Below are 166,729 nucleotides of genomic sequence, written 5' to 3' on the forward strand. Positions count from 1 at the left end.
TATGTTGAGCTGGCATGTCTAAGCGTCGGCAGTCCTCCCGATGCCCCGGCGCACCTTCATTTTACCTTCGGCGAGACGCTGAGCGAGGTTTGTGAATCATTTGATGATTACCGGGGCTGGCTCAGCAGCAGCTGGTTGCAACAGCAGGATTTGTGGATTGATGAACTTCCTGGAGAAATCAGACTCCCGCGACGCTATTGCTTTCGTTATCTCAAAGTGGAGGTCAAGGCGGTTTCCAGAAAATTTAATCTGTGTTTCACCCGACTGCGCATCCATGCCGTCAGTTCGGCCCACTGTATCTGCCCCCCATCAACTACCCAAGACCCACGTTTACAGCTTATCGACCAGACAGCCGTACTGACGCTGAAGAATTGTATGCAAGACGTATTCGAAGATGGGCCCAAGCGCGACCGTCGTCTGTGGCTTGGCGATCTCCGCCTGCAGGCGCTGGTTAACGATGTCACGTTCGCGAATCACTCGCTGGTTCGCCGTTGTTTGTATCTTTTTGCTGGCCATACCCGGCAAGACGGTATGGTTTCCGCCAATATTTTCGTTCAGCCACAAGTCATAGCCGACGACACCTTTTTGTTTGATTATTCGCTGTTTTTTGTTGATACGCTGTTCAACTATCTACGCAGTACCGGCGACGTAGCCACCGCGCAAGAGCTCTGGCCCACCGCCAGACGGCAAATCGAGTTGGCGCTTGAACGTTGCGATAAACAGCATTTGGTTCGCGATAGCGACGACTGGTGGGTATTTATCGACTGGCAAGAGACACTAAACAAGCAAACTTCGGCCCAGGGCGTCTTAATTTACTGCCTGCAGCGCGCCGTATTGCTCGCCGGACAATTTCAGCCCGAGTTAGTAGCGGGTTATCAGATGCATCTGCAGCAGCTAAAGTCGGCTGCGCTGTCCTGCTTGTGGGACGAAGCGCAAGGATTTTTCATTAGCGGCGCGCAACGTCAAGTCTCCTGGGCATCACAAATCTGGATGGTGCTAGCCGAAGTCGGCAATAGTGCGCAACGAGAAACGCTCATGCGTCATCTGTTTTCCTCCCCGCCGTCGGTGGCCATCAACACGCCCTATCTGCGTCACCATTTTGTTGCTGCTCTGCTGCAATGCGGGCTACGCGCGGAAGCTATTAACGAAATCAAAGCCTACTGGGGCGCGATGATAGATTACGGCGCGGATACGTTCTGGGAGGTTTTTGATCCTGACAACCCTGAGTTTTCACCTTACGGCAGCAAGCTGATTAACAGCTATTGTCACGCGTGGAGCTGTACCCCTGCCTGGTTTATCCGCCAATATAATCTTTAATAACAATTAAATACGAGCATATCATTATGGCAAACAATACATTCACTCTTTGGCGGCAACGCCTGGGCTACGGCATCGCAGATCTCTCCTGCAATTTGGTGTGGCAGCTTATCTCTCTGTACCTGATGTTCTTCTACACCGATGTAATGAACTTACCCGCCTGGTACGTCGGCGTGATGTTTCTGGTGACACGTCTGGTGGATGGCGTGGCCGATGTACTGATGGGGCTGGTAATAGACAATACCGCAACCCGTTGGGGCCGCTGTCGTCCCTATTTGCTGATTGGCGCCGTACCGTTCGGCCTGCTATGTATCCTCGCGTTTTACGTCCCCGACTTCTCCACTACCGGAAAATTGATTTACGCCTTTATTACCTATCTGTGTCTGTCGTTTCTTTACACACTGGTCAATATTCCGTTTTGCGCGATGCTGCCGTTTCTGACAAACGATTCCCAGGAGCGCACTACGCTCTCGGCAGTACGAATCTTACTTGGCTCGTTGGGGGCGACCATTGTCGCCGTCACCACGCTGCCGCTTGTCAGCACTCTCGGTCAGGGCGATCAGGCTCGTGGGTTTTTCTATACCGCGGTGATGTTCGGCGTGATTGCCACTTTTTTTCTACTGGTCAGTTTCCGCAACGTCAAAGAAACAATCACCATCACTCAAGAAAAAATGACTCTGAAACGCGCCTGGTTCAGCCTACGCGCCAACCGTCCGTGGTGGGTTTTCGCGATTAACATTTTCCTGATGTGGGGCGCCTTTTTCTTCCAGACAGGCGCGTTGGTTTACTTCTTCCACTACTACGTCGGCAATAGCAGTCTGACGGCAATCGTCGCCGGTATTTCGACATTTGTGCCTCTGCTGGGGACATTGACCGTCCCACTGCTGGCCAGTCGGCTAAAAAAACGCCATGTCTACCTGATTGCCAGTGCTATCAATCTCATTGGTATGATCGTAATGATGGCGGCAGGGGTAAATAGTTGGGGTTTGGTTACTGGTGCGGTGATCCTTTCGCTCGGTGCCGGACAACGCACGGCTATTTACTTCTCAATGCAGGCGGATCCGGTGGATTATGGCGTCTGGAAAACCGGAGTGAATACCGCTGGGATCCTGACCTCAATCAATGGTTTTCTTGGCAAAGTGGCCATGGCTGGCGCTGGCGCGATTACGGGCGCCCTGCTCACTTCAGGCGGCTATATCGCCAACCAGGCGCAAAGTGAAACGGCGATGCTGGCGATAAAGTCCTGCTATCTCTACATTCCGGCGCTACTGATCTTTGCCTCGATGTTGTGGATGGGTCGTTTTTATCGGCTTGACGATCATTACGAGCAAATCCGCGCAGACCTCGATGGCGGGCGCTATGCCACGTCCGACATTCATTCAACAGACGGAGAACGTCAGGCGATTTAAGTTCGCCCCCTCTTTTATTACCTCTGAAACTGACAAGGATAAGTATGCGTCTCTCTTTGATTTGCGCAGCAGTTTGCTGCGCCCTTTTTTCGGCCTCCGACGCGTTGGCCGCGCCGCTCACTATCGAGCAGCGGCTGGCCCAACTTGAGGCCAGACTGAAACATGCGGAACACCAGGCAGCCGAAGCAAACCGCCGTGCGCAGCAGGCCGAACAGCGAACCTCCGTCGCGGAACAACGCGCCAGCAATGCCGAAAAACAGATACAAACCCTAAGTAAGCGCACTGATGCCGGCGAACAAAAACAGCAGCAGCTCAGTCGTCAATTGGCCAAATCCACCGACGATAACGGTTTTGAATTTAATGCCTACGCCCGTTCCGGAATGCTGGTGAACAGCCATGGTAAAGGCGCGCGCGGCGGACCCGGTATTTCACCGGCCAGTTCGCTTAACGGCGACGCCCACGTGGGTCGTCTTGGCAATGAGAAAGATAACTATGTTGAACTGAGCTTTGGCAAAAAAATGACCTTTAGCGACGGTTCATGGGCACATTTCAAAACAATGCTTGCCGATGGCGCCACCAACCCGGATCCGTGGGTGCAGGATAATAATAGCCACCACCTTAACGTACGCCAACTGTATGTCGAGATGGGTAGCTTCGCTGATTTTAGCGGTCCATTTAACCAGGCGTCGATTTGGGCCGGAAAACGCTTTGATCGGGATAACTTCGATATTCACTTTACCGATAGCGATATTATGTTCCTCGGCGGTACCGGCGGCGGAATCAATGATGTGCGTTGGAGTCAACAGCTTCGGGGCGATTATTCAGTCTACGCCCGCAACTTTGGCGATTTAGGTAGCGATAACTATGAAGATAACGATATTCAGAATCTGATGTTTACCGCCAATCATTTCTGGCGAAACTGGCAGTTAATGACCACGGTAATGACCGCGCAGGGTAATGACACACTAAAAGACAACACCTCAACGACCGGCAGTTATGCGCTACGTAGCGACAATACCGCCAAAAATGGCTATTACGCGATGTTAGCTTATCACGACAAACAGCAGTTCTACGGCCTTGCGCCTGGCATCTCAGAAAGCGCCCTGCAGTACGGTGGCGGTTTAGGCGCAGAAGCTCGCCAGCCGGGCAGCGACGGCGATCTTACCGGGAATGCTAAATCCCTGCGTTTTGCTTCTTACGGTATTTTGCCGCTAGGGAAAAACTGGCAATTGGCGCCATCGGTCATCGCGCAACACAGCGAAAACCGTTATCGTGACGGCGACCGCTACGACTGGGCTACTTTTAACCTGCGTCTTTCCCAAGGGATCACCCGCAACTTTGCCCTGCTATATGAAGCCTCCTGGCAATATATGGATTTGAATCCTAATGGCCGAACCTATCGCTATAACGACAATGTTTATCAGTATCAGGCCGTCAGCGGCGATTTTTACAAGCTTACCTTCGCACCAACGTTTAAAGTCGGCGACATTTTCGATATTAAAGCTCGCCCGGAGATCCGCTTCTTCGCAACATGGATGAACTGGGACAAAGCTCTGGATCATTACGCCATTAACGATGATTTTGGTAGTTCTGGTTTTACCGCCGGCGGCAACTGGAATTTTGGCGTACAGACAGAAATCTGGTTTTAAATAGGGTACAAAATGACGGCAACCCTGCCGTCATTCCCGGATGACCATCTTTTACAATAAGTGATAAGACAGCGGGCTTATCATAAAGCGATGAAGATGACTGCCGCCTTTAAGGTTGAAGTTAGCTTTAATCTTGTCTAAATGCGCATAAATGGTTTTTACCCGCAGACCCAGCACTCTGGCAACGGCGTTCACCGACATGCCGGCTACGACATGATCGATAATCATCATCTCTCTTTCACTGAGCGGGGCTCCCCCCTTTGCCTTTATTAGACTAAAGTCCGGCTGACCGCCATGGTCATATAACTGCCGATGCTTAATGTCCAACAACAACTTTTGAATATTGGCTGTCGATTCGCGACTACTCACCCACAATATATTCCCCCGATAAATCAACCGTCCAGGGCGACTACTTCTGGACGTGCTTACTCCCAAAATAATGCCCTCAAACAATTGAGATAACGCATAGAGATGCTTGTAATCTTGATAGCCATGTAGCGGCAAAATAATAAGATCCGCTTGCTGTATAGAATGGTTAGTGTAAGCCAATTCAACGTAAGCGGGCTCATGACACTCAGAAGATATCTGTTGTAGACAATATTCTACACCCAGTCGAAACCAGATATCCTTGCTATTAATTATAACCTTCAATTTTATAACCCTGGCATAAGAACGACAGGCGCACCTTGAATATAGAAAATCCTACTCGGCTGTTAACTTACGTCGGATATTCCACGTAACTGTATGATAGCGCCATCATTCTGGCAGAACGGTTTATCACTTTTCACAGAATAAACAGTTGTAACGTAGTGACTGTTGATATAATAACCCTGAGTCTTGACGCGTAATATAATTTCTTGCTCAATGCCGACATCCTTGAGGAGTCGACGTAAATTTTGCATCACTTGCCATAAACGTTGTGATGAAGGCCTTAAATCATTTTTCTCCCAGACATGCACCATCAACTCTTCATCACTAACAATTCTTTCAAGGCCATGTTCAAATAAATATTCAATTAGACAGGCCATCGTTTTTCGTAGACGGATGTTTTTTCTATTACCACTTACAGTAGCTATTTCCCGGTACTTCAAGAAGTAAAAAAAATCATCCTCTAATTGGTAACCAAGTAACGCACTACCTATTATCATTCATCTCTCCATGATAAAAATCATCATTTCAAAGGCAGGTTACATGGCAAATGAGCAATCGCCTAAACAATTTTGATATGCATAATAATCAAAACATAAAACTACATTTAAATACATACAAAGCGTAAATGACCTTATAACTTAATATTATCAGTTATTTATGTTGATTAGGATTATTCTTAAATGGCCGTTTCCTTTACAAAAGGTAAATTAATGAAAGGTATGGAAATCAAAAAAAAGCCACTTTTATTGATCTAAATCAATAAAGCGGCATATCTTTCGCTCAAGTAAAATTGACCTTGGTCGATAGTAGTCTAATTGGCGCGATGAAAAGCGGCCCGTCCTTTACATTCGGTAGCCCGGTTTCTTAATCAAAGAATCCATCTGCGGCGCGATCTCATCATCCCACACCCGCTGCCAGTCGCTCTGCTGTACCTGATTAAGGGCAACGCTAACTGAGCTATCTTTGGTGCTGAGATGACGGATCAGAACCTCAGTGATTTCCGCAGCCAGCGCGCTTTTTTGCTCTTCGCTCAGTTCACGGGGAAAACATTTGATATCGACATGTGGCATAGCAGGCTCCTTATTATTGGGATTTTAAAACTATCACAGATTCCCTAACTCAAATCACGATTTGTGCCTTAGAGAAGATTATTGTCACGCAGTACCTGCTGCAGCTCCGCACGGCGATAAACCGCCTGAGCCACAGCGGCAAACTTTGGCGTATGCGCGGCAAACCACTCGCGCCGGGGCCCCCAGCTGTACATCGCGGCAATATAGCAATCCAACAGCGTGATATTCCCGCCTGATGCGTAAGGCCCGGCAGCCAGCTGCTGTTCCAGCCAGAGATAGAGTGATTTGCGGTATTGCTGACAGCTCTCACGCAGTTCGTCAGGCGCTGAGGCTGTCCAGCGTTCGGGATAGTCGGCATAGGTGAAGGTCGGATAAACGTTAGCCACCAGCCAGATCAGCAAACGTTGAAACTGCTGGCGCTGTGGCGTACCGGCTGGCGGCGCCAGATCCGGGCGCTCGTCGAGGATCATCAGCGCGATCGCCGCTGTTTCCGTCATCACGCTGCCATCCGCCAGTTGCAGGGTAGGCACCTGACACAGCGGGTTGATCGCCAGTAGTTTCTCTCGCTGCGCGCCTGGCTGGTCAAAGCCATCGACATTGATAAATTGATAAGGGATGTTGGCCAAGGTCAACATCATCTCGCTTATTGCCGAGCCCCACCCCGGCACACCATACAATTTCATGATCGTCAGTTCCCAGGCAGAAAACTTTTAGCGTAGCACTAATTCCGCGCGGCGCTGAATTCGCGCCAGGCGACGATGGCTACCAGTGCCACCGGAATAAGCACCGAGTAGAAACCCGTCAGGATGTAGCCCAGCGCCCCAAGCCCTGCTCCCAGCAGAAAACCGAGCACCGAAGCCCCCGATTTTTTGATTTTTTCTCTATTCTCGCGGTTGGGCGCCTGGCACCAGTTAACCACATCGATGGTTAACTGCGTGACGTTACCGGTCATCATCGTACTCGGGCTGGTGGTGGGTAATAATAATCGGGTGGTGGCGTTCCTCACCCCCATCGCCATTACGCCTGCCATGCCGGTGATTAACGCGGTCGCGCTATCCGCGCCGACAAAGGGCTGCCACAGCAGCCCCAACAGGCCGAAAAGTAGTAACAGCAGAATCTCAACGACGAACAAGCTGCCAAGAAAGCGTGGCGTAATGGTTTTTCGACTTTTGATAACCAGCGTGACGATCGCCACCGCCAGCATAAAAACAGGAATGGCGAGCAGTTTCGATAAAATACCTTCGCTGTTGGTGGCCAGGGCTGCCCCGGCCACCACCAGGTTTCCCGTGACGTGGGCGGTAAACAGGCCAAACAAGGTGATGAAGCTGATAGTGTCGATAGCGCCGCCGGAAGCGGCGAGCAACGCGGGCTCACGATGGTGCTGCCAGCGTTGCTCCAGTAAGAGTTGGTTTTCGGCCACAGAGATTAATCCATTAATAAGACACACGATGTAGCCATGAGTATAGCAATCCCTGGCTATTAATAATCACAGCATCAATATGTTATCCCCGGTGGATTGACCTCCGATTGCCTGACTACCTCCCCCTGTTCCCCCCAGCGCGCGAGAACCTGCTGATACTCGCCACGCGCGATCGCGCCATTCAGCGCCGCCTGCAGCGCGTATACCAGCCCATTGCCTTTTTTAGTGGTGGTGGCCACCCAGGCTTTTTTGGGACCGAGCCCGACAACTTTGGTTTTTCCGTTTAATGCAGCCTTATAAGAGGCCACCGACTGCGGACCAAAAAAGACGTCCGCCCTTCCCGACTGAATATAAAGATTGCCGGAGGCATCGTCGGTAAGATAAACCGGTAACGCCGGTTGCCGTCCCGCGGCTTCGTTTTCCGCATTCCATCCCAGCAGGATCCGCTCCTGGTTGGTACCAGAACCGACAATGACTTTACGTCCTGAGAGATCCTGCGCATTTGAGATCCGCGAAATGTCACTGGTTGATTTCACCGAAAAGGCCAGCGAGTCTACGCGGTAGGTGGCGAAATCGAACTTCTCTTTGCGCTTCTCGGTCACAGCGATGTTAATCAACGCCACATCGTAACGCCCTGACGCGATCCCCAAAGGCCAGTCCTCCCAGGCCGTTGGCACCAGCTTCAGTTTCAGACCAAGGCTACCCGCCAGTAAACGGGCGATGTCCGGGTCGCTGCCGATACGCGTGCGGTTGTCGCTGGCCAGCAGCGCCAGCGGCGGCGAATTTAATGCCGAAATCGCCACCGTCAGCACACCGGGCTCCACAAAACGATAGTCCGGAGGAATTTTGCTAATCGCGTTATCATCTCGCGTCACCGGCAATGGCCGTTCATTGGCGCGCAAATCGAGTTCGGCGCGCGCCTCGCCGATGCTCAGGAGCAGCATGAGGGCTGCAGCTAATTTCCTCATGCCAGCACCCGTGATAAAAATTGCCGGGTACGCTGGTGTTGCGGATGATTTAACACTTCATCGCTGCTGCCCTGTTCAACGATTTTGCCATCGACCATAAACACCACCTGGTCGGCAACCTCGCGTGCAAAGCCGATTTCGTGTGTTACCACCACAAGCGTCGTCCCGGAGCGGGCAAGTTTCTTGATAACATCAAGCACTTCGCCAACCAGTTCCGGATCCAGCGCGGAAGTGGGTTCATCAAACAAGATCACGCGCGGATTGAGCGCCAGCGCGCGGGCGATGGCGATGCGCTGCTGCTGGCCGCCGGAAAGATGCCGCGACCAGGCATCGGCTTTGTTGCGCAAACCGACAATGTCCAACAATTCATAAGCACGAGCGATGGCCTCCTTTCGACTGGCCCGTTTGTGGGCAATCGGCGCTTCAACTAAATTCTCCAGCACCGTCAGATGCGGAAACAAATTGAAGTTCTGAAATACGTATCCCACGTTGACCCGCTGGCGAAGGATCTCTTTTTCTTTCAGCTCGTACAGCTTGTCGCCTTTACGGCGATAGCCGATATAGTCGCCATCAATCTGGATAAACCCTTCATCGACCCGTTCAAGATGGTTAATTGTGCGCAGCAATGTCGATTTTCCCGAACCGGACGGCCCGAGGATCACCGTCACCGTTCCCGGCGCTATCTCCAGCGAAACATCATCCAGCGCTTTATGACGGCCAAAGTATTTACTGACCCCGGTTATCGAAATATGACCATTACGAGAGTTGAGCATGGACGGCCTCCTGCGGCTGACGAACCGGTTGGGTCAGGCGATTATTACGCACGCTGTTCACCGCCGAGCGGCGTTCGCTGCGCGCCAGCGCGCGTTCGACCAGGTACTGAATTGCGGAGAGCACGCTGGTAATCACCAGGTACCACGCGGCGCCCACCATCAGCAGCGGGATCACTTCCTGGGTGCGGTTATAAATCATCTGAATGGTGTAGAACAATTCCGGCATCGCCAGTACGTAAACCATCGCCGTCCCTTTTGCCAGGCTGATGATTTCATTAAACCCTGCCGGCAGAATGGTGCGCAGCGCTTGCGGCAAGATGATCCGCAGCGTGCGTCGCCAGGCGGGGAGTCCCAGCGCGGCGGCGGCCTCATACTGCCCGTGATCCACGCCCAAAAAGCCTCCGCGGATAATTTCAGCGGTATAGGCGCTCTGCACCAGCGTCAGGCCAACTACTGCCGTGGAGAACTGCCCCAGTACATTGATAGTCTGATAGCTCGCCCAGGTTACGCCGGTGAAAGGGATCCCCAGCGATAAGCTGTCGTACAGATATGAGAAGTTATACAGAATGATCAACACCACGATTAGCGGCAGCGAACGGAACAGCCAGATATACCCCCATGCCAGGCTGCTGAGCAGCCATGACGACGACAGGCGGGCCAGCGCCAACAGGCCGCCGAAGATAACGCTTAAAAGGGTGCCAAGTAGCGTGAGCAGCAGCGTTTGCCCCAACCCCTCGAGGATCACCGGGTCGAAGAACCAGTGGGCGAATACCCCCCACTCCCAGCGCGGATTGAACGCGACCGACTGCACGACGACCGCCAGCACCAGTAGCGCCAATACCGCCCCGGCGACGCGCAGCGGGTAGCGAGCCGGAACCACTTTGATCGTTTCAGATGATTGCATAGTGCCTCCTTAAGCGCTGTGGCTGAGGGCGCTAACCGCCAGCGCTTTACTGAACCGCAACCGGCCATCATAGGGCGGCCGGCTGTACTCTTCCGGGTCGCGAGCGAGGTCAAACTGCGCCTCATACCCCTGGCTTAAATAGAGCTTTACCGCTTCCGGCTGACGAAAACCGGTGGTGAGAAAAATATGGCTATAACCTGCCAGCACCGCCCGACGCTCCAGTTCTTGTACAACCCTGGCGGCCAGCCCCTGTTGACGCAGCCGACGATGCGTCCAGATCCGCTTAATTTCCGCGGTGTGCGTGTCTTTCGGTTTGTAGGCGCCGGTGGCGATGATTTCGCCGTCACGCTCCAGCACAATAAACAGCCCCTGCGGCGGCAGATACCATTCGGTTAATTCCACTTCCGCATCACGAGAAAAATAGTCGCCGTAACGAGCGGCGTACTCGGCAAACAGGCCGCTAATAATCGGCTGTAATTCCGGCGCGTCCGGAGAAATATCACGAAATGCTTCGCTCATAGCGCCTCCTGTTAATCGCCCAGCCCGGCGGGGTTGATTTCCGATTGTGGGATACTCTCCACTCCCTCGCCCCAGCGGTTGAGCACTTTGGCATAGTCACCGCTGGCGATAGCGCCGTTGAGCGCCGCCTGTACGGCATTAACCAGCCCGCTGCCTTTCTTCAGCGTCACCGCGATATGCGCCGCCTTCGGCCACCCGCCGTCCACGCTGCCCACCAGCTTGGTTTTGCCAGTAAGGGCCGCTTTCCAGGCGCCTATGACGTTAGGGCCGAAGAATGCGTCGGCGCGGCCCGTTTGCAAAGCCAGCGTCTGCGCGGCGTCGTCTTTGGTATAGACCGGTATAAACGGTTTAAGCCCGCGCTTAACGTTTTCCGCATTCCATGCGAGTAAGATTGCCTCCTGATTGGTGCCGGAGCCGACGATAATCTTCAGCCCGGCAATATCTTCCGCTTTGTCGATCTTGTTCAGTGGGCTGGTGCTTTTAACGTAAAAACCCAGCGAATCTTTACGATAAGTGGCGAAATCGAACTTCTCTTTGCGCTCTTTGGTGACGGTAATATTGCTGATCGCGGCATCATATTTGCCGGAGGCGACGCCGAGCGGCCAGTCTTCCCACGAGGTCGGAACAACGTTGACTTCGAGGCCGAGGCTGTCAGCCACCAGACGCGCAATATCCGCCTCGCTGCCGAGCAACGTTTTGTTATCATCCGAAAACACCGTCAGCGGCGGCGAGTTCAGCGCCGCAACCGCGACGGTAAATTTCCCCGGTACCGCCAGGTGCAGATCTTTCGGCAACAGCGCAATTGCCTGCGGATTTTTTGCCGTATGAATCGGAGTTTTATTGGCCTCCAGGCTAACCCCGGTGCCGTTGATATTGACGTCCTGCGCCCACGACGGGGCGCTAATTGCCAACGCGAAGGCCAGCAATAGCGTTGATTTCTGCATAGCGCGGTTCTCTTTTATTATTTTTCGAATTGGTTAATGGGCAGATCCAGCCCCAGGCTTTCCCGCAGCGTGGTGCCTGGATAGTCGCGGCGGAACAATCCGCGCGCCTGCAGCAATGGCACCACTTCATCAACGAAACGCGGGAAGGTTTCCGGCGTGCCGCCCTGAATAATGAATCCATCGGCGGCGCGTTGTTCAAACCACAGCTGCAGGCCGTCGGCGACATCGCTGGCCGTGCCGGAGAAGCGCGGGCGCGGGCTGGCGGCCTCCAGCGCCACCTGGCGCAGGGTTAATCCCCGTTCACGGGCATTGCGTTTAATCTCATCGGTGGTGCTGCGGAAACTGTTTTGCCCAAGGTCGCCAATATCCGGGAAGGGTTCATCCAGCGGATATTGCGCAAAGTCGTGATGCTCGAAATAGCGCCCCAGGTAATTCAACGCGTCGTCGATCGAGACCAGCGCCGCCGTGGTCTGGTATTGACGCTCCGCATCCTCCGCGTCGTCACCGACGATTACGCTGACGCCCTGGAAAATATGCAGTTGATCCGCACTGCGCTGATAGGCTGCCAGTTGGCTTTTGACATCCTGATAAAACGCCTGCGCCTCGGCTAATGACTCCTGGTGGGTAAAAATGGCATCAGCGTGGCGAGCGGCTAATTTTTTGCCGTCATCTGAGGCGCCTGCCTGGAATATAATGGGCCGTCCCTGTGGCGTGCGGGCAATATTCAAAGGACCAGAGACTTTAAAGAAATCGCCATGATGATTAAGCGTATGCAGTTTATTTTTATCAAAAAACTGGCCGCTCTCTTTATTACGCACAAAAGCGCCGTCTTCCCAGGAATCCCACAATCCTTTAACCACCTGAAGATATTCGTCGGCGATACGATAGCGCAGCGCATGATCGGGATGCTGGGCGCGGGAGAAGTTTTTCGCCGAGCCTTCCAGCGGCGACGTCACCACGTTCCAGCCAGCGCGCCCGTGGCTTAAATGGTCAAGACTGGCGAACTGTCGCGCGGTCGTGAACGGTTCGCTATAGGAGGTGGAGAGCGTACCGACCAGCCCCAGACGATCGGTCACCGCCGCCAGCGTTGATAATACCGTTAACGGCTCAAAACGATTTAAAAAGTGAGGGATGGATTTTTCGTTAATATATAACCCGTCGGCGACAAAAATAAAATCGAGTTTCCCCTGCTCGGCTTTTTTCGCCGTTTCTTTCACAAATTCAAAATTAATACTGGCATCCGCCAACGCCGCCGGATGACGCCAGGCGGACATATTTCCTGAGGCGCCATGTAAAATCGTCCCCAGACGTAATTGCCGTTTTTCAGACATAGTGACCCCTTGCCCTGTCAAAAATTAAATATGGTGTAATGCCTGTTCCGCCAGATCCGCGAAATAGCGCGCGGCTGGGGCAATGACGTTTTCATCCGGATTAAAAGCCGGGTGATGCAGGCCAAATTCGCTGGCGCTACCTATGCTGACGAAAGCGCCCGGAATATGCTGCAGATAGACGGCAAAGTCTTCGCCGCCCAGATGTAAATCGGCGTGATGCGTGCGATAACCGAAGCGGTCGGCCACCGCGCTGGCGAACGCCGCCCAGCGCTCATCGTTAACCAGCGCCGTTGGCCCGGCATACCAGAAGACATCAATTTGCGCGCCAAAGGCGCTGGCGAAACCGGCGGCGATTTCGCTGACTCTCGCCTTAACCCGCTGCTGCACCTCGCTACTGTGGGTGCGCAGCGTCCCTTCGAGCTCCACGCTTTCCGGCAAAACGTTCCAGGTATTCCCCCCCTGGATCCGCGTCACGCTGAGCACCACCGAATCCAGGGTGTTCACTTCGCGACTGGCGACGCTCTGCAGCAGCGTCACCAGTTGGCTCGCCAGCAGGATGGCGTCTTTACCTTCATGCGGCCGGGCGGCATGCGCCCCTTTGCCGGTCACTTTGAATACGAAGCGATCGACGTTGGCATAAAACGGGCCGCCGCGGGTAGCGAATTCGCCCACGGGTAAATTGGGCTCATTGTGCATGCCGAAGATGGCCGATACGCCGTCAAGCGCGCCAACGCGGATCAGCGTTTTGGCGCCGCCGAAACTCTCTTCCGCAGGCTGGAACAGGATCCGTACCCGCCCCGGCAGTTGCGCTTCTCGTTCCTTTAACAACAACGCCGCGCCAAGCATCACGCTGGTATGTATATCGTGACCGCAGGCATGCATGACGCCTGGATTTTGCGAGCGGAACGGCAGCCCGGTGGCCTCTTCTATCGGTAGCGCGTCGATATCCGCGCGGAGCGCGATGATTTTATCGCCGCTGCCCACCTCCGTGACCGCCCCGGTGGTTAACTCGTAAGGCAGTAACGGCAGGCCGCCGCTTTGCAACCAGTCGCGAATGCGCGCGGTGGTTGCTACTTCCTGTAATGAGAGTTCCGGGTTCTGATGCAGTTCGCGCCGCCAGCTTATCAACTGTTGTTCGAAATTCATGGCGTCACCTCCACGCCAGAATGCGCCTGCGCCAACAGCCCCAGCGACTCCAGCCGCGCCCCGCCCTCAGCAATAGGGGTATCAATAATAAACTCATCAATGCCCCATTGCGCCTGAAGGGCATCGAGTTGTGCTTTAACCTCTTCTGCGGTACCGAACAACAGCGAGGACTCGCGGCGCTCAATCCGCGTGGGCGGGCTACCGGCCTGACGGGCGAAGGCTGCCGCCTGAGCTTCACTACCCACCGTTACCCGCTGGCCGTTTGCCAGTTCAACGCCCCAGACCTCTACCTGCTTCGCCAGTTCTGCGGCGCTGGCGGCGTCTTGCGCAACGATAACTTGTACGGCCACGATGACCTCCCGGCGGCTCAATTCGCGCCAGTTGGTTAACACTTCCCGCAACAGGTTTTTATCGCCGTTGAGATGCGCGGCAAAAACAAAGTTCCAGTCCAGACGGGCCGACAGGCGGGCGCTCTCGACGCTGGCGCCGAGCAGGAAACCGTCCGCGCGGCGCGGCGGGATAGGCGTCGCGCGCAGGCTCTCCTCGCCCTGGCTTTCGGTCAACGTTAGCCAGTTATCAAGCTGGGCAAGCTGTTCGGCAAAACTGCCCTTCTCATGCTGATGGACGCCCTGTTGCAGCGCGCGAGTGGCAAGCGGCAGACCGCCTGGCGCCTTGCCAACGCCGAGATCGACGCGTCCTGGTGCAATACTGGCGAGCAAATTAAAGTTTTCGGCGACTTTGTAAGGGCTATAGTGCTGCAGCATCACGCCGCCGGAGCCGACGCGGATCTGCCGGGTTTGCCCGAGGATCCAGGCAATCAATAGCTCCGGCGACGGGCTCGCCAGCTGTTCCGCGTTGTGATGCTCGGCAATCCAGAAACGATGATATCCCCAGCGTTCTGCCTGTTGCGCAAGCGTTAACGTACGCGCCAGCGCCTGAGCAGCAGTTTCGCCAGGAGCAAGAGGACTTTTATCCAGGATACTGATTCGATAAGACATTTCGCAGGCTCGTTTTAATTAACATGCCTGCATTATTAGAATCTGCAGCGCGTACTGAGAAACAATTTATTCACATGTACTCTGCCGGAAATTAGATATGCGCAATAAGATACGGGTCCAATATGGTCTCTTCGTGGCGGATCTGCCGGACAAGGTTTAGACTCAATTCCCAGCCATGAATTAAATTCATCAATGCGGAATAATGATGCTAAAAGATAACTTCAACGATCTCCTGTCGTTTATGGTAGTTGCCCGCGAACGCAGTTTCACCCGCGCCGCCGCCCAACTTGGGGTGTCGCAATCTGCGCTGAGCCATGCGATGCGCAACCTCGAGGCCCGGCTTGATGTTCGCCTGCTGACCCGTACTACCCGCAGCGTCGCCCCCACCGACGCGGGTGAAAAATTGTTCCAGAATTTACGTCCACATCTCACGGAAATTGAACGCGAGCTCAGCGCCTTGCGGGATAACCGCGACCTTCCGGCGGGTAATATTCGCCTTAACGCCGGCGAACACGCCGTCAGCGCGGTTTTGTGGCCAGCATTGAAGCCATTTATGTTGCGTTATCCCGATATCAATATCGAAATTACCGTCGATAACGGCCTGGCCGATATCGTCGATGGCCGCTTTGACGCCGGTATACGTCTCGGCGATCAGGTGGCAAAGGACATGATTGCGGTGCGCATCGCCCCGGACATGCGCATGGTCGTCGTGGGCTCGCCTGATTATCTTCAACGCCACGGCACACCGCAGACGCCTTATCAACTGGATCAGCATCGCTGTATTAATATACGGCTACCGACCCGCGGCGGTCTCTACGCCTGGGAATTCAGCGACAATAATAAAACCTTCCAGGTTTATGTGGACGGACAACTGACGCTGAATAGCTTGCCGCAACGCATTGATGCCGCGGAATCCGGTCTCGGCCTGGCCTATGTCCCTGATGATTGCGTCGAGGAGGCGCTGGCGGCCGGTCGATTAGTGCAGGTTCTCGAAGACTGGACGCCTACCTTCCCTGGTTATCATCTGTATTACCCCAGTCGCCGGCAGCACACCGCTGCGTTTGCGCTACTCGTCGACGCGTTGCGTCATTGAACTCATTGATATTTAAGTAAGTGCTGTAGCGAAATGTTTTACGTGCGTCACTATCACGTTACGTGTAGGATGCAGCGCCGTGTATGGTTTATCTCTACGACAGAATGGTGAGAAAGCCAGCACGATGTATCGCCGCTGCGCGATACGACAACCACTCATGGACATTGACAGGAAAATGGGTACATCAATGAATAACAAACACACTGACGCGGCGGAACATCATGCCGCGAAACGCCACTGGCTCAACTCGCACGAATCGGGTTACCACAAAGCAATGGGCAACCGTCAGGTACAGATGATCGCTATTGGCGGCGCCATCGGTACCGGTCTGTTCCTCGGCGCCGGGGCGCGTTTACAAATGGCGGGCCCGGCGCTGGCGCTGGTTTATCTGGTTTGCGGTATCTTCTCCTTCTTCATCCTTCGCGCCCTCGGCGAACTGGTTCTCCATCGCCCCTCCAGCGGTAGTTTCGTCTCTTATGCTCGTGAATTCCTCGGTGAAAAAGCCGCCTACGTCGCCGGCTGGATGTATTTCGTTAACTGGGCAATGACCGGTATCGTTGATATCACCGCCGTCGCCTTGTATATGCATTATTGGGGCGCTTTCGGCGATGTTCCGCAGTGGGTCTTCGCTCTTGGCGCGCTGGCGATCGTCGGCACCATGAATATGATCGGTGTGAAATGGTTCGCTGAGATGGAGTTCTGGTTCGCGTTGGTAAAAGTACTGGCTATTGTCGCATTCCTGGTAGTCGGCACGATTTTCCTCGGTACCGGAAAACCGCTCGATGGCAATGCCACCGGCTTCCATCTGATTACCGACAACGGCGGTTTCTTCCCCCACGGTCTGTTGCCGGCACTGGTGCTAGTTCAGGGCGTAGTCTTCGCCTTCGCTTCCATCGAGCTGGTGGGTACCGCGGCGGGCGAATGCAAAGACCCGGAAACCATGGTACCGAAAGCGATTAACAGCGTGATCTGGCGTATCGGCCTGTTCTACGTCGGTTCCGTCGTGCTATTGGTGCTGCTGCTGCCGTGGAACGCCTATCAGGCAGGGCAAAGCCCGTTCGTCACCTTCTTCTCGAAGCTCGGCGTACCATACATCGGTAGCGTGATGAACATCGTGGTATTAACGGCCGCCCTCTCCAGCCTGAACTCAGGCCTGTACTGCACCGGGCGAATTCTGCGTTCGATGTCGATGGGAGGTTCAGCGCCGAAGTTTATGTCGAAGATGAGCCGCCATCACGTCCCTTACGCCGGGATCCTCGCGACGCTGGCAGTCTACGTGGTGGGGGTTTTCCTCAACTATCTGGTGCCGTCGCAGGTATTTGAGATCGTGCTTAACGTCGCATCCCTGGGGATTATCGCTTCATGGGGCTTTATCGTGATCTGCCAGATGCGTCTGCGTAAGGCTATCAAGGAAGGCAAAGCGGCGGATGTGAGCTTCAAAATGCCGGGCGCGCCATTTACTTCATGGCTAACGCTGCTGTTCTTGCTGAGCGTACTGGTGTTGATGGCATTTGACTACCCGAACGGCACCTATACCATCGGGTCCATTCCGCTGCTGGCGGTGCTGCTGGTCGCAGGCTGGTTCGGCGTACGTAAACGCGTGGCTGATGTTCACAGCACGGCGCCGGGCGTTGAAAAACGCTAAGCGCTTTTCCATAACGGTTTGCCCCTCAGCGGGCAAACCGTCACCGAAAAATTAATTATCTTCCACCAGTTGAGCAACGTCGCTGCTGTTGATTTCGCGTTTGTTGCCAGACTCATCAATATAGCTGGTCATGCCGGTCTCTTTATCCAACTGCGGTTTGCCGTGGGTCACAATAGTTTGCCCACTTTTTGTCGTCATGACGTAATTAGAGCTGCAGCCTGCCAGAAGCGCCAGCATTGCCGCCGCGCAGATCACCATATATGGCTTTTTCATAATTTCTCCAGAATGATTACCACTCTCCCGCCGCGCGCGGGAAAAAGTAAGTGTATAACCTTTATAGTAATCAGGCTAATAGCGGTTTGTAACAGAGGATGAGACCCGGAGTAAGGAGGGGTCGCCCCCTCCCTGGGGATTACAGGGCAATGCGGATTACGTCGTCCGGCGCGGTGGCCTCTTTCTGACGAGTTGACTCCTGCTTCACGCTAACAAACAGCGTTTTTCCATCGGCGGACAGCGCCAGGCTATTCGGGAAGGTCGGCGTTTTGAAGGTTTTGACAACCTTATAGGTCTTAGCATCAATGACGCTGACTTCACCCGCTTTGCGATGGGTGACGTAGACTTCGTTGCGGGCCGGGTTAAACAGCACCGCTAAAGATTCCGGCGCGGCGATTTTTTGCAGCACTTTCCCGTCACGAATATCCACCACCAGCATTTCCGGCTGCTTGCTGTCGGTAATGAAAGCGCGGTGACCGGCTGTATCCAGACTCAGGTTCAGGTAGAAATGCTCCTTACCGTCATCCTGCAGCTTCTTACGCGAGAGGATCTTATTGCTATCGGTATCGATAGTCAGCAGTTCGCCATCGGCATTGGTGGTGTAAAGACGTTTAGCGTCAGCATCGAGCGCCAGCCCGGTGGCCATCGCGCCGGTATTGGCAATGGTATCTTTCAGCGTCAGCTTGTCGCCATCCACCACCCAAATCACGCTCTCTTTACCCAGCCCGGAGATATACACGGTATTGGTTTTCTCATTCACCACCAGCTCACGCGGCTGCAGCGGGCGCACGGTATCACTACGTTTACGGTGATCGAGCACCAGTCGCCCTTTCACCGCGCTGGTTTTGGCATCTATTGCGGTCACGCTGCTATCAACGGTGTTGCCAAACCACAACGTCTGGGTGGTGTTATTGATGGTGGCGCCGAACGGTTTCAGGTCGTTATGAATAACCTGGGTGATGTCGAGCGTGGTCGGATCCAGACGATAGACGATACCGCCCTTATCCAGCGAACGGCTTTGCGAGGTGGCAACCCACAGCGCATTTTCCTGCTGGCTATACGCCATTTCGTACGCGCCTTTACCGACCGCTTTGCGCAGGAGCTCCTCGGCGGCGTGGGCGCTGAAGCTGCCTGCCAACAGTAACGACGTTAATAACAGAGAACGACGCAGACGCGGCGCGGATAACTGACGTAATGACATAACGATTCCCTTTATAGAACAATTAATTACTGGTTAGAGATGGCTTCCACAGCGTGAAGGTTAACTTCACTCTTTTTGTAAATGAGAATAGTAATCATTATTTATCGTAATGTGGAGCGTTAATTGCCTTTTTTGGTTAAAAGAATCACCTTTACTTGCCATTACTTAACGACCGGTTAGTTAATTCTTTTCAAAGAATTTACAAACGGTGTAACATATATACATATGTTCCATTTGGTACGTTTCTCTTTGCGAGTCGCTCTGATGAAGATTATTGCCATGCGCACGGTCGCGCTCCCCGCTTTATTACTCCCTCTCGTCGCCAACGTGCACGCCAGCACCAACGACGAACAAACCATGGTCGTCACGGCGACGCCTACCTCGGTTTCCGAACTGGATACCCCTGCCGCCGTCAGCGTAGTGAATGGCGATGATATGCGTCAGGCCGCCCCGCGAATTAACCTCTCGGAATCGCTCGGCGCGGTACCCGGTTTGCAGGTACAAAACCGGCAAAACTATGCTCAGGATTTGCAGTTGTCGATTCGTGGTTTCGGTTCCCGCTCCACCTACGGCGTCCGTGGCCTGCGGCTATATGTAGACGGTATCCCTGCCACCATGCCCGATGGCCAGGGGCAGACATCGAATATCGATATCGGCAGTATCGATAGCCTGGAAGTGTTACGCGGACCTTTTTCCGCGCTCTATGGCAACTCTTCCGGCGGCGTAATTAACGTCAATACCCAAACCGGCAGCCAGCCGCCGACCATCGAGGCCAGCAGCTACTACGGCAGCTTCGGTACCTGGCATTACGGACTGAAAGCTACCGGCGCCGTCGGCGACGGTAGCCAGGCAGGTGATGTCGACTACACGGTATCGACCAACCGTTTCACCACTCATGGTTCTCGCGATCACAGCGGCGCGCGTAAAAATCTCGCCAACGCCAAATTAGGCGTGCGGATTAACGACGTCAGTAAATTAACATTGCTATTCAATAGCGTGGATATCAAAGCTAATGACCCGGGCGGATTGAGCTACGAGGAGTGGCAGAATAATCCGCGCCAATCGCCGCGCGGCGATCAATACAACACGCGTAAAACGGTGAAACAGACCCAGGCCGGGTTACGCTACGAACGCCAGCTTAGCCAGCAGGACGATCTGAGCGTGATGATGTACGCCGGCGAGCGCGAAACCACTCAGTACCAATCAATCCCGATGGCGCCGCAGCTGAAGCCCTCGCATTCCGGGGGCGTCATCGATTTAACTCGCCATTATCAGGGGATCGACACCCGCTGGACCCACCGCGGTGAATTACTGGTGCCAGTGACCTTTACCACCGGTCTTGATTACGAAAACATGAGCGAACGACGTAAGGGCTATGAAAACTACGTTCTGGTGAACGGCGCGCCGCAATACGGCGAACAGGGCGACCTGCGCCGTAATGAACGCAATCTGATGTGGAACCTGGATCCGTACCTGCAAACCCAGTGGCAGTTGACGCAGAAACTGACCCTAGACGCTGGCGTCCGCTACAGTTCGGTGTGGTTTGACTCTAACGACTATTACGTCACTCCGGGTAACGGCGACGATAGCGGCGATGCCAGCTACCACAAATGGCTGCCAGCCGGTTCATTGAAATATGCCGTCACGGATGCCTGGAATATCTATCTTTCCGCCGGGCGCGGTTTTGAAACGCCGACAATCAATGAACTCTCGTATCGTTCCGGCAATCAGAGCGGATTAAACTTCGATCTTAAACCCTCCACAAATGAAACCGTGGAAATTGGCAGCAAAACGCGGATAGGCAACGGACTGTTCACCGCCGCGCTGTTCCAGACCGATACCGACAATGAGATTGTGGTCGACTCCAGCAGCGGCGGCCGCACCAGCTATAAAAACGCCGGTAAAACCCGTCGTCAGGGAATGGAACTTGGCCTCGACCAGCAGTTTGGCGATAGCTGGAAATTAAAAGCGGCATGGACCTGGCTCGATGCCACCTATCGCACGAACGTTTGCGGTTCGTCAGACTGCAACGGCAACCGCATTCCGGGCATCGCCCGCAATATGGGCTATGCCTCTTTCGGCTACCAGCCGGAACAGGGTTGGTACGCAGGGAGCGATATCCGTTATATGGGCGACATTATGGCCAACGACGCCAACACCGCCAAAGCGCCATCGTGGACCGTGGTTGGCCTGACCACCGGCTATAAGTGGAGCTACGGGAAAATGGATATGGATCTGTTCGGTAGCGTCGATAACCTGTTTGACCGTAATTACGCGGGCTCAGTGATTGTCAACGAATCCAATGGTCGTTATTACGAACCAGCGCCGGGCCGTAACTTCGGCATCGGTATGAATCTCGCCTGGCGTTTCGAGTAACTACGCCCGCCGATGGGTGATGATAAAAAAGGGATCCCAATAGGGATCCCTTTTTGATTCCACCGCAGTCTGTTAGAACGCGCTTCTCAAGGACAATTCGAAAATAATTTTTTCCGCCTGGCAGGAGAAATTCACCGCCGCGTCCAGTTTCGCCTCATTACCCACCTGCTCAATCGTGTAATCTACGGACGGCGTTTCGCTGGCGGCGGCAACGGCGCGTTCGCGAATGGCCGCTACCGCGGACTCCGCCTCTTCACGGGTAGGGAAAAATTTCTCGACCCGGTAAACGCAGTCTTCGTTATCGATAATGGTGCCAACATCAATGGCGCAGCCTTTGGTACTGCATTTATCAACTACATCTTTCATCGCATTAACCTCTTAAGTTTCCTTAAGGATAAAAAGCCGCTCACGGAAAAGCAAACCATTAATAAAAGTATGGATTAGTCATTTTGTTGGTTAAAGGCGGCGAAAGCGCCCCCGCACGCGTCTTCGGGGGCGTTAGAGAAGGCGGTGACGTTACTCGTCCGCTGCGACGTTAATCACCACTTTGCCGAAGTTTTCTCCCTTCAGCAGGCCAATCAGCGCCTGCGGCGCCTGCGCCAGGCCATCAATCTGCTGCTCGCGATATTTGATTTTACCTTCCTGTACCCAGCGCCCCATTTGCTGCTGGAACTCGGCAATGCGATGGCCGTAATCCTGGCCGATGATAAAGCCCTGCATACGAATACGTTTTTTAAGGATCGTCGCCATCAGCAGCGGCAGCCGATCCGGTCCATCCGGCAGCGAGGTGGCGTTATAGCCGCTAACCAATCCGCACACGGGGACCCGCGCCGCGGTATTCAGCAACGGCAGAACCGCATCAAAGACTTTACCGCCGACGTTCTCATAATAGACATCGATTCCCTGCGGACACGCCTGCGCCAGCTGCTGGCTGAAATCCGCAGCGCGGTGATCAAGACAAACATCGAAGCCTAACGTCTCTACCGCATAACGACATTTCTCGGCGCCGCCGGCAATGCCGACGGTGCGGCAACCCTTAAGTTTGCCAATCTGCCCGACGGTGGCCCCCACCGGCCCGGTTGCCGCCGCTACCACCAGCGTTTCGCCCGCTTTCGGCTGGCCGATGTCCAGCAGCCCCATATAAGCGGTAAATCCCGGCATACCTAACACCCCCAGCGCCCAGGAAGGGTGTTCAGGATTGTCACCGAGCTTAACTAAATCGCTACCATCGGAAAGCGCATAATCCTGCCAGCCACTATAGCCAAGCACCCACTCACCGGGTTTAAAATCAGGGTGATTAGAGCTCACCACACGGCTTACCGTCCCCCCGACCATCACCGCGCCAATGTCCACCGGTGGCGAATAAGAAGGCGCATCGCTCATCCGTCCGCGCATATAAGGGTCGAGTGACAAATAAATAGTCCGCAGCAGGATCTGGTTCGCCCCCGGCGTCGGCAGATCGCCCTCTTCCAGTCTGAAATTTTCGGCGGTAGGTTCACCGTGCGGGCGTGAAGCCAATATCCAGCGGTGATGGCGTTGTGGATTAGCGGTCATAGCAAACTCCTCTTGTTAACGGCCTGTACTGAGGCTAGCCGTTTTATGCTTAACGCGCTTTAACATTATGAGCCGGATTGATTCAGGCGTACCACCAGATAGACGCAAGTCTCGCTGGACTCATTGATAAATCGGCAATCGTTGGGCGGCCCCAGTTCCAGACAATCCCCCGCCTGCATCTGATGGCGAGTATTCCCTTCAACAAAAACTAATTCACCCTGCTGTAGCCAGATGAGCTGTCGCGCCAGCGCGTACGAAGAAGCGGGCATCGGTACATCGCTGCCGGCCGGCAACTCTATTTGCACCAGGTCGATCGGCAGATCGCTACGCGGCGAGACGTGCCGGCGCAAATAGTGGCTTTGCGGATCGCGCCACACCGGCTGGTTGGCAAAGCGCAAAAGCTTGCCCTCCTGCATCTCTGCACGCGCAATTAACGTCGACATACTGATGCCAAACGCGCCAGAGAGACGGCCCAGCATCGCCGCGGTGGGGCTACTCTCGCCACGTTCAATTTTATGCACCATTGCCCGCGAGGCCCCGGCGCGTTCAGCCAAATCGCTCAACGACCAGCCGCGGGACTCGCGTTCGATACGAATGCGTGCGCTAATGCGCTGGTTGAGGTTGTCTTCTATAGTATTCATGGCGTAACAATATAGTGCGCACCACCGTATTACACAACTGTCCGCTATCCCCGATGCTGCAGCGTTCTGTGTAAAATTTATTGCTAAAACTGATGACAGCCTGCCGTTCATTATTGTAATAATACCGTACTACTATAGTGTACAGACTTTGAGGCTTGCTATGTCCATCCGCCATGCCAGTAAAGACGATTGCGCGGCGATCGCCGAAATCTATAATCACGCCGTACTGCATACCGCTGCCATCTGGAATGACAAAACCGTCGATACCGATAACCGTATTGCCTGGTTTGAAGCCCGGCAGATTGCCGGTTATCCGGTGCTGGTGAGTGAAGAAAACGGCGTCATTACCGGGTACTCCTCGTTCGGCGACTGGCGCGCATTTGACGGTTTCCGCCATACCGTTGAACATTCGGTGTATGTCCATCCCGATCATCAGGGTAAGGGGATCGGCCGCAAGTTGTTAGTCGCGCTTATCGCTGAAGCGCGACGCCTGCGTAAACATGTGATGGTAGCCGGAATTGAATCCCGCAATAACGCTTCGTTGCATCTGCATGAAACCCTGGGATTTATCACCAGTGGGCAGATGCCGCAGGTGGGGACTAAATTCGGCCGCTGGCTGGATCTGACCTTTATGCAGCTGCAGCTCGACGATCGCCTGGATCCGGACGGCGAGGCATGAATCAGTCGCTCACCCTTGTCTGCCTGATAGCGGCGGGTGTCGGTCTGGTGTTGCAAAACACCCTGATGGTCCGCATTACCCAATCCGCCTCGACGATTCTTATCGCCATGTTGCTCAATTCGCTGGTGGGAATTGTTATTTTTGTGACTATTTTGCTATTGCGCCACGGCGCGGCAGGTTTTCAGGAACTGGCGCTGAATATCAAATGGTGGACCCTCATCCCCGGCCTGCTGGGATCGTTTTTCGTCTTCGCCAGCATCAGCGGTTATCAAACCGTAGGGGCGGCGACGACCATTGCGGTACTGGTGGCCAGTCAGCTGGTAGGCGGGTTGATTATTGATTTGATTCGCGCCCACGGCGTGCCGATTAGGGCGTTAATCGGGCCAGTATGCGGGGCGGTGATGCTGGTGGTCGGCGCCTGGTTGGTGGCCAGGCGCCAGTTTTGAACTCACCCTTAAAGGATCTCGCCGCCTTTGGTTAACTGTTCGCGGCGCGCTTCTTGATCTTCATGATGTTGACGCCCGTGATGGGCTATCGCCGTGCGCAGGCGCTGCTGCTGGGTATAGCGTTCTTCACGGCCCAGTTCAGCATCATCGCTTAACGCAATCAGTAGCTCGTTCATATGGCTAATCACGCCCCCGGCAATGGTCTCATCGACCCTGGCAATGACATCGTCCAGATGGGCCATCCTGCTCTCCTTTTTGATCAATTCAGCTTCGCTTTGGAAAAATCGCTTCCCATCAGACTCACGCTGTAGCCGCTGACGTTGCTGCGGGTGGCGTAGAAAGTTTTACCCGTCGCCAGCGTGATCCACGGCGCCTGCTGATAGAAAATTTCCTGAGCCTGTTGGTAAAGTTTGGCGCGCGCCTGCGGATCGCTTAGCAGAAGCGCTTTTTTCACCAGCGCATCATAGGACTTATCGCACCAGCGCGCCACGTTAGAGCCGGTTTTGATATTATCACAGCTTAACAGCGTGCCGGCGAAGTTGTCCGGGTCGCCGTTATCGGACATCCAGCCAAACAGCGCGCTATCATGCTCGCCCTTGCGCATCCCGGAAAGGTATTCGCCCCACTCATAGCTAACGATTTTCGCTTTAATGCCGACCTTGCTCCAGTCGTTCTGAATCATTTCAGCGACACGCTTCGAGTTCGGGTTATACGGACGCTGTACCGGCATCGACCATAGGGTCACTTCTGCGCCCTGCTCCAATCCCGCTTGCTTAAGCAGCTCTTTCGCCTTCTGCGGATTGTAGTCGTAATCCGGTAAATCCTTCTTGTAACCGAGCATATTGGCCGGGATCGGCGATTTCGCCACGTTGCCGGAATCAAGGAAGACCGCTTTCACAATCGCCTGTTTGTCGGTGGCGTAGTTCAGCGCCTGACGTACCAGCACGTTATCAAACGGTTTCTTTTCAGTATTAAATGCCAGATACCCCACGTTCAACGCTTCCACCGCGTGTAGCGTCAGATCTTTATTCCCTTTAATCACCGGGAACTGTACCGGCGATGGTGCGGGAATAATCTGGCATTCATTGGTCTGCAGCTTAGCCAGACGAGTCTCAACGTTCGGCGTAATCGAGAAGATCAGATGTTTAGTCGGCACCTCGCCTTCCCAATAGTGCGGGTTGGCAATATAGCGGATTTGTGAATCCACTTTGTACTGCTGGAGCGCGTACGGGCCGGTGCCAATCGGCCAGCTATCGACGTATTCCGGCGTTCCTTTTTTCAACATCGCATCGGCATATTCCGCAGAAAGAATCGAAGCGAAGTCCATTCCCCAGTCGGCAAGAAACGCCGCGTTGGGCTCGCTCAGCACAAACTGAACGTGATAATCATCGATCTTCTTCACTTCTTTAATCAGCTTATCAAGACCGACGTCGTGGAAATATTCATAATTGCCCTGCGACACGTTGTGATAAGGATGCTGCGGATCCTGCTGGCGCAGCACCGAGAACAGCACATCATCCGCATTGAAATCGCGGGTCGGCTTAAAGTATTTATTGCTGTTGAACTGCACGCCTTTACGCAGCGTAAAGGTCCAGGTTTTACCATCCGGAGACACTTTCCATTCGGTCGCCAGCGACGGAATCGGCGTGTTTTTAAGCGGGTCAAAGGTAATCAGGCGGTTATAGAGCACCTGTGAGCTGGCAACGAATGAAGGGCCAGAGCTGGCGATTTGCGGGTTAAAGGATTCCGGCGAGGCTTCCGAGCAGTAGACCAGCGTGTCGTTGGATGCCGCCCACGCGGCGCCGGCCGGTAACAGCGCGCTTAAAGCCAGCGCAAGTAGTGATTTCCCTGTAGACATGGTTATAAACCTTATAAATTTGTTATATGCCTACTAATAACAGCACAGCGGAATACAACCAGCAAATAATGAATCGCTATTAGATTCACACTTTAACTCATAAGGTTAGCGCTGTTTGCTTTGCTTAACGTCACTATCATCAGCGACTCCCGCACCGGTACGACAAAATGATTATTTACGACTAAGATCCAATCGCGTGCCGCATTGTCCCATTTCAGTCAAAGGAGCGTTACATGACGAATTCGATTTATCAGCCTATCACTCTCAACGACCCGCGGTTGTTGCAATTTGCCGAAGAGTTGAATCCTGGCGCCAGTCCAATCTATCTCCCGGTTATTGATAAACCGGGGCCCGAGGGAAACGCCTACTGGAACGTCAGCGCGGCGATCGAACAGGTCGGTGGAAAAATGCTGCTGGGCTGGGAGATAAACTACTGGCCGGGCTGTTTTCTGGTCGCAACGCATCACGCCGCCTTACAGGCCGACGATGGAGGGATTTATGATGTAACCCGACGTTCGCCAGCGGCGGCAGTACCCACCGTTAATCTATTCGTTCCCGACGACTCAATTGCTATTGATCTTGATAAAACGCCGGCCGTGAAATCACGATTTCATATATTACATTCCGCCGCGCAAATTACGGACTATCTCAGGGCTTATGACAATCTCAACGCTTTTGAGAAAAAGCTAAGCGATAGGCTTTATGAGATCGGCTATCGCTGTGAAACAAATAAAGCGTTGGCGAGCGGCGTCGTCGGCACAACGCCTGCCTTCGTGGAAGGCTGTTCGGTCGATATTGACGAAATAAAAATGAATATTTCCGAGTTAAGCTGGATTTTAAAAGATAAAATTAAAAGACTAAAACAATATTCTGACGCGCTACAGGAACAGCCATTACATTAACTATCCTCTGTGGGCTGTGGCGAATAGATTGTGTTTGCTGCGGCCCATGTTCGCCGTTCTCATTATTGTACTAAGTTGTGACCCGCTGAGAAATCTGCAAAAAAATTGTGCGATAACCGCCCTTTCGCCGCTACGCAATGAGGTAAGGCGGTAGACTCGACGCTCCGCAGACCAATGAGGTTACGCTAATGACAATAACCTGCAGCTTATATAGCGGCGGCCGCTGGCACGATGCCGAAGGTCACGCCACTTTCACTCGCCGTTATCCGCAACATAGCGAGATAGCCTCTACCGCCGCAGCGGCGAGCATCAATGACGCTCGTCGCTGCGCAGAAGCAGCCGCCGCCGCATTCCCCTCATGGCGCGACACCATCCCCTCCGAACGTCGCCGGCTGTTGTTGGAAGCCGCCGAGCAAATGCAGCGTAGAGAGGCGAAATTTATCGCTACTATGGCGGCGGAGACCGGCGCGACAGCGCACTGGGCCGGATTCAACATACACCTGGCGGCAAATATTTTGCGTGAAGCCGCGGCCTTAACCACGCAAATCGAAGGTCAAATTATTCCCTCCAACGTGGCCGGCAATCTGGCGATGGGTGTACGTCAGGGGGCCGGCGTGGTGCTGGCTATGGCGCCGTGGAATGCGCCGCTCATTCTGGCGACCCGTGCCATCGCCACGCCGCTGGCCTGTGGCAATACGGTTATCCTTAAGGGCTCGGAACTCTCACCGGCGACGCAAAGCTTAATCGTCGATGCCCTCGCGGCGGCGGGATTTCCCGATGGAGTAGTGAATTATCTTACCTGCTCGCCAGCCGATGCGCCTGCGCTGGTGGAGACGCTGATTGCTCACCCAGCCATACGACGGGTCAATTTTACCGGTTCAACGCCAGTGGGGCGCATTATTGCCCGCACCTGCGGAGAGCATCTGAAACCTGCGATACTTGAACTGGGTGGCAAAGCGCCGCTGTTAGTCCTGGATGACGCAGATTTACAACAAGCCGCGGCTGGCGCGATTTTCGGCGCTTTTGCCAACGCCGGACAGATTTGTATGTCGACCGAACGCATTATTGTCGATGAGAGCATCGCGGATGAGTTCGTCGCATTAATCAGCCAACGCGCTTCCGCACTACCTTCTACGCTTCTCGGCCCGGTGGTCGATTTGAAAACGGTACAACGCTGCAACGCGTTGATTGATGATGCGCTAAGTAAAGGCGCACATTTACTCTGCGGTGGAAAAGCGGAGTCGACGCAGATGCGCGCCACCCTGCTGGATGGCGTGACGCGTGAAATGCGAATATGGCATGAGGAATCTTTTGGCCCGGTCAAATCGGTGATCCGGGTTAACGGCGAGGAAGAGGCTCTGGCCGTCGCGAACGATAGCGAGTACGGGCTGGCGGCAGCGGTTTATAGCCGCGATAGCGCCCGCGCCTGGAATGTAGCGCAAAACCTGCAAACCGGTATTTGCCATATTAACGGCCCTACCGTACATGATGAAGCGCAGATGCCGTTCGGCGGCTGTAAATCGTCCGGCTATGGCCGCTTTGGCGGGCGCGCCGGGATCGCTGAATTCACCGAGCTTCGCTGGATAACCATGCAAACTCGCCCGCGCGAATTACCGTTCTGATTTACCGCGATGCTTTCAGACCAGCCCGGCAATCGCGCGCGCCAGCGCGGCCGGGTTTTCCCATGCCATCGAATGCCCCGCCTGTGGTATGACAGCCAATGCGATACCCGCAGTTTCGACGTCTTCCGCTTCCTGTGAGGGTAGCGATAAACTACCGTAGATAAGCGTTTTACGGCATTGCAGGTGAATAAAACGCTCAAACCACGAGGGAGAAGCGCCTACTACCAGGCTGGTAGCTCCCCGCCATAACGCCCACGGTGCGCTATTTTGTAGGCAACCTTTCCATGGGGACGTTTCTGCCGCCAGCATCGACTGATAGCCGTTGGCGATAAAATCATCTTCCGTCTGCCCGGCGATTTTACAGCTATAAAATCCCCCACCAGCATAGAGATTGGGCTCGGCGACAATTAAGGCCTCAACGCGTTTGCCCAGCCGCTGCGCTGCCTCAATAGCCACACTGCCCCCCATACTATGGCCGTAGAGAATGCAGCGGCTGACCTGCAATTTGTTCAGCCACTCCACAACGACCGCAGCCTGGTCAGCAATTCGGTAGCCAAATTGAAGCGGTTTATCGCTGTAACCATAGCCTGGAAGATCAATTAGTAAGGCCCGGCGCCCATTCAATATAGGGTTAGAAACCACTGGCGGGTAATCGTATGAAGAGGCGCAACCTAACCCATGAATGAACACAATAGGGTCCCCCTGGCCTTGGAAATCAAACCAACGGACCGTTGCGCCGGCTAAATGCGAATAGAAGCTGTTCATCAGATGGCATCCTTATTATTTTTAACTGTATTTATATACAGCCATCAAGATAATTAGGCCAGCCATTTCTGTTGTTCAGAAAAGTGAAACCAGCAACGCCATAGGAAAGCTGAACGGCCATGTCGCACCAATCAACAGCGCTGCCAGCAGCCGAATGCAGCGGCTTTCCTTAGTTAAAAACCAGCTTATCAACGCACAAATACAGCCCATTACGGCATAAAAAACCAGCATCTTCTGGTATAAAGTCATTTTTTCCTTCCCTGTCAGACATCGCGCAACACGCGTTATCCTGTCCCGCACCACTTAGTACGTCAGAGATCAATACTTCACAAAACAAGCAACTGCAAAGACCATGGAAAAACGGTTGATTCAGTGTTGTCCGATAGCGCAACTCTACGCCACCGACTATAAATGTAGGGGCTTACTCATAAAGGTGGCGTTATGGATGTTTCCAGCAAAACCGTAATTCTGATTAATGTCGGCGCAGCGCTTGCGCTTATTAGCCTGTTATCCGTTCGTTTTGGTTGGTTTTAGTAATTTTTCAGCAACTAAACCTAAAAAAGCAGCCTCAACGGCTGCTTTTTTTATGATTTAATTGTCGCGCGTTTCCCGTCGGCTTTCTGTTGAAGCACTACAATAGTCTTAAGACTTTCCGGGTTATATGACGGCAAGAAATTAAGCTTTTCGGTATCCCACTCGACCGCTGCACAAACCCCCTCTGTTGCCCCCAGGCTTTCACAGCCGCGAATTCGCTGGGCAGGGAGATTGTCGTAAAGCATTGCGCTTACGCCGATGAGTAACAGGATAAATGCTAGCTTTTTCAAAACCAATTCAACGTCAGAATAACAAATTATGTAAAATTTTCTCATGAGCGAGGCGAAAAAGTCAAATCGCCTACACGCTAACAACTGTCCCGTGGCGATCTCATCCAGAATTTAACATTATGGCTACAATCATTCCCTTCCTGGAGAGCATTTCTGAGAAGTGCGATCCGTTATGTCCCCCTTCTGCTAGCGAGAGGAAATTTATTTCATTGGAAATAACAAAATGATCTGGCAATCCGCATACCGGATTATGGATAGCTAACTATACTTGGCTTTTATGAGGTGAGAATTTTCTTAAATTAGCGACTTCCGATAATCAGCAATCGACTGCTCAACCTTATGGTTAATGCGGACTGTAGATTTCCAGGTGTTATTTTGTGCTCTATATTCCGGTAAGTGAAAGAAATTATTATTTGCAAACTTACGAACTTCCGCATAGGTTCATTACTATTAGTTATAACGTTTTTGCTTTTCCTGTTACTTATTTTTGAGGTCGCTTATGTCAGGAATACTTGCCCTGCTAATGGCTTTAGTCTTATTGGTGATCGCAATCTACAGTCTTATCTCTTATATTCGTGAGCGCCGCCACTCGGGCCTGCCATCAAAAAAAGACAAACATTGATTATTAAATCGGCATAAAAAGTCGATACGCAAAAAAAATCCCCGCATCATCCTGCAGGGATCAACAATTAATAGCATGCATAGTTGTTTACACCCCATCCGGCGCTTATCTCCGGCACTCACAATGGCTTAGCTCTTGAAGGGGTATAAGAATACTCTCATATTACCCCTTATCTTTTTTAACATTTATTGCTATTGCAACTATTAGCGTGGTAATGCTGCCGGCACGTTAATATTCAATGTTTCACCATTACATGACGAACCACCGTGTAGTCCTCCAGGCCATACATCGACATGTCCTTGCCGTAACCAGATAGCTTCTGTCCGCCGTGCGGCATTTCGCTAACCAGCATGAAATGGGTATTAACCCAGGTGCAACCGTACTGCAAACGCGCGCTCAGGCGATGGGCGCGGCCCACGTCCTGCGTCCACACCGAGGAGGCAAGCCCATATTGCGAATCATTAGCCCAGGTTAATACTTGTTCCTCATCGCTAAACGGCGTCACGCTAACTACCGGGCCAAAAACTTCGCGTTGTACGATAGCGTCATCCTGCTGTGCGCCAGCCAACAGCGTGGGCTGGAAATAGTAACCACTCCCCGCCGCGCGGCTGCCGCCGGTTACCACTTTAATATGCGGTAAGGCGCGCGCAGCGTTGACAGCCGCTGTCACCCGTTCGAGATGCGCAAGCGAACTGACCGGCCCCAGTTCCGTGGATGGATCGTCCGGTTGCCCCATTTTCAGGCTGGCCACGGCCGCGCCTAGTTTTTCAACCAGCCGATCGTAGACGCCTTGTTGCGCGTAAATACGGCAAGCGGCAGTACAGTCCTGACCGGCGTTATAAAAACCGAAAGTACGAATGCCCTCGACGACGGCATCGATATCGGCATCATCGAAAACAATGACCGGCGCTTTACCGCCCAGCTCCATATGGGTGCGTTTAATCGAATTCGCCGTGTGACCAATAATATGAGCGCCGGTGGCAATCGAACCAGTCAACGAAACCATACGTACTTTACTATGGCCGGTGAGCGGATCGCCAACAGTTGGGCCCCGGCCGAAAAGCACGTTGATAACGCCGGCCGGGAAAATGTCTTTTGCAAGTTCCGCCAGCTTCAAGGCCGTCAGTGGGGTGATTTCCGAAGGTTTAATCACCACGCAGTTACCGGCCGCCAGCGCGGGCGCCAGCTTCCACGCCGCCATCATTAGCGGATAGTTCCACGGCGCAATCGAGGCCACTACGCCGACCGGGTCGCGGCGGATCATTGAGGTGTGCCCCTCAAGGTACTCCCCAGCAGCCATTCCCGGCAGGCAACGCGCGGCGCCGGCGAAGAAGCGAAATACATCGGCAATCGCCGGCATTTCATCATTGATAACGCAATGTAGCGGTTTACCGCAGTTTAAAGACTCCAGTTTGGCGAGCGTTTCTGCATGTTCAGTAATCACATCCGCCATTTTCAGCAAACATTCGGCGCGGGTTTTCGGCGTTGTCTGGCTCCAGCTGACAAACGCACGATCTGCAGCATTGACGGCGGCATCAACCTGCGCCTCGGTCGCCTCCGCAATCTCAATAATCGTTTCGCCATTGGCAGGATTGAATACCGGCAGCACCTCGCCTTCCCCCGCCACTAATTGACCGTTTATCAAAAGGTTATGTTGCATAGCATGATCCTGTAAAGTGTATTATTTTCCGCTTTCGGCGTTATTCTCACCGTCACGGGTTAGCCACCAGGCCCCCAGGATGGGTACAGTCGTCACTAACATCACCAACAGCGCGACCACGTTGGTGACCGGTACATCGCGCGGGCGCCCCAGTTGATTTAACAACCACAACGGTAACGTCCGCTCATGTCCGGCGGTAAAGGTAGTGACGATAATTTCATCAAAGGACAGAGCGAATGCCAGCATCCCGCCCGCCAGCAGTGCCGAACCCAAATTGGGCAGCACCACGTAACGGAAGGTTTGCCAGCCTGTAGCGCCAAGATCCATCGATGCTTCCACCAGACTCCATGATGTCCGGCGAAATCGGGCAATGACGTTGTTAAACACCACCACCACGCAGAAGGTCGCGTGACCCACCACGATGGTTAGCAAGCCAGGCTCAAGATTGACGGCTTTAAATGCCGTCAGCAGCGCCAGGCCGGTAATGATGCCGGGAAGTGCAATAGGTAATAGCAACAGCAGCGACACGGCATTCTTACCAAAAAACGAACTCCGCCACAGCGCGCCGGCAGCGAGAGTGCCCAACACCAGCGCAATCCCCGTGGATAAAGCGGCGATTTTAAGTGACAACGTCACTGATTCAATGATATCTGCGCGAGCGGCAGCCTCGCTGAACCAGCGGAGCGTCAGCCCTTTCGGCGGGAAGCTGAAAGCGGCATCCTCTGTATTAAAGGCGTACAAGGCGATAATCAGCAGTGGAAAATGGAGAAATACCACTCCGCCCCAGGTGGCGATTTTGAGAAACAACGGTGCGCGTTCAGAGTGCATCAAACGCTCCCAGGCGCTTAACAAACGCCAGATACAGTGCAATAAGAACAATCGGCACCAACGTGAACGCCGCCGCCATCGGCATATTGCCAATCGCGCCTTGCTGCGAATAAACCATGTTGCCGATAAAGAAACCGGGCGGTCCCACCAGTTGCGGCACAATAAAATCGCCAAGGGTGAGGGAAAAGGTAAAGATAGAACCTGCCGCGATACCCGGTATGGCTAAAGGCAGTACCACGTAGCGGAAGGTTTGTTGCGGTCGAGCGCCTAAATCGGCGGAGGCCTGCAGCAGCGACGGCGGCAGGCGTTCCAGCGCCGCCTGTACCGGCAGGATCATGAACGGCAGCCAGATATAGACGAACACCATGAATCGCCCGAGCCCGGAGGTCGATAAGGTATTGCCGCCGACCGCCGGGATGGTCAACACCATATTTAACACGCTCTCCAGACCAAGGTGGCCGAGAAACCATTGCGCCACGCCATCTTTCGCCAGCAATAGCGTCCAGGCGTACGCCTTAACGATATAGCTGGCCCACATCGGCAACATCACCGCGATATAAAAGAAGGCTTTCATCTTGCCGCGGGTATAACGCGCCATATACCACGCCATCGGCAACGCCAGGATTGCGCTGGCAATAGTCACGCAGATGGCCATCACCAGGGTACGGACAATGATGTCGTAGTTGGCGGGATTAAACAGCGCCTTCAGGTTAGCGAGCGTCAAATCCGTGGTGACCGACATCGTAAAGTCATCAAAGGTATAGAAGCTTTGCCACAACAGCGTCAGGAGCGATCCCAGATAGACAATCCCAAACCACATCAACGGGCCCAGCAGCAGTAAAAACAGGCCCAATGACGGTTTTCGCCAGAACAGCCCTGACATCCTCCCGGTCGTTGGTTGTACAAGCGCCATCGTCATCTCAGCCTCCGCTTTCCAGGGAGACCATCGCCGAACGCGACCAGCCGGCCAATACCTGTTGCCCCAACCGCGGCGCGTTCAACGCCGCCCCGCCATCAACGTTGGCCTGGCTGACTAGCAGCTTTTCGCCCGCTGCAAGTTTCAGTTCAATACGCGTTGATGCCCCCTGAAACTGCACCGCCTGCACGGTCCCCTGAACCTGAATATCACCGCCGCCATTCAGTCGAATATGTTCAGGACGGAGTGACCATGCGCCAGCCACCCCGCATAGGCGCTGCGAAACTTCTGGGGTAAAAACGTTAGCGGTGCCGACAAATCCGGCGACAAAGGCGGTTTTAGGCTGTAAATAGAGCGAGTGCGGCGAATCGACCTGCTCAATACGGCCATTGTTAAACACCGCCACGCGATCGGACATCGACAGCGCCTCACCCTGATCGTGAGTAACAAAAATGAAAGTAATACCCAGCGACTGCTGAAGTTTTTTTAGCTCTACCTGCATCTGTTCGCGCAGTTTTAAATCCAGCGCGCCAAGCGGTTCATCTAATAACAGCACACGAGGTTGGTTGACCAGCGCGCGGGCAATGGCGACCCGTTGCCGTTGACCGCCGGATAGCTGCGAAGGCTTGCGAGCGTGCACAAACCCAAGCGCCACTTTTTCTAAGGCTTCCTGGGCGCGAAGCTGACGTTCTTTTTTGCCCACGCCTTTCACCATCAGCCCATAGGCGACGTTGTCGATGATCGACATATGCGGAAATAGCGCGTAATCCTGAAAAACCGTATTGACGTCACGCTGCCAGGGCGGTAATTCGCTGGCCTGCTGACCAAAAATACGAATCGAACCGCCGGATAGCTGTTCGAAGCCCGCGATTAAGCGCAGGCAGGTGGTTTTGCCGGAGCCTGACGGCCCCAGCATGGAAAAAAACTCGCCATCGCGAATGGCGATACTCACGCCATCCACCGCGCGTACGTCACCATACAAACGCGAAACGTCATCAAACTCTACCGCGTACGTCATGTTCAGTCTCCAGGCGCTTAGCGGCCACCCATAATCGCGATATAGTCCTGGGTCCAACGGCTATAAGGAACATACTTTCCGCCTTCGGCAATCGGCGTTTTCCAGAACGCAATCTTGTCGAATTGGTTGTAACCGTTGGTTTCACAGCCTTTGTCTCCCAATAGCGTACTGGCTTTACAGCCCTGCGGCACCACGGGCAGCGATCCAAACCAGGCGGCGACATCGCCCTGTACTTTCGGCGTCAGCGACCAGTTCATCCACTTATAAGCGCATACCGGATGCTTTGCCTCACTATGCAACATCGTCGTATCGGACCAGCCGGTCACGCCTTCTTTTGGGAAGACGGTAGCGATGGGCTGACCTTCACCTTTCAGACCATTGGCCTGATACGGCCAGGAGCCCGAGGCAACCACGCCTTCGTTTTTAAAGTCGCTCATCTGAACGGTTGCATCGTGCCAGTAACGGTGAACCAGCGGATGCTGATCCTGCAGCACCTTCAACACCGCCTGATACTGCGCTTCGGTGAGTTCATAGGGATCGTTAATTCCTAACTGCGGCTGCGTTGCTTTGACAAATAGCGCAGCATCAGCGATATAAATCGGACCATCATAGGCCTGAACTCGCCCCTGGTTGCTTTTTCCGTCCGGTAGATCTTGTTTGACGAAAACCACTTTCCAGCTATCAGGCGGCGTCGGGAAGGTTTTAGTGTTGTACATCAGCAGGTTCGGCCCCCATTGATAGGGCGTGCCGTACACTTTATCGCCGACGTTAAACCACGCGCCTTTGGCAACTCGCGGGTCAAGCGTTTTCCAGTTTGGGATCAGCGCGGTATTAATCGCCTGTACACGCTTGCCCATGATAAGGCGCAACGAGGCGTCGCCGGAGGCGGTCACCAGGTCGTAACCGCCCTTCGCCATCAGGCTGACCATTTCGTCTGAAGTGGCGGCAGTCTTCACATTAACCTGGCAGCCGCTCTCTTTTTCGAATTGGCTTACCCAGTCATAATTCTTATCCGTCTGACCGCGTTCGATATAACCCGGCCAGGCAATAATATCGAGCCGCCCTTCTCCTTTATCCAGCGAAGACGGCGGTTCAGCGGCTTGCGCTGTCAGCACAACCATACTCAGCGCGCACAGGCTGCCACGGGCAAATTTTTTGCTCATTTGAACTTACTCCTGTCAGAATAAAAGTAGCGGCAGCCGTGCCGTAAAAATATCTCCCTTAATAAGGGTAGACGGCGGCCTGCGGGGCTCTGGGGAAATTTCCTCAGGTTGTGACCAGGTGCGCATTCCGCAAAAATCGCCACCACGATTCGATAATATGGATTATAGACAAGGAGTTATGGCAGGGGGATGAGTATGCATATTCCCTATGACGACCCGGTGCTGGTGGATATTTTAAACTGATTAATGAATACAAGAATGAAGTGGATAAATTGCCGGAAAAATAAAAACCGGCAATTAAAAAAAGCGATGAATAAGCTAAGACAAAAGTTGACGTATAAGTTCGCCGAGCCGTTTGACTCCCTGCTCTTCTTTTTCTCCCCAGCCCCAGGCGGTATTAAAACGGAAAAATGAGGTCCAGTTAGCGGTGGTAGAAAACATTTTACCCGGCGCAATACTGATGTTATCCCGTAACGCCAGAGCGCTGAGTTCGCCAGCATCGACGCCAGCGGGCAGCTCCAGCCACAGGAAATAACCGCTGTCGCTATGATGAATTTTGACCTCGGCGGGTAAAAAACGCAGTAGCGCTTGCCAGGCCAGCTGTTTCCGCTCGGCAAGCTGTCGCCGCAACCGGCGTAAATGCGCGTCGTAACGTTTGGTCGAGAGATAATCGACCAGCGCCAACTGCATCGGCGAACTGGTAGATAGCGTACTCATCAGCTGTAACTGCTGAATACGGCGGGCATGCCTGCCAGCGGCAACCCAGCCGATACGAAACCCCGGGACAAGGCATTTTGAAAATGAGCTACAGTGCAGCGTCATCTCATCACGATCCCAGTACTTTGCGGGTAGCGGTTTTTCCCGACCAAAGTACAACTCACTGTAAACGTCATCTTCAATCAACATGACGTTGTAGCGTGTCAATAGCGCCACCAGTTGCGCTTTTTTGTCTGCCGTCAGCGTAAATCCGAGCGGGTTCTGGCTATTGGTCATCAGCCAGCAGGCTTTGACCGGGTAGCTCTGCAATGCCTGTTCCAGCGCCGCTAAATCGATCCCCTCTTTCACATCGCTGGCCACCGATAGCGCCTTAAGTCGCAACCGTTCGAGCGCCTGCAGCGCGCCGTAAAAACATGGATTTTCGACGACGACCCAATCGCCGGGCTCAGTCACCGCCTGCAGGCTGAGGTTCAACGCCTCCAGCGCACCGGCGGTAATGACTATCTCATCCGGCGATACGTTCATTCCCTGCAACGCATAACGCCGGGCAATAGCATGACGAAGCTCATCGTTGCCCGGCGGCAAGTTCTCGATCACGCTCATGGCGGTGGCGGTTTTACTCACTTGAGCCAGCGAACGATTTAGCTGCTGCAAGGGAAACAGACGCGGGTCGGGAAAAGCGGAAGCAAAAGGCAGCATCGACGCCTGGCGGCTCGCCTGCAGGACGTCGAAAATATAGGTGTTGATATCAACCGACTCATTGCGCGTCACTTGCGCGGGAGGCTCAGGCTGGCGCTGCTTCACCGGCTGCGGCGCCACATAATAACCGGATTGTGGACGAGCGATAATCCGTCCCTGGCTTTCCAGTAACTGGTAGGCATGGCTGACGGTCATAAAACTCATTCCGCTGCTGACAACCTGTTCGCGTAAGGAGGGCAGCCGATCGCCGGGTTGCCAAACGCCAAGCGCGATCTGTTCAGTTAACTGTCGCGCAAGCTGCTGATACTTTTTCATTACCGCATCCACTTCATCAACGGGATGCCGTATCTTATAACAGATGGTCAAAAATGGCAGGTTTTAAAAACTGATATACCTGACTGATGCCACTGAGCGAGTATCTCATAGCACGGCAAGTGGTGATCTTGCCGCTGAAAGAACATGAAATTGTATTATCAATGATGAATTATTCGCATTTGAGGATAGCAATAAAGTATCAGGCAAGTCCGCAAGTTAGAAAAAATATGAATGATGCGCACGACGTATCGATGCCAACTCTAATCGTTTGAACATAGATACGCTTTATTTCTCATGTTGTAAAACAACGATTAAATCAGCCCGACCGATAAATTCATCACACATCTAAAAATGAAGTGATTTCATGCCGGGATAATAGTAGCTCAAATAAGCAGATAGACTCCGCCGCCCACGGCAAGCCAAAAAATGCTCATGATCAACAATGAGATAAGTAAACTTCGCAGGCCTTTCTTTGACAAACTCTCTCCCTTTCTTTATCAATTAATATATTAAAAAATAATGGATATCAAATTCACATAATGAATACGGATATTTAAGAGATAAACTTGACGGCAAAACATAACGCCATCACAGGCTAGCAGAATAATTAACAAAAAACAGCGCAAGTCATAAGGAAAATCGTAAATAAAAGTGTGAAGTATAACTGATATAAATTCACAATACGAAATTGATTATTTATGATGACATGAAAATTAACTTCACAAATATGAAACATCAAGAGAAAGAATAACAATCCGCAACTGTTATCATAAAAAAGCGCTTTTCTGCGTCTGCTATCACACCTCTCCCCCCTCTAAAATTGCGCAGAATCAATTTTGTTGTGGAGCCTTGCATGTTCGGTCTTGATGCATTTCATCTGGCGCGGATCCAATTCGCCTTTACCGTCTCATTTCATATCATCTTTCCAGCAATCACCATCGGTCTTGCCAGTTACCTGGCGGTACTTGAGGGATTGTGGTTAAAAACAAAAAATCCTGTCTGGCGCTCGCTGTATCATTTCTGGTCGAAAATCTTTGCCGTCAACTTTGGTATGGGAGTGGTCTCAGGGCTGGTTATGGCCTACCAGTTCGGCACAAACTGGAGCGGTTTTTCTCAGTTCGCCGGCAGCATTACCGGCCCATTGCTAACGTATGAAGTCCTTACCGCGTTCTTCCTGGAGGCCGGTTTCCTTGGCGTGATGTTATTTGGCTGGAACCGTGTCGGCCCCGGCCTGCATTTTTTCGCCACCTGTATGGTGGCGCTTGGCACCATTATTTCCACGTTCTGGATCCTGGCCTCAAATAGCTGGATGCAAACACCGCAAGGTTTTGAAATTGTTAACGGCCAGGTCGTACCCGTAGACTGGTTCGCCGTTATCTTTAACCCTTCTTTCCCTTACCGCTTATTCCATATGTCCGTTGCTGCGTTTCTTAGCAGCGCGTTATTAGTGGGCGCATCCGCCGCATGGCATTTGCTGCGCGGCAACCAAACCCATGCCATCCGCGCCATGTTCTCAATGGCGCTATGGATGACGCTGATTGTCGCCCCCATCCAGGCATTAATCGGCGATATGCATGGGCTTAATACCCTGAAACACCAACCGGCGAAGATTGCCGCCATCGAAGGCCACTGGGAAAATCCGCCCGGCGAACCGACGCCGCTGCTGCTGTTCGGCTGGCCGGACATGCAACAAGAGCGCACCCGCTACGGGTTGGAGATCCCCGCCCTCGGCAGTCTGATTCTTACCCATAGCCTCGATAAGCAGGTACCGGCGCTGAAGGAATTCGCCCCGCAAGATCGCCCTAACTCAACCATTGTCTTCTGGTCATTTCGTCTGATGGCCGGTCTGGGAATGCTGATGATATTGCTTGGCGCCATTGCGCTGTGGCTGCGCTATCGCCAGCGTCTGTATACCTCAAAACCTTTCCTGCGCTTCGCGTTATGGATGGGGCCTTCCGGACTGATTGCTATCCTGGCCGGCTGGGTGACAACCGAAGTTGGGCGCCAGCCATGGGTCGTCTACGGCGTACAGCGCACCTCCGAGGCCGTATCAGCTCACGGCGATCTGCATATGACCATTAGCCTGCTGGCCTTTATTGCCGTCTACAGTTCGGTGTTCGGCGTCGGTTATAGCTACATGCTGCGCCTGATCCGCAAAGGACCGCAGGAGCAGACACCGGCGCCAACAGGTACGCCCGCACGTCCGCTTTCTGCCGTTATGGATGGTTTTCAGCATAAGGAGTCCCGCTAATGGGTATTGATTTATCGGTTATTTGGTTTGTTATCATCGTGTTCGCCACGCTGATGTACATCGTCATGGACGGTTTCGACTTAGGGATTGGGATTCTGTTTGTTACCGTACGCGGCGATGAAGAGCGCGACGTGATGGTCAACAGCGTCGCCCCGGTATGGGATGGCAATGAAACCTGGCTGGTGCTTGGCGGCGCAGGTCTTTTCGGTGCCTTCCCGTTGGCCTATGCGGTGATTATCGACGCGCTGTCGGTACCCTTAACCCTGATGCTGATCGGCCTTATTTTTCGCGGCGTGGCCTTCGAGTTTCGCTTCAAAGCTACCCCTACGCACCGTCCTTTCTGGGATAAAGCTTTTCTTGGCGGATCGCTACTGGCGACATTCACCCAGGGCATGGTCGTTGGCGCGGTCATTCATGGTTTTCCGGTCAGCGGTCGCAGCTTTAGCGGCGGAATGTGGGATTGGTTCACGCCATTTACCCTTTTCTGCGGCCTCGGCCTCACCGTTGCTTACGCGTTGTTGGGCGCCAGTTGGTTGGTGATGAAAAGCGAGAATCCGTTGCAGAATACCATGCGCAGAATTTCACGCTTTCTTCTGCTGGCCTTACTGGTGGCGATAGCCGCGATTAGTCTGTGGACGCCGCTCTCTCTGCCGGCTATCGCCGAGCGCTGGTTTAGCCTGCCGAACCTGTTTTACCTGCTGCCGGTGCCGCTACTGGTTATCGCCATCAGCGCCTGGTTATGGCGCACGCTTGGGAAACGCGACGCTCACGTCCTGCCGTTTATATTGACGCTGGGATTAGTCTTTCTTGGCTTTAGCGGGCTTGGGATCAGCATTTGGCCGAATATTATCCCGCCGGGGATTACGTTGTGGCAGGCCGCGGCGCCGCCGCAAAGCCAGGGCTTTATGCTGGTTGGCGCGCTACTGATTATTCCCGTCATTCTTGGTTATACCTTCTGGAGCTACTACGTATTCCGCGGCAAAGTTCAACCTGGCGAGGGATATCACTGATGGAGAGATCATGGATAAAACGTTTGCTATGGCTGGTGGCCATATGGGGGGCTAGCGTGCTGGCGCTGGGCGCCGTCAGCATGATTTTCCGCCTGCTGATGAACGCCGCCGGGCTTCGCGCCTGATAAAAGAAACTGTTTCTTAGCCTGGCGCTTGACGCGTCAGGCTTTTTTTTCATCATTCTTCAGCCGCGCCTGACAAAGCCTTGCGCTTCTTTGATAACCAGGCAAAAAAGCCGATATTAAATCAACCATATTACTCATGCGTTATCTATTGATATGGAAAATGATATGTGGCGAAAATTTTTGACAGCGGTTGTGTTGATGTGCGGGTTATTGTCCGGCCATGTGTTAGCCCAGCGTCAGGGGCATGAATATTTCCCGGTGCAAAGCCTCGAACAGCAGTTACTGCACGAGGCTGATTGCGATGAGCTACGCAGCCAGGCTGAGGAGACCGCCAGCTCGCTGCGCGAGCATCATCACCGGCAGTATGCGCGCAAAGCAAAGGCGCATAACGGCCCGCTGTGAGAACGGCCCTTACGCGCCTTTACGCTTGGGCAACGTTTTCATCAGCTCGTCCGGGCTAACGGAGGCGACGATGCTGCCCGGATGCGGCATCTTGAGGATATGATTTTTGATTTTACCCACCACGTGCATTTCGCACGGGCGACAATCAAATTTCAGCGTCAGGACTTCATCACCGTGGATCAGCTGCATCGGCGTCGCCTTCCAGCTTTTAATCGAGCCTTTAGCCTGCTTCGGACATAGGTTGAAGGCAAAACGCAGGCAGTGCTTGGTGATCATCACCGGTACGTCGCCCTTCTCTTCATGAGCTTCATACGCCGCATCAATCAGCTGTACGCCGTAACGCTGATAAAAAGCGCGCGCTTTGTGGTTATAAACGTTCGCCAGAAATGACAAATGCGTTTCCGGATACACCGGCGGAGGTACGGAGACCGGTTTACGCGTACCGCGCTGCCAGGCATCGAGGCGCGCCTGATCGAGCATCTCTACCGTTTCGCGGCGAAGTTGGTTGAGCATACTGTTCGGTACAAACAGCGCCGGCAGATTAATCTGCACATCACGCGGGTAGTAAATAGTCTGCCCGAGCTTCGCCACGCCATCACGCAGATTAGCCAGCGCTTTTTCCGCCTGGGTCGCTTCGGCAAATTCGCCATCCAGCGTATGCGTGACGCTGACGCCGTCTTCACAGGTCATGGTCAGCACCAATTGTTCCTGCCAGCCGCTCAGCGCGATATCAACCGCAATGCGACGCTCGCTGGAAGTTTTCAGTAGCGCCTGCTGCCAGTTATGGTCGAGGTTACGATTAAGCGCCTCATGCGGACGTACTTTATGCAGGTCTGCCGGCATTTCGTTTGGCCAGACGCGATAACGGTTTTCCCCCGTTTTCTCCACCGTATTGGCGCGGAAGCCGACAACTTCACGTTTGATCATGACATTCAGACCGTCGCCGTTAGTCAACGCGTCGGTCACTTCGACATCGAGATAATCTTTTCCGACTTTTAATACTTCGCCTACCGGCAGACCGATAAACTTCGGCGAATCAAACGCGCCGATATCGCCCTTACGCGCGTTAACAAAATAGTCGGTGCTGCCGCGATGGAACGTTTTATCGGTAGACGGCACGAAGAAGTGCTCGGTGCGCCCGGCGGAAGAACGCGCGAGATCGCCGCGGTCTTCAATAATACGATCCAGCATCTGACGATAGTGAGCGGTGATATTTTTCACATAACTCATATCTTTATAGCGCCCTTCAATCTTAAAGGAGCGCACGCCGGCGTCGATCAATGCCGCCAGGTTGGCAGTTTGATCGTTATCTTTCATCGACAATAAATGTTTTTCATAAGCCACGACGCGCCCCTGATCGTCTTTCAGGGTGTAAGGCAGGCGGCAAGCCTGAGAGCAGTCGCCGCGGTTGGCGCTACGTCCGGTTTGCGCGTGAGAAATATAGCACTGGCCGGAATAGGCAACGCACAGGGCGCCGTGAATAAAGAACTCGATAGTCGCGTCGGTATTGTCGTAGATCGCTTTAATTTGATCGAGGTTGAGTTCGCGAGCCAGAACAATCTGGCTGAAGCCTGCATCAGAGAGAAACTTCGCCTTCTCGACGCTGCGAATATCGCACTGGGTGCTCGCATGCAGCTCGATTGGCGGCAGATCCAGCTCCATTATCCCCATATCCTGCACGATCAGCGCATCGACGCCGGTCTCGTACAGATCGGTAATCAGACGTTGCGCGGGTTCCAGTTCATCATCATGAAGAATGGTATTCAGCGTCACAAACACCTTAGCGCCAAAGCGATGCGCAAACGGCACCAGGTTGGCGATATCGCTCAGGCTATTACTGGCATTATGCCGCGCGCCGAAGCCCGGCCCGCCGATATAGACCGCATCGGCGCCGTGTAAAATCGCTTCACGGGCGATCCCGGCATCGCGGGCGGGACTAAGAAGTTCAAGATGATGGTTTTGCAGGCGCATACGCTCGTCGTTATCCGTTATAGGGGGTCGAAATGGCGGCTATTGTAGTCAGAACTGAGCGCAGACGAAAACATTTTCCGCCGCGCCCGCACAGCGAATTTGCAGAAATCGGCAAAGCATTGAAGAAAAAGCTATTTCTCATGAAAACCCGGCAAGGTTACAGTGGCTGCGTATTCCGGATTTTCCTCGTCACGTTGTGAATTTTAGTCTCAGTCATCTTGATTGGCCGCGGATTAGTCCGCGGCTTTTTCTTTTGGATAATGAATCAGCGAATGAAAGTGCGCCGTCTGCGCGCCGCTATTGCGGTAAGCGTGCGTCAGGTCGCCGGCAAAGCGCCGCCCTTCTCCCGCCTGCAATGAATGCCACTGCCCCTGCAGACATAAATCCAGCGTACCGCTAATGACCACCACATGTTCAATGACGCCGGTCTCATGCGGCGTCGATTCGCTCAGCGCGCCGGGGGCGAGGGTAATCGAAAAATGGTCAAAACGCAGTTCGGGATCCCATGGGAAGATGGGCGTCACCACCATCGCCTGCTGCTGCGGGTCGAAGGCGGCGGGCGCTGCGGACTCATCAGCGACAATAAAAGTCGAAAACGCCACATTGAGGCCGGTGGCTATCTTCCACAATGTCGCAACCGTTGGGCTCGATTCATTACGTTCGATTTGCCCGAGCATCGCCTTTGATACTCCGGTTTCTTCCGCCAGCCGCGACAAACTCCAGCCGCGCTGCTGACGCAGGCTTTTCAGCGTCAATGCCAGATGTTGGGCAATATTCATTGGTGCTCCTCGTCATTTTCTTGATATTACCAGTTGTACGCTATAACGCACAATGCTACCTTCGTCGTATGTTATAACGCACAAGAGGTGTTCATGCGCTCCTTTACCCTTCCCATCCCCACGCTGCTCGCGGGATTTGTCGCCGTGCTGGTAGGCTACGCCAGCTCCGCCGCCATCATTTGGCAAGCGGCCGCCGCCGCTGGCGCCGACGCCGGGCAAATAGCCGGTTGGATGACCGCCCTTGGCCTGGCGATGGGCGTCAGCACGCTGGTATTAACGTTATGGCGGAAAGTCCCCATCCTCACCGCATGGTCAACCCCAGGCGCGGCTTTACTGGTCAGTGGATTACAGGGAGCGACGCTGGCACAGGCGGTGGGAATATTTGTTTTCGCCAACGCGCTGATCCTGCTATGTGGCGTGACGGGACTGTTTGCCCGCCTCATGAAAATCATTCCGCATTCGCTGGCGGCGGCAATGCTGGCGGGGATCCTGCTACGCTTTGGTCTGCAGGCATTTGGCAGTTTGCAGGATAATCTCCTGCTATGCGGCGGGATGTTCGCCGCCTGGCTGTTATGCAAAGCGCTTTATCCACGTTTTGCGGTGGTCGCGGCATTAGCGGCAGGTGGGGTCATCGCCCTGCTAACCGGCGCGCTGTCACCAGTGGCAAACGATATGGTTTTTGTTGCTCCGCAGTGGATTACCCCGCAGTTCACTCCTTCGCTGTTACTCAGCGTCGGTGTACCGTTTTTTCTTGTCACCATGGCTTCGCAGAATGCCCCGGGGCTGGCGACTATTCAGGCATCAGGCTATCGGGTTCCGGTCTCGCCGCTTATCGTATTTACCGGCGCGCTGGCGCTGCTATTTTCACCATTTGGCGTCTATTCCGTATGCATCGCCGCCATTACCGCCGCGATCTGTCAAAGTCCGGATGCGCATCCGGATGCGGATAAGCGCTGGCTCGCCGCAGCGGCGGCCGGTTTTTTTTATCTGTTAGCGGGTCTATTTGGCGGTTCGATAACCGCGCTAATGGCGGCGCTGCCGCCGGTGTGGATCCAGATGCTGGCGGGGCTGGCATTGTTGGGAACCATTAGCGGCAGTCTCTATCAGGCGCTGGGGCATGAGAGCGAACGCGATGCCGCAGTCGTAACATTTTTGGTCACCGCCAGCGGCGTTACCCTTGCAGGAGTCGGCTCGGCCTTTTGGGGGCTGGTCCTCGGCGGTATCAGCTATGCGCTATTAACCGCGCTGCGCCGCGCGTAGCTGGCTTGGCGTAAGACCCGTGGCGCTTTTTACCCGATGACTAAAATGGCTGGCGGAGCTAAAGCCACAGGCTAACGCTATCTCGGTCAACGGCTGCTGAGTATGGCAAATCAGATGTTGCGCCTTGAGCATCCGCCGCTGCATCACATACTGGTGCGGCGCCATATTCATTGACTGGCGGAACATCCGTGCAAAATGGTATTCGCTAAGCGACGCCTGGGCGGCCAGATCGGCGAGCGTTAGCGGCTGCTCGAGGTGCTCCTCAATCCACGCCAACAGATTACGCAACAGATGCGGCGCCAGGCCACCGGTAACGGTCGGCAACCGCCACTGGACGTTCGAATAGTTTTGGATCAGATGCGTCAACAGCAGCGTACTGGCCGAGCTTAACAGCAGTTGATTAGCCTGCTGGCGCCAGTCGTTGTCGAGCAGAAACTGACGATAGACCGCCGTAATTTTGTCATCGCTGGCAAAGGTCTTTTCCTGCAAGGTGAAAGAAGCAGGACTGCGATCCCAAATTTGCTCGCCGACGCGGCGCAGGTGTTCATCAGTGCAATAGAGATGAACGAACGAAAGATCGCCGCGAATATCCCAGGTGCTTTCATCGCCCTTCGGCATCAGACAAAAACGATCCGGCCCGCCGCCGTTCTTCCAGCCGTAGGGCGTTTTTTGGTAGCTTTCGTAACCATCGGCGACATACAGGCTCAACGTGTGGTGGTCGCTGCGCACCGTGATTCGATCGAGGTCGTTGTACCACGCGGCAAGCTGGATCCCGGAATTGAGTTCTACGGTCCCCCGCAGCACCGCATTTTGTTGTTGTAATGTTTCGAACGTCCCGTATGCCATAGCCTTCACATCGTTTTTAATCCGCAGACCTCTAGTCTATAAATTGTCCTCTACGCTTACCAGCATTGACCATGAGCTTGTGAAAAATAAGCGCAAGATTTTGCAAGTCGGCAACAAAAAGGTGACAGCGCTTTGCCCGGAAAAACCGCACACTCACGCCAGGCATATTAACAGGAGAGACATTTTGAACGCATTACTCTACGGGCTGGTGGTGGTTATCTGGGGTACCACATGGATTGCTATCTTTTTACAACAGGGGCCCGTTGCCGCGCCGGTGTCAATTTTCTGGCGTTTTGCCGTCGCCAGCGTCACCATGCTGACAATTTTGCTGATTACCCGCCGTCTGCGCCCGCTGGCAATGCGCGATCATCTGTTTTGCATGCTGCAAGGCTGCTGCGTCTTTTGCTTTAACTTCTGGTGTTTTTATACCGCCGCGGCGCATATCAATACCGGCCTTGAGTCGGTGATCTTTTCGATGGCGGTATTATTTAACGCGATCAACAGCTTTATTTTCTTCCGCCAGCAGCCGCCGGGGCGCTTTTGGCTGGCGGCGGCGCTGGGGCTCGCCGGAATCGTCACCCTCTTCTGGGACGATCTCCTCGCCAATGGTCTGAACGCGTCGCTACTGTGGGGAATCGGCCTGAGCGCCCTGGGAACGTACGGTTTTTCATTGGGCAATATGCTGAGTATTCGCCACCAGCGCCGCGGGCTTGAGACATTGACCACCAATAGCTGGGCCATGTTTTACGGCACGCTGGTGATGGGCGCGATCGCGCTGCTGCGCGGCGATAACTTTATGCCACAGTGGACCTGGAGTTATATGGGCGCCCTGCTGTATCTGGCGTTGTTCGGTTCGGTGATCGCCTTTGGCGCTTATTTCACCCTGGTAGGACGTATCGGCGCCAGTAAAGCGGCCTATAGCACGCTGCTTTTCCCGCTGGTGGCATTAACTATCTCCACCTTCTATGAAGGTTACATCTGGCATAGTAACGCGGTGATAGGTCTTGCGTTAATACTGGTAGGAAATCTGGTGATGTTCGCCCGCCCCGAGCAGCTATTTATGCGCCGCCGGCTGGCCTGATAATAAGCCCGTCAGGCATCGCGCCAGACGGGCTTAACGCATCAATTACTTCTGCGACGGGTCGAATTTCACCGCGTCGATCGCCATGTCATCAATCACCTGCTTCAACGTATCAGCGGTTAGCGGCGTGCTCTCATTAGACAGCGTTTTACCTTCGCCCTTACGCACAACCTTAATAACCGGCTTATTAGTCTTCGCGTCGATCAGTTCGCCTTCGAAGTAGAGATTCGTGTCCATCGTGCGATGGCCGGTTGCCGCCTGGGTACCCGCGACAATCATCGCCACCGGAATCACTTCATAGAACTGCAGCCCTTCTTTGCTGGTATCAACACCGGTGATTGCGCCGCGGAAAATCAGGCTGCGCGGGCCGGCCGTGGTCGCCAACGGCTTACGTTCGCTGATGGCCTGTTTCATCTGCTTGTTGGTGTAATTAAGGATGTCCTGCAGAGCTTTCTCCCCTACCTGGGTCGTTGGTTTCGGCACCGGATAGTAGGTGATTGGACGGTAGACGACGTTGTCATAGTTGCTCGGATTGTAGTCCGGGGAGATCCAGCGCAGTTCTGGTTTGCCGGAAGCCGAAGTGGTCTCTTTTAACTTAGAATAATCTTTTAAGAACCCGGAATACTGCTCCGGTTGCGCCAGTTTGGCTGCACAACCAGTTAATGCCAGTAGCCCGGCCAGAGCGGCTACTTTAAATAACATTTTTGTACGCATGGATGATCCCTGTAAATGCAGTTTGTCGGCAAGGTTTATAACAAACTTTCACGCTTAGTTTTGTGACAAAAATGGTGGTCCGTCAACTCCTTGCAAAAAATAAATCCGCCAATGCGGCGGATTTATTTACGATGCTTATTTTACGTCCACCTGATAAAAAATATGCTTCCCAAACGGGTCGATTTCATACCCGATCACCGATTTATTAACCGGCTCAAAAATAGTTGAGTGCGCAATCATCACGGCCGGCATTTGATCGTGCATCATCTGCTGCGCCTGTTTATACAAGGCTTCTCGTTGCGGCCTGTCGGTGATGGTTTTGGCTTCGGCGATAATTTTATCAAACGGCGCGTAGCACCATTTCGCCGAATTAGAACCGCCGTTGGCCGACTGGCAGGTAAATAATGGGCCAAAGAAGTTATCCGGGTCGCCGGTCGCGGTAGTCCAGCCCATTAACGCCGCCTGATGCTCGCCGTCTTTCACCCGCTTAAGGTATTCGCCCCATTCATAGGTGGTGATTTTGGTCTGCACGCCGATTTTAGCCCAATCGGCCTGGATCATTTCCGCCATTCGTTTCGCATTTGGGTTATAAGGACGCTGAACCGGCATCGCCCACAGGTCGATGGTAATGGGGCTCTTCACGCCGGATTCACGCAGCAGCGCTTTGGCTTTTTCCAGGTCCCAGCTGTAATCTTGCAGATCGGCATCGGCACTCCAGACGCCAGGCGGCAGCAGGTTTTTCGCTACTGTCCCGGTACCGTGGAACACCGCGTCGATAATTGCCGGTTTATTGATCGCCATGGCCAACGCCTGGCGCACCTTAACGTTATCCAGCGGCGCTTTCTGGGTGTTGAAGGCGAGGAAACCGGTATTAAGCCCGGCTTTGCTCATCAGATTGATCTGCGGGTTCTTTTTCATCCGCGGTAAATCGGCGGGATTGGGGAATGGCATGACCTGACACTCATTTTTCTCAAGCTTAGCGTAACGCACCGAGGCATCAGGCGTAATACTAAATACTAAACGATCGATTTTCGCTTTTCCCTGCCAGTAATCAGGAAATGCGGTAAACAAGATCCGCGAATCTTTTTGGTATTGCGCCAGCTTGAAAGGCCCGGTGCCGATGGGATCCATATCGACGCGCTGCGGGGTTCCGGCTTTCAGCATCGCATCGGCATATTCCGCAGAGAGGATTGAAGCAAAATACCAACCGAGGTCAGCGACAAAAGGCGCCTCGGGGTGCGCGAGGGTAAAACGCACCGTATATTCATCCGGTTTATCAATTGCGGTAATTAACGAACCAAACTCCAGGCTTTCAAAATTGGAGTAGTTGCCATTAGAGACATTATGATAAGGGTTATTCGGATCTTTTTGCCGCATAAAGGAAAAAATAACGTCATCGGCATTAAAATCACGGGTCGGTTTAAAATACTTATTACTTTGGAATTTAACGCCCTTGCGTAAGTGGAATGTATAAACTTTACCATCTTCGCTCACCTCCCAACTTTCTGCCAGGCTGGGCTGCAATTCCGTGGTGCCAACTTTAAAGTCCACCAGCCGGTTATATATCGGTACCGCGCTGGCATCGACGCTGGTCCCGGAAGTATAAAGCTGCGGATTAAAGTTTTCCGGCGAGCCTTCAGAGCAATAAACCAGTGTTTTCGCATTCACAGCGGAACTCACCGCTAATGCCGCTATCGTCAGAGCTATTGAAGTAGATGTGCGTTGCATGCGTTTCCCTTTTCATTTTTTGACTAATGAATAGCTTTTTGTTTTATTGCCCATAGATAACACTAAAGCCAGATTGCAAACACCCGAAATAATAAATTAAGAAGGAATCACTATGGCCTCGCCCTTAACCAGACAATTAACCCAGCGCTTCTTTCGCTATCTGGCTATCACCAGCCAAAGCGATCCACGAGCAACCACGTTACCCACGACGCCCGGACAACATCAGATGGCGCAGGCGTTAGCCGACGAGCTACGTCAGTTTGGCCTTGACGATATCGTTGTCGACGAGCATGCGACCGTGACGGCGGTAAAAAAAGGCACCGTCCCCGGGGCGCCGCGGATCGGCTTTATCACGCATATTGATACCGTTGATGTCGGGCTGTCGCCGGATATTCATCCGCAAATTCTGCGATTTACTGGTGAAGATCTCTGTCTTAATTCGGAACAGCAAATCTGGCTGCGGGTTGACGAGCATCCGGAAATCCTGGCCTATCGTGATGAAGAGATTATTTTCAGCGACGGCACCAGCGTACTGGGCGCCGATAACAAAGCGGCGGTGACCGTTGTCATGACGCTGCTGGAAAACCTGACCGCCGAACATAAGCATGGCGATATCGTCGTGGCGTTCGTCCCGGACGAAGAAGTGGGTCTTCGCGGGGCAAAAGCGCTGGATCTCTCGCGTTTCGCCGTCGATTTTGCCTGGACCATCGACTGCTGCGAGCTGGGCGAGCTCGTTTATGAAAACTTCAACGCCGCCTCTGCGGAGATACGGTTTACCGGCGTCACGGCACATCCGATGTCCGCCAAAGGCGTATTGGTCAACCCGCTGTTAATGGCTACCGACTTTATGAGCTATTTCGACCGCCAGCAGACGCCGGAGCACACCGCCGGGCGCGAAGGCTACGTGTGGTTTAACGGTATTCATGGCGACCAGAACAGCACACGGTTGCAGGCCAACATTCGCGATTTCGATCTGGACAGTTTTAACCGCCGCAAACAACAGATTGGCGAAGTGGCGGAGAAAATCGCCGCCCAGTATCCCACTGCCAGAGTTGAATTCACGATAAGCGATACTTACAGCAATATCAGCAACGCCATTGGAGAAGACCGCCGGGCTATTGACCTGATGTTCACCGCGATGGAAAGCCTCGGTATAACGCCAAAACCCACGCCGATGCGCGGCGGTACCGACGGCGCAGCGCTATCGGCAAAGGGTCTGCTGACGCCGAACTTCTTCACCGGCGCGCATAATTTCCATTCGAAATTCGAATTTTTGCCGCTGCGCGCCTTTGAGGCCTCCTATCTAACCGCCCTGCAGCTGTGCCTGCTGGCGGCGGATTAAGCCGGTTTACGCGCCAGCATCGTGGCGAAGCGTAGCTTGATGCGGTTGCCGCTGGCGTCGGTGCGGTGCAGTTCGCCGACGTCTTCGTTGTACTTGAGGAGCTGCCAGCCAGCATAATAGTCACGCAGTTCTTCAGGTTTGAAGGCGAACGGGAAGCCCACGGTACAGGGGTAATCTTCGGTATCCATGGCGGCAACAATCAGGTTATAGCCGCCAGGCTTCGTGCAGCGCTGCATGTTGGCGATAAGACCAGGGATGGTTTTGGCTTCCAGGAACATCATCACCACGGTAGAAAGAATAAAATCATACTCGCCATCAAAGCTCAGCGTATTCAGGTTCTTAATCGCCGTCTGCAGGTTCTCCAGCCCTTCAGCCTGACGAATGTTCTCCAGATTATCGATACTCATGGGATTTTTATCCCACGCCGTGACGTTGTAACCTTTCGCTGCCAGATACAGGCTGTTTCGTCCATTGCCGCAACCAAGGTCGAGCGTCTGCCCCGGCTGCATCAGCGAGGCGGCATACACCACTTCTGAGTGGGTGCGCGTCAGGCCATATTTTTCAGTAAAGTAGTTTTCGTCACGAGTCGTCATGATTAATCCTTGTTTGGCAATAAAGTGTCACGGTCTACGCGAATGAACAGTTTACCTCGCACCAGCAGCAGAAAGGTACGCAGCAGCAGCAGGCCGATAATCAGGTTGCTAAAAATAAATAAGGGGATCGCCAGCGTATGGAAAAAACCGTGCGGCTGACCGTGCCCCAAATGCAGGCCGGTGGTCGCCAGTGCGGAAATCCCGAACGAGAAGCTCCAGAATGAAGCATTAAACGGCTGCTGCAGATACCACGGCATCAGGCGCAGCATAAACAGCAATTGCAGCAGACCGTAACCAAACAGCATTTTGGCAAACGTATCGGCTTCACCGCCGTTGACGCTGAGCCACGCGCTACAGGCCACCAGCGCCGGCGCCAGTTGGATGCCCAACGATGTCCGCAACGCCGCCGGTAGCTCGCCGTTGCTGCGCATCCGCTGCAGGATAACCGGCTCCAGGCTGAGCCAGGAAAAGACGCCAGCGCCGAGAAACGCCAGTCCGGCATCATTAAACCCCAGCGCGCCGCAGGCCATGGCGCTGATAAAATTGTTGGCGACGGTCGGCAGATATAAACCGGGCGTCGTTGCCTCTTGCGGATGTTTACCCCGCCACAGCCCCGCGCTCTGCCAGGCCGCATAGCAAAGCTGCAGCGTAACGCCCGCAGCAAATAACGCCAGCGATAACGGTCGGTACCAGGGGACAAAGCCGATTGCCACCAACAGCGTTGTCGCCGGGAGCAAACTGACAAAACTGCTGGCCACCGGATGACGCATCTCCTGCAGCACGCTCCACGGGAAACGAATCGCCCGTGCAATAAACGCTAACATCAATAGCGCCCAGATCCCCGTCGCCAGCACCACCAGCGCATCGCCAATAAGCATGCTCACCGGCCAGAGAGTGCTCGCATAGCGCCAGGCGAACCCCATGCCGATAATTCCCAGCACCATACCAAAATAGCCAGCAGGTAGATTCAGCACCTGGCCGCTCGCTGCGTTTTTATTCATTTTAATTAAACTTTCAATTTAATTTGAAGTTGCATTTTAAAGGAACCTTATAAAACGCGCTACGGAGATTTTTGCTATGTTTGTGTTAACCAACGGTAAAGAGAAATACTGATGAAGAAATATCGTCTGAGCGACCACGTCCGCCTGTATCAGTTTGAAGAAGACGGGATTAAACATAGCGTAACTCTGCGGCAAATCGTGGCGCTGATTGATTTCTCAGACGTTAAGGCGGGTAGCGAAGGCGGCTGGCTCGATGATGAAGCCGCGTTAAGCCAGGGCGGCGACTGCTGGATTTATGATGCCAACAGCGTTGTCTTCGCTGGCGCGCGCGTTGACGACAACGCCCGCCTGACCGGCACCTGCGTAATAAGCCACGGGGCGACAATTAGCGATAACGCCTGGCTTGATAACGTTCAGGCAAGTCACGGCGCCAGAATAAGTGACAACGTCACAATAAAGCATTCACAAATTCGGGGCGTCTGTCGAATCGCCGACCAGGCGCGTATTCTCCCCCACTGTCTGGTGATTGCCGCTCAGGGACTCACCTCTGATACCGATAAAGTGCTGCAAATTTATCAGCGCGCTACGGTTAGCGCCTCACGGATTGTTCACCAGGCGCAAATTTACGGCGATGCCGTGGTTGAGCACGCTTTTGTTGAACACCGTGCCGAAGTGTTCGATAACGCGCGTATTGAAGGTAATGAAGATAACGACGTATGGATATGTGACAACGCCCGGGTCTACGATTGCGCGCGGCTGGTCGCCGGGCGCGGCGAGGATCAGATCCCAACCCTGCGCTACAGTTCCCAGGTGGGCGAAAACGCCGTGGTCGTAGGCAACTGCTTGTTAAAACATCGTGTGATGGTCGGCGGGCACGCCCATCTTCTCGGCGGCCCCATTCTGCTGGATGACGAGGTCCTTATCGAAGGGCACGCGACGATTCGAGGCGATGTGATTATCGAACATCAGGTAGAAATCTGCGGTAACGCCTGTATCGAAGCGCTGGAGGGTGACAGAATTCATCTTCGCGGGCGCAAAATCGTCAGCGGCGACGAGCATATCACCCGCACACCGCTGCTGGGTTCGTTATAGCCGATTATTGCGGGTCGATAATCCGCGCGTAGATATTCTGATCGTCATACGCGCCATTTAAAAACTCGGCCTGCTTCAGACAACCTTCCAGTTCGAAACCATTACGCAGCGCCACCTGATTACTGCGCTGGTTGGCGACCCGGCATTTAATCACGAAACGGCGCACGACGCCCGTTTGCGCATAATGATGGATAAATGCCTGTAACGCCTGCGACAACAGTCCCTGCCCCTGATGGCTTTGATCGATCCAGTAACCGATATAGGCCGTCTTGTTCAATGGTTCAATCTGGTTAAATGACAGAACGCCGATCATCTGCCCCTGTAAAAACAGCAGGAACATTTTTGCATAACCGCGCTGGTGCAGCATCACGTTTCCCTGCACGTGGCGCCGGGTTTCATCTTCACTCAGCACCTCCGCAGGCCAGCTTAACGTATGCTGCAGCCAATTACGGTTTTTGAGCACCAGTTGATGTAGCTCACTGACGTAACGTTCGTCAACCGCACGCAGCTCCAGCTGTTCGTTGACCGGGATAGTTTCGATGGTGGGGCTGTTTTCGCCAGTCATGACAATATCTCACTGATAAACAACAACGCCCGCAGTAGCGCACCGCGGGCGGGTAGCGACGGCCTGGGTTATTTCATAATCCGGTCATCAACGTAGTTACGCCGATCCGCCGCTGGCGGGAAGTACTGATACAGCCAGGTTTCGCTGATAGCGTCGCCGCGACAGCGCAGGAACATGCGCATCTCCACCGGATCGGTGGAATCTGAAGTCGGATACCAGTCAAAGAGAATACGATAGCCGTCAAACGGCTCGACGTAGAGGATCTCTACCTGCTTAGCCTCGCCGCTGGAGAGCGTAATCACCGGCTCAATACCTTTCGGCGCCGCAGCTTTCAGGTCGCCGCCGACAAAGTCGATGGCGAAACGACGCGCCCATTTGTCCGGATAGTGTTCCCCCGGCGCCCATCCTTCCGGGAATCCGCCCATTCCGGTGCGTGTCGCCAGCACTCGCGCCAGCGGCGAGCGCACCGGCGGCTGCGCGCTCCAGTACAAGCGGTAGCTAAAGTCCAGTTCATCACCCGCTTTTACCGGTTTTTCCGGCTGCCAGAAGCAGACGATATTATCCAACGTTTCACCGGTGGTCGGGATTTCCATCAGGCTAACGGCGCCTTTACCCCACTGATTACGTGGCTCCACCCACAGGCTCGGGCGCTTGTTATACCAGCCCATCACGTCCTGATAATGACTGAAATCGCGATCCAGCTGCAGCAGGCCAAAACCTTTCGGGTTTTTATCCTGGAACGCGTTGAACTGCAGCTTTTGCGGATTATTCAGCGGACGGCAAATCCACTCGCCGTTGCCGCGCCACATCGACAGGCGGTCAGAATCGTGGATTTGCGGGTGGATGGTATCGCACATCCGGCGCTCGTTATTACCGCAGCTGAACATGCTGGTCATTGGCGCAATACCCAACTGCTTAATGTCCTTGCGCGCATAGAGATGATTTTCGACATCCATGATCACCTGCGTTTCCTGGCAATTCACGGTGAACTTATAGGCGCCGGTGACGCTCGGACTATCGAGCAGCGCGTAGACGGTGAACACCGTCGCGCCAGGTTTGACGGTTTCAAACCAGAATGACGTGAAATCCGGGAACTCTTCCGGCGTATCGGTAAAGGTGTCGACGGCAAGACCGCGCGCCGACAGGCCGTACTGATAAGTGCTGTCGACCGCGCGGAAGTAGCTGGCGCCCAGGAAAGCGACGATATCGCGGCGCGCCAGTTCAGGCGCCTTAAACACGCGAAAACCGGCGAAACCGAGATCGGTCTGCCCTTCCAGCTGTTTGGTATCAACGCCGGCGTCGTTGTACTGGAACAGCTCCGGACGGAAGTGTATCTCCCGCGCCTGCTGAGACTGGGAGTCCAGCGAGAACATACGCACCCGGCGGCGGAAACCCATACCAACATGGAAAAACTGGATATCCAGCTTGCGCTCTTCAACGTTATTCCACAGCGAATGCGCCGCATCATACTGGATGCTGTTATAGGCCTGAGGGGTCAGATTCGCCAGCGTCGGCGGCAGGTCGCGCGGCGCTCCGCCCCACGGCTGGCGGGCTAAGTCATGAGCCATCGCCTGCAGCACGGAAAAGTCAAAGCGGCGCGTCTGACCATCGGCGATAGCGGAATCCGCGGCGAAAGCCGCTTTAGTGAATAACGAGGCGACTCCTGACGTTCCGCATACGGCGGCAACAGCCATGGATGATTTAAGAAAACGTCTGCGGTTCATGCCTGGAAAAGCGTCCTTTTTAAGAGTTCGACGGATACGCAACGTTGCAAACATCTGCGTCGTGAATTCCGCTCACTCTAGACAAAAATGATTGATAATCCAATTGTTGGCAGGCGAAAAGCATGAAAAAAAAGATGTCCACCGGAACAGACTGAATAACCGCCATACGATCGCTATCGCTGACCTGTTTTGGCGAACACACACTGATCCGATACCTACCCATTTTTACCCGCGTTTTGTTTATTTTCAGCACGAACAGGATAAATTTTCATCACACCAGGTGTAATCTCTATTCTCCAGGGAAAATGTCAGGAGTATCTAATGAAAGTAAAAGCCGCCGTGACGTTGGGTTATCAACAGCCATTCAGCATTAAAAATATTCAGGTTAGCGCCCCTAAAAAAGACGAAGTGATGGTAAAAATTGTCGCTACCGGCGTCTGTCATACCGACGCGGTGATCCGCGATAACGCCGGGATCCTGCCGATGCCGGCCATTCTGGGCCACGAAGGCGCAGGTATCGTGGTTAACGTCGGTGATGCCGTTCGTGGGGTCGAAATTGGCGATCATGTAGTACTGAGCTACGCCGCCTGCCATCGCTGCGAAAACTGCCTCACCAACCATCCTTCCGCGTGCGAAAGTTTCAATGACTTAAACTTTGGTGGACGCTTAGACGATGGCTCCACCCCATATCGTCTTGATGATCAAGAATTATCCGTTTTCTTTGGCCAATCTTCGTTTAGTCAGTATGTGGTCACCAAAGCGACGAATGCTATTGTTGTCGACCGTGAAGTCGAACTATCGCTTCTTGGTCCGCTGGGTTGCGGAATTCAAACCGGTAGCGGCACGGTGTTGAATCGACTAAAACCGGTGGCCGGGGAATCGCTGGTGGTATTCGGCTGCGGCGCGGTTGGTTTAAGCGCCATTATGGCCGCAAAGCTCACCGGCTGTAGCCAAATCATCGCCGTCGATATTCATGCCAATCGCCTTGAGCTGGCACGTGAACTCGGCGCAACCCACGTGATCGATGGCAAACAGGAAGATAGCGTTGCGGTCATTCGCCAACTGACCGGCAAAGGGGCGCACTACGCCATCGAAACGACCGGCGTCGCCGCCATCGTCCTGCAGGCGATCCACGCGATTAAGCCGTTAGGCACGGTGGCGGTCATCGGCTTTACCGGCGATATCACCTTTAATGTGCAAAACGATCTGATGGCGGAAGGTAAATCATTGATTGGAGTCATTGAAGGCGACGCCGTACCGCAGCTATTTATTCCGCAGCTGGTACAGTTTTATAAACAAGGGAAATTCCCCATTGATAAGCTTATCGAGTTCTATCCGCTCGAAGAGATTAATCAGGCTTTCGCAGATTCAGCTTCCGGTAAAGTCATCAAACCGGTGGTATTGATGTAATGCGGGCGGCTCTTTGCCTTGCAAAGAGCCGCAAATAAAGATTATTTCACACTAACGTCGATACCGGGGAAGTACTTCGCCGCCAGACGGGTGATAGTGCCGTCAGCGCGCACTTTATCAATTGCGGCGTCGAGCTGTTTTTTGGTCGCCTCATCGCCCTTGCGCAAGCCGTAGCCAATACCACTACCCAGAATCGTATCATCAGCCACCGGCTTACCGATAAAGCCGAATCCTTTACCCTGAGGCTTACTGAGGAACCCGGCCTGGCCGGCGGCAGACATCACCAGCGAGGCGTCGATACGGCCGTTAAGCAGATCGGCCCACGCCATGTTCTGGTCTTTGTAGGAAACCACCGTGACGCCGTGTTTTTCCCAGTGCTCCTTGGCAAAGGTCTCCTGAATCGAGCCCTGTAGCACGCCGATGGTTTTGCCCTTCAGCCCTTCCGGCGTCGCCTGCATACCGCTGTCGGCCTTGCCCACCAGTTGTGAAGGAATACGGTAGATCGGCTGGGTGAAATCAATACTCTTGCGCCGCTGTTCGGTAATGTTCATCGCCGAATTAATCGCGTCGAATTTCTTCGCTACCAGCCCCGGAATGAGGGCATCAAAGGAAGTTTCGACCCAACTGCACTTCAACTGCGCGGCCTGACAAATCGCGTTGCCGAGGTCAATATCAAAACCCTGCAACTCCCCTGCCGGATTGCGGCTTTCGAACGGCGGATATTCCGCCTCCACGCCGTAGCGTAACTCGCTGGCGGCAAAGCTTGAAACGGTACACAGCATTCCCAAAGCAAGAGTTAGGGCTTTTATTTTCATCATCTGGCTCCTTAACGCGGCTTAACGCGGCACAGCGCCTGGGCGCCGGCCCGCAATGTGGCTTCATCTTTGGCAAAAGAGAGCCGAATCAGTTTGTTATCAGTGCCATCGGTATAAAATGCCGATAGCGGAATCGTGGCGACGCCGTATTCGGTAATCAGCCGCTTAACCATCTCACTGTCATGCTCATCGCTGAAATGGCGATAGTCCGCCAGCATGAAGAAAGAGCCGGCGCTCGGCAATAAACGGAACGGCGAGTCTTGCAGCAGTTGCTGGAGCAAATCACGCTTTTGCTGATAAAAAGCGGCCAGCGACAGCCATGAAGCCGGATTCTGCATATGCTCTGCGAAAGCGTACTGCATCGGCGTATCGGCAGAAAACATAAGGAACTGATGTACCTTGCAGATCTCATCCATCAGCGCCGCCGGCGCCACGCAGTAGCCAACGCGCCAGCCGGTCACGTGGTAAGTCTTACCGAAGGAAGAGATAATCACGCTGCGTTCCGCCAGCTGCGGATGGGTTGCCATGCCGTGATGCTTTTCGCCGTCGAAGACTACGTGCTCGTAGACTTCGTCGGACAAAACCACGATATCGGTATTGCGGATCAGCATCGCCAGTTGATTAAGGTCGTTGGCGGATAATACCTGGCCGCTTGGATTATGCGGCGTATTAATGATGATCATCCGCGTCCGCGGGGTAATCGCGGCGCGCACCTCGTCCCAGTTAATCGCAAAATCCGGCACGGTGAGCTTAATCGCCACCGGCGTCGCGCCTTGCAGACGCACTATCGGGGCGTAGCTATCAAACGAAGGCTCAAAGTAAATCACCTCGTCGCCAGCATGCACCAGCCCGGCAATGGCGGAATAGATCCCCTGGCTGGCGCTGGCGGTAACCAACACTTCGTTATCGACATCATATTGCGTGCCATATAACGTAGCGATTTTGTCAGCGATACGCTCTTTTAAAGCCCGCAGACCGGTCATTGGCGCGTATTGGTTATGTCCGGCGTTCATCGCCTGCGTCACGCCGGCCACCAGCTGTGGGTCGCAGGCAAAATTAGGCGCGCCCTGAGAGAGATTAATCGCATTATGCTGCGCTGAAAGCTGGCCGATAACGGTAAAAATCGTGGTGCCGACATCCGGCAATTTCGAGCGAGTGGTGACCGAAGCACTAAGAGCCATGATTAATCCTTTCTCGTTTTATTTGCATATCCATTCAAACCAAAGCGCCTTCAGGCGACAAGCGAATTGTTATCATAAGAGCTATGCATTCCGATCATGGCTCTCAGGACGCCTTTAAAACATGACAGGGCTAACACTCAGGGTATAAACCACAATTTTAGTATGCCTTATGCTATTCAATTCTTTATAATCCCCAGCGGTTCTAAGGCTACTGACCGCCTTAGAGAAATTTAGAATATATCTCTTTCCGGCATTTCAGGTGCTGAATGGGGCAAGAGGCAAATCATATGTTTATTACGTCAGCGTATATCGCGTTATTTTTAATCGCATCATGGGGACTTTTTAAACTCGACCAAAAAAGCAACTCGTTATCAAAAAGCGTTTTTATCGCAATCTTTCTCGGCGCCCTTCTCGGATTATCACTCCATTTCATTGCCAACGAACAACGTAAAACGGTCATTGACTGGTACAGTATCGTCGGCAACGGCTATGTTAATTTGCTGAAACTTGTCGCCGTACCGCTGATTTTTATTTCAATTTTGTCAGCGATTAACAAACTCGAAAATAGCGCCGGTATTGGCCGAATGTCCCTAACCATTGTTGCCTGCATGCTGTGCCTGGTAATGATTGCGGGTTGGGTCGGCCTGTTTACCGCTAACCTGATCGGTCTCGACGCCAGCGCATTCAGCCATATGCAATCGACGCTGACCGCCGAAGACGTCAGCAAAACCGCAGCCGTTTCGCTACCCCTACTGGTCACTTCGCTGATCCCGACAAATATTTTTCTCGACCTGACCGGCGCGCGCAGCGTATCGGTTATCGGCATCGTCATCTTTACCTTGCTGGCCGGCGTGGCGTTATTAAAGGTGAAAAAAGAGGCGCCGGAGGAAGGTCAAAAATTAAGTAGCGGGATTAACGCGATTCAAATTTGGGTGATGAAGATGGTGCGTATCGTCATTGCGCTGACGCCATACGGTGTCCTCGCACTGATGGCAAAAGTCTTTTCAACCTATCAGCTAGCGCAATTCACCAGCCTGCTAGGCTTTATCGCCGCCTGTTATCTGGCAGTCGCCATGATGTTTATCGTGCATGCGATTCTGCTGACTATTAGCGGTCAAAATCCTCTGCGCTACTTTAAAACGGTGTGGCCGGTGCTTACCTTCGCCTTTGTTTCCCGCAGCAGCGCGGCTTCGATTCCATTAGCGATTACCGCACAGGAAAAATTCGGCGTGCCGAATACCATCGCCAACATTGCCGCCTCCTTTGGTTCCAGTATGGGGCAAAACGGCTGCGCCGGGATCTATCCGGCCATCATGGTGGCCATGATCGCGCCAACGCTGGGTATCGACCCACTGTCGTTCTCGTTTTTAGCAAGCTTACTTCCGGCTATCGCTCTGGGCTCAATTGGCGTCGCAGGCGTCGGCGGCGGCGGGACATTTGCGGCGTTGATTGTCCTGTCTACGCTCAACTTCCCGGTGGCGCTGGTCGGCATTTTTATCGCCATTGAGCCAATTGTCGATATGGCGCGTACCGCGCTGAATGTGAATGGGTCGATGATGTCGGGCGTACTGGCGACGCGGCTATTGAAAAATCAACGTGCAAAGTCGCGCCCTGTCGCCTCGATGAGTGAATAATCCCGTCTGATTGAAGCGGCGGCCAGGCCTGAAAACTGGCCGCCAGCTGCTTATTTCTTGCTCAGCAGGTTAAAGCTGGTCATCAGGTTACGGTAATCCGGAATGTGGTTGGAGAACAGGGTTCCCAATCCTTCGATATCATTGCGCCAGTCGCGGTGCAACTCACAGGCCACGCCAAACCACGACATTAACTGCACGCCCGCCTGCGACATACGATCCCACGCGGCATCACGGGTGATCGGGTTAAAAGTACCGGACGCATCGGTCACCACAAAGACGTCGAATCCCTCTTCAATCGCCGACAGCGCCGGGAAGGCCACGCAGACTTCAGTGACGACACCGGCAATAATCAGCTGTTTCTTACCGGTGGCTTTTACCGCGTTAACGAAATCTTCGTTATCCCAGGCGTTAATATTGCCGGGACGAGCGATATAAGGGGCGTCAGGGAACTGTTCTTTCAGTTCCGGCACCAGCGGACCATTAGGGCCATTCTCAAAACTGGTGGTCAGAATAGTCGGTAGTTTAAAGTATTTAGCCAGATCGCTGAGGGCCAGGACATTGTTCTTGAATTTATCCGGCTCGATATCACGAACCAGTGACAGCAGCCCGGTCTGGTGGTCAACCAGTAATACTGCCGCATCATTTTTATCCAGACGAACGTAAGGTTTAGACATGATGGCTCCTTTTATACACATCAACTAATCGGTGAGAGACGTTGTATCAACGAGACTAATAATAGTGTAAGCACAGGATGACGATTAGATGGCAAAAACGGAACGCATCGTCCCAATTTCGCAACGATGCGTGGCATACTGCCTATGATCAAAATGCATAGCTGGAGCCAACATGTCGCGTAGCGCCCTGCCTTTTCATACCGTAGAAACGTTTCTGATAACCGCGAGGCATCTCAACTTAACCCATGCCGCGCAGGAGCTGTGCCTGACGCAGGGGGCGGTCAGCCGGCAGATTGCCGCGCTGGAGAGCTGGTTTGGCTTCCCGCTATTTGAACGCCACGCCCGCGGGCTGCGGCTATCTCCGCAGGGCAGCGCGCTTTATCCGGAGCTGCAGTCGGCATTTGGCCGCCTGTTAACGGTAGCCGAGCAGGCGCGCCAGCAGCAAACTGTCGTGCGCCTGAAAGCGCCTACCTGCGCGATCCGCTGGCTGGTGCCGAAACTGCTGGAGATAGAACGACGTTATCCGGAACTGCAGGTGGCGTTGACCACCACCACCGAGCATAACGTTAACTTTAAGACTGAACCCTACGATGCGGCGATTATCTTTGGCACCCATCAGAGCGCCGGCGATCTGCTGTTTGAAGAAGCCCTTACGCCGGTGGCCAGTCCCGATACGCCGTGCGATACGCAGCTCTCCGCCATCACATTTTTACATCCGACGCGGGATAAAACCGACTGGCTGCTGTGGCTGGCGCACTATCCGCATGAACCAACGTTAAAAATGCATAAAAACCAATATTTCGACACCATGGACCTCGCCATCACCGCCGCGATGCAGGGGCTCGGCGTCGCCATGGCGGACGAGACGCTAATCGCCGAGGATCTTCGTACCGGGCGACTATGTCGCCCCTTCTCGCTCAGCGTCAAAACCGGCGCCAGCTACCGGCTGGTCGTTCGCCGCTCGCAAAGCAAAGCCGACGGCCTGGCGCGCTTTCGCGCCGCGCTGGTTAATCCAGCGTCACATGATGCTTCATCACCCGGCGAAACAGCGCCAGCCGCGCGCGCATAAAGCGGTTCTCGACTTTAAAGCCCGCGCGCTTGTTGAGGCCGATACGCAATAAACGGTCCCGTCCGCGCAGGCAGGCGGGCCAGCGCACCGGGCCGGTTAACTCACTACACTGATTGCCTGCCAGCCTGGCAAAATTGGCCCAGTAGTCGGCGACCTGCGCGGCGAAGGCTCGGTCCGCCTCACTGGCGTACTGACACACCGGTTCGGCGCGGGTCAGATTGTCGAAAACGTAAACCACTTCGTTGCCATGCCATGCGCCGTGGAGATAGGTTTCATGTTCCGCTTGCGCAACATAATCAAACCAGTAGCGCCAGCACGGTTGCCCAACACGCTGCTGCGCCTGCATTACCACGTAACCCAGGGTGGTGAACGCCATATCGCGGCACACTTCTCTGCCTAACGCTTCATCCCCTTTGACGCCAGGATACAGAAGTTTGATAAGCCCAAGGCCAAAACGGCGTTCGCGACGCAGTTTTTGAATTTGGCCGGCAATATCGACGCCAAATACCGCCATCACGCTGGCCTCATCGCTATTGGAGCCAATCATCACCGGCATCGCATGCTGACGGCCCTTAAAGAACGTGTCGAGCATAGGCTCCGGCAGCACCGCATCGCCGACAATCGGTGCCGGGCCGATATTCAGCGGCGCCGTCAGCGCCCAAAAGGCATCGGCAGGGATTGCCCGCAGCTGTTCCGCGCTGGCATCGGCAAGAGAAAAATGTTCCGCCAGCAGCTTTCCCTTCGCCAGCGCCTTTTCCCGTGGTAAATCCGGTAAGGTATAACCGCTTTGCACGATGGCTTTATGGAACAATCCTTTCGCTTTCGGCGACGCCATCAACGACAGGACGCTGCGCGCCCCCGCGGATTCGCCGAACAAGGTGACATTGGCGGCGTCGCCGCCGAAGGCGTGGATATTATCCTGCACCCAGCGCAGCGCGGCTATCTGATCGAGCAGCGCAAAATTATACAACCGCTCGCCCTCTTCGCCTTCCAGGGCCGGATGAGCGAAAAAGCCGAGATGCCCAAGACGATAATTGACGGTGACCACCACCACCTCGCGGCTGGCCAACGCGCTACCGTCGTAGGGAGGCAGGCTGCCGGCGCCGATGGTGTAGCCGCCGCCGTGCAGCCAGACCATCACCGGGAGCGGCTGCGAGCGGGCGGCGGGCGCCCACACGTTGAGATACAGACAATCTTCCGAGAAACGGCCAGGATCGCCGCCGCCCAGTTCACGACAATATTCGATATCCTGCCAGCTGGCGGCGGCAAAGGTATCGGCCTGACGCACGCCCTGCCAGCGCTCTGGAGGCTGCGGCGAACGCCAACGCAGCTCGCCTACCGGCGGCTGCGCGTAGGGAATACCGCGCCAGATATGGATCCCCTGTTCATTAGTGCCGGATAGCGTGCCCTGCCGCGTTTTTACTAGCGGCATAGATGAATTCTGCATAACAACGTCCTTTTGCAAGTTATGCCATGCAGAGTACCGATTTTAGAGCAGACCGCAACGGCGTTTACTCCGTTCCTCCGCCTGTTGATATAGTTCGAACTCATCGAGGACCTCACAGCCTAACGCCGCTTCAAAAGCGTCACGGCTGGCGTTACCGTGGCTGCGGGCCTGCGTTTCGTTGCCAAGATTTGATTGGAAAATCCCCGCGGCGCTCACCGGTAAAAAATCTTCATAAACAATCGGCTGCGCGACTACCCAACCGCGCTCGATCAGCGGTTGCGGATCGTCGCCGGGGCCAAAAGCATGGCGATGCGCTTCCCCCGCAGGCGTCAGGCGATAGCGGAACCACGCTAGCCCCTGTTGACGCAGCAAAAATTCGCTGTCAGGAAACTGGCTAAAGACCTCCTGCAAATGGCGCTGGTGGTTAAGGTTGTCTTTACCGACCCCGGCCTCATTCAGTAAGCGGTCATACAGCGCTCGTCCTTTCGGCGTCAACGCGACGCCGCGTTGTTCAATTTCGCCAAAGCGCGCGCTGTGCGTACCTTTATGTTCGCCGGCGAACATCACCGGCTCTTCCAGCGCTTTAAAACTGGTTTGCCGCAGTAAAATCGGCACCTCGCGGCGCGGCGGTCCCTCAATGAGCGCTTTCGGTTCGATACCGCACTGCGGCATCAACGCCTGAACCCGATCGATATCGAGAGTGCGCGGCGTCAGATGGTTAATGTGGCAACCGGGGAAACAGACCACATCGGCAATCAACCGGTGCTCATTATGCAGCGCGTGATAGGTTTGCTCGTCGACGGTGGCATGACGGTGCCAACGGAAAGTCTCCAACGCTTCGTTGACGAATTCGCGCGCTTCTGCAGCCGTGAATTCCCCCCTATCTTCGTGTAACGCAATCAGCTCACGGCAGCGCGGCGTAAAGATATCGCGACGGGCGAGAATATCCGCCGCTCGCTGGCGCAGCGCCTCGTTGCCGATCAGTTCAAGGCGCAGCAACGAGGTGAAAATACGAAACGGGTTACGCGCCAGCGCCGCGTCATCGACCGGGCGAAAGGCGGTAGAATGCACGGGTACCCCAGCCTGCGACAGATCGTAATAGCTAACGGGATACATCCCCATAATGGCAAACATGCGACGCAGGGTCGCCAGTTCTTCCGCCGTTCCCACGCGGATCGCGCCGTGGCGCTCAACGTTCAGCCGTGCCAGTTCGTCGGCATTAGCCAATTGTTCATGTAATTTCGGGTTGTGTTCCAGGACCGCCAGATTCACATCCGCCACCAACTCCAGGAGGGTTCCATACTGCGGAACTTCCTGCTGGTACATTGCCGACATAGCCTGTGAAAAGTTTTCCCGAATCTCATCAGCCGTGATGGTGTTCGCCATGATGTCTTACCTCCAGTGAATACTTCCTGGAGTGTAGGAAAGCGCGTTAAGAGTGGCGGGAAGAATTTACAAACTGTGATGCGGATAACCTGCTACCGCGTTTCGCCTGTACAAATCATAACCGTGGGTTATGAAAAATTAGATTTAATTTCACTTTAAATTAACAAAACATTTACAGAGACTGTTTCTGGCGAAATTACAACAACATGCCTCTCTTCCGTTTGATGGAGTACCCTATGAATAATAAATGGTCACCGCGCGAGGTCGTACATCGCGATTACAATAGCCATCCGCCGGCGCTGGCGCCGGGATACAAAACCAGCGTGCTACGCTCGCCGCGCAATGCGCTCATCTCCCTGCAAAATTCACTTTCTGAGATTACCGGCCCGGTGTTCAGCAGCGACGACCTTGGCCCGCTGGATAACGATCTCATTCTCAACTACGCCAAAGACGGCCTGCCGATTGGCGAACGAATTATCGTCCACGGTTACGTGCGCGACGGCTTTGGCCGGCCAATGAAAAATACGCTGGTCGAAGTGTGGCAGGCCAATGCCGGCGGCCGTTACCGTCATAAGAAAGACCAGTATCTGGCGCCGATTGACCCCAACTTCGGCGGCTGCGGACGGGTTCTGACCGATGAAAATGGTTATTACTGCTTTCGCACGATCAAACCCGGCCCCTATCCGTGGCGTAATCAGGTTAGCGACTGGCGACCGGCGCATATTCACTTTTCGCTCTCAGGCGATGCCTGGGCGCAGCGGCTGATTACGCAAATGTACTTTGAAGGCGATCCGCTTATCAAACAGTGTCCGATTGTCAGAACCATCAATAACGATGATGCCGTGCGTACCCTGATTGCCGAGTTGGATACCCACGCCGCCGTGCCGCTCGACAGTCTGGCCTATCGTTTTGACCTTGTGCTGCGCGGCCACCGCGCCACGCTGTTCGAAAATCGTACCCAGGGGGCCGCCCAATGAAAGACTATTTAGCTGAAACCGCCTCGCAGACTGCCGGGCCCTATGTGCATATTGGTCTGGCGCCGGACGCTGCAGGATTTCATATTTTTGAGAAAAACTTTGGCCCCAACTTAGTGAGCGCGGAAACCAAAGGCCAACGCATTACGATTGAAGGGCGGGTTTTCGATGGTTCCGGAACCCCGGTACGCGACGTGCTGCTGGAACTATGGCAGGCTAACGCCGACGGGCGTTATAACCATCCCGACGACCGCCAGCAGAACAAGGCTCTGGACACGAACTTCCGCGGCTGGGGCCGTACTTGTTCTGACTTTGCATCCGGCGTCTGGCGTTTTCAAACCATCAAACCCGGCGCGGTCGTCGGCCGTGACGGACGCCTTATGGCGCCGCACCTCAATCTGTGGGTAGTGGCGCGGGGTATCAACATCGGCCTGAATACGCGGATGTATTTCGCTGATGAACAGGCGGCAAATGAACAGGATCCGGTACTGAATCTGATTGAATGGGAAGTTCGCCGCCAGACGCTTATCGCACAACGTGAAGTACGTGGAGATGAAGTCGTGTACCGCTTTGATATTTATTTACAGGGCGATAAAGAGACCGTGTTCTTCGATATTTAATTTGCCCCCAAATTACTCCCTTTTCCCTGCCCCGCCGAGTGCGGGGCTTTTTATCACCTCTGGTAGAAATGACTTGTAAGACAATAAGATCAAATGTTAATAATATTTTGCTAACTAGTTATCAAAATTAAACAACTTCGCTTGCTACCGAGACAGCTCTGTTTTTAACATCGATTATGGAAAAAAATGGTCTCTTCAGTCAGCGCATTCGCTTGCGCCATTTACATACTTTCGTCGCCGTCGCACAACAGGGAACCCTGGGGCGGGCGGCAGAAACCCTGAATCTTAGCCAACCTGCGCTATCAAAAACCCTCAACGAGCTTGAGCAGTTGACCGGTACCCGGCTTTTTGAGCGCGGGCGGCTTGGCGCGCAGTTGACGCTGGTTGGCGAACAGTTTCTAACCCATGCGATCAAGGTACTGGATGCTCTCAATACCGCAGGCCAGGCTCTCAATCGTAAAGAAGGCATGAATAGCGATGTGGTAAGGATTGGCGCCCTGCCAACCGCAGCGCTCGGTATTTTGCCTACGGTGATTGGTCAATTTCACAAACAGCAAAAAGACATCACCTTACAGGTCGCCACCATGAATAACACCATGCTGCTGGCGGGGCTGAAATCCGGCGATGTCGATATTGGTATTGGGCGCATGTCCGATCCGGAACTGATGAGCGGCCTCAACTATGAACTGCTGTTTCTTGAATCGCTAAAACTGGTCGTCCGCCCCGGCCACCCGCTGCTGCAGGAGACGGTAACGCTCAGCCGGGTGATGGAATGGCCGGTGGTGGTCTCACCAAAAGGGACCATTCCGCGGCAGAATGCGGAAACGCTGCTGCAAAGCCAGGGCTGTAAAATTCCCCCCGGCTGTATTGAAACGCTGTCGGCCTCGCTTTCACGCCAGCTCACCGTCGATTATGACTATGTCTGGTTCGTCCCTTCCGGCGCGGTGAAAGACGACCTGCGTCGCGGTTTGTTAACCTCATTACCTATCGCCACCGAAGGCGCCGGCGAGCCGATCGGTATTCTTACCCGAGTGGACGCCAGCTTGTCGCAGGGGGCGCAAACTCTACTCAGCGCGATACGCAAATCCATGCCTGCCTGATTATTCATGGTCGTTACCCCGAGCGAATACAACGGGGTAACGGTACCGTTACGTTCATTCTTCTGCCCCCTTAATATATACATCGTGCTAATCAATTAGTGCGAAATCATTCATTAACATTTGCGCTCATTTCATTAACAGATTTATCATAGCCATGATTTCACCATTTGGTTCATGTGAAATGAATTCATCTTTTGAAATCACCTTTATGAAGCTTTGATAAGCTTCACTCAAAAGCAATTTCCATTTGCACTTGATTCATTTGGTACACACCTGGCAAGGGGTGGTAAAAGGAGACAACATGGCTACGGGCAACGTGCCGCGCGGATTCCCCCGGATCCTGCAGTGGCTACTCGCCGGACTGATGTTAATCATCGGTCTGGCAATCGGTATTTTAGGCGCCAAACTGGCAAGCGTCGGCGGCACCTGGTATTTCGCCATTATGGGGCTGGTGATGGTTATCGCCTCCCTGCTTATTTTCCGCAATCGTCGCGGCGGCATCATTCTTTATGCCGTCGCCTTCGCAGCTTCCATTGTTTGGGCTATCAGCGACGCCGGCTGGACCTACTGGCCGCTGTTCTCACGCCTGTTCGCGCTTGGCGTTCTGGCTTTTCTGTGCGCCATTGTTTGGCCTTTCCTTTCCAGCGCACCGGCCAAAAAAGGCGCGGCCTTCACCCTCGCGGGCGTGCTGGCCGTGGTACTGCTGGTCAGCTTTGGCTGGATGTTCAAATCCCAGCCGCTGGTCAGCGCCAGCGAACCCGTGCCGGTAAAACCGGTACAACCGGGTGAAGAACAAAAAAACTGGGAGCACTGGGGTAATACCACTCACGGCGACCGCTTCGCCGCGTTGGATCAGATCAATAAAAACAATATCAACCAGCTACAGGTTGCCTGGATTGCCCATACCGGCGATATTCCGCAGAGTAACGGTTCCGGCGCGGAAGACCAGAATACGCCGCTGCAGATTGGCGATACTCTCTATGTTTGTACGCCATATAGCAAAGTCCTGGCGCTGGATGTCGATAGCGGCAAAGAGAAATGGCGCTACGACTCAAAAGCGACGGCGCCGAACTGGCAACGTTGCCGCGGTTTAGGCTACTACGAAGATAGCCAGGCACAGGCTAATGCCGTTGCCGGGACCCAGCCTGCCGCCTGCGCCCGCCGCCTGTTCCTGCCAACTACCGATGCGCGTCTGATCGCAATCGATGCCGATACCGGTAAAGCCTGTGAAGCATTTGGTGAACACGGTACCGTCGATCTCAGCGTCGGCATGGGGGAAATCAAACCCGGTTATTATCAGCAGACCTCTACTCCGCTGGTTGCCGGTAACCTTGTTGTCGTTGGTGGTCGTATAGCGGATAACTACTCCACCGGTGAACCGCCGGGCGTGGTTCGCGCTTTTGACGTGCATACCGGTAAACTGGCCTGGGCCTGGGATCCGGGCAATCCACAACTGACCGGCGTGCCGCCGGAAGGACAGACCTACACGCGCGGGACGCCGAATGTCTGGTCCGCGATGTCCTATGATGCCAAACTGAATCTTATTTATCTGCCAACCGGAAACGCCACGCCAGACTTCTTCGGCGGCGAACGTACGGCGCTGGATGATAAATACAGTTCCTCTATCGTTGCGGTCGATGCGACCACCGGTAAAGTACGCTGGCATTTCCAGACTACCCATCACGATCTGTGGGATTTCGATCTGCCTTCGCAACCGCTGCTGTACGATCTGCCGGACGGTAAAGGCGGTACGACGCCGGTACTGGTGCAAACCAGCAAGCAGGGCATGATCTTTATGCTTAACCGCGCGACGGGCGAACCGGTCGCTAAAGTGGAAGAGCGTCCGGTCCCGGCTGGTAACGTTAAAGGTGAACGCTACTCGCCGACGCAACCGTACTCCGTCGGCATGCCGATGATCGGCAACGAAACGTTGAAAGAATCGGATATGTGGGGCGCCACCCCGGTTGACCTGCTGCTGTGCCGTATTCAGTTCAAAGAGATGCGCCATCAGGGGGTGTTTACTCCGCCGGGTGAGGACCGCTCCTTGCAATATCCTGGCTCGCTTGGCGGGATGAACTGGGGCAGCGTGTCGGTTGATCCGAATAACGGCCTGATGTTCGTCAACGACATGCGTCTTGGACTGGCTAACTACATGGTGCCGCGAGCGAAAGTGGCCAAAGATGCCAGCGGTATCGAAATGGGTATCGTACCGATGGAAGGTACGCCGTATGGCGCAATGCGTGAGCGTTTCCTGTCGCCGTTAGGTATCCCCTGCCAGAAGCCGCCGTTCGGCACCATGTCGGCGGTCGATCTGAAAAGCGGTAAGCTGGTCTGGCAGGTTCCGGTAGGTACGGTAGAAGATACCGGTCCGTTGGGTATCCGCATGCATATGCCGATCCCTATCGGCATGCCAACGCTGGGAGCTTCGCTTTCTACCCAGTCTGGCCTGCTGTTCTTCGCCGGCACCCAGGATTTCTATCTGCGCGCCTTTGATACCGCCAACGGCAAAGAGATTTGGAAATCTCGCCTGCCGGTGGGCAGCCAATCCGGCCCAATGACCTACGTTTCACCGAAAACCGGTAAGCAATACATCATTATCAACGCCGGCGGCGCGCGTCAGTCTCCCGATCGCGGCGATTACATCATCGCTTACGCTTTACCCGATCAAAAATAAAACCAGGGCCCCGTTCAGGGGCCTTTCTTTATCTCTCCGGTTTCAGATTCCATTTAGGCGCCGATCTTCAGGCTTTTGTTACTATGGAACCTCATTTCTCAGGCAGGATAAACAGGGAGGAAGCCATTATGGCTTTGATGAAAGGCTCAAGCGCGCTGCTTTTGGCTGCGTTACTAACGGGATGCGCCAACGAGGAACCACCACAGCTTTATCGCCACGACTTTGTGTTGAAGAATCCGCGTACGGGTATGCCGCTGCCCTATCTCCCTTACCAAATCACCACACCAGACGGTAGAGTCTTTAAGGGCAGAACCGATAAAAACGGTTTAACCGTAGAAGCGATATCAACCATGCCGGGAGAATTTAAGATCAATATGATCCCTGAGTCAGCACTATAAGTTTCTTCGACAGGCTGCGCTTTTAGAATGTTTTATTGCGTTATGTTATTATTGCGAACAGTTATCAATAACAATATAACAAGGATAAAAGATGAAAGGAGCCCTCCATCACCTGCCGATCGGCGCACTCTTATTAGCCGCAACCACCTCAGCCCAGGCGCTGAAAGCGCCAGAAGTGGATTTACGCGACCCGACGCTGTGGGAAGAAAAAAAGGTCAATCCGCTAAACGAAATCTCTGCCCCCTGCGAAGTGGCAAGCGGCCCGGATTGTCCAGTCTGGGAGGATCAAAAGTCAGATATTCAACGCGAAAGAGAACGGCGAGAGCAACGACGTTGGCAATCGGGCTATGAGCACTGGCGCAAGTATTAACACAGCCAGAAGTCAACCCGGGCGATAAATGGCCCGGGTTTCGCTATCGGTAATACTTAGTTATCACCGAAGTGAATAACCGTACGAATCGATTTACCTTCATGCATCAGATCGAAGGCTTCGTTGATCTGATCGAGCGGTAACCGGTGGGTGATAAACGGATCGAGGCGAATCTTACCCGCCATCGCGTCTTCAACCATCCCCGGCAGCTGGCTACGCCCTTTCACGCCGCCGAAGGCGGAACCACGCCATACCCGGCCGGTGACCAACTGGAACGGACGAGTTTTAATTTCCTGACCCGCTCCGGCAACGCCAATGATAACGCTCTCACCCCAACCTTTATGACAGCACTCCAGCGCCGCGCGCATAACGTTGACGTTACCGATACATTCAAAACTGAAATCAACGCCGCCATCGGTTAGCTCGACAATCACGTCCTGAATCGGTTTATCGTAGTCGTTCGGGTTGATAAAGTCGGTGGCGCCCATCTCTTTGGCGAGGGTAAATTTATCCGGGTTAGTGTCGACCGCCAGAATGCGTCCGGCCTTCGCCTGCACCGCTCCCTGAATCACCGCCAGGCCAATACCGCCCAGCCCGAACACCGCGACGCTGTCGCCCTCTTTCACCTTCGCCGTGTTATGTACCGCGCCGATACCGGTGGTGACGCCGCAGCCCAACAGACATACTTTTTCCAGCGGCGCCTGCGGGTTTACTTTTGCCAGAGAAATCTCGGCGCAGACGGTGTATTCGCTGAAGGTGCTGGTGCCCATATAGTGATAAATCGGCTCGCCGTTATAGGAGAATCGCGTGGTGCCATCCGGCATCAGACCTTTCCCCTGGGTGGCGCGGACCGCCTGGCAGAGGTTAGTTTTGCCAGACTTGCAGAATTTACATTCGCCGCACTCGGCGGTATACAGCGGAATAACGTGATCGCCTGGCTTCAGGCTGGTCACGCCCTCGCCGACTTCAACGACGATACCGCCGCCTTCATGGCCCAACACCGTCGGGAACACGCCTTCCGGATCGTCGCCAGAGAGAGTAAAAGCATCGGTGTGGCAAACGCCGGTGTGGGTGATTTTGACCAGGACTTCGCCTTTCTTTGGCGGCGCGACGTCAATCTCCACGATTTTTAACGGCTGGCCGGGGCCAAAGGCAACTGCTGCACGTGATTTCATACTGTCCATTCCTCGTCGTGATTTTATTTTAAATAGGATCGTAGCAGGTGACCAACTTCCGCCATGCGGGCGGCGCGTTGGTCCGGGGTGGTATCGCCGCTAACCAGTTCATCCTGCAGATGCATCTCTACCAGCTCCCCCATCAAACCGTTGGCGGCGCCGCGAATGGAGGCAATCTGTTGCAGGATAGTCATGCAGGGTTCGCCGGACTCCAGCGCGCGTTCCAGCGCTTCAACCTGTCCGCGAATACGGCGTACGCGGCTAAGCGCACGCTTCTTGTCTTCTGGTGAATGTGGCACGAGATGCCCTCCATATCATATAGGGGGGTATACTATATTTATTTGACTAAAGTGGCAAATTGAAACGCCGCTAACAACCATAGCATAGCGGCGCAGGATTACCGTTAATCGAGCGTGAGGGTCATAGCTATACAGCGTAACTCGGCGTTGGCCATTTTTGAATAATGATATTTTTCACCTTGAGAAACAAAGCCATGGCGTAGATAAAAGCCCGCCGCATTGGGGGTCGCCTCAAGCGTAATGGTTTCGAGCCCCCGTCGGCGGGCTTCGGCAATAACCGCCCCCATGATCAAATCCGCGCATCCCTGCCCGCCCCACTCAGGAAGCGTAAAGATCGCTTCCACGCTTAAGGACTCAATATCGAGATAGCCTGTAGCGACGGGTTGGCCCTGCGTATTTTCCACGATATAAAACGGATTATCGGCAACGGCGTGACGATACCCTTCGGGCATCTGTTCCGGCGTCCAGGCGTGAATCACTTCAGCGCCATAGCTTTGACGACAGCCATGGCGAATCGCCTGATTACGGATATTCCACAACGCAGGGGCTTCATCGGGTACCGCGCGTCTCACTCTCATCGCTACTCCTGTTTTTTTATGGCGTCGCTCGTGGACGGCTGGCCTTCATCGGGATGCGCGATACCACCAGCGCCCCCAAAACCAGGAACCCGGCAACGAGGTAAAATCCGGCGTTGAAGCTACCGGTTAAATCCTTCAGCCAACCGAATAATAACGGACTCATGGCCGATCCCATATTACCCGTCGCGTTAATCACCGCAATGCCGATCGCTCGCGAGCGCAGGCTGATGGATTGATCCGGCGTGGTCCAGAAAATCACCATCGCCGCATAGGCACCCGCCGAGGCCATAATCACCCCCAACAGTTGCATGATGCTATTTGACCCGTGCGCCGCCAGCATCCAGCCCGCGGCGGCAAACAGGTAGGGCAATAACGTGTGCAGCTTACGTTCCTGTAAGCGGTCAGAACGTTTGCTCCACCAGATCATCGCCATAATGGTACAGATATGCGGTACGGCGCTGAGCAGGCCAATGGCGATATTGCTGCTGCCCTGGTTAAAGCTTTTGAGAATGAGAGGCGTCCAGACGCTAAGCGCGCTTAAAGTATTACAGAGAAAGAAATAGGCCAGCGTATACATCAACACCACCGGGGTGAATACGTCGCGCCAGAGGCTGCCTTTCCCCTGCTGCAGCGCGCTCAGACTGGCGCTACCGTTCGGTTGCACTAGTCGTAGTTTGTCCTTTTCCATCATCTCGTTAAGGCAACGTTTGTCTTCATCGCTCAGCCATTTGGCCTTTTTCGGGCTATCATCGAGATAGAACCAGACCACCGCCCCCAACAGCACCGATGGGAATCCTTCCAGCAGGAACAACCACTGCCAGCCTTTAAGCGCCAGCATACCATCCATACTGAGAATATAGCCGGAGACCAGCGAGCCCAGCGCCATCGTCACCGGCATAGCAATCATAAACAACGCATTGGCGCGCGCCCGGTAGTAGGCCGGAAACCAGTAGGTTAAGTAGAGCAGAAGCCCCGGAAGAAAACCGGCTTCGGCAATCCCCACCAGCATGCGCAGCAGATACAGGCTATTCGGCCCGGTCGCAAACATGGTCGCTGTCGATGCAATCCCCCAAACCACCATAATGCTGGCAATCCAGCGACGGGCGCCAACGATCCCCAGCATGATGTTACTGGGAATACCAAAGATGACATACATCGCGTAGAACAACGTCGTCGCGAGGCCGAACATGGTGCTACTCAGCCCCAAATCCTGGCTCATCGTGAGCCCGGCAAAGCCAATATTGATACGGTCAAGAAACGAAAAGATAAAAAGCAGAAACAGAAAAGGGATCAAGCGCCGGAACAATTTATTGATCACCACCTGCTCGCGCGGGCTCAGGCGTTCAGCGCCACCGGCATCGGCGACAGGCGGAGAAGTGGCCGGTATATTATCGGTCATGTCAGGGTTTCCTTTTGCTCATCGGTATTGAAAATGCAGGCGTTTTAGCCAATGACGCTGCGGATACCGCTGAACGTGCCAGGGTATCGTTTCGACGACCTCCCGGCTGGATTCAATCCACCGCACTGAGATTCTTATAGAACCTTTCGTTTCGTTTAGACATTTTTATTTACATAATTGATACAAATTTGCAGCATAAGTAACATTTCACGAATCATTTATTGGCGAGTGACGGAAACAAAAAACCCGCCGGCCGGCGGGTTCAGTCGTGATAAGCGGGGAACTCAGCGCTTGCGCGGCATCATGCGCAGCAGCGTATTATCTTTCCATAAATAGTGATGCAGCAGCGCCGCCAGCGCGTGCAGGCCAATGACGAAATAGCCGATATTCGCCAGTACGCCGTGCAGTTCCTTCAGGGTGTTGACCAAAGCGAAGTTGCTTTGCGCCGCAAAGGGCATCGTCAGGCCGAAAGCAAACCACGGGTTACCGCGGTAATACATCATTACCATGCCAATCGCCGGTAGCGCGATAAACAGCAGGTATATCACCAGATGGCCAAGATGGGCGAAACCGGTCATCATCGGCGAGGGTTTAGGAACAATCGGCGGCGCTGGAGACTTCAGGCGCACCAGAAGCCGTACGACCATCAGGACAAAAATGGAAATGCCGCAGGAAACGTGGATCATGTTGATTACCGGGCGGTCGCTGCGTGGGAAGAAGCCGCGCAGTTCCATCGCCGCGTAGGCGACGGCAACCAGTAAAAAGACCAGCCAGTGTATTCCTATCTGCAGGCCAGAATATTTATCGCGCATGAATAAACCTTAATGGAAGTGTGATGTTGTTAACATAACCGCCTTCCCTTAAATTTTCATTAACCTTTACCGAGGATTAAACAACAGCGTTGGCGCGAATTGAAGATCATAGGGCTCTTTTGCAAAGAGCCCAGGGCAATGTTACTGCTCGGTGAGCTGCAGTTCTGCAATGACCGGCAGATGGTCGCTGGCCGCTGACCAGTTAAATTCCGGCGAATTATGCGGGATCTCCAGCTTCTTCACATCCCACTTTTGCCCTTTGAAGGTGAAAATGTGGTCGATATCAATGGCCGGGTTAACGGCAGGCCAGCTACGCGTATCCGTCCCCTGCTTCGACACTTCGTTAAAGAAATAACCGATCTCTTTCACCGGCTGTTCTTCACGGGTTGAATTAAAATCGCCGGCCAGGATCTTAATTGAGGAGGCGATATCTTTAAAATCAGACGCCGCATCGCCAATACTCAAATCGAGCAGATAGCGAGCCTGCTCGGTACGCATGGTGGGGTCTTTTTGCCAGTCAAGATGAGTCACCATGATAATCGGCGCGGAATCAAAGCCAGGTACGTCGACCTGCGCCAGCAGCGCCACACGCTGTTCCGCATTGCCTGATGGCAGCTTCACCACCTGCGAATGCAGGATTTTGTATTTTGACAGCAGCCCCAGACCGTACTCTCCGCCATCGAAATCTAACGCTTTACCAAAGGCATAATGCATATTGTTAGCATCGGCAATCGTCTTAAGCTGATCGATTTTCTGGCTGCGCTGGGTTTTGTTATCGACTTCCGGAACAGCGATAATGTCAGCGTTAATTTTTTTAATCGCTGAATTAAGTGCCGTAAAATCGGCCACATTATCAGAAGCTTCATTCTTGCCGATATTATAGGTTGCTATGCGCAATTTCGGCTGATTTTGGGTATAGACTTTATCTGGCACCCCGCCTTTTTGTACTGCAAGTATTTCATTACCCGCAAGTTTCTCAGCCGCCAGAACGTTAGCCGACAGACACGCCAGCGTCACCATCGTCAGTGCAATGCTCTTTTTCATTGGTATGTTATTCCCCTATTTAAGTATTCTTATATTAGGGTACCGAGTGAAGACATTGATTATCGTGATGTATGGCGCAAACTTATAACGCATAGTGAATTAAGTATCCCGAAACATTTAGGTTATCCACAAAACGGGTCAGTATCAGATCGCATAGTTTGTGGATAACTCGCCTCAGACCGCGTCAGCTCTACCCTCTCGCCATATGTTCATTATTCAACCACATACGCGTGCATGCAGGATGGACGCCTGCCTAAATACCGTAACGACATGTAGGTAATGTTTACCATTTAACGCCGCATGATGAAGCAGGCAGGGTTATACTTCCTTCGCACCATCTCGCTCCACGTGACAGTGACCGAAGACGCTTAAGGTAGATAACTTAGCCATTGGAACACCGCAGGTGAATAGCTAAGTCAATGAAAGGAAGAGATATATCCTTCCCCACTCTATCTGAAGATAGTTTTAATGTATCAACTTCACCACCAGGAGAGTACCCATGAGTAAACTTGGTATTAATGGATTTGGTCGTATTGGACGCTTAGTACTTCGTCGTCTGTTGGAAGTAAATAGCCCGCTAGAGGTCGTAGCCATCAACGATCTCACCTCGCCGAAAGTCTTAGCCTATCTGCTTAAACATGACTCTAACTACGGCCCTTTCCCATGGAGCGTTGATTTTACAGAAGATGCGCTAATCGTTGATGGTAAGAAAATTACCGTTTATGCGGAAAAAGAGGCCCAGCATATTCCGTGGAAAGCCGCGGGCGCAGAGGTGATTGTTGAATGTACCGGCTTCTATACGTCGGCTGAAAAATCGCAGGCGCACCTGACCGCCGGCGCGAAGAAAGTGCTGATTTCCGCCCCTGCCGGCGAGATGAAAACCATCGTTTATCACGTCAATGACGACACCATGAGCCCGGATGACACCATTATTTCGGTTGCATCCTGCACCACTAACTGTCTGGCGCCAATGGCTAAAGTGCTGAACGATGCTTTCGGCATTACCGTGGGCACCATGACCACTATTCACGCTTATACCGGTACGCAATCGCTGGTCGACGGACCCCGTGGCAAAGACCTGCGCGCCTCGCGAGCGGCGGCGGAGAACGTTATACCCCACACCACCGGCGCGGCAAAAGCCATCGGTCTGGTGATCCCGGAACTCAGTGGGAAACTGAAAGGTCACGCCCAGCGCGTGCCGACTAAAACCGGCTCAGTCACTGAGCTTGTGTCCGTGCTGGCGAAGAAAGTCACCGCGGAAGAGGTTAATCAGGCCATGAAAAATGCGGCGGCGAACAACGAGTCTTTTGGCTACACCGAAGAAGAAATTGTCTCCTCCGACATTATCGGCAGCCATTTCGGCTCAATCTATGATGCGACCCAGCTGGAGATCGTAGAGGCCGGCGGCGTACAGCTAGTGAAAACCGTGGCCTGGTACGATAACGAGTACGGTTTTGTCACCCAGCTTGTCCGCGTGCTGGATAAATTCGCGAAGTAATCCCAGAATCTGCGGATAGCTGCGGCTATCCGCCTTTCTCCCTACCCCAGCGTTCTGGCGTTCAGCGCCTGGCTCAATAGCGTATCTGCACGCAAGCATTGCCACGCCGCGCTAACATCGCGTGGGAAATCGACATGGGTAATAAAATCTTTACCGTTGGGGCCATAACCCTGCGGGTTATCCAGCAAACGCGGCAGCTCGCCAAGCAGCAGTTCCAGATAACGCCCCACCGGCCACAGTCCACTATCATCTCCGCTGAATCTCAGGCCAGCAGCGCTTTTTTCGAGCCGCGGCGAACAACCGGGGTAGCTCCACCACTGCGGCGGCGCCGGAGCATCCTGCCAGACGCGGGCAAACGTCGCCATCGTCCGACGCTGCATGGTCGGATCCTGAATCACCACGCCAGAGGTATGATCCAGCCCACGCTCTTCCAGTAACCGGCGGGTAAACCACGCGTTTTCTCCGCAGTTGGTTGAACGGTCTTCCACCACAATGCGATCGCGCGGTATTTGCCAGAAACGTTCGGCGATATCCGCCAGGATATGCGATTCCGGACGCCCCTCTACCTGCAGCGCCTGATAGTGCGGATGCTTTCGTACAGCGTTATATAAAAAGGTCGTCGAATGGCCAATGCCGCCGCTTATCAGCAACGGGACCTGCGCCTGCGCCGCCAGGTGACAGGCGGCATCAATCGTCGGGATCACCGCATTGCCGGCCAGCACGACAATTTTCGGCTGTGGCTCCTGCGGTAAATCATCCTGCGCCAACCAGGCGCCAATCTGATTGGCCGCCGCTAACGTCTCGAGCGAAAGCGCCGGGAAATGCTCTGTCATACCCTTTCCTTCTATTGTCCTGGTCCATCAATGAAGTGCCGGGCGACATCATAAACCGCGCTAAGGCGAAAAGGAAAATCCGGCAGCCACGCTTAAGCTGCCGGGTATCATCAGGCGCTGACATTATCCAAAGCCAGTTGCCCTTCGCGCTTCTGTTTCACTTTCCAGAAGCACCATAGCGCGATAAACCACACCGGCGAGGCCATCAGCGCCAGCAGCGTATCCGGGTCGAAAATCATAATGAAGATCGAGAAGGCGAAAAACAGCAGGCTCAGCCAGCACATCACCACTCCCGCCGGCATTTTGAATTTCGACTGCGCGTGCAGGTTCGGGCGTTTATGACGATACACCAGATATGCCACAAGGATCATACCCCAGCTGAAAACCACCATGATCGCCGCCAGCGTCGACACAATGGTAAATAACGTCATCACGTTTGGCACCAGGAACAGCAGTAACGTGCCGCTTAGCATGCAGAAGCAGGAGAACAGCAGGCTACGTACCGGAATGCGGGTATTACGCGACAGAATACGGAACTGCCAGTGCGCATGTTTTTCCACCGACAGGCCGTAGAGCATGCGGGTACTGGAGTAAACGCCGCTGTTCGCCGACGACATGGCCGACGTTAAGGCGACAAAGTTAATTACCGCGGCGGCGGCAGGCAGCCCGGCCTTGGCGAACAGGGTCACGAACGGACTGGCATCCGGCGAGACGCCAGGCCATGAAGCCACGGCAATAATGACCACCATCGACAGCAGATAGAAAATAATGATGCGCAGCGGCAGCGCGTTAATCGCCTTCGGCAAGATGCGCTCAGGATCGCGCGTTTCCGCCGTCATGGTGCCGAGTAGCTCAATACCGGTGAAGGAGAAAATCGCTATCTGGAAACCGGCGAAGAAACCGGTCACGCCGTGGGGCATAAAGGCCGTCGGGTCGGTAATATGGCCTAAAGAAGCCTTCACGCCATCCGGCGAAGTCCAGCCAATAGCAATCATCCACGCGCCGGTCAAAATCAGCGCGATGATGGTGATAACTTTAATCAGCGCAAACCAGAACTCGGCCTCGCCGAACATTTTTACCGACAACAGATTAAACAAGAACAGGATCCCAAGCGTACTCAGCGCGGGCATCCACGCCGACATCTCCGGGAACCAGTACTGCATATAGCTGCCGCAAACCACCACGTCGGCGATACAGGTCACCACCCAGCTAAGCCAGTAGGTCCAGCCCAGATAGAAGCTGGCCTGCGGGCCGAGATAATCGCCGACGAAATCCGCAAACGAACGATAATCCAGGCGGGTCAGCAACAGCTCCCCCATCGCCCGCATCACCATATAGGTAAAGAAACCTACCAGTAGATAAATAAGCAGAATGGACGTTCCGGCGACGGCGATGTTTCTGCCCGCCCCCATAAACAGTCCGGTGCCGATAGCGCCGCCCAGCGCAATCATCTGAATGTGCCGGGCGCCAAGGCCGCGTTTGAGCTGCGACGGGCACTCCCCGTCGGCGGCAGGATGAACCTGCCCCTCACGTTGATGTTCAGTCATGTTGATTCCTTCAAGCAGGCATGGAAAGGCTTGGCGCGGTAGCGGTCAACAGCAGCCCGGCGCGTTGACCGGCGGCGACGCCCGCATTCGGAAACAGGATGTAGGGGGCGTCGGCATTGACCACCCAGGTTTTCTGTGCTTGACGGGCGATTTCATAGCCTGCCGGCAGCGCGGTAAAGTTTTCAATTTTCGGGTCGAGATTAAGGGTGAAACCGTTCTCGCTCTTGATGATGCTCTGCTGCACCACAAAGTATTCGACCGGCGCTTTGCTGCGCGGCGGCATGATGCCATCGGCGATCAGCGCGCCGATGGCCAGTTCGGTGGCGGCAAACAAGCGCAGATCATTTTCACCGAATGGCATCACCTTCCCCAGTTCCAGCGTGGCGCTTTGCGCGCCGAACTTCTCGCTGGTGAAGTGGGTAAAGGTGCCGCCCGGTTCGGTATGGCGCACGATGGCGTCCATACCGCTGGCCTGTAACAGCTGATAAAAATCCGCGCCGTAGTCGCCATCATGAGCGGGCAGCAGCGCAAACTGCCGATATTTCGACCCGCGAATGGCGGTATGCAGATCGAGATGCGTGCGCGGCACCTTGCCGTGGACATCGGCGCTACGGAAGAAGGCCTGTACGGCCATCTCCAGTTCAAAAGCGCGCCGCGATTCGTTACCGGGCATCGCCGCCAGATGGCGACCGCCAAACAGCCGGTTGAGATCGTTATGCAGATAGCGACGGCCGGCGCGAATGGCGGGCAGATTGCCGAACACCACCAGTAGCGCGTGGGTCAGCGGCTGTTCGCCATGGCTTAACCCCTGCAGGATCTGCAGCAACATTTCAATCGGCGCGGTTTCGTTACCGTGCACCCCGGCGGAAAGCACCGTCGCCTGTCGCCAGGGCGTTTTTGGCAGCAGTTGCAGAATGCCATCGCCTAACCAACTGGCTTCGATAGTCGGCGGAAAGGTCCATGTCTGCAGTTTACAATGCAGTAAATCGTTGACGTTTTGTTCCATTCCCGGCCCCTTATCGCTGGAAGTCATAAATCGCGCCCAGATGTAAAATCTGCGTCAGCTCGTCCAGCGCCTGATAAACCTCGCGCAGTAGCTGCGGGTCGGCGAGATCGCTGGCATGCAGACGGTCGCGATAATGCTTTTCAACCCACGCGGTCAGCTGCCGGTAGCGTTCGTCATTCATCAGACTGTGAGCGTTGACCGCCGCGCGCTCGGCATCGTTAAGCACCACCCGCAGACGTAAACAGGCCGGGCCGCCGCCGTTGCGCATGCTTTCACGTAGATCGAATGCCGCCACTTCATCGATAGGCGATGCGCTATCGGCGGCGAGAGCGGAGAGATAACGCCAGACGTTTTCACGCTGACGACACTCTTCCGGCACCACGATCAGCATTTTGCCATCGGTTTTGCTCAGTAACTGGCTGTTGAACAGATAAGAGGCCACCGCGTCATCGAGGCTAACCTGCTCGTCCGGCACTTCAACGCTGGTAAATGGAATATTCAGACTGGCGTTTCTCTCCTTCAGCGTCGCCAGCACCTCCTGCTGTTGCAGGAAGGCGTGTTGATGATGGAACAGTACGTGACGGTTGCTGACGGCGATAACATCATTGTGGAATACGCCATGGTCGATAGCCTGCGGATTTTGCTGAGCGAATACGGTGTACTGCGGGTCGAGCTGATGCAGACGCGCCACCGCTTCGCTGGCCTCCAGCGTCTGGCGTGCGGGGTATTTTGCTGGCGTAACACCGCCGCTGGCGCGCTTACCGTAAACAAAAAACTGCACGCCCTGGCGGTCATAATCCCCGCAGAAACGGTTATGGTTAGCGGCCCCTTCATCACCTAAATCGCCATGCTGCGGCAGTGCCGCGTGATGCGCAAAGTAGCGCTCATCGGCGAAGGTCGCCCTGAGGATGGCCGAGGTGATCGGCGCTTCCTGCATGCGGTGCAGCTTATTGTTGAGGTTCGCCACCGTAAAATGCACTTTTCTATCAGCGCTATCGGCCGACGGCGACACGGTGGCGGCGTTGGCGGTCCACATCGAGGAAGCGGAGCTAAAAGCCGATAATAACTGCGGGGCCTCTTTGGCCGCACGCTGGATCACCTGCTCATCGCTGCCCTGAAAACCAATGCTGCGCAGCATCGTCATATTTGGCCGCGGCTGCGGCGGCAGAATGCCCTGTACAAAGCCACGATCGGCCAGGGTCTTCATCTTATAAAGTCCCTGCAGCGCCGCCTTCTTCGGGTTAGATAAACCGTCACGGTTGTTTTGTGACGCTTCGTTGCCTACCGACAACCCGGCGTAGTGGTGCGTTGGCCCCACCAGGCCGTCAAAATTCGCTTCAAATCCAGACATAGTGTCCTCACAAAAACGGTTATCAGAATGGCAGACCTGGCGACGTCGTCGCCGGAAGCGTCAGCGTTTCGCTGACCAGAGAAGCCATCGGCCAGGCGCAATAATCGGCGGCATACCACGCCGAGGCGCGATGGTTGCCGGAGGCGCCGACACCGCCGAATGGCGCTTTGCTGGAGGCCCCGGTGAGCGGTTTGTTCCAGTTAACGATCCCGGCGCGCGCTTCGTCGGCCAGCTTGTCGAACAGCGCCGGGTCGGCGGAAATAAGCCCGACCGCCAGACCGTAGCGGGTGTTATTGGCAATCGCGATCGCCTCATCGAACCGGTCGTATCGAATCACGGTAAGCAGCGGGCCGAAGTACTCTTCATCCGGTACCGTAATCCCGGTAACGTCGATAATCCCCGGCGTTAACACGGTAGAGTGAGGGTCCGGCTGGCTCATGCGCAGCAGCACTTTGCCGCCCAGCGCTTCCAGCTTCGCCTGCGCCGCCAGCATGCCCTGCGCCGCGCTTTGCGAAATCACCCCGCCCATAAACGGCTGCGGTTCGGCGTCCCATTTACCGGCGCGGATCTGCCGACTGGCATCAATCAGTTGTTCGACTAGCGCATCGCCCTGTTCGCCGCGCGGTACCAGTAAACGACGCGCGCAGGTGCAGCGCTGCCCGGCGGAGATAAAGGCCGATTGAATAATCACGTTCAGCGCCGCAACGCTATCGGTAACGTCGGCCACGATCAGCGAGTTATTGCCGCCCATTTCAAGCGCCAACATTTTCTCCGGCTGACCGCCGAGGTAACGGTGGAAGTGGAAGCCAGCGGCGGCGCTACCGGTAAACAGCACGCCGTCGATATCGCGATTTTCCAGCAGCGCCTGGCCGGTATCTTTCGCCCCCTGCACCAGGTTTAGCACCCCATCCGGGATCCCAGCCTGCTGCCATAGCTGAACGGTGAGTTCCGCGGTCGCCGGCGTCAATTCGCTCGGTTTAAATACCACGGTGTTACCGGCGATCAGCGCCGGGATAATATGGCCGTTCGGCAGATGCCCCGGGAAGTTGTAAGGGCCAAACACCGCCATCACGCCGTGCGGCTTATGGCGCAGCAGCGCTTTGCCGTCCGGCATAGCGGACTCGCGATAACCGGTGCGTTCGGCGTAGGCATCAATGGAAATCCCGGCTTTGCCGATCATCGCCTGTACTTCAGTGCGGGTTTCCCACAGCGGCTTGCTGGTTTCACGGGAAATTAACGTCGCCAGTGCCTCTTTATTCTCTTCCAGCAGCGCCGCGAAACGCTGAACCACGGCAATGCGTTCGCTTAATGGACGATGCGACCAGCCATAAAACGCCTCGCGCGCGGCGGCGCAGGCGGCCTGCACGTCGGCCGCGCCCGCACTTTGCGCCTGCCATAAAACGGACTGGTCTTCCGGCGCCAGCTTAGTTAACGGCGCGCCTGCGCCCTGCTGCCACTTACCTGCTATAAACTGTGCGTTTACCGCCATGATCTGTTTTCCTCTGGATTGAGTGTCACCGCGTGAACCCGGTCGGTGGCATTGACCTGCAGGGCGTCCAGCGCCTGCTGATCGAGCGCTCCCGGCGTTTCTTGCGCGATGAGCACCGCGCGGAAATTATCAAACTGTCCGTTGGCGACGATGGTTGGCGTCGCCTGCGGCGTCATGAGTTGCAGCGCCGGCAGCGAATAGCTCTCTCTGATAGCGCGAATATTATCGGTTTCAGCTTCCAGTACCGGGCCGGCATCGAAGATGTCGACGGACCCGCGCCAGCTAAACCCTTCTTTTTCGAGAATAGCCCGCGCCGGCGCGGTGTTAGCATGAACCTGGCCTATCACCTCGCGGGCATCATCCGGCAGCAGCGAGATGTAAATCGGGTAAGCCGGCATCAGTTCGGCGATAAAGGTTTTCATCCCTGTACCGGTGAGGCGATCGGCATCGGCGAAAGGAATGTCGAAAAAGTGGTGCCCCAACGCATCCCAGAATGGCGAATTACCCTGCTCGTCGCTGCGCCCGCGCAGCTCGGCAAACAGATGAGGCGAAAACCACTCGCGGAACGCGGCAATAAAGACAAACCGCGCTTTGGAGAGCAGCAGGCCGTTGCGGTTCTTCTGGTACTCCGGGTCCAGAAACAGGGTACAGAGTTCGCTATGGCCGGTATGGTCGTAGCTTAAATTGAGCAATTCCTGATGCTTGTATACCCCAAGCTCTTTAGATGCCCGTACCGTCTTTTGAATACGAAAATTGTAGAACGGTTCGTCGAGCCCCACCGCGACCTCAATGGCGCTGACGCCGACAACCCGGCTCAGTTCGGTATCTTCCAGAACAAACAGAAACCCCTGTTCGCCGCGCGTCAGCTTGCCGGCAAAGGTTTCTACGCTACGTTTGATCCGTGCGGCGAGGCGCACGGCATCATTGGGCAGCGATGTCATTCCCACGCCCGCCCGGGAGGCCAGGCGGACAATATCATCAAGGTCGTTTTCCCGTACGGGACGAAATAACATCATAGGCCGTCTCCCGGATTAGCTGGTTAAGCGGGTGACGGCGCGCTCAAGGCGCACGAAGGCTTCATCAATATCCGCCAGGGGAATATTGAGCGCCGGGGCGAAACGCAGTACGTCCGGCCCGGCTATCAGCGCGATCAGCCCCTCTTCCGCCGCCAGATTGGTCAGCGCTTTGGCTTTGCCGCGCAGATGGCTTGCCAGTTCGGCGCCAATCAGCAGCCCCATCCCACGCACGGCGCTAAAGACATCATATTTGGCGTTCAGCGCATTGAGTTTATCGACGATAAGGGTATGGCGTTCGCCCACGCCCGCCAGCAGCGCGCTATCCATTTGCGCCAGCACGCTATTAGCGACGGTCGCCGCCAGCGGGTTGCCGCCGAAAGTCGTGCCGTGAGTACCGGGCTGGAACACCTGCGCCCAGGCCTCTTTCGCCAGCATCGCGCCAATTGGGAAGCCGCCGCCCAGCCCTTTCGCGCTGGTGAGAATATCCGGAACCACGTTGTAATGCTGGTAAGCATACAGTTGGCCCGTACGCCCGGCGCCGGTCTGCACTTCATCAAAAATCAGCGTTGCTTCATGCTCATCGCACAGGTCGCGCAGCGCCTGCAGGAATTGCGGATCCGCCGGCATGACGCCGCCTTCGCCGATAATCGGTTCGACGATGACCGCGCAGGTGCGGGAAGAGAATGCCGCTTTCACCGCGTCGATGTCGTTATACGGCAGATGGGTGATGTCCTGCGGTAATGGCGCATAGTCGCTGGAATACTTCGGCTGTCCTCCCACGGTGACGGTAAACAGAGTGCGCCCATGGAAAGAGTTCTTGAAGGCGATGATTTCGCTCTTGTCGGCGCCGAATTTGTCGTGCGCATACTTGCGCGCCAGCTTCAGCGCGGCTTCGTTGGCTTCAGCGCCGGAGTTACAGAAGAAAATTTTATCGGCGAAGGTCGACTCCACCAGCGTTTTCGCCAGCTGCAGCACCGGTTCGTTGGTATAGCCGTTGCCGATGTGCCACAGCTTATCCAGCTGCGCTTTCAGCGCGTTAGCCAGCGCCGGATTCGCATGACCCAGCGCGTTAACCGCAATGCCGCCAGCCACGTCAATGTACTCTTTACCCTGCTGGTCCCAGACGCGGGAGCCCGCCGCTTTCACCGGGATAAACGGCGCGGGAGCGAAACACGGAACCATATAAGCATCAAAATCTTCGCGAGTGATACTGCCTGACATAACAATTCTCCGGAACGAGGATCGGCGGCATAAATTGGCCAATCGTGAATAGTCGAATTTAACAATTTCCCTTTAGCCGTTTTCAGGGCGCACACGTCCCGCTGCGATGACAAATATTTTCACCACAACTGAAATAAGCTATTTTATTTGTATGGGTATATGTTAATTCACGGTTAATACCTTGTGTATTGCGTGAGCTAATGCTGGGCCCTGACGCGCAACAAAGTCAATACAACCACGAATCATTTTATTCACTTTTAGAGGATCATCAATATAATGAAAAATATGAAAAAATTATTTCAGTATTCACTTATCTGCATAAAATATGCATATTTATGCATGACATGCAGGCGCCAGAGTGTGCTTATTTATTCAAATGCAACCCCAAAAAACTAACAAAAATGTAAAATTCGGAATAGCCGTCAAATACTGGTTTATAAAATTGGTGATAACATTCATCACACAGATTTTACTGCTGTACCTATTCCACGGTTTTACACGACACAAATAACATTGAGATACAGGACTCTTATGGAAAAGTTATCTTACGCATCTGAAAGTAGTACATCTCCATGGACCACTTACCTGCGCCAGATCGACCGCGTCGCGCCGTATCTGGGCGACCTCGCCTACTGGGTGGAAACCCTGCGCCACCCGAAACGCGCGCTGATCGTTGATATTCCAGTGCAGATGGATGATGGCACCATCCGCCATTTCGAAGGCTATCGCGTACAGCACAATCTATCGCGTGGACCGGGTAAAGGTGGTGTTCGCTACCATCCGGATGTCGATCTTAACGAGGTAATGGCGCTTTCTGCCTGGATGACCATCAAGTGCGCCGCGGTCAATATTCCTTACGGCGGAGCCAAAGGCGGCATCCGCGTCGACCCGTTCTCACTGTCTGAAGGCGAGCTGGAACGTCTGACCCGTCGCTATACCAGCGAAATCGGCATTATCATTGGACCACAGAAAGATATTCCGGCGCCGGACGTAGGCACCAACGGTAAAGTGATGGCGTGGATGATGGACACCTACTCTATGAACCACGGCACCACTATCACCGGCGTGGTTACCGGTAAGCCGATTCATCTCGGCGGTTCGCTGGGGCGTGAAAAAGCTACCGGCCGCGGCGTCTTCGTCACCGGTCGTGAAGTGGCTCGTCGTAACGGTATCGAAATCGAAGGCGCGAAAGTCGCGCTGCAAGGTTTTGGTAACGTCGGCAGCGAAGCCGCTCGTCTGTTCGCCGACGTTGGCGCGCGTATTGTCGTGATCCAGGATCACACCGCGACCCTGTTCAACGAAGGCGGCATCGACATGCAGGCGCTGACCGCATGGCAGGCCGAGAACAAGAAGATCGCCGGCTTCCCGGGCGCGCGTGAAATCGCTAAAGAAGATTTCTGGACCACCGAGATGGATATCCTGATCCCGGCAGCGCTGGAAGGCCAAATCACCCGTGAGCGCGCGGAAAAAATCAGCTGTAAGCTGATCCTCGAAGGCGCCAACGGCCCGACCTATCCGGACGCCGACGACGTGCTCGCCGACCGCGGAGTGATCGTGGTTCCGGACGTTATCTGTAACGCCGGCGGCGTGACCGTCAGCTACTTCGAATGGGTTCAGGATATGGCGAGCTTCTTCTGGAGCGAAGAAGAGATCAACGCCAAAATGGACCGCATCATGACCGATGCTATCGTTCATGTCTGCGATAAAGCCGCCGAGAAAGCCTGTTCTCTGCGTACCGCGGCCTATATCGTCGCCTGTGAGCGCATCCTGCTGGCGCGTAAAGATCGCGGCATCTATCCGGGCTAATGTCCTGGTAATCCAGATGTTCAACCCGGGCTCGCCCGGGTTTTTTATTTTTTTTCCACGTGTCAGCCGGCCTTTTCCACAAAAAACGCACATTGCGTTAACCTATTTTTATCTTCGTGACTTGAAATCGGTAAATCGCCGCGCCTAAAATCATTAGAGCTCTAATGAATTTGCAGGCGGAACATGGATAACCGACAGCTTAACTTTTCCCATCTCTTATACTTAACCGCGCATCACTGGCGGCTGGCGGTTAACCGGCGGTTGAAAAATCTTGGCATGAGCCAGGCGTCATGGGTGGCGGTCTCAGCCATTGCCCGCAACGAGCAGCCCCTCTCGCAAAGCGAACTGGCGCAGGAGCTCGGTGTTGAAAGCGCCACCATCGTCCCGCTCATTAACCGCCTGGTCGAACTTGAACTGGTGGAGCGCGTTAAGCCTGACAGCGATAAACGTAAGCGTCTGCTGGTCGCCACTGCAAAAGGGATGGCGCTTTTCCATCAGGTGAAAGCGGTCGCCGACGACCTGCGCGAGGAGATCCTCACCGCCATCACTGCGGAAGAGCGTGAGCAAACCCATCGGGTACTGGAAAAGCTGCTGCACGAGGTGGAAAAGAAATAATGCCTCGTCGCGAAGCTAATCCTTATGTGCCCCACGACTGGGCGCCGCATGAAAAGCCGGCGATGCTCGGTTCGCCGTCGACGCCAATCCACAGTACGCCGAAACGCGTCGCTTACGGCATCGTCGGGCTGTTGGTGTGTCTGACCGGCGCGCTGGGTAATGCCGTCGTTACCGCCAACCTGCAGCTGCTGCAGGGCACTTTTGCCGCCTGGTCGACGGAAATTGCGTGGCTGCCGGCGGTCTACGTGATGACTAACGTTTCTATCAACCTGCTGCTGGTGAAATTTCGCCAGCAGTTTGGCCTGCGCGCCTTTACTGAAGGCTTCCTGGTACTGTATGTACTGGTCACTTTCTTCCACCTGTTCGTCAACGACCTCAGCTCGGCAATGATGGTTCGCGCGGCGCACGGCATGGTGGCAGCGGCGCTGAGTTCTCTGGGGATTTACTATCAGGTACAGGCCTGGCCGGCTCGCCACCGTCTGAAGGCGTTGACCATTGGGATCACCGGATCGTCGCTGGCAATCCCACTGGCGCGTCTGTTTTCGACTGAACTGCTGCAGATTGACGAATGGCGCGGGCTCTATTTCTTTGAGCTCGGGCTGGCGCTGGTGTCGCTCGCCTGCGTCATCGCGCTCAAACTGCCGCCCAGCGATCGCAAAAAAGTGTTTGAGAAGAAGGATTTTATTACCTTCTTCCTGCTGGCTCCCGGCATGGCTTTGGTCTGCGCGGTGCTGTCGCTGGGCCGTCTGGACTGGTGGTTTGAGGCGCCGTGGCTTGGCTGGTCGCTGGCGGGGGCGGTGGTGCTGATCGTTTCGGCTATCGCCTTTGAACATAATCGAACGAATCCGCTGCTTAACACCAAATGGCTTTCCAGCGGCAGTATCATTCGTCTGGGGCTGATTATGCTGCTGATTCGTATCGTTCTGGCGGAACAGAATACCGGGGTCATCGGCTGGCTGCAGTACGTCGGCTTGCAAAACGAGCAGATGACTAACCTGGCGTGGTCGATTTTCGCCGGTATCGTCTGCGGTATCGTCGCCAGTTGTCTGACGCTTAACCCGCAGCGCCTTTACTGGCCCACCGCGACCGCGCTGGCGTTGATCATGATTGCCTCGTTGCTTGATAGTCAGTCCACTGCCCTGACCCGTCCGGAACAGTTAATGTTCAGCCAGTTTTTACTTGGTTTCGGCAGCGCCTTCTTCCTCGCGCCGGCCATGCTGGCGGGAATTGGCGGGGTGATTGCCGACCAGCGCAATCTGGTCAGCTTCTCGGTACTGTTTGGCATGAGCCAAAATATCGGCGGCCTGCTCGGCTCAGCTATCCTCGGTACCTTTCAGACCTGGCGCGAAAAATTCCATTCCAGCCATTTGGCCGATCAGATAACCACGCTGAACCCGTTGATCGCCGAGCGACTGCAGCAGTACAGCCAGATGTATCAAAGCCAAATTGGCGACAGCACGCTATTGAACGTGCAGGCTACCACGTTGCTGCAAAACGCCTCGACGCTACAGGCCAATATTCTCGCCTACAATGACACTTATCTCCTGACGGCGGCGATCTCTGCCGCAACGATGGTGTGGATTTTCTGGCGCTTAATCAGATTGCGAATCACCGCCCGTATCGCGTTAAAACGCGCAACCGGCAACAAATAATAAGATAATTTTTACTCTGGAGTGGTTATGAGTCAGCAGGACGCGGCCAGGCAACAGGCCAATACCCGAAACAACATCCGCGTGGTGTCTATTTTTACCGCCGCGGCGATCGGCATCGTCGGTGTATTGGTTATTCTTTACGCCTGGCAGTTGCCCCCTTTCACCCGGCATAGTCAGTTCACCGATAACGCTTATGTGCGCGGTCAGACGACGTTTATCAGCCCACAGGTTAACGGGTATATCACCGCGGTGAACGTCAAAGATTTTGATACCGTTCAGCCGGGACAGGTACTGTTCCAGATTGACGATCGCATCTATAAGCAGCGGGTACACCAGGCGCAGGCGACGTTGGCGATGAAACAGGCGGCGCTGAAAAACAACCAGCAGCAGCGGAAAAGCGCCGAAGCGACGATCGCCAAAAACGAGGCCGCCTTGCAAAACGCCCGCGCGCAGAATCAGAAAACCCAGGCCGATTTAAAACGCGTCCAGGAGCTTACCGCGGACGGGTCGTTATCCATTCGCGAACGCGATTCCGCGCGGGCCAGCGCGGCTCAAGGCGCTGCCGATATCGAACAGGCGAAAGCCACGCTGGAGATGTCGCGCCAGGATCTGCAGTCCACTATCGTCAATCGCGATTCGCTGGAGGCCGATGTAGCCAGCGCCAAAGCAGCGCTCGAGCTTGCCGAAATCGACCTGCAGAATACGCGGATTATCGCCCCGACGACCGGGCAACTGGGGCAAATCTCCGTACGCCTTGGCGCCTATGTCAGCGCGGGGACGCATTTGACCTCGCTGGTACCGCCTCAGCACTGGGTTATCGCCAACCTGAAAGAGACGCAGCTCGCCGAGGTGCGCGTCGGCCAGCCGGTTACCTTCTCGGTCGATGCGCTGAATAGCGAAACCTTCCACGGCAAGGTACAAAGTATTTCGCCAGCAACCGGCGTCGAATTCAGCGCGATCTCGCCGGATAACGCAACCGGCAACTTTGTCAAAATCGCCCAGCGAATTCCTGTCCGTATCGCGGTCGATGAGGGGCAGAAAAACAGCCATCGTCTGCGCCCGGGAATGTCGGTGCAGGTGACGATTGATACCCGCGCGGAGAATAAACAATGATCCGCCCGTTAACCCTTGCCGTGGCGCTGGCGCTGGTCGGTTGTCAGTCTGCCGATGTACCACGCGCGGAGCCCACGCTGGCGATCCCTGCCGCCTGGCGGGCCGATGTGGGTCCATCCAGCCCGGTAGAAGGCGTGTGGTGGCGTAATTTCCACGACAGCGCGCTTAATCAGTATGTCGATCGGGCGTTGCGCTACAACAGCGACGTCCTGATCGCCCGTGAGCGGGTTAACGAGTATCAGGCGCGTGCCTACGCTGCTAATAGCAGCTTATTCCCCTCGCTTGATGCCAGCCTGACCGGTACCCGCGCTCGCGCACAGTCCGCCGCGACCGGCCTGCCCATTCACAGCACGCTGTACAAAGGGGGCCTGACCGCCAGCTATGACGTCGATATATGGGGAGCCAACCGCAGCGCCGCCAGCGCCGCCGAGGCCAGCCTTGAAGCGCAGAAAGCCGCTGCCGCCGCGGCTAATCTGACCGTGGCGACATCGGTCGCCGTCGGCTACGTCACCTTGTTGTCATTAGACGAGCAGTTGCGGGTCACCCGCCAAACGCTGAAATCGCGAGAAGATGCGTGGAATCTGGCTAAACGCCAGTATGAAACCGGCTATACCTCGCGCCTGGAGCTCATGCAGGCGGATTCAGAGCTACGCTCCACGCGGGCGCAGATCCCGCCGTTGCAACATCAAATTGCCCAGCAGGAGAACGCCCTGAGCGTGCTGTTGGGCGACAATCCCGGTACGGTGAAACGCAATGAATTCGCGCAACTTACCCCACTACGGCTGCCCTCGCAGCTGCCATCATCGCTAATGAGCCGCCGTCCTGACATTGTACAGGCTCAACGACAGCTGGTGGCCGCCGATGCCACCCTTGCCTCGTCGCAAGCGCAGTTGCTGCCATCGATTAACCTGACCGCCACCGGCAGCCTACAGGACCGGACGCTGCCGGAACTGCTCGATAATCCGCTGCGGCTCTGGAGCATCGGCGGCAGCATTCTGACGCCGTTACTCAACCGCCAGGCGCTAAATGCGCAGGTTGATGTCTCGATGGCCCAGCGCAATCAGGCGCTGTACGGGTATGAGAAAACGGTACGCGGCGCGTTCAAAGAGGTGAACGATAGCCTGGATGCCATCAGCCGCTACGGGGAACAGCTAACCGAGCTCCAGGAGCAGGAATCGGTCGCCGCAGAGACGTTGCGTATCGCGCAGAACCGCTATCGTAACGGCTACTCTTCTTATCTGGACGTGTTGGATGCGCAAAGAACGTTGTTCTCCACTCAATTAAGCGTGGTGCAGGTGAAAAATAATCTTCTGCTGGCGCAGATTGATTTGTACCGGGCGCTGGGAGGCGGCTGGTCTGACTCATCAGGGAGCTGAATGGGGAAGCGTCATATGCAACAACAGTGGTCGGCAGTAGACAATTATTTGATTGAGGCCTTAATTCCCGGCGATGCTGTGCTCGATCGGGTACTCGAAAACAACCATCGTTCCGGGTTGCCGGCACACGATGTCGCCGCCAATCAGGGTCAGTTTCTCGCCCTGCTGGTACGGCTTACCCAAGCTAAGCGAATACTGGAGATCGGCACTCTCGGCGGCTATAGCACCATCTGGATGGCGCGCGAGCTTCCTGCCGACGGCCAACTACTCACGCTGGAGGCCGACGCGCATCATGCCCAGGTAGCGCGGGAGAATCTGCAGTTGGCGGGGGTTGACCATCTGGTCACGCTGCGGGAGGGACCGGCGCTACAGTCCCTGGAGGCGCTTGGCGAATGTCCCGCTTTCGACCTGATCTTCATCGATGCCGATAAGCCGAATAATCCCCATTATCTGCGCTGGGCGCTACGTTATTCCCGCCCAGGAACCTTAATTATTGGCGATAACGTGGTACGCGACGGCGAAGTGGTCAACTCACAGAGCGCCGACGAGCGCGTTCAGGGCGTGCGTCAGTTCATTGAGATGATGGGCGCCGAGCCACGGTTGACGGCAACGGCGCTGCAGACCGTGGGTAATAAAGGCTGGGACGGCTTTACTCTGGCGTGGGTAAACGCTTAAACGTGGGCACCTGACCAGTAGCCCCGGTAAGCGCAGCGCCACCGAGGACAACCGGCCAAACTACGGCGTAATTTGCTCCATCGCCTGCAATACGCGTTTGTCCGAGATCGGATACGGAGTACCCAACTGCTGAGCAAAGAAGCTGACGCGCAGCTCTTCGATCATCCAGCGGATCTCCTGTACGTCGTCATCATCACGGCGATTCGGCGGCAGCTTATTCAACCACTGCTGCCACGCCTGTTGCACGCTCTCGACTTTCAGCATCTGGGCGCGGTCACGGTGTGGATCGATTGCCAGCTTCTCAAGACGCTTTTCAATTGCCTGCAGATAACGCAACGTATCGCCGAGACGGCGGAAACCGTTGCCGGTCACAAAGCCGCGATAAACCAGACCTGTCATCTGCGCTTTAATATCCGACAGCCCCAGGGCCATCGTCATATCTACCCGCCCTTTCAGACGCTTATTGATGTTAAATACCGCCGTCAGGATCTGCTCGACCTGCTTCGCGATATCGACCACCGTGTCGTTCAGTTCGGCGCGCACTTTATCGTGCAGTTTACTAAAGCCCTCTTCAGTCCATACCGGGCCGCCGGCTTCATCGATAAGCTTGTCAACGCCGCAGGAGATGCAATCGTCAATCAAATCCAGCACCTTGCCATAAGGGTTGAAATAGAGTCCCAGCTTGGCTTTGTTTGGCAGTTTCTCGTGCAGATACTTAATCGGCGACGGAATATTGAGCAACAGTAAACGGCGTAAACCACGCCACATCGCCTGCTGCTGTTCCTGTGGATTATCAAACAGTTTGATGGCTACGCTGTCACGCTCGTCCACCAGCGCCGGCCAGGCTTTCACCTTATAATTACCGCGCTTCTGTTCGTAACTCTCCGCCAGCGTGCCGAAACTCCAGATATGCAGCCCACTTTGTTCAATACCGTCGTCGGCCACCGCCGATAGCGTCTCCTGAACTTTGCCTTTCAGCGCGTCCTTCAACGCCTGCAAAGAGCGCCCTTCCTGCAGTTTCTTATTTTTGTCATCCACCACCCGGAAAGTGATTTTCAGGTGATCGGGCACCTGATCCCACTGCCAGGACTCGCGGTCGATAGTCACGCCGGTCATTTTACGCAGCTCACGCTCCAGCGAATCCAGTAACGGCAACGCCAGCGGCGTCGCGCGGCCTAAAAAAGCCTCCGCATAGTTTGGCGCCGGGACAAAATTCCGTCGTACCGGTTTCGGTAGAGATTTGATTAACGCAATGACCAGCTCGCGACGCAGGCCGGGGATCTGCCATTCAAACCCGGCTTCCTCCACCTGATTGAGCAGCGGCAGAGGGATATGCACCGTTACGCCATCGGCATCCGCACCGGGCTCAAACTGATAGCTGAGACGCAGTTTAAGATTGCCCTGATGCCAGAAGTTCGGGTAGTCCAGTTTACTGACCTGCTCCGCCCCCTCTTTAATCAGCATGCTCTTTTCAAAATTGAGCAAGTCTGGCGTTTCGCGGCTGGCCTGCTTCCACCACTTATCAAAGTGGCGAGCGGAGATGACATCGTGGCTAATGCGCTGGTCGTAAAACTCGAACATCGTCTCGTCATCCACAAGGATGTCGCGACGACGCGACTTATGCTCCAGCTCTTCGATTTCAGCGCGCAGCTTCAGGTTATCGCGGAAGAAAACATGCCGCGTCTGCCAGTCGCCCTCTACCAGCGCGTGGCGGATAAACAGCTCACGGCACAGCGCCGGGTCAATCTGGCTATAGTTCACCTTACGCGCGGCGACGATCGGCAGGCCATAAACGGTCACCTTTTCTGTCGCCATCACCGCGCCCTGCGACCGTTCCCAGTGCGGTTCGCTATATGAGCGTTTGATCAAATGCTGCGCCACCGGTTCGACCCACTCAGGCTCAATGCGGGCGGCAATACGCCCCCACAGCCGGCTGGTCTCCACTAGCTCCGCAACCATCGTCCACTTCGGCGGTTTCTTGAATAGACCGGAACCTGGGAAGATAGAGAACCGGGCATTACGGGCGCCGGTGTACTCCTGTTTATCGGAGTCTTTCATCCCGATATGCGACAATAAACCTGTCAGCAGCGCGGTATGAATCTCCCGGTACTCCGCCGGCTCGCTGTTGATAGGCAGGCCGAGTTCTTTCACGACCTGGCGCAGCTGGGTGTAAATATCCTGCCATTCACGCACGCGTAAATAGTTGAGGAAATCCACCCGGCACTGGCGGCGGAACTGATTCGACGAGAGCGCCTTTTGTTGTTCGCCGAGATAGTTCCACAAATTAACAAACGCAAGGAAATCAGACTCTTTATCGTGGAAACGGCGATGTTTCTCATCAGACGCCTGCTGCTTGTCCATGGGACGCTCGCGCGGATCCTGAATCGACAGCGCGGAAGTGATGATCATCGCTTCACGCACGCAGCTATGTTTCTGCGCTTCCAGCACCATCCGAGCCAGACGCGGATCCACCGGTAGCTGGCTGAGCTGACGGCCCAGTGGGGTTAGCCTATAAGCCGTTGCCTGCTCATCGGTGGTGATGGCGCCGAGCTCTTCCAACAGGCGTACGCCATCCTGGATGTTGCGCTTATCCGGCGCTTCGACAAACGGAAACGCGGCGATATCGCCCAGCCCCAGAGCGGTCATTTGCAGAATGACCGAGGCCAGGTTGGTACGCAGAATTTCCGGGTCGGTAAATTCCGGCCGCGACAGGAAATCGTCTTCCGAATAAAGACGAATACAGATACCTTCCGATACGCGCCCGCAGCGACCTTTACGCTGATTAGCGGAGGCCTGTGATACCGGCTCGATTGGCAGACGCTGCACTTTGGTGCGATAGCTATAGCGACTGATACGCGCGGTACCCGGATCGATAACGTATTTAATTCCAGGTACCGTCAGCGACGTTTCGGCAACGTTGGTCGCCAGGACAATACGCCGCCCGCTATGCGACTGGAAAACCCGGTTTTGCTCGCTGTTAGATAAACGCGCATATAGCGGCAGCACTTCGGTATGACGCAAATTGAGCTTATTCAATGCATCAGCGGTATCGCGGATTTCCCGCTCGCCGCTCATAAAGATCAGGATATCGCCGGGGCCTTCGCGCCCCAGTTCATCGACGGCATCAAAAATCGCCTGCAGCTGATCGCGGTCGGTATCGTCTGCCTCTTCAACAATGGGACGATAACGCACTTCAACCGGATAAGTCCGCCCGGAGACTTCGATAATCGGCGCATGATTAAAATGGCGCGAAAATCGTTCCGGATCGATGGTGGCGGAAGTGATGATAATTTTCAGGTCCGGGCGCCGTGGCAACAGCTCTTTGAGATAGCCCAGCAGAAAATCAATGTTCAGGCTGCGCTCATGCGCTTCATCGATAATGATAGTGTCATACTGCATCAGCAGGCGATCCTGCTGGATTTCCGCCAGCAGGATACCGTCGGTCATCAACTTAACCATGGTGTTTTCGCTGACGTGGTCGCTGAAGCGGACTTTATATCCGATACAACCGCCCGGCTCGCTCTGCAGCTCTTCAGCAATGCGGTTAGCGACGGTTCGCGCCGCCAGTCTACGCGGCTGGGTGTGGCCAATCAGGCCTTTCAGGCCGCGCCCCAGCTCCATGCAGATTTTAGGTAACTGAGTGGTTTTACCTGAACCGGTCTCACCGGCGACGATCACCACCTGGTGATCGCGCACCGCTTCGAGAATCTCTTGTTTTTTCTGGCTAACCGGCAGGTTTTCCGGATAGGTAATCGTCGGACGCGCGGCTTCTCGCAGCAGGACTTTCCCTGCTGCTTGTTCTATCTCCTGCATCATCTCCTGCAGAATGGCCTGCTGAGCATCAGGATTTTTAACCTTCTTTACGCCATGCAGGCGACGGCTGTAGCGCGATTTATCGCGCAGCATCAGGTCATCAAGCCGTGCATAAAGCTGCGAGAAAGTATTTTTTTGTTGTTCTGTCATAGCGTTATCGGGCAGTGCTCTGCCGGAAAAATCTCTTATGAAATATTGCTGTAGATTACCACATCTGTTGAACTCATGCCTTGTTCAAAAAAACTGAACATAGGATTCGATATATTGCGCTATCTCTACGGCATGATTGTGAATACAGTGTCACCAGGCACCAGGGCATTGTCCCGTCAATCACATTAAAAAGGAAACACCCATGAGCAAAGTATTAGTTCTGAAGTCCAGTATTCTTGCAGGGTACTCACAATCTGGCCAGCTGTCCGACTATTTTGTTGAACAATGGCGCGAAAAACACCCGGGCGACGTGGTCACCGTGCGCGATCTGGCGGCAAATCCGATTCCGGTACTGGATGGTGAACTGGTTGGCGCGCTGCGTCCGAGCGATGCTCAGCTGACTGCGCGTCAGCAGGAAGCGTTGGCGCTCTCCGATGAGCTGATTGCTGAACTGAAAGCTAACGATGTGATTGTTATCGCTGCGCCGATGTACAACTTCAACATCCCGACTCAGCTGAAAAACTATTTTGACCTGGTTGCCCGTGCAGGTGTCACCTTCCGTTACACCGAGAAAGGCCCTGAAGGTCTGGTTACCGGCAAACGTGCCGTGGTTCTGACCAGCCGCGGCGGTATCCATAAAGATACGCCAACCGATCTGGTCACGCCGTATCTCTCTACCTTCCTTGGCTTCATCGGTATCACCGACGTGAACTTCGTGTTTGCAGAAGGCATTGCCTATGGTCCAGAAGTTGCGGCCAAAGCACAGTCCGATGCCAAAGCGGCAATCGACAGCGTGGTTGCAGCCTGATAAAACCAACCTCCCGCACCAGCGGGAGGTTTTATTCTTGCCAATAATTAAACGCTAACGCCATGTGCTGAAGCCAGCGCAGCAAGACCGCCAGCAAATCCCTGACCAACCGCTTTAAATTTCCATTCCGCACCGTGACGATAAAGCTCGCCAAAAATCATCGCCGTTTCCGTTGATGCATCTTCGGATAGATCAAAGCGCGCAATTTCCTGGCCATTATCGTGGTTATACACCCGCATATAGCTGTTCTGCACCATGCCAAAGTTTTGTTTCCGCGTTTCTGCGTCGTAGATGGTGACGGAGAAAACCAGCTTCTTGACCTCAGCGGCCACCTGGGAAAGCGTGATTTTGACCTGCTCATCATCGCCATCACCTTCACCGGTGCGGTTGTCGCCCTGATGTTCTACGCCGCCGCAAGGACTCTTCTTATTATTGAAGAAGATAAAATTCGCATCCGATAGCACCTTGCCATCTTCGCCAACCATAAAGACCGATGCATCGAGATCGAAATCTTGCCCATCCGTTACTCGCGCATCCCAACCCAATCCCACCATCGCAATATTCATCGACGGCGCTTCTTTAGTGAGTGATACGTTACCGCCTTTAACGAGGGAAACAGCCATTTTAAACCTCCTGTTATAAACTACTGTATGGCCCGACGGACGGTCGGGCTGCTCGGTTTTTAAGATGCATTAATGCCATACTGGGCGCAGACGCTGGATAATCCGCCAGCGTATCCCTGCCCAACGGCGCGGAATTTCCACTCGCCGTTATGGCGATAAAGTTCACCAAATAGCATTGCCGTCTCGCTGGAAGCGTCTTCCGTCAAATCGTAACGGGCCACTTCAAGTTGTGAATCGTTGTTGACCAGGCGAATAAAAGCGCCTGACACCTGACCAAAACTCTGACGACGCATTTGTGCATCGTGAATGGTAACCACGAAGACGATTTTGGCGACGTTGGCCGGGATCATATCCAGTTTGATGATTAGCGATTCATCATCGCCATCGCCTTCCCCGGTGCGGTTGTCGCCGGTGTGGGTGACCGAACCGTCTGCCGATTTTAAGTTGTTGTAGAAGATGAAATCGCTATCGCTGCGCACCTTTCCCGTCTCTGATAACAGGAAGGCAGATGCATCGAGGTCAAAATCCTGGCCGTCGGTAGTGCGGACATCCCACCCTAATCCAACCAGCACGTTTTTCATTGACGGATCGCTTTTGCTAAGAGAAACGTTACCGCCTTTTGACAGTGATACGCTCATATTAAATCCTTTTTAAAGTGAACATGAATAAGGACAGCGCGAGGAATTAATGCTCCCCTGGCTGTTCCTCGTTTTTATCCTGAAAGACAAAACTGGCGACAATACCAACAATAAGCACCAGTAGAACGACATACAGACTGGCGGTCGCCGAAATACTATAGCCATGGTGCCAAAGATGATCGGTGGCGTTCAGACCAAGCTTAAAGGCAATAAAGAAAAGCAATACGATGACCGCTTTTTCAAGATGCACTAAATAATGTTTGAGTGCCTCCAATACAAAATAAAGCGTACGTAGGCCAAGGATGGCAAACATCATCGCGCTATAGACAATCAGCGGCTCCTGGCTTATTGCAATAATGGCCGGCACGGAATCAAAAGCAAACATCACATCAGAGAGTTCAACTACCGCCACGCATAGCATCAGCGGCGTTGCATATAACGCGACGCGCTTTCCGGTGCTGATAATGAGATCTTTATTTTCCGGCTTCGCCCGTTCACGATCGACCTCTTTCGCGGTAAGTAAAAAAGCATGCCCCACCAATTTTGGCCAGATAGGGAATACACGTTTTACCAGACGGTAAGCGATATGCTGCGAGTAATCTTCAATTTCATCGCTCTCCTCCCCGCTTTTTAACATCATGACGGCCGTCCAAAGCACAATTAAGGCAAAGACTATTTCAACATACGGGCCCAGCGCTAATAGTCCTGTGCCAATGGCGACAAAAATAGCGCGGAAAATAATCGCGCCGATCACTCCCCAGTAAAGGACACGGTGGCGATAGCGTTCCGGAATGCCAAACCAGGAGAAGATAGCCATCATCACGAAAAGATTATCGACCGAAAGCACTTTTTCTAAGGCGTAACCAGTAACAAATAAACTAGCCACTTCCGCGCCGTGGTGCACCAGTAGAAACCCGGAAAAAACCATCGCCACCGCAACCCAAAATAGTGACCATAACGCCGCGCTTTTCAGCGATATGACGCTATCGTTACGATGCATTACGAGGTCAATTACGATCGCCCCAATGGCGAGAATAATAAAAACGCTCACCGTTTCAACGGGAAAACCTAAATGAGTGGAGACCATGAAATACCTTTAAGTGCTGTGGTTAAAGACCAAACTCTTCAGCGTTAAAACCGAGCGCAGCGATTATTTCTCGGGTTGCCGCCTGTTCATCCGGGTCGAAATTACCATCGCTTTTACCCACCGCAATCCCTACCCGCACAGCCAATTGCGCCGCTTCTGGCTGATCCTTTAAGGCCAGAATATATTTCATGGTTTCACCTTTGCCGATTTCCATATCGAAATCGAAGCTGGATACCAATTTATTAAAAAAGTCGATTACTTCGTTAGTATCAAAAACTTTCATTTCTTCCGACGAACGCAGAAAACCCATCATTTTCTGTTTTTCTTCGGCGCTAACACCATCACTGGAAACGGCAATACGAGCACATACCGCAACAGTTCCTTGCATGAATTTCTTATTTTTAAAACGCCCAACCTGTTTGACCAGTTCTACGCGGCTGGCGGTCAATGTCGATTTTACTTTATTGAATAATCCCATCGTTCCCTCACTTGGTTTTCTTTATTTAGAACCGGCTCGCCAGCGGAATCCCCAGCCGAATGCGCGATCCATCTCTTTATGGCCGGTGAAATATTGATTTATACGCTCTACTTTTATGGCGCCGTTATCATTGACTAAGCGAGCAATAGCGCACATTGTTCGACGATTATTGCCTTCGGTCAGTCGGGTTTCGATTGGCGGCTGCCCTGGAACATGTAGCGTGACAACACCATCAGTTTTATCCCAGCTGGCGACACCCTCATAAATGAAGGCATAGATTAATATCTGTTTAATTTTTTGCCATTCACTACCATTGATCCAGATCCATTCTCCATCGTTAACCGCCCCCGTGCGATCGTCACCCTGAAGCTGAATAAAAGGAGGTTGTTGATATCGCCCAAATGCATTACCCAGTGCTTGTACTACGCTTAAATCGCCATTTTTTAATTCGACAAAAGCGCCCAGATCCAGATCAACGTTGCTGGCACCTGCTCCTAATAATGAACCAAATAAACCTGTAGCCGAGCTTTGGCGATGCCAATTCAGATTTACGCGTATCTCGCCATAATCGTCACGTTTAGCGAGGCTGATTGCCGGTTTCTCTTTAGTCAAAGTGACCTTACTGAGGTTCACTTTCACGGGTTCATCTGCAGGAGGCAAGGCTTCATCGGCAATATCAACGCCATAGTATTCAGCGAGCGGTTTTAGGCCGCCAGTAAATCCCTGTGCGACAAAGCGAAACTTCCACTCGCCATTACGCCGATAAAGTTCGCCCAGTATCAGCGCTGCTTCATTTCGACCGTGAACATCGACCTGACACTCAATCAGCGTAGTACCGTTATGCTCCACCGCGATCGTCAAATGGCCTAATTCACCGATAGTCCTGTTATTATCGCAGGTTGCGGTAAAGGCCACTTTCTGGACATCCGCCTGCAGCAGCCCTAATGCTACCAGAAATACAGTAGCGGTATTATTAGTACTCAGCTCAATGGTATTATCATCATTTCGCGGCTGGCCGTAAAAACACATATCCGCATCGCCTCTTACCTTATTATTGGCATAGAGACGAAATGACGACACATCAATACTACTGCCCGCGCTTATTTTGATACTAAGGTTAGCAACAGGAACCGCGCTATTTCCTCCGGGTAATAGTTTCATTAGCGCACCACAATGCGTAATACGTCACTTTTCATATCGTCGATGGTGCGCCCCTGAGCTGCTTGACCATGGGCGGTAAAATCCCAACTGCCGTTCTGGCGGCTTAATGAAGCAATAATAATGCCGGTATGAGAACCTTGCTCGGTTAGCTGATAGCGGGCCAATTCCTGATTATTTTGATCGAGCACGCGGCAATTGGCATTCTCAACTTCGTTAAACGTTTGGCCGCGAAAACTATTGACGGTAAAGGCCAGATATTCCACGTTAGCGGAAAGTTTCTCCAGATTAACGCGAATGACTTCATCATCACCGTCACCTTCTCCCGTTAAGTTATCGCCGCTATGCACGACAGCGCCACAGCGAGATTTCAGCTGGCCAAACCAAATGGTATCCAGCACGTTGCCATTCTTATTCAATAGAATGCAGCTTGCATCAAGGTCGATAGAACCTGCGCCACCGGAGAACAACCCGCCGAATAGCCCTTTTTTCTTTGCCCGCAGAGGATCCCAGCCCAGACCAAAAGTCAGCTGCGATAATGCCGGAGATACTTTGCTTAATGATATTGTCTGATTTTTAGTAAGTGAGACCATTTATTCTTCCCTATTAAATACATTTAGCAAATCAATATGCGTTAAAGACTCAAAAAAATCATATCATGATAAAGAACTGACACAAGGCAATTTAGAAAATTAAGAAAAAGAAAAACTCGCCGATGATAAATCATTTTAAAAATCATTACGGAGATATGAATACATTCATTTCATAAATAATCATTCCGAAAACAAAAAAAGCGCCTCATATTATGATTGACATGCCAACATAGCGCTTTTAGACTCCAGTTAAATTTAACGCTGGACGCGTGGAAATAATATCAATGGAAAGAAAAATATGGATTATGGAGGGACTATCCTCCCAACGCGATATCATTTTCGGCATTAATGGCTTCACAATCAATAATAACGAACATCCTATAACCACCTACGCCTCACACAGTCAACCCCGACATGAAATATTATCAACGGCACATTTTTCATTAAGTGAACCCACCGACATCAATTCACGGATGCCATTTATTTCATCAATAGTAAAAGAGTATGGCATTGCCGCAATTCAGGTTGGCAAAGCGTGCCGCTGGTACGAACAGCACCGACGGCAGATTGAAGCGCTGGGCGTGACTCTCACCACGGGCGCCTGCCAGGTGTCCACATTTGAAATTGCCGATGACAAAGTTAACTTTGCGAAAGCCATGCAAGCATGTGGGCTTCCCGTGGTGCCATCCATACGAGTCAATGATGCCAACACGCTGGAATATCTACTCAAAGCTTCGCCTTTCCCCGGCAGCCGCCTATGTGTGAAACCCGTTACCGGCATTTATGGCGCGGGGTTTTGGCTATTTGATGAGCACGCGCTTTCTACAGGTATTATTAATCATCCGGAACAGCGACGTATCCGCCCGGAACAATATATTGAAGCCGTTAAGACCAGTGAGACGTTTACTCCACTGGTACTCATGCCCCGGCTTCCAGGTCCAGAATACTCTGTCGACATGCTGCTTAGTCATGGCAAAGTACTGACAGCCATTGGCAGGCGAAAAGAAGGTGCATTGCAGTATCTGGAAAATAAAGGAGCGGCGATCGAACTTGCCTGCGCCTGCGCCGAATCACTGCATGCTGATGGTATGGTAAACGTACAGACTCGTCACAATACAGAGGGCAAACCGCTTTTACTGGAGATTAATCTACGCCCCTCCGGTGGTATTGGGTATACCCGCCACAGCGGCGTGAATTTGCCCGGGTTGTTCGCCGCGCAGCGGCTGGGTTTACTGACGGCGGATGACATTGTGCAGCGCGTAGCGCATCAATTCACCCCTGCAACCATCAGAGTCATGACAGAGAGCTGTCAATATCCTCAGCAACTCAATAATGCGCTTGCGCCTTCGCATAATGCGGAGGTGAAATGATGAAAAACGAAAACTGCTACCTCCGTCAGCTCTCAAGTGGCGAATTACGCGTGTTTCACCACGGCGAGGAAAACGAACTTCATGCGCTGTTCGACATCGCTGAACGGCGCAACCCTAAAAGGGCGTTTCTCTTTGTCAGCCATGTTTTAGGTCGGCATATTCCTGTTTCGCCCGCAACCATGCGCGCAGTTTACCAGCGGCTTGCCGTAAGTTTCCCCGCAGACCTCGCCGGTCCGGTGTTGTTCGTCGGGATGGCTGAGACTGCCGTTGGTCTCGGCGCTGGCGTGTTTGACGAACTCCGCAAACGCGTTGACCGGGCAATCTATCTCACCTCTACGCGTCATCCGCAAGAGGCGGAACTACTGTGCGAATTTAAAGAAGCGCACAGCCATGCCACGGACCATTTGATTTATCTCCCCCACGCTCGAGAGATGCGCCGACGGGTGCTGGAAGCTAAAACTCTGGTGCTCATCGACGATGAAGCCACGACCGGCAATACCTTCATCAATCTCGTGTCCGCGTTACACCCGCACCTGACACATTTGCAAAGTGCTGTCTCCGTGACGCTTACCGACTGGAGCGGCGATGCCTTCGCCAGGCGTTGTAACCTGCCGGTGAGCCAGATCGCGTTAGTTAAAGGACGTTGGGAATGGCATCCGCTGTCCAACGCTACGCCTCCCGACATGCCTGCCGTCAATATCACCTCGCGTGGGGAGTATGCTCTTTCCCGGCGCCAGACGTGGGGGCGTCTGGGAATGATACGTCCCGCGGCAGACCTTGGCATCGAGATCAACGCAACCACAGGAGAGACTATCCTGGTATTGGGCAGCGGTGAGTTTGTCTGGGAACCATTTTTGCTGGCCGAACGCCTTGAGCAACAAGGCGCCACTGTTAAGTTCAGCGCGACCAGTCGCTCGCCGATTGCGCCTGGCATGGCGATCCAATCGCTGTTGTCATTTAACGATAATTACGGGCTGGGCATCCCAAACTTTGTCTACAACGTCGCCCACCAGCGTTTCGATCGCATTATTTTATGTATAGAGACCCCTACGAAAAGCGTTGATCCCCACCTGGCCCACGCGCTGGAGTCGCTTTGTTCGCGACTGGAGATTTTATCTTATGAATAAGCCAGTAGTATTTTCCGATCTCGACGATACGCTATTTCAGACCAGACGAAAAATGGTCAATGAACTTTCTGCGGCCCCCTTTCGTTGCGCCGCGCTGGACAGGGAAATGCGTCCGCGCAGCTATATGAACGAAGCTCAGGCCATGTTCGTCGATTGGTTGCTTGAACACGCCGAACTGATCCCCGTCACCGCCAGAGGGAGCGAAGAGTTGACGCGGGTGCAAATCCCATTTCGCTCATGGGCTATAACCACCCACGGCGCAGTCATCATGACGCCTGAAGGGCTACCGGATACCGAGTGGCAACATCATATGGTGGCTATCCTGGCGCCCTATGCTGACAGACTTAAAGCCATGCAACACGACATAACTACCCAGATGGCTATTCAAGGTATCGACGGCTGGGCGCGCATCAACGAAGAGTATGACGACGTGCCCGTTTACCTGGTGATGAAACATCGCGACAGCACCAGAATCGCCGAGCTCTACGCTTTTGCCGACTGGCTGACGCAGCGTTTCACGCTGCAGGGGTTTTATCTTCACCGCAACGGCAATAACGTTGCCTGGATACCGGAGCCTGTCGATAAAGGGCTGGCCGTCGGTTGGCTAATAAATAAATTGCAGGCCCAGCGCGGTACGTTCCCGGTGCTCGGGTTTGGCGACAGTCTTAGCGACCATCGCTTTTTGCAACTTTGCCATTGGTTTGCCGTCCCCCAGCAGAGCCAGTTTGCCACAGCTATCAATCACCACATTTTCGCAGGTTCTTAATATGCACAAGCTCCATCACTTTTCCGGCGCTTTTGCGCAAAATGACGTCCGCTTTTTGCTCAATCCTGTGAATATCGCCATGACGTCGGTTGATGAAAAAGAGGCTTTGATTCAATCGGGTAAAGCGCATTATTCCGACTTGCTAAGCCAGGAGCCCGCGCCAAGTCAGTGGCATCTTAATCTTTTTGCCAAAGCCCTACAGCGCGAAACGCCACGTATGGCTAACGAAGTGCAGCAGCTCAGTCACACGCTCATCGCGCAGTTCAACAATACGCCTATCATCCTGGTGAGTTTGGTGCGTGCGGGTGTCCCGCTGGGGGTGATGCTACAGCGGGCGCTGCGCGACGCGGGTAAAACGTCCTTCCACTACGGTATCAGCATTATTCGCGATCGCGGTATTGATAGCGCCGCACTTGAATGGATTGAAAATCGTCACGGTACGCAAGGTATCGTATTTGTCGACGGATGGACCGGTAAAGGCGCCATTCGCTCGCAGCTGCAGCGTTCGCTTCACGGCCGAAAAGGCTACCCTGCCGAACCAAAGCTGGTGGTGTTAGCCGACCCCTGCGGCTGCGCATGGTTGTCCGCGTCTGACGATGACTGGTTAATCCCCTTCGGTATCATGGGGGCGCCGGTATCGGGTCTGATTTCTCGCTCACTATGGTCACTGGTCGGCTTTCACGGTTGTGTGCAATGCAATCATTTAGCTGATTTTGAATGCGGCCAACTACTAGTTGATACCGTTGATAATTATCGACAGACGCTAGTTTCTGCCGCGCAGATTAAACCCGATTTAGCGCAGAAAGCCAGACTTCGACGCAAAAGCGAAGCGGTAGTGCTTCATCTCGCTGAACGATATGCCGTCGACAATCTTAACCGCATCAAACCAGGCATCGCAGAAGCAACGCGCGCGGTGCTTCGCAGGGTACCCGATCATGTTCTGGTGCGCGCCATTAACGATCCGGATGTTGCGCTACTGATGGCGTTAGCCCGCGATAAAGGTATTCATATAAGCGAAGTTGGCGATGAAATTGGCCAATACCGCGCCGTCACTATTATTAAGAAGGTATTTTAATGAAAACACGTCTCTCGGCATGGAATCTGGGAGCGACCCTATACATGCCCGCCACTCGCCACGATATTGCCTCCACTATTATTGACGGCAAAATTAAAGGGCTACGCTCATTAGTGATCTGTCTTGAAGATTCGGTTAACGAAAGCGATATCAAACATGCTCTGGTAAACCTCAAAAACCTCTGTATACAGCTAGCCCGTGCCAAAGCAACGCAAGAGCATCATTACTGGCCGCTGGTATTTATTCGCCCACGACATCTATCCATGGCGAAACTGCTAATTGAGAACTTTGATTTAACGGCCATTGACGGTCTGGTCATTCCCAAATTTACGCATCATTCATTGGCTGGCTGGTGGCGCGCGATCGGCAGCACGCCTTTGAGCATAATGCCAACGCTGGAAACCGAAGAGGTGTTTGATTGCGAGAAAATGCGCCAGCTTGCCGGAGAGCTCAGCGCCCATCCATGTCGGGCCAGGATAATTGCCTTGCGTATCGGTGGTAACGATCTCATGAATGTTATTTCGCTTCGTCGTTCGCGTAATCTGACGCTGTATGACGGGCCAATGGGATACGTTATCAAAATGCTGGTATCCGTTTTCTCTCCCTATCATTTTGCCCTGACAGCACCGGTCTGCGAACATATCGACAGCCAGGAGATCATGGAGCGGGAATTGCAACTGGATATGGCCCACGGCCTGGTCGGAAAAACAGCCATCCATCCCAATCAGTTACTGACTATTGAGCGTGCGCTAATGGTCACGCCCGGCGAACACGCTGATGCGCTACGGATCCTTAACTCCAGCCAGGCAGTGTTTAAATCTCAGGGAACAATGTGCGAACCGGCCACCCATCGCAACTGGGCAGCGGCAATTCTGGCCAGAGCAGCCTATTACGGCATTGTTAGTGATTTCGCCCCTGATGCTTTAGCCCAGGGTTAGATAAATTAATCAACATACCCACTATGGATAATGCGATGGTCTCAGGATGAGATTAAATAGTAAACAAGAGCGCATTTTTAAACTGGCGCTTATTCTCGGCAACGGGCAACCGGTATCCTCAGCGGAACTGCTGGAAAAGCTGGATTGTTCGGATCCAACGTTATCAAGAACGTTGAAAACGTTGCGGGACACCTATGAGGCGGAAATAAAATATAGTAAAGCCGCCCATACCTATCAACTTGTCGCCAGTGGCTCCTTGACTAAGGATATGATGGAGCGAATGGCAGAAGCGATCCGTGTCAATAGCGGCCTGAAAATGCCGATGCCATCAGGTAAAGTGGTATTGAATAAGGATCAAAAAAAGGCTATTTCGCTGTCGGTTAAACGCTCAGTGCTACGTAAACTGGACCGCCTGGCCTGCCTGGCGATGCTTACCCGTAGCGGCGCTGTAGAGATGCTGGCGCAGAAGTTTATTGATGAATTAATTGATTCCTTTTACAAGCAGAAGCGCTGATTATGACGTTCGCCGCCCCGTGTCCGGGCGGCAACAAACCTGTACCGGAGCGGTCACGCTATAATAAAAACAATAGTCACATTCAGCTCGCCGATTTTGGCCGCAGGTTTTCATCAAATTCCAGACGCTTACGCCCGGCCTCTATCTCTTTTAATGGCTCCACCTGATGCAGCGACTGCTTACAGCGTTCCACCAGCACCTGGTATTCACGGGTACCGTGTTTTTTCCACTCCAGTTCCTGCTCGCTCAGCGTACGAATCGCTTTCGCCGGACTGCCGATAATTAAATGATTGGCGGGCATTTCCGCTTTCGCTTTTACGAAGGCCGATGCGCCGACAATACTGTTTTCGCCAATTACCGCCCCGTCGATAATTACCGCGCTCATCCCCACCAGCGCGTTGCGACCAATCACGCAGCCGTGCAGAATTGCGCCGTGGCCGATGTGACCGTCCTCTTCCACCACCGTATCCTGGCCGGGGAAGCCGTGCATGACGCAGTTATCCTGAATATTGGCTCCGTCTTTTACTACAATACGGCCAAAATCGCCGCGCAGGCTGGCATTTGGCCCAACATAGACCCCTTTTCCCAGGATCACGTCGCCAATCAGCACCGCCGTCGGATGAACATAGCTCTCGTCCGGCACCACTGGCGTCAGCCCATCAATCTGATAAATCGGCATGCAACCTCCTTAGACGCCCGGCAAACCGCCAAAGCGTTGAAAATAAAGCGGCCCCGGCGCGGGAAGCTCGCCAACCGAGCTTTCGCCTTTTTCGCCGACAAAGGCCAGCGCGCCGGGCGTCACGCGCTGATAAATATTGATACACAGCTGCCGCGCGGTTTGCCCGGCCCAGTGCGCAGGCAGGAGCTCTTCCGGCAGCAGCGGGTCTTTTAATACCACCCGGCGATAGAAATGGATAAGCAGCAGTTGGATCTGGAAACAGCGCTCCGGCGTCAGCTCTGACGGTTCGCTGTCGCGCAGCAGCGGCAGTAACGGTCGGAACAATGCGATAAACGCCTCGTACATCTCATTTTGTTCGGTGAGATGCCAGCACTCTTCTACGCGGTCACGCAGCGCCGCCCTTGAGAGCGCCAGCGGCGAATGGGCTTCAAAACAGATGACGTTTTCGGCGACGCCCGCTTCATGTAGCAGCGATTGGACATCGGCCAGCTTTTGCGAGGGCGAGGCCAGCAGACTTGGCGCCAACGCGCCAAATCCCTGCCATAGCAGTTGCTTTTTGACTTCCGCCAGAACCGTTTTTTCTAATCCTTCCGACAGTAGCAGCAGCCAGGTTCCGTCCCATTCGGGAGCGTTCGCCCGATAAATTTTATGTTCCGCGCGCCGGGTCAGACGTAGTCCTTTATCGCTCAGGCGATAAAAGCTGCGCCGGCCGATACGGACGACGTCGAGCCACTCTTCTTTATTGAGGCGAAATAGCGCGGTGCGTACAAAGCGCTCGCCGAAACCTAATCCTTCCAGCAGCGCCGCGACGCTACCCAACCACACTTCCCCACCGCGTTGTAATAAGGCGTCGCCATACAGCGAGGCAATCAAGGAGGTACCGCTAATCGGCATCGCCGTTACAGCTTGTTGAATAAAGGCGTCGAGTTTACTCATCTGATTCATTCTGTTGTTATATTTTTCCTTTATGAATCATAGCACAGGAAATTCCCGGCTTACGGCGTAAAGGCCTCAGCCGGGTTACCGGGAGAGATTTAACCGCTAACCACCGCTTTACGCAGATCGAATACCCGGCAAGCTTTTCCTTCAGAGCGAGGAATGCTGCCGCAGTTGACGATAGTAATATCGGTAGAAATCCCGACCATTGACTTAATACGGTGACGCAACTGATGGCAAATCTGGCAGCGTTGTTCATGACTCAGCGCCAGCCCACTCTCTTTCAGCTCAACGCGTACCGCCAGCGAATCAAGATGACCGCGGCGATTCACCTCTAACTGATAGTGCGGCGCCAGGTGTTCAAACTTGAGGATCTCCTCTTCCAGCTGCGAGGGGAAGACGTTAACTCCGCGGATAATCAACATATCGTCGCTGCGTCCACTGATGCGATCCATGCGGCGCATGGTCCGCGCGGTTCCCGGCAGCAGGCGCGTCAGGTCGCGGGTACGATAGCGGATCACCGGCAGCGCTTCTTTGGTCAAGGTGGTAAACAGCAGTTCGCCATGCTCGCCATCTTCCAGCGGCGTACCGTCGTCCGGGTTGACGATTTCCGGGAAGAAGTGGTCTTCCCAGATGGTCGGGCCGTCAACGGTTTCCAGACACTCCATCGCTACGCCCGGACCCATGACTTCCGACAAACCGTAAATATCCAGCGCGGTGATCCCCAGGCGGCGCTCGATTTCCGCGCGCATCGCCAGCGTCCACGGCTCGGCGCCAAACACGCCGACCCGCAATGAACAACCGCGGGCATCGCCGCCCATCTGGCGTTCCAGCTCTTCAATCAGATTCAGGCAGTAGGACGGCGTCACCATGATCAAATCCGGCTGAAAATCGCGGATTAACTGCGCCTGTTTCTCGGTCTGACCGCCGGACATCGGGATCACCGTCGCGCCTAAACGTTCCGCGCCGTAGTGCGCGCCAAGGCCGCCGGTAAACAGGCCGTAGCCGTAGGCGACGTGAATTTTGTCTTTCGCTGAACCACCGGCCGCACGCAGCGAACGGGCGACAATATTGGCCCAGTTATCAATATCGTTTTGCGTATAACCCACCACCGTCGGTTTGCCGGTGGTGCCGGATGAGGCGTGAATGCGCACCACCTGCTCCATCGGCACCGCGAAGGTATCGAACGGATAGTTGTCGCGCAGATCTTGTTTGGTAGTACAGGGGAATTTTTTCAGATCGTTTAATTCCCGGAAGTCGTCAGGGTGCACGCCTGCTGCGTCGAATTTGCGGCGATACATCGGCACATTTTCATACGCATGCTTCAGCGTCCATTTCAGGCGCTGGGTTTGCAGGGCCTGCAGTTCGTCACGCGATGCGGTTTCAATCGGATCTAATTTTGTAGTAGTTATCATTGTAGGGTACTCGCAGGTAAATTAGCTCACACTCGCTCAAGGATCATGGCAATGCCCTGACCCACGCCAATACACATCGTACACAGCGCATAGCGCCCGCCCCGGCGTTGCAGCTCAAGGCTGGCGCTCAGCGCCAGCCGCGCGCCGCTCATGCCCAGCGGATGACCTAACGCGATGGCGCCGCCGTTGGGATTCACGTGCGCCGCATCATCCGGCACGCCGAGTTGTCTGAGCACCCCCAGCGCCTGCGCGGCGAAGGCCTCATTCAGCTCTATCAGATCCATATCGTTAATATTGAGTCCGGCGCGCTCCAGCACTTTACGCACCGCCGGTACCGGCCCCAAACCCATCAGGCGCGGCTCAACACCCGCCGTCGCCATCGCCACGATACGCGCGCGCGGCGTGAGTCCCTGTACGCTGGCCTGCTGTTCACTGGCGATAATCAGCGCCGCTGCGCCATCGTTAACGCCGGATGCATTCCCGGCCGTAATGACTCCGCCTTTACGGAACGGCGCTTTTAATAGCGCGAGTTGCTCAAGCGTAGTTTCCGGGCGGGGATGCTCATCATCGCGTACCGCGCTGACCGCGCCTTTCTTGCCGATGATCTGCACCGGCACGATTTCCTGCGCCAGAATGCCATCGCGCTGGGCCTGCGCCGTGCGCTGCTGGCTGCGCCAGGCGAAAGCGTCCTGGTCGGCCCGGCTGATATTTAACAATTCAGCTACATTCTCTGCCGTTTCCGGCATGCTGTCAGTTCCGAATTGTTGCGCCATGAGCGGGTTCACAAAACGCCAGCCAATCGTGGTATCGAAGAGTTCCGCCTGACGCTGATAAGGCGCGCTGGCTTTTCCCATCACGAACGGCGCGCGCGACATCGATTCCACGCCGCCGGCAATCAACAGATCGGCATCGCCGGCTTTGATCGCCCTGGCGGCAAAACCGATTGCATCCAGACCCGATCCGCACAAGCGGTTAATCGTGGTGCCCGGCACGGTATGCGGATAACCGGCCAACAACGTCGCCATATGCGCTACGTTGCGGTTATCTTCACCGGCCTGGTTAGCACAGCCGAAAATCACATCATCAATCGCTGCCGGGTCGAGCCCGGGATTGCGGCTCAGCAGCTCACGCAGCGGGATCGCCGCTAGATCGTCGGCGCGGACGCCGGCCAGCGCTCCGCCGTAGCGGCCAATCGGCGTGCGGATCCCGTCACAAATAAAGGCGTCGCGCATTACACTTCTCCCGTGATTGTGCCGCCGATGCGGTGCGATTTGCCGCGAAACAGGGCCACAATCTTTTGCTGTTGATTAACAATTTCGATGTCGTAGACGCCGGTCAGCTTGCCCTGCTGTTTGACCCTGGCGGTAGCGACCAGCCTGTCGCCGGCAAACGCCGGACGAAGAAAATCAATGCTCGCCGCCGAGGCCACCGCCGCCAGCCCCTGGCTGTTACAGGCGTAAGCGAAAGCGGTATCGGCAAGCGTAAATAGCTGACCGCCGTGGCAGGTTTGATGGCCGTTAAGCATGTCCGCCGAGACGGTCATGCTCATCTGCGCAAAGCCGTCGTCCATTTCGATAAGTTCGATCCCCATCTTTCTGGCGCAGGTATCTTTTTCGTACATCACGCGCGCGTTGCGCCACGGATCATTGCTCATGGTGCTTCTCCATCAGCGCCTTCTGGCGCAACAGGGAACAGGGGCGATAGCGCTCCTCGCCATAATGGTGTTGCAGGTTCTCCAGCAGTTGCAGCACCCGCCGCCAGCCAAGGCGTTCTCCCCACGCCAGCGGGCCTTGCGGATAGTTGACGCCAAGGCGCATGGCGGTATCGATGTCTTGCGCGCTGGCGACCCCTTTTTGCACCGCATCCAACGCTTCGTTGATTAGCATCGCCACCGTGCGCCACACCAGCAGTCCGGGATAATCGGCGATACGTAGCACTTTCTTGCCCTGCTGTTGGAAGTAATGCACGGCCTTATCAGTGGCCGCTGGCGCGTTGGTCGCCGCTGCGGCCAGCACCACCGTATTGCTGGCGCACAGGTCATATACCACCACCGGGCGGTGATGCTTAACGCTTAGCGCCAGCGCCGTCTCGCCTTCGGTCTCCAGCAACAAGAGCTCATCCAATTCAGTGACGTTGTCACTTACATCCGTAATGGATTGAGCGCCAGTAGATACCGACGGCAGCGCCGCGTCCGGCTGCGTCTCCATGGGCCAGCGATAGACGCCGTGACCGCTCTTTTTACCCAGCCGCCCGGCCAGCGCCAGCTCTTGCTGGAGGAGTGACGGCAAGTAACGGCGGTCCTGCCAGAAGGCGTTAAACACCGAACAGGTCACGGCGAAGTTGACGTCCTGGCCAATCAGGTCAGTCAACGCCAGCGGTCCCATCGGAAAACCGCCGCCGTCACGCAAAGCGGCATCGATAACCTCAGGGGCGGCAACCTGCTCTTCCAGCGCGCGCCAGGCCTCGGCGTAGAACGGACGCGCTACGCGGTTAACGATAAAACCGGGCGTTGAGCGGCAGTGCACCGGCTGTTTCCCCCAGCCGCTTACGCACTGGCACAGCTGCTCTACCACCTCCGCAGAAGTCTCCAGGCCACTCACCACCTCGACCAGCTTCATCACCGGCGCCGGATTAAAAAAGTGCAGCCCGGCCACCCGCTCCGGGTTTTTGACCCCGGCGGCGATGGCGGTAATCGAAATAGACGAGGTATTACTGGTCAACAGCGTTGACGGCGCGCAGATCTCCGCCAACTGCGCGAACAGCGCCTTTTTTACTTCCAGACGTTCAGAGGCCGCTTCGATCACTAAATCTGCATCGGCAAGCGCGGCTAAATCGTGGGCCGGATGCAGGCGCGCCAGCAGTTCGTCGGCCTGCTCAGGGGCCAGTTTGCCCCGCGCAACGCGCGACGCCAGACGCCCGGCGATACCCTCTATCGCCTGGCCTACGGCCTTAGGGTTAATATCAAAAATACGCACCGGATGTCCGGCTGCGGCGGCCACTTCAGCAATACCAGCTCCCATGGTGCCGCTGCCGATCACTGCCACCGTGGATAAGGATGTTGTCATGGCCTATTTCCCGCTGAACTGTGGTGGTCGTTTGGCCAGAAACGCGCTGACCCCTTCGCGGTAATCATCGCTGCGCCCGGCCAGACGCTGATAATCGCGCTCCAGGTCCAGCTGCGCGTCGAGACTGTTGGTTTCAGAAGCCAGCAGCGCCTTTTTAATCAGCCCAAGACCAAACGTCGGTTGCGCCGCCAGATGGCGCGCCAGCTGCAGACTGGTATCCGCCAGTTCTGAATCGTCCACTAGCTGCCAGATCATTCCCCACTGCGCGGCTTGTTCCGCGCTTAGGCTATCGCCCAGCAGCGCCAGCCCCATTGCGCGAGCGCGGCCGGCCACCCGCGGCAGGAACCAGCTGCCGCCGCAGTCCGGCACCAGGCCGAGCTTACTGAACGCCATCACAAATTTGGCCGAACGCGCAGCCAGCACGATATCGCAGCCCAGCGCCAGGGTTGCGCCTGCGCCAGCGGCCACGCCGTTGACCGCGCAGATGACCGGCTTCGGCAGCGCCGCCAGACGGCGCACTAACGGGTTGTAAAAGCGTTCTACCGACATGCCGAGATCCGGCGGCGGGCCGCTGGGGTCGACATTGCGGTCGTTCAAATCCTGGCCGGCGCAAAAGCCGCGACCGGCGCCGGTGATCAGCAAGCAACGTATGCCGTCATCGCGCTCGGCCTGCTTCAGACATTCCGCCAGCTGTTGATGCATCAGATCGTTAAAACTGTTGAGGCGGTCCGGGCGATTGAGGGTAATGGTCATGACGCCCTGTTCCACTGCGCTGAGAATGAAAGCTTCCACGATTAGCGTCCTTTAAATTCCGGTGTACGTTTTTGTAAGAAGGCGTCGATGCCTTCGCGGCGGTCTTCGCTAGCGCTCAGCAAGCTAAACAGCTGACGCTCCTGTTGCAGACCAGCCTGCAGGCTGACTTCCTGCGACAGGCGCAGCGACTGTTTTGCCGCCCGTAGCGCCAGCGGCGAATGGCGGGCGATGGTGGCAGCCAGTTTCAGGGCGTACTCATCGGTTAACGCCGCCGGATGGATATCGCTGACCAACCCGGCCTGCTGGGCCTGGCGGGCGTCAATACTTTCGCCGCTCAGCACCATCCGGCTGGCCAACGCCTTACCTACGCTGCGGATCAGCCGCTGGGTGCCGCCAGCGCCCGGCATAATGCCGAGGGTAATTTCCGGCAGGCCAAAACGGGCGTTGTCGCCGGCGACAATCAGGTCGCACAGCAGGGCCAGCTCGCAGCCGGCGCCGAGCGCGTAGCCGTTGACCGAAGCGATCAGCGGTTTAGTAAAGGCATCGATTCGCCCCCACAACCGTGGGCGAATATCATCAAGGGTGGCAGGCAGATCTTTTTCAGCCATTTCGTTGAGGTCAGCCCCGGCGGCGAAAAAACGCGCGTTACCGCTGATAACGCAGACGCTGACGCTGCCATCGACTGCCGCCGCCTCCAGCGTCTCAGCAATCTGGGTTAAGAGGGCATTGTTCAGCGCGTTGCGGGCCTGCGGGCGGTTCAGCGTCAGCTGTAGCACCCGGCCATGACGGTGGATCAGCAGGTCACTCATGCCATCCCCCGCGCGTCAAAGTCGACTACCACATCGCCGCTGGTCGGTAACGACTGGCAGCTCAGTACGTAACCCGCCGCCAGCTCATCCGCTTCCAGACTGTAATTGGCGGCCATCGCCACTTCGCCACGCAGCACTTTGCATTTACAGGTGGCACAAACCCCGCCCTTACAGGCAAATGGTAGATCCGCGCCCTGACGCAATGCGGCATCCAGGATGCTGTCGTCTTCGGCGCTGAGGGCGATCAGCCGATCGCGCCCGTCCTGGCGGATGGTTACCGTGCGCCCTTCCGCCTGCACGCCGGCGGCGCGTTTCACATTGCCGCCAGGTGTATTAAAGCGTTCGAGATGAATCGATTTCTCCGCTACGCCAAGTTCACGTAACGTTGCTTCCGCGTCGTCCATCATCGCCGCCGGTCCACAGATAAAGGCGTCATCGAAACGGCTGAAATCCAGTAAATGCGCGGAGAGCTGGCGCAGTTTGTCGCCGTCAATGCGCCCCTGTAAAAGATCGCTGTCCATCGACTCCTGGCTAAACAGGTGTATCACCTGCAGGCGCTGCGGATAGCGGTCTTTTAAATCGGCCAGCGCCTGGCGGAACATCATGCTATGGCTGCTGCGGTTGCCGTAGATCAGCGTGAAGCGGCTTTGCGGCTCGGTCGCCAACGTAGCGCTAATGATCGCCATCATCGGCGTGATCCCGGAACCGGCGGCAATCGCCAGATATTCACCCTGCCGTTCAGCCTGCGGTTGATAACCGAAATGCCCCTGCGGCACCATCACTTCCAGCTCCATACCCTGCTGGATATCGTGCTGGGCGTAGCGCGAAAAGCGCCCGCCGTCGATAGCTTTGACCGCGACGCTAATTTCGCCGGGCGTGCGGCTGCGACAAATGGAATAACAGCGGCGCAGTTCTTCGCCGCCCAGACGGGCTTTTAGCGTCAGATGCTGGCCCGGACGAAAGCAGTACTCCGCCTGCAGGGCTTGCGGAATCGCAAAAGTGATGGTCACCGCATCGCGGGTTTCCGGCTCGACTCTCGCCACCTTAAGCGAATGGAACGTCGTCATGGCAACCTCAAATACATTTAAAGTAATCAAAAGGTTCGCGGCAGCTGTCGCAGCGATAGAGCGCTTTACAGGCCGTGGAACCGAATTCGCTAATCAGCGAGGTATGGATGCTGCCGCAGCGCGGGCAGCTCACCTCGGTGGGCATGTCCGCATGACAGGCGTGCCCCTGGGGCGGGCTGATGCCGTACTGGCGCAGGCGCTCGCGAGCATCCTGGCTCATCCAGTCGGTGGTCCACGGCGGATCCAGCTGCAGGACGATATGTACCGGCACAAAGCCATGCTCGCTCATGACCGCGCGGATCTCGCCCAGCAGATGCTCCGTCGCCGGACAGCCCGAATAGGTCGGGGTAAAGCCAATCACCCAACCGTCGCCGTGGCGCGCGACGCTGCGCACCATACCGAGGTCGGTGATAGTGAGTACCGGCACTTCCGGATCCGGGATCGCGCTTAATAATCCCCAGATGGTACGAACCTCTGCTGGAGCGATGTCGGCAAGACGTTGCATAGTCACCTCACTTACCACTGCAGTCCGGGATGCGAACGCTGCAGATACTGCATCTCCGCCAGCAGCGGGCCGAGATGTTCACTGTGCAGCCCCTGTTTGCCGCCGCTGCGGAAAGCCTCTTCCTGCGGGATCTGTAAGCCGGAGTCGAGCAGCGCCGTGTGTACCGCGCTTTGCCATTCGGCCTGAAGCTCGCGCGGATCAACCGCAATGCCCTGCTCAACCAGGAGGAGATCCACTTCATCGGCAAGGAACAGTTCGCCGGTGAAGCGCCACAGATTGTCGACCGCCTGCTGCATTTTGCGATTTGATACCTCGGTGCCGTTACCGAGACGCTCCAGCCAGCCGCGGCTAAAACGCTGGTGGTAACGCACCTCTTTCAGCCCTTTAGCGGCAATGGCCGCCAGCTGCGCGTCGCGGCTGTTCACCAGGCGGCTGAACAGGGCGACGTGCCAGACGTCGATAAAGAACTGACGGGCGATAGTGTCGGCAAAATTGCCGTTTGGCTGTTCCACCAGCAGCAGGTTGCTGAACTGGCGTTCTTCGCGGCCAAAGGCCAGCGTATCTTCGTCGCCGCAGCCGTTAAGTTCGGCGGCATAGCTTAAAAAGTTGCGCGCCTGGCCGAGCAGGTCGAGGCCGATGTTGGCCAGCGCAAGATCGATCTCGAGCTCGGGAGCATGGCCGCACCAGGCGCCTAAACGCTGGGCCAGAACCAGACCATTGTCGCCAAGACGCAGGGCGTAGGTGGCTACGGGGTTAGGGGTATTCATCGCCGCCTCACATATGTTCCATGCCGTCCGGCACGGTATAGAAAGTCGGATGACGGTAGACTTTGCTTTCCGCCGGGTCGAAGAATTCGCCGCGCTCTTCCGGCTGCGAAGCAACGATTTCGCTGGCCTTCACCACCCAAATCGAGCAGCCTTCGCTGCGGCGGGTATAGGCATCGCGGGCGTTCTCCAGCGCCATTTGATCGTCGGCGGCGTGCAGACTGCCAACGTGGCGATGGGATAATCCCTGTTTGCTACGAACGAACACTTCATATAACGGCCAGTAAACTTTGCTCATGTTCTCTCTCCTCATGCCGCGCTGCGGGCCTGCTGTTTTTGCGCATGGGCCAGCGCGGCCTCGCGCACCCACTCGCCCTCTTCCCAGGCCTTACGCTTGGCGGCCAGTCGTTCGTGATTGCAAATCCCACGGCCGCTAATTACCTCGTTAAATTCCTGCCAGTCGATTTCGCCGAAGCGGTAGTGGCCGCTGGCTTCATCAAAGCGCAAATCCGGGTCCGGTACGGTCATGCCGAGGATCTCTACCTGCGGCACGGTGTTATCGACGAAGCGCTGACGCAACTCGTCGTTGGAGTGCAGTTTGATTTTCCACGCCATGCTGCGGGCGCTGTTCGGCGAGTTGTCATCGTTGGGGCCAAACATCATCAGCGCCGGCCACCAGAAGCGGTTAATAGCGTCCTGCAGCATCTGCCGCTGCGCGTCATTGCCCTGCGCCAGCGCCATGCAGGCTTCAAATCCCTGACGCTGGTGAAAGCTCTCTTCTTTGCAGATTTTGACCATCGCCCTGGCATAGGGGCCGTAAGAGGTCCGGCACAGCGCCACCTGGTTGACGATGGCCGCGCCATCGACCAGCCAGCCGATCACGCCGATATCCGCCCAGCTGAGGGTCGGATAGTTAAAAATGGAGGAGTATTTCATCTGCCCGTCGAGCATTTTCTGATACAGGTCTTCCCGCGCGCAGCCCAGCGTTTCCGCGGCGCTATAGAGATAAAGCCCATGCCCGGCCTCATCCTGTACCTTAGCCAGCAGGATCGCTTTGCGGCGCAGCGTCGGCGCGCGGGTGATCCAGTTGCCTTCCGGTAGCATGCCGACAATTTCCGAGTGCGCGTGCTGGCCTATCTGCCGAATCAAGGTCTTACGATAGGCATCCGGCATCCAGTCCTGCGGTTCGATGGCCGTTTCCTGCGCGATGCGCTGGTCAAAGCGTTGTTCTTCTGTCACGTCATCACCTTTATGATTCCGATATTCACAATAAAAACATTTATGTGAATCACTTTGTTTATTGAAGGTTACATATTGGTTAAATAAAACCACAAATTTTGTTTGTTCTTTTTGTGATGATAACCGCAAAACCTTTTGTAAATGACAGATAAAACAGCGATATAAGCACAGCAACCAATTAACCACCGATCACAATGTTAATAAAATATTAAATACGGGCTTGATTTTTATGATTCATAAAAGAACTATTTATAGATATCACACGTAACATATTTGGAGATTTGCGATGCAGCAGTTAGCCAGTTACTTATCCGGCGCCTGGCAGACCGGCCGGGGCCGCGCCCGTACTATCCATCACGCCATTACCGGCGCGGCGCTTTGGGAGGTGACCAGTGAAGGACTGGATATGGCGCAGGCGCGCCGCTTCGCGATTGAACGCGGTGGCAAAGCCCTGCAGGCGATGACCTTTATTGAACGTAGCGCGATGCTGAAAGCAGTGGCGAAACACCTGCTGGAGCAGAAAGCCGAGTTCTACGCCATCTCGGCGCAAACCGGCGCAACCCGCGCCGACAGTTGGGTGGATATTGAAGGCGGTATCGGTACTTTGTTCACTTATGCCGGGCTGGGTAGTCGCGAACTGCCGGACGATATCCTGTGGCCGGAGGACGAGCTAATTCCGCTCTCCAAACAGGGCGGTTTTGCCGCACGTCACGTGCTGACCTCGAAGTCGGGCGTCGCCGTACATATCAACGCCTTCAACTTCCCCTGCTGGGGAATGCTGGAAAAACTGGCGCCCACGTGGCTTGCCGGTATGCCGGCTATCATTAAACCGGCAACCGCTACCGCCCAGCTCACCCAGGCGATGGTAAAAGCGATTGTCGACAGCGGCCTGGTGCCGGAAGGCGCCATCAGCCTGATTTGCGGCGGCGCGGGCGATCTTCTCGACCATCTCGATAGCCAGGACGTGGTGACCTTTACCGGCTCTGCCGCCACCGGCCAGCAGCTACGGTCGCATCCTAACCTGGTGGCCAAATCCATTCCCTTTACCATGGAAGCTGATTCGCTCAACTGCTGCGTATTAGGCGAAGATGTCACCCCGGAGCAACCGGAATTCGCGCTGTTTATTCGGGAAGTGGTCCGCGAGATGACGGCGAAAGCCGGGCAAAAATGTACCGCTATCCGCAGAATCATTGTGCCACTAGCTCAGATTAATGTGGTTAGCGATGCACTGATCTCCCGCCTGCATAAAGTAACCGTCGGTGACCCCGCGCAGGAGGGCGTTAAGATGGGGGCCCTGGTTAACAGCGAACAGCGTCAGGATGTGCAGGATAACGTCAATAAACTGATTGCCGCCGGCTGCGAAGCCCTGCTTGGCGGACAGGCAGATCTTAATGCTGACGGCGCATTCTTCCCGCCGACCCTGTTGTACTGCTCACAGCCGGATGAAACGCCGGCAGTCCACGCCATTGAGGCTTTTGGCCCGGTGGCAACACTGATGCCATATCGTGACCGCCAGCATGCGCTGACGCTGGCGCGCGCCGGCGGCGGTAGTCTGGCCGGGACGTTGGTCACCACCAGCGGCGAACTGGCGCGCGAGTTTATCCTTGGCGCCGCGCGCGCGCATGGTCGTATTCAGATCCTTAACGAGGAGTCCTCGGCAGAGTCGACCGGCCACGGCTCGCCGCTGCCGCAGCTGGTACACGGCGGCCCCGGCCGCGCTGGCGGCGGAGAAGAGCTTGGCGGGCTGCGCTCGGTGAAACACTATATGCAGCGTACCGCGGTCCAGGGCAGCCCAACGATGCTGGCGACCATCGGCCAGCAGTGGGTGCGTGGCGCGCAGGTTAGCGAAGACCGCATTCACCCGTTCCGTAAATACTTCGAAGAGATCCAGCCCGGCGATAGCTTATTAACCCCGCGGAGAACCCTGACCGAAGCGGATATCGTTAACTTCGCCTGCCTGAGCGGCGACCATTTCTATGCGCATATGGACAAAATCGCCGCCGCCGAGTCGATTTTCGGCGAGCGGGTGGTTCACGGCTATTTCCTGATCTCCGCAGCGGCCGGGCTGTTCGTCGATGCCGGCGTCGGGCCGGTTATCGCTAACTACGGCATGGAAAACCTGCGCTTTATTGAACCCGTCAAACCGGGAGACACCATTCAGGTTCGCCTGACCTGTAAGCGGAAAACGGTTAAACGTCAGCGCAGCGCCGATGAGAAAGCCACCGGCGTCGTTGAATGGGCTGTTGAGATTTTCAACCAGCACCAGCAGGCGGTGGCGCTGTATTCCATTCTTACCCTGGTGGCGCGCCAGCAGGGAGATTTCCCGACGTGATGCGCTGAAAATCGCCCGGCGGCGCTGCGCTTGCGCGGGCCTACAGACAGTCAAACCCGGCAAAAAAATCGGCGCACGTTCTCAATGCCTCTACGGAGGCATTTTTTACGTCCGTCTGGCAAAACTGACAAACAAGCTGGCAAAAGCAAACAAACGTTCCTGGGCAGCAGACTGCTAGGGTAAGCGTAACAAAGCCGACATTCGCAGCGGCAATAACAACACAACAATAAGATGAGGTCACAATGGCAAACGGCTTAATGTTTTCCCCTCGTAAAACCGCGCTGGCCCTCGCTGTCGCGGTGATTTGCGCCTGGCAATCACCGGTCTTCGCTCACGGTAGCGAAGCGCACATGGTGCCGTTGGATAAAACGCTGCAGGAATTCGGCGCCGATGTGCAGTGGGATGACTACGCGCAAATGTTTACCCTGATAAAAGACGGCGCTTACGTCAAAGTGAAGCCCGGCGCCAAAACGGCGATCGTCAACGGTAAATCCCTTGATCTACAGGTGCCGGTGGTAATGAAGGAAGGTAAAGCCTGGGTCTCCGATACCTTTATCAACGATGTGTTCCAGTCCGGTCTCGATCAGACCTTCCAGGTAGAAAAGCGCCCTCACCCGTTAAATTCGCTCTCGGCGGCGGAAATCGGTGAAGCGGTGACCATTGTTAAAGCCGCGCCGGAGTTCCAGCCGAATACCCGCTTTACTGAGATTTCCTTACACGATCCGGACAAGGCGGCGGTATGGGCCTTTGCCCTGCAGGGAACGCCCGTTGATGCCCCGCGCACCGCCGATGTGGTGATGCTCGATGGCAAACATGTCATTGAAGCCGTCGTCGATCTGCAAAACAAAAAAATCCTCTCATGGACGCCAATTAAAGGCGCCCACGGGATGGTGCTGCTCGATGATTTTGTCAGCGTGCAGAACATTATCAATGCCAGCAGCGAATTCGCTGAGGTGCTGAAAAAGCACGGTATTACCGATCCCAGCAAAGTGGTCACCACCCCGCTCACCGTTGGCTACTTTGATGGCAAAGATGGCCTGCAGCAGGATGCGCGTCTGCTGAAGGTCGTCAGTTACCTGGATACCGGCGACGGCAACTACTGGGCGCACCCGATTGAAAACCTGGTGGCGGTGGTCGACCTTGAAGCGAAGAAAATTATCAAAATTGAAGAAGGCCCGGTGATCCCGGTCCCAATGGAACCACGACCTTATGATGGCCGAGACCGCAACGCCGCGGCGGTGAAACCGCTGGATATTACCGAACCGGAAGGCAAAAACTATACGATTACCGGCGATACCATCCACTGGCGGAACTGGGATTTCCACCTGCGCCTTAACTCGCGCGTCGGGCCCATTCTCTCGACGGTGACTTACAACGATAACGGCACAAAACGCCAGGTGATGTATGAAGGTTCCCTCGGCGGGATGATCGTTCCCTACGGCGACCCGGACGTCGGCTGGTATTTCAAAGCCTACCTCGACTCCGGCGATTACGGCATGGGCACTCTGACATCGCCGATTGTCCGCGGCAAAGATGCGCCATCGAATGCGGTACTGCTGGATGAAACTATCGCCGATTACACCGGCAAACCGACCACGATTCCCGGCGCGGTCGCCATATTTGAACGCTATGCCGGGCCGGAATATAAGCATCTGGAAATGGGCAAACCTAACGTCAGCACCGAGCGCCGGGAACTGGTGGTGCGCTGGATCAGTACCGTCGGGAACTATGATTATATCTTTGACTGGGTGTTCCACGACAACGGCACCATCGGCATCGATGCCGGCGCCACCGGGATTGAAGCCGTTAAAGGCGTGATGGCGAAGACCATGCACGACCCCAGCGCCAAAGAGGATACCCGCTACGGGACGCTGATCGACCATAATATTGTCGGCACCACCCACCAGCATATTTATAATTTCCGCCTCGATCTCGACGTGGACGGCGAAAACAACACCCTGGTGGCGATGGATCCTGAAGTGAAGCCAAACACCGCCGGCGGCCCGCGCACCAGCACCATGCAGGTGAATCAGTACACAATCGATAGCGAGCAGAAAGCGGCGCAGAAATTCGACCCTGGCACCATCCGCCTGCTGAGCAACACCAGCAAAGAAAACCGCATGGGTAACCCGGTCTCTTACCAGATTATCCCTTATGCCGGCGGCACGCACCCGGCGGCGACCGGCGCCAGGTTCGCCCCGGACGAGTGGATATATCATCGTCTGAGCTTTATGGATAAACAGCTGTGGGTGACGCGCTACCATCCAGGCGAACGTTATCCGGAAGGAAAATATCCCAACCGCTCCGCCCTGGATACCGGCTTAGGCCAGTACGCAAAGGATGATGAGTCGCTGACTAACCACGATGACGTCGTATGGATTACTACCGGCACCACGCACGTCGCACGCGCCGAAGAGTGGCCGATCATGCCGACCGAGTGGGCGCACGCGCTGCTCAAGCCGTGGAACTTCTTTGACGAAACCCCAACGCTTGGCGAGAAGAAAAAATAATCTTAACCCGCGGTGAAATCGAGCAGGATTTTACCGCTTCTTCCCGGCTGGCCTGCGGCGGCAATCGCTTCACGCCAGTCGCGCAGCTTTATCACCTGCGCTGCAGGCTGCGCCGTGGTCGACAGCTGTCGCCAGATCGCCGTAAAAGCAGCCTGCCACGCATCGACGCTGAGTGTTGGTAAGGCCTCCCGCAGATGAAATTTGCGTACCGATGCGCTGCCTCGCGTCTGGGTGAGCGGTTTACCGGATAGCAAGCCGTAAGAGACAAGCGTTGACGATTGCGGCAGTACCGATAGCAGAAAGTCAGCCAGCTCACCGCCCACCGCATCAAACACCAGATCGCTGTACTGACTCACTTGTTCAATCAGCGCCCTGTCACCTTCGAGTAGCGGATAGACGCCATACTGCTGTAAGCGCGGGATGTGCTGCGGCGAGCGAATAATACCGCTTACCGAACGCGCGCCCATGGCGAGCGCCCACTGTCCCAGCAAGCTGGCGCAGGACGATGAAGCCGCGGTCAAAAGCAGATGTTTCCCCGCCACCGGCCAGCGCGTCAGCATCAGCATTGCGGTCAGCGGATTGATATAGCCGCGCGCGGCCAGGATGTCATCTATCTCTTCAGCGACCGGCACCAGCCAGCGCGGGTCAATATCAAGATAACGCTGCCAGGTTCCGGCGCCGCGCAGCGGCAGAACCCGCTGCCCCAGTCGTGGACACCCACTCGTCGCGTCTTCAATCACCACACCAACACCTTCATAACCCGCTACCGATGGCAGCGTCGTACGATGGCGGTAAGCGCCGGTAATGGGAATCAGATCGGAAGGGTTGACCGGCGCATAGCGCATTTGCACGCGTACTCGTCCGGGCGCCAGCGGCGGCAACGGCAGGTGATGCAGCGCGAGCACCGTTTCCGGCGCGCCGTACTGCTGATAGCAAAGCGCATCATTCCACATAGCGGGGCAACATCAGAAAAAAAGAGCGCCGATCATAGCAAATCAGCGCTCAGGGGGAAGAGGTATGTGCGCCTTCTCCGGGCTACCAAATCGCACAGCACTGTAGCCCCGGTAAGCGGCAGCGCCACCGGGGGGTTTTGAGATCACCAGCACCAGTAGTGTCAGCCAGCGTGGTGAATAAATTAAAGGCAGGCCGCACGAACCGTAGGTCGGATAAGCGTAGCGCCATCCGACAAAAAATCAGTAGCGCACGCACACCGATTTGGTTTCGCACCAGTCGTCCAGCCAATCCGGACCAAAATCACGCCCGGTACCGGACTGCTTCATCCCGCCGAACGGCAGGTTGGCATCAATCAGCGTATGGCTGTTGACCCATACCGTACCGGCCTGCAGACGATCGGTATAGTTCAGCGCCTGAGTCAGGTCGCGAGTCCAGACGCTGGCAGTGAGGCCAAAATCACTGTCGTTAGCTAAGCGTAGCGCCTCTTCGCCATCGGCGACGCGCACCAGGTTCACCACCGGGCCAAACACCTCTTCGCGATTCAGGCGCAGCCCGGCATCCGGATTAATCACCAGCGTCGGCGCAATATAAAAACCGTTACCATTCGGCCCAACGTTACCGCTGATCAGCTCGGCGTTTTGCTTACGCGCTTCGTCCAGATAAGCGGCCACTTTGGCGCAGTGCGCCTGCGACACCACCGGGTTAATTTGCGTCGTTTCAACCATTCCCGGCCCCACCTGCAGCGACTTGACCGCCTGCTCAAAGCCAGCGACCAGGTTATCAAACAGCGGCGCTTCGATATAGATCCGCGAACTGGCGGCGCATACCTGCCCCTGATTGAGGAAACTTCCGGTCATTAACCCTTCAATCACCCACTGCGGATCGGCATCTTTCAGCACGATGGCCGGGTTTTTGCCGCCGAGTTCAAGGGTTACGCGGGTCAGGCGATCGGCCGCCGCGCGGGCAATCTGTTTGCCGGTGGCGGTCGAACCGGTGAAGCTCACTTTCGCCACCTGCGGATGGGTCGTTAAGGCCGCCCCGCACTCGGCGCCGCTACCGGTGACGACGTTAAAGACGCCGTCCGGGATCCCGGCCTCCGTGGCCAGCTCCGCGACTCGCAGCAGGGTTAACGGCGTAGTCTCAGAGGGTTTAATCACAATGGAACAACCGGAGGCCAGCGCCGGCATCACCTTCCACATGCCGATCATCAGGGGGAAGTTCCAGGGAACAATCCCCGCCACCACCCCAACCGGCTCTTTACGGGTCCACGCCTGATAGCGCGCGCCTTCCGGGAACGGAATGGAAACGTCCAGCGTACGGCCGCTGATTTTAGTGGTCAATCCGGCGGTGTAGCGCATCCAGTTGAGGGTGCAACCGACTTCAAACGCGCGCGAAATATTGATCGACTTCCCCTGTTCAAGGGTTTCGAGCTGCGCCAGCTCTTCACCATGCTGTTCCACCAGATCGGCGAAACGTAGCAGGATCCGTTCGCGCTCGGCCGGCGTTCGCCCGGCCCAGCTACGGGCGACAAAAGCGCGCCAGGCGGACATCACCGCGCGGTCAACGTCGGCGGCATTAGCATCTGCCGTCGTGGCAATCGCCTGGCCGGTGGCCGGGTCCCAGACGGTTAAGCGTTTTTCGCTCTGTGCCGCCTGCTGGTTGCCATCAATATATAAGCCATGCTGTCTGTCGAGAAATTGCTGTACGCTGGCGAGCAGCGCGACCTGTGATGTGGACATGCGACTTCCTTATTGTTCGCGGATAGTGCACACAGTCTAGGACGGGTCAGCCATTTGCGCTTTTTTCTCTGTGACAATCATTTTTGCCGCTGTGACAGGTCCCGCAATTAAACACCCTGGCAGGCGGCGAAATGTGCCGCAGGTAATAGTTCTTTCATATACTCCACGCTGCGCTCTTGCCACTCACGGCGTAAATGCAACAATACAGAAACATTATTTTTACAGGGTGCAGACGATGGCGACGGTAGAAAACGGGCAGGACTATCAGCGTTGGTTAGCGAAGATTAACCAGGTATGCGGCCATTTTGCCGCCCGTCCGCTGGAAGGCGCGTTCCATGGCGAAATTGATGCAAGCTATACCGGCAGCCTCAAAGTCAGTACCGTCACCGCCCGCGGCGTCAATCTTTACCGCACCCGTAATGAAATTAAACGCGACAACGACGCCTGGTTCTATACCGTTTTTCAGCTCGAGGGCCAGGCGGCTATCGAGCAGGACGAGCGCCAGGTAGTGCTTGAGGCCGGCGATATCACGCTCATTGATGCCTCACGCCCCTGCTCTATCTTTTGGCAACAAACGTCAAAACAGGCTTCGCTGCTGCTGCCCCGCCAGCTCGTGGAAAGCCAGCTGCACGGCAGCGACATCAGCATCGCCACCCGGCTGAATAAAACGCTGCCGATGGTCCAGCTTAGCCAACGGCTGCTGCAAGAAAGTATGCGCAGCCCGGCGCTCTCAGAAAGCGAAGGCGAAGCGGCGCTGGAGGCTATCGTCTGTCTGCTGCGACCAATGCTACAGCAGCATGACGCACCGCCGACGCGTCGCGAGAAGCAGTTTCAAAAAATCATGGCGTTGATAGATGAGTCGATACAGTCAGAGCAGCTGCGTCCGGAGTGGCTGGCCGGGGAAACCGGCATGTCGGTACGCAGCCTGTACCGCCTGTTTGCCGATAAGGGGCTGGTGGTCGCGCAGTATATTAAGAACCGGCGTCTAGACCTGTGCGCACGGGCGCTACAAAACGCTCATGATGAAGAGAAGCTGGCGGGAATTGGCTACAGTTGGGGCTTTACCGACCATAGCCATTTTTCGACAGCGTTTAAGCAGCGCTTCGGCGTATCGCCCGGCGAATACCGTAAGCGCTATCGGTAACTATTTGCGCAGCCATTTGCCGTTAATACCCTGCACATATTCCCCCGGCTGCGCCCGGGCGACCAGCTTCTGCCCGGCCATTTTCGCCACTTCATCCACCGGCAGGTTATTGTCATCCGCCAGTTGCTGATAGCTTTCGCTGCGCGCGGCATTAATCTGTTTAACTAACGCCAACGTCTGCGCATCCTGTTTCAGCGGCGCCAGATAGCCGTTCAGCGTTTCCCCCACCCGCCCCTGCGCCCGCGCCTCATTCAAGGTCAGCGCCAGCGCCGGGCTACTCAACAGCATTAACGCCAGGGTGGCTGTCAGCAGTCGTTTTTTCATTATCGCCTCAGAACAGATCGCTACGCGACTTCAGCAGATTTTCGACGTCCTTATCCACCTTAATATGAATCTCATGCTCAATTTTGACATTCATATTGATGGTGATCGGCTCCTTGGACGCGGCGATTTCAATACGCGGCGTACAGCCTGCCAGCAGCAGGGTCGCCAGCGCCGCGGCGAACAGTTTTATCATTTTGGTTCCTTACATGTATCCGTACAGCGCGGGGCGGGCAGTTTCGCATTCTGCTCAAGCCATGCCTGCAAATTATCGCCGAAGCGCAAGCTGCGCCACAGATCGAAAATATTCTCTTCATGGGTATAGTTTAAATGCACGGTGCTGCTTTTTCCGTCCACCCGGCTGGTGCCGCTAATCGCCGCGCTCATCGTCAGCTTCCCGAGATTATCAAGGTTGATACGCGTCCAGGATTTCGAGACTTCCATATAGCGCAGCCAGTTGATCGCCGCGCCGGCGGAAACGTTGTCGGCCACCAGCGCATCGGCGGTATCTTTATCCAGACGCATGGTCATCGGGCCGGGGTTGCTAAACCAGCCGTCTTTTATGATCCACTTATCGTTGTTCAGCCATAACGGTAACGCGCCGTTAAACGCGCCAGACACCGCAAACTGTTTTACTTTGATGGCGCTGATTAATTCACTACTGGAGATATTCTGCAGACGCAGTAGCGCTGGCTGATGCTGCGGCATCCTTAGCTGCTGCATGGTCAGCTTACCGCCAAGGATATCAACATTGACGTTGCTCAATTCCAGCGGATCCTGCTCGCTCCAGGGCCATGTTCCCTGGAGATCGGCGCTGAGATTTTTGGCGGTAAACTGGTTGACGATTTCGCCAATACGCAGCGAAACCGGACGGCGGGTACCGAGCTGCCAGCTTCCGCCGCTGAAGCGGAATGGCAGAACAAAGTCGACGCCGTTGATTTGGTTGTCCGGCATCCAGGCGCTACCGCCTTTTAAGACGCCGTGGCCCCCGGCCTCAAAACCCTGCCCGGCTGCCGCGGAAAATGCTACCTGCGCATACATATCACCTTCACGCAGGGTCATTTTCCAGTCCGGCGGGATCAGCGGCTGGAATACGCTAAGCGACTGTTTCGGCCACCAGGCCTGGCCACGCAGGCGTTCGCCGTCCCAACGGCCGGTCAGACGAATCGGGCCGATTTTCTCCGCGTGTAATGAGCCGTTAAACAGGAACCAGGTCGGATCGCGGCCATCAATATTGAACTTGAGCGTTGACGGCGGCAAAACGCTGCCGCCGCTGAAAGTGGTTTTACCGGCATCAAGCGACAACGCGCCGCTGAATTTTGGATGCTGTTCATTGCGCAGCCAGTGAATGGGTTTATCGAGGGTCAGGCGCGGCGTGCTGACCAGCATGGTGTCGTACTGTAGCTTATCGAACCCGGTCGACAGGCTGTTAAGAATAATGGCGCTGTCCCGCCACTCGCCGGCGCCCTTCACATCCCAGCGCGCCTGCATCGGCGTAAAGTGACCATCTCCCCAGTATCGCCACGACCAGCGACCGCGGTCGGGCATAAAGTTGTCGGCCTGCCCATCCAGGTGCAGGATGAAATCGCCCATTTCCTGTTCGTGGGCGCGCAGTATCGCCTGCAGGCGGCCATCCACCCCCTGCTGAGTCACTTTCACTCCCGCCAACGGCAGGCGGATCTCATCGATATTCAGCGAGTCAATCACCCGCCCGCGCGAGCGCAGCAGCGCGCCGGGATGAAAAGCCAGCTCCGGCGTCGTTAGCGGCCCGCTGAGTTTGGCGGGCAGCACGGCGTAAAAAATCATATCGTCGAGCTTGGCTTCGCCGGTCAGGCTGAGCGGCATGTCGCTGTGATCCATGCTTAGCTTACCTGGGCCAATGTTCAGCACGGCGTTCCCCTTACCGGCTTCACCGTGCGTTAACACATTGAGCCGGCCGCTGATTTCCATCTCTTCGGTGCCTTTTTGCCAGTCGCCAACCGATAGCGCCACCCGCCCGCTAAGCGGATAGCCGGCATAAACCGCGTTCCAGCGCCCGTCGCTGATGGTGATACGTTCAGGGGTTATTTCCCACGGCAGATCGAGCATCGGCTCAACCTCACCGCGCGGCGTGACCAGCAGCTGGCCGCGATTTTTCTGCCATTCCAGTTCCGCATCCACCAGACCCGGCGTTTGCGGGAATTCGAAAGTGCTGACCAGATGACCATCGACCGGTAAGCCATCCGGCACCAGCGGCATTTCGAATTCACCGACCAGCTTAACCGGCGCCTGATCTTCCACCAGCCGCGCGCTGAAATTGCTGACCGTTAAGGTCTGGCCGCGCAGTTTCGCCTGTAGCGTGACCTCTTTGCCTGAATAACCGATATCCTGCTGCCCAGGCGTCAACGACATCACCAGTTTTCCCTGCCATTTTTCCCACGGCGACAGGCGCAGATTGTCGATAGTTAACCAGCTATACGGCAGCATCGATTGCCACTCGGCGAGGGTTCGCGGCGCGCCGGAGAGCGGCTCGCTGGAGGGGACCTTAGCCAGGCAGGCGCTATTGATATCCAGTTCACTCAGGTGTAACCGCCAGCGGCTGGGACGGGTAAGACGCGCGTTGCTGACGCGAGCAATTTCACAATCGCCCACCAGGTAGCGTAAATCGGGGATAACCAACGAGGAGCGCGTCAGGCGCGGACTTTCGCCAAGCGAGATCCGCGTGCCGACCGGCAGCCAGATACCCGCCAGCGTCGGAACCCAATGCGTTAATGTGGCCAGCAGGGCCAACGGCAGCAAAATTAGAGCTAATAACAGCGCAAGAGCGGCTTTATATTTACCCTTCATGGGCAGTCAAATCCTGATTCTAAGTAAAAGCCGATAAGCGCCTATTGTGGCACGTTCGACCCGCGAGTGAAAGTTAACGTCCAGATTAAGGATAGCCGCACTCATTTCTGCTGAAAAAATATTTAGTCTTCGTTTAAATTATGCCTGCGACACTTGGAAAAACAGGTAATAAGGAGCCGTTATTCCGTGGAGCTCATTATCTCGCTGATCGAACGCGCGCAGAGCCACTATTCATTGGTATTACTGATTGTTTTCCTGCTGACCTTCAGTAAATCCTGCGCCCTCATCTCTTTTGTGATCCCCGGGACCTCCGGTTTGCTGGTGCTCGGGGCGTTGGCGTCAACCAGTATCGGTCATTTCTTGCTAATGTGGCTAAGCGCCAGCCTCGGCGCAATCGGCGGATTCTGGCTCTCATGGCAAATTGGCCGTCGCTATCAGCATCATCTGCAGCGTCTGCGCTGGCTCAGCGCCGAACGAGTGCTGCGCAGCCAGCTATTCCTGCGCCGTCACGGCGGTTGGGCGGTATTCTTTGGCCGCTTTCTGTCGCCGCTGCGAGCAACGTTACCGCTGGTTACCGGCGCCAGCGGTACGCCGCTATGGCGTTTTCAGGTGGCCAACGTTGCATCGGGTTTACTCTGGCCATTTATCCTGCTGGCGCCGGGAGCATTTAGCCTCAGTTTTTGGTGAAACGTATTGTCTTTTAAAGAGATTTCTTAAGACTGCGATATGCTCTAGAATTAATATCATAACCTGATGATTAAACTAATTTTTAATATTTGTAAGATTATTTTAATTATGCTACCGTGACGGTATTATCACTAGAGGAAAGCCTTATGAAAATCGCTGTTTATAGTACCAAGCAGTACGATAAAAAGTATCTGCAGCATGTTAACGACGCATACGGCTTTGAACTGGAATTTTTCGACTTCCTGCTGACCGAAAAGACCGCAAAAACGGCCAACGGTTGTGAAGCGGTATGTATCTTCGTTAACGACGACGGTAGCCGTCCGGTGCTGGAAGAGCTGAAAGCCCACGGCGTGAAATACATCGCGCTGCGCTGCGCCGGGTTTAACAACGTCGATCTTGACGCTGCTAAAGAGCTGGGTCTGCGCGTCGTGCGCGTTCCGGCCTACTCGCCGGAAGCCGTAGCAGAACACGCCATCGGTATGATGATGTCCCTGAACCGGCGTATCCACCGCGCTTACCAACGTACCCGCGATGCCAACTTTTCGCTGGAAGGGCTGACCGGCTTCACCATGTACGGTAAAACCGCGGGAGTGATCGGCACCGGTAAAATCGGCGTCGCGACGCTGCGGATCCTTAAAGGTTTCGGTATGCGCCTGCTGGCGTTTGATCCCTATCCGAGCGCGGCGGCGCTGGATCTCGGCGTTGAATATGTCGACCTGCCGACGCTGTACGCGCAGTCCGACGTTATCTCGCTGCACTGCCCGCTTACCGACGAAAACTATCACCTGCTCAATCAGGCAGCCTTCGATCAGATGAAAGACGGCGTGATGGTCATTAATACCAGCCGCGGCGCGCTAATCGATTCTCAAGCGGCTATCGACGCGCTGAAGCATCAGAAAATCGGCGCGCTGGGAATGGACGTGTATGAAAATGAACGCGATCTGTTCTTTGAAGATAAATCGAACGATGTCATTCAGGATGACGTGTTCCGCCGACTCTCCGCCTGCCACAACGTGTTGTTTACCGGCCACCAGGCGTTCCTGACGGCTGAAGCGCTGATCGGTATTTCCGAAACAACGTTGAGTAATCTTCAGCAGGTTGCTAAGGGCGAAACCTGCCCGAACGCGCTGGTCTAAGCTTCTTTCCCCTTTTGTGCTCCCCGTTAGCGGGGGGCACATTCAGACAATCCCCACAGATCCTGCCTGCATTACAGTTACACTGTTTTTCGTTTTATTGATATGACAAATGTTTTGGAGTACGAATGAATAAGTTTGCTGCACTGCTGGCGGCGGGAATACTGCTATCGGGCTGCGTATACAACAGCAAAGTTTCTACCAACGCCGAACAACTGCAGCATCACCGTTTTGTGCTGACCAGCGTTAACGGCCAGGCGCTACCGACAGGCCAGACGCCGCCGCCGGAAATTAGCTTCGGCGAAAAAATGTATGTGTCAGGCACGATGTGCAACGGCTTCAGCGGCCAGGGCAAGCTGTCTGACGGCGAGCTAAAAGTTGAACAGCTGGCGATGACGCGTAAGCTGTGCGCGGATCCGCAACGGAACGCGCTGGATAATACCCTCAGCAAAATGCTGCGCGATGGCGCGCAGGTCGATCTGACGGAGAATCAGCTCACGCTGGCGACCGCCGACCAATCACTGGTGTATAAACTCGCCGATTTAATGTAGCGAGACGCGTTGCGTATTAGTAGTTTCCGCAGCTTCCGCCCGCTAATGCCTGCTCGCTGCAGCGTTTACCATTCGGTAGCGCGCACATGCCAATAGCGCTGCCATCAAGCTGGCGGGCAACGGATAATGAACCGCCAACCATCGCGCAATTCGCCTGGCCGCTGTCGCTCATCGCCGCGCGCATGCCGGGCGGTACGTGTGCCGCAGTGGCTTGTTGCACCGGCTCGTTGCTACAAGCCGACAGTAATAACGCAGCGCACCCCACTAAAAACGCAGCTCGCATCCTCTCCCCCTTTCAGAAACATCTTAGAATAAACAAACTCAAGAATAATAGGCAGCGCAGCGCCTGCCGTCGAGAGGCGAAATACGTATTTATGCGCCTCATTAACATTTTCTAGCAAATTTTCCGCTTAAAGCTTGATCTCGGCAGGCAAAGCGCCTTACCAGCGCGCTTTTCATCCCAGCCCGAAATATTTTCCCGACGAAAAAATCACGGTTGCAGCGACCGGGCGGCATAGTTTGCACATGATGATTGCGGTGCCGGGTGCCTCCCGGTGAATTAGCCAGTTCGAGCTAATTCGCGTGCTAATTTTCGCCAACAGGGAACTGAACTGAACGCTCCGCCGCAGAGGGGAATTCACCGCAGCAAATAAATAGCACGCGATTGCCGGTTGGCTAAAAGCTATTAAATTTAAAAATATATTTTGCTTTGTTTAAGCGATGCATCGCCGGTATCCGTCACTACCTTTTGAGCTCTCTGGTCAGCCACTTTTCTGTTTTTCCGCCAAAAAATTGATCCAAACATAGATAAGGACATTCCCAAGGACACAAATGCGAAAATGGTCGCGGCGGGCGTTTGCTAAAATATGGAAATAACAACAGGACTCGTCGCCGTTTCACGAGTCCCTTCTTTTTGCGCAATGTAAGGGTGTCTTCTTATGATTACGATTGACGGTAATGGCGCGGTCGCTTCAGTCGCGTTTCGCACGAGTGAAGTTATCGCCATCTACCCGATTACGCCCAGTTCAACGATGGCGGAGCAGGCCGACGCCTGGTCTGGCGATGGGCTGAAAAACGTCTGGGGGGACGTCCCCCGCGTGGTCGAAATGCAGTCGGAAGCCGGGGCTATCGGCGCCGTGCACGGCGCGCTGCAGACCGGCGCCCTTTCCACTTCCTTTACGTCATCGCAGGGCCTGCTGCTGATGATCCCGACGCTGTTCAAGCTGGCCGGCCAGTTGATGCCCTTTGTCCTGCATGTCGCCGCCCGTACCGTCGCCACTCATGCGCTGTCAATTTTCGGCGATCATTCCGACGTGATGGCCGTGCGTCAGACCGGCTGCGCGATGCTCTGCGCCAGCAGCGTCCAGGAAGCGCAGGACTTCGCGCTGATTTCCCATATCGCCACGCTGCAAAGCCGCGTGCCGTTTATTCATTTCTTTGATGGGTTCCGCACCTCGCACGAAATCAACAAAATCGCTCCGCTGGCGGATGACACTATTCGTTCCCTGCTACCGCAGGATAAAATCGCCGAGCATCGCCAACGCGCCCTTAACCCGGAGCATCCGGTCATTCGCGGCACCTCCGCCAATCCGGACACCTACTTCCAGTCCCGTGAAGCAACCAACCCGTGGTACGACGCGGTGTACGAGCACGTTGAAACGGCGATGAATGATTTCGCCGCCGCAACCGGTCGCCAGTACAAACCGTTCGAGTTTTACGGTCATCCGCAGGCAGAGCGGGTTATTGTCATCATGGGGTCCGCTATCGGTACCTGTGAAGAGGTCGTTGATGAACTGCTGAGCCGTGGGGAAAAAGTCGGCGTGCTGAAAGTTCGCCTCTATCGCCCGTTCTCCGCCGCGCATCTGCTGCAGGCCTTACCGGAAAGCGCCCGCGCGGTTGCCGTACTGGATCGCACCAAAGAACCCGGCGCGCTGGCCGAACCGTTATACCTCGATGTTATGACCGCACTGGCGGAAGCCTTCAACCGCGGCGAGCGCGAAACGCTACCGCGTACTATTGGCGGCCGTTATGGTCTCTCGTCCAAAGAGTTTGGCCCGGAATGCGTGCTGGCTATCTTCAATGAATTACAAGCCGCACAGCCCAAGCCTCGTTTTACCGTTGGCATTTACGATGATGTGACGAACCTTTCGCTGCCGCTGGGGGAAAACACGTTACCTGCGGAAGCAAAGCTGGAAGCGCTGTTTTACGGCCTCGGCAGCGACGGTAGCGTCTCGGCGACCAAAAACAATATCAAGATTATCGGCAACTCCACGCCGTGGTTCTCGCAGGGCTATTTTGTCTATGATTCGAAGAAGGCCGGCGGCCTGACCGTCTCGCACCTGCGCGTTAGCGAAAAACCGATCCGCTCGTCGTATCTGATCTCGCAGGCCGATTTCGTTGGCTGCCACCAGCTGCAATTTATCGATAAATATCAGATGGTAGAGCGGTTGAAGCCCGGCGGCATTTTCCTGCTCAATACGCCCTACAGCGCTGATGAGGTATGGTCCCGCCTGCCGCAGGAAGTACAGGCCGCGCTGAATCAAAAGCAAGCGCGCTTTTATGTGGTTAACGCAGCGAAAATCGCCCGCGAGTGCAGCCTTGGCGCGCGCATCAACACCGTTATGCAGATGGCTTTTTTCCATTTAACCCAAATCCTGCCGGGCGACAGCGCGCTGGCCGAACTGCAGGGTGCGATTGCCAAAAGTTATAGCAGTAAAGGTCAGGAGCTGGTGGAACGCAACTGGCAGGCGCTGGCGCTGGCCCGCGAATCGCTGGCGGAAGTGCCGCTGCAGCCGGTTAACGCCAGCAGCCCTAATCGTCCGCCAGTGGTCTCCGATGCCGCGCCGGACTTTGTCAAAACCGTCACCGCGGCGATGCTTGCCGGTCTTGGCGATGCGCTGCCGGTCTCCGCGCTGCCGCCAGATGGTACCTGGCCCATGGGCACAACCCGTTGGGAAAAACGCAACATTGCCGAAGAGATCCCTATCTGGAAGGAAGAGCTGTGTACCCAGTGCAACCACTGCGTCGCCGCCTGTCCGCATTCGGCAATCCGCGCCAAAGTGGTCTCACCGCAAGAGATGGAAAACGCCCCTGCCAGCCTGCACTCGCTGGATGTGAAATCACGCGATATGCGCGGGCAGAAGTACGTTCTGCAGGTCGCGCCGGAAGATTGCACCGGCTGCAACCTGTGCGTCGAAGTGTGTCCTGCGAAAGATCGCCAGAATCCGGACATCAAGGCCATCAATATGATGTCACGCCTTGAGCACGTTGAAGAAGAGAAAGTCAATTATGATTACTTCCTCAACCTGCCGGAAATCGATCGCACGAAACTTGAGCGCATTGATATTCGTACCTCGCAGCTGATTAGTCCGCTGTTTGAATACTCCGGCGCCTGCTCCGGCTGCGGCGAAACGCCGTACATCAAACTGTTGACCCAGCTGTATGGCGATCGGATGTTGATTGCCAACGCCACCGGCTGTTCCTCTATTTACGGCGGCAACCTCCCCTCAACGCCTTATACCACTGACGCTAACGGCCGCGGTCCGGCGTGGGCCAACTCGTTGTTTGAAGACAACGCCGAATTCGGCCTGGGCTTCCGCTTAACCGTCGATCAACACCGCCAGCGCGTAATGCGGCTGTTGAGCGAATTTGCCGATAAGCTGCCGGCTGAACTGAATGCCGCGCTACATGCGCAAGCGTCGCCGGAAGCGCGACGCGAACAGGTCGCCGAGCTGCGTCAGGCGCTAACGGGCGTCGCCGGAGCCGAAGAGCTGCTCACCGATGCGGATGCGTTAGTTGAGAAATCGGTCTGGCTTATCGGCGGTGATGGCTGGGCCTATGATATTGGCTTTGGCGGCCTTGACCACGTGCTGAGCCTGACGGAAAACGTCAATATCCTGGTGCTCGATACCCAGTGTTACTCAAACACCGGCGGGCAGGCATCGAAGGCGACGCCGCTCGGCGCGGTCACCAAGTTTGGCGAGCACGGCAAACGTAAGGCACGCAAAGATCTCGGCGTGAGCATGATGATGTACGGTCATGTCTATGTGGCGCAGATTTCGCTCGGCGCGCAGCTTAACCAGACGGTGAAAGCCATTCAGGAAGCGGAAGCCTATCCGGGTCCTTCGTTGATTATCGCCTATAGCCCGTGCGAGGAGCACGGTTACGACCTGGCGCTAAGCCACGACCAGATGCGCCAGCTGACGGCAACCGGCTTCTGGCCGCTGTACCGCTTCGACCCGCGTCGCGCCGATGAAGGTAAGCTGCCGCTGGCGCTGGACTCGCGCCCGCCGTCAGACGCGCTGGCTGAGACGCTGCTCAACGAGCAACGCTTCCGCCGCCTGAACGCCCAGCAGCCGGAAGTTGCCGAGCAGTTGTGGAAAGACGCGGCCGCCGACCTACAAAAACGCTATGACTTCCTGGCCCAGCTGGCAGGTAAAGCGGAGAAACCGACAACCGAAAGCTAAACCGGCTGACGCAAATCTGGTGCTATAAAAAAAGCCCGAATAGTAAATCTATTCGGGCTTGTCATTTTCCGACAAATTAATCATTCAATATGAATGAGACGGCAACAATATAAGGATTCAATGACAATAAAGGCATATAACGCAGTCAGAATACGATATTCAATCTGTATTGTATAATTTTTATTTTATATATTTACCCGCAAACCATTCATGCGGAAAATTATCATTACTGTATATTTATTTACTTTAGAATTTACTTATATTGTAACAATTGATACTTATCATATCAGAATGCGCTCCTTTAGCATGGCCGTACTTCCACCCAGGAAGTTAAAACAAAAATAGTTAAAGGAATATCCAAATGAAAAGAAAAGCACTGGCATTGGTTATCCCGGCATTATTGGCTGCCGGCGCTGCTCACGCGGCAGAAATTTATAATAAAGATGGCAACAAATTAGATCTCTACGGCAAGGTAGACGGTTTACATTATTTCTCCAGCGACTCCAGCAAAGACGGCGACCAGACCTACCTGCGTTTCGGCTTTAAAGGTGAAACGCAAATTAACAATATGCTCACCGGCTATGGTCAGTGGGAATACAACGTTCAGGCCAACAACACCGAAAGCTCCGGCGATCAGGCATGGACCCGTCTTGCATTCGCCGGGATCAAAGCGGGCGACTACGGTTCATTCGACTATGGCCGTAACTACGGCGTCCTGTACGACGTGGAAGCCTGGACCGATATGCTACCAGAGTTCGGCGGCGACTCTTATACCCAGTCCGACAACTTTATGACCGGCCGCGCCAACGGTGTCGCGACCTATCGTAACAGCGATTTCTTCGGCCTGGTTAACGGCCTGAACTTCGCGCTTCAGTATCAGGGTAAAAATGAAAACCAGAATACTGAAGATATGAATGTGGGTACCAATAACCGCAGCACCGATGGCGATATTCGCTATGACAATGGCGACGGCTATGGCCTGTCCGCTACCTATGACTTAGGCATGGGTATCAGCGCTGGGGCAGCATATACTTCATCCGATCGTACAAACGCCCAGCAAAACTATACTGTTGGCGATCGCTACGCCAAGGGCGACAAAGCGGATGCCTGGACTGCAGGTCTAAAATATGACGCCAACAATGTTTATCTGGCGACTATGTATTCTGAAACCCGTAATATGACGCCATATGGTTCTACCAACAGCGATCATGGCGGTGGTATCGCCAATAAGACGCAGAACTTTGAAGTCACCGCACAATATCAGTTCGACTTTGGCCTGCGTCCGGCGATCTCTTACCTGCAATCCAAAGGCAAAGACCTGAGTTATATGGGCCAGTACTCTGATAAAGACCTGGTTAAATATATGGATGTCGGCGCGACCTATTACTTCAACCGTAATATGTCCACCTACGTTGATTACAAAATCAACCTGCTCGACGGCAATGACGACTTCTATAAAGACAACGGTATTTCTACCGACAATATCGTAGCACTGGGTCTGGTATATCAGTTCTAATGCTTGCGCCCGCCTTTCACGGCGGGCGTTTCACTTAAACCGACAATAAATTGCCGGTTGTCGTACCAATTTGTGATTCACGCAGTAGTAGAACCTCAATCCTGATGGCATACTGTTTTGGTGGTTATTAAAACAGGAGGTTTTATGAGTAGAATGATTCTGGTACCCATCGATATTTCTGATAAAGAATTTACTCAACGTGTGATCCGCCACGTTGAATCCGAAGCACGCGTCGATGACGCGCAGGTGCATTTCCTCACCGTTATCCCTTCGCTACCCTACTACGCCTCTCTGGGTATGGCCTATACCGCTGAACTGCCGGCAATGGATGAACTGCGCGCCGAATCGGAAGCGCAACTGCGCGAATTAGCCAAAGGCTTCGCCATTCCGGAAGACAGAATGCATTTCCACGTTGCCGAAGGCTCGCCAAAAGATAAGATCCTGGCGCTGGCTAAATCGCTGCCCGCCGACCTGGTCATTATCGCCTCGCATCGCCCGGACATCACCACTTATCTGCTCGGCTCTAACGCCGCGGCGGTGGTGCGCCATGCCGAGTGCTCGGTACTGGTCGTCAGATAATCGCAAGCCCGCCGCCCGGCGGGCTTTATTATCTTTACTCCTCGCGGATTAAAGTGCCGGAAAGATGCTGACATTGCCCCCCCGAATCCGTACCATACACGCCACGGTTTTCTATCAGACCTCACTCATTGCTACGCGCCAGCGGGAGTTGCTCCAGCGACTGGCACAACGCGTGCTCTTCTGATGCCACACTATGAATTGAGCCACTATTAAATGTTGCAAAATCAAGAAATTAGTAAAAAAGAAAAATACAACATCGACAAGCTGCAGAAACGTCTGCGCCGTAATGTCGGTGAGGCGATCGCCGACTTCAACATGATTGAAGATGGCGACCGTATTATGGTCTGTCTTTCCGGCGGCAAAGACAGCTATACCATGCTGGAAATTCTGCGCAGCCTGCAAAAAAGCGCGCCTATTTCTTTTTCGCTGGTAGCCGTTAACCTCGATCAGAAACAGCCGGGCTTCCCGGAGCACATTCTGCCGGCGTATCTGGAACAGCTGGGCGTTGAGTATAAGATTGTCGAAGAGAACACTTACGGCATCGTTAAAGAGAAAATCCCGGAAGGCAAAACCACTTGCTCACTGTGCTCTCGTCTGCGCCGCGGCATTCTCTACCGTACGGCGACCGAACTGGGCGCGACCAAAATCGCGCTCGGCCATCACCGCGACGATATCCTGCAGACGCTGTTCCTCAACATGTTCTACGGCGGCAAAATGAAAGGTATGCCGCCGAAGCTAATGAGCGATGACGGCAAGCATATCGTTATCCGCCCGCTGGCCTACTGCCGCGAAAAAGATATCGAACGCTTCTCGCAGGCCAAAGGCTTCCCGATCATTCCTTGCAACCTGTGCGGATCCCAACCTAACCTGCAGCGTCAGGTGATCGCCGATATGCTGCGCGATTGGGATAAACGCTATCCTGGCCGTATCGAAACCATGTTTAGCGCAATGCAGAACGTGGTGCCGTCGCACCTGAGCGACGTCAATCTGTTTGATTTTAAATCCATCACTCACGGATCGGCGGTGGTTGACGGCGGCGATCTGGCTTTTGACCGCGAAGAGATCCCGCTGCAGCCTGCGGGCTGGCAGCCGGAAGAAGAAGACGCTCAGTTAGATGAACTGCGTCTGAATGTGGTTGAAGTAAAATAACAAGCAACACGTCTCCGGCAACCGCCGGAGACCGTCACTTGCCGCCCCTTACTTCAGCAGACGTACGCGGCAGGACTTGCCTTTAATCTTGCCGTTTTGCAACTGCTTATACGCCTTCTGCGCCACGCCCTGGCGGATAGCGACATAAACATGCGCGGGATGAACGTTAATCTTACCGATATCGGCGCCATCAAACCCCATATCGCCAGTTAACGCCCCCAGCACATCGCCCGGACGCATCTTCGCCTTCTTACCGCCATCGATACACAGGGTCGCCATCTCCGCCTGCAGCGGCGCAATATGATTACCCGCCGGCGCGTTAGCCCAGTTGAGTTTGATCTGCAGCATTTCGGCAAGAATGTTAGCGCGCTGCGCCTCTTCCGGCGCGCAGAAACTAATCGCCAGGCCGCTTTCGCCTGCGCGGGCGGTTCGCCCGATACGGTGGACGTGCACTTCAGGATCCCACGCCAGTTCAAAGTTAATCACCAGCTCCAGCGATTTGATATCCAGGCCGCGCGCCGCGACATCGGTCGCCACCAGTACGCGGGCGCTACCATTAGCAAAACGTACCAACGTCTGATCGCGGTCACGCTGTTCCAGGTCGCCATGAAGCGACAGCGCGCTCTGGCCGGCAGCGTTCAATGCATCGCACACCGCCTGACAATCGCGCTTAGTATTACAAAATACCACGCAGGAAGCCGGCTGATGCTGGCTGAGCAATTTTTGCAGCAGCTTGATTTTACCGCTTTGCGAAACGTCGAAGAACTGCTGTTCAATAGACGGCAGCGCATCAACGCTATCGATTTCGATCGTCTGCGGATCCCGCTGCACCCGGCCGCTTATCGCGGCGATGGCTTCCGGCCAGGTCGCGGAGAACAGTAAAGTCTGGCGCGAAGCCGGCGCATAACGAATCACTTCATCGATAGCATCGCTGAAGCCCATATCAAGCATACGATCGGCTTCATCCATAACCAGCGTCTGCAGCGCTTCCAGCGACACGGTCCCCTTCTGCAGGTGGTCAAGCAGGCGACCCGGCGTGGCGACAATAATATGCGGCGCATGCTGTAAGGAATCGCGCTGGGCGCCGAAAGGCTGGCCGCCGCAGAGGGTTAATATTTTAATATTTGGCAAAAAGCGCGCCAGGCGACGCAGTTCGCCAGCAACCTGATCCGCCAGTTCGCGGGTCGGGCACAGAACCAGTGACTGGGTCTGGAACAGACCGGCGTCAACGTGCTGCAGCAATCCCAGACCAAAGGCCGCCGTTTTACCGCTGCCGGTTTTCGCCTGTACGCGCACATCCTTCCCAGCAAGGATTGCCGGCAACGCGGCGGCCTGCACCGGCGTCATCGCGTGGTATCCCAGTTCGTTAAGGTTGTTCAGTTGAGCTTCGGGCAAAAGGTTCAGTGTTGAAAAAGCGGTCACAATGTTTTCTCGCATTAAAGGGCGGACAATCTGCAGGCGCGTATCCTCGCAGATCTCCGCTCTTGATGCGACAATTTAATCGGGTCATCGTCTGGCGGCGGGTCGGGAAGCGGGTGTGGACGAGGCCGCGGATCGGGAACGGGCACCGGATCGTTAGGCTCAGGGCCGATGGGTATCGACTGCAATGATAGCGCCATTTTACGCATAGTTTATCCCCTCTATTTACAGGACTATTCTTTAAGCGTAGAAGTTAGCTGGCAGAGGGCAAAAAAAAAGCCGACTCAATAAAGTCGGCGTCGTACGAATCAATTGTGCTATGCAGTAATTCAAAAAAGGAAGTAAGACAATATGGAGCGCAACGCCCATCGCTTGACGTTGCATTCACCTGCGAGAGAGATATTGCCCTGAATGGGTAGAAGGTTTATTGATTTCGCTCAAATATTGCCGGGGTTTCAACGGCAAAATCGCCTGTAAAGACAATTTCTTACAACCATTTACTACGATGTAACCACCAAGTAACACCGCCAATTAGAACAACTAACATTACGCAAAAAATCGAAAAACCAAGATGCCAGCTGTTCCCCGGGATACCGCCAAGGTTGACGCCAAACAGCCCGGTCAGGAAGGTGCTGGGCAAAAAGACCATCGCCATCAACGACATCGTGTAAGTCCGCCGCGACAGCGACTCCTGCATAATCTGTGCGATTTCATCGCTCATGATCGCCGTGCGGGCAATACAGCTGTCAATCTCATCAAGCCCCCGTCCAAGACGGTCGGCAATATCCTGCATTCGGCGACGATGATCGTCACTCATCCACGGCAGGCGTTCACTGGCGAGGCGGGCGTAGACATCGCGCTGCGGGGCCATATAGCGGCGCATCACGATGAGCTGCTTACGCAGCAGCGCCAGAAAACCGCGCGGCGGCACCTGCTGGTCGAGCAGGTCATCTTCAAGGTCGATAATCCGGTCGTGCAGCTGTTCAATAAACTCGCTGGCGTGATCGGTCAACGCATCGCAGATTTCCACCAGCCAGCTACCGCAATCCGTCGGCCCGTTGCCCTCCTGCAGATCGCCCAGCACATCATCCAGCGCCAGTACTTTACGCTGACGGGTGGAGACGATCAGCCGCTCGTCCATATACAGACGCATCGCCACCAGTTGATCGGGGCGTTCATCGGTGCTGCCGTTAATACAGCGCAAGGTAATTAGCGCGCCGTCGCCGATGCGCGTCACCCGCGGGCGCGTGCTTTCCCCGGCCAGCGCGTCGCGAACGTTATTCGGCAGCAGCGGCGTGGCGGCTAACCAGTCGGCGCTGTCGGTATGGGTATAATTGAGATGTAGCCAGCAGGGATTGCTCTTATCGATATTATCGTTATCAGCCAGCGGCTTTACGCCGCCCTGCCCGTCGAGCACCCATGCAAAGATGGCGTCCGGCACTTTCAGCTCCGAGCCCTTAATCGCGTCCACTGAACCTCCATTAATGCATGCCTGTAAAAAGCGTGAATAATCCATAAGGTACGCTATTCGGCTGAATTTCGCCTCCCGCAATCGTCGCAATCGCCTAACAAATAGGCAGCATACCGCTTTTGGCGACAGCTGATCATATTTGTATTACAATTACATCCGTAATTTTAATGAGGTTTTAGTATGAATATTTATCAAGCCCAGCCCCAGGATGTCGATACCGTCCTGCCGCTGTATCTCGCCTATCGTCGTTTCTATCAGGTCGAAGAAAATCTCGTTCAGGCGCGGGAGTTCATCCTTAAGCGCCTGCAACTGAATGAGTCGGTCATTTTCTTCGCAGAAGTGGACGGCAAAGCGGTGGGCTTTACCCAGCTCTATCCCCTGTTCTGCTCGCTGGAAATGAAGCGCATCTGGCTGCTTTACGATCTGTACGTTGATGAGTCTGCCCGCCAGCACGGCGTAGCGCAGCAGTTGATTGCCCGTGCCGAACAGCTGGCAAAAGAGAGTGATTCAGCATTTATTATGCTTAGCACGGCAACCGATAATACTAAAGCGCAGGCGTTATACGAGCGTAGCGGCTTCGTACGTGATACGGATTTTTACGTCTATAACAAAATGCTCAAGTAAGTTGTTCAGGCCGCCAGAAAGGGAGAACCCGCCATTGGCGGGTTCTTATTAGTTCGTATCAGTCGTCGGCTAATCCACAGTAGTAATCCTTGCCATCGTCTGGGCGGGCACAGGACGGGATTAGCAGCAAGCGTTCATTTTTTCTCTTCCGCATAGCGGCGGGCGTTATCGTGTAAATTGGTGCACATGGTTATTACTCCATTTTTATAAGCAGACTAAGAGCCTATCCCATTAGGGCTATTTTACTTGCCATTTTGAACCAGGGCAGTGCTCGAAATCCTCACGTACTACGTGTACGCTCCGGTTTCTGCGCGCTGTCCGTGTTCAAACTGGCTGCGCCAATTACGCCTACTGGGATAGGCTCTAATCCTAGAAGCTTCCGTCAGATTTGCCACATTCCTGGCTAAAATTTTTCCCAGCCCAGCACCGATGCCCCCAGTAATCCCCCTTCGCGACTAAATTGCCCGGCGACCAGTAGTGGCTCGGCGCTCTTCAGCAGAATCTTTGCCCGCAACGCGGTATCAAGGCGCGCCAGCAGAGACGTTTCGCTCGCCAGCCCGCCGCCTGCGACGATTTTATGTGGCCCGAGGATATTTACCGCATGTGCCAACGGTTCGCTCACCAGATCAAGCCATACTTCAAGGGTGAACGCCGCAGTCTCTTCTCCGGTCATGCCCTGCGTCACGATCTCGACACTGCTTAGCGCCTGACCGCTAAGCAGTTGATGCAGCCGCTGCATCCCTTTTGCCCCGCCAAGGGTGTCAAGACACCCCTGCTGTCCGCAGCCGCAGGGCAGCCGCGGCAACTCAACTCCCCGCAGATGAGTGCGCGTAATGGGTCCGTGCCCCCACTCGGCGCCGATCCCCTGATTGCCGTAGAGGATTTTGCCGTTGATGGCAATCCCGCCGCCGATCCCGCTGCCGAGGATCACCCCCAACACCACCGGCAGATCTTTTGCCGCGCCGAAACGCGCTTCGGCCAGGGTAAAACAGTCAGCATCGTTAGCCATCGCCACCGGGCGCCCGAGCTCAGCCTGCAGGGATTGGATAATATCGATACCGGCAAACGGCGGAATGTTGCTCGACAGAATACGATCGTTGGCAACATCCACCACTCCGGCGCAGGAGAGCGCCAACGGACTCCGTCCGCTAATCGCATCGCCATATTGCGCGATAATCTCCTGTACGGCGTCGATGAATGCCGGCCAGGAAGTCAGCGGCATCGCCCGCTGACGCGGCATTACTACCTGGCCAGGCGCCGGAGAGATAGCGCTTTTAATAAAGGTTCCGCCAATATCCAGGCACAGCACGCTATTGCTCATAGGCGAGAGTCCATGATGTCACGCAGGCCATCGCCCAGCAGGTTGAAGCCTAATACCGAAAAGACAATAGCCAGCCCCGGCCACAGCGAAATCCCCAGGCTAATGCCAAGGAAGTTACGCCCGTCGCTCATCATCGTTCCCCACTCCGGCATCGGCGGTTGCACGCCCATGCCGAGGAAGGAGAGCGAAGCGGCGGCCAGGATCACCGAGCCGCCGGTCAATGTCGCCTGCACGGTAATCGGCCCCAGGGTATTACGCAGAATGTAGTGGATTATCTGTCGGCGATAGCCAATTCCCAGCGCCCGCGCCGCTTCCATGTACTCCATATTCTTGATACCCAAGGTCAGGTTACGGCTGAGGCGCGCGTAAACCGGCACGGAGAAGATAGCTATCGCCAACAGCATATTCAGCAACCCTGCGCCGAGGACGCTGACCAGCAGGATAGCCAGCACGATGCCGGGAAAAGCGAAAATGACATCCATCACCCACATAATCAGGTGATCGACACTTTTCCCGCACAACGCGGCGATGATGCCCAGAGGCAGCCCCATCAGTAGCGACAGCGCCACGCTGACCACCACTTCAATCAGTGAGATCCTGGCGCCGTAAATAGTGCGGGAAAAGATATCGCGGCCATAGTCATCGGTGCCCAACCAGTGGTCGGCCGACGGCGCGGAGAGAATATTCAGCAGGTCCTGCGCGTAGGGATCGTAGTGGCTTAACCATGGCGCGAAGATGGCGCATATCAGGATTAAAGCGACGATGATGCCGCCGAGGGTCAGCGAGGGATGCTCCATCCCCCAGCGCAGGCCGCTGAGTACGCCGCTGCGCGATTTGGCGAGTGAAATTTCCGACATATCAGTCAAACCTTATTTTCGGGTTGATTCTGGCGATAATCATCTCGCCAACCAGGTTCATCACCACCACGCTTGCCACCGTAATCATCGTCACGCCCTGGATAACGGGATAATCGCGATAGCGCACCGAATCCACCAGATAGCGGCCTATCCCCGGCCAGTTAAACACCGACTCGGTCACCACCGCGCCGCCGATCAGGCTGCCGAAGTTGAGTGCGATAATGGTCACGATGGGGATCAGCGCATTACGCAGTGCATGCTTGAAATAGACCTGAAACGGCGCCAGCCCTTTGGCCCGCGCGGTGCGGATATAATCTTCGCCTAACACGTCAACCATACTGGAGCGGGTCATCCGCGACATCACCGCCATCGGGAAAATCCCCAGGCAGACCGACGGCAGGATATAGCTTTTCCAGCCATCCGCGCCCAGCAAAGGCAGCCAGCCCAGCTTCACCGAAAAAGTATCCATGGCGATCAGCGCCAGCCAGAAGTTGGCTATCGACGCGCCGGCTATCGCCACCAGCATCAGCACATGGTCGGCTACATGATTGCGGTAAATGGCCGCGCACATCCCCATGGGAATACCGAGGATCACCGCCATCATCCACGCCAGCAGCGCCAGGCCTAACGTATAAGGAACCCGCTCGCTCATTTCGGCGGAGACCGGCTGGCCGGACTTCAGCGAGGTGCCAAAATCCCCCTTCAGCATTCCGCTGACGAAATGGCCATACTGCACCGCCAGCGGATCGTCCAGGCCGAGGCGCGTATGCATACGGCTGACATCATCCTGGGTGGCCTGCGGCCCGGCCATCAGGCGGGCCGGGTCACCGGGGAGCATCCTGATCGCCAGAAAGACAATCAGCGATGCGCCCAGTAGGATCAGCGGCAAAGAAAGCAGTTTTTTAATCACATAAGCTTTCATAACAACTCCACCCTGACCCCAGCGTTACGGTTTTTGCGCTTCGGTTACGATAATTTCGCCGCCCGGCTCCATCCGCACGCCTTTAATAGTGGCGCGGGTGGCGTACAGATCGTCCTGGAAGTAGAGCATCACATGCGGCGCGTCCTGCATAATGGCCTTTTGCGCCGCCACATATTCGGCGATACGCGCGTTGTCATCCATGGTGGTCGCGGCTTTATCTAACAGCTCATCTACCTGCGGGTTGCGGTAGAAACCAAGGTTAGCCCCGGCCGGCGCGGCGCTCTGTGAGTAGTACAGCGGGCGCAGTTGCAAATCCGAACCATTAAGGCCGGAAGACCAGGAGGCCAGCACCGCATCGGTACGGTTGGCCAACTTTTCCGCCGCCGGAGCAAACGCCGCTTTGCTCCAGACGCCGCTCTCCATCTGCTGGATATTAAGTTTCACGCCAACTTTGCCCCACATCGCCTGCAGGATTTGCGCGGTACGCGCATCCGGTCCCTGCACGGCGATGTTCATCTCAAAGCCCTGCGGGTACCCGGCCTCTTTTAATAGCGCTTTCGCTTTATCGAGATCCCACGGATAGTCGTTGAGGGTTTTATCATATCCTTCATTCACCGGCGCCAGCGGCGAGTTGGCGGCAGAAGCAAAACCAAACATCACCGCCTTCAGCAGCGCTTCTTTGTCGGTCGCCAGGTTCAGCGCCTGACGCACGCGGACATCATTCAGCGGCTTTTGCTCAACGTTGAGCGCTACCCAGAATACCGACGCTCCCTGCCCCTGCTCCAGCTTCACCTGCGGGTTGCTTTTCAACTGCAGACCAAACTGCGGCGGTACCGGGTTAATCACATCGACCTGGCCGGAAAGCAGCGCCATATTCATCACCGACGGCTCCGCGCTCCAGGTCCACTTAATCTCATCCGGGCCGTGATTCTCGCCCCAGTATTTCGGGTTTTTCTTCTCCAGCACGTATTCACCGGTTTTATACTCCTGCAGCATATATGGACCGGTACCGTCCGCTTTACGGCCAATGGTGCCGGCTTTCGCCGCCGCCGGGCTCACCATCTTCGCCGAGCCGCCGGTCAACAGATTGAGGAAAGAGGGATAGACCTTTTTCAGCGTAATCTCGACGTTGTCATCATCGAGCTTCTTCACGGAAGCGATCACGTTGCGCATCCGCGAACTGGCTGCCAGTCCGCCTTTCGGGTCGATATGTCGTTCAATATTGGCGACGACCGCATCGGCATTGAACGGCGAGCCGTCATGGAAAGTGACGTTTTTACGCAGGGTAAAAGTCCAGACTTTACCGTCATCGCTGACCTTCCAGGCGGTGGCCAGCGCCGGGGCGATTTTGAAATCCGGCGACAAATCCACCAGACCTTCATACATCGGTTTTAAAACGGTATCGGTAAAGGTCGCGGTTTGGTCGCCCGGATCCATGCTACGCGGAGGTTCGTTTTGCATCACGTTCAGCGTCGCTGCCTGCAGCGCCGTCGCCCCGCCGGTTGCCAGTAAGCCTGCCAGAATGGCAAGTCGATATTTATTCATAATTGCCTTCATCCGTTAACCCCTACCTGTCTGTTATGTCGCCAGTTGTGGCTGTTATGTTGCGATTAGGTTTTCTTTTTACCCAAAACAGAGTCCCATAAATGTGATATTAGCCATGATTAACACTTAATTAGGTAATAAATTTAACTTATATGTGATTGTTTAGTTATTTTTGAAAATAAACTGGTTGCTAAAGCGCCAGCCCGCGATTATGTTCAGAAAAAAGCGTTATGGCTGAGTAACTATGCTGAACAAACTCCACCAACAATTGATTCATTTGGTCTGTAGCGAGGAAGGCGCCAGCCGCGCAGACCTCGCCCGCCTGACGGGTATGAGTAAAGCGGCCATTGGCGCACTGGTAAAAGAGATGCTGGCCGATGGGCTGCTAGAGGAGAGCGATATGGCCGCTTCCGGCGGCCAGGGGCGCCCCTCCGTCACCCTTTCGCTGGCGCCGGACGCCGCTTACGCTATCGGCATCTCGCTGATTGATAATCAGCTGGTGTTGGTACTGATGAATGCCAGCGGTGAGAAAATCGCCGAGCGGCTGCTCACGCCGCTGCTTGAAATCCCCGCCTTAATCCAGCAACTGGCGGATGAAATCCGCAGTTTGTTAAACGATACGCTTATCGAGCGCCAACGGCTGGTCGGCATCGGTTTTGCCCTGTCTGCCTTTGTCGACGCCGCGCAATCGGTCTGCATACAGTCGGCGCTGCTGGGCTGGCATCAGGTACCGCTAGCTGAACTGTTAAGCCGCGCGACCGGCGGGATCCCGGTATTGATTGAAAACGACACCCGGGCCCTGGCGAACTGGGAGAAAACTTTTGGCCATCTACGCAAGCTGGAGAGCGCAGTGGTGATTTCTCACGGCAGCGGCATCGGCAGCGCGGCGGTCATCTGTAACCGAATCTGGCGCGGCGCCCACGGCGGCGCGGGAGAAATAGCCCACTGCACCATCGTGCCGGCGGGCACGCCTTGTCGCTGCGGGAAGCGTGGCTGTCTCGACACCATTGCGTCTCTCACCGCCATCTTTGAACAGGCGCGTATGGCCGGTATCGACACTAACCAACTGGATGAACTGGAAGCCATGGCGCGTAAGGGCCACAGCGCCGCCATCCAGATCCTGCATCGGGCCGGCGATGCGTTAGGGTTAGCCATTTCACATCAGATCCAGACTCACGATCCGGCGGCGATCATGCTTGCCCACCAGCCGGAAAGCTTTAACGGTTTACTGAATACCGTGATGCAACAAGCCATTGAAACCAACCTGTTGCCGGGGATGGCGGGAAAAACGCCGCTTATCTATCGTCCGCTGGCTCAGGACAGCTGGGCGCTCGCCGCGGCGAGCGTCGCGCTGACTCACGTTCTCTTTCCAGGATAATTTCGAGGTCCTTATGCGCATTGCCGTTGGCGGAATACATATTGAATGCAGCACGTTTAATCCGGTCCTGACTCATGAAGCGGAGTTTCGCACCGTCAAGGGCGAAGCCCTGCTGGAAGCGCCTCACTTTCAGTTTTTACGCGATTATCCGGCGACATTTCTGCCGACGCTGCACACCCGGGCGATTCCCGGAGGCCCGGTGGCGCGAGAGACCTATGAACAGTTCAAGGCCGAATTCTTAAGCCGGCTGCAGGCGCAACTGCCAATCGACGGCCTGTACCTTGCGATGCACGGCGCAATGTACGTTGAAGGTATGGAAGACGCTGAAGGCGACTGGATCACCGCCGCCCGCGCCTGCGTCGGCGATGACTGCCCGATTGCCGTCAGCTACGATCTTCACGGTAACGTGACCCAGCGCATCATCGACGCCATCGATATCTACTCAACCTATCGCACCGCGCCGCATATCGATATCGAAGAGACCATGCGCCGTTCGGTCAGTATGCTGGTGAATAGTCTGCAAAACGGCGTGCGCCCGGGCATAGTGTGGGCCCCTATCCCGGTATTACTGCCTGGCGAGCGAACCAGTACGGAAGATGAACCGGCAAAAAGCCTGTACGCCATGTTGCCGCACAGCGACCAGATCGACGGCGTACTCGATAGCTCATTAATGGTCGGCTACGTGTGGGCCGATGAACCGCGCGCCACCGCCGCGGCCATTTTTACCGGCACCGATCGAGCGGTACTGGAGCAACAGGCCGCAAAACTGGCGCAGGCCTATTGGGACGCGCGGGAAAATTTTGTTTTCGGCTGCCGGACGGGCAGCGTCGCCGAATGCGTCGCTCAGGCCATCGCCAGCCCCACGGGCCCGGTGATCCTGGCGGATTCTGGCGATAATCCAACCGGCGGCGGCGTCGGCGATCGCGGCGATGTGCTCGCCGAGCTGCTACGCCAGCAGGCGCAAAATAACCTGGTGGCCGGCATTACCGACGCGCCGGCGACGCGTGCGGCCTTTGAAGCCGGCATTGGCGCAGAACTGCAGTTGACTATCGGCGCCAGCCTCGATCCGGCGGGCGTCAGCGCGAGCGCGCGTTTTACCGTCACCGGTCTGCTGGCGGCGGATCCGCAGCGCCCGGCCAATCAGGCGGTGCTACAGACAGGTGGTGTTACCGTGGTGGTAGCCGACCGCCGACGCCCGTATCACGATATCGCTGACTTTAGCGCGCTGGGACTCGACCCGCGGCAGGTGAAAATCCTGGTGGTCAAATCCGGCTATTTATCGCCGGAGCTGGCGCCGCTGGCCAATCCGAACCTGATGGCGCTCTCGGAAGGGGTGGTCGATCAGGATATTGAACGGGTGGCGCGTCTGCGGATGCTGACACCGACCTGGCCATTTAAGCGTGATCTCGAATTCACCCCACTGGTGCGGGTTTCCGCTCGCGCGCCCTTTGCCAGGGAGTGCTGACTCATGAACCGCGAAACGCCTGCGCCAGTGCTGGCCGTCGACAATCTGAGCGTCGCCTTCCGCCACGGCGATAGCTGGCAGAAAGTGGTGCGTAATATCTGTTTTAGCCTCTATCCAGGTAAGACGCTGGCGATCGTCGGCGAATCCGGCTCGGGTAAAAGCGTGACGGCGATGGCCATTATGCGCCTGCTTTCTGCCCGGCATAGCCGTACCGAAGGACAGGTGCTGCTCGGCGGCAAATCCCTGCTCGACCTTCCTGAAGAGGAGATGCGTCGCGTGCGCGGCGCCGAGGTGGCGATGATTTTTCAGGAGCCGATGACCAGTCTTAACCCGGCATTTACCATCGGCAATCAGATAGCGGAAGTTTTTATCCGCCATCAGGGCTTATCGGCGCGCCAGGCGAAGCAGGAGGCCATTGCCCTGCTGGAAAAAGTCCGCATTCCGCATGCCGCGCAGCGTTTCGATGAATATCCGCATCAGTTTTCCGGCGGTATGCGCCAGCGCGCGATGATCGCGATGGCGCTGGCCCTGAAGCCGAAACTGCTGATCGCCGATGAACCCACGACCGCGCTGGACGTCACTATCCAGGGGCAAATCCTCGATCTGATTAAAACCCTGCAGGCGGAAAACAATACCGCGGTGCTATTTATTACCCATGATATGGGCGTGGTCGCGGAAACCGCCGACGATACGCTGGTGATGTTTCGCGGCGATGCTATCGAATGCGAGCGTACGCCGACGCTATTCGCTACCCCGCAGCAGCCCTATACCCGTACGCTGCTGGCCTCGGTACCCGCGGCAGGTGAAATGGATATAAGCTCGACCCCCTGTAAGTTCCCATCGGTTAACCTGCAAACCGGAGAAATCCGTCGTTACCCGCCAGAGCCTGACCTCAGCCTGACCAGCAACGAGCCGGTATTATCGGTCAAAAATCTGGTCACCCGTTTTCCAGTTAAAAAAGGCTTTTTTAATCAGTTAGCCGGGCATATCCACGCCGTAGAAAACGTTAGCTTTGATCTATGGCCCGGCGAAACGCTATCGCTGGTGGGCGAATCCGGCTGCGGTAAATCGACCACCGGTCGCAGTCTCATTCGCCTGGTCCAGGCGCAATCAGGCCATGTTCGCCTTAATGGCTATGACGTCCTGCAAGCCGGGCGCCAACAGCAAAAGCGGATGCGTCAGGATATCCAGATGATTTTTCAGGATCCGTTCGCCAGCCTGAATCCACGGCTGAAAATCCAGGAAACGTTGATTGAACCACTGCTGGAAAATGGCCTCGCCACACGCCAGCAGGCGCTGGCGCGCGCCCATGAATTGATTGAGAAAGTGGGACTCAGCGTCGCGGTGCTTAACCGCTATCCGCATGAATTTTCCGGTGGTCAGCGCCAGCGTATCTGCATTGCCCGCGCGCTGGCGATGAATCCCAAGGTGATTATCGCCGACGAGTCGGTGTCGGCGCTGGATGTGTCGGTCAAAGCGCAGGTGGTCAACCTGATTATCGAACTGCAACGAACGATGAAAATCGCCTTTCTGTTCATCTCTCATGATATGGCGGTGATTGAACGCATCAGTCACCGGGTAGCGGTCATGTATCTCGGCGAAATCGTCGAAATTGGCCCGCGGCAGGCAATTTTCGCCAATCCGCAACACCCCTATACGCAGAAGTTAATTGCGGCGATCCCGAAAACCGATCCGTCTCGCCGACATCTTCTGCGCGAAGCCAATAACGATGAACTACCCTCGCCGTTTCGCGATAAAGACTGGCAGCCGCCGACCCGCCGCTACGAACAAGTCGGTAATCAGCACTGGGTAATGCGCTGAGCGGAGTACCTTTAAATAGACCGGCTTAACGCTCTGTAGTCTGCGCTGAGCCGGTCCCCCTTCCCAAAAAGCGATGCACAATCCCCCCTTTTAGCTGGCAACGCATTTTTTGCTGCTTTTTGCGATTCACATTCTCACTTCATGCTGTATTATGCGGCTTATTGCAGTCTTTTGCAGGAACAACGATTATGCATAAAACCGCCCGACAACAGTTTTTACTCGAACTACTGAGCGAAAACGGTCAAATTAGTATCAGCGAACTGGTCGAACGATTGCAGGTCTCGCCCGATACCGTTCGCCGCGATCTTAGTGACCTGGAAAAACGCGGACTGGTACAGAAAAACCATGGCGGCGCTATCGCTCTCGATCTTCCAGCTATGAATCGTCAGGCGCGCAATGCGCTGCTGCCCGAGACTAAGCAACGCCTCGGCGCGCTGGTCGCCCGTGAGATTCCTCCAGGATCAACGCTATTTTTAGACGCCGGCAGCACGGTACTGGCCGTCGCCGCTCATCTAAAAGGACCGCTGACGGTCATCACCCCTTCGCTGGATATTGCCCAACTATTTAGCGAACGGCCCGATATCGAGTTGGTTTTACTTGGCGGAAAATGGGATATGCGACAGCGGCTGTTTGCCGGTAGCGCCACGCTGGCGCTGCTTTCTCGTTACCGCGCGGATATCGCCATTCTCGGCGCCTGCGCGATCCATGCGCAACAAGGGCTTAGCGCCAGCCAGGAAGCGGATGCGGAGGTAAAGCGCGCAATGCTGGCAGCCAGCGTCGAGCACTGGCTGGTGGCTGACCATCTGAAACTTAATCGCTGCGAGCCATACCTGGTCGCCGAACTGAAACACATCGATCGTCTGTTCCTCGACAAGCCATGGCACGCGCTTGGCGAAGACAATTCAATGCAGGTCAGCATTGCTGACGCTGAATAACGTGGAGAAAGTCATGCATAAAGTTATTACCGGCGCAGGTAAACCTATTAACATTGCGCTGATCGGCTATGGATTTGTCGGCAAAACGTTTCACGCGCCGCTCATTAACTCGGTCGATGGGTTAAAGCTTGCCGTCGTCGCCTCCCGCGACGAAGCCAAAGTGAAGCAGGACCTGCCAGATGTCACGGTAATCGCTTCTCCGGAAGAGGCCATTCAGCATCCGGACGTCGATCTGGTGGTACTCGCTTCGCCGAACGCCACCCACGCCCCGCTGGCTCGACTGGCGTTGAACGCCGGTAAGCACGTGGTGGTGGATAAGCCCTTCACTCTCGATATGCAGGAAGCGCGCGAGCTGATCGCGCTGGCGGACGAAAAGCAACGACTGCTTTCAGTCTTCCACAATCGCCGTTGGGATAGCGATTATCTCGGCGTTAAGCAGGCCATCGAGCAGGGGCTGATCGGCAAGGTTAAGCATTTCGAGTCGCATATCGACCGTTTCCGCCCGGAAGTACGCGTTCGCTGGCGCGAGCAGAACGTGCCGGGCAGCGGCCTGTGGTTTGACATCGGCCCGCACCTGATCGACCAGACGCTACAACTTTTCGGCCTGCCGCAATCGGTACAAGGCAATATAGCCACTCTGCGACAGGGCGCGGAGATCAACGATTGGGCGCACGTGGTGCTGAATTATCCGCAGCACAAAGTGGTTTTGCACTGTAGCATGCTGGTGGCCGGCGGCGTCTCGCGCTTCACGGTCCACGGCGATAGCGGCAGCCTCGTGAAACTGAAAGCAGACCAGCAAGAGAGCCAGCTGCTGGCTGGGGTCATCCCAGGGAGCGAAAGCTGGGGCCAGGATGACGACAGCATGACGCTGTTCGACGCCAGCCTGCAGGCACACACGCTCGCCACACCGAAAGGCGATCAGCGTCAGTACTATATTCAGGTTCGCGATGCCCTGCAGGGCAAAATCGCCAACCCGGTGCCGCCGCTACAGGCGCTGGCGGTGATGGCGGTGCTGGAAGCCGCCGTTGCTTCAGCAGAAAGCGGCAGCGTGCAAAAGCTGGCGTTAACCACCGACGAACTGGCCGGGCTTCAGTAATCCCTTGATGCAATAGCGGCTGCAGCTCCGCGCGGCCGCTACGCTTAGCTCTCCTGTCGGGCGTATAAATAGGCGGTCGCCCGCGAAATGCCAAGATGCTGCGCGACCATTTCCATTGATTTGCGCAGATCTAATAGCCCCTCTTTACGCAATTGTCGAATCACCGTTTTACGATCCGCCGCACTCAGCGCCCTGGCTGTCGTCGCCCGCTCGGCGGCGAATGCATCAATTCGTTGGCGAATGGCCGCTGCGCCGCCCGGTTCAAGATGTTCAACCACCGTGGCGCTTTCCGTGGCGGTAAAGCGCGCCAACGCGCTCTGCATACCGCGAAACAACGTCATATCGACGTTAAGACAGAGGGCGGCAACATATTCACCGTTATCGCCCTTAATACCGATGGAGGTACTTTTCACCGCACGGCCATCGGCAAATTGATTGGCATAGTTGGCAACGATGGCCGGGAACTCGGCGCTGGCAATCCGCGCTAACCCCATCTCGGTCGCCGGCTGACCAACCTCTCTACCGGAGAGATTATTGTGGATAGATAAAATGGCCTGTTGAGGATGCGTCAGGTCATGGACGACCACTTCACAAAACGGCGCGAAGGTTTCGCTTAACCCCTGGGCGAGGAGATCAAGCTGTGCCAGCAAGGGCGACATCTCGCTACTCATAATTCGTTCCCGGTGGCCAATAAGGCGCTGTAACGACTCATATCCACATTACCGCCGCTGATGATAATGCCGACTTTTTTACCCCGCAGATGCGCCATGGCGCCTCGTGCGGCAGCGAAGCCCAGACAGCCGGTCGGTTCGACCACCATTTTCATCCGCTCGGCGAGAAATTTCATCGCTGCGACCAATTCATCGTCACTCACGGTCAGGATATCGTCGACGTGTTGCTGTATTAGCGGAAAAGTATATTGCCCCAGATGCTGGGTCTGCGCGCCGTCGGCGATGGTTTTCGGCGTCTCAATATGCACAATGCTGCCGCAACGAAAAGATTGCTGGCCGTCATTGCCAGCTTCGGGCTCTACGCCATAGATTTTACACCCCGGAGACAGATGACGCGTCGCCAGCGCCGAGCCTGACAACAGCCCACCGCCGCCGAGGCAGACAAATAGCGCATCCAGCGGACCGACCTCTTCTATTAGCTCTTTCGCCGCCGTCCCCTGCCCGGCAATCACGTGCGGATGATCGTAAGGAGGGATAAGGGTTAACCCATTCTGTTGCGCCAGATCGCGACCGATCTGCTCGCGATCCTCCGTGTAGCGGTCATAAAAAACGACTTTACCACCGTAGCCCCGGGTGGCGGCGACTTTAGCCGCAGGCGCATCGTGTGGCATGACGATAGTCGCCGGAATGTCCAGCAGTTTAGCCGCTAGTGCAATGGCCTGCGCGTGATTACCAGAAGAAAACGCCACTACCCCGGCCCGTTTTTGCGTTGGGCTAAACTGTTGCAACGCGTTCATCGCGCCGCGGAATTTAAATGCCCCCATGCGCTGATAATTTTCACACTTTAAAAACAGCTGCGCTGAGTATTGCTCATCCAGGGTACGGGAGGTCATCACAGGAGTAGAGTTGGCGTAACCGGCAATCCGCCGGGCGGCGGCTGCCACGTCGCGATAATCGGGAAGTTGTAGAGTCATTGTTTCGCCTTGTTGTTCAATGAGTAATCAGGACCTAATACATTTCGTCTAATTAAATACATTATGTATGATCAATATTCAACCGCAAATGGCATAGATCGCAACCAGAAGAAAATGTGCTCCGCTTGCCTATTGCCTGCTGGAAATTTCCCACATTTGGGAGCAGGATATAATCAAATACCTGATTATTGTGGTAACGCCCCATCAGCTTCTGCGGACGCAACCCGACACACTGGACAGGAGAATGTCATGTATTACACGTTAGGAGAAAAGACCCTCCACTTTTATCGCTATCAGTGCCGTTACTACGTTGCTCATTGGGACGGCGGTCACGTGATGGCCGAGCAGTTCAAGCCGTTTATCGCCGGGATCAGCGAAAAGACCGGTCTGGAAGCAAAGCGTGTGGAAGCAGTCGCTCGCGATTACTTTACTAACGTGGATTAACACAACCCTTTGATATCGCCAGAAAAGACTAAACGGCACCTCAAAGGTGCCGTTTTATATTCACTTTGGTGAGTACCAATCAGGCGGTGGGGATTTTTGAAATAATATATTCGAGTGATTCATCAATATTCTCACCTGCCAGCATTTTCTTCCGCACGCTAAACGCCCGGCCTGTACGTAAGAATTTTAGGGATACCGTGTCATTAGTAACGCCTTTGCCTGTTAATACGATTTCATTCAGCGGTACGATAAAAGTATCTGAGTACAATTTTGGTTTAACTATCAATTTATCACCAGAAAGACCAATCATAACGCGCTCCTTGAGGCGTACCCCATTCCAGATATTGAGAATGCCTACTGCGACCAATAAATAGCCAATTCCCACGCCCATCACCAGCACAATAACTCCCATACACAAAGCAATAGCACCAGTAGGAGTAAATCGGGATGTATCGCATGTTAATTTATAGTTTTTATCTTCAGGCTTAGATATTTCAACCGCAGCTTCAGGGTTATAAACATCAAGGTTTGCATTGCAGTATCTTTCGTAGCTAAAAAGATAACCGATTAAAAACAACAAACCAATCGGCACCATAGCAATCCCACCGATATAAGCAAACACAATACCAACACGCGGGACTTTCGGTAATAAAAAAACGCTTACCACCTGAACAACTATAGCAAAAGGAAGTACAATTGTGACCAAATCTTTAATCAAACGCAGCGTTCGATCATAGCCATAATAATCTGAAAGCGAGTTGACCTCATTGAGCGCCAAAAGAAACATGGCTAAGTTAATAATAATACCAATCAATGTCAGACGGTGAATTTTATTCATTCATACTCCATTATGCTTACTCATCGTAACATATTAATTTAATTAATAGGTTTACACTATGCCGCTAATAAAAAAGGCATTTTTAACACCTGACGCCGTTCAACAACTCGAAATATCCGAATATATTCTCGCATGTAAAAAAGACAAGACATACATAAGACAAACAATATACCCCAAAGATTCGCACGCCAATAAAAAGAGCCAGCCGATATTAACAAATACACCCTCCCCGTCAACAAAAAAAGCAAAACACAATATTCAGGCGTCATTTCTTTTTAATGTAAACTTCCCTGGTGCGGAATTTAATTCATGCGTTAAATTTATTACTCTTGATCCGATACATCAGGTCTATATTTTATCGACATTGCTGCTTTCATTCTTATTCATGCATTAACCATTGGCATTGTTCATTTTACCAGGCTATACCTTAGGCATCATTATTCATCAAGGATCTGTTGCAATGGGCAAGAAAATTTTAATGCTGGTGGGTGATTACGCTGAAGATTACGAAACCATGGTCCCGTTTCAGGCATTACAGATGATTGGCCATCAGGTCGATGCTGTCTGCCCGGATAAAAGCAAAGGCGACTATATTATGACGGCGATTCATGATTTTGACGGCGCACAAACCTATAGCGAAAAACCCGGTCATCGCTTCGTACTGAACGCAGACTTCGATAGCGCCAATGAGCAAGACTACGACGCACTGCTCATCCCCGGCGGCCGTGCGCCAGAATATCTGCGCCTGAATGAGCAGGTGATTAAGCTGGTACAGGCTTTTGACGCTGCGCGTAAACCGATTGCCGCCGTCTGCCACGGCCCACAGCTTCTCGCGGCCGCCGGCATTCTTAAAGGCCGTACCTGCAGCGCTTATCCAGCTTGCGCTCCCGAAGTTCGCCTCAGTGGCGGACATTACGCCGATATCGGTATCGACCAGGCGCACGTTGATGGCAATCTGGTGACCGCTCCCGCCTGGCCCGCCCACCCGCAGTGGCTTGCTAAATTTGCCGAGGTGTTGCAGCGGTAAGCGCCTTTTCCAGGGCTGGAGTCGCTACGGTACAATATGCCCCCCAGCCCTTACTCCTTGCGCGAAGCTATTCCACGGTTTTATTTTTTACTAGTGCATAAGAGACTATCAGCTGCTGCAGGTGCTGTTCCGCTTGTTGCTGCTGCGAGGCGCGGCTGATTTGCCCTTCTGTCATCGCCGTTAGTTGGCGTAACTGTTCTTCAGCCGGAACGGTTCGATTAAGGGACTGAGTAATGGCGAACACCGCGGATTTTAGTTCACTGACCGTCAGGTATTGTCCCTTCTGCTCATCCAGGGCATTCAGACGCTGAGTTAATTGCTGCAGTTGCTGCATTCCCTGATACCACCCGGTGAGGTTTTCCGCCGGCAGCGCGGCGGCTATGATCTGCTGCCGCCACTGCGAGGACAATGTTTTCGCCTGCTCCGGCCATAGCGCCAGTGCCTGTTGTACCAGTTGATCGCCATAGTCGATGGCCCAATTAGGTTTGAGTTGAGCCAGATGTGTAAGCTGCTGCCGGGTCTGCTTTATCCCACTGTCTGCTGACGGTGCGTGCAGAGAAAAGGAGCGTAACTGATCTGGCGAAAGTACCGTCGGCAATGGCGCCAGACTGAGAGCGAATTGCTGCTGTTCCGGATCTGGTTGATTCATCGCCTGCCACCCCCACCCTGCCGCTGCGGTCAGCACCAGCATCGTCAGCATACCGGCCATAAAAGGTCGCCATCGTTTTTCAGAGTTCTGACGCTCATTGCCGACTTGCACGTTTGGCAGCGTTTCCGGCGGCGCAATATAAACCCACTTTGTTCGCTCAACCCGCTCATCCAAATGGGTGGACGCGTTCTCCATCGTGACTACGTGCGGTAGGGTATCAGCGCTGGTCACGCCATCGCTATTCTCCAGCCGTACAGCCGCGTTATGCATCAAATTGAGCAACGCATCAAACTGACTGGCGTGCTTTAATTCCAGACGCTGCAGCGCAGCATCCAGCGCTTTCAGATGCACTTCCGCCTCATAAATCAAACTAAGATCGACATAGGCTAGCGTCAGCGTACGCAGCGCTTGCAGTAGCCGTTTACCCAAACCGCTAAGGATTTCCATCCGCGCGTGTACCGGCTGTGGCCAAAGGCTCCCCCACTGACGGGTAATCAGCGTTTCCAGGATAGCCAGTCCTTCATTCAGCCCGCATAAGCCGGTTAACTGCGTACGGGCAAGCGTATACCAAGCCGCGGTCTGCAGCTCTACGCCGTTACGGTCAAATAATGACAGGCAAAGCCGTTCTGCGTATAGCCAGTCAACGTCGGGGCGCGCCGGGTGGCTGAGTTTGTGCATTTCTTCACGCAGCTTTGCGTAGTCTGCCAGCGTGCGCGGGTCGCCGCCGGTAATCAGGTGACGCTTAGGATAAGTTGTCATAGGGGTAACCAGAGTGAGGGCTAAATAGCGGTGCGGGCATTCAGATACTGTTGCTGTTTCAGATGGCGAAGGAGAACCCTGCCTTCAGGCATAAATTCCGTGCCATAGCGTACCAGACCAATTTCCTTCAGTTCCGCGTCGATGGCATAACGCAGTTCGCCTGGCTGTGTCTGTTCGAGCATCTCCACACGGAGGCTGTTCAGCCGCGGTTCGTATTTGAGCAGTACCGCGGACAGCGTGGTCATTAACTGGTGCGCGCTACCCGGCATCCCCTGGAGAATTTTTGTCATATCCGGCAGACCGTAATCCGGAAGATGCGCCAGCGTGCCAGCCCGGCAGTTGAGGATACGCTGCATATTATCAAGCACCGATAAAATGACCTGATTTTCTTCACCGACCTGATGCAGATCGAGACCGCCGGAGAAATTACCAAACAGGGTGTCGTAAAGTGAGGGGCGCGGCATTTTAGTTACCTTTTAACGGTTGCAGCGTCAGCCGGTTGTGACCGGCTTCGATAATACGCGGCTTGTCGGGGTCGAGGTCGTCGCGGGTCAACACTAACCGCCAGCTGTCCTTGACCCGATCCGGCGCGATAAACATCCCCGCCACCGCGACGTATTGCGCCGCCGTCTCCAGCGGCATATCCAGCGCCACGGATTCCCCCGGGTGTAGACGGATATCTTTTTGGGCCAGCCAATCGCTTGGTATTGCCCGGCTATCGTCAGCAAATAGCGAGGGATAATCGCTGGCGTCAAACGCTTTGCGCTCTTTGAGTTGGTAAATTCGCACTACGGTTGCCAATGACGCCCCTTGCGCATTGTGGTTCACCCCTTCCCGGGCCCGAATATCCAAATGCAGCGTTTTGATCTGTTTATAAAAAATAGCGTAGGTCACTGAGACGGCTCCATCTTTTACGCTCTGCGTCAGGCCGCAGCCGGTTAAGGCTGCAGTGAGAGTGATGGGCAGCAATGTGGCGCAATTTTTACCAACGATAGTTGCCATCTTCATCGTTCTCCCTTCGGTGAATATTTTTCGGACGCGCTGATAACGCCCCAGATGAATGGTGATAATGTCAGTAGCAGGGTATTGCGCGTTAAGCGGGCGCAGTACCGCGGTCCGCCCTAACCGCGCCGCGTTTTTGGGTTGGCAAGAGCGTTGCGCAGCCGGTAATAAATGGCGGGCCACATACAGCTGTAGCCGTACATCCAAATGGGCGCCCAGCCAGGGCATTCAGCGTGGAGTCTGCGGTGTCGGACATACGATCTCCTCCTTGATATGTTTGAAAATAACGTTATCTGCTTTTTTATCCTCATCAGGATGAGGAAGTATCGGGTATTTCGGATCTGCGCGACCGTAGCAGGAACGGACTATCCGCACCTTATCGCAGGGGAAAATATGCACATCAAAACCGCACGCCTGCCCCTTCTCCCAGCGTTCAATGGGGACAGTAATCGGCCCATGTTTCTGATAGTGAGTCTCATAATCATCGGGCATCTCACTCGATTTCATCCAGGCATTAGGATCGGAGGTCCAGGTGATTTTTGCCGTCAGTCCCGGGCGCCAGACATCAGGCACCATCACGCAGCAGAATCCGCCACCGCCATCGTAGGGATTCGCCCTGGGCCCTCCGTAGCCATCAACCTGCACCGAAACGATGGCATCAGGTCCGTGGTTTAATACGGCTATATCAGCGCCGCTCATGCCGTCATGACTGTGATCGCGGCAGGCCGTCAATAGACAGAGAAAAACGGCGACCAGTACCGCCAGCCCTGTGGACAAAATACGGGTATGCTTTATCATTGATGTATCCTTACAAAAATAAAATAAAGTAATGAATTATTAAGAGATGACGTAATTTCAGATTTTTATTTTTACGACGCCGTCCATAGTAATATGGTAATTAAAGTGTCAGGGAAGCAGTATTTTAAAAGCCTCGCTTTTTATATCCCGATATATTTTCCCCAGCACGCCCGATACCGTATTCAGATCTTTCATATCCGTTCGCGCCTGCACTAATATATCGCCAACATTAATATCAATAATCGCTTTTACCCGCTGGCCAAATTGTTTCACCGAATCCCACGTATCGTCATCGTTATCGTAAATCGTCCGCGACGCAAAATAACCGTGGGAAAACGAGGAATGCAGCGGATCATGATTATATTTGGCCAGCGTGTCATGCACGTAGTTATCGTAAAAATCCAGCATCGTCGGCGAGCCCATCAGCGCCGCCCGCCGGGCATCGCCGCTTTTCTTGATCTGGATATATTCCGACTCCTGCGCCGCCACCAGCGGACCGCCAAGCTGGTCGGTTTGCGTGGTGGGGATCACATCCAGCAGCACCTGGCCCAGCAGCGCCACGATACCGGTATGGGCAAAGTCATAACCCCACGCCGCGCGGTCCAGCCGATCCTTATCGATAAACGGCACTTCTCGCGGCCCTTCGCTTTCCGCGGGCGCCGTCGCCGACGGCAGCGCGCCGGTCTGCTCATTCAGCGCCTGCTGATAAAAAGGCTTACGCTGATAATACTTATCGGCGTATTGCGGGCTGGCAAAGCGCTCGGTGCGCCAGGCGGTGA

The 166,729-nt window shown here is 54.8% G+C and carries 154 protein-coding genes and 3 pseudogenes (1 of these 157 cut by a window edge); 61 read left to right on the top strand and 96 right to left on the bottom strand.

Features of this window, described 5'->3' with window-relative positions:
* The 3 genes in view from PGS10_RS02225 to PGS10_RS02235 are tightly spaced (at most 44 nt apart) and all read left to right on the top strand, a layout consistent with a single transcriptional unit that may run on beyond the window.
* Positions 1-1,317, top strand: the 3' portion of a protein-coding gene (locus tag PGS10_RS02225) for a sugar hydrolase (protein WP_316422350.1). It extends 255 nt beyond the left edge of the window; the window shows 1,317 of its 1,572 coding nt (coding positions 256-1,572); its start codon lies beyond the left edge, outside the window; the stop codon is at positions 1,315-1,317.
* 26 nt (positions 1,318-1,343) lie between these two features.
* Positions 1,344-2,726 (top strand): MFS transporter, encoded by a 1,383-nt coding sequence (locus PGS10_RS02230; protein ID WP_316422351.1) that lies wholly within the window; start codon positions 1,344-1,346, stop codon positions 2,724-2,726.
* A gap of 44 nt (positions 2,727-2,770) precedes the next feature.
* Positions 2,771-4,375, top strand: a complete 1,605-nt coding sequence (locus PGS10_RS02235; RefSeq protein WP_047048694.1) for a carbohydrate porin — start codon at positions 2,771-2,773, stop codon at positions 4,373-4,375.
* Between the two features lie 51 nt (positions 4,376-4,426).
* Here PGS10_RS02235 and PGS10_RS02240 read toward each other — a convergent pair whose 3' ends face one another.
* From PGS10_RS02240 to PGS10_RS02295, 12 genes and pseudogenes are all read right to left on the bottom strand, one after another.
* On the bottom strand, positions 4,427-5,026 hold the full coding sequence (locus PGS10_RS02240; RefSeq protein WP_316422352.1) for a helix-turn-helix transcriptional regulator: 600 nt from the start codon (positions 5,024-5,026) through the stop codon (positions 4,427-4,429).
* Positions 5,027-5,088: 62 nt separating this feature from the next.
* Positions 5,089-5,523 (bottom strand): winged helix-turn-helix domain-containing protein, encoded by a 435-nt coding sequence (locus tag PGS10_RS02245; protein ID WP_045394078.1) that lies wholly within the window; start codon positions 5,521-5,523, stop codon positions 5,089-5,091.
* Between the two features lie 345 nt (positions 5,524-5,868).
* The gene (gene pptA, locus PGS10_RS02250; protein ID WP_047048700.1) at positions 5,869-6,096 is read right to left on the bottom strand and encodes a tautomerase PptA; all 228 of its coding nucleotides are present in this window, start codon (positions 6,094-6,096) and stop codon (positions 5,869-5,871) included.
* Positions 6,097-6,164: 68 nt separating this feature from the next.
* Positions 6,165-6,782, bottom strand: a complete 618-nt coding sequence (locus tag PGS10_RS02255) for a glutathione S-transferase family protein (RefSeq protein ID WP_289577736.1) — start codon at positions 6,780-6,782, stop codon at positions 6,165-6,167.
* Between the two features lie 35 nt (positions 6,783-6,817).
* Positions 6,818-7,516, bottom strand: coding sequence for a YoaK family protein (locus PGS10_RS02260; protein ID WP_045394070.1), 699 nt, complete (start codon positions 7,514-7,516; stop codon positions 6,818-6,820).
* A 74-nt stretch (positions 7,517-7,590) separates the two neighbouring features.
* Entirely contained in the window at positions 7,591-8,460 is an 870-nt protein-coding gene (locus tag PGS10_RS02265; RefSeq protein WP_316422432.1) for a transporter substrate-binding domain-containing protein, read from the bottom strand.
* Between the two features lie 20 nt (positions 8,461-8,480).
* Positions 8,481-9,257: an amino acid ABC transporter ATP-binding protein gene (locus tag PGS10_RS02270; protein WP_315710630.1), complete on the bottom strand. Its 777-nt coding sequence runs from the start codon at positions 9,255-9,257 to the stop codon at positions 8,481-8,483.
* Positions 9,241-10,161, bottom strand: a complete 921-nt coding sequence (locus tag PGS10_RS02275; protein ID WP_315710632.1) for an amino acid ABC transporter permease — start codon at positions 10,159-10,161, stop codon at positions 9,241-9,243. Before PGS10_RS02275 ends, PGS10_RS02270 begins: the two co-directional genes overlap by 17 nt.
* A 9-nt stretch (positions 10,162-10,170) precedes the next feature.
* Positions 10,171-10,680, bottom strand: coding sequence for a GNAT family N-acetyltransferase (locus tag PGS10_RS02280; protein WP_045394059.1), 510 nt, complete (start codon positions 10,678-10,680; stop codon positions 10,171-10,173).
* A gap of 11 nt (positions 10,681-10,691) precedes the next feature.
* A pseudogene (locus tag PGS10_RS02285) lies at positions 10,692-12,955 on the bottom strand (NtaA/DmoA family FMN-dependent monooxygenase).
* 24 nt (positions 12,956-12,979) lie between these two features.
* Positions 12,980-14,101 carry a M20 peptidase aminoacylase family protein gene (locus PGS10_RS02290; RefSeq protein ID WP_315710634.1) on the bottom strand — a complete coding sequence of 374 codons (1,122 nt, stop codon included), beginning with the start codon at positions 14,099-14,101 and terminating at the stop codon, positions 12,980-12,982.
* Positions 14,098-15,099, bottom strand: a complete 1,002-nt coding sequence (locus tag PGS10_RS02295; protein WP_315710635.1) for an MsnO8 family LLM class oxidoreductase — start codon at positions 15,097-15,099, stop codon at positions 14,098-14,100. Before PGS10_RS02295 ends, PGS10_RS02290 begins: the two co-directional genes overlap by 4 nt.
* 205 nt (positions 15,100-15,304) lie before the next feature.
* Between PGS10_RS02295 and PGS10_RS02300 the strand changes: the two genes are divergently transcribed.
* Positions 15,305-16,192, top strand: a complete 888-nt coding sequence (locus tag PGS10_RS02300; protein WP_047048727.1) for a LysR family transcriptional regulator — start codon at positions 15,305-15,307, stop codon at positions 16,190-16,192.
* Between the two features lie 187 nt (positions 16,193-16,379).
* On the top strand, positions 16,380-17,837 hold the full coding sequence (gene ansP, locus PGS10_RS02305; RefSeq protein ID WP_045382500.1) for an L-asparagine permease: 1,458 nt from the start codon (positions 16,380-16,382) through the stop codon (positions 17,835-17,837).
* Positions 17,838-17,888: 51 nt separating this feature from the next.
* Here the strand turns inward: ansP and PGS10_RS02310 are convergent, their stop codons facing one another.
* Together PGS10_RS02310 and PGS10_RS02315 are read right to left on the bottom strand one after the other, a co-directional pair.
* Positions 17,889-18,110, bottom strand: a complete 222-nt coding sequence (locus tag PGS10_RS02310; protein WP_015366425.1) for a YgdI/YgdR family lipoprotein — start codon at positions 18,108-18,110, stop codon at positions 17,889-17,891.
* A 139-nt stretch (positions 18,111-18,249) separates the two neighbouring features.
* Positions 18,250-19,311 (bottom strand): YncE family protein, encoded by a 1,062-nt coding sequence (locus tag PGS10_RS02315; protein WP_316422355.1) that lies wholly within the window; start codon positions 19,309-19,311, stop codon positions 18,250-18,252.
* A 264-nt stretch (positions 19,312-19,575) separates the two neighbouring features.
* Between PGS10_RS02315 and pqqU the strand changes: the two genes are divergently transcribed.
* A complete protein-coding gene (gene pqqU, locus PGS10_RS02320) occupies positions 19,576-21,687 on the top strand; it encodes a TonB-dependent receptor PqqU (protein ID WP_316422356.1) in 2,112 nt (703 codons plus the stop codon).
* Positions 21,688-21,759: 72 nt separating this feature from the next.
* Here the strand turns inward: pqqU and PGS10_RS02325 are convergent, their stop codons facing one another.
* The 3 genes from PGS10_RS02325 to PGS10_RS02335 form a co-directional block, all read right to left on the bottom strand.
* On the bottom strand, positions 21,760-22,053 hold the full coding sequence (locus PGS10_RS02325) for a DUF406 domain-containing protein (RefSeq protein ID WP_316422358.1): 294 nt from the start codon (positions 22,051-22,053) through the stop codon (positions 21,760-21,762).
* 150 nt (positions 22,054-22,203) lie between these two features.
* The gene (locus PGS10_RS02330) at positions 22,204-23,241 is read right to left on the bottom strand and encodes an NADP-dependent oxidoreductase (RefSeq protein ID WP_316422359.1); all 1,038 of its coding nucleotides are present in this window, start codon (positions 23,239-23,241) and stop codon (positions 22,204-22,206) included.
* A gap of 65 nt (positions 23,242-23,306) precedes the next feature.
* Positions 23,307-23,882, bottom strand: coding sequence for a helix-turn-helix domain-containing protein (locus PGS10_RS02335; protein WP_015366420.1), 576 nt, complete (start codon positions 23,880-23,882; stop codon positions 23,307-23,309).
* Positions 23,883-24,042: 160 nt separating this feature from the next.
* Here PGS10_RS02335 and PGS10_RS02340 point away from each other — a divergent pair, with 160 nt between their 5' ends.
* Positions 24,043-24,561: a GNAT family N-acetyltransferase gene (locus PGS10_RS02340; protein ID WP_047048742.1), complete on the top strand. Its 519-nt coding sequence runs from the start codon at positions 24,043-24,045 to the stop codon at positions 24,559-24,561.
* Positions 24,558-25,007 carry a DMT family transporter gene (locus PGS10_RS02345; RefSeq protein ID WP_316422361.1) on the top strand — a complete coding sequence of 150 codons (450 nt, stop codon included), beginning with the start codon at positions 24,558-24,560 and terminating at the stop codon, positions 25,005-25,007. The genes PGS10_RS02340 and PGS10_RS02345 overlap by 4 nt, the downstream gene beginning before the upstream one ends.
* A gap of 8 nt (positions 25,008-25,015) precedes the next feature.
* On the opposite strand, the gene PGS10_RS02350 is transcribed toward PGS10_RS02345, so the two are convergent.
* Both PGS10_RS02350 and PGS10_RS02355 read right to left on the bottom strand, forming a co-directional pair.
* Positions 25,016-25,249 carry a YdcY family protein gene (locus PGS10_RS02350; RefSeq protein WP_047048747.1) on the bottom strand — a complete coding sequence of 78 codons (234 nt, stop codon included), beginning with the start codon at positions 25,247-25,249 and terminating at the stop codon, positions 25,016-25,018.
* Positions 25,250-25,266: 17 nt separating this feature from the next.
* On the bottom strand, positions 25,267-26,865 hold the full coding sequence (locus PGS10_RS02355; RefSeq protein WP_063416022.1) for an ABC transporter substrate-binding protein: 1,599 nt from the start codon (positions 26,863-26,865) through the stop codon (positions 25,267-25,269).
* Between the two features lie 233 nt (positions 26,866-27,098).
* Here PGS10_RS02355 and PGS10_RS02360 point away from each other — a divergent pair, with 233 nt between their 5' ends.
* A complete protein-coding gene (locus tag PGS10_RS02360) occupies positions 27,099-27,767 on the top strand; it encodes a hypothetical protein (RefSeq protein WP_063416024.1) in 669 nt (222 codons plus the stop codon).
* A gap of 188 nt (positions 27,768-27,955) precedes the next feature.
* Entirely contained in the window at positions 27,956-29,389 is a 1,434-nt protein-coding gene (locus PGS10_RS02365) for an aldehyde dehydrogenase (protein ID WP_316422362.1), read from the top strand.
* Positions 29,390-29,404: 15 nt separating this feature from the next.
* Here the strand turns inward: PGS10_RS02365 and PGS10_RS02370 are convergent, their stop codons facing one another.
* Together PGS10_RS02370 and PGS10_RS02375 are read right to left on the bottom strand one after the other, a co-directional pair.
* A complete protein-coding gene (locus PGS10_RS02370; protein WP_045394028.1) occupies positions 29,405-30,154 on the bottom strand; it encodes an alpha/beta fold hydrolase in 750 nt (249 codons plus the stop codon).
* Positions 30,155-30,229: 75 nt separating this feature from the next.
* Positions 30,230-30,403 (bottom strand): GhoT/OrtT family toxin, encoded by a 174-nt coding sequence (locus PGS10_RS02375; RefSeq protein WP_015366412.1) that lies wholly within the window; start codon positions 30,401-30,403, stop codon positions 30,230-30,232.
* A gap of 192 nt (positions 30,404-30,595) precedes the next feature.
* Here PGS10_RS02375 and yncL point away from each other — a divergent pair, with 192 nt between their 5' ends.
* Positions 30,596-30,688: a stress response membrane protein YncL gene (gene yncL, locus PGS10_RS02380; protein WP_064571558.1), complete on the top strand. Its 93-nt coding sequence runs from the start codon at positions 30,596-30,598 to the stop codon at positions 30,686-30,688.
* Positions 30,689-31,477: 789 nt separating this feature from the next.
* The gene (locus tag PGS10_RS02385) at positions 31,478-31,600 is read left to right on the top strand and encodes a small membrane protein (RefSeq protein WP_072251384.1); all 123 of its coding nucleotides are present in this window, start codon (positions 31,478-31,480) and stop codon (positions 31,598-31,600) included.
* Positions 31,601-31,835: 235 nt separating this feature from the next.
* On the opposite strand, the gene patD is transcribed toward PGS10_RS02385, so the two are convergent.
* The 6 genes from patD to PGS10_RS02415 all read right to left on the bottom strand — a co-directional run bounded on the left by patD (position 31,836) and on the right by PGS10_RS02415 (position 38,916).
* On the bottom strand, positions 31,836-33,260 hold the full coding sequence (gene patD / locus PGS10_RS02390; RefSeq protein WP_045394023.1) for an aminobutyraldehyde dehydrogenase: 1,425 nt from the start codon (positions 33,258-33,260) through the stop codon (positions 31,836-31,838).
* A 21-nt stretch (positions 33,261-33,281) separates the two neighbouring features.
* A complete protein-coding gene (locus PGS10_RS02395) occupies positions 33,282-34,088 on the bottom strand; it encodes an ABC transporter permease (RefSeq protein ID WP_045394020.1) in 807 nt (268 codons plus the stop codon).
* Entirely contained in the window at positions 34,078-35,007 is a 930-nt protein-coding gene (locus PGS10_RS02400) for an ABC transporter permease (protein WP_045394017.1), read from the bottom strand. Before PGS10_RS02400 ends, PGS10_RS02395 begins: the two co-directional genes overlap by 11 nt.
* Before the next feature lies 1 nt (position 35,008).
* A complete protein-coding gene (locus PGS10_RS02405) occupies positions 35,009-36,022 on the bottom strand; it encodes an ABC transporter ATP-binding protein (RefSeq protein WP_316422365.1) in 1,014 nt (337 codons plus the stop codon).
* A gap of 17 nt (positions 36,023-36,039) precedes the next feature.
* The gene (gene ydcS, locus PGS10_RS02410) at positions 36,040-37,185 is read right to left on the bottom strand and encodes a putative ABC transporter substrate-binding protein YdcS (RefSeq protein WP_045394012.1); all 1,146 of its coding nucleotides are present in this window, start codon (positions 37,183-37,185) and stop codon (positions 36,040-36,042) included.
* 318 nt (positions 37,186-37,503) lie between these two features.
* Positions 37,504-38,916: a PLP-dependent aminotransferase family protein gene (locus PGS10_RS02415; protein ID WP_045394010.1), complete on the bottom strand. Its 1,413-nt coding sequence runs from the start codon at positions 38,914-38,916 to the stop codon at positions 37,504-37,506.
* 853 nt (positions 38,917-39,769) lie between these two features.
* Between PGS10_RS02415 and PGS10_RS02420 the strand changes: the two genes are divergently transcribed.
* The 4 genes from PGS10_RS02420 to PGS10_RS02435 all read left to right on the top strand — a co-directional run bounded on the left by PGS10_RS02420 (position 39,770) and on the right by PGS10_RS02435 (position 42,704).
* A complete protein-coding gene (locus PGS10_RS02420; RefSeq protein ID WP_316422367.1) occupies positions 39,770-41,167 on the top strand; it encodes a cytochrome ubiquinol oxidase subunit I in 1,398 nt (465 codons plus the stop codon).
* Positions 41,167-42,177, top strand: a complete 1,011-nt coding sequence (cydB, locus tag PGS10_RS02425; protein WP_047079084.1) for a cytochrome d ubiquinol oxidase subunit II — start codon at positions 41,167-41,169, stop codon at positions 42,175-42,177. The genes PGS10_RS02420 and cydB overlap by 1 nt, the downstream gene beginning before the upstream one ends.
* Positions 42,177-42,302 carry a DUF2474 domain-containing protein gene (locus PGS10_RS02430; RefSeq protein ID WP_064571560.1) on the top strand — a complete coding sequence of 42 codons (126 nt, stop codon included), beginning with the start codon at positions 42,177-42,179 and terminating at the stop codon, positions 42,300-42,302. The genes cydB and PGS10_RS02430 overlap by 1 nt, the downstream gene beginning before the upstream one ends.
* A 165-nt stretch (positions 42,303-42,467) precedes the next feature.
* Positions 42,468-42,704, top strand: a complete 237-nt coding sequence (locus tag PGS10_RS02435; protein WP_045394002.1) for a DUF2554 family protein — start codon at positions 42,468-42,470, stop codon at positions 42,702-42,704.
* Between the two features lie 9 nt (positions 42,705-42,713).
* On the opposite strand, the gene PGS10_RS02440 is transcribed toward PGS10_RS02435, so the two are convergent.
* Together PGS10_RS02440 and PGS10_RS02445 are read right to left on the bottom strand one after the other, a co-directional pair.
* Positions 42,714-44,675: a peptidase U32 family protein gene (locus PGS10_RS02440; RefSeq protein WP_042897246.1), complete on the bottom strand. Its 1,962-nt coding sequence runs from the start codon at positions 44,673-44,675 to the stop codon at positions 42,714-42,716.
* Positions 44,676-44,908: 233 nt separating this feature from the next.
* Positions 44,909-45,454, bottom strand: a complete 546-nt coding sequence (locus PGS10_RS02445; RefSeq protein ID WP_047048772.1) for a helix-turn-helix domain-containing protein — start codon at positions 45,452-45,454, stop codon at positions 44,909-44,911.
* 87 nt (positions 45,455-45,541) lie between these two features.
* Between PGS10_RS02445 and PGS10_RS02450 the strand changes: the two genes are divergently transcribed.
* A complete protein-coding gene (locus PGS10_RS02450; protein WP_264673710.1) occupies positions 45,542-46,714 on the top strand; it encodes a benzoate/H(+) symporter BenE family transporter in 1,173 nt (390 codons plus the stop codon).
* Here PGS10_RS02450 and PGS10_RS02455 read toward each other — a convergent pair.
* On the bottom strand, positions 46,691-47,560 hold the full coding sequence (locus PGS10_RS02455; RefSeq protein ID WP_047038408.1) for a helix-turn-helix domain-containing protein: 870 nt from the start codon (positions 47,558-47,560) through the stop codon (positions 46,691-46,693). The two genes, PGS10_RS02450 and PGS10_RS02455, sit on opposite strands and share 24 nt — an antisense overlap.
* A 184-nt stretch (positions 47,561-47,744) precedes the next feature.
* Between PGS10_RS02455 and PGS10_RS02460 the strand changes: the two genes are divergently transcribed.
* Positions 47,745-48,641, top strand: a complete 897-nt coding sequence (locus PGS10_RS02460) for a DMT family transporter (RefSeq protein ID WP_047048775.1) — start codon at positions 47,745-47,747, stop codon at positions 48,639-48,641.
* A gap of 45 nt (positions 48,642-48,686) precedes the next feature.
* On the opposite strand, the gene PGS10_RS02465 is transcribed toward PGS10_RS02460, so the two are convergent.
* Positions 48,687-49,355, bottom strand: a complete 669-nt coding sequence (locus PGS10_RS02465) for a DUF3313 domain-containing protein (RefSeq protein WP_316422370.1) — start codon at positions 49,353-49,355, stop codon at positions 48,687-48,689.
* 135 nt (positions 49,356-49,490) lie between these two features.
* Positions 49,491-51,083 carry an ABC transporter substrate-binding protein gene (locus tag PGS10_RS02470; protein WP_316422371.1) on the bottom strand — a complete coding sequence of 531 codons (1,593 nt, stop codon included), beginning with the start codon at positions 51,081-51,083 and terminating at the stop codon, positions 49,491-49,493.
* Between the two features lie 112 nt (positions 51,084-51,195).
* Here PGS10_RS02470 and pepT point away from each other — a divergent pair, with 112 nt between their 5' ends.
* The gene (gene pepT / locus PGS10_RS02475) at positions 51,196-52,425 is read left to right on the top strand and encodes a peptidase T (protein WP_315710654.1); all 1,230 of its coding nucleotides are present in this window, start codon (positions 51,196-51,198) and stop codon (positions 52,423-52,425) included.
* Here pepT and tehB read toward each other — a convergent pair.
* Together tehB and tehA are read right to left on the bottom strand one after the other, a co-directional pair.
* Complete coding sequence (gene tehB / locus PGS10_RS02480; RefSeq protein ID WP_047048785.1) at positions 52,422-53,018, bottom strand: tellurite resistance methyltransferase TehB; 597 nt, start codon at positions 53,016-53,018, stop codon at positions 52,422-52,424. The two genes, pepT and tehB, sit on opposite strands and share 4 nt — an antisense overlap.
* 2 nt (positions 53,019-53,020) lie before the next feature.
* Positions 53,021-54,019: a dicarboxylate transporter/tellurite-resistance protein TehA gene (gene tehA, locus PGS10_RS02485; protein ID WP_316422372.1), complete on the bottom strand. Its 999-nt coding sequence runs from the start codon at positions 54,017-54,019 to the stop codon at positions 53,021-53,023.
* 111 nt (positions 54,020-54,130) lie between these two features.
* Between tehA and ydcK the strand changes: the two genes are divergently transcribed.
* Entirely contained in the window at positions 54,131-55,111 is a 981-nt protein-coding gene (gene ydcK / locus PGS10_RS02490; protein WP_316422373.1) for a YdcK family protein, read from the top strand.
* 4 nt (positions 55,112-55,115) lie between these two features.
* Here the strand turns inward: ydcK and rimL are convergent, their stop codons facing one another.
* Together rimL and PGS10_RS02500 are read right to left on the bottom strand one after the other, a co-directional pair.
* Entirely contained in the window at positions 55,116-55,676 is a 561-nt protein-coding gene (rimL, locus tag PGS10_RS02495) for a 50S ribosomal protein L7/L12-serine acetyltransferase (protein WP_045393973.1), read from the bottom strand.
* A 68-nt stretch (positions 55,677-55,744) separates the two neighbouring features.
* Positions 55,745-57,400, bottom strand: coding sequence for a glucan biosynthesis protein D (locus PGS10_RS02500; protein ID WP_045393970.1), 1,656 nt, complete (start codon positions 57,398-57,400; stop codon positions 55,745-55,747).
* Between the two features lie 321 nt (positions 57,401-57,721).
* Between PGS10_RS02500 and PGS10_RS02505 the strand changes: the two genes are divergently transcribed.
* The gene (locus PGS10_RS02505) at positions 57,722-58,810 is read left to right on the top strand and encodes an NAD(P)-dependent alcohol dehydrogenase (RefSeq protein WP_047048799.1); all 1,089 of its coding nucleotides are present in this window, start codon (positions 57,722-57,724) and stop codon (positions 58,808-58,810) included.
* Between the two features lie 41 nt (positions 58,811-58,851).
* Here the strand turns inward: PGS10_RS02505 and PGS10_RS02510 are convergent, their stop codons facing one another.
* Both PGS10_RS02510 and PGS10_RS02515 read right to left on the bottom strand, forming a co-directional pair.
* Positions 58,852-59,625, bottom strand: a complete 774-nt coding sequence (locus PGS10_RS02510) for an ABC transporter substrate-binding protein (RefSeq protein ID WP_015366384.1) — start codon at positions 59,623-59,625, stop codon at positions 58,852-58,854.
* 11 nt (positions 59,626-59,636) lie between these two features.
* Complete coding sequence (locus PGS10_RS02515; RefSeq protein ID WP_045393965.1) at positions 59,637-60,806, bottom strand: pyridoxal phosphate-dependent aminotransferase; 1,170 nt, start codon at positions 60,804-60,806, stop codon at positions 59,637-59,639.
* A gap of 287 nt (positions 60,807-61,093) precedes the next feature.
* On the opposite strand from PGS10_RS02515, the gene PGS10_RS02520 reads away from it, so the two are divergent.
* Positions 61,094-62,440 carry a cation:dicarboxylate symporter family transporter gene (locus PGS10_RS02520; protein ID WP_316422375.1) on the top strand — a complete coding sequence of 449 codons (1,347 nt, stop codon included), beginning with the start codon at positions 61,094-61,096 and terminating at the stop codon, positions 62,438-62,440.
* Between the two features lie 50 nt (positions 62,441-62,490).
* Here the strand turns inward: PGS10_RS02520 and ycaC are convergent, their stop codons facing one another.
* Positions 62,491-63,114 (bottom strand): isochorismate family cysteine hydrolase YcaC, encoded by a 624-nt coding sequence (gene ycaC, locus PGS10_RS02525; protein WP_015366381.1) that lies wholly within the window; start codon positions 63,112-63,114, stop codon positions 62,491-62,493.
* A gap of 172 nt (positions 63,115-63,286) precedes the next feature.
* On the opposite strand from ycaC, the gene PGS10_RS02530 reads away from it, so the two are divergent.
* Complete coding sequence (locus tag PGS10_RS02530) at positions 63,287-64,183, top strand: LysR family transcriptional regulator (protein WP_047048805.1); 897 nt, start codon at positions 63,287-63,289, stop codon at positions 64,181-64,183.
* Here the strand turns inward: PGS10_RS02530 and PGS10_RS02535 are convergent.
* Positions 64,122-65,630 (bottom strand): carboxylesterase/lipase family protein, encoded by a 1,509-nt coding sequence (locus PGS10_RS02535; RefSeq protein ID WP_047067769.1) that lies wholly within the window; start codon positions 65,628-65,630, stop codon positions 64,122-64,124. The two genes, PGS10_RS02530 and PGS10_RS02535, sit on opposite strands and share 62 nt — an antisense overlap.
* A gap of 42 nt (positions 65,631-65,672) precedes the next feature.
* Positions 65,673-67,016 (bottom strand): 2-oxoadipate dioxygenase/decarboxylase HglS, encoded by a 1,344-nt coding sequence (hglS, locus tag PGS10_RS02540; RefSeq protein WP_045393952.1) that lies wholly within the window; start codon positions 67,014-67,016, stop codon positions 65,673-65,675.
* Between the two features lie 236 nt (positions 67,017-67,252).
* Between hglS and pcaH the strand changes: the two genes are divergently transcribed.
* The 6 genes from pcaH to PGS10_RS02570 all read left to right on the top strand — a co-directional run bounded on the left by pcaH (position 67,253) and on the right by PGS10_RS02570 (position 73,152).
* Positions 67,253-67,993, top strand: a complete 741-nt coding sequence (gene pcaH, locus PGS10_RS02545) for a protocatechuate 3,4-dioxygenase subunit beta (RefSeq protein WP_020078656.1) — start codon at positions 67,253-67,255, stop codon at positions 67,991-67,993.
* Entirely contained in the window at positions 67,990-68,610 is a 621-nt protein-coding gene (gene pcaG / locus PGS10_RS02550) for a protocatechuate 3,4-dioxygenase subunit alpha (RefSeq protein ID WP_063416054.1), read from the top strand. The genes pcaH and pcaG overlap by 4 nt, the downstream gene beginning before the upstream one ends.
* Before the next feature lie 176 nt (positions 68,611-68,786).
* Positions 68,787-69,710 carry a LysR substrate-binding domain-containing protein gene (locus PGS10_RS02555; RefSeq protein WP_316422379.1) on the top strand — a complete coding sequence of 308 codons (924 nt, stop codon included), beginning with the start codon at positions 68,787-68,789 and terminating at the stop codon, positions 69,708-69,710.
* Positions 69,711-70,011: 301 nt separating this feature from the next.
* Complete coding sequence (locus PGS10_RS02560) at positions 70,012-72,384, top strand: glucose/quinate/shikimate family membrane-bound PQQ-dependent dehydrogenase (RefSeq protein ID WP_047048811.1); 2,373 nt, start codon at positions 70,012-70,014, stop codon at positions 72,382-72,384.
* 128 nt (positions 72,385-72,512) lie between these two features.
* Positions 72,513-72,782 carry a hypothetical protein gene (locus tag PGS10_RS02565; protein WP_047048814.1) on the top strand — a complete coding sequence of 90 codons (270 nt, stop codon included), beginning with the start codon at positions 72,513-72,515 and terminating at the stop codon, positions 72,780-72,782.
* A gap of 91 nt (positions 72,783-72,873) precedes the next feature.
* Complete coding sequence (locus PGS10_RS02570) at positions 72,874-73,152, top strand: hypothetical protein (protein ID WP_047048817.1); 279 nt, start codon at positions 72,874-72,876, stop codon at positions 73,150-73,152.
* Positions 73,153-73,208: 56 nt separating this feature from the next.
* On the opposite strand, the gene PGS10_RS02575 is transcribed toward PGS10_RS02570, so the two are convergent.
* The 6 genes from PGS10_RS02575 to PGS10_RS02600 form a co-directional block, all read right to left on the bottom strand.
* Entirely contained in the window at positions 73,209-74,327 is a 1,119-nt protein-coding gene (locus PGS10_RS02575) for an S-(hydroxymethyl)glutathione dehydrogenase/class III alcohol dehydrogenase (protein WP_316422380.1), read from the bottom strand.
* A gap of 23 nt (positions 74,328-74,350) precedes the next feature.
* A complete protein-coding gene (locus PGS10_RS02580; protein ID WP_015705585.1) occupies positions 74,351-74,626 on the bottom strand; it encodes a metal/formaldehyde-sensitive transcriptional repressor in 276 nt (91 codons plus the stop codon).
* Positions 74,627-74,730: 104 nt separating this feature from the next.
* The gene (locus PGS10_RS02585) at positions 74,731-75,204 is read right to left on the bottom strand and encodes a GNAT family N-acetyltransferase (protein WP_047048821.1); all 474 of its coding nucleotides are present in this window, start codon (positions 75,202-75,204) and stop codon (positions 74,731-74,733) included.
* A gap of 16 nt (positions 75,205-75,220) precedes the next feature.
* On the bottom strand, positions 75,221-76,603 hold the full coding sequence (hpaX, locus tag PGS10_RS02590) for a 4-hydroxyphenylacetate permease (RefSeq protein WP_213797144.1): 1,383 nt from the start codon (positions 76,601-76,603) through the stop codon (positions 75,221-75,223).
* Positions 76,604-76,887: 284 nt separating this feature from the next.
* A complete protein-coding gene (gene cybB / locus PGS10_RS02595; protein WP_047048825.1) occupies positions 76,888-77,415 on the bottom strand; it encodes a cytochrome b561 in 528 nt (175 codons plus the stop codon).
* 141 nt (positions 77,416-77,556) lie between these two features.
* Entirely contained in the window at positions 77,557-78,459 is a 903-nt protein-coding gene (locus tag PGS10_RS02600) for an endonuclease/exonuclease/phosphatase family protein (protein ID WP_052766200.1), read from the bottom strand.
* A gap of 499 nt (positions 78,460-78,958) precedes the next feature.
* On the opposite strand from PGS10_RS02600, the gene gap reads away from it, so the two are divergent.
* Entirely contained in the window at positions 78,959-79,957 is a 999-nt protein-coding gene (gene gap, locus PGS10_RS02605) for a type I glyceraldehyde-3-phosphate dehydrogenase (protein ID WP_045393926.1), read from the top strand.
* A 41-nt stretch (positions 79,958-79,998) separates the two neighbouring features.
* On the opposite strand, the gene PGS10_RS02610 is transcribed toward gap, so the two are convergent.
* The 7 genes from PGS10_RS02610 to PGS10_RS02640 all read right to left on the bottom strand — a co-directional run bounded on the left by PGS10_RS02610 (position 79,999) and on the right by PGS10_RS02640 (position 88,420).
* Positions 79,999-80,790 (bottom strand): YdcF family protein, encoded by a 792-nt coding sequence (locus PGS10_RS02610; protein WP_316422384.1) that lies wholly within the window; start codon positions 80,788-80,790, stop codon positions 79,999-80,001.
* 110 nt (positions 80,791-80,900) lie between these two features.
* Entirely contained in the window at positions 80,901-82,337 is a 1,437-nt protein-coding gene (locus tag PGS10_RS02615) for an amino acid permease (protein WP_063416062.1), read from the bottom strand.
* Between the two features lie 10 nt (positions 82,338-82,347).
* Positions 82,348-83,343: a succinylglutamate desuccinylase gene (gene astE, locus PGS10_RS02620; RefSeq protein WP_045393920.1), complete on the bottom strand. Its 996-nt coding sequence runs from the start codon at positions 83,341-83,343 to the stop codon at positions 82,348-82,350.
* A 10-nt stretch (positions 83,344-83,353) separates the two neighbouring features.
* A complete protein-coding gene (gene astB, locus PGS10_RS02625; RefSeq protein WP_045393918.1) occupies positions 83,354-84,694 on the bottom strand; it encodes an N-succinylarginine dihydrolase in 1,341 nt (446 codons plus the stop codon).
* A 22-nt stretch (positions 84,695-84,716) separates the two neighbouring features.
* Entirely contained in the window at positions 84,717-86,183 is a 1,467-nt protein-coding gene (astD, locus tag PGS10_RS02630; protein ID WP_049060835.1) for a succinylglutamate-semialdehyde dehydrogenase, read from the bottom strand.
* Positions 86,174-87,196 (bottom strand): arginine N-succinyltransferase, encoded by a 1,023-nt coding sequence (gene astA / locus PGS10_RS02635; protein WP_161801935.1) that lies wholly within the window; start codon positions 87,194-87,196, stop codon positions 86,174-86,176. Before astA ends, astD begins: the two co-directional genes overlap by 10 nt.
* Before the next feature lie 18 nt (positions 87,197-87,214).
* Entirely contained in the window at positions 87,215-88,420 is a 1,206-nt protein-coding gene (locus PGS10_RS02640) for a bifunctional succinylornithine transaminase/acetylornithine transaminase (protein ID WP_316422388.1), read from the bottom strand.
* A gap of 531 nt (positions 88,421-88,951) precedes the next feature.
* On the opposite strand from PGS10_RS02640, the gene PGS10_RS02645 reads away from it, so the two are divergent.
* From PGS10_RS02645 to PGS10_RS02670, 6 genes are all read left to right on the top strand, one after another.
* Positions 88,952-90,226, top strand: coding sequence for a Glu/Leu/Phe/Val family dehydrogenase (locus tag PGS10_RS02645; protein WP_015366353.1), 1,275 nt, complete (start codon positions 88,952-88,954; stop codon positions 90,224-90,226).
* 183 nt (positions 90,227-90,409) lie between these two features.
* Positions 90,410-90,841 carry a MarR family winged helix-turn-helix transcriptional regulator gene (locus tag PGS10_RS02650; protein ID WP_045382685.1) on the top strand — a complete coding sequence of 144 codons (432 nt, stop codon included), beginning with the start codon at positions 90,410-90,412 and terminating at the stop codon, positions 90,839-90,841.
* Positions 90,841-92,493: an MFS transporter gene (locus PGS10_RS02655; protein WP_316422389.1), complete on the top strand. Its 1,653-nt coding sequence runs from the start codon at positions 90,841-90,843 to the stop codon at positions 92,491-92,493. The genes PGS10_RS02650 and PGS10_RS02655 overlap by 1 nt, the downstream gene beginning before the upstream one ends.
* A 27-nt stretch (positions 92,494-92,520) precedes the next feature.
* On the top strand, positions 92,521-93,606 hold the full coding sequence (locus PGS10_RS02660) for an HlyD family secretion protein (protein WP_020078647.1): 1,086 nt from the start codon (positions 92,521-92,523) through the stop codon (positions 93,604-93,606).
* The gene (locus PGS10_RS02665) at positions 93,603-94,982 is read left to right on the top strand and encodes an efflux transporter outer membrane subunit (RefSeq protein WP_316422391.1); all 1,380 of its coding nucleotides are present in this window, start codon (positions 93,603-93,605) and stop codon (positions 94,980-94,982) included. The genes PGS10_RS02660 and PGS10_RS02665 overlap by 4 nt, the downstream gene beginning before the upstream one ends.
* Positions 94,983-95,657, top strand: coding sequence for an O-methyltransferase (locus tag PGS10_RS02670; protein WP_074165417.1), 675 nt, complete (start codon positions 94,983-94,985; stop codon positions 95,655-95,657). It begins immediately after the preceding gene.
* Positions 95,658-95,717: 60 nt separating this feature from the next.
* On the opposite strand, the gene hrpA is transcribed toward PGS10_RS02670, so the two are convergent.
* Positions 95,718-99,620 (bottom strand): ATP-dependent RNA helicase HrpA, encoded by a 3,903-nt coding sequence (gene hrpA / locus PGS10_RS02675; RefSeq protein WP_316422393.1) that lies wholly within the window; start codon positions 99,618-99,620, stop codon positions 95,718-95,720.
* A gap of 202 nt (positions 99,621-99,822) precedes the next feature.
* On the opposite strand from hrpA, the gene azoR reads away from it, so the two are divergent.
* Positions 99,823-100,428, top strand: a complete 606-nt coding sequence (gene azoR, locus PGS10_RS02680; RefSeq protein WP_045393899.1) for an FMN-dependent NADH-azoreductase — start codon at positions 99,823-99,825, stop codon at positions 100,426-100,428.
* 47 nt (positions 100,429-100,475) lie between these two features.
* Here the strand turns inward: azoR and PGS10_RS02685 are convergent, their stop codons facing one another.
* Genes PGS10_RS02685 through PGS10_RS02710 form a run of 6 tightly spaced genes read right to left on the bottom strand, consistent with a single transcriptional unit; the run spans position 100,476 to position 105,005 of the window.
* Complete coding sequence (locus tag PGS10_RS02685) at positions 100,476-101,051, bottom strand: TerD family protein (RefSeq protein ID WP_047048861.1); 576 nt, start codon at positions 101,049-101,051, stop codon at positions 100,476-100,478.
* A 59-nt stretch (positions 101,052-101,110) separates the two neighbouring features.
* Positions 101,111-101,689 (bottom strand): TerD family protein, encoded by a 579-nt coding sequence (locus tag PGS10_RS02690; RefSeq protein ID WP_045393893.1) that lies wholly within the window; start codon positions 101,687-101,689, stop codon positions 101,111-101,113.
* Positions 101,690-101,735: 46 nt separating this feature from the next.
* Positions 101,736-102,776, bottom strand: coding sequence for a TerC/Alx family metal homeostasis membrane protein (locus PGS10_RS02695; protein WP_316422396.1), 1,041 nt, complete (start codon positions 102,774-102,776; stop codon positions 101,736-101,738).
* Positions 102,777-102,798: 22 nt separating this feature from the next.
* A complete protein-coding gene (locus PGS10_RS02700; protein ID WP_316422397.1) occupies positions 102,799-103,254 on the bottom strand; it encodes a tellurite resistance TerB family protein in 456 nt (151 codons plus the stop codon).
* 21 nt (positions 103,255-103,275) lie between these two features.
* Positions 103,276-104,415, bottom strand: coding sequence for a TerD family protein (locus PGS10_RS02705; RefSeq protein WP_316422398.1), 1,140 nt, complete (start codon positions 104,413-104,415; stop codon positions 103,276-103,278).
* Positions 104,415-105,005 (bottom strand): TerD family protein, encoded by a 591-nt coding sequence (locus tag PGS10_RS02710; RefSeq protein ID WP_316422400.1) that lies wholly within the window; start codon positions 105,003-105,005, stop codon positions 104,415-104,417. The genes PGS10_RS02705 and PGS10_RS02710 overlap by 1 nt, the downstream gene beginning before the upstream one ends.
* Before the next feature lie 284 nt (positions 105,006-105,289).
* On the opposite strand from PGS10_RS02710, the gene PGS10_RS02715 reads away from it, so the two are divergent.
* The 6 genes from PGS10_RS02715 to PGS10_RS02740 are packed head-to-tail and all read left to right on the top strand — an operon-like array spanning position 105,290 to position 110,795.
* Positions 105,290-106,375: an ATP-grasp domain-containing protein gene (locus PGS10_RS02715; protein WP_316422402.1), complete on the top strand. Its 1,086-nt coding sequence runs from the start codon at positions 105,290-105,292 to the stop codon at positions 106,373-106,375.
* Positions 106,372-107,502 carry a phosphoribosyltransferase domain-containing protein gene (locus PGS10_RS02720; protein ID WP_316422403.1) on the top strand — a complete coding sequence of 377 codons (1,131 nt, stop codon included), beginning with the start codon at positions 106,372-106,374 and terminating at the stop codon, positions 107,500-107,502. The genes PGS10_RS02715 and PGS10_RS02720 overlap by 4 nt, the downstream gene beginning before the upstream one ends.
* Positions 107,495-108,268, top strand: coding sequence for a hypothetical protein (locus PGS10_RS02725; RefSeq protein ID WP_045393878.1), 774 nt, complete (start codon positions 107,495-107,497; stop codon positions 108,266-108,268). Before PGS10_RS02720 ends, PGS10_RS02725 begins: the two co-directional genes overlap by 8 nt.
* Position 108,269: 1 nt before the next feature.
* Positions 108,270-109,343 carry a cysteine protease StiP family protein gene (locus PGS10_RS02730; protein ID WP_315710702.1) on the top strand — a complete coding sequence of 358 codons (1,074 nt, stop codon included), beginning with the start codon at positions 108,270-108,272 and terminating at the stop codon, positions 109,341-109,343.
* Positions 109,343-110,281: an HpcH/HpaI aldolase/citrate lyase family protein gene (locus PGS10_RS02735; protein ID WP_063416082.1), complete on the top strand. Its 939-nt coding sequence runs from the start codon at positions 109,343-109,345 to the stop codon at positions 110,279-110,281. Before PGS10_RS02730 ends, PGS10_RS02735 begins: the two co-directional genes overlap by 1 nt.
* Positions 110,282-110,327: 46 nt before the next feature.
* Complete coding sequence (locus tag PGS10_RS02740; protein ID WP_047048882.1) at positions 110,328-110,795, top strand: HTH domain-containing protein; 468 nt, start codon at positions 110,328-110,330, stop codon at positions 110,793-110,795.
* A gap of 82 nt (positions 110,796-110,877) precedes the next feature.
* Here PGS10_RS02740 and paaY read toward each other — a convergent pair whose 3' ends face one another.
* From paaY to paaA, 13 genes are all read right to left on the bottom strand, one after another.
* Positions 110,878-111,474 (bottom strand): phenylacetic acid degradation protein PaaY, encoded by a 597-nt coding sequence (gene paaY / locus PGS10_RS02745; protein WP_047048885.1) that lies wholly within the window; start codon positions 111,472-111,474, stop codon positions 110,878-110,880.
* Positions 111,475-111,483: 9 nt separating this feature from the next.
* A complete protein-coding gene (gene paaX / locus PGS10_RS02750; protein ID WP_026612287.1) occupies positions 111,484-112,410 on the bottom strand; it encodes a phenylacetic acid degradation operon negative regulatory protein PaaX in 927 nt (308 codons plus the stop codon).
* Positions 112,411-112,508: 98 nt separating this feature from the next.
* Complete coding sequence (paaK, locus tag PGS10_RS02755; protein ID WP_316422405.1) at positions 112,509-113,825, bottom strand: phenylacetate--CoA ligase PaaK; 1,317 nt, start codon at positions 113,823-113,825, stop codon at positions 112,509-112,511.
* A gap of 26 nt (positions 113,826-113,851) precedes the next feature.
* Positions 113,852-115,057 carry a 3-oxoadipyl-CoA thiolase gene (gene pcaF, locus PGS10_RS02760; protein WP_025713681.1) on the bottom strand — a complete coding sequence of 402 codons (1,206 nt, stop codon included), beginning with the start codon at positions 115,055-115,057 and terminating at the stop codon, positions 113,852-113,854.
* Entirely contained in the window at positions 115,057-115,479 is a 423-nt protein-coding gene (gene paaI / locus PGS10_RS02765) for a hydroxyphenylacetyl-CoA thioesterase PaaI (RefSeq protein ID WP_023279988.1), read from the bottom strand. Before paaI ends, pcaF begins: the two co-directional genes overlap by 1 nt.
* Positions 115,469-116,890: a 3-hydroxyacyl-CoA dehydrogenase PaaH gene (gene paaH / locus PGS10_RS02770; RefSeq protein ID WP_316422408.1), complete on the bottom strand. Its 1,422-nt coding sequence runs from the start codon at positions 116,888-116,890 to the stop codon at positions 115,469-115,471. The genes paaI and paaH overlap by 11 nt, the downstream gene beginning before the upstream one ends.
* A gap of 3 nt (positions 116,891-116,893) precedes the next feature.
* Positions 116,894-117,682, bottom strand: coding sequence for a 2-(1,2-epoxy-1,2-dihydrophenyl)acetyl-CoA isomerase PaaG (gene paaG / locus PGS10_RS02775; RefSeq protein WP_047048894.1), 789 nt, complete (start codon positions 117,680-117,682; stop codon positions 116,894-116,896).
* A 2-nt stretch (positions 117,683-117,684) separates the two neighbouring features.
* The gene (gene paaF, locus PGS10_RS02780) at positions 117,685-118,452 is read right to left on the bottom strand and encodes a 2,3-dehydroadipyl-CoA hydratase PaaF (protein WP_316422410.1); all 768 of its coding nucleotides are present in this window, start codon (positions 118,450-118,452) and stop codon (positions 117,685-117,687) included.
* The gene (gene paaE, locus PGS10_RS02785; protein WP_047048900.1) at positions 118,449-119,519 is read right to left on the bottom strand and encodes a 1,2-phenylacetyl-CoA epoxidase subunit PaaE; all 1,071 of its coding nucleotides are present in this window, start codon (positions 119,517-119,519) and stop codon (positions 118,449-118,451) included. Before paaE ends, paaF begins: the two co-directional genes overlap by 4 nt.
* A 7-nt stretch (positions 119,520-119,526) precedes the next feature.
* Positions 119,527-120,024, bottom strand: a complete 498-nt coding sequence (paaD, locus tag PGS10_RS02790; protein WP_047048903.1) for a 1,2-phenylacetyl-CoA epoxidase subunit PaaD — start codon at positions 120,022-120,024, stop codon at positions 119,527-119,529.
* A gap of 11 nt (positions 120,025-120,035) precedes the next feature.
* The gene (gene paaC, locus PGS10_RS02795; protein WP_047048906.1) at positions 120,036-120,791 is read right to left on the bottom strand and encodes a 1,2-phenylacetyl-CoA epoxidase subunit PaaC; all 756 of its coding nucleotides are present in this window, start codon (positions 120,789-120,791) and stop codon (positions 120,036-120,038) included.
* A gap of 7 nt (positions 120,792-120,798) precedes the next feature.
* Positions 120,799-121,086 (bottom strand): 1,2-phenylacetyl-CoA epoxidase subunit PaaB, encoded by a 288-nt coding sequence (gene paaB, locus PGS10_RS02800; RefSeq protein WP_004224492.1) that lies wholly within the window; start codon positions 121,084-121,086, stop codon positions 120,799-120,801.
* Between the two features lie 11 nt (positions 121,087-121,097).
* Positions 121,098-122,027 (bottom strand): 1,2-phenylacetyl-CoA epoxidase subunit PaaA, encoded by a 930-nt coding sequence (gene paaA / locus PGS10_RS02805; protein ID WP_025713674.1) that lies wholly within the window; start codon positions 122,025-122,027, stop codon positions 121,098-121,100.
* Between the two features lie 286 nt (positions 122,028-122,313).
* On the opposite strand from paaA, the gene paaZ reads away from it, so the two are divergent.
* Both paaZ and tynA read left to right on the top strand, forming a co-directional pair.
* The gene (gene paaZ, locus PGS10_RS02810) at positions 122,314-124,359 is read left to right on the top strand and encodes a phenylacetic acid degradation bifunctional protein PaaZ (protein WP_316422411.1); all 2,046 of its coding nucleotides are present in this window, start codon (positions 122,314-122,316) and stop codon (positions 124,357-124,359) included.
* Positions 124,360-124,601: 242 nt separating this feature from the next.
* On the top strand, positions 124,602-126,869 hold the full coding sequence (tynA, locus tag PGS10_RS02815; protein ID WP_316422412.1) for a primary-amine oxidase: 2,268 nt from the start codon (positions 124,602-124,604) through the stop codon (positions 126,867-126,869).
* 2 nt (positions 126,870-126,871) lie between these two features.
* On the opposite strand, the gene PGS10_RS02820 is transcribed toward tynA, so the two are convergent.
* Complete coding sequence (locus PGS10_RS02820) at positions 126,872-127,822, bottom strand: zinc-dependent alcohol dehydrogenase family protein (RefSeq protein WP_316422413.1); 951 nt, start codon at positions 127,820-127,822, stop codon at positions 126,872-126,874.
* Positions 127,823-128,062: 240 nt separating this feature from the next.
* Positions 128,063-129,562: an aldehyde dehydrogenase family protein gene (locus tag PGS10_RS02825; protein ID WP_047048918.1), complete on the bottom strand. Its 1,500-nt coding sequence runs from the start codon at positions 129,560-129,562 to the stop codon at positions 128,063-128,065.
* A 235-nt stretch (positions 129,563-129,797) separates the two neighbouring features.
* Between PGS10_RS02825 and feaR the strand changes: the two genes are divergently transcribed.
* Positions 129,798-130,706, top strand: coding sequence for a transcriptional regulator FeaR (feaR, locus tag PGS10_RS02830; RefSeq protein WP_047048921.1), 909 nt, complete (start codon positions 129,798-129,800; stop codon positions 130,704-130,706).
* Here feaR and PGS10_RS02835 read toward each other — a convergent pair whose 3' ends face one another.
* From PGS10_RS02835 to PGS10_RS02845, 3 genes are read right to left on the bottom strand one after another with little or no spacing between them, the layout of a single operon-like run.
* Entirely contained in the window at positions 130,707-131,030 is a 324-nt protein-coding gene (locus PGS10_RS02835) for a YdbL family protein (protein WP_047048925.1), read from the bottom strand.
* Between the two features lie 7 nt (positions 131,031-131,037).
* Positions 131,038-131,223, bottom strand: coding sequence for a YnbE family lipoprotein (locus PGS10_RS02840; protein ID WP_015366326.1), 186 nt, complete (start codon positions 131,221-131,223; stop codon positions 131,038-131,040).
* On the bottom strand, positions 131,220-133,853 hold the full coding sequence (locus tag PGS10_RS02845; RefSeq protein WP_316422414.1) for a YdbH family protein: 2,634 nt from the start codon (positions 133,851-133,853) through the stop codon (positions 131,220-131,222). Before PGS10_RS02845 ends, PGS10_RS02840 begins: the two co-directional genes overlap by 4 nt.
* 186 nt (positions 133,854-134,039) lie before the next feature.
* On the opposite strand from PGS10_RS02845, the gene PGS10_RS02850 reads away from it, so the two are divergent.
* The 3 genes from PGS10_RS02850 (at position 134,040) to hslJ (ending at position 136,224) form a co-directional block, all read left to right on the top strand.
* Positions 134,040-134,540 (top strand): DedA family protein, encoded by a 501-nt coding sequence (locus tag PGS10_RS02850; protein WP_032708230.1) that lies wholly within the window; start codon positions 134,040-134,042, stop codon positions 134,538-134,540.
* 146 nt (positions 134,541-134,686) lie between these two features.
* Positions 134,687-135,676, top strand: coding sequence for a 2-hydroxyacid dehydrogenase (locus PGS10_RS02855; protein ID WP_032711778.1), 990 nt, complete (start codon positions 134,687-134,689; stop codon positions 135,674-135,676).
* 125 nt (positions 135,677-135,801) lie between these two features.
* A complete protein-coding gene (gene hslJ / locus PGS10_RS02860; RefSeq protein ID WP_316422415.1) occupies positions 135,802-136,224 on the top strand; it encodes a heat shock protein HslJ in 423 nt (140 codons plus the stop codon).
* Between the two features lie 16 nt (positions 136,225-136,240).
* Here hslJ and PGS10_RS02865 read toward each other — a convergent pair whose 3' ends face one another.
* Positions 136,241-136,507 carry a putative hemolysin gene (locus tag PGS10_RS02865; RefSeq protein WP_032711780.1) on the bottom strand — a complete coding sequence of 89 codons (267 nt, stop codon included), beginning with the start codon at positions 136,505-136,507 and terminating at the stop codon, positions 136,241-136,243.
* Positions 136,508-137,162: 655 nt separating this feature from the next.
* Between PGS10_RS02865 and nifJ the strand changes: the two genes are divergently transcribed.
* From nifJ to ttcA, 4 genes are all read left to right on the top strand, one after another.
* The gene (nifJ, locus tag PGS10_RS02870; protein ID WP_316422416.1) at positions 137,163-140,690 is read left to right on the top strand and encodes a pyruvate:ferredoxin (flavodoxin) oxidoreductase; all 3,528 of its coding nucleotides are present in this window, start codon (positions 137,163-137,165) and stop codon (positions 140,688-140,690) included.
* A gap of 361 nt (positions 140,691-141,051) precedes the next feature.
* Positions 141,052-142,206 carry a porin OmpC gene (gene ompC / locus PGS10_RS02875; RefSeq protein ID WP_047048936.1) on the top strand — a complete coding sequence of 385 codons (1,155 nt, stop codon included), beginning with the start codon at positions 141,052-141,054 and terminating at the stop codon, positions 142,204-142,206.
* Between the two features lie 144 nt (positions 142,207-142,350).
* Entirely contained in the window at positions 142,351-142,785 is a 435-nt protein-coding gene (uspF, locus tag PGS10_RS02880) for a universal stress protein UspF (RefSeq protein WP_015366316.1), read from the top strand.
* Positions 142,786-142,998: 213 nt separating this feature from the next.
* The gene (ttcA, locus tag PGS10_RS02885) at positions 142,999-143,934 is read left to right on the top strand and encodes a tRNA 2-thiocytidine(32) synthetase TtcA (RefSeq protein ID WP_015366315.1); all 936 of its coding nucleotides are present in this window, start codon (positions 142,999-143,001) and stop codon (positions 143,932-143,934) included.
* Between the two features lie 48 nt (positions 143,935-143,982).
* Here the strand turns inward: ttcA and dbpA are convergent, their stop codons facing one another.
* The 3 genes from dbpA to zntB form a co-directional block, all read right to left on the bottom strand.
* Positions 143,983-145,356: an ATP-dependent RNA helicase DbpA gene (gene dbpA / locus PGS10_RS02890; protein WP_213797132.1), complete on the bottom strand. Its 1,374-nt coding sequence runs from the start codon at positions 145,354-145,356 to the stop codon at positions 143,983-143,985.
* Between the two features lie 14 nt (positions 145,357-145,370).
* Positions 145,371-145,553, bottom strand: a complete 183-nt coding sequence (locus PGS10_RS02895) for a hypothetical protein (protein ID WP_071596126.1) — start codon at positions 145,551-145,553, stop codon at positions 145,371-145,373.
* A 287-nt stretch (positions 145,554-145,840) separates the two neighbouring features.
* The gene (zntB, locus tag PGS10_RS02900; protein WP_045397470.1) at positions 145,841-146,824 is read right to left on the bottom strand and encodes a zinc transporter ZntB; all 984 of its coding nucleotides are present in this window, start codon (positions 146,822-146,824) and stop codon (positions 145,841-145,843) included.
* A gap of 180 nt (positions 146,825-147,004) precedes the next feature.
* Here zntB and PGS10_RS02905 point away from each other — a divergent pair, with 180 nt between their 5' ends.
* Positions 147,005-147,448, top strand: a complete 444-nt coding sequence (locus PGS10_RS02905) for a GNAT family N-acetyltransferase (protein WP_045397472.1) — start codon at positions 147,005-147,007, stop codon at positions 147,446-147,448.
* 403 nt (positions 147,449-147,851) lie between these two features.
* On the opposite strand, the gene PGS10_RS02910 is transcribed toward PGS10_RS02905, so the two are convergent.
* Genes PGS10_RS02910 through PGS10_RS02925 form a run of 4 tightly spaced genes read right to left on the bottom strand, consistent with a single transcriptional unit; the run spans position 147,852 to position 152,105 of the window.
* On the bottom strand, positions 147,852-148,769 hold the full coding sequence (locus PGS10_RS02910; RefSeq protein ID WP_316422417.1) for an ROK family protein: 918 nt from the start codon (positions 148,767-148,769) through the stop codon (positions 147,852-147,854).
* A complete protein-coding gene (locus tag PGS10_RS02915) occupies positions 148,766-149,626 on the bottom strand; it encodes an ABC transporter permease (protein ID WP_047048947.1) in 861 nt (286 codons plus the stop codon). Before PGS10_RS02915 ends, PGS10_RS02910 begins: the two co-directional genes overlap by 4 nt.
* A gap of 1 nt (position 149,627) precedes the next feature.
* Entirely contained in the window at positions 149,628-150,548 is a 921-nt protein-coding gene (locus PGS10_RS02920) for an ABC transporter permease (protein WP_077202982.1), read from the bottom strand.
* A 24-nt stretch (positions 150,549-150,572) separates the two neighbouring features.
* Positions 150,573-152,105 carry an ABC transporter substrate-binding protein gene (locus PGS10_RS02925; protein WP_316422418.1) on the bottom strand — a complete coding sequence of 511 codons (1,533 nt, stop codon included), beginning with the start codon at positions 152,103-152,105 and terminating at the stop codon, positions 150,573-150,575.
* Positions 152,106-152,337: 232 nt separating this feature from the next.
* Here PGS10_RS02925 and PGS10_RS02930 point away from each other — a divergent pair, with 232 nt between their 5' ends.
* From PGS10_RS02930 to PGS10_RS02950, 5 genes are all read left to right on the top strand, one after another.
* Positions 152,338-153,471, top strand: a complete 1,134-nt coding sequence (locus PGS10_RS02930) for an ROK family transcriptional regulator (protein WP_047048953.1) — start codon at positions 152,338-152,340, stop codon at positions 153,469-153,471.
* 13 nt (positions 153,472-153,484) lie between these two features.
* A complete protein-coding gene (locus PGS10_RS02935; RefSeq protein ID WP_316422419.1) occupies positions 153,485-154,936 on the top strand; it encodes a M81 family metallopeptidase in 1,452 nt (483 codons plus the stop codon).
* A 3-nt stretch (positions 154,937-154,939) separates the two neighbouring features.
* Complete coding sequence (locus PGS10_RS02940) at positions 154,940-156,757, top strand: ABC transporter ATP-binding protein (protein ID WP_045388231.1); 1,818 nt, start codon at positions 154,940-154,942, stop codon at positions 156,755-156,757.
* A 188-nt stretch (positions 156,758-156,945) separates the two neighbouring features.
* Positions 156,946-157,692, top strand: coding sequence for a DeoR/GlpR family DNA-binding transcription regulator (locus PGS10_RS02945; RefSeq protein ID WP_045397495.1), 747 nt, complete (start codon positions 156,946-156,948; stop codon positions 157,690-157,692).
* Between the two features lie 13 nt (positions 157,693-157,705).
* Complete coding sequence (locus PGS10_RS02950) at positions 157,706-158,788, top strand: oxidoreductase (RefSeq protein ID WP_289577721.1); 1,083 nt, start codon at positions 157,706-157,708, stop codon at positions 158,786-158,788.
* Between the two features lie 44 nt (positions 158,789-158,832).
* Here PGS10_RS02950 and PGS10_RS02955 read toward each other — a convergent pair whose 3' ends face one another.
* The gene (locus PGS10_RS02955; protein ID WP_316422420.1) at positions 158,833-159,459 is read right to left on the bottom strand and encodes a helix-turn-helix transcriptional regulator; all 627 of its coding nucleotides are present in this window, start codon (positions 159,457-159,459) and stop codon (positions 158,833-158,835) included.
* Positions 159,456-160,433 (bottom strand): threo-3-hydroxy-L-aspartate ammonia-lyase, encoded by a 978-nt coding sequence (locus tag PGS10_RS02960; protein ID WP_047079056.1) that lies wholly within the window; start codon positions 160,431-160,433, stop codon positions 159,456-159,458. Before PGS10_RS02960 ends, PGS10_RS02955 begins: the two co-directional genes overlap by 4 nt.
* 249 nt (positions 160,434-160,682) lie before the next feature.
* Between PGS10_RS02960 and PGS10_RS02965 the strand changes: the two genes are divergently transcribed.
* Entirely contained in the window at positions 160,683-160,877 is a 195-nt protein-coding gene (locus PGS10_RS02965) for a hypothetical protein (RefSeq protein WP_045397506.1), read from the top strand.
* 79 nt (positions 160,878-160,956) lie between these two features.
* Here the strand turns inward: PGS10_RS02965 and PGS10_RS02970 are convergent, their stop codons facing one another.
* Complete coding sequence (locus PGS10_RS02970; protein ID WP_047048970.1) at positions 160,957-161,715, bottom strand: hypothetical protein; 759 nt, start codon at positions 161,713-161,715, stop codon at positions 160,957-160,959.
* Positions 161,716-162,175: 460 nt separating this feature from the next.
* Here PGS10_RS02970 and PGS10_RS02975 point away from each other — a divergent pair, with 460 nt between their 5' ends.
* The gene (locus tag PGS10_RS02975) at positions 162,176-162,742 is read left to right on the top strand and encodes a DJ-1/PfpI family protein (protein WP_047079055.1); all 567 of its coding nucleotides are present in this window, start codon (positions 162,176-162,178) and stop codon (positions 162,740-162,742) included.
* 67 nt (positions 162,743-162,809) lie between these two features.
* Here the strand turns inward: PGS10_RS02975 and PGS10_RS02980 are convergent, their stop codons facing one another.
* From PGS10_RS02980 to PGS10_RS03000, 6 genes and pseudogenes are all read right to left on the bottom strand, one after another.
* Positions 162,810-164,150 carry a VasL domain-containing protein gene (locus tag PGS10_RS02980; protein ID WP_316422421.1) on the bottom strand — a complete coding sequence of 447 codons (1,341 nt, stop codon included), beginning with the start codon at positions 164,148-164,150 and terminating at the stop codon, positions 162,810-162,812.
* Between the two features lie 20 nt (positions 164,151-164,170).
* Entirely contained in the window at positions 164,171-164,614 is a 444-nt protein-coding gene (tssE, locus tag PGS10_RS02985; RefSeq protein WP_047080937.1) for a type VI secretion system baseplate subunit TssE, read from the bottom strand.
* A 1-nt stretch (position 164,615) separates the two neighbouring features.
* On the bottom strand, positions 164,616-165,152 hold the full coding sequence (gene tssJ, locus PGS10_RS02990) for a type VI secretion system lipoprotein TssJ (RefSeq protein ID WP_316422433.1): 537 nt from the start codon (positions 165,150-165,152) through the stop codon (positions 164,616-164,618).
* Positions 165,133-165,374 (bottom strand): annotated as a pseudogene (locus tag PGS10_RS25080) (type VI secretion system baseplate subunit TssG); the annotation flags it as partial. The pseudogene PGS10_RS25080 and the gene tssJ, both read right to left, overlap by 20 nt.
* Positions 165,375-165,380: 6 nt before the next feature.
* Positions 165,381-165,950 (bottom strand): DUF3304 domain-containing protein, encoded by a 570-nt coding sequence (locus PGS10_RS02995; protein WP_316422422.1) that lies wholly within the window; start codon positions 165,948-165,950, stop codon positions 165,381-165,383.
* Positions 165,951-166,058: 108 nt separating this feature from the next.
* A pseudogene (locus PGS10_RS03000) lies at positions 166,059-166,729 on the bottom strand (T6SS phospholipase effector Tle1-like catalytic domain-containing protein); the annotation flags it as partial.

Source organism: Klebsiella sp. 141153, from assembly GCF_032601995.1.
In the GTDB taxonomy this organism is placed as follows: Bacteria; Pseudomonadota; Gammaproteobacteria; order Enterobacterales; family Enterobacteriaceae; genus Klebsiella; species Klebsiella aerogenes.

Excerpts from the sequence above, each read along its gene's own strand:
- PGS10_RS02505 (WP_047048799.1), top strand. The coding sequence starts at position 57,722 with ATGAAAGTAAAAGCCGCCGTGACGTTGGGTTATCAACAGCCATTCAGC.
- PGS10_RS02340 (WP_047048742.1), top strand. The coding sequence starts at position 24,043 with ATGTCCATCCGCCATGCCAGTAAAGACGATTGCGCGGCGATCGCCGAA.
- paaD (WP_047048903.1), bottom strand. The coding sequence starts at position 120,024 with ATGCAACGTCTTGCCGACATCGCTCCAGCAGAGGTTCGTACCATCTGG.
- tynA (WP_316422412.1), top strand. The coding sequence starts at position 124,602 with ATGGCAAACGGCTTAATGTTTTCCCCTCGTAAAACCGCGCTGGCCCTC.
- PGS10_RS02640 (WP_316422388.1), bottom strand. The coding sequence starts at position 88,420 with ATGTCAGGCAGTATCACTCGCGAAGATTTTGATGCTTATATGGTTCCG.
- PGS10_RS02720 (WP_316422403.1), top strand. The coding sequence starts at position 106,372 with ATGATGAAAAACGAAAACTGCTACCTCCGTCAGCTCTCAAGTGGCGAA.
- PGS10_RS02965 (WP_045397506.1), top strand. The coding sequence starts at position 160,683 with ATGTATTACACGTTAGGAGAAAAGACCCTCCACTTTTATCGCTATCAG.
- astB (WP_045393918.1), bottom strand. The coding sequence starts at position 84,694 with ATGTCTGGATTTGAAGCGAATTTTGACGGCCTGGTGGGGCCAACGCAC.
- pcaG (WP_063416054.1), top strand. The coding sequence starts at position 67,990 with ATGAAAGACTATTTAGCTGAAACCGCCTCGCAGACTGCCGGGCCCTAT.
- yncL (WP_064571558.1), top strand. The coding sequence starts at position 30,596 with ATGGATGTTTCCAGCAAAACCGTAATTCTGATTAATGTCGGCGCAGCG.
- PGS10_RS02655 (WP_316422389.1), top strand. The coding sequence starts at position 90,841 with ATGCCTCGTCGCGAAGCTAATCCTTATGTGCCCCACGACTGGGCGCCG.
- PGS10_RS02835 (WP_047048925.1), bottom strand. The coding sequence starts at position 131,030 with ATGAAAAAACGACTGCTGACAGCCACCCTGGCGTTAATGCTGTTGAGT.
- PGS10_RS02920 (WP_077202982.1), bottom strand. The coding sequence starts at position 150,548 with ATGAAAGCTTATGTGATTAAAAAACTGCTTTCTTTGCCGCTGATCCTA.
- PGS10_RS02370 (WP_045394028.1), bottom strand. The coding sequence starts at position 30,154 with ATGAACAGCTTCTATTCGCATTTAGCCGGCGCAACGGTCCGTTGGTTT.
- PGS10_RS02855 (WP_032711778.1), top strand. The coding sequence starts at position 134,687 with ATGAAAATCGCTGTTTATAGTACCAAGCAGTACGATAAAAAGTATCTG.
- PGS10_RS02915 (WP_047048947.1), bottom strand. The coding sequence starts at position 149,626 with ATGTCGGAAATTTCACTCGCCAAATCGCGCAGCGGCGTACTCAGCGGC.
- tehB (WP_047048785.1), bottom strand. The coding sequence starts at position 53,018 with ATGACGACTCGTGACGAAAACTACTTTACTGAAAAATATGGCCTGACG.
- PGS10_RS02455 (WP_047038408.1), bottom strand. The coding sequence starts at position 47,560 with ATGGCATACGGGACGTTCGAAACATTACAACAACAAAATGCGGTGCTG.
- rimL (WP_045393973.1), bottom strand. The coding sequence starts at position 55,676 with ATGACTGGCGAAAACAGCCCCACCATCGAAACTATCCCGGTCAACGAA.
- PGS10_RS02385 (WP_072251384.1), top strand. The coding sequence starts at position 31,478 with ATGTCAGGAATACTTGCCCTGCTAATGGCTTTAGTCTTATTGGTGATC.
- PGS10_RS02995 (WP_316422422.1), bottom strand. The coding sequence starts at position 165,950 with ATGATAAAGCATACCCGTATTTTGTCCACAGGGCTGGCGGTACTGGTC.
- pqqU (WP_316422356.1), top strand. The coding sequence starts at position 19,576 with ATGAAGATTATTGCCATGCGCACGGTCGCGCTCCCCGCTTTATTACTC.
- paaE (WP_047048900.1), bottom strand. The coding sequence starts at position 119,519 with ATGACGACGTTCCATTCGCTTAAGGTGGCGAGAGTCGAGCCGGAAACC.
- PGS10_RS02350 (WP_047048747.1), bottom strand. The coding sequence starts at position 25,249 with ATGGCCCATCTGGACGATGTCATTGCCAGGGTCGATGAGACCATTGCC.
- paaC (WP_047048906.1), bottom strand. The coding sequence starts at position 120,791 with ATGAATACCCCTAACCCCGTAGCCACCTACGCCCTGCGTCTTGGCGAC.
- PGS10_RS02295 (WP_315710635.1), bottom strand. The coding sequence starts at position 15,099 with ATGTCTTATCGAATCAGTATCCTGGATAAAAGTCCTCTTGCTCCTGGC.
- hslJ (WP_316422415.1), top strand. The coding sequence starts at position 135,802 with ATGAATAAGTTTGCTGCACTGCTGGCGGCGGGAATACTGCTATCGGGC.
- PGS10_RS02375 (WP_015366412.1), bottom strand. The coding sequence starts at position 30,403 with ATGACTTTATACCAGAAGATGCTGGTTTTTTATGCCGTAATGGGCTGT.
- patD (WP_045394023.1), bottom strand. The coding sequence starts at position 33,260 with ATGCAACATAACCTTTTGATAAACGGTCAATTAGTGGCGGGGGAAGGC.
- pptA (WP_047048700.1), bottom strand. The coding sequence starts at position 6,096 with ATGCCACATGTCGATATCAAATGTTTTCCCCGTGAACTGAGCGAAGAG.
- pcaF (WP_025713681.1), bottom strand. The coding sequence starts at position 115,057 with ATGCGCGACGCCTTTATTTGTGACGGGATCCGCACGCCGATTGGCCGC.
- PGS10_RS02500 (WP_045393970.1), bottom strand. The coding sequence starts at position 57,400 with ATGAACCGCAGACGTTTTCTTAAATCATCCATGGCTGTTGCCGCCGTA.
- PGS10_RS02895 (WP_071596126.1), bottom strand. The coding sequence starts at position 145,553 with ATGGCGCTATCATTGCAGTCGATACCCATCGGCCCTGAGCCTAACGAT.
- hglS (WP_045393952.1), bottom strand. The coding sequence starts at position 67,016 with ATGGCGAACACCATCACGGCTGATGAGATTCGGGAAAACTTTTCACAG.
- PGS10_RS02265 (WP_316422432.1), bottom strand. The coding sequence starts at position 8,460 with ATGCTGCTCCTGAGCATCGGCGAGGCGCGCGCCGAACTCGATTTGCGC.
- paaB (WP_004224492.1), bottom strand. The coding sequence starts at position 121,086 with ATGAGCAAAGTTTACTGGCCGTTATATGAAGTGTTCGTTCGTAGCAAA.
- paaY (WP_047048885.1), bottom strand. The coding sequence starts at position 111,474 with ATGCCGATTTATCAGATTGATGGGCTGACGCCAGTGGTGCCGGACGAG.
- paaH (WP_316422408.1), bottom strand. The coding sequence starts at position 116,890 with ATGACAACATCCTTATCCACGGTGGCAGTGATCGGCAGCGGCACCATG.
- PGS10_RS02825 (WP_047048918.1), bottom strand. The coding sequence starts at position 129,562 with ATGTCCACATCACAGGTCGCGCTGCTCGCCAGCGTACAGCAATTTCTC.
- gap (WP_045393926.1), top strand. The coding sequence starts at position 78,959 with ATGAGTAAACTTGGTATTAATGGATTTGGTCGTATTGGACGCTTAGTA.
- PGS10_RS02660 (WP_020078647.1), top strand. The coding sequence starts at position 92,521 with ATGAGTCAGCAGGACGCGGCCAGGCAACAGGCCAATACCCGAAACAAC.
- PGS10_RS02465 (WP_316422370.1), bottom strand. The coding sequence starts at position 49,355 with ATGCGTACAAAAATGTTATTTAAAGTAGCCGCTCTGGCCGGGCTACTG.
- hpaX (WP_213797144.1), bottom strand. The coding sequence starts at position 76,603 with ATGACCGATAATATACCGGCCACTTCTCCGCCTGTCGCCGATGCCGGT.
- tssE (WP_047080937.1), bottom strand. The coding sequence starts at position 164,614 with ATGCCGCGCCCCTCACTTTACGACACCCTGTTTGGTAATTTCTCCGGC.
- PGS10_RS02470 (WP_316422371.1), bottom strand. The coding sequence starts at position 51,083 with ATGCAACGCACATCTACTTCAATAGCTCTGACGATAGCGGCATTAGCG.
- PGS10_RS02865 (WP_032711780.1), bottom strand. The coding sequence starts at position 136,507 with ATGCGAGCTGCGTTTTTAGTGGGGTGCGCTGCGTTATTACTGTCGGCT.
- PGS10_RS02230 (WP_316422351.1), top strand. The coding sequence starts at position 1,344 with ATGGCAAACAATACATTCACTCTTTGGCGGCAACGCCTGGGCTACGGC.
- PGS10_RS02975 (WP_047079055.1), top strand. The coding sequence starts at position 162,176 with ATGGGCAAGAAAATTTTAATGCTGGTGGGTGATTACGCTGAAGATTAC.
- PGS10_RS02730 (WP_315710702.1), top strand. The coding sequence starts at position 108,270 with ATGCACAAGCTCCATCACTTTTCCGGCGCTTTTGCGCAAAATGACGTC.
- PGS10_RS02435 (WP_045394002.1), top strand. The coding sequence starts at position 42,468 with ATGTGGCGAAAATTTTTGACAGCGGTTGTGTTGATGTGCGGGTTATTG.
- PGS10_RS02275 (WP_315710632.1), bottom strand. The coding sequence starts at position 10,161 with ATGCAATCATCTGAAACGATCAAAGTGGTTCCGGCTCGCTACCCGCTG.
- PGS10_RS02925 (WP_316422418.1), bottom strand. The coding sequence starts at position 152,105 with ATGAAGGCAATTATGAATAAATATCGACTTGCCATTCTGGCAGGCTTA.
- paaZ (WP_316422411.1), top strand. The coding sequence starts at position 122,314 with ATGCAGCAGTTAGCCAGTTACTTATCCGGCGCCTGGCAGACCGGCCGG.
- PGS10_RS02555 (WP_316422379.1), top strand. The coding sequence starts at position 68,787 with ATGGAAAAAAATGGTCTCTTCAGTCAGCGCATTCGCTTGCGCCATTTA.
- PGS10_RS02650 (WP_045382685.1), top strand. The coding sequence starts at position 90,410 with ATGGATAACCGACAGCTTAACTTTTCCCATCTCTTATACTTAACCGCG.
- PGS10_RS02430 (WP_064571560.1), top strand. The coding sequence starts at position 42,177 with ATGGAGAGATCATGGATAAAACGTTTGCTATGGCTGGTGGCCATATGG.
- PGS10_RS02955 (WP_316422420.1), bottom strand. The coding sequence starts at position 159,459 with ATGAGTAGCGAGATGTCGCCCTTGCTGGCACAGCTTGATCTCCTCGCC.
- astA (WP_161801935.1), bottom strand. The coding sequence starts at position 87,196 with ATGTTATTTCGTCCCGTACGGGAAAACGACCTTGATGATATTGTCCGC.
- PGS10_RS02345 (WP_316422361.1), top strand. The coding sequence starts at position 24,558 with ATGAATCAGTCGCTCACCCTTGTCTGCCTGATAGCGGCGGGTGTCGGT.
- PGS10_RS02960 (WP_047079056.1), bottom strand. The coding sequence starts at position 160,433 with ATGACTCTACAACTTCCCGATTATCGCGACGTGGCAGCCGCCGCCCGG.
- PGS10_RS02530 (WP_047048805.1), top strand. The coding sequence starts at position 63,287 with ATGTCGCGTAGCGCCCTGCCTTTTCATACCGTAGAAACGTTTCTGATA.
- hrpA (WP_316422393.1), bottom strand. The coding sequence starts at position 99,620 with ATGACAGAACAACAAAAAAATACTTTCTCGCAGCTTTATGCACGGCTT.
- ansP (WP_045382500.1), top strand. The coding sequence starts at position 16,380 with ATGAATAACAAACACACTGACGCGGCGGAACATCATGCCGCGAAACGC.
- PGS10_RS02980 (WP_316422421.1), bottom strand. The coding sequence starts at position 164,150 with ATGACAACTTATCCTAAGCGTCACCTGATTACCGGCGGCGACCCGCGC.
- ycaC (WP_015366381.1), bottom strand. The coding sequence starts at position 63,114 with ATGTCTAAACCTTACGTTCGTCTGGATAAAAATGATGCGGCAGTATTA.
- PGS10_RS02715 (WP_316422402.1), top strand. The coding sequence starts at position 105,290 with ATGGAAAGAAAAATATGGATTATGGAGGGACTATCCTCCCAACGCGAT.
- PGS10_RS02910 (WP_316422417.1), bottom strand. The coding sequence starts at position 148,769 with ATGAGCAATAGCGTGCTGTGCCTGGATATTGGCGGAACCTTTATTAAA.
- PGS10_RS02845 (WP_316422414.1), bottom strand. The coding sequence starts at position 133,853 with ATGAAGGGTAAATATAAAGCCGCTCTTGCGCTGTTATTAGCTCTAATT.
- feaR (WP_047048921.1), top strand. The coding sequence starts at position 129,798 with ATGGCGACGGTAGAAAACGGGCAGGACTATCAGCGTTGGTTAGCGAAG.
- PGS10_RS02740 (WP_047048882.1), top strand. The coding sequence starts at position 110,328 with ATGAGATTAAATAGTAAACAAGAGCGCATTTTTAAACTGGCGCTTATT.
- PGS10_RS02330 (WP_316422359.1), bottom strand. The coding sequence starts at position 23,241 with ATGACCGCTAATCCACAACGCCATCACCGCTGGATATTGGCTTCACGC.
- PGS10_RS02315 (WP_316422355.1), bottom strand. The coding sequence starts at position 19,311 with ATGTCATTACGTCAGTTATCCGCGCCGCGTCTGCGTCGTTCTCTGTTA.
- PGS10_RS02945 (WP_045397495.1), top strand. The coding sequence starts at position 156,946 with ATGCATAAAACCGCCCGACAACAGTTTTTACTCGAACTACTGAGCGAA.
- pepT (WP_315710654.1), top strand. The coding sequence starts at position 51,196 with ATGGCCTCGCCCTTAACCAGACAATTAACCCAGCGCTTCTTTCGCTAT.
- PGS10_RS02685 (WP_047048861.1), bottom strand. The coding sequence starts at position 101,051 with ATGGCTGTTTCCCTCGTTAAAGGCGGTAACGTATCACTCACTAAAGAA.
- PGS10_RS02710 (WP_316422400.1), bottom strand. The coding sequence starts at position 105,005 with ATGGTCTCACTTACTAAAAATCAGACAATATCATTAAGCAAAGTATCT.
- PGS10_RS02905 (WP_045397472.1), top strand. The coding sequence starts at position 147,005 with ATGAATATTTATCAAGCCCAGCCCCAGGATGTCGATACCGTCCTGCCG.
- PGS10_RS02405 (WP_316422365.1), bottom strand. The coding sequence starts at position 36,022 with ATGACGTACGCGGTAGAGTTTGATGACGTTTCGCGTTTGTATGGTGAC.
- paaX (WP_026612287.1), bottom strand. The coding sequence starts at position 112,410 with ATGAGTAAACTCGACGCCTTTATTCAACAAGCTGTAACGGCGATGCCG.
- PGS10_RS02615 (WP_063416062.1), bottom strand. The coding sequence starts at position 82,337 with ATGACTGAACATCAACGTGAGGGGCAGGTTCATCCTGCCGCCGACGGG.
- uspF (WP_015366316.1), top strand. The coding sequence starts at position 142,351 with ATGAGTAGAATGATTCTGGTACCCATCGATATTTCTGATAAAGAATTT.
- PGS10_RS02515 (WP_045393965.1), bottom strand. The coding sequence starts at position 60,806 with ATGGCTCTTAGTGCTTCGGTCACCACTCGCTCGAAATTGCCGGATGTC.
- PGS10_RS02670 (WP_074165417.1), top strand. The coding sequence starts at position 94,983 with ATGGGGAAGCGTCATATGCAACAACAGTGGTCGGCAGTAGACAATTAT.
- PGS10_RS02585 (WP_047048821.1), bottom strand. The coding sequence starts at position 75,204 with ATGAGAGTGAGACGCGCGGTACCCGATGAAGCCCCTGCGTTGTGGAAT.
- astE (WP_045393920.1), bottom strand. The coding sequence starts at position 83,343 with ATGGAACAAAACGTCAACGATTTACTGCATTGTAAACTGCAGACATGG.
- PGS10_RS02930 (WP_047048953.1), top strand. The coding sequence starts at position 152,338 with ATGCTGAACAAACTCCACCAACAATTGATTCATTTGGTCTGTAGCGAG.
- PGS10_RS02560 (WP_047048811.1), top strand. The coding sequence starts at position 70,012 with ATGGCTACGGGCAACGTGCCGCGCGGATTCCCCCGGATCCTGCAGTGG.
- PGS10_RS02325 (WP_316422358.1), bottom strand. The coding sequence starts at position 22,053 with ATGAAAGATGTAGTTGATAAATGCAGTACCAAAGGCTGCGCCATTGAT.
- PGS10_RS02820 (WP_316422413.1), bottom strand. The coding sequence starts at position 127,822 with ATGTGGAATGATGCGCTTTGCTATCAGCAGTACGGCGCGCCGGAAACG.
- PGS10_RS02360 (WP_063416024.1), top strand. The coding sequence starts at position 27,099 with ATGACGAATTCGATTTATCAGCCTATCACTCTCAACGACCCGCGGTTG.
- PGS10_RS02840 (WP_015366326.1), bottom strand. The coding sequence starts at position 131,223 with ATGATAAAACTGTTCGCCGCGGCGCTGGCGACCCTGCTGCTGGCAGGC.
- PGS10_RS02970 (WP_047048970.1), bottom strand. The coding sequence starts at position 161,715 with ATGAATAAAATTCACCGTCTGACATTGATTGGTATTATTATTAACTTA.
- PGS10_RS02440 (WP_042897246.1), bottom strand. The coding sequence starts at position 44,675 with ATGCGCCTGCAAAACCATCATCTTGAACTTCTTAGTCCCGCCCGCGAT.
- cybB (WP_047048825.1), bottom strand. The coding sequence starts at position 77,415 with ATGCGCGATAAATATTCTGGCCTGCAGATAGGAATACACTGGCTGGTC.
- cydB (WP_047079084.1), top strand. The coding sequence starts at position 41,167 with ATGGGTATTGATTTATCGGTTATTTGGTTTGTTATCATCGTGTTCGCC.
- PGS10_RS02535 (WP_047067769.1), bottom strand. The coding sequence starts at position 65,630 with ATGCAGAATTCATCTATGCCGCTAGTAAAAACGCGGCAGGGCACGCTA.
- PGS10_RS02510 (WP_015366384.1), bottom strand. The coding sequence starts at position 59,625 with ATGAAAATAAAAGCCCTAACTCTTGCTTTGGGAATGCTGTGTACCGTT.
- tssJ (WP_316422433.1), bottom strand. The coding sequence starts at position 165,152 with ATGGCAACTATCGTTGGTAAAAATTGCGCCACATTGCTGCCCATCACT.
- PGS10_RS02575 (WP_316422380.1), bottom strand. The coding sequence starts at position 74,327 with ATGAAATCACGTGCAGCAGTTGCCTTTGGCCCCGGCCAGCCGTTAAAA.
- ttcA (WP_015366315.1), top strand. The coding sequence starts at position 142,999 with ATGTTGCAAAATCAAGAAATTAGTAAAAAAGAAAAATACAACATCGAC.
- pcaH (WP_020078656.1), top strand. The coding sequence starts at position 67,253 with ATGAATAATAAATGGTCACCGCGCGAGGTCGTACATCGCGATTACAAT.
- astD (WP_049060835.1), bottom strand. The coding sequence starts at position 86,183 with ATGGCGGTAAACGCACAGTTTATAGCAGGTAAGTGGCAGCAGGGCGCA.
- PGS10_RS02280 (WP_045394059.1), bottom strand. The coding sequence starts at position 10,680 with ATGAGCGAAGCATTTCGTGATATTTCTCCGGACGCGCCGGAATTACAG.
- PGS10_RS02725 (WP_045393878.1), top strand. The coding sequence starts at position 107,495 with ATGAATAAGCCAGTAGTATTTTCCGATCTCGACGATACGCTATTTCAG.
- PGS10_RS02520 (WP_316422375.1), top strand. The coding sequence starts at position 61,094 with ATGTTTATTACGTCAGCGTATATCGCGTTATTTTTAATCGCATCATGG.
- PGS10_RS02270 (WP_315710630.1), bottom strand. The coding sequence starts at position 9,257 with ATGCTCAACTCTCGTAATGGTCATATTTCGATAACCGGGGTCAGTAAA.
- PGS10_RS02365 (WP_316422362.1), top strand. The coding sequence starts at position 27,956 with ATGACAATAACCTGCAGCTTATATAGCGGCGGCCGCTGGCACGATGCC.
- PGS10_RS02610 (WP_316422384.1), bottom strand. The coding sequence starts at position 80,790 with ATGACAGAGCATTTCCCGGCGCTTTCGCTCGAGACGTTAGCGGCGGCC.
- azoR (WP_045393899.1), top strand. The coding sequence starts at position 99,823 with ATGAGCAAAGTATTAGTTCTGAAGTCCAGTATTCTTGCAGGGTACTCA.
- PGS10_RS02695 (WP_316422396.1), bottom strand. The coding sequence starts at position 102,776 with ATGGTCTCCACTCATTTAGGTTTTCCCGTTGAAACGGTGAGCGTTTTT.
- PGS10_RS02400 (WP_045394017.1), bottom strand. The coding sequence starts at position 35,007 with ATGACGATGGCGCTTGTACAACCAACGACCGGGAGGATGTCAGGGCTG.
- PGS10_RS02420 (WP_316422367.1), top strand. The coding sequence starts at position 39,770 with ATGTTCGGTCTTGATGCATTTCATCTGGCGCGGATCCAATTCGCCTTT.
- ompC (WP_047048936.1), top strand. The coding sequence starts at position 141,052 with ATGAAAAGAAAAGCACTGGCATTGGTTATCCCGGCATTATTGGCTGCC.
- PGS10_RS02335 (WP_015366420.1), bottom strand. The coding sequence starts at position 23,882 with ATGAATACTATAGAAGACAACCTCAACCAGCGCATTAGCGCACGCATT.
- PGS10_RS02565 (WP_047048814.1), top strand. The coding sequence starts at position 72,513 with ATGGCTTTGATGAAAGGCTCAAGCGCGCTGCTTTTGGCTGCGTTACTA.
- PGS10_RS02395 (WP_045394020.1), bottom strand. The coding sequence starts at position 34,088 with ATGCACTCTGAACGCGCACCGTTGTTTCTCAAAATCGCCACCTGGGGC.
- PGS10_RS02935 (WP_316422419.1), top strand. The coding sequence starts at position 153,485 with ATGCGCATTGCCGTTGGCGGAATACATATTGAATGCAGCACGTTTAAT.
- PGS10_RS02310 (WP_015366425.1), bottom strand. The coding sequence starts at position 18,110 with ATGAAAAAGCCATATATGGTGATCTGCGCGGCGGCAATGCTGGCGCTT.
- PGS10_RS02445 (WP_047048772.1), bottom strand. The coding sequence starts at position 45,454 with ATGAATATTGCCCAACATCTGGCATTGACGCTGAAAAGCCTGCGTCAG.
- PGS10_RS02235 (WP_047048694.1), top strand. The coding sequence starts at position 2,771 with ATGCGTCTCTCTTTGATTTGCGCAGCAGTTTGCTGCGCCCTTTTTTCG.
- PGS10_RS02665 (WP_316422391.1), top strand. The coding sequence starts at position 93,603 with ATGATCCGCCCGTTAACCCTTGCCGTGGCGCTGGCGCTGGTCGGTTGT.
- PGS10_RS02950 (WP_289577721.1), top strand. The coding sequence starts at position 157,706 with ATGCATAAAGTTATTACCGGCGCAGGTAAACCTATTAACATTGCGCTG.
- PGS10_RS02355 (WP_063416022.1), bottom strand. The coding sequence starts at position 26,865 with ATGTCTACAGGGAAATCACTACTTGCGCTGGCTTTAAGCGCGCTGTTA.
- PGS10_RS02735 (WP_063416082.1), top strand. The coding sequence starts at position 109,343 with ATGAAAACACGTCTCTCGGCATGGAATCTGGGAGCGACCCTATACATG.
- paaK (WP_316422405.1), bottom strand. The coding sequence starts at position 113,825 with ATGATAACTACTACAAAATTAGATCCGATTGAAACCGCATCGCGTGAC.
- ydcS (WP_045394012.1), bottom strand. The coding sequence starts at position 37,185 with ATGAGCAAAAAATTTGCCCGTGGCAGCCTGTGCGCGCTGAGTATGGTT.
- paaF (WP_316422410.1), bottom strand. The coding sequence starts at position 118,452 with ATGAGTGACCTGCTGATCCACCGTCATGGCCGGGTGCTACAGCTGACG.
- nifJ (WP_316422416.1), top strand. The coding sequence starts at position 137,163 with ATGATTACGATTGACGGTAATGGCGCGGTCGCTTCAGTCGCGTTTCGC.
- PGS10_RS02700 (WP_316422397.1), bottom strand. The coding sequence starts at position 103,254 with ATGGGATTATTCAATAAAGTAAAATCGACATTGACCGCCAGCCGCGTA.
- PGS10_RS02690 (WP_045393893.1), bottom strand. The coding sequence starts at position 101,689 with ATGAGCGTATCACTGTCAAAAGGCGGTAACGTTTCTCTTAGCAAAAGC.
- PGS10_RS02645 (WP_015366353.1), top strand. The coding sequence starts at position 88,952 with ATGGAAAAGTTATCTTACGCATCTGAAAGTAGTACATCTCCATGGACC.
- PGS10_RS02940 (WP_045388231.1), top strand. The coding sequence starts at position 154,940 with ATGAACCGCGAAACGCCTGCGCCAGTGCTGGCCGTCGACAATCTGAGC.
- PGS10_RS02290 (WP_315710634.1), bottom strand. The coding sequence starts at position 14,101 with ATGAATTTCGAACAACAGTTGATAAGCTGGCGGCGCGAACTGCATCAG.
- PGS10_RS02600 (WP_052766200.1), bottom strand. The coding sequence starts at position 78,459 with ATGAAAAAGAGCATTGCACTGACGATGGTGACGCTGGCGTGTCTGTCG.
- PGS10_RS02415 (WP_045394010.1), bottom strand. The coding sequence starts at position 38,916 with ATGAAAAAGTATCAGCAGCTTGCGCGACAGTTAACTGAACAGATCGCG.
- PGS10_RS02245 (WP_045394078.1), bottom strand. The coding sequence starts at position 5,523 with ATGATAATAGGTAGTGCGTTACTTGGTTACCAATTAGAGGATGATTTT.
- tehA (WP_316422372.1), bottom strand. The coding sequence starts at position 54,019 with ATGAATAAAAACGCAGCGAGCGGCCAGGTGCTGAATCTACCTGCTGGC.
- PGS10_RS02300 (WP_047048727.1), top strand. The coding sequence starts at position 15,305 with ATGCTAAAAGATAACTTCAACGATCTCCTGTCGTTTATGGTAGTTGCC.
- PGS10_RS02705 (WP_316422398.1), bottom strand. The coding sequence starts at position 104,415 with ATGAAACTATTACCCGGAGGAAATAGCGCGGTTCCTGTTGCTAACCTT.
- paaI (WP_023279988.1), bottom strand. The coding sequence starts at position 115,479 with ATGAGCAATGATCCGTGGCGCAACGCGCGCGTGATGTACGAAAAAGAT.
- PGS10_RS02570 (WP_047048817.1), top strand. The coding sequence starts at position 72,874 with ATGAAAGGAGCCCTCCATCACCTGCCGATCGGCGCACTCTTATTAGCC.
- ydcK (WP_316422373.1), top strand. The coding sequence starts at position 54,131 with ATGAAGAAATATCGTCTGAGCGACCACGTCCGCCTGTATCAGTTTGAA.